At 29.5% G+C, this 230,686-nt stretch carries 192 protein-coding genes, 3 tRNA genes and 1 other RNA gene (2 of these 196 cut by a window edge); 117 read left to right on the forward strand and 79 right to left on the reverse strand.

From position 1 onward, the window contains the following. A protein-coding gene (locus tag H0I28_RS02535; protein WP_218760341.1) for a sodium:solute symporter crosses the window boundary here: on the reverse strand, positions 1–718 show its 5' portion. 713 nt of this gene lie to the left of the window's left edge; only the first 718 of its 1,431 coding nucleotides appear in the window; its start codon is at positions 716–718; its stop codon lies off the left edge, out of view. A 152-nt stretch (positions 719–870) separates the two neighbouring features. Here H0I28_RS02535 and recR point away from each other — a divergent pair, with 152 nt between their 5' ends. Further along, complete coding sequence (gene recR / locus H0I28_RS02540; protein ID WP_218733105.1) at positions 871–1,488, forward strand: recombination mediator RecR; 618 nt, start codon at positions 871–873, stop codon at positions 1,486–1,488. Between the two features lies 1 nt (position 1,489). On the opposite strand, the gene H0I28_RS02545 is transcribed toward recR, so the two are convergent. From H0I28_RS02545 to H0I28_RS02565, 5 genes are all read right to left on the reverse strand, one after another. Continuing rightward, positions 1,490–1,942, reverse strand: coding sequence for a hypothetical protein (locus H0I28_RS02545; protein ID WP_218733106.1), 453 nt, complete (start codon positions 1,940–1,942; stop codon positions 1,490–1,492). Positions 1,943–2,002: 60 nt separating this feature from the next. Continuing rightward, positions 2,003–2,590, reverse strand: coding sequence for a CopD family protein (locus H0I28_RS02550; RefSeq protein WP_218760342.1), 588 nt, complete (start codon positions 2,588–2,590; stop codon positions 2,003–2,005). 339 nt (positions 2,591–2,929) lie between these two features. Then, complete coding sequence (gene hemH / locus H0I28_RS02555) at positions 2,930–3,946, reverse strand: ferrochelatase (protein ID WP_218760343.1); 1,017 nt, start codon at positions 3,944–3,946, stop codon at positions 2,930–2,932. 112 nt (positions 3,947–4,058) lie between these two features. Further along, positions 4,059–4,574 carry a TrmH family RNA methyltransferase gene (locus tag H0I28_RS02560; RefSeq protein WP_218760344.1) on the reverse strand — a complete coding sequence of 172 codons (516 nt, stop codon included), beginning with the start codon at positions 4,572–4,574 and terminating at the stop codon, positions 4,059–4,061. A 48-nt stretch (positions 4,575–4,622) separates the two neighbouring features. After that, positions 4,623–5,507: an AraC family transcriptional regulator gene (locus H0I28_RS02565; RefSeq protein ID WP_218733110.1), complete on the reverse strand. Its 885-nt coding sequence runs from the start codon at positions 5,505–5,507 to the stop codon at positions 4,623–4,625. A gap of 204 nt (positions 5,508–5,711) precedes the next feature. Here H0I28_RS02565 and hemA point away from each other — a divergent pair, with 204 nt between their 5' ends. The 10 genes from hemA to H0I28_RS02615 all read left to right on the forward strand — a co-directional run bounded on the left by hemA (position 5,712) and on the right by H0I28_RS02615 (position 16,707). Next, the gene (gene hemA / locus H0I28_RS02570; RefSeq protein ID WP_218733111.1) at positions 5,712–6,947 is read left to right on the forward strand and encodes a glutamyl-tRNA reductase; all 1,236 of its coding nucleotides are present in this window, start codon (positions 5,712–5,714) and stop codon (positions 6,945–6,947) included. Between the two features lie 10 nt (positions 6,948–6,957). Beyond that, positions 6,958–8,550: a hydroxymethylbilane synthase gene (hemC, locus tag H0I28_RS02575; protein WP_218760345.1), complete on the forward strand. Its 1,593-nt coding sequence runs from the start codon at positions 6,958–6,960 to the stop codon at positions 8,548–8,550. A gap of 129 nt (positions 8,551–8,679) precedes the next feature. Beyond that, positions 8,680–9,645, forward strand: coding sequence for a porphobilinogen synthase (hemB, locus tag H0I28_RS02580; protein WP_218760346.1), 966 nt, complete (start codon positions 8,680–8,682; stop codon positions 9,643–9,645). Positions 9,646–9,734: 89 nt separating this feature from the next. Continuing rightward, positions 9,735–11,024 carry a glutamate-1-semialdehyde 2,1-aminomutase gene (hemL, locus tag H0I28_RS02585; RefSeq protein ID WP_218733114.1) on the forward strand — a complete coding sequence of 430 codons (1,290 nt, stop codon included), beginning with the start codon at positions 9,735–9,737 and terminating at the stop codon, positions 11,022–11,024. A gap of 137 nt (positions 11,025–11,161) precedes the next feature. After that, positions 11,162–12,190 (forward strand): uroporphyrinogen decarboxylase, encoded by a 1,029-nt coding sequence (hemE, locus tag H0I28_RS02590; RefSeq protein WP_218752704.1) that lies wholly within the window; start codon positions 11,162–11,164, stop codon positions 12,188–12,190. Positions 12,191–12,193: 3 nt separating this feature from the next. Next, on the forward strand, positions 12,194–12,538 hold the full coding sequence (locus H0I28_RS02595) for a 5-carboxymethyl-2-hydroxymuconate Delta-isomerase (RefSeq protein WP_218760347.1): 345 nt from the start codon (positions 12,194–12,196) through the stop codon (positions 12,536–12,538). 123 nt (positions 12,539–12,661) lie between these two features. After that, a complete protein-coding gene (locus tag H0I28_RS02600; RefSeq protein ID WP_218760348.1) occupies positions 12,662–13,408 on the forward strand; it encodes an EI24 domain-containing protein in 747 nt (248 codons plus the stop codon). 47 nt (positions 13,409–13,455) lie between these two features. Beyond that, positions 13,456–14,034, forward strand: a complete 579-nt coding sequence (locus H0I28_RS02605; RefSeq protein ID WP_218760349.1) for a hypothetical protein — start codon at positions 13,456–13,458, stop codon at positions 14,032–14,034. After that, positions 14,031–14,936, forward strand: a complete 906-nt coding sequence (gene hemF / locus H0I28_RS02610) for an oxygen-dependent coproporphyrinogen oxidase (RefSeq protein WP_218733119.1) — start codon at positions 14,031–14,033, stop codon at positions 14,934–14,936. Before H0I28_RS02605 ends, hemF begins: the two co-directional genes overlap by 4 nt. Positions 14,937–15,072: 136 nt before the next feature. Beyond that, positions 15,073–16,707: a tetratricopeptide repeat protein gene (locus H0I28_RS02615; protein ID WP_218733120.1), complete on the forward strand. Its 1,635-nt coding sequence runs from the start codon at positions 15,073–15,075 to the stop codon at positions 16,705–16,707. Between the two features lie 623 nt (positions 16,708–17,330). On the opposite strand, the gene H0I28_RS02620 is transcribed toward H0I28_RS02615, so the two are convergent. The 4 genes from H0I28_RS02620 to H0I28_RS02635 form a co-directional block, all read right to left on the reverse strand. Then, on the reverse strand, positions 17,331–19,967 hold the full coding sequence (locus tag H0I28_RS02620) for an AsmA-like C-terminal region-containing protein (RefSeq protein ID WP_218760350.1): 2,637 nt from the start codon (positions 19,965–19,967) through the stop codon (positions 17,331–17,333). 148 nt (positions 19,968–20,115) lie between these two features. Beyond that, positions 20,116–20,448 carry a CCC motif membrane protein gene (locus H0I28_RS02625; protein WP_218733122.1) on the reverse strand — a complete coding sequence of 111 codons (333 nt, stop codon included), beginning with the start codon at positions 20,446–20,448 and terminating at the stop codon, positions 20,116–20,118. Between the two features lie 9 nt (positions 20,449–20,457). Continuing rightward, positions 20,458–20,757 carry a DUF2752 domain-containing protein gene (locus H0I28_RS02630; protein WP_218760352.1) on the reverse strand — a complete coding sequence of 100 codons (300 nt, stop codon included), beginning with the start codon at positions 20,755–20,757 and terminating at the stop codon, positions 20,458–20,460. Between the two features lie 6 nt (positions 20,758–20,763). Further along, positions 20,764–21,087: a YbaB/EbfC family nucleoid-associated protein gene (locus tag H0I28_RS02635; RefSeq protein WP_218760354.1), complete on the reverse strand. Its 324-nt coding sequence runs from the start codon at positions 21,085–21,087 to the stop codon at positions 20,764–20,766. A 136-nt stretch (positions 21,088–21,223) separates the two neighbouring features. On the opposite strand from H0I28_RS02635, the gene H0I28_RS02640 reads away from it, so the two are divergent. The 3 genes from H0I28_RS02640 (at position 21,224) to H0I28_RS02650 (ending at position 25,822) form a co-directional block, all read left to right on the forward strand. Then, on the forward strand, positions 21,224–23,326 hold the full coding sequence (locus H0I28_RS02640) for a S9 family peptidase (RefSeq protein ID WP_254712871.1): 2,103 nt from the start codon (positions 21,224–21,226) through the stop codon (positions 23,324–23,326). A 168-nt stretch (positions 23,327–23,494) separates the two neighbouring features. Then, a complete protein-coding gene (locus H0I28_RS02645; protein ID WP_218752710.1) occupies positions 23,495–24,490 on the forward strand; it encodes a PLP-dependent cysteine synthase family protein in 996 nt (331 codons plus the stop codon). A gap of 84 nt (positions 24,491–24,574) precedes the next feature. Then, on the forward strand, positions 24,575–25,822 hold the full coding sequence (locus H0I28_RS02650) for an aminotransferase class I/II-fold pyridoxal phosphate-dependent enzyme (RefSeq protein ID WP_218733127.1): 1,248 nt from the start codon (positions 24,575–24,577) through the stop codon (positions 25,820–25,822). Between the two features lie 290 nt (positions 25,823–26,112). Here the strand turns inward: H0I28_RS02650 and H0I28_RS02655 are convergent, their stop codons facing one another. Together H0I28_RS02655 and H0I28_RS02660 are read right to left on the reverse strand one after the other, a co-directional pair. After that, positions 26,113–27,933 carry a DEAD/DEAH box helicase gene (locus H0I28_RS02655; protein ID WP_218752711.1) on the reverse strand — a complete coding sequence of 607 codons (1,821 nt, stop codon included), beginning with the start codon at positions 27,931–27,933 and terminating at the stop codon, positions 26,113–26,115. A gap of 135 nt (positions 27,934–28,068) precedes the next feature. Continuing rightward, complete coding sequence (locus H0I28_RS02660) at positions 28,069–29,457, reverse strand: hypothetical protein (RefSeq protein ID WP_218760357.1); 1,389 nt, start codon at positions 29,455–29,457, stop codon at positions 28,069–28,071. A 189-nt stretch (positions 29,458–29,646) separates the two neighbouring features. Here H0I28_RS02660 and H0I28_RS02665 point away from each other — a divergent pair, with 189 nt between their 5' ends. Next, positions 29,647–31,266: an ABC-F family ATP-binding cassette domain-containing protein gene (locus H0I28_RS02665; RefSeq protein ID WP_218760358.1), complete on the forward strand. Its 1,620-nt coding sequence runs from the start codon at positions 29,647–29,649 to the stop codon at positions 31,264–31,266. Positions 31,267–31,439: 173 nt separating this feature from the next. On the opposite strand, the gene H0I28_RS02670 is transcribed toward H0I28_RS02665, so the two are convergent. Further along, positions 31,440–32,381, reverse strand: a complete 942-nt coding sequence (locus H0I28_RS02670; protein WP_208888933.1) for a hydrogen peroxide-inducible genes activator — start codon at positions 32,379–32,381, stop codon at positions 31,440–31,442. 104 nt (positions 32,382–32,485) lie between these two features. Between H0I28_RS02670 and H0I28_RS02675 the strand changes: the two genes are divergently transcribed. Then, positions 32,486–32,959, forward strand: a complete 474-nt coding sequence (locus tag H0I28_RS02675; protein WP_218752713.1) for a Dps family protein — start codon at positions 32,486–32,488, stop codon at positions 32,957–32,959. Positions 32,960–33,083: 124 nt separating this feature from the next. On the opposite strand, the gene H0I28_RS17545 is transcribed toward H0I28_RS02675, so the two are convergent. The 3 genes from H0I28_RS17545 to H0I28_RS02690 all read right to left on the reverse strand — a co-directional run bounded on the left by H0I28_RS17545 (position 33,084) and on the right by H0I28_RS02690 (position 35,887). After that, positions 33,084–33,728, reverse strand: coding sequence for an acyloxyacyl hydrolase (locus tag H0I28_RS17545; RefSeq protein WP_254712824.1), 645 nt, complete (start codon positions 33,726–33,728; stop codon positions 33,084–33,086). A 33-nt stretch (positions 33,729–33,761) separates the two neighbouring features. Further along, positions 33,762–34,649 (reverse strand): 3-hydroxybutyryl-CoA dehydrogenase, encoded by an 888-nt coding sequence (locus H0I28_RS02685; RefSeq protein WP_218760359.1) that lies wholly within the window; start codon positions 34,647–34,649, stop codon positions 33,762–33,764. Between the two features lie 278 nt (positions 34,650–34,927). Then, a complete protein-coding gene (locus H0I28_RS02690; protein WP_218733133.1) occupies positions 34,928–35,887 on the reverse strand; it encodes a Gfo/Idh/MocA family protein in 960 nt (319 codons plus the stop codon). A 209-nt stretch (positions 35,888–36,096) separates the two neighbouring features. On the opposite strand from H0I28_RS02690, the gene H0I28_RS02695 reads away from it, so the two are divergent. Beyond that, the gene (locus H0I28_RS02695) at positions 36,097–36,738 is read left to right on the forward strand and encodes a protein-L-isoaspartate(D-aspartate) O-methyltransferase (protein WP_165730401.1); all 642 of its coding nucleotides are present in this window, start codon (positions 36,097–36,099) and stop codon (positions 36,736–36,738) included. Here the strand turns inward: H0I28_RS02695 and H0I28_RS02700 are convergent. From H0I28_RS02700 to H0I28_RS02715, 4 genes are all read right to left on the reverse strand, one after another. Next, positions 36,735–37,973 (reverse strand): ATP-binding cassette domain-containing protein, encoded by a 1,239-nt coding sequence (locus H0I28_RS02700; protein WP_218760360.1) that lies wholly within the window; start codon positions 37,971–37,973, stop codon positions 36,735–36,737. The genes H0I28_RS02695 and H0I28_RS02700 overlap by 4 nt on opposite strands. A gap of 42 nt (positions 37,974–38,015) precedes the next feature. Then, the gene (locus H0I28_RS02705; RefSeq protein ID WP_218733135.1) at positions 38,016–38,441 is read right to left on the reverse strand and encodes a DUF2147 domain-containing protein; all 426 of its coding nucleotides are present in this window, start codon (positions 38,439–38,441) and stop codon (positions 38,016–38,018) included. 92 nt (positions 38,442–38,533) lie between these two features. Then, a complete protein-coding gene (locus H0I28_RS02710) occupies positions 38,534–39,061 on the reverse strand; it encodes an HAD family hydrolase (protein WP_218760361.1) in 528 nt (175 codons plus the stop codon). Positions 39,062–39,122: 61 nt separating this feature from the next. Continuing rightward, positions 39,123–39,821, reverse strand: coding sequence for a Rossmann-like and DUF2520 domain-containing protein (locus H0I28_RS02715; RefSeq protein ID WP_218760362.1), 699 nt, complete (start codon positions 39,819–39,821; stop codon positions 39,123–39,125). 75 nt (positions 39,822–39,896) lie between these two features. Here H0I28_RS02715 and H0I28_RS02720 point away from each other — a divergent pair, with 75 nt between their 5' ends. Next, positions 39,897–41,054, forward strand: a complete 1,158-nt coding sequence (locus tag H0I28_RS02720; RefSeq protein WP_218760363.1) for a PLP-dependent aspartate aminotransferase family protein — start codon at positions 39,897–39,899, stop codon at positions 41,052–41,054. 36 nt (positions 41,055–41,090) lie between these two features. Here the strand turns inward: H0I28_RS02720 and pckA are convergent, their stop codons facing one another. Beyond that, positions 41,091–42,701, reverse strand: coding sequence for a phosphoenolpyruvate carboxykinase (ATP) (pckA, locus tag H0I28_RS02725; protein ID WP_218760364.1), 1,611 nt, complete (start codon positions 42,699–42,701; stop codon positions 41,091–41,093). A gap of 379 nt (positions 42,702–43,080) precedes the next feature. On the opposite strand from pckA, the gene bshB1 reads away from it, so the two are divergent. The 4 genes from bshB1 to H0I28_RS02745 all read left to right on the forward strand — a co-directional run bounded on the left by bshB1 (position 43,081) and on the right by H0I28_RS02745 (position 45,902). After that, a complete protein-coding gene (gene bshB1, locus H0I28_RS02730) occupies positions 43,081–43,797 on the forward strand; it encodes a bacillithiol biosynthesis deacetylase BshB1 (protein ID WP_218760365.1) in 717 nt (238 codons plus the stop codon). Between the two features lie 54 nt (positions 43,798–43,851). Next, positions 43,852–43,927 (forward strand) — tRNA-His (locus tag H0I28_RS02735). 369 nt (positions 43,928–44,296) lie between these two features. Further along, entirely contained in the window at positions 44,297–45,250 is a 954-nt protein-coding gene (locus H0I28_RS02740) for a transketolase family protein (RefSeq protein ID WP_068451827.1), read from the forward strand. A 49-nt stretch (positions 45,251–45,299) separates the two neighbouring features. Next, the gene (locus H0I28_RS02745; protein WP_218760367.1) at positions 45,300–45,902 is read left to right on the forward strand and encodes a porin family protein; all 603 of its coding nucleotides are present in this window, start codon (positions 45,300–45,302) and stop codon (positions 45,900–45,902) included. Between the two features lie 536 nt (positions 45,903–46,438). Here H0I28_RS02745 and H0I28_RS02750 read toward each other — a convergent pair. Further along, complete coding sequence (locus H0I28_RS02750) at positions 46,439–47,266, reverse strand: peptidylprolyl isomerase (protein WP_218752726.1); 828 nt, start codon at positions 47,264–47,266, stop codon at positions 46,439–46,441. Between the two features lie 80 nt (positions 47,267–47,346). On the opposite strand from H0I28_RS02750, the gene H0I28_RS02755 reads away from it, so the two are divergent. Together H0I28_RS02755 and H0I28_RS02760 are read left to right on the forward strand one after the other, a co-directional pair. Then, positions 47,347–47,727, forward strand: a complete 381-nt coding sequence (locus H0I28_RS02755) for an RNA-binding S4 domain-containing protein (protein ID WP_218733161.1) — start codon at positions 47,347–47,349, stop codon at positions 47,725–47,727. After that, entirely contained in the window at positions 47,724–48,227 is a 504-nt protein-coding gene (locus H0I28_RS02760) for a phosphoribosyltransferase domain-containing protein (RefSeq protein WP_218760369.1), read from the forward strand. Before H0I28_RS02755 ends, H0I28_RS02760 begins: the two co-directional genes overlap by 4 nt. Here the strand turns inward: H0I28_RS02760 and H0I28_RS02765 are convergent. Continuing rightward, positions 48,219–48,734, reverse strand: a complete 516-nt coding sequence (locus tag H0I28_RS02765; RefSeq protein ID WP_218760370.1) for a shikimate kinase — start codon at positions 48,732–48,734, stop codon at positions 48,219–48,221. The two genes, H0I28_RS02760 and H0I28_RS02765, sit on opposite strands and share 9 nt — an antisense overlap. A gap of 97 nt (positions 48,735–48,831) precedes the next feature. Here H0I28_RS02765 and H0I28_RS02770 point away from each other — a divergent pair. Continuing rightward, positions 48,832–48,904 (forward strand) — tRNA-Lys (locus H0I28_RS02770). Between the two features lie 48 nt (positions 48,905–48,952). Continuing rightward, a tRNA-Leu gene (locus H0I28_RS02775) sits at positions 48,953–49,036 on the forward strand. Positions 49,037–49,135: 99 nt separating this feature from the next. On the opposite strand, the gene H0I28_RS02780 is transcribed toward H0I28_RS02775, so the two are convergent. The 4 genes from H0I28_RS02780 to H0I28_RS02795 all read right to left on the reverse strand — a co-directional run bounded on the left by H0I28_RS02780 (position 49,136) and on the right by H0I28_RS02795 (position 53,936). After that, on the reverse strand, positions 49,136–49,900 hold the full coding sequence (locus H0I28_RS02780) for a LytTR family DNA-binding domain-containing protein (protein WP_254712825.1): 765 nt from the start codon (positions 49,898–49,900) through the stop codon (positions 49,136–49,138). Further along, entirely contained in the window at positions 49,887–50,732 is an 846-nt protein-coding gene (locus H0I28_RS02785; RefSeq protein ID WP_218760371.1) for a metallophosphoesterase, read from the reverse strand. Before H0I28_RS02785 ends, H0I28_RS02780 begins: the two co-directional genes overlap by 14 nt. Before the next feature lie 4 nt (positions 50,733–50,736). Next, entirely contained in the window at positions 50,737–52,758 is a 2,022-nt protein-coding gene (locus H0I28_RS02790) for a histidine kinase (protein WP_218760372.1), read from the reverse strand. An 83-nt stretch (positions 52,759–52,841) separates the two neighbouring features. After that, the gene (locus H0I28_RS02795; protein ID WP_218760373.1) at positions 52,842–53,936 is read right to left on the reverse strand and encodes a hypothetical protein; all 1,095 of its coding nucleotides are present in this window, start codon (positions 53,934–53,936) and stop codon (positions 52,842–52,844) included. Between the two features lie 184 nt (positions 53,937–54,120). On the opposite strand from H0I28_RS02795, the gene H0I28_RS02800 reads away from it, so the two are divergent. Further along, complete coding sequence (locus H0I28_RS02800) at positions 54,121–57,243, forward strand: S41 family peptidase (protein WP_218760374.1); 3,123 nt, start codon at positions 54,121–54,123, stop codon at positions 57,241–57,243. 82 nt (positions 57,244–57,325) lie between these two features. Here the strand turns inward: H0I28_RS02800 and H0I28_RS02805 are convergent, their stop codons facing one another. From H0I28_RS02805 to H0I28_RS02825, 5 genes are read right to left on the reverse strand one after another with little or no spacing between them, the layout of a single operon-like run. Continuing rightward, entirely contained in the window at positions 57,326–57,679 is a 354-nt protein-coding gene (locus tag H0I28_RS02805) for a DUF6686 family protein (protein ID WP_218760375.1), read from the reverse strand. Positions 57,680–57,690: 11 nt separating this feature from the next. After that, positions 57,691–59,883, reverse strand: coding sequence for a PepSY domain-containing protein (locus tag H0I28_RS02810; RefSeq protein ID WP_218760376.1), 2,193 nt, complete (start codon positions 59,881–59,883; stop codon positions 57,691–57,693). An 11-nt stretch (positions 59,884–59,894) separates the two neighbouring features. Then, positions 59,895–60,386: a DUF2271 domain-containing protein gene (locus tag H0I28_RS02815; protein WP_218760378.1), complete on the reverse strand. Its 492-nt coding sequence runs from the start codon at positions 60,384–60,386 to the stop codon at positions 59,895–59,897. Positions 60,387–60,395: 9 nt separating this feature from the next. Next, positions 60,396–61,904 carry an ankyrin repeat domain-containing protein gene (locus H0I28_RS02820; RefSeq protein WP_218760380.1) on the reverse strand — a complete coding sequence of 503 codons (1,509 nt, stop codon included), beginning with the start codon at positions 61,902–61,904 and terminating at the stop codon, positions 60,396–60,398. Between the two features lie 3 nt (positions 61,905–61,907). Continuing rightward, complete coding sequence (locus H0I28_RS02825) at positions 61,908–62,810, reverse strand: DUF6607 family protein (RefSeq protein ID WP_218752738.1); 903 nt, start codon at positions 62,808–62,810, stop codon at positions 61,908–61,910. A 96-nt stretch (positions 62,811–62,906) separates the two neighbouring features. Here H0I28_RS02825 and H0I28_RS02830 point away from each other — a divergent pair, with 96 nt between their 5' ends. Both H0I28_RS02830 and H0I28_RS02835 read left to right on the forward strand, forming a co-directional pair. Beyond that, a complete protein-coding gene (locus H0I28_RS02830; RefSeq protein WP_218760382.1) occupies positions 62,907–65,036 on the forward strand; it encodes a TonB-dependent siderophore receptor in 2,130 nt (709 codons plus the stop codon). Between the two features lie 28 nt (positions 65,037–65,064). Further along, positions 65,065–66,147, forward strand: a complete 1,083-nt coding sequence (locus H0I28_RS02835) for an HmuY family protein (protein WP_218760384.1) — start codon at positions 65,065–65,067, stop codon at positions 66,145–66,147. Positions 66,148–66,221: 74 nt separating this feature from the next. Here the strand turns inward: H0I28_RS02835 and H0I28_RS02840 are convergent, their stop codons facing one another. Next, on the reverse strand, positions 66,222–67,334 hold the full coding sequence (locus tag H0I28_RS02840; RefSeq protein WP_218760386.1) for an HTTM domain-containing protein: 1,113 nt from the start codon (positions 67,332–67,334) through the stop codon (positions 66,222–66,224). A gap of 412 nt (positions 67,335–67,746) precedes the next feature. Further along, entirely contained in the window at positions 67,747–70,539 is a 2,793-nt protein-coding gene (uvrA, locus tag H0I28_RS02845; protein WP_218760388.1) for an excinuclease ABC subunit UvrA, read from the reverse strand. A 216-nt stretch (positions 70,540–70,755) separates the two neighbouring features. Between uvrA and H0I28_RS02850 the strand changes: the two genes are divergently transcribed. Both H0I28_RS02850 and H0I28_RS02855 read left to right on the forward strand, forming a co-directional pair. After that, a complete protein-coding gene (locus H0I28_RS02850) occupies positions 70,756–71,343 on the forward strand; it encodes an RNA polymerase sigma factor (RefSeq protein WP_218733189.1) in 588 nt (195 codons plus the stop codon). A 304-nt stretch (positions 71,344–71,647) separates the two neighbouring features. Next, the gene (locus H0I28_RS02855; RefSeq protein ID WP_218752749.1) at positions 71,648–72,274 is read left to right on the forward strand and encodes an SDR family oxidoreductase; all 627 of its coding nucleotides are present in this window, start codon (positions 71,648–71,650) and stop codon (positions 72,272–72,274) included. Between the two features lie 32 nt (positions 72,275–72,306). Here H0I28_RS02855 and nth read toward each other — a convergent pair whose 3' ends face one another. Continuing rightward, positions 72,307–72,969, reverse strand: coding sequence for an endonuclease III (nth, locus tag H0I28_RS02860; RefSeq protein ID WP_208888968.1), 663 nt, complete (start codon positions 72,967–72,969; stop codon positions 72,307–72,309). Between the two features lie 252 nt (positions 72,970–73,221). Between nth and bcp the strand changes: the two genes are divergently transcribed. Further along, complete coding sequence (gene bcp, locus H0I28_RS02865; RefSeq protein WP_218733193.1) at positions 73,222–73,674, forward strand: thioredoxin-dependent thiol peroxidase; 453 nt, start codon at positions 73,222–73,224, stop codon at positions 73,672–73,674. Here bcp and H0I28_RS02870 read toward each other — a convergent pair. Together H0I28_RS02870 and H0I28_RS02875 are read right to left on the reverse strand one after the other, a co-directional pair. Then, entirely contained in the window at positions 73,671–74,297 is a 627-nt protein-coding gene (locus H0I28_RS02870) for a response regulator transcription factor (RefSeq protein WP_218752750.1), read from the reverse strand. The genes bcp and H0I28_RS02870 overlap by 4 nt on opposite strands. Then, a complete protein-coding gene (locus H0I28_RS02875) occupies positions 74,290–76,116 on the reverse strand; it encodes an ATP-binding protein (protein ID WP_218760390.1) in 1,827 nt (608 codons plus the stop codon). The genes H0I28_RS02870 and H0I28_RS02875 overlap by 8 nt, the downstream gene beginning before the upstream one ends. 81 nt (positions 76,117–76,197) lie before the next feature. On the opposite strand from H0I28_RS02875, the gene H0I28_RS02880 reads away from it, so the two are divergent. Together H0I28_RS02880 and H0I28_RS02885 are read left to right on the forward strand one after the other, a co-directional pair. Continuing rightward, entirely contained in the window at positions 76,198–76,596 is a 399-nt protein-coding gene (locus H0I28_RS02880; RefSeq protein ID WP_218760391.1) for a helix-turn-helix transcriptional regulator, read from the forward strand. Between the two features lie 111 nt (positions 76,597–76,707). Beyond that, positions 76,708–77,100: a hypothetical protein gene (locus H0I28_RS02885; protein ID WP_218760392.1), complete on the forward strand. Its 393-nt coding sequence runs from the start codon at positions 76,708–76,710 to the stop codon at positions 77,098–77,100. Between the two features lie 187 nt (positions 77,101–77,287). On the opposite strand, the gene H0I28_RS02890 is transcribed toward H0I28_RS02885, so the two are convergent. Genes H0I28_RS02890 through H0I28_RS02900 form a run of 3 tightly spaced genes read right to left on the reverse strand, consistent with a single transcriptional unit; the run spans position 77,288 to position 82,744 of the window. Continuing rightward, positions 77,288–78,532 (reverse strand): autotransporter outer membrane beta-barrel domain-containing protein, encoded by a 1,245-nt coding sequence (locus tag H0I28_RS02890; protein ID WP_218760393.1) that lies wholly within the window; start codon positions 78,530–78,532, stop codon positions 77,288–77,290. Between the two features lie 17 nt (positions 78,533–78,549). After that, positions 78,550–80,997, reverse strand: coding sequence for a TonB-dependent receptor (locus tag H0I28_RS02895; RefSeq protein WP_218760394.1), 2,448 nt, complete (start codon positions 80,995–80,997; stop codon positions 78,550–78,552). A 7-nt stretch (positions 80,998–81,004) separates the two neighbouring features. Further along, entirely contained in the window at positions 81,005–82,744 is a 1,740-nt protein-coding gene (locus H0I28_RS02900) for a M23 family metallopeptidase (protein WP_218760395.1), read from the reverse strand. Between the two features lie 112 nt (positions 82,745–82,856). Here H0I28_RS02900 and H0I28_RS02905 point away from each other — a divergent pair, with 112 nt between their 5' ends. The 8 genes from H0I28_RS02905 (at position 82,857) to H0I28_RS02940 (ending at position 93,136) form a co-directional block, all read left to right on the forward strand. Further along, a complete protein-coding gene (locus tag H0I28_RS02905; protein ID WP_208888974.1) occupies positions 82,857–83,147 on the forward strand; it encodes a hypothetical protein in 291 nt (96 codons plus the stop codon). 13 nt (positions 83,148–83,160) lie between these two features. Continuing rightward, complete coding sequence (locus tag H0I28_RS02910; RefSeq protein ID WP_068448476.1) at positions 83,161–83,451, forward strand: cell division protein ZapA; 291 nt, start codon at positions 83,161–83,163, stop codon at positions 83,449–83,451. A 56-nt stretch (positions 83,452–83,507) separates the two neighbouring features. Beyond that, positions 83,508–83,616: non-coding RNA, 6S RNA (gene ssrS / locus H0I28_RS02915), on the forward strand. 48 nt (positions 83,617–83,664) lie between these two features. Then, positions 83,665–85,233, forward strand: a complete 1,569-nt coding sequence (gene rny / locus H0I28_RS02920; protein ID WP_218733207.1) for a ribonuclease Y — start codon at positions 83,665–83,667, stop codon at positions 85,231–85,233. 498 nt (positions 85,234–85,731) lie between these two features. Next, positions 85,732–88,893 (forward strand): SusC/RagA family TonB-linked outer membrane protein, encoded by a 3,162-nt coding sequence (locus tag H0I28_RS02925; RefSeq protein WP_218760396.1) that lies wholly within the window; start codon positions 85,732–85,734, stop codon positions 88,891–88,893. A 5-nt stretch (positions 88,894–88,898) separates the two neighbouring features. Continuing rightward, the gene (locus H0I28_RS02930) at positions 88,899–90,377 is read left to right on the forward strand and encodes a SusD/RagB family nutrient-binding outer membrane lipoprotein (RefSeq protein ID WP_218760397.1); all 1,479 of its coding nucleotides are present in this window, start codon (positions 88,899–88,901) and stop codon (positions 90,375–90,377) included. A 63-nt stretch (positions 90,378–90,440) separates the two neighbouring features. Further along, a complete protein-coding gene (locus tag H0I28_RS02935; RefSeq protein WP_218760398.1) occupies positions 90,441–92,027 on the forward strand; it encodes a metallophosphoesterase family protein in 1,587 nt (528 codons plus the stop codon). Then, positions 92,027–93,136, forward strand: coding sequence for an alkaline phosphatase family protein (locus H0I28_RS02940; RefSeq protein ID WP_254712826.1), 1,110 nt, complete (start codon positions 92,027–92,029; stop codon positions 93,134–93,136). The genes H0I28_RS02935 and H0I28_RS02940 overlap by 1 nt, the downstream gene beginning before the upstream one ends. A gap of 136 nt (positions 93,137–93,272) precedes the next feature. Here the strand turns inward: H0I28_RS02940 and xerD are convergent, their stop codons facing one another. Beyond that, positions 93,273–94,169, reverse strand: a complete 897-nt coding sequence (gene xerD, locus H0I28_RS02945; protein ID WP_218760400.1) for a site-specific tyrosine recombinase XerD — start codon at positions 94,167–94,169, stop codon at positions 93,273–93,275. A gap of 224 nt (positions 94,170–94,393) precedes the next feature. Here xerD and H0I28_RS02950 point away from each other — a divergent pair, with 224 nt between their 5' ends. The 34 genes from H0I28_RS02950 (at position 94,394) to H0I28_RS03115 (ending at position 131,291) form a co-directional block, all read left to right on the forward strand. Further along, positions 94,394–94,897, forward strand: a complete 504-nt coding sequence (locus H0I28_RS02950) for a transporter (RefSeq protein WP_218760401.1) — start codon at positions 94,394–94,396, stop codon at positions 94,895–94,897. A gap of 78 nt (positions 94,898–94,975) precedes the next feature. Further along, positions 94,976–95,389: a type II 3-dehydroquinate dehydratase gene (gene aroQ / locus H0I28_RS02955; RefSeq protein WP_218760403.1), complete on the forward strand. Its 414-nt coding sequence runs from the start codon at positions 94,976–94,978 to the stop codon at positions 95,387–95,389. After that, positions 95,390–96,322, forward strand: coding sequence for a glycosyltransferase family 2 protein (locus H0I28_RS02960; RefSeq protein ID WP_218760404.1), 933 nt, complete (start codon positions 95,390–95,392; stop codon positions 96,320–96,322). Further along, the gene (locus tag H0I28_RS02965) at positions 96,319–96,990 is read left to right on the forward strand and encodes a GNAT family N-acetyltransferase (RefSeq protein ID WP_218760406.1); all 672 of its coding nucleotides are present in this window, start codon (positions 96,319–96,321) and stop codon (positions 96,988–96,990) included. The genes H0I28_RS02960 and H0I28_RS02965 overlap by 4 nt, the downstream gene beginning before the upstream one ends. After that, positions 96,981–98,084 (forward strand): dTDP-4-amino-4,6-dideoxygalactose transaminase, encoded by a 1,104-nt coding sequence (gene rffA / locus H0I28_RS02970; RefSeq protein WP_218760408.1) that lies wholly within the window; start codon positions 96,981–96,983, stop codon positions 98,082–98,084. Before H0I28_RS02965 ends, rffA begins: the two co-directional genes overlap by 10 nt. Beyond that, positions 98,077–99,375 carry a hypothetical protein gene (locus H0I28_RS02975; protein WP_218760409.1) on the forward strand — a complete coding sequence of 433 codons (1,299 nt, stop codon included), beginning with the start codon at positions 98,077–98,079 and terminating at the stop codon, positions 99,373–99,375. Before rffA ends, H0I28_RS02975 begins: the two co-directional genes overlap by 8 nt. Positions 99,376–99,709: 334 nt before the next feature. Beyond that, a complete protein-coding gene (locus tag H0I28_RS02980; protein ID WP_218733229.1) occupies positions 99,710–100,582 on the forward strand; it encodes an ABC transporter permease in 873 nt (290 codons plus the stop codon). A gap of 2 nt (positions 100,583–100,584) precedes the next feature. Continuing rightward, a complete protein-coding gene (locus H0I28_RS02985; RefSeq protein WP_218733231.1) occupies positions 100,585–101,856 on the forward strand; it encodes an ABC transporter ATP-binding protein in 1,272 nt (423 codons plus the stop codon). A 53-nt stretch (positions 101,857–101,909) separates the two neighbouring features. Then, positions 101,910–102,713 carry a glycosyltransferase gene (locus H0I28_RS02990; RefSeq protein ID WP_218760411.1) on the forward strand — a complete coding sequence of 268 codons (804 nt, stop codon included), beginning with the start codon at positions 101,910–101,912 and terminating at the stop codon, positions 102,711–102,713. Positions 102,714–102,816: 103 nt separating this feature from the next. Then, the gene (locus H0I28_RS02995; protein WP_218752772.1) at positions 102,817–103,707 is read left to right on the forward strand and encodes an alpha-1,2-fucosyltransferase; all 891 of its coding nucleotides are present in this window, start codon (positions 102,817–102,819) and stop codon (positions 103,705–103,707) included. 88 nt (positions 103,708–103,795) lie between these two features. Further along, positions 103,796–105,211 (forward strand): MBOAT family protein, encoded by a 1,416-nt coding sequence (locus H0I28_RS03000; RefSeq protein ID WP_218760412.1) that lies wholly within the window; start codon positions 103,796–103,798, stop codon positions 105,209–105,211. Positions 105,212–105,214: 3 nt separating this feature from the next. Further along, complete coding sequence (locus tag H0I28_RS03005; RefSeq protein WP_218760414.1) at positions 105,215–106,120, forward strand: hypothetical protein; 906 nt, start codon at positions 105,215–105,217, stop codon at positions 106,118–106,120. A 10-nt stretch (positions 106,121–106,130) separates the two neighbouring features. Beyond that, entirely contained in the window at positions 106,131–106,997 is an 867-nt protein-coding gene (locus H0I28_RS03010) for a UbiA prenyltransferase family protein (protein ID WP_218752775.1), read from the forward strand. A gap of 7 nt (positions 106,998–107,004) precedes the next feature. Next, positions 107,005–108,600, forward strand: a complete 1,596-nt coding sequence (locus H0I28_RS03015) for a glycosyltransferase family 39 protein (protein ID WP_218760416.1) — start codon at positions 107,005–107,007, stop codon at positions 108,598–108,600. 1 nt (position 108,601) lies between these two features. Further along, positions 108,602–109,198 (forward strand): HAD-IB family hydrolase, encoded by a 597-nt coding sequence (locus H0I28_RS03020; RefSeq protein ID WP_218760418.1) that lies wholly within the window; start codon positions 108,602–108,604, stop codon positions 109,196–109,198. A 5-nt stretch (positions 109,199–109,203) separates the two neighbouring features. Beyond that, positions 109,204–110,106, forward strand: a complete 903-nt coding sequence (locus H0I28_RS03025; protein WP_218752778.1) for a hypothetical protein — start codon at positions 109,204–109,206, stop codon at positions 110,104–110,106. After that, positions 110,103–111,251, forward strand: coding sequence for a glycosyltransferase (locus tag H0I28_RS03030; RefSeq protein WP_218760420.1), 1,149 nt, complete (start codon positions 110,103–110,105; stop codon positions 111,249–111,251). Before H0I28_RS03025 ends, H0I28_RS03030 begins: the two co-directional genes overlap by 4 nt. Before the next feature lie 9 nt (positions 111,252–111,260). After that, a complete protein-coding gene (locus H0I28_RS03035) occupies positions 111,261–112,454 on the forward strand; it encodes a glycosyltransferase (protein WP_218760421.1) in 1,194 nt (397 codons plus the stop codon). Continuing rightward, positions 112,454–113,461, forward strand: a complete 1,008-nt coding sequence (locus H0I28_RS03040; protein ID WP_218760423.1) for an N-acetylneuraminate synthase family protein — start codon at positions 112,454–112,456, stop codon at positions 113,459–113,461. Before H0I28_RS03035 ends, H0I28_RS03040 begins: the two co-directional genes overlap by 1 nt. A gap of 1 nt (position 113,462) precedes the next feature. After that, entirely contained in the window at positions 113,463–114,623 is a 1,161-nt protein-coding gene (gene neuC, locus H0I28_RS03045) for a UDP-N-acetylglucosamine 2-epimerase (protein ID WP_218752784.1), read from the forward strand. Continuing rightward, the gene (locus H0I28_RS03050) at positions 114,623–115,315 is read left to right on the forward strand and encodes an acylneuraminate cytidylyltransferase family protein (protein WP_218760424.1); all 693 of its coding nucleotides are present in this window, start codon (positions 114,623–114,625) and stop codon (positions 115,313–115,315) included. Before neuC ends, H0I28_RS03050 begins: the two co-directional genes overlap by 1 nt. Before the next feature lie 7 nt (positions 115,316–115,322). After that, positions 115,323–116,900, forward strand: a complete 1,578-nt coding sequence (locus H0I28_RS03055; RefSeq protein ID WP_218760425.1) for a hypothetical protein — start codon at positions 115,323–115,325, stop codon at positions 116,898–116,900. Beyond that, positions 116,890–118,242 (forward strand): glycosyltransferase, encoded by a 1,353-nt coding sequence (locus H0I28_RS03060; protein ID WP_218760426.1) that lies wholly within the window; start codon positions 116,890–116,892, stop codon positions 118,240–118,242. The genes H0I28_RS03055 and H0I28_RS03060 overlap by 11 nt, the downstream gene beginning before the upstream one ends. A gap of 3 nt (positions 118,243–118,245) precedes the next feature. After that, positions 118,246–119,385, forward strand: a complete 1,140-nt coding sequence (locus H0I28_RS03065; RefSeq protein WP_218760427.1) for a glycosyltransferase family 4 protein — start codon at positions 118,246–118,248, stop codon at positions 119,383–119,385. A 3-nt stretch (positions 119,386–119,388) separates the two neighbouring features. After that, the gene (locus H0I28_RS03070; protein ID WP_218752793.1) at positions 119,389–120,387 is read left to right on the forward strand and encodes a glycosyltransferase family 2 protein; all 999 of its coding nucleotides are present in this window, start codon (positions 119,389–119,391) and stop codon (positions 120,385–120,387) included. After that, positions 120,384–121,511, forward strand: coding sequence for a glycosyltransferase (locus tag H0I28_RS03075; protein WP_218760428.1), 1,128 nt, complete (start codon positions 120,384–120,386; stop codon positions 121,509–121,511). Before H0I28_RS03070 ends, H0I28_RS03075 begins: the two co-directional genes overlap by 4 nt. Continuing rightward, a complete protein-coding gene (locus H0I28_RS03080; protein WP_218760429.1) occupies positions 121,504–122,580 on the forward strand; it encodes a glycosyltransferase in 1,077 nt (358 codons plus the stop codon). The genes H0I28_RS03075 and H0I28_RS03080 overlap by 8 nt, the downstream gene beginning before the upstream one ends. A 1-nt stretch (position 122,581) precedes the next feature. Continuing rightward, on the forward strand, positions 122,582–123,925 hold the full coding sequence (locus H0I28_RS03085) for an O-antigen ligase family protein (RefSeq protein ID WP_218760430.1): 1,344 nt from the start codon (positions 122,582–122,584) through the stop codon (positions 123,923–123,925). Then, positions 123,915–124,928 (forward strand): glycosyltransferase family 4 protein, encoded by a 1,014-nt coding sequence (locus tag H0I28_RS03090; RefSeq protein ID WP_218752797.1) that lies wholly within the window; start codon positions 123,915–123,917, stop codon positions 124,926–124,928. Before H0I28_RS03085 ends, H0I28_RS03090 begins: the two co-directional genes overlap by 11 nt. Continuing rightward, positions 124,925–126,253, forward strand: coding sequence for a hypothetical protein (locus tag H0I28_RS03095; RefSeq protein WP_218733265.1), 1,329 nt, complete (start codon positions 124,925–124,927; stop codon positions 126,251–126,253). The genes H0I28_RS03090 and H0I28_RS03095 overlap by 4 nt, the downstream gene beginning before the upstream one ends. 31 nt (positions 126,254–126,284) lie before the next feature. Continuing rightward, complete coding sequence (locus H0I28_RS03100) at positions 126,285–127,466, forward strand: glycosyltransferase family 4 protein (protein ID WP_218760431.1); 1,182 nt, start codon at positions 126,285–126,287, stop codon at positions 127,464–127,466. A gap of 3 nt (positions 127,467–127,469) precedes the next feature. After that, complete coding sequence (locus H0I28_RS03105) at positions 127,470–128,894, forward strand: MBOAT family protein (RefSeq protein WP_218760432.1); 1,425 nt, start codon at positions 127,470–127,472, stop codon at positions 128,892–128,894. Positions 128,895–128,897: 3 nt separating this feature from the next. Next, a complete protein-coding gene (locus H0I28_RS03110; protein WP_218752800.1) occupies positions 128,898–129,803 on the forward strand; it encodes an SGNH/GDSL hydrolase family protein in 906 nt (301 codons plus the stop codon). A gap of 105 nt (positions 129,804–129,908) precedes the next feature. Next, on the forward strand, positions 129,909–131,291 hold the full coding sequence (locus H0I28_RS03115; RefSeq protein WP_218760433.1) for an exopolysaccharide biosynthesis polyprenyl glycosylphosphotransferase: 1,383 nt from the start codon (positions 129,909–129,911) through the stop codon (positions 131,289–131,291). Here H0I28_RS03115 and H0I28_RS03120 read toward each other — a convergent pair. The 3 genes from H0I28_RS03120 to H0I28_RS03130 form a co-directional block, all read right to left on the reverse strand. After that, complete coding sequence (locus H0I28_RS03120; RefSeq protein ID WP_218760435.1) at positions 131,278–132,453, reverse strand: DUF4105 domain-containing protein; 1,176 nt, start codon at positions 132,451–132,453, stop codon at positions 131,278–131,280. The genes H0I28_RS03115 and H0I28_RS03120 overlap by 14 nt on opposite strands. A 5-nt stretch (positions 132,454–132,458) precedes the next feature. Then, on the reverse strand, positions 132,459–133,529 hold the full coding sequence (locus H0I28_RS03125; protein WP_218760436.1) for a PorV/PorQ family protein: 1,071 nt from the start codon (positions 133,527–133,529) through the stop codon (positions 132,459–132,461). A 70-nt stretch (positions 133,530–133,599) separates the two neighbouring features. Next, positions 133,600–134,583 carry a YheT family hydrolase gene (locus H0I28_RS03130; protein WP_218760437.1) on the reverse strand — a complete coding sequence of 328 codons (984 nt, stop codon included), beginning with the start codon at positions 134,581–134,583 and terminating at the stop codon, positions 133,600–133,602. Between the two features lie 169 nt (positions 134,584–134,752). On the opposite strand from H0I28_RS03130, the gene H0I28_RS03135 reads away from it, so the two are divergent. After that, positions 134,753–135,496: a phosphatidylcholine/phosphatidylserine synthase gene (locus H0I28_RS03135; RefSeq protein ID WP_218760438.1), complete on the forward strand. Its 744-nt coding sequence runs from the start codon at positions 134,753–134,755 to the stop codon at positions 135,494–135,496. Next, entirely contained in the window at positions 135,468–136,700 is a 1,233-nt protein-coding gene (locus tag H0I28_RS03140) for an ATP-binding protein (RefSeq protein WP_218760439.1), read from the forward strand. The genes H0I28_RS03135 and H0I28_RS03140 overlap by 29 nt, the downstream gene beginning before the upstream one ends. On the opposite strand, the gene lptB is transcribed toward H0I28_RS03140, so the two are convergent. The 4 genes from lptB to H0I28_RS03160 form a co-directional block, all read right to left on the reverse strand. After that, positions 136,697–137,434, reverse strand: coding sequence for an LPS export ABC transporter ATP-binding protein (lptB, locus tag H0I28_RS03145; RefSeq protein ID WP_218733284.1), 738 nt, complete (start codon positions 137,432–137,434; stop codon positions 136,697–136,699). The genes H0I28_RS03140 and lptB overlap by 4 nt on opposite strands. A gap of 135 nt (positions 137,435–137,569) precedes the next feature. Beyond that, positions 137,570–137,914, reverse strand: coding sequence for a carboxymuconolactone decarboxylase family protein (locus H0I28_RS03150; protein ID WP_068448397.1), 345 nt, complete (start codon positions 137,912–137,914; stop codon positions 137,570–137,572). Further along, entirely contained in the window at positions 137,889–138,716 is an 828-nt protein-coding gene (gene tatC, locus H0I28_RS03155) for a twin-arginine translocase subunit TatC (protein ID WP_218760440.1), read from the reverse strand. The genes H0I28_RS03150 and tatC overlap by 26 nt, the downstream gene beginning before the upstream one ends. Then, entirely contained in the window at positions 138,716–139,684 is a 969-nt protein-coding gene (locus H0I28_RS03160) for an SIS domain-containing protein (RefSeq protein WP_218760441.1), read from the reverse strand. Before H0I28_RS03160 ends, tatC begins: the two co-directional genes overlap by 1 nt. A gap of 140 nt (positions 139,685–139,824) precedes the next feature. Between H0I28_RS03160 and H0I28_RS03165 the strand changes: the two genes are divergently transcribed. Beyond that, positions 139,825–142,008 (forward strand): ATP-dependent DNA helicase RecQ, encoded by a 2,184-nt coding sequence (locus H0I28_RS03165; protein WP_218760442.1) that lies wholly within the window; start codon positions 139,825–139,827, stop codon positions 142,006–142,008. 106 nt (positions 142,009–142,114) lie between these two features. On the opposite strand, the gene H0I28_RS03170 is transcribed toward H0I28_RS03165, so the two are convergent. Both H0I28_RS03170 and H0I28_RS03175 read right to left on the reverse strand, forming a co-directional pair. Then, on the reverse strand, positions 142,115–142,792 hold the full coding sequence (locus H0I28_RS03170) for a ZIP family metal transporter (protein WP_218733290.1): 678 nt from the start codon (positions 142,790–142,792) through the stop codon (positions 142,115–142,117). Continuing rightward, positions 142,789–143,514, reverse strand: a complete 726-nt coding sequence (locus H0I28_RS03175) for a class I SAM-dependent methyltransferase (protein WP_218733292.1) — start codon at positions 143,512–143,514, stop codon at positions 142,789–142,791. Before H0I28_RS03175 ends, H0I28_RS03170 begins: the two co-directional genes overlap by 4 nt. A gap of 180 nt (positions 143,515–143,694) precedes the next feature. Here H0I28_RS03175 and H0I28_RS03180 point away from each other — a divergent pair, with 180 nt between their 5' ends. After that, positions 143,695–144,891, forward strand: coding sequence for a class I SAM-dependent RNA methyltransferase (locus H0I28_RS03180; RefSeq protein WP_218733294.1), 1,197 nt, complete (start codon positions 143,695–143,697; stop codon positions 144,889–144,891). A gap of 334 nt (positions 144,892–145,225) precedes the next feature. Here the strand turns inward: H0I28_RS03180 and H0I28_RS03185 are convergent, their stop codons facing one another. The 4 genes from H0I28_RS03185 to H0I28_RS03200 form a co-directional block, all read right to left on the reverse strand. Continuing rightward, the gene (locus tag H0I28_RS03185; protein ID WP_157603543.1) at positions 145,226–145,582 is read right to left on the reverse strand and encodes a DUF6567 family protein; all 357 of its coding nucleotides are present in this window, start codon (positions 145,580–145,582) and stop codon (positions 145,226–145,228) included. A 590-nt stretch (positions 145,583–146,172) separates the two neighbouring features. Further along, the gene (locus H0I28_RS03190) at positions 146,173–146,679 is read right to left on the reverse strand and encodes a hypothetical protein (RefSeq protein ID WP_218760444.1); all 507 of its coding nucleotides are present in this window, start codon (positions 146,677–146,679) and stop codon (positions 146,173–146,175) included. A 185-nt stretch (positions 146,680–146,864) separates the two neighbouring features. Further along, on the reverse strand, positions 146,865–148,748 hold the full coding sequence (gene yidC, locus H0I28_RS03195) for a membrane protein insertase YidC (protein ID WP_218760445.1): 1,884 nt from the start codon (positions 148,746–148,748) through the stop codon (positions 146,865–146,867). Between the two features lie 212 nt (positions 148,749–148,960). Beyond that, on the reverse strand, positions 148,961–150,574 hold the full coding sequence (locus tag H0I28_RS03200; RefSeq protein WP_218733300.1) for a CTP synthase: 1,614 nt from the start codon (positions 150,572–150,574) through the stop codon (positions 148,961–148,963). Between the two features lie 224 nt (positions 150,575–150,798). Here H0I28_RS03200 and rpmH point away from each other — a divergent pair, with 224 nt between their 5' ends. After that, complete coding sequence (gene rpmH, locus H0I28_RS03205; protein ID WP_036820926.1) at positions 150,799–150,960, forward strand: 50S ribosomal protein L34; 162 nt, start codon at positions 150,799–150,801, stop codon at positions 150,958–150,960. A 107-nt stretch (positions 150,961–151,067) separates the two neighbouring features. After that, the gene (gene carB, locus H0I28_RS03210; RefSeq protein WP_218760447.1) at positions 151,068–153,923 is read left to right on the forward strand and encodes a carbamoyl-phosphate synthase large subunit; all 2,856 of its coding nucleotides are present in this window, start codon (positions 151,068–151,070) and stop codon (positions 153,921–153,923) included. 140 nt (positions 153,924–154,063) lie between these two features. On the opposite strand, the gene H0I28_RS03215 is transcribed toward carB, so the two are convergent. From H0I28_RS03215 to H0I28_RS03235, 5 genes are all read right to left on the reverse strand, one after another. After that, on the reverse strand, positions 154,064–154,594 hold the full coding sequence (locus tag H0I28_RS03215) for a flavodoxin (RefSeq protein WP_254712827.1): 531 nt from the start codon (positions 154,592–154,594) through the stop codon (positions 154,064–154,066). Then, positions 154,582–156,645, reverse strand: a complete 2,064-nt coding sequence (locus H0I28_RS03220) for a PepSY domain-containing protein (protein WP_218733304.1) — start codon at positions 156,643–156,645, stop codon at positions 154,582–154,584. The genes H0I28_RS03215 and H0I28_RS03220 overlap by 13 nt, the downstream gene beginning before the upstream one ends. Beyond that, entirely contained in the window at positions 156,645–156,947 is a 303-nt protein-coding gene (locus H0I28_RS03225) for a hypothetical protein (protein WP_218733305.1), read from the reverse strand. The genes H0I28_RS03220 and H0I28_RS03225 overlap by 1 nt, the downstream gene beginning before the upstream one ends. Positions 156,948–156,949: 2 nt before the next feature. Next, positions 156,950–157,279: a hypothetical protein gene (locus tag H0I28_RS03230; protein WP_218760449.1), complete on the reverse strand. Its 330-nt coding sequence runs from the start codon at positions 157,277–157,279 to the stop codon at positions 156,950–156,952. 72 nt (positions 157,280–157,351) lie between these two features. Next, positions 157,352–159,976: a TonB-dependent receptor gene (locus H0I28_RS03235; protein ID WP_218760451.1), complete on the reverse strand. Its 2,625-nt coding sequence runs from the start codon at positions 159,974–159,976 to the stop codon at positions 157,352–157,354. 587 nt (positions 159,977–160,563) lie between these two features. On the opposite strand from H0I28_RS03235, the gene H0I28_RS03240 reads away from it, so the two are divergent. The 11 genes from H0I28_RS03240 to H0I28_RS03290 all read left to right on the forward strand — a co-directional run bounded on the left by H0I28_RS03240 (position 160,564) and on the right by H0I28_RS03290 (position 172,562). Beyond that, positions 160,564–160,902 carry a hypothetical protein gene (locus H0I28_RS03240; protein WP_218733309.1) on the forward strand — a complete coding sequence of 113 codons (339 nt, stop codon included), beginning with the start codon at positions 160,564–160,566 and terminating at the stop codon, positions 160,900–160,902. A 7-nt stretch (positions 160,903–160,909) separates the two neighbouring features. Then, positions 160,910–161,596: a class I SAM-dependent methyltransferase gene (locus H0I28_RS03245; RefSeq protein WP_218760452.1), complete on the forward strand. Its 687-nt coding sequence runs from the start codon at positions 160,910–160,912 to the stop codon at positions 161,594–161,596. Positions 161,597–162,109: 513 nt separating this feature from the next. After that, positions 162,110–162,694, forward strand: coding sequence for a TetR/AcrR family transcriptional regulator (locus H0I28_RS03250; protein WP_218733313.1), 585 nt, complete (start codon positions 162,110–162,112; stop codon positions 162,692–162,694). Positions 162,695–162,721: 27 nt separating this feature from the next. Continuing rightward, positions 162,722–164,077, forward strand: a complete 1,356-nt coding sequence (locus H0I28_RS03255; RefSeq protein WP_218760454.1) for a TolC family protein — start codon at positions 162,722–162,724, stop codon at positions 164,075–164,077. A gap of 13 nt (positions 164,078–164,090) precedes the next feature. Next, complete coding sequence (locus H0I28_RS03260; protein WP_218733317.1) at positions 164,091–165,083, forward strand: HlyD family secretion protein; 993 nt, start codon at positions 164,091–164,093, stop codon at positions 165,081–165,083. A gap of 1 nt (position 165,084) precedes the next feature. Next, positions 165,085–166,254 carry an ABC transporter permease gene (locus tag H0I28_RS03265; protein WP_218760456.1) on the forward strand — a complete coding sequence of 390 codons (1,170 nt, stop codon included), beginning with the start codon at positions 165,085–165,087 and terminating at the stop codon, positions 166,252–166,254. 1 nt (position 166,255) lies between these two features. After that, positions 166,256–167,479 (forward strand): ABC transporter permease, encoded by a 1,224-nt coding sequence (locus H0I28_RS03270; RefSeq protein WP_218760457.1) that lies wholly within the window; start codon positions 166,256–166,258, stop codon positions 167,477–167,479. A gap of 267 nt (positions 167,480–167,746) precedes the next feature. Beyond that, positions 167,747–168,670: a DUF368 domain-containing protein gene (locus H0I28_RS03275; RefSeq protein WP_218760458.1), complete on the forward strand. Its 924-nt coding sequence runs from the start codon at positions 167,747–167,749 to the stop codon at positions 168,668–168,670. Next, the gene (locus tag H0I28_RS03280) at positions 168,671–169,678 is read left to right on the forward strand and encodes a DUF368 domain-containing protein (protein ID WP_218760459.1); all 1,008 of its coding nucleotides are present in this window, start codon (positions 168,671–168,673) and stop codon (positions 169,676–169,678) included. It abuts the gene before it with no gap. Further along, on the forward strand, positions 169,659–170,417 hold the full coding sequence (locus tag H0I28_RS03285) for a shikimate dehydrogenase (RefSeq protein ID WP_218760460.1): 759 nt from the start codon (positions 169,659–169,661) through the stop codon (positions 170,415–170,417). The genes H0I28_RS03280 and H0I28_RS03285 overlap by 20 nt, the downstream gene beginning before the upstream one ends. Before the next feature lie 255 nt (positions 170,418–170,672). After that, positions 170,673–172,562 (forward strand): DUF349 domain-containing protein, encoded by a 1,890-nt coding sequence (locus H0I28_RS03290; RefSeq protein ID WP_218733328.1) that lies wholly within the window; start codon positions 170,673–170,675, stop codon positions 172,560–172,562. A 537-nt stretch (positions 172,563–173,099) separates the two neighbouring features. Here the strand turns inward: H0I28_RS03290 and H0I28_RS03295 are convergent. Both H0I28_RS03295 and H0I28_RS03300 read right to left on the reverse strand, forming a co-directional pair. Then, positions 173,100–173,873: a zinc ribbon domain-containing protein gene (locus H0I28_RS03295; RefSeq protein ID WP_218733330.1), complete on the reverse strand. Its 774-nt coding sequence runs from the start codon at positions 173,871–173,873 to the stop codon at positions 173,100–173,102. A 2-nt stretch (positions 173,874–173,875) separates the two neighbouring features. Next, positions 173,876–174,970 (reverse strand): Nif3-like dinuclear metal center hexameric protein, encoded by a 1,095-nt coding sequence (locus H0I28_RS03300; protein ID WP_218760461.1) that lies wholly within the window; start codon positions 174,968–174,970, stop codon positions 173,876–173,878. A 440-nt stretch (positions 174,971–175,410) separates the two neighbouring features. On the opposite strand from H0I28_RS03300, the gene lpxK reads away from it, so the two are divergent. After that, a complete protein-coding gene (gene lpxK, locus H0I28_RS03305; protein WP_218760462.1) occupies positions 175,411–176,424 on the forward strand; it encodes a tetraacyldisaccharide 4'-kinase in 1,014 nt (337 codons plus the stop codon). Between the two features lie 299 nt (positions 176,425–176,723). On the opposite strand, the gene H0I28_RS03310 is transcribed toward lpxK, so the two are convergent. Then, positions 176,724–177,440, reverse strand: coding sequence for a YebC/PmpR family DNA-binding transcriptional regulator (locus H0I28_RS03310; RefSeq protein ID WP_218733335.1), 717 nt, complete (start codon positions 177,438–177,440; stop codon positions 176,724–176,726). Between the two features lie 164 nt (positions 177,441–177,604). Here H0I28_RS03310 and H0I28_RS03315 point away from each other — a divergent pair, with 164 nt between their 5' ends. Beyond that, positions 177,605–178,780 (forward strand): T9SS type A sorting domain-containing protein, encoded by a 1,176-nt coding sequence (locus H0I28_RS03315; protein ID WP_218760463.1) that lies wholly within the window; start codon positions 177,605–177,607, stop codon positions 178,778–178,780. Positions 178,781–178,858: 78 nt separating this feature from the next. Here the strand turns inward: H0I28_RS03315 and H0I28_RS03320 are convergent, their stop codons facing one another. From H0I28_RS03320 to H0I28_RS03350, 7 genes are all read right to left on the reverse strand, one after another. Beyond that, on the reverse strand, positions 178,859–180,043 hold the full coding sequence (locus H0I28_RS03320; protein ID WP_218733339.1) for an acetate/propionate family kinase: 1,185 nt from the start codon (positions 180,041–180,043) through the stop codon (positions 178,859–178,861). Position 180,044: 1 nt separating this feature from the next. Continuing rightward, entirely contained in the window at positions 180,045–182,138 is a 2,094-nt protein-coding gene (pta, locus tag H0I28_RS03325; protein WP_218760464.1) for a phosphate acetyltransferase, read from the reverse strand. Positions 182,139–182,272: 134 nt separating this feature from the next. Further along, positions 182,273–183,901, reverse strand: a complete 1,629-nt coding sequence (locus H0I28_RS03330) for an acyl-CoA carboxylase subunit beta (RefSeq protein WP_218760465.1) — start codon at positions 183,899–183,901, stop codon at positions 182,273–182,275. Positions 183,902–184,119: 218 nt separating this feature from the next. Continuing rightward, positions 184,120–188,667 carry a T9SS type B sorting domain-containing protein gene (locus H0I28_RS03335; protein ID WP_218760467.1) on the reverse strand — a complete coding sequence of 1,516 codons (4,548 nt, stop codon included), beginning with the start codon at positions 188,665–188,667 and terminating at the stop codon, positions 184,120–184,122. A 130-nt stretch (positions 188,668–188,797) separates the two neighbouring features. Continuing rightward, a complete protein-coding gene (locus H0I28_RS03340) occupies positions 188,798–189,643 on the reverse strand; it encodes an ABC transporter permease (RefSeq protein WP_218760469.1) in 846 nt (281 codons plus the stop codon). 22 nt (positions 189,644–189,665) lie between these two features. Continuing rightward, positions 189,666–190,565, reverse strand: coding sequence for an ABC transporter ATP-binding protein (locus H0I28_RS03345; RefSeq protein WP_218760470.1), 900 nt, complete (start codon positions 190,563–190,565; stop codon positions 189,666–189,668). A 182-nt stretch (positions 190,566–190,747) separates the two neighbouring features. Then, complete coding sequence (locus H0I28_RS03350) at positions 190,748–191,251, reverse strand: plasmid pRiA4b ORF-3 family protein (protein ID WP_218760472.1); 504 nt, start codon at positions 191,249–191,251, stop codon at positions 190,748–190,750. 71 nt (positions 191,252–191,322) lie between these two features. Between H0I28_RS03350 and H0I28_RS03355 the strand changes: the two genes are divergently transcribed. After that, positions 191,323–191,742 carry a PaaI family thioesterase gene (locus tag H0I28_RS03355; protein WP_218760474.1) on the forward strand — a complete coding sequence of 140 codons (420 nt, stop codon included), beginning with the start codon at positions 191,323–191,325 and terminating at the stop codon, positions 191,740–191,742. 10 nt (positions 191,743–191,752) lie between these two features. Then, complete coding sequence (locus tag H0I28_RS03360; RefSeq protein ID WP_254712828.1) at positions 191,753–192,802, forward strand: chorismate-binding protein; 1,050 nt, start codon at positions 191,753–191,755, stop codon at positions 192,800–192,802. 147 nt (positions 192,803–192,949) lie between these two features. On the opposite strand, the gene H0I28_RS03365 is transcribed toward H0I28_RS03360, so the two are convergent. Continuing rightward, entirely contained in the window at positions 192,950–193,327 is a 378-nt protein-coding gene (locus H0I28_RS03365) for a PUR family DNA/RNA-binding protein (RefSeq protein ID WP_218733355.1), read from the reverse strand. 81 nt (positions 193,328–193,408) lie between these two features. Then, positions 193,409–195,163, reverse strand: coding sequence for an ABC transporter ATP-binding protein (locus H0I28_RS03370; RefSeq protein WP_218760476.1), 1,755 nt, complete (start codon positions 195,161–195,163; stop codon positions 193,409–193,411). Between the two features lie 195 nt (positions 195,164–195,358). On the opposite strand from H0I28_RS03370, the gene nusB reads away from it, so the two are divergent. The 9 genes from nusB (at position 195,359) to H0I28_RS03415 (ending at position 202,348) form a co-directional block, all read left to right on the forward strand. Beyond that, a complete protein-coding gene (nusB, locus tag H0I28_RS03375) occupies positions 195,359–196,297 on the forward strand; it encodes a transcription antitermination factor NusB (protein WP_218733359.1) in 939 nt (312 codons plus the stop codon). Positions 196,298–196,348: 51 nt separating this feature from the next. After that, positions 196,349–196,813, forward strand: coding sequence for a DUF1573 domain-containing protein (locus tag H0I28_RS03380; protein ID WP_218733361.1), 465 nt, complete (start codon positions 196,349–196,351; stop codon positions 196,811–196,813). A 5-nt stretch (positions 196,814–196,818) separates the two neighbouring features. Continuing rightward, entirely contained in the window at positions 196,819–197,139 is a 321-nt protein-coding gene (yajC, locus tag H0I28_RS03385) for a preprotein translocase subunit YajC (RefSeq protein WP_165730628.1), read from the forward strand. Between the two features lie 165 nt (positions 197,140–197,304). Further along, the gene (locus H0I28_RS03390) at positions 197,305–198,183 is read left to right on the forward strand and encodes a CdaR family protein (RefSeq protein WP_254712829.1); all 879 of its coding nucleotides are present in this window, start codon (positions 197,305–197,307) and stop codon (positions 198,181–198,183) included. A 1-nt stretch (position 198,184) separates the two neighbouring features. Next, complete coding sequence (gene coaE, locus H0I28_RS03395) at positions 198,185–198,781, forward strand: dephospho-CoA kinase (protein ID WP_218760480.1); 597 nt, start codon at positions 198,185–198,187, stop codon at positions 198,779–198,781. Positions 198,782–198,884: 103 nt separating this feature from the next. Beyond that, complete coding sequence (locus H0I28_RS03400; protein ID WP_218733367.1) at positions 198,885–200,453, forward strand: sensor histidine kinase KdpD; 1,569 nt, start codon at positions 198,885–198,887, stop codon at positions 200,451–200,453. A 10-nt stretch (positions 200,454–200,463) separates the two neighbouring features. Continuing rightward, on the forward strand, positions 200,464–201,165 hold the full coding sequence (locus H0I28_RS03405) for a response regulator transcription factor (protein WP_165730636.1): 702 nt from the start codon (positions 200,464–200,466) through the stop codon (positions 201,163–201,165). A 74-nt stretch (positions 201,166–201,239) separates the two neighbouring features. Continuing rightward, a complete protein-coding gene (locus tag H0I28_RS03410) occupies positions 201,240–201,860 on the forward strand; it encodes an L-threonylcarbamoyladenylate synthase (protein ID WP_218733369.1) in 621 nt (206 codons plus the stop codon). Beyond that, positions 201,860–202,348 (forward strand): SRPBCC family protein, encoded by a 489-nt coding sequence (locus tag H0I28_RS03415; protein ID WP_218760482.1) that lies wholly within the window; start codon positions 201,860–201,862, stop codon positions 202,346–202,348. Before H0I28_RS03410 ends, H0I28_RS03415 begins: the two co-directional genes overlap by 1 nt. Here H0I28_RS03415 and H0I28_RS03420 read toward each other — a convergent pair. Together H0I28_RS03420 and H0I28_RS03425 are read right to left on the reverse strand one after the other, a co-directional pair. Continuing rightward, positions 202,340–203,338, reverse strand: a complete 999-nt coding sequence (locus H0I28_RS03420) for a glycosyltransferase family 2 protein (protein WP_218760484.1) — start codon at positions 203,336–203,338, stop codon at positions 202,340–202,342. The two genes, H0I28_RS03415 and H0I28_RS03420, sit on opposite strands and share 9 nt — an antisense overlap. A 151-nt stretch (positions 203,339–203,489) precedes the next feature. Beyond that, a complete protein-coding gene (locus H0I28_RS03425) occupies positions 203,490–203,933 on the reverse strand; it encodes a type I restriction enzyme HsdR N-terminal domain-containing protein (protein ID WP_218733373.1) in 444 nt (147 codons plus the stop codon). A 17-nt stretch (positions 203,934–203,950) separates the two neighbouring features. Here H0I28_RS03425 and holA point away from each other — a divergent pair, with 17 nt between their 5' ends. Continuing rightward, positions 203,951–204,952 carry a DNA polymerase III subunit delta gene (holA, locus tag H0I28_RS03430; protein WP_218760485.1) on the forward strand — a complete coding sequence of 334 codons (1,002 nt, stop codon included), beginning with the start codon at positions 203,951–203,953 and terminating at the stop codon, positions 204,950–204,952. 1 nt (position 204,953) lies between these two features. Beyond that, complete coding sequence (locus tag H0I28_RS03435; protein WP_218733377.1) at positions 204,954–205,406, forward strand: DUF1569 domain-containing protein; 453 nt, start codon at positions 204,954–204,956, stop codon at positions 205,404–205,406. A gap of 83 nt (positions 205,407–205,489) precedes the next feature. On the opposite strand, the gene H0I28_RS03440 is transcribed toward H0I28_RS03435, so the two are convergent. From H0I28_RS03440 to H0I28_RS03455, 4 genes are all read right to left on the reverse strand, one after another. After that, a complete protein-coding gene (locus H0I28_RS03440; protein ID WP_218760487.1) occupies positions 205,490–208,255 on the reverse strand; it encodes an alpha-amylase family glycosyl hydrolase in 2,766 nt (921 codons plus the stop codon). 67 nt (positions 208,256–208,322) lie between these two features. Beyond that, complete coding sequence (locus H0I28_RS03445; RefSeq protein WP_218760488.1) at positions 208,323–209,642, reverse strand: SusE domain-containing protein; 1,320 nt, start codon at positions 209,640–209,642, stop codon at positions 208,323–208,325. Positions 209,643–209,653: 11 nt separating this feature from the next. Beyond that, on the reverse strand, positions 209,654–211,228 hold the full coding sequence (locus H0I28_RS03450; protein ID WP_218760489.1) for a RagB/SusD family nutrient uptake outer membrane protein: 1,575 nt from the start codon (positions 211,226–211,228) through the stop codon (positions 209,654–209,656). 11 nt (positions 211,229–211,239) lie between these two features. Then, positions 211,240–214,152, reverse strand: a complete 2,913-nt coding sequence (locus H0I28_RS03455) for a SusC/RagA family TonB-linked outer membrane protein (protein WP_218760490.1) — start codon at positions 214,150–214,152, stop codon at positions 211,240–211,242. A 200-nt stretch (positions 214,153–214,352) separates the two neighbouring features. Here H0I28_RS03455 and H0I28_RS03460 point away from each other — a divergent pair, with 200 nt between their 5' ends. The 9 genes from H0I28_RS03460 (at position 214,353) to H0I28_RS03500 (ending at position 229,159) form a co-directional block, all read left to right on the forward strand. After that, positions 214,353–215,375, forward strand: coding sequence for a LacI family DNA-binding transcriptional regulator (locus H0I28_RS03460; protein WP_218733387.1), 1,023 nt, complete (start codon positions 214,353–214,355; stop codon positions 215,373–215,375). A 146-nt stretch (positions 215,376–215,521) separates the two neighbouring features. Next, positions 215,522–216,871: an MFS transporter gene (locus H0I28_RS03465; RefSeq protein WP_218760491.1), complete on the forward strand. Its 1,350-nt coding sequence runs from the start codon at positions 215,522–215,524 to the stop codon at positions 216,869–216,871. Between the two features lie 65 nt (positions 216,872–216,936). Further along, positions 216,937–217,590, forward strand: a complete 654-nt coding sequence (pgmB, locus tag H0I28_RS03470) for a beta-phosphoglucomutase (protein WP_218760492.1) — start codon at positions 216,937–216,939, stop codon at positions 217,588–217,590. A gap of 95 nt (positions 217,591–217,685) precedes the next feature. Next, a complete protein-coding gene (locus H0I28_RS03475) occupies positions 217,686–219,980 on the forward strand; it encodes a glycoside hydrolase family 65 protein (protein WP_218760493.1) in 2,295 nt (764 codons plus the stop codon). Between the two features lie 58 nt (positions 219,981–220,038). Next, positions 220,039–221,970 carry a glycoside hydrolase family 13 protein gene (locus H0I28_RS03480; RefSeq protein WP_218760494.1) on the forward strand — a complete coding sequence of 644 codons (1,932 nt, stop codon included), beginning with the start codon at positions 220,039–220,041 and terminating at the stop codon, positions 221,968–221,970. Positions 221,971–222,011: 41 nt separating this feature from the next. Continuing rightward, positions 222,012–224,432 carry a TIM-barrel domain-containing protein gene (locus H0I28_RS03485; protein WP_218760495.1) on the forward strand — a complete coding sequence of 807 codons (2,421 nt, stop codon included), beginning with the start codon at positions 222,012–222,014 and terminating at the stop codon, positions 224,430–224,432. A gap of 10 nt (positions 224,433–224,442) precedes the next feature. Then, positions 224,443–226,320: an alpha-amylase family glycosyl hydrolase gene (locus H0I28_RS03490; RefSeq protein WP_218760497.1), complete on the forward strand. Its 1,878-nt coding sequence runs from the start codon at positions 224,443–224,445 to the stop codon at positions 226,318–226,320. 56 nt (positions 226,321–226,376) lie between these two features. After that, positions 226,377–228,029, forward strand: coding sequence for an alpha-amylase family glycosyl hydrolase (locus H0I28_RS03495; protein WP_218760499.1), 1,653 nt, complete (start codon positions 226,377–226,379; stop codon positions 228,027–228,029). Between the two features lie 593 nt (positions 228,030–228,622). After that, positions 228,623–229,159, forward strand: coding sequence for a M48 family metallopeptidase (locus H0I28_RS03500; protein ID WP_218760501.1), 537 nt, complete (start codon positions 228,623–228,625; stop codon positions 229,157–229,159). Between the two features lie 35 nt (positions 229,160–229,194). On the opposite strand, the gene H0I28_RS03505 is transcribed toward H0I28_RS03500, so the two are convergent. Beyond that, on the reverse strand, positions 229,195–229,845 hold the full coding sequence (locus H0I28_RS03505) for a peptidoglycan-binding protein (RefSeq protein WP_218760503.1): 651 nt from the start codon (positions 229,843–229,845) through the stop codon (positions 229,195–229,197). 52 nt (positions 229,846–229,897) lie between these two features. Then, positions 229,898–230,686, reverse strand: the 3' portion of a protein-coding gene (locus tag H0I28_RS03510) for a LacI family DNA-binding transcriptional regulator (RefSeq protein WP_218761573.1). It continues 240 nt past the right edge of the window; 789 of the gene's 1,029 nt are visible here — the last part of the coding sequence; its start codon lies off the right edge, out of view — the gene reads right to left on this strand; it ends in the stop codon at positions 229,898–229,900.

A 230,686-nucleotide genomic window follows, 5' to 3' on the forward strand; every position in this document is an offset into this window, starting at 1 on the left:
CACCAGATAAAAATTGTTTCCAGAAATAATTTCCAGCCTTTATATCATCAAAAAAGAAGGTTTTAGACATTTTACTATCGGCAACATAGGTAAATAGATTGTCAATTTTCATTTCGTTTGAAATGGTGTAAATACAAACGCCTACTGCAATTAGCATAAATAAGGTTTGTAAAGTGTCCGTCCAAACAATGGTTTTGATACCTCCTTTAAAAGTATATAACCAAATTAAGAGAATTGTGATAGAAACGGTTACCCAAAACGGAACTCCGTAAGCGTCAAATAAAATTGCTTGTAACACATTTGCCACTAAAAAGAGTCTGAATGCAGCGCCAACTATTCTAGAAAGTAAAAAGAAACTAGCACCAGTTTTGTAAGAATAATTACCAAAACGATCTTGTAAATAGGTGTAAATAGACGTTAAATTTAGTTTGTAATACAACGGAAGTAATACCAAACCAATAATGGCATATCCAACAACATAACCCAAAACCATTTGAAAATAGCTCATAGAATCTGTTTCTACCCAACCAGGAACCGAAATAAAGGTAACTCCAGAAAGTGAAGCACCAATCATACCAAAGGCAACTAAATACCAAGGAGAAGAGTTGTCTGCTTTAAAAAAGGTTTTGTTGTCTGCAGATTTTCCGGTGAGGTAAGAAATACCGATTAATACGGTAAAATAAGCGACTATTAATAGTAGTATGTAAAGTGGTTGCATGTAGTAATTACGAATGTTGAATTATGATGCACAATATAGGATTTTTAGTGAATAGAGAATAGATATTAGGGGAAAGAAAATAGATAAGTATTTCAATTATAAAAGAATGTTTTTCTTGAATCTTTTCTTTTTATTGAGTTAAATTTGCAGTTATGGATTTTTCATCAAAACTTTTAGAAAACGCCGTAAATGAGGTGTCTCGTTTACCCGGAATTGGTAAGAGAACTGCATTGCGTTTGGTATTACATTTATTAAAACAACCTTCGGACAATACAAAGTTTCTATCGGAAGCTTTATTGCATTTAAGAAATGATGTAAAGAATTGTGAAAAGTGTCATAATATTTCTGATACAGCTTTGTGTGATATTTGCAATAATGTAAAAAGAAAGCCGGAGATTGTCTGTGTGGTGGAAGATATTAGAGATGTTATGGCGATAGAAAGTACGTCTCAATTTAATGGATTGTACCATGTTTTGGGAGGAAAGATTTCTCCGATTGAAGGAATTGGTCCTCAGAATTTAAAAATAGAAAGTTTAGTTAAAAAAGTAGAAAGCGGAGAGGTAAAAGAGTTGATTTTTGCTTTAAGTTCTACCATGGAGGGTGATACGACTAACTTTTATATTTTTAAACAAATAGAAAAATTTGAGATTACAACATCTACAATTGCACGAGGAATTTCTGTGGGTGATGAATTAGAATATGCAGATGAAGTTACTCTAGGTAGGTCTATTGTAAATAGAATTCCGTTTGAACAAAGTATAAGAGGGTAATTTAATCGATTCTGTAAAAAAATATTTGGTTAGGATTTTCCGTGTTAGGATTTTCAAAGTCAAAAATAATTTCGTGATGTTTTCCGTCAATAATTGGATTGAGACTAAAGTAGTTTTCAACATCAGAGTTGTCGTATTTAAAAGATCCCCAAATTTTATTATAACGGCTATGGGTTATTGTAAATTTACCGGTTAAGGTTTCTGAGTATACACAATTATTATTAGCATCTCTTTTGTATTTTCTATGAATAAAGCTGTCATCAGAATTAATGATTAAATCAATAGAGTCGTCAACAGAACTACCTGTACAATATGTTTGTATTGAAGGGGTAAATTGTCTAACTCTAAAATTACCGCTAAAATCACCCAATCCATAAAATTCTGGTTGGTCATCATTAGAAGTGCAAGAAAATAAGATGATAAGGATAGAGAATGCTAAAATTTTATTTTTCATATTTTTTAATCAAAGAGATCAATTTTTAAAATAGTTTATGTTGAAATGAGTTTTATTTACTTATTCTTTTTTATCATCACTTTCCAAAACTTCTCTCTCAGCTTTTTCCCAAGATCTTTTTTCTCTTATTTTTTTGTAGAGTCTAATCCCTAACATCAATATTACTCCAAAAAGGATAATACCTACAACGCCCCAAATCCAATTTATGGCAGATTTTAGTGTTACTAAAAAGACTACTGCAAATAAAATAATTGTTGGTGCTTCGTTTATAATTCTTAATTTGAATGCTGTGTATTTTATAACATCATTCTGTAGCTGTTTGTATATTTTATGACATAAGCCGTGATAAACATATAATGCTAAAACAAAAGTAAGTTTTATGTGCATCCAAGGCATTTCTAAATAAATAGGATTTTTATACAACATCCAGAAAGCAAAAAAACTTGCTAAAATAGCAGAAGGCCAGGTAATTATATACCACAATCTTTTGCTCATTAATTTGTATTGAGTTTGTAAAATTTCTTTAGCAGGTTCTGGTTTTTTTTCTGCTTCTACGTGATACATAAATAGACGAACAATGTAAAATAACCCTGCAAACCAAGTAACAACAAAAATAATGTGAAGTGCTTTTACGTATAGGAAATCCATAATCTTTTAATTTTTATTTATTCTTATCGATGTCATCTCGAAAGAAGTATTAAGAGGATCTAAAATTTATTTATCTTTAGATTTCTCAATCGATTAAGAAAGTTATTTTCGAAATGAAATATGAAAACTTAAATGTGCTTTATGTTTCACTATTTGTTTGCAAACAAGTTTAGCCCTGATTAACTCCACTTTAAAATTTTTATTGAGTCGTTGAATGCTTTGCATTTGAAATGGCATCCTTTTTTCTGTCAGTTTGAGTGAATTTGCTTTTTTGCAAATTTGTATCGAGAACAGAAGAAAAAAGATATAATGTAAAGCAGGAAATAGCTTCTTATAATTTTACTTGTTCTTCCAATCGTTAATCCATTTCACCATTACATCTACCCAATCGTCATTGTCATTCATACATGGTATGTGTTTGTAATCTGTACCACCAAACTTCATGAATTCGTCTTTACCTTCCATGGCAATTTCTTCTAAAGTTTCTAAACAATCTGCAACAAAAGCTGGTGTAACAACGGCTAATTTCTTTTTACCTTCGCCAGGAAATTTCTCAATTTCGAAATCGGTATAAGGTTTTAACCAAGGGTCTTTTAATAAGCGAGATTGAAAAGAATTGCTATATGTGCCTTCTTTTAAATTTAAGGTTTTCGCAATTTCTTTGGTTGTTTCAAAACATTGGTGTCTGTAACATGTGTGGTGTGCAACAGAGTTACGCTCGCAACAAGAACCATCTATTTTACAGTGGTTTTTGGTAACGTCTGATTTCATGATATGACGCTCTGGAATTCCATGGTAAGAAAATAAAATATGATCGTAATCAAACCCTTCTAAATGATTGGCAATGTTATTACTCATTGCTTTTATATAATCAGGCTCGTTATAAAAGGCAGGTAAAACGTCTAATTTTACTTGTGGGTATTTCTCAGCTAAAATTTCTTCAGCTTTTACAACAACCGTTTCGTAGGAAGACATTGCGTAATGAGGATATAATGGCGCTAAAAAGATTTCTGTAACCCCTTTATCAACCAATTCTTTAATCCCTTTTTCCATGGTCATAGAACCATAACGCATTGCCAAGGCAACTGGTAGGTCTACTTTTTTAATCACTTTATCTGTAAATCTTTGAGATATTACCACTAACGGAGAACCTTCTTTCCACCAGATTTTCTTATAAGCGGCACCTGCTTTTTTGGGTCTTGTTTGTAGTATAATTCCGTTAATTAGTAACCAACGTTTCCAATACGGAATGTCAATTACGCGTTCATCCATTAAAAATTCTCCTAAATAATTTTTAACGTCTTGTGTTTCTGTAGAGTCTGGTGATCCTAAATTGTTAAGTAATATTCCCTTCATTTAAAAAAGTTTCAAAGTTTTAAAATTTCAAGTTTTTAGATTGAAAAAATAGACTTTTGTTATTTTATTTTTTATTCTGAACTTGTTTCAGAATTTTATTTTTGCTTTTTGCTTACTGCTTACTGCTTACTGCCAACTGATTTGTAACTTCATATAATGTAATCGCTAAACTATGTATTACATTCATACTAGAGTTTCTACCGTACATTGGTATTGCAATTGTTTCGTCCAGTAAATTTATGTTTTCAATTCCATTTCTTTCGCTCCCCAAAAGTAATACGATTTTTTCATAATTTTTAAAATTAAAATCTTGAATATCGATACTTTTATCAGTAATTTCTATACCAATAATGGTGTTTCCTTCTTGCTTTAATTGCTGTATTAGCGCATCAAAATTGTTGTAAACGTCATGTTCAATTTGATTTACCGTATTTCTTGCCGTTTTTTTTACAATTCTATTTTCTGTAGAAGGTGAATTCTCGTGAAAATAAATTTTTTGCACTCCAAAACTTTCCGAAATTCTAAAACACATTCCTATGTTTTCAGGTGTTCTAATTGCATCACAAACAATTGTTATCGGAAATTGCTTTTGATTGTTTTCTATATCGTAATGTGTTAATTGTTCCAAATTAATTTTGTTTCAAAGTTTTTTAAAAAGATGTACTTTTATTTTTGCTTACTCTTTTAAGCTCATTACATACTTCTTAGGCGTTGTGCCAAATTTCTTTTTAAAGGCTGCTATAAAATGGCTAGAGGTACTATAACCAACTTTTACACCAACTTCATTTACATTAAATTGATTGCTCTCTAACAATTTCCTAGCGTATTCCATTTTATAATCAAACAGAAAACTATAAACAGTATCTCCGTAAATTTGTTTAAAACCTTCTTTTAATTTTTTTATGTTTAAACCAATTTCATTTGCTAGTTCTTGCAAACTTGGTGGTTCTGCCATTCTTGCAATAATAATTTCTTTGGCTTTTCTAATTTTTAAAACATTCTGTTCATCTACTAAAAACGGACAAAACTCGCCTTCTGGATTTTCTTCTTTCTGAAAATGGATGCTTAACAATTCGTATACTTTACCTCTAACATATAAATCTCTAATAGAGTTATTTGTTTTAGAATTGATAATTTGTTGTAAAATAATAGAAACAGTTGGTTTTATTTCTGTGTCATCGTAATATTTCTTGTTACTGTTTTCATTACTCAAAAAAGGAATGTAACCTGATTCTTTAGAAAATAAGGAGTGAAATTTTTCGATAGAAATTAACAATGAAACCAATGTTGTTTTTGGTTGAATCTCTAAATTGATGGGTAAAACTCCTTGCGGATTGTATAATAAAATTGCTCTATTGTCTAGAACATCAAAAGAGTAGGTGCCATTATTAAATAAAAATTTAGATTTCCCTCTTAAACAAAAGTGAATTTGTATAAAGGCATTATTTATTTTCCTTTCAAAGTTTTCTACTTCTTTACTTTCGTTCTGAAAATGAAGCACATAAAACCCTTTTTCTAAAGTAATTTCTTCAAATGTACTTTCTCCGACATTTTTGAACATATCTTATCTTTTTAGTTTCATTTTTTTTATTTAGAATCATTCTATATAAAAAGAAATAAAAACTCAATTACATAGCAAAAGTAATGCTTTTAGGGTGTTTTATGGATAAAAATTAATTAAAAAACATATAACGATATAAATAGTCCTTTAAGCGACATTTTTTTCTAATTGAAGTTTATACTTTTGTCCAACTTTTAGAATAATATGCAAGAGCACAGGCAAGAGCACTTTTATAATATTGGCGTTAGTTACAAAAAAGCGGATGCTAACACACGTGGAAAATTTTCTTTATCAAAAGAAAATCAAGTTTCGTTGTTAAAACTTTCAAAAGAGAGAGGGTATAAAGGGGTCTTTATTATCTCTACCTGCAACAGAACAGAAATAAGCGGTTTTGCAGAAAGACCATGTCAATTAATAGAATTGTTGTGTGAGTTTTCTGAAGGAACCATCCAGGAGTTCTCTAAAGTTTCTAATGTTTATAAAAACCAAGAAGCAATACATCAGTTATTTAGAATTGGTACCGGTTTAGAAAGTCAGATTTTAGGAGATTACGAAATTGTAGGACAATTAAGACAGTCTTATAAAGTAGCAAAATCTTTAAAAACGACCAATGCGTATTCAGAAAGGTTAATTAACTCTGTATTGCAAGCAAGTAAAAGAGTTAAAAATGAAACAAGGTTAAGCTCTGGAACAACATCTGTTTCTTATGCTGCTATTCAATATCTTATTAAACATTTACCAGATTATAATTCTAAAAATATTTTAGTTTTTGGTTTAGGTAAAATGGGGAAATACACTTGTAAAAACCTAGCAGAATACACGCAAAATAAATCTGTTTGTCTAATTAATAGAACGGAAGAGAAAACAACAGAATTTGTAAAAGAACATGCTACTATTAGAAAATCAGTAATAGAAAACTTATCTGATGAAATAGAAAAAGCAGATGTTTTAATTGTTTCTACAGGAGCAGATAAACCTACCATTACAAAAGAACTTATTGCTAAGAATAAAGATTTATTAATTTTAGATTTATCAATGCCAGAAAATGTGGCAAAAGATGTAACTGACTTTAATGGAGTTACTTTAGTAAATATAGATGAGCTTTCTAAAATTACTGATGAAACTCTAGCGGTTCGTCAACAAGAAGTACCGTATGCAGAAGCTATTATAGAGACTCACAAAGCAGAATTTAATGAATGGCTAAACCATAGAAGATTTACGCCTGCAATTGCAGCTTTAAAGAAATCATTAGAAAATATTACAAACGACGAAATTAATTTTCAGAAGAAAAAAATTGCTGGTTTTGATGAAAGTCAGGCAGAAATCTTAACTTCACGTTTTATACAGAAAATAACCACCCAATTTGTGAAACATTTAAAAGATGAAGAAACATCTGTTACACAAAGCCTACAAGTAATTAATAAGGTTTTTAAATCTTAACCACAATACCATGCAGAAAATAATAAAAATAGGAACTCGCGATAGCCAATTAGCGCTTTGGCAAGCTAATAAAGTGCGCAAAGAATTAAAGGAGTTGGGCTATGAGTCTGAGATAGTACCTATAAAATCTTTTGGAGATATTGTTTTAGATAAACCCTTATATGAATTAGGAATAACAGGTGTCTTTACTAAGAATTTAGATGTTGCTATGTTAAATGGCGATATTGATATTGCTGTACACTCTTTAAAAGATGTGCCTACTGTTTTACCTCAGGGTATTATACAAGCTGCTGTTTTAAAACGTGCAGATTATATAGATGTATTGGTTTTAAAAGATAACGAAGAGTTTTTTGGACAACCAGATGGTGTTATTGCAACGGGTAGTATCCGTAGAAAAGCAATGTGGTTAGATCGTTACCCAACTCATAAAGTAGAAGGAATACGTGGTAATGTAAACACACGTTTAGAAAAACTAGAAAATAATGAAACTTGGAACGGAGCAATATTTGCTGCTGCAGGTTTAGAAAGATTAGGCTTAAGAGATGCAGAAGCAATTCCGTTAACATGGATGGTTCCTGCACCAGCGCAAGGAGCAATTATGGTTGCTTGTTTAGAAAAAGATGATTTTGTAAGAGATGCTTGTGAGCAAATAAATCATTACGAAACAAAGGTTTGTGTTGGTATAGAAAGAGAATTTTTAAACCTTTTAGAAGGTGGTTGTACTGCACCAATTGGAGCTTTGGCTTATATTGATGCAAGAACCGAAGAAGTAGTTTTTAAAGGAGTTTTATTAAAAAAAGACGGTACTAAAAAAATTACAGTTACTAAAAATGCAAAAATGGGAAGCCATCGTTATTTGGCTAAAGATTGTGCAGATTATGTAATTAATAAAGGAGGAAAAGAGTTAATGGCAGAAGACGCAGAAGATGCTGTTGAAACATTACAAAATATATTTTCTACAAAGAAACTTTCTGAGCTTCAAAAAGAAATAGTATCTGAAACCATTGGCGTAAAAGATAGCGATTTTATTAAAATCCGTTTTAATCGAATTCCTGCTAAGGTGATGAAAAACGAAATAGAAAACGTTATTATCACAAGTCAGAATGGAGTAGAAGCACTTTTAAATTCTTTCACAAGAGAAGAAATGAATTTTAAGAACATTTACTGTGTAGGTAGAAGAACTAAAAAACTAATTGAAAACAGAATAGGTAAAGTTGCGCACGCTGCAAAAAATGCTAAGAAATTAGCGGAATATTTAGCAGAAGAATTAGACACTAAAAAAGTAACCTATTTTTGTAGTAATCTAAGGTTAGATGTTTTACCAACTTCTTTAAAAGCTGAAGGAATACAAGTAACGGAAGTAGAGGCTTACAAAACGATGTTAAGTTCAGAAAAAATTGATGATGAAGTTTCTGGAGTTTTGTTTTACAGTCCATCAGGAATTGAAAGTTATTTAGAAGAAAACAACCCAGATAGAGTTGCTTTTTGTATTGGAGAAACTACAGCGGTAGAAGCAAGAAAATATTTTGAAAAAGTAGAAGTAGCAAACATGCCAAGTGTAGACAGCCTTTTAGAATTGGTGAACTTGTATTATTCAAGATAGAGACGTATTTCCTATAAAGGATCTAATTTTACAGGTATTAAAAATAATAAAGAATGTCTCCTCGAGCGCAGTCGAGAGGTTTTTATAAATTAGGTCTCGACTGCGCTCGACCTGACATAAGTAAAAGTTATGTTTAGAACTCGTAGATTAAGAAAAACAGAAGGAATTAGAAGATTAGTTAGAGAAACTAAAGTATCTGTAGACGATTTTATTTATCCACTTTTTATTGAAGAAGGAGAAAATATAGAAACTGAAATTGTTTCTATGCCAGGGATCAAACGTTTTTCTTTAGATAGAATTTCTAAAGAATTAGATGAGGTGGTCGAATTAAATATTCCTGCCGTTTTATTATTCGGAATTCCATCAACAAAAGATGATGAAGGAACAGAAACTTGGAATGATAACGGAATTATGCAACAAGCAATTCGTTTTATCAAGAAAAACTACCCAAGTTTATATGTAATTACAGACGTTTGTTTTTGTGAATATACTTCTCACGGTCATTGCGGAATTATACACGACAATGATGTAGATAATGATGCTACGTTAGTAAATATTGCAAAACAAGTTATTTCGCATGCAAAAGCAGGTGTAGATATGGTTGCGCCATCGGGAATGATGGACGGAACGATTGATATGATTCGTCAGTCTTTAGACAATACAGGTTTTGTAGATTTACCAATTATGGCGTATGCTGTAAAATATTCATCCGCTTTTTACGGTCCTTTTAGAGATGCTGCAGATTCTGCTCCTACTTTTGGAGACCGAAGAACTTATCAAATGGATCCTGCAAATAGAGACGAAGGAATGCGAGAAGCAACTTTTGATGATCAAGAAGGTGCAGATGTTTTAATGGTAAAACCAGCATTGTCTTATTTAGATATTATTAGAGATTTAAAAAATAATTTCGATCGTCCGATTGCATGTTACAATGTAAGCGGAGAGTATGCAATGGTAAAAGCTGCTGCAGAAAAAGGTTGGATTGATGGCGAAAAAGTAATGATGGAAAGCTTACTGTCTATGAAGAGAGCAGGAGCAGATATTATTATTACGTATTTTGCAAAAGAAGCAGCTAAGGTATTGTTGAAGAAATAACGTCATTACGAGGAAGAATGACGAAGTAATCTCTTAAATTAATAAGTAGATTACTTCACTACGTTCGCAATGACAGAAAAACAAAAGAAATGAATTTCAAGAAATCAGAAAAATTATATAAAAAAGGATTAAAAAATCTGGTAGGAGCTGTAAACTCTCCTGTAAGAGCCTTTTCATCAGTTGGAGGAAATCCGTTGTTTATCAAAAAAGCAAAAGGGACTAAAATTACCGATGTAGATGGTAATAAATATATAGATTTAGTGCTTTCTTACGGACCAATGATTTTAGGTCATAGACATAAAAAAGTGCAAAAAGCTGTTGAAAAAGCATTACAAAAGGGATATTCTTTTGGTGCATCAACAGAAAATGAAATAAAATTAGCAAAAATTGTTTGCGACGCTTTCCCAGGAATGGACAAAGTTCGTTTTGTAAACTCTGGTACAGAAGCTGTTTTAAGCGGAATCCGTTTGGCAAGAGCATTTACCGGAAAAGATAAAATTATAAAATTTGCAGGTTGTTACCATGGGCATCAAGATGCATTATTAGTAGCGGCAGGTTCTGGTTTGGCAACATTAAGTTTACCCGGTTCTAAAGGTGTTCCTGAAGGAGCTGTAAAAAACACGTTAATTTCTAATTATAACGATTTAGATAGTGTAAAAAAACACTTTGAAAATGATGACAATATTGCAGGTGTAATTATAGAACCAATTGCTGGTAATATGGGGGTTGTAATTCCTGAAAATAATTTCTTAGTAGAATTAAAAGCGTATTTAGAAACAAAAGGAGCGTTATTAATTGTTGATGAAGTAATGACAGGTTTCCGTTCTAAATTTGGTGGAGCGCAAGAATTACTAGGTGTAGAAGCAGATATTACCTGTTTAGGTAAGGTTATTGGTGGAGGTTTCCCCGTTGGAGCTTACGGAGCAAGAGAAGAGATAATGCAAGAAGTTGCGCCTTTAGGCGGAATGTATCAAGCAGGAACGTTAAGTGGAAATCCAATTGCTATGGCAGGTGGAATTGCTACTTTAACGGAACTGAAAAAGCAAAATCCGTATAAAAAATTCGAGGAAACTGGTAGTATTTTAGAGGTGATTTTATTAGAAACTGCTAAGAAATACAATGTTGCTTTAACTGTAAATAGGTTTGGTTCTATGTTAAATCCTTTCTTTGTAAATAGTGAAGTTACTAATTTTGTAGAAGCACAATTGTCAGATACTAAAAAGTTTGCAGTGTTTTTCTGGGAAATGATTAGAAACGGAGTTTTCTTACCTCCAAGTCAGTTTGAAGCATGGTTTTTATCATCAGCATTATCAGATAAGGATATAAAGAAAATAGCAGAAGCGATTGATAAGGGAATGTTAGCTGTTTCAAAAATGTAAATATATAAATCGTCATTACGAGGAAGAATGACGAAGTAATCTCCGTATGAATTAGCAGATTGCTTCACTACGTTCGCAATGACGTTCAATAATCATAAATAGCTAATAGCCAAAAGCTAATAGCCAAAAGCTAAAAAATGATAAAAAACGATTTATTTTTAAGAGCCTTAAAAGGAGAAACTGTAGACCGTCCACCTGTTTGGATGATGCGTCAGGCAGGAAGATATTTACCTGAATTTCAAGAAATCAAAAAGAAATATGATTTTTTTACACGTTGTCAAACTCCTGAGTTAGCATCAGAAATTACAGTGCAACCAATTCGTAGATACGGAATGGATGCTGCAATTCTATTTTCAGACATTTTGGTAATTCCACAAGCAATGAATATTCATGTGGAAATGAAACCAAACTTCGGACCTTATTTACCGAATCCAATTCGTACTCAAAAAGATTTAGATTCAGTAATTGTTCCAGATATTCAAGATACTTTAGGTTATGTAATGGAGGCTATTAAAGCAACCAAAGAAAAACTGAATGATGAAGTACCATTAATCGGTTTTGCAGGTTCGCCATGGACGATTCTTTGTTATTGTGTACAAGGGCAAGGATCTAAAAACTTTGATAAAGCAAAAGAATTGTGTTTCACAAATCCTGTGGTAGCTCATTCTTTATTACAGAAAATTACAGATACAACCATTGCTTATTTAAAAGCAAAAGTAGCTGCAGGTGTAGATGCTGTTCAGGTTTTTGATTCTTGGGGAGGTATGTTATCTCCAGTAGATTATCAAGAATTTTCTTGGCAATATATGCAGCAAATTATCGATGCTTTAAAAGATGAAACTCCTGTTATTGCTTTTGGTAAAGGATGTTGGTTTGCTTTAGACGAAATGTCTAAATCTGGCGCTTCGGCTTTAGGTGTAGATTGGACTTGTTCTCCAAGAAATGCACGTTATTTATCTGGCGGAAAAATTACGCTACAAGGTAATTTCGATCCAACAAGATTGTTTTCTCCACCAGCGGTGATCAAAAAAATGGTACATCAAATGATTAATGAATTTGGTAAAGACAGATTAGTTGTAAACCTTGGGCATGGTATTTTACCAAACATTCCGTTAGAAAACGCAAAAGCATTTATCGATGCTGTAAAAGAATATAAAGCAGACTAAAAAATGCCACATTTTATTTTAGATTGTTCAGAAAACATTTTAGAATTACGAGAACCAAGAAAAGTATTAGAAGCCGTTTTTGAAACGGCTTTTTCTACGGGTTTATTTGATAGAGATGATATTAAAGTACGTTTAAATCCGTTTAAATATTCTTTAGTACAAAGTGAAGCAGCCGATTTTATTCATGTTTTTGGTAATATAATGGAAGGAAGAACTAGTGATCAAAAATCAGATCTTTCTTACGCAATTGTAGCTACCTTAACTACATTGTTTCCTAAAGTACCCGTTATTTCTATGAATATAAGAGACTTTGAAGCTAATACTTACTGTAATAAATCTATGATTTAGATACATAATATGGGCGTTACTTTATGCTGAAAAAAATCAGCATAAAGTCGCGCTTTCCATTATATCTTTTTGCAGAAAAAGCAAAAAGGATGCCATTTCAATCGCTAACGCAAACCAACGCTAATGATTAAAAATATACTTTCAGGCATAAGTGCCTACGCAGGTTCTTTTGGTTTAATATCTCAATTAAAACTATGGAAATATTTTATAATTCCAATAGTAATTAGTGTGGTAACGGCAACAATTATTGGTTTTACAGCGTACGGATTATCCGATAATATTGGTGCTTTTTTGGCTAAAATATGGATTTGGGACTGGGGAAAAGAAACATTTACAACCATTACATCTGTAATTGGAGGTCTCTTTGTATTAGTTATTGGTTTTCTATTATATAAACATATTGTATTGGCTTTATCAGCACCATGTATGAGTCCTGTATCAGAAAAGATAGAAATTCATATCAATGGAGATTTAAAACACAACCACAGAAAAACAAGCTTTCAAGAACAATTAATTAGAGGAATTAGAATTAGTTTAAGAAACATAGGTAAAGAGTTATTATTAACGATTCCGTTGTTATTATTAAGTTTTATTCCCATAATAGGATTTTTTTTTACCGCTTTATTATTTTTATTACAAGCTTATTATGTCGGTTTCGGAAATATGGATTATACCTTAGAAAGATATTTTAACTATAAAGATAGCATCAACTTTGTTGGAAAAAAGAGAGGTTTTGCTATTGGTAATGGAATTGTTTTTATGATGTGCATGCTAATTCCTGTAATAGGACTTATTATCGTTTTACCACTTTCTGTAACAGCTGCATCTGTAAAAACGGTTGCCTTATTAAATACTGAAAATAATAAGTGAATTTTTTAAAAAAATACGATAAACCTTTTGAGTATGCAGGCATAATAATGAAACTTATTATTGCTTATCAATTTTCTGTTATTTGGTTTCAACCAGAAGCTTCTGATGTTTCTAAAATATCTTCAATGGCTATTTTAATGGTTTTTGAGTTTATAATGGTACATTCAGGAGTATTTATGGCTGTTATGCCTAAAAGATTATCTTTGTTTCTGTTGGTGCCTTTTTATGGTTTATTTGCCTGGGGATTTTCGTCTGCAATGGAAGGCAATGATATATTAATTATATACTTATTAGTTGTATTAAATAGAATGCGCTTTGCCTTTTCAGAAGTCGATATTCAAATACGAAGTAGAGCGATACTGTTTTCTATCTCGGCAGCAATTTTATACTTAATACTTATCTTTATCACTCTTTTTTCAAATGGTGTTTTTGGAGAATTAGGACTAACACAAGAATTTTTAAATTCGTCGGGGTATTTTGAAACTTTAACAGCAAGTGGAGAGTTTATGGAGAGACCACATACGGCTATTAGCTTTGGTTTTTTTTATTATTGCTTTTTGGCTGTAGTAGAAACGCTATTGCTAACCACTAAAAAAATAAATATGACTAAAATTGCAATTAAATGAAAGATCAATTTTATAAATACATAGAAAACTTACAAGACACAATTACTTGTAAACTAGAAGAGGTAGACGGTGGTGCTAAATTTCAAGAAGACCTTTGGGAAAGAGAAGAAGGTGGAGGTGGAAGAACTCGTGTGATTGAAAATGGAAAAGTTTTTGAAAAAGGTGGTGTAAACATTTCTGCTGTTCATGGTGAATTACCAGAAGCATTAAGAAAACAATTTAAAGTAAAAGAAGGTAACTTTTTTGCTTGTGGATTGAGTCTCGTTTTACATCCAATAAGTCCTTTTGTGCCAACAGTGCATGCAAATTGGCGCTATTTTGAAATGTATGACGAAGCAGGAAATATCGTTACTCAATGGTTTGGTGGAGGACAAGATTTAACGCCCTATTATTTATTTGATGAAGATGCTACTCATTTTCATACAGTATGTAAATCCGCTTGCGACCAACATGATCCAGCATTTTATCCGAAGTTTAAAAAGGTATGTGATGAGTATTTCTGGAATGCTCACAGAAAAGAAGCAAGAGGAATTGGAGGTTTATTTTTCGATTATCAAAAGGAAACAGAGCAGTTTTCTATAGAAGACAGATTCAATTTTGTTACGGAAGTAGGGGACAGTTTTTTAGAAAGTTATGTGCCAATTGTAGAAAGGCGAAAAGAAATAGCATTTACAAAAGAACATAAAGATTGGCAAGAAGTAAGACGAGGACGTTATGTAGAATTCAATTTAGTGCATGATAGAGGTACTTTGTTCGGCTTAAAAACAAACGGTAGAATAGAAAGTATTCTAATGAGTTTACCGCCAATTGTACAATGGAAATACAATCATCAACCAGAAGAAAATTCTGAAGAAGAAAGGTTGATTAAGGTTTTAGAAAATCCTAAAGAATGGATTTCTTAAAAGATAAAAAAGGCTAAACGATTCGTTTTGCCTTTTTTTACATCGTTTTTTTTATTGATATTAATTTTAGTTGTATTTTGCTTTAACTTTTGTGATATCTACTGTTTTGTAAAAGTAAAAATAGACTGACAAAAAAATGTACTTCAAAATAATACTCCCTTTTTTATTTCTTTTTATTTTAAAAACCAACTCTCAGAATTTAGATTCTATTTTTATTTCAAAAAAAGAAATTGTAAAATCTATAAAAACAGACGAAAAAAAAGCACTGTTTTTATATGAATGTGGTGAATATTTTTATTCTAAAAATAGTAATAAAGCGGAATATTTTTATCGAGAAGCTTTGGCTTTAAATAAGGATAAGAATAATTTGATGGAAGGTAGAGCTTTATTTAAATTAGGATTTGTAGAGAAAAATGAAGGAAATTTAAGTACAAGTCTCAGGTATTTTAATAAAGCAAAAGATATCTTTAAAGATAATAATGATTTAGAACGTTTAGCCTCTGTTTATTTTGATATTGGATATGTATATCGATATAAAAATCAAATGGATAAAGAATTTGAATTCTACCAAAAAGGATTGAAATTAAGTGAAGGAGGAAGTGAAACATTAATAGGAAAAGGTTATCTACATTTAGGGAATTACTACACTAGATTAAAAAAATTAGATTCCTCAATTTATTTTTATAATAAAGCACTTTACCTTTTTAAAAAAATAAAGAAAGAAAATAGAGTTTATAATGTTTATAATAACATAGCGAATACGTATTATAAACAGGGAAGATATGCTGAAGTAATAAATATTAGAAGTTTAGTTTTAAAATATGCTAAAAAGGAAAATAAGAAACTACTTATAACTGTAAATTACCATAACATTGCTGCCGCATATAGTGAATTGAACGAATATGATAAAGCTGAAAAATATTTAGATTCTGCTATTGTGGTAGCCGAAGAAGAAAGTTTTAAACTACGGTTAGCAAAATCTTATAATTCAATTTCAAAGGTTAACTATTCATTGAAAAATTACAAATCTGCTTATCTATATCAACAGAAGTATAAAACTTATTCAGACTCTATTTTTAAATCTCAATTAACAAACACACTTGAAGAGACCGAGTTAGTAAATAAACACAAAGTGGAAACCAAAAATTTGCAAATATTAAATCAAGAAGAAGTTTTTGAGAAGAGGTTGTATTTAATTATAATTTTTGTTTTTTTATTATTGGGTATCCCTCTTGTTTTTTTATTTTATAGAAATTCAGTTAATAAAAATAAAATAATACAAGGAAATTTAGAAAAAGAAAAAATTAAAAAAGAGGTTTTACAGGAAAAGTTCAAAAGATCTGAATCAGATATAAGAAGTTTGGTTGCAGATAATTCTATGAGGTTAGAGTTTTTAAAACAACTTTTATTAAAACTTAAAAATCAAAGAGAATCGAGTGATTCAGTTGAAGTGAAAAATTATATTAAAGATTTATCTTTTAAAATTCAGCAACAAATTACAACAGATAGTAAATTAACTTTGGTTAAAAATAAGATTGATATTATTAATGATGGTTTTAATAATATGTTAGTTATCACTTATAAAGAGCTTACTAAAACAGAAAGAGAAGTATGTTCATTATTAAGGTTAAATTTATCGATTAAGGAAATAGCATCAATTAGAAATTCAAGTTCAGATGCAATAAAAGTTACACGCTACAGAATAAGAAAGAAAATGAATGTACCTAAAGGTGAAAAATTAGAGATGTTTATTCAAAAGTTAGAGGTGTAGTTTAATGCGTTCTATTTTAGTTGTTTATGTCTTAAGTGGTGTGTTTTTGTTACTTTTTGTTACGCTTTAAAAATACTTTGTTACTTTTTGTTACCTCTTTTTTAGTGTAAAATTTAGACTTATTATTTATATTTGATTACATAATAAGTGATTCCCCAAAATATTTAATTTTCCCCCAAAATATTTTATCACCATTTTAAACTTTTAAAGCAACTTAGAAATAAGTTGCTTTTTTATTTACAAAGCTTTACAAATATTTTTAATCACACAATAAGTTTAAATCGTAACATAATTTCTATTACTTACAGTTTTTAATCTTCTTTGCTTTTTACTAATTATTATATTTTTATAAATGATAAAAATATAAATTTTGCATCTCTTAAACGAAACGAACTCTTAGAGAATAAATCAACTCAATATCATTGTAAATAGCTTTTTTTTATATGGATACCATTGCCATGATTTCTATTTTTATTAAATAAGTTAATTAGTATGTTCTTTAGACTGTAACTCTGCAGTAAATAATAAAACCATACAAAAGGATATTTCAGTTTATTAAATAACGTGAAGTACCCTTTTGATATGGCTTATGAGAATCGTTGTATTAATTAGAAGAACCGATATTAATTTTTCTTTACAGTATCTTTCTTTTTATTTCCAAAAAGACCACCTAAAACATCTTTTACTTTATCGGTAACCTTATCTTTTGCCGTTTCTGTACTGGTAGAATCCTTTTTAGTGTCACCACCAATTAAATCTTTCAACTTATCTTTTCCTTGATTTATCAATTGATTTTTTTGTTTTTCAACTAAATCCTTTACCAAATTTGTTGTAGCCTCTTTAATATTAGAAGTAAATTTAGGGCTATTAAAACTACCCGTTAAGGTTCCGTTTACAGGAATACTTTTAATACTTGCAGCATCTTTAGCTGTTAGTTTAGCTATTATATTGGTTACATCTGTACCTAAATATTTTACAGGAACATCAAAAACTAAGTTATAATTCATAGATTGATCAAAACCATGTGTCCCTGAAATTATTAAGCCAATATCTTGATAGTTTAAAGGAATTGGTTTTACAGTAACTTTACCATCTTTAAAAGAAAATGCCCCAGTTGCTTCGTTTAAGTTTAGTTTATTTATGTCTAAAAAACTTACTTTTTCTGTTAATGTGGTTAACATTTTAGAATTACTAGCTTTTAGTTTAGTGTCTAACAACTGTCCTATTAAATTTCCAGTAATGGTTTTTAGATTAGGTGTCATATCTTTATTTAAATCACCAGAGACAGTAATAGTAGAATTCATTTTTCCTTCTATGGCTTTTGCTATTGGAGCAATAGATTTTAACATTTCTAAAGCACCAAAAGATTCTCCAATATTTAATTTAGATAGGTTTAAATCCATTTTAAATTTAGGTATAGTTCCTTGGGTAGAAACATTACCATCAAAACCAATATTACCACCAAAAATATCAGATTTTAAATCTTTTAAATCTACTGTTTCATCATGAATTATCAATTGTCCTGAAACATTGGTTAAGTTTATATTGTCATACATTACTTTTTTAGCATTTGCAGTTAGAGTTACGTCTAAAAAAGCAGGTATTTTTAAGGTTGAGCTTGCTGCTGTTTCTGTATTTGTTTTTTCTTCTGTTACAACAGGTGTACTTTCTGTAATAAAATCGCCAACTTTTAAATTGTTAGAATTTAAAACAAAGTTTCCTTTTAAAACTTCATCTTTAAAAATGAAACCGTAAAAATTATCTAAATTTCCATTGATAGCTAAATCAGAACTACCTGTTTTAGCTTTAAATTCGTTTAATTTAATGGTGTTTGTATTAAAAACGATAGATGTTTTATCAATATAAAAAGTATTAGCAACATCTTTACCATCATATTTAAAGTTGCTAAGTGTTAGGTTCCCAGAGTTTTTAATGTTCTGATAGGTTCCTTTTTCAACAGAATTCATATCAAAATTAGTAGAAATATTTGCATTTAAAAGACCTTCTAACTCTTGCTCTATAGGAGCAGGATATACTTTACCAATATTAGCTAAATTAATAGTTCCTTTTGCTGTTAAATTAATATACGGATTGGTGGTAATGTTTTTGAAATTTCCGTTTGCAGCAAAAGTGTCATCATCAATTTTAAAGTTGAATTGATCAATATTTACATATGTGTCTTTAACAAAACCTGTTTTGTTTACAATTTTAGTATCTATGTTTATGTTGGTTACAGATTTAGGTAAATCGGCATACTTAAACAAAGCATTTTTTGAAATAATTTCGATATTAAATGTAGGTATTGTTTTTTCGGACAACGTTCCTTTTACCACACCATTTACTTCAAAATTACCTTCCGTTTTAATAGATTCTAAATTACCTGCATATTGTTTAGGCAATAAAGCCAATGCATTTTTAAATGATGAGGTAGGGGTTTTAAAATTAAGGTCATATAATTGGTTTTCATCAACTAATTGAACAAAACCATCAAACTCTAAAGGCAATTGATTTATATAGCCTGTATTTTCTTTAAAGGTGTATTTGCTGTTTTTTAAATCGATACCAAGTACGGCATCCAAAGAAATTTTTACGTTACTTAAATAGTTTGTTTTGTCTAGGTCTAAAGATAAATAACCTGTTGTTTGGGTATCTAAGTTAAAAACATCTTCAGCAAAGTTTCCTTCACCAGAATGGTAAATACTATCTAAACTCATTTTGGTGTTGCTACCTCTGTCTATGTAATTAAAATTGATGTCTTCCAACTCATAGTCTTCGATGTTTAATGAAAAAGTACTTTCGCTACTTGTTGTTGGCGTTTCTTCGGGTGCTTTTGCGATATCAAAATTTCCATTTCCTTCTTTATCAAATATAATATTGACATCTCCTTCTTTGGTAGCAATACTTTTTATAGAAAGCGTTTCTTTAGAGTTTTTAAAAAGCTCTGTTAGTTTTAAAGATAAGCTTAATTCTTTTGTATTGAATAAAGTATCACCAACAAACGGTGCTTTATTAGCTACAACCACATCGTTTACCGTTAAACTAATTAATGGAAAGTGTTTAAGTAAACTAAGGTCTGCTTCTTTAAAAGTTACAGTAGCGTTTATATTGTTATTAATGGTATTGGTTACGATCACTACAATTTTATCTTTAAACAAAAAGGGAATTGAAATTACTGCTATTATCAATACAAGAGCAGTTATAGAACCCCATTTAAGAATTTTTGAGACTAAAGACTTTTTCTTCTTTTCGGTATTTGTCATTTTTTTAAGTTGATTAAATATCAACAGCAAAAATACAATTTAGACACTCTTTAATGTGTTTATATAACGTTAAATATAAATGAATTGAAAAAAAATACTGTAACTCTTGGTAAGAATTACAGTATTGGTAGTTTAGTATATATTGGTATTATTGCCCAAATATTTCATTTATTCTTTGTTCTAATAAGGCTGGGTCTTCTAAAGTTGCTAAACCTATTTGGTAAAAGAACCATACAATTACCAATAAAAAAATTGCGTTTAAGAGTATACCAATAATTCCTGTTATTTTCCCTGCAGTAGCGTTACCAACGCTATTGTAGTTTTCTGGGTTTAAATTGTATTCTTTTATAGCTTTGTTACCTAAAACTAAAGCGATAATACCTAAAGGCAGCCCTATAATTCCATAACAAATACAAGTTACTAAAGATAAAATACCAAGTACTAAAGAAGTGGTTGCATTGGGTAAATTTTGTTTTTCCATTAATTTTTTTTAAAGTGTAAATAAAGGTTTCATTTTAATGCAGTAACTAATTACGATAACTAGCACGTTTATCGTTGCAAATGATATAATTATTTTCTGCTTGTTCTTAAATCTCGATTTAAAGGTTATCAATATAAATAGAACAAATAATAGTAATGTGTAAATTGCAGGATACATTTTAAAAGCAGCTACAAAGTCTCCTTTTATAAGCAGCATAAATGCTCTTTGAATTCCGCAACCTGGACAATCTATCCCGAAAAGAGATTTATTTAAACAAGGCAGTAAATAATCATTTGTAATTAAAAACATATTTAATTATTTAAACATGTCCATTCCTGGTATGTTTGGCATTCCGCTTTTAGCGGCAACAGCCATTTCTGCATCATTAATTTTAGTTGCTTTTTCGATAGCTTTATTTAAAGCAAGAATTAAATAGTCTTCTAATTCTTCGGCATCTTCAAGTAAAGAATTATCTATAGAAATAGATTTAATTTCTCTGTTTGCTGTTAATGTTATTTTTAGTTTACCATCTGCGGCTACTTCATCTACTAAAACAGTGTTTAATCTTGTTTTTGTTTCTTCTACTTTTTGCTGAGCTTCTTTAAGCTTATTCATCATTCCTGATAAGTCTCCTAACATATTTTTTTATTAAAATTTAAGTTTGTTACAAATTTAGTATTTTTATAAGAATTTAAATCAACCAAAAATGAGAAAAATAGTTATTCCTTTCGTTGTATTAAGTCTTACATTTGCAACCGCTTGTAAAAATGAGACCATGAAAAGTACAGATGCAAAAACTCCAGTAGCAGAAAAACAGCCTACAAAGTTAGAAAAACACGGAGATGTTAGAATAGATAATTATTTTTGGATGCGTTTGTCTGATGAGCAAAAAAATGCCATAGATAAAGACACTCAAACTGAAAAAGTAGTAAATTATTTAGAAGAGGAAAACACCTATTATAATGAGGTAACTGCATATACAAAACCGTTTCAAGGAGAATTATTCGAAGAAATGAAAGGTAGAATAAAAGAAGACGATTCTTCTGTACCTTATAAAGACAACGGTTACTTTTATATTACGCGTTATGAAATAGGGAATCAATACCCAATATATAGCCGTAAAAAAGAAAATTTAGAGGCAGACGAAGAAGTTCTTTTTAATGTAAACGAAATGGCTAAAGATTTCGATTATTATCAATTAGGAGGTTTAAATATTTCTTCGGATAATAAATTAGCCGTTTTTGCAACAGATACTGTAAGTAGAAGACAGTATTTTTTAAGAATTAAAAACTTAGAAACGGGTGAAATTTATAAAGATATTATAGAAAACACAACAGGTGGATCTGTTTGGGCAAACGATAATAAAACTATTTTTTACACCAAAAAGAATCCAGAAACGTTAAGAAGTGAAAAGGTTTTTAGACATGTTTTAGGTACACCAACCTCTGAAGATGTAGAAGTTTTTCATGAAAACGACGATACATTTGGTACGTATGTAACCAAATCTAAATCTGATAAATACATTATTATTGGTTCTTACAATACAATCTCTACAGAAGCACAGTATTTAGATGCAGACAATCCAACAGGAGCATTTACAATGCTACAACCTAGAGAAAGAGATTTAGAATATAGTGTTGCGCATTTTGGAGATTATTTTTACTTGTTAACGAATAAAGATAATGCCATTAACTTTAAGTTGATGAAAACTCCAATTACAAATACTACAAAAGAGAATTGGGTAGATGTAATTCCGCATAGAGATGATACTTTATTAGAAGATTTTTCAATATTTAAAGACTATTTAGTTTTAGAAGAGCGTACTAATGGCTTAAATAAAATACGTATTAAGCGTTGGGATGAAACCAAGGATTACTACTTACCTTTTAATGAAGAAACCTATTCTGTGGGCGTGTATGCAAATCCAGATTTCGATACAGATGTTATTCGTTATTCATACAATTCTTTTACAACACCAAGTTCTGTGATTGATTTCAATATGAAGAATCAATCTAAAGAGGTTAAAAAGGAACAAGAAGTTTTAGGAGGTAAATTTAAGAAAGAAAATTACATAAGCAGACGTGTTTGGGTAAGTGCTAGAGATGGTAAAAAGGTAGCTATTTCTTTGGTTTATCATAAAGATACAGAGCTAAATAATAACACACCGGTATTGCAATATGCTTATGGTTCTTACGGATATACCATTCCAGATAGTTTTTCTACCACTCGTTTAAGTTTATTAGATAGAGGTTTTGTTTATGCGTTGGCACATATCCGAGGTAGCGAATATTTAGGAAGAGAATGGTATGAAGATGGTAAAATGTTGAATAAGAAAAATACCTTTAATGATTTTATCGATTGTTCTCAGTATTTAATTGATAACAACTACACATCACCAGAGCATTTATACGCTATGGGGGGGTCTGCAGGAGGTTTATTAATGGGAGCTATTGTAAATATGAATCCAGAACTGTATAACGGAATTATTGCTTCTGTACCTTTTGTAGATGTAATTTCTACGATGTTAGATGATAGTATTCCGCTTACAACGGGAGAATATGACGAATGGGGTAACCCAAATGACAAGGAGTATTACGATTATATAAAATCGTATTCACCTTATGACCAAGTAAAAGCAAAAGACTACCCGAATATTTTAGTTACTACAGGTTTTCATGATTCTCAAGTACAATATTGGGAGCCAGCAAAGTGGGTTGCAAAATTACGAGAGTTAAAAACAGACAACAATTTACTGTTATTAGAAACAAATATGGAAGCAGGACACGGAGGTGCTTCAGGGCGTTTTGATGCTTTAAAAGAAACTGCTAAAATGTATTCTTTCTTTTTAGCATTAGAGGGTAAATTAGATACCAAATAAATTAAGTATTAAAAACAGTTTCAGTATTTAAGGATTAACCGTACTTTTGCTGCAAGAATCAAAGATCAAATAAGTGTCATTGCGAGCGTAACGAAGCTATTTTTAGCAATAAAAGATAAATACGTAGCGCAAAATCGTAATGACATTTACTTTGAGAATAGTGAGAGAATGACGAGAAACAAAGGAATTACCAATTCAATATTAGATTTAGTAGGTGAAACCCCGCTAATTAAACTTCATAAGATTACAAAAAATCTACCTGGCGGCTATTACGCAAAGTTCGAAGCTTTTAATCCAGGTCATTCAGCAAAAGATAGAATTGCTTTACACATTGTACAAAACGCAGAGAAAAAAGGCATCCTTAAAAAGGGAGCTACCATTGTAGAAACTACTTCAGGTAATACTGGTTTTAGTTTGGCAATGATAAGTATTGTTAAAGGGTATAAATGTATATTAGCAGTAAGTGATAAATCTTCTAAAGATAAAATAGATTTACTAAAATCGATGGGAGCAGAGGTACATGTTTGTCCTGCAAATGTAGCACCAGAAGACCCAAGATCTTATTATGAAGTTGCCAAAGCAATACATAAACAAACAAAGAATTCAGTTTATATAAATCAATACTTTAATGAGCTAAATACAGAGGCACATTATAGAACAACTGGACCAGAAATTTGGGAACAAACGGGAGGTAAGATCACACATTTAGTGGTTGCAAGTGGTACAGGAGGTACTATATCTGGTTCTGGTAAATATTTAAAAGAACAAAATCCGAATATTAAAGTACTCGGAGTAGATGCAATAGGTTCTGTATTAAAGAAATATCATGAAACTAGAGAGCTAGATTTAAATGAAGTAAGTCCGTATAAGATTGAAGGATTGGGTAAAAACTTAATTCCTACGGCTACCGATTTTGATGTGATAGATATCTATGAAAAAGTATCGGATAAAGAAGCTGCTTTAGAGGCTAGAAACATTGTTCGAAAAGAAGGTATTTTTCCAGGATATACAAGTGGAGCTGTTATGCAAGCTACCAAACAATATGCTGCAAAAGATATGTTTAATGAAGATAGTTTTGTAGTGTTAATTTTTGCAGATCATGGATCTCGTTATATGAATAAAATTTATAGCGATGATTGGATGAAAGAAAATAAATTTTTGTAAAAAGAATAGAAACAAACGCAATTTGATTAACTGCAAAAAAAGCAGTTTCTTTGCGTTTCGAATAACAATAATAAAATAGAGCACATGGCGAAAGATTTATTTGAAAGAATAGAAGCAGATAAAGGTCCCTTAGGTAAATGGGCAAAACAAGCAGAAGGCTATTATGTTTTTCCAAAGTTAGAAGGACCAATCTCTAACAGGATGTCTTTTAATGGTAAGAAAGTTGTTACTTGGAGTATCAACGATTATTTAGGTTTGGCTAATCATCCTGAAGTTTTAAAGGTAGATGGTGCTGCAGCTGCAGAACATGGTATGGCTTACCCAATGGGTGCTAGAATGATGTCTGGACATACAGAATTTCATGAACAATTAGAAAAAGAATGTGCAGAATTTGTTGAAAAAGATGCTGCATATTTGGTAAACTTTGGATACCAAGGTATGGTGTCTGCTATTGATGCTTTAGTAACTAAAAACGATATTATTGTCTATGATATGGATACACATGCGTGTATTATAGATGGTGTTCGTTTGCATGCTGGTAAACGTTTTGTTTACAAGCACAACGACATGGAAAGTTTTGAGAAAAACATTAAGCGTGCTCAAAGAATGGCAGAGAAAACAGGCGGTGGAATCTTAGTGATTTCTGAAGGTGTTTTTGGAATGCGTGGAGAGCAAGGTCGTTTAAAAGAAATTGTTGCTTTTAAAAAAGAATATAATTTTAGACTTTTAGTAGATGATGCTCATGGTTTTGGTACCTTAGGTAAAGACGGTAAAGGAACAGGAGTAGAGCAAGGAGTACAAGATGAAATAGATGTATATTTTGCAACGTTTGCAAAGTCTATGGCAGGTATTGGAGCTTTCTTTGCAGGTAATAAAGAAGTAATACAGTATTTACAATACAATATGCGTTCTCAGATGTTTGCTAAATCATTGCCAATGGCAATGGTTAAAGGAGCATTAAAACGTTTAGATATGTTGCGTACAATGCCTGAGTTAAAAGAAACTTTGTGGAGAAACACAAATGCTTTACAATCTGGTTTGCGTGATGCTGGTTTCGATTTAGGAACTACACAAACATGTATTACACCAGTATTCTTAAAGGGAGATATACCAGAAGCAATGGCTATGGTAAATGATTTACGTGAAAACCACGGGATTTTCTGTTCTATTGTTGTATATCCTGTAATACCAAAAGGATTAATTATTTTAAGATTAATTCCAACTACAACACATACACAAGAAGATATAGACGAAACAATTACTGCATTTTCCGCAATTAGAGAATTGTTAGAAAACGGTACTTATAAAAAGATTGCAGCTTCTATGGTGTAATTTTTTATCTCTTTAGATATTATAAAAAACCGAGCTATATAGCTCGGTTTTTGTGTTTATAATTTTCACTTTTTAACTTCTATATTTCTTAAAGTTTAAATACACTTCAGAATTAAGGAATATGCCTTGTTGGTACATAAATAAAATGTTAAACTAATTAATTGAATTTAAGCGATCATTTAGAGAAGTATTTATGAATGAAGAGATTTTTAAATTATGTTTAATTTATAGGCATAAAAAAACCTCATCATTTTAAAATGATGAGGTTTGTATATATAGTTTAGTACTATTTAGCTTTCTCTACGTTTTCTTCCAAAACCGCCAGAAGATCTTCTCTCTCCAGAAGCACTACCTGAACTTCTGTTAGCTCTGTCTGGTCTATCAGAAGAACGTCTGTCAGATCTTCCTCTACTAGAAGAACCTTCAGAACCTCTACGTCTTCCAAAACCACCATCTTTTTTACCGAAAGGTTTTTTACCACCTCTTCGTCCACCACCAGAACGTTCTTTCTTAGTAATCTCTATGTTTACAGAGCGTCCGTCAAAATCTGGTTGATTGCTAGCAAAAGCTTCTAATGTTTGGTCTTCGAAATTTTTATCAAGTTCAAAGAAAGAGAAAGTATCTAAAATATCTATAGAACCAATTTCAATCTTATCTCCAATATTTTGGTCGTTAATTAAACCAATTAATTTACCTGGGTTTAAGTTGTCTTTTCTACCAATATTGATAAAGAAACGGGTCATGTTTTCATTCTCCATTCTAGCTCTAGAGTTGTCTCTAGAAGATAGATCGTTTAAATCTTTAGAGTTTTCATAATACTTTAACATGGTATTAAATTCTAAAGAAACAAATTTTTTGATTAACTCTTCTCTATCTAAAGATTCTAGTTTCTCATAAATATTTGGTAAAAACTCCTCCATTTCAGATTCGTTTACTTCCGTATTTTGAACCTTATCAATTAAATTCATTAATTGATTTTGAACAATTTCTTTTCCAGAAGGAACTTTACCTTCTAAGAATTTCTTCTTAATGATTCTTTCAATCTGGCGTAATTTCCCTTTTTCTTTACCGTTAACTAAAACAATAGAAATACCTTTGTTACCAGCTCTACCAGTTCTACCACTTCTGTGTGTGTAGTTTTCTATCTGGTCTGGTAATTTATGGTTTATTACGTGTGTCAATTCAGTAACATCCAATCCACGAGCAGCAACATCTGTAGCTACTAAAATCTGAATTGTTTTCTTACGGAATTTACCCATTACAGAATCTCTTTGTGCTTGAGATAAATCTCCGTGTAAAGCATCTGCACTATAACCGTCTTTTATTAAATTGTCTGCAACCTCTTGTGTTTCTCTACGAGTTCTACAAAAAATAATTGCATAAATATCAGGGTTTAAATCTGCTATTCTTTTTAATGCTGGGTAACGTGTTCTTTCTGTAACTCCATAAAACTCATGAGTTACATTATCTGAACCTGTATTTTTTTCACCAGAAGTAATTTCTACTGGTTTTGTCATATAGTTTTTTGCAATAGACTCTACCTCTCTAGGGAAAGTTGCAGAAAACAATAAGGTTTGTTTTGTTTCTGGAGTAGCTTCTAAGACTTTATCTAACTCGTCTTTAAAACCCATGTTTAACATTTCATCAGCTTCGTCTAAGACTAACCATTGAACGTTTCCTAATTTTAAAGCTCTTCTGTTAATTAAATCTACAGTTCTACCTGGAGTTCCAACTACTATTTGTGCACCTCTTTTTAAAGATCTAATTTGATCTTCCATACTAGAACCACCATATACGGTAGCTACTTTAACATCTGGTAAATACTTACAAAAGTCTTTAATATTATTACCAATCTGAACTGCAAGTTCTCTTGTTGGTGATAAAATAATTGCTTGTACGTTTTTACTGCTTGTATCTAAAAGCTCTAATATTGGCAAACTAAAAGCAGCAGTTTTACCTGTACCTGTTTGTGCAAATGCTTTTAAATCGTCTGTAGATGAAATAATTTGTGGAATTGCTTTTTCCTGAATTACGGTAGGTTTTTCGTAACCTAAATCCGTCAATGCTCTGTTAATCGGTTCTTTTAAACCTAATTCTAAAAATGTTGACATTACTGTGTTTTTTTGGATTCACAGAACGCCCACCTGCAAACCCGATTATAAATTCGACCTGATTATTAATGAGTTAGACTCAGAATAAAAATCGTGCAAATGTACAACTAATTTTTAGATTATCGAAATAAATTACTAATCTCTTAGTTTTTTTAAATCAGAATATAATTTTTTAGAAGAAATAGAAGCAAAACCATTTGTAATAATTCCTTCTTTATTAATGATAATAGATCTTGTCATTTTACTGGTTAAGAACTTATTGGCTTCACTTTCTTCTGTAATAAAAAATTGATTCTTTATATCTAATTGCTCAATTCGATCTTGTGTACTTCCGTCAATTTTTATTTGAATAAATTGTATATCCGGAAATTGTTTGCTTAAATAATTAATTCTAGAAGAGATATACATTGGTGTTGTATTCTCTGGATTCCAGAATAATAGAAACGTATTTTTGTTTTTTGTAATGTCTTTTATAGAATAAATGCCGTTCGTTAAATCTGTAATGGTAAAATCTACCAATTCTTGTCCTTTACGTAATTCTTCACTGTCTAATAGCAATAGTTTTACATGTTCTTTGTCTTTAGTATTTGTACTTAGTTTAAAATAAGTTTCAAAAGCTTCTTTATTTACATTGCAACTAGATTTTTTATAAAAATGACTAATAACTGTTTGTTTTAGAAAAGCATTCTTAGAAGCATCAGATGTAATATTCTTGTCTATTGTTTTTAATAAATCTACTGTAAAGTCAGAAGAATACTCATTAGTCATTGGTTTATGGCCTAAAGAATAGGTGCTGTTATATAAAAAATTTCTAACGTATTTAGAGTAAGGTTGATAGTACATTAAAGAATCATTATTTACACCTGCAGATGCTCTATGCTTGTAAAAAGACTTGTTCACTTTATGAAAGTCTTTTTTATGGTTATATCTTAGGTGAGCAATAGGATATCTTTCTATTCTAGAAAATATAGGGTAGGTAAGTGCCACATTTAAAACGCGTTTAAATCCTTTTGTTTCTCCTGGATGATTCTCGGCGTATTCTTTAAATGTTTTATCTTTTAACACGAGTAGAGAATCTGTCTTTTTAATAAAATTATCAGGCGTTAATTGATTTAATTTGTAAAACATTTTATTGTCTCTTTCTTCTTGTAAAAAGCAATCTATTAAAATATTATTTCTTTCTGCACCTTTACCAGCATAAACAATAGACTCATCAAAATCCCAGGTGTTTAAACGCAGCATTAAGCTATCTTGTTGTTCTAAGTAGATAAATTGGTTTTCATTACCATGTGCAAAATAGTACAAACCTTCATTGGCGTTTTCTAATTTCCCTAAAAACCTATTGTCTTTATTTAGGAACAAAGTATCGATTACTTTTTCCATAGAAAATAATACAACATATTTAGATTTTGGGTTTATAATCTTACCACCAAAATAAGTTGCTGTATTTTTAGAATTAGAAGTACAGCCTACAAAGGCGGTAATTGTAATTAATAAAATTATATGAAGTAGATTTTTAATCATTTACTCTAGGGATCTATTCTTTATAACAAAGTTAGGTATTCATCTAGGCTATTGTTGTTAATTCATTGTTAAAATAGTTCTTAAATTGGTCATAAAAACCAAATTATAATTTATTGAAAACCGTTTTAAATCAAGGGGTAAAAGATAAATCAAATTTGTACTTTTGCACAAAATTAAAAATAATAGAGTATGTTATCAGTTTCTAATTTATCTGTTCAATTCGGAAAACGAGTTTTGTTTGATGATGTTAATACTAAATTCCAAACAGGAAACTGTTATGGGATTATTGGTGCAAACGGAGCAGGAAAATCCACTTTCTTAAAAATTATTTCAGGTGTTCAAGAACCAACTTCTGGTCAAGTTCATTTAGAAAAAGGTAAAAGAATGTCTGTGCTAACGCAAGATCATTATGCCTTTGATGAATTCCCAGTTTTGGAGACAGTGGTAATGGGGAACAAAGAGCTGTTTAAAATTAAAAAGCAAATTGATGATTTGTATGCAGATTATACAGATGAAAATGCTGAGAAGATTGGTGAGCTTCAAATAATTTTTGAAGAGATGAATGGTTGGAATGCCGATTCTGATGCCGCAGCAATGTTATCTAATTTAGGTATTTCTGAAGATTTACATTATACATTAATGAAAGATTTAGATGGTAAACAAAAGGTACGTGTATTAATTGCACAAGCACTTTTTGGGAATCCAGATGTTTTAATAATGGATGAGCCTACCAATGATTTAGATTTTGAAACTATTGCTTGGTTAGAAAACTTTATTGCAAATTTTGACAACTGTGTAATTGTGGTTTCGCATGATAGACACTTTTTAGATGCAGTTTGTACGCATATTTCTGATATCGATTATAGTAAAATAAATAACTATTCTGGGAATTATACGTTTTGGTATGAGTCTAGCCAGTTAGCTACAAGACAAAGAGCACAACAAAATAAAAAGGCAGAAGAAAAGAAAAAGGAATTGGAAGAGTTTATCCGTCGTTTTTCTGCAAACATGGCAAAATCTAAGCAAGCAACTTCTCGTAAAAAAATGATCGAGAAATTAAATGTAGATGAAATTAAGCCTTCAAGTAGACGTTACCCTGCCATTATTTTTGATAGAGATAGAGAAGCTGGAGATCAGATTTTAAATGTAGAGGGTTTATCTAAAAACTTTGAAGGAGATAAATTATTTGATGATGTACATATCAACTTGAATAAAGGTGATAAAATTGCGGTAATTTCAAGAAACTCTAGAGCAGTAACAGCTTTTTATCAAATTATTACTGACAATGAAAAGGCAGATGCTGGTAAATTCGATTGGGGAGTTACAACAACACAGTCTTACTTACCGTTAGATAATTCTTCTTTTTTCCAAGATGGAGAGTTAAATTTGGTAGATTGGTTAAGACAATATGCACAAACAGAAGAAGAACGTGAAGAGGTTTTTTTAAGAGGTTTCTTAGGGAAAATGATTTTTTCAGGAGAAGAAGCTTTAAAGAAAAGTAATGTGCTTTCTGGAGGAGAAAAAGTACGTTGTATGCTTTCTAGAATGATGATGAAGAGAGGGAATGTATTAGTTTTAGATGAGCCAACAAATCACTTAGATTTAGAATCGATACAAGCTTTAAATAATTCATTGATCAATTTTAAAGGAACGATTTTGTTTACAACACATGATCATGAGTTTGCACAAACGGTTGCTAACAGAGTTATTGAATTAACGCCAAAAGGTGCAATTGATAGATATTCTACTTTCGATGATTATTTATCAGATCCAAAAATTAAAGAATTAAGAGATAAAATGTATTCTTAATTTCTAAGAGACACGAGTTTTAGAAGTATTCAATACTTTAATAAAAAAAGACCTCACAAATTTTTAAAATTTGTGAGGTCTTTTTTTATTATTTAGATTAAATTTTTTAAGAATATTGAATGCTATAAAAGAGTGTCTTTGATAACATAAATATCTGCGAAATTCGTGTCTTTTTATTTCTTCTGTAACGGACTAATAATCTTGACATCAGAAAAAGAAATTGCTCCTCTAACAACACCATCTATTGTTTTCTTTAGAGCTTCAATTAATTGCATTTTCAATTGAGATTTATGATAAATTAAACTCACTTCTCTCGCTGGAGGAGGTGTTGTAAATTCTCTTAAATGACTTTTATCTTCATCATTTAAGTCTAATGTGTGTAAGTAAGGTAATAAGGTCATTCCTAATCCTTCTTTAGATAGTTTAATTAAAGTGTCAAAACTTCCGCTTTCTAATTGAAATCCTTTTTTATTATCTACTTTTCGAGTGCTACATAAATTAATGATGCTGTCTTTAAAACAATGTCCATCTTCTAAAAGTAAAATATCTTCCATTTCTAACTCTTCTGCTGTGATGGTTTTATTTTTAGATAATCTATGGTTTTGTGGTATCAACCCAACAAAAGGCTCGTAATATAAAGGTCTTTCTTTTATAGCTTCGTTTTCTAGCGGAGTCGCAGCAAGACCTGCATCGATGTGTCCATCAGTTAATTTTCTTATAATTTCTTCCGTAGTTAATTCTTCAATAATCAACTTTACTTTCGGGTATTTTTTAGTGAAGTTTTGTAAAAACATTGGCAATAGTGTAGGCATAATTGTAGGGATAATTCCCAGTTTAAATTCGCCTCCTATATATCCTTTTTGTTGATGAACAATATCTAAAATTCTATTGCTTTCATCTACAATTACTTTTGCCTGTTCTACGATTTTTTTACCAACTTCTGTTAGCTCAATTGGTTTCTTAGATCGATTAAATATTTTAACACCTAATTCGTCCTCCAATTTTTGAATTTGCATACTCAGCGTTGGTTGTGTTACAAAGCTGTGCTCTGCAGCAACCGTAAAATTTTGGTATTCTGCAACAGACAAAACATATTTTAATTGGGTAATAGTCATTATGTATAAAATTTTTTGATAAAGATATTAAAACTATCAATTATAATGATGCATTATCTGGTTAAATTTCTCATAAATTTGATGTATCAAAAAAAAACAATATCATGAACAAGTCAATATTAGGATTAGATAAAAAAGAAACTGCAAATTTAGTAGGAGAATTAAACGGTTTATTAGCAAATTTTCAAATTTATTATCAGAATTTAAGAGGATTGCACTGGAACATAAAAGGTAAAAACTTCTTTGAATTACATGTGAAGTTCGAAGAGTTTTATACAGATTCTCAAGTAAAAATAGATGAGATTGCAGAACGTATTTTAACATTACAAGGCAAGCCATTACATACTTTTACAGATTATATAAACTTGGCAACAGTTCCTGTTGGAAAAAATATTTCTAATGATGTGGAAGGAGTAGAGTTGGTTGTAAACTCACTTTCAGAATTATTAAAAAACGAAAGAACGATACTAGAATCTTCAGATGAGGCAAATGACGAAGGAACAAACTCTATGATGAGTGATTTTATTGCAGAGCAAGAAAAAACTATCTGGATGTTAAATTCTTGGTTAGGTAAATAATTAATAAAAGAAAGAAACTTGTTGTGTAGAACTTGTTTCAGTATCTTATTACTACACTATTTAATTCCTATTAAAACTAATATAAATGTTAGTTCTAATAGGGATTTTATTCATAGGATAGTTTTTATTTTAGGAAATAAGAAACACCAACTTCAAAGCCTAAAAAAGTATATCCATTATTTGGAGATTGAAAATCAAGGTTAGAAATGTGTCCTATATTACTTCCAATATATAAAGCTGTTTTTTTAGTAGTTTTATAAGAGAACCCTAGAGAAGCATTTTCTAAAAAAGTAAAACCTTTTGCCAAACGCTCTGTTCTAGTGTCTATAGTTGCAACTCCTAAACCTGCTGTAAACTGAAAATCTAAGTTTTTAAGAAACTCTCTCTTTACTACAAACCCCAATTCAAAAGCATATAAGTGCATTGTTTTAGGTGTTGTAAATTCTATTATTTTATCCTCAAAATTTTCTTCTGAAGGTAGTACAAAATAGGAGTTTAATAATTGATGTTTTATAACCTGTATTTGCGGTTGAACAATCAACTCAAAATCAAAAGACCTCCATTTTCCTAAGTTGTAAAATGCTTGTAATTTTAAGGTGTTTGAGGTGTATTTATAATCTTCATCTTCAAATATAAAGTTTTTAGCATTTACTGTATTATATAAAGCCCCAACCTTTTTAATGTTTAGAATTCCTTTTTTATTTTCTTGTGCTTTTACAGTGTATATCAGTATAAAGAATAAGAAAAATAGATAGTGCTTTTTGTACATTTAATAGAAAATTTTTGCTCTATAAAATAGAGATTATGAAAACATTTTAGCAACTTTTTCTGCTTTCCTACTTTCTGAATAATCGTAAAAACCTTCTCCAGATTTTACACCTAATTTCCCTGCCATTACCATGTTTACTAATAAAGGACAAGGAGCGTATTTTGGATTTTTAAAACCATCGTATAAAACATTCATAATAGATAAACAAACATCTAAACCAATAAAATCTGCCAATTGCAAAGGTCCCATTGGGTGTGCCATACCAAGCTTCATTACGGTATCTATTTCTTCTACGCCAGCAACATTATTGTACAAAGTTTCAATAGATTCATTTATCATTGGCATTAAAATTCTGTTTGCCACAAAACCAGGGTAATCATTTACTTCCACCGGAATTTTACCAATCTTTTTAGAAAGTGCTACTATGGTTTCCATAACGGCATTAGAAGTGTTGTAACCTCTAATAATTTCCACCAATTTCATAATTGGCACCGGATTCATAAAATGCATTCCAATAACCTTATCAGCTCTGTTAGTTGCTGCTGCAATTTGGGTTATAGAAATAGAAGAAGTATTGGTTGCTAAAATGGTGTTTTCACCACAAAATTCATCTAATTCTTTAAAAATCTTCCCTTTTAAAACCGCGTTTTCAGTAGCAGCTTCCACGACTAAGTCTGCATTTTTAACGCCGTCTTTAATAGATATAAAAGTGCTAATATTTTTTAATGTCTGGGTTTTATCGTCTTCAGAAATTTTTTCTTTGGCCACCATTCTATCTAAATTCTTAGCAATGGTATTCATTCCTTTTTCTAAAGAAACTTCAGAAATGTCTATTAAACTTACTTTATAATTAAACTGTGCAAAGGTGTGAGCAATTCCATTTCCCATGGTTCCAGCTCCAATAATAGCTATGTTTTTCATGTATATTCTATTTTATTTGGGCGTTTTTACAGGCTTTCGCTACTCGCTTTTTTTGTACCTCAAAAGAGCTCAAACAAACCGCTCAATCCCTAACGCAATTACTTATAAACTCCATTATTTAGTCAAAAAACTATTCGCTTTTTAAAAGTAAATATCGGTTCCTTGTTATTTTTAAATCAATAATCTAGCCCCAAAATGAAGAGGTATGCTTGTGTAGCAAATCTTTTCATTTCAAGCCATACTTAGATAGGATAAAATAATAGATTATCGCTCTGAAATTAAAAACAATCAATAATCATTTGTGCAACTTTTAATGCTTCTGTTCCTTGTCTTAGACTTACTACAGGAGATGTGTTGCTTTTAATTGAACCAGCAAATGACTCTAATTCATCTAAAATTGCATTGTTGTTTTCTACTTCAGGATTCTCGAAATAAATTTGCTTCTTAACGCCTTCAGCATTTTGTAAAATCATTGCAAATTCATCTGGGTTTGCAGGAACATCTTTCATTCTAACAACTTCAGATTCCTTGCTTAAAAAGTTAACAGAAATATAGGCATCCTTTTGAAAAAAGCGAGATTTACGCATGTTTTTCATAGAAATTCTACTTGCAGTTAAATTAGCGACACAACCGTTTTCGAATTCAATTCTTGCATTTGCAATATCTGGAGTTTCAGAAATAACAGCTACCCCACTTGCGTGCACACTTTTAACGTGAGATTTTACAACAGAAAGAATAATATCAATATCATGAATCATTAAATCTAGCACTACAGGCACATCTGTACCTCTTGGGTTAAATTCTGCCAAACGATGACATTCAATAAACATTGGATTTTCAATTTGGTCTTTTACGGCTGTAAAGGCTGGGTTAAAACGTTCTACATGTCCAACTTGTCCTAAAACATGAAATTGACTTGCCAAGGTTTTTAAAGCTTCCGCTTCTAAAACAGTTTTAGTAATAGGTTTTTCAATAAAAATATGACGTCCTTTTTCAATAGCAGATTTAGCGCAATCAAAATGAGATAAAGTAGGTGTTACAATATCTACAACTTCAACAGCATCTATTAAGGCTTCTACAGAATCAAAAGCGGTGTAGCCAAATTCTTCTGCAACACTTGCTGCGTTTTCCTTAGAAGGGTCGAAAAAACCGACTAAGTTGTATTTGTCTGATTGTTGTAATAATCGTAAATGAATTTTTCCTAAGTGCCCAGCACCTAATACTCCTACTTTAAGCATATATTATATTTTTAGTCTTTTAGAGCAAAGTAAAATAACTCTTTTAATATCGTTGTTATTTTAGATTACTTGCTTTGTAGCAACGATGCTCATTATAAGGACGTTAGTTTAGTTTTACTGATTTAAAAATCAGCCAAAAACAAAGATACAATTTTATGCTTATGTATATGGATTAATTACTATTTTTAGACTCCAGAAATTTATAAAAATTGAAAGATACTTCTAAACACCAAGGCCTTAGAAACCAACTTGCTAAAGTACTAAACGCAAAAGGGATTATTGATAAAAATGTATTGAATGCAGTACGTAAAATTCCACGTCATCTATTTATTGATAGTAGTTTTGAGTCTCATGCCTATCAAGACAAAGCTTTTCCTATTGCAGCAGAGCAAACTATTTCTATGCCTTATACAGTGGCTTTTCAATCGCAAACATTGCAAGTAGAGCCTGGTGAAAAAGTGTTAGAAATTGGAACTGGTTCAGGGTATCAAACCGCTGTTTTATTAGAGTTAAAAGCAGAAGTGTATTCTATAGAAAGACAACGTGAGTTGTTTAAGAAAACGTCTCTGTTTTTACCGAAGTTAGGGTATAATCCAAAAAGATTTATTTTTGGAGATGGATATATTGGCTTAAAAGTAGAAGCACCATTCGATAAAATTATAGTGACTGCAGGTGCTCCTTTTGTGCCTAAGCCTTTATTGTCTCAATTAAAAGTAGGAGGTAGATTGTTAATTCCTGTTGGAGATCAAACACAAATAATGACTTTGTTTATTAGAAAATCTGCCACAGAATTCGAAAAACACGAATTAGGAGATTTTGCTTTTGTACCAATGTTAGAAGAGAAAAACTAACTATTTTCTTTTATTTTACCTGTGGATCCATTTTTACTAGGTGTTAACTCATAAATAAAATTAGGTTGTAGGTTTTCTACTTCTCTATGAGAAACAAAAAGTATGGTGGTGTCACTTTCTTTTACAATTTTATTAATCAAAGCAACCACAATAGCTGTTCCTTGATTATCAAGATTGATTAATGGTTCATCTAAAATTAATAATGGTGGATGTTTAATCATGGCTCTTGCTATTAAAACCAATCTTTGAGTTGTAGTAGTAAGATCCTGAAAAGAGGTGTTTCTTTTTCTTTTTAAATTTAATAGTTCAAGCCAATCATCAGCTATTTTAATTTGAAGTGTCGTAGGAGTTTGGTATAAGCCTACGCTGTCAAAAAAACCGGAAATCACCATTTGTGAAATGCTGATTCTTCTTTTGAATAATTCTAAAACTGCAGGACTAAAATAGCCTATTTTTTCTTTTATTTCCCAAACACTTTCACCAGATCCTTTTTTTTTGCCAAACAAATAGACTTCTTGTCTAAAAGCTTTTACATTATTTCCATAAATCATGGATAAAATGGTGGTTTTTCCAGAGCCATTAGGACCAATTAAATGCCAAAATTCATTTTTATTGATGGTCCAATTAATGTTTTTTAAAATAGATCTTTCATCATACTCTACATTTACATTTTGAAGCTTTATAAGCTCTTCTGGTATGTTTTTGTAGAACGTAATCGGTTTAGGAACTTCGCCCTTAAACTCGAAGTCAATTTCTTTAAAAGTATATTTTTCTATAGGAATATTCTCAATAATCTCATCATTTTTAATTTCTAAAACGTTTGTTATTATTGGTAAAATTTCTTCTTTTCGATTAAAAACCTGAATTAAAATAATTTCTGAAGATAACGCAATAAGGTCTTCTTTTAAATTAGAAACAGAGGCAATATCTAAACTTTCAAAAGGGCTGTCTAAAATTAGAAAGTCTGGTTTTTGTTGTAACAAATAGTTCAGTAAAGCCTTTTTTTGTTCACCACTAGACAAGGTTCTTATGCTTCTATTTTCTTTACTTGTTAAGGTTTGCTTGCTGTGTTTTGCTTCTTCGTCTATAAATTTATCTAAAATAGAATTTGAAAATAAAAGTCCTTTTTTGTTTTTTAAATTAGGGAAACTATGTATCCCTTTTAAAATGTTTTCTACTAAAGAACTTTTAGAAGAAAGACTTTTATTTTCAATTGTAAAATGGATGTTCTCCATGGTAATTTTATGAATTTTTGAAAAAAAACCTGAAATTATTAATTATATAGCTCTTTCCCAGTAAGTAGTTTTACCGAATAATGAAAGACCAATATATCCACGAACTTTCAATTTATTAGGTTTAACTAATTCAACATAACTTTTGTATACTTTACCGTTTCTTGGGTCTAAGATAGTACCTCCAGACCATTCGTTACCATCTTTTTCTAAACCAGATAAAATATTTAAGCCTAAAATAGGCTTGTCTTTATTTTCACCTTCACATAAACTACAAACAGCAGTCTTTCTGTCAGGGTTTTTTATATCTATTATTTTAGCGAAGGCTTTTCCGTTTTTTTCATAGATTTCTACAACAGAGTCAACTTTACCCGTTTCATCATTTTTAGAATTCCATTTTCCAAAAATGGTTTGTGAGCTCATAGAAAAAGAAATAATTAATAGTACGAATGTAAAAAGAGATTTTTTCATGTTTTTATTTTTTTTATAAAGACATCGATAAGCGAGGTCTAATTTATTTTAATGGTTTGTAAGTTATAGTTTTATATTAAACAAATATACATTTAGTCATATTTTGCACTAAAATTATTTTCCCATTTTCCTTGAACACGTAAAATCTGTTCAATAATGTCTCTTACACAGCCTTCTCCACCTTTTTTGTAAGAAATATATTTAGAAACGCCTTGTATTTCTGGAGCAGCATCATTTGGGCAACAAGGCATTCCTACCAATTTCATAACCGGGTAATCGGGAATGTCGTCTCCCATATACAATACATTTTCGGGTTTTAAATTGTATTTTTCTACCAATTCGTTGTATTGTTTAATTTTATCGTGAGCACCTAAATAAATGTCTTTGATTCCTAAATTCGCCAAACGAGTTCTAACTCCTTCGTTTTTTCCTCCAGAAATAATACAAACATTTAAGCCTTTATCTACTGCCGTTTTTAAAGCATAACCATCTTTAATATTCATGTGTCTTACTAATTCTCCATCAGGCATAATTGTAACCATACCGTTGGTAAGTACACCGTCTACATCAAAAATTAAAGTATTTATTTGTGGTAATAATTGTTTGTAGCTAATTTCCATATTTATATTTTATAAAACTTCTATACGTTTTTAGAAGTGACATTGTTTGTTGAAAATAAATTTAATCAACCGAATTCTGAATTGACCTCGTTAAAAGTCGATAGATTTCTTGTTGCTTTAGATTCAACAAATCTAAATGATTTTTTATTGTTTTTTTATCTTTTCTAACTGCAGGTCCTGTTTGTGCTTTTTTTGGTGATAAAGATTCTATTTTAGAAGCCGTTTCCTTAATTAAAGGAAGCAAAACTTCAAAAGGTACTTTATGCTCTGTACAAATATCATTCCCAATTTTATAAAGGTGATTGGTAAAGTTGTTTACAAAAACAGCGGCAACATGCAATGCTTTTCTTTGTTCAGAATCTACTTCATAAGTTTTTTCGCCTATAGATTTTGCAATTTTATCAAGTAATTGTTGGTCTTTTTTATTGGTGGCTTCTAAGCAAAAAGGAACGTTATTAAAATTGACTTCTTTTCCTTTAGAAAAAGTTTGTAGCATGTAAAAAACACCTTTGTTATTTTTATTTTTCAACTCGTCAATTGAGCATCCACCAGAGGTGTGTACTACAAGTCTGTTATTTATTTTTGATGAAACTTCTGCAATTGCATCGTCAGAAACGGCAATTATAGTAATATCTGCTTTCGGAATTTTTTCTAAATCTCTAGAGTTTATTTGTGTAACTGAAATAGTATCAGCTTTTAAAAAAGCAGTATATAAATGTGTGGCAACATTTCCTTTTCCTACGAGTAATACAGATATCATAAAACGAAGATATTGTTTTTTTTAGAGGATTACACAAGGAATTACTAAATTAGCAATCATAAAATAATGATAGAAATGAAAGAATCTAAGAAACTAGGAATAAATACTACTTGTGTACATGTTGGAGAGGTGAAAGACGAACAGTTTAAAGGAGCTGTTTCTCCTATTTATACTTCTACTTCTTATGCTTTTGATGGTGTAGATGTTAAACGTTATCCGCGTTATTTTAACACGCCAAATCAAGAAATGTTACATAAGAAAATTGCTGCCTTAGAAAAAACAGAGGATGCTTTAATTTTTGGTTCTGGAATGGCAGCTATTTCTGCAGCATTATTTGCTTTTTTACAAAAAGGAGATCATGTAGTTATACAGCAAGTAATTTATGGTGGAACTTATAATTTTATAGTTTCAGAATTTGATAAATTTGGAATTGAGTACTCATTTACAGAATCTGATAAAGTAGAAGATTTTAAATATTTGATAAAAGAAAACACAAAAGTCTTGTATATAGAAACGCCTTCTAATCCGTTATTAGGTATTACAGATATGAAAGCAATTGCTGCTTTGGCAAAAGAAAACGGTATTCTAACAATGATAGATAATACGTTTGCATCACCTATAAATCAAAATCCTATAGATTTCGGAATTGATATTATGTTGCATTCTGCTACTAAGTATATGGGAGGTCATTCTGATATTTCTGCAGGAGCCATTGCCGCAACTACAGAGCATATTGAAAGAATATGGAAAACGGCCATCAATTTTGGAGGAAATTTAAGTGATCAAACTGTTTGGTTGTTAGAAAGAAGTTTAAAAACACTGAATTTACGTGTAAAAGAACAGACTAAAAACGCCCAAAAAATGGCTGAGTTCTTAGAAAATAACACTGACATTGATAGGGTTTATTATCCCGGATTAAAAAGTCATCCGCAGTATGAATTGGCAAAGAAACAAATGAAAGGTTTTGGAGCAATGATGTCTTTTGAGTTATCTAAAGGAATTGATGCAATGAAATTTCAGAATCATTTACAATTGATAAAACCATCAATGAGTTTAGCAGGTTTAGAAAGTACCACAGTAAGTCCTGTACAAACAACACATGCTTTATTAAGTGAAGAAGAACGTTTAGAAAGAGGAATTAAAGATGGTTTAATTCGTTTTTCTGTAGGTATAGAAGAATCAGAAGATTTAATTGAAGATATTTTACAAGCAATAAAAAAAGCAAAGAGTTAAACTCTTTGCTTTTAATGTAAAAAGGAATAATAAATTCTACATGTGATCTAATTGGTGGTGTTCGTCAATTAATGGACCACCTTCAATAATGTGTTCTGATGCTTCATTTGCAAATTTCTCAAAGTTTAAGTGGAAGAAGTGTGCTAAGTGAATTGCTTTACTAATATATGCACTTTTGTTTATCCAAGTATTCATTGGGTTTAACATTTCAGTAGGTACGTTAGGGCAATATTTTGGCATAAATAATCCGAAAATTGGGTGTTGTTCAAATTCGATGTTATCTAAACTTCCGTTTAAAATTTCAGTAATCATTGCTCTTGTGTATTTTAATTTAATACGAGAACCAGTTCCGTAAGGACCTCCAGACCAACCTGTGTTAATTAACCAAACATTTACACCTGCTTCAGTCATTTTTTTACTTAGCATTTCTGCGTATTTTGTTGGGTGTAATGGCATAAAAGGCTCACCAAAACAAGCAGAGAAAGATGGTACTGGCTCTGTAATTCCTGCTTCTGTACCTGCAACTTTAGCAGTATATCCAGAGATAAAGTGGTATGCAGCTTGTCCAGGAGTTAATTTAGAAACTGGAGGCAATACACCAAAAGCATCTGCAGTTAAAAAGAAAATATTTTTAGGGTTACTTGCATAAGAAGGTTTTGCAATGTTATCTATGTGATAAATTGGGTAACTTACACGTGTGTTTTGTGTAATTGTGCTATCCATATAATCTACATCTCCATCTTTATTGAATACTACGTTTTCTAATAAAGCGCCTGGTTTAATTGCTCTAAAGATATCTGGTTCTTTTTCTTCTGATAAATCAATTACTTTAGCATAACATCCACCTTCAAAGTTAAAGATATTGTTTTCTGCTGTCCATCCATGCTCATCATCACCAATTAATTTTCTTTTTGGATCTGCAGATAAAGTTGTTTTTCCTGTTCCAGATAATCCGAAGAAAATTGCTGTATCTCCATCTTCACCAACATTTGCAGAACAGTGCATTGGTAATACATCTCTTTCTACTGGTAATACTAAGTTTAATGCAGAGAAAATACCTTTTTTAATTTCTCCTGTATAAGCAGAACCTCCAATTAAAGCAATTTTATCTGTAAAGTTAATGATAGAGAAGTTTCCTTGACGAATTCCGTACGCTTTTGGGTCATCACAAACATAACCTGGTGCACATAAAACTAACCATTCTTCATCAAAATTAGCTAACTCTTCTTCAGAAGGTCTTAAGAACATGTTAAATACAAATGAACTAGACCAAGGATATTCTGTTACTGTTCTAATATCTGTTTTGTAAGTTGGATCTGCACAAACATAACCATCTCTTACATATAATTCTCGGTTAGATAAGTAATCTACAACATTCGCTTTTAATTTATCGAAGTTTTCTTGAGAAACTGGTTTGTTGGTTTTTCCCCACCAAACTTTGTCTGCTGTATAGTCATCTTTTACAATAAATCTATCTTGAGGAGATCTACCAGTAAATTTACCTGTGTTAATAGCTAAAGTTCCATTTTTGGTTTCTTTACCCATTCCTTTTTCAATAGTAATTTTTTGAAGTTCAGCAGGAGATAAGTTCCATTTTACAGTTACGTTTTTTAATCCGTAGGTTTCCATGTTTCTGTTGGTTTCCATAATTTTATATTTATTAATTAATGTGTATTACAATTGCCAATTTGTTGGCTTTTATATTATTGTTTTTCTATACTGTAAAATTACTCACATTATAGAGGTTGTTTTATGACATATATCATACTGGCGCCGAACAGCAAATTTTTATGATAATCCTAACAAAAAGATGCCCACTTTATATAAAATTAAATACGAAAACGTAATAGAAATAATTTCTTATTACGTTTCTTTAAAAAATGATTATTTTTGATGATTCAATTTGTTGTTTTGTTGTAGATTAATTAATAAAACGATGAATTTGTTGTCTATTTTAAGACAACAGAATGTTTTTTATAGTAAAAACTGATAAAAAATTAATTTATATTAAATAAGTACATTATATATGAAATTAGATATTTTGGCTTTTGGGGCCCATCCAGATGATGTAGAATTGGGCTGTGGAGCTACTATTGCAAAAGAAATTTCTTTAGGAAAAAAAGTAGGAATTGTAGATCTTACAAGGGGTGAATTAGGTACTCGAGGTTCTGCAGATTTAAGGGATATTGAGGCTGCTAATTCAGCAAAGATTTTAGGGGTTTCTGTACGTGAAAATTTAAGGTTTTCTGATGGTTTTTTCACCAATGATAAAAAGCATCAATTAGCTATTATTAAAATGATACGAAAGTACCAACCAGAAATTGTTTTGTGTAATGCTGTTGATGATCGTCATATAGATCATGCAAAAGGAAGTAGTTTAGTTTCTGATGCATGCTTTTTAAGTGGTCTATTAAAAATTGAAACAGAAGTAGGAGGAGAGTTGCAAGAAAAATGGCGACCAAAATTAGTATATCATTATATACAATGGAAAAATATAACTCCAGACTTTGTAATTGACGTTACCGGGTTTATGGATATTAAAAAGAAATCTGTAATAGCCTACACTTCTCAGTTCTATGATCCAACAAGTAATGAGCCTGAAACACCTATTACAAGTAAGAATTTTACAGATAGTGTAGATTATAGAGCAAAAGATTTAGGAAGATTGATTGGAGTGGAATCTGCAGAAGGCTTTACTACAGAGCGTTATGTGGCTGTAGAAAATTTAAGTAAATTAATTTAATATTTTATTTTGTTGAATTAGAAAAAAGATATATATTTGCAGCCGCAATTATATGGTGGTTGTAGCTCAGTTGGTTAGAGTATCGGTTTGTGGTACCGAGTGTCGCGGGTTCGAGTCCCGTCTTCCACCCAGAAAAACAAAGCTTCTTAGAAATAAGAAGCTTTTTTTGTGCCCATAGTTTTTTTGAAATTAGTTTGGGACGATAAGTTTGTTTTGAGCTGAGTCGAAAGGAGTCCCGTCTTCCATCCCCAAAAAAAAATAAAGTTTTTTAGAAATAAGAGGTTTTTTTGTGTCCTTACTTTTTTCTGATGATGTTTTATAAAATGATGAACTGTTGGTTAGAAAAACCTAAAAACCAATTTAAAATACTTTTATCTATGCTTTTTATCAAGCTTGCTTGTAATATTTAGAAAAGTCTTTACCTATTATGTGTTTTCTCTTCTCTAAAGTAAAATAAAAGTTTATTTTTACGCAAATTTTACAACACAACAAATTTATAATGAAAAAATACACGTACACAGAAAAAAAAGACACTCGTTCAGGTTTTGGAGATGGTTTAACAGAATTAGGTAGAACAAACCCAAACGTAGTTGCCTTATGTGCAGATTTAATTGGTTCTTTAAAAATGGATCAATTTATTGAAGAAAACCCTGAGAGATTTTTCCAGATTGGTATTGCAGAAGCAAATATGATTAGTATTGCTGCAGGATTAACAATTGGAGGTAAAATTCCTTTTACAGGTACATTTGCTAACTTTTCTACAGGTAGAGTGTATGACCAAATTCGTCAATCTGTGGCGTATTCTGGTAAAAACGTAAAAATTTGTGCATCTCATGCAGGAGTTACTTTAGGAGAAGATGGCGCAACACACCAAATATTAGAAGATATTGGGTTGATGAAGATGTTACCAGGAATGACGGTTATTAATACGTGTGATTACAACCAAACAAAAGCAGCAACAATTGCAATTGCAGATTTTGATGGACCTGTATATTTACGTTTTGGTCGTCCGAAAGTACCAGTATTTATGCCAACAGATGAAAAATTTGAAATAGGTAAAGGAATACAATTAACAGAAGGAACAGATGTAACTATTGTTGCAACAGGACACTTAGTTTGGGAATCTTTACAAGCTGCCGAACAATTAGAAGCAGAAGGAATCTCTGTAGAGGTAATTAATATTCATACCATTAAACCTTTAGATGAAGATATTATCTTAAAGTCTGTTGCTAAAACTGGTTGTATTGTTACTGCAGAAGAGCATAATAAATTAGGTGGTTTAGGAGAAAGTGTTGCTAGAACTTTAGCTTTAAACACACCTACACCTCAAGAATTTGTTGCTACAGATGATACTTTTGGAGAATCTGGAACACCAGAACAATTAATGGCTAAATATGGTTTAGATGCTGCCGCAGTTGTAAAAGCTGTTAAAAAAGTAATTTCTAGAAAATAAAAGCGTTAGTATTTTAAAGATCTTTAATAGTAACTTAAAATAATAAATGATGAAGAAAGTAATTTTAATGTTTTGTTTGGCCGTTGGATTTACACAATTTTCAAATGCTCAGATAGATTTTGGTTTAAAAGCAGGTGTAAACTATAATAATGCGGGAGAAGACTCTTTTAAAGAATCCTCAGCAGATATTATAGATGGAGGAGCAGAAGCTAAGACTGGTTATCATGTAGGTTTGTGGTTTAGAGGAGATATTCCTGTTTTAGGTGGTTTATACTTAAGACCAGAAATTGTTTATACACAAGTTAAAACAGAATTTGAATTACTAAGTGATTCAGATGATTATTCATTTAAGAAATTAGATGTACCTGTTTTAGTAGGTAAAAAATTCTTAGGATTTGCAAATGTTTTTATTGGTCCTTCTTTTCAATACATTTTAGATGATGAAATTAGTTATAAAGAATTTACTTCTGATGAACTTGATAAATTCTCTGTAGGGCTTCAAATGGGAGTAGGAGTAGAATTTGGTAATATAGGTGTTGATGTACGTTGGGAAAGAGGTTTGACTAACAATGAGGCTAATTTTGTTACAGATAATTTTACCGTAGATAACAGAACAAATCAAATAATATTTGGACTTTCTTTAAAATTATAAGTACACAAATTATTTAATATTAAAAAAGCTCTTGAAATTTTCAAGAGCTTTTTTGTTTTCTGTTGTTTTCCAGTCTGAGTGTAATAGAACTGTAGAGGTTTATTTTTATTAGGTATTAGAAACCTCTTTCTATTATTTGTTCTACGATTCTATAAAGGGGATATTAGGTTACAAGTTGTGCATTTCTGTTTTATTGTGACTTTAGTAAAATCGGTTTGTGATGTTTTAAGCTAGATGTATCTAAAACTCCTTAAAATGGTTATGTTGATGAAAACTCTATTCATTTAAAAGCTGTAAATCTTTAGAGCTACTATCATTTTATCCTTCATAAGGTCTTTAAGATACGCTGTAATCAATTGATAAGATTATATATGAAGAAGTATATCAACCTCTTTTAATGTGCTTATTTAAGTTTTTTTATCAACTCTATTTCTTAAAGTTTCTAATATCGTTGTTTTGGTGAAAAGTGAAAAATTAGGACAAAAAAAAACTCTTGAGAAATCAAGAGTTTTTACAATATTTAAAATCTTATTTATTTAAACGTTAGGGTTTAAATAATCTGGTGTTGTAGGGAAATCTGTATCACTAAAATCATTTGTTAAGTCTCCATCACCATTATTATCTTCTTCACTTGAAGGTGTACCATCATTATCATGATCAGTATCTTTTACAAAATCAAGTAATTCAATATAAAATAGTAAGTTTTGGTCCACTAAACTACTCGAATAATTATTTGTGAATAATGATGTATAAGCCAGTCCAGAAGGAATAAATAAAATTCCTTTTCCTCCTTCTAAATAAGTTATTGGTCCATTAAAAGTATCTCCATTATCCTCTTTTTTTAAATATCCTCCTTTAAAATTTTCAAAACCAAAAGACCAACCTCTAACAGCTAATCTATCGTAGCTAAACCAATCTCCTACACCCTGAGAATTACTGTCAAACGTTGCACTTAACTCTGTAGAAGACGTAATAACTTGGCCTGAATATCTAGCGAAAATTGAATCTGATACTGAAGGGTATCCTTTATCAACAGAAGGATTGTCAGTGTTTGGATCGATAGGGTTTCCTTCTTTTATTTTATATACGTAAAGCGTATAATCAATATCATTTCTTTTAACCTCCATTTTAATAATATTATCATATAGTGGTGTTTTTCCAGAAACTAATGTTTTAACAGAATCTAAAGAAGCATCATAATAATAGTTCTTTAAAAACTTCACTATAGAATCATTATCAGACAAAGCAAGTTCCTCATGATCTATATCTAAAAAAGGATTGTCAATTCCATTACTATCATCTCCACAAGAATATATTACGACACTTAAAACAATAAATGCAAAAATACTTTTAATTTTATTCATTTAATCTATAATTTTTGAGCGTGCAATTTACCAATTTTATACCTTTGTAAAAAGACAAACGTTATATTTTAACTATTTATATGAGAATTGATAAATATTTGTGGTGTATTAGAATTTTTAAAACAAGAAGTTTAGCATCTACAGCATGTAAGAAAGGGCAAGTTAAGATAGATAATAAAAGCTTAAAGCCTTCTAAAGAAGTGTTTGGAGATGAATTGATTTTAGTAAGAAAAAATCAAATAAACTATCAAATAAAAGTTTTAGATTTACCGGAAAGTAGAGTTGGGGCTAAAATAGTAGATCTTTATAGAAAAGATGTAACGCCTAAAGAGGAGTTTGAGAAAACAGACCTCTTAAAATACGCTAAAGACTATTACAGAAAAAAGGGTACAGGTAGGCCAACTAAAAAAGACAGGCGAGATATAGACGATTATCAAGAAGATACAACAGAAGAAATATGACAACATCAGGTAGCATTATATTAAATCAATTGCAAATTTCTCAAAAAATAAGAAGGATTGCTTATCAGATCTATGAAACAAATAGTTCGGAGAAAGAAGTTATTCTTGCTGGTATTGTAGGTAATGGCTTTATTTTTGCTGAAAAATTAATGGAAGTTTTACAAGAAATATCACCTTTAAAAGTAACTCTTTGTAAAGTTAATATTGATAAAAAAAATCCTTTAAAACCTATTACCACTTCTCTAAATATTGAAGATTATAAAAATAAATCTTTGGTTTTAGTTGATGATGTTTTAAGCTCTGGAACTACGCTAATTTACGGAATTAAGCATTTTTTAGACGTTCCTTTAAAGAGATTTAAAACAGCTGTATTGGTAAATAGAAATCATAAAAAATATCCTGTTAAGGCAGATTTTAAAGGAATTTCTCTGTCTACTTCTATAAAAGAACATATACAAGTAGAATTTTCTGCAAATGAAGTAATTGCTTATTTAGCTTAATAAGCTTTCCAATTCTTCCGCAACTTGTGCTTTAGTTTTATTGTCTATTTTTACAATAGTCTTTGCTTGTTCATAAAAAGAGCGTCTTTCAAAAAGGTGTTTTGCTACAAACTCTGGAATTTGATTATCACCTAAAGAAGCTATTAATGGCCTTTTAGCTTTTTTTCTAATTAATCTTTCTATCATGGTTGCTGTGCTACCTTGTAAATAGATCGATTTTGCATCAGAATTATTAATTTCTTCCATATTATTTGCATAACAAGGCGTTCCTCCACCTAAAGCAAGGATAAAATCTTTGTCTTTTGCTAGAATTTCTTTTAAATATTTGTTTTCTATCAATCTAAAATAGACTTCTCCTTTGGTTTTAAATATTTCAGAAATAGACATTTTTTCTTTTTCAATAATGTAATCATCTAAGTCTAAAAAATTCATTGACAGCTTTTTAGAAAGTCGTTTACCAATACTAGATTTTCCTGAAGCCATATAACCTAAAAGTACTATTTTCATCTATTTGTGTTTTTATGCAAATATCTATAAAAAAAAATCAATTTAATGCTTATTATTCCAATGTTTGATAGTATATTTGCAACCGGTTTACAAAAAAGACCTGGTAGCTCAGTTGGTAGAGCATCTCCCTTTTAAGGAGAGGGTCCTGGGTTCGAGCCCCAGCCCGGTCACAAAGAAAATGTTAAGCAATATGCTTAACATTTTTGGTTTATACAAATGCGCACGTGGCGAAATTGGTAGACGCGCAGCCTTGAGGGGGCTGTGTTCGCAAGAACGTGGAAGTTCGAATCTTCTCGTGCGCACTTAAGTACTTCTTCCGTATTAGTTGTTTAATTTCTTTTATTTATCTTAAAGTTAACAGCTTTAACTGAAATAGTAATAAACAATCCTTATTCTCTCTTTTAGAAAGAATTTAGCACTTCCAATACTTCAGTTCGTTTTCTTACTGAAACGGGGATATTAGATCCATCACTAAGCATTAGATAACCACCATCAGATTTTATAAACTCTTTAATAAAGGTAGTATTTACTAAATGACTTTGGTGTACTCTTAAAAAACCGACTTCCTTTAACATATCTGCATAATATTTTAATGTTTTAGAAACGAGTATTTTTGAATTGTCTTTAAAATAAAAGGTAGTGTAATTGTTATCAGACTTACAACGGATTATATCTTCAATATTTACAACAATTATTTTTTCTGAAGTATGTAAAGATATTTTATTAGGCTTATTATTAGGGGCAGTTACCGCTTCTTGCAAAACATGTAGCTGTTCTTTATCTGGCTGAATTTGGCTTTGCGCTTTTTCTATTGAAACTGCCAAATCTTCATTGGAATAAGGTTTTAAAATATAATCGATTGCTGCAAACTTAAATGCTTTAATAGCAAAAGCATCACTTGCAGTAACAAAGATAATTTTCGATTTTAAATCAGGAAAAATTTCAAGAATATCAAAACCTGTTCCGTCTCCTAACATAATATCTAAAAACAAGATCTCTGGTTGTTGTTTGCGCAATAATTTTGCTGCTTCTACAACCGATTTTGCTTTTCCTATAATTTTAATCTCTGGATGATTGTTAGTAATATCAGTTGCTAACATTTCTAGTGCTACTGGCATATCATCTACTAAAATTGCAGTTAGTTCTTTCATGTTATATTTCTTCATCTAATTCAAAAATGGTTATTTCGGGTCTTACATTTAATCTTACTTGGTATAAATTACCTAGTGCTCTATTTATGTATAATGTTCTACCATCATACAAATCAAACTCGCCAGAAGAATACCTTTTGTTTTCTACAGGAAGAATAGGTGGGGGTAAAAATGGAGGTTTTACTTGTCCGCCATGTGTGTGTCCAGATAAAATCCACCCTTTGTAATTGTTCCAAATATTTAAATCACAAACATCTGGGTTGTGGCATAAAACAAGGTTTGCTTTTTCTGCATCATATTTGGTCATAATTTTTGTTGGGTTAAAATTAGAACCCCAATAATCATCAATACCTAATATATTTAAACCACTAAAACTTACTTGTTCATTTCTTAGAATTGTAATGTTTTTTTTATCTAAAATATTAGAAATCTTATCAGCAACATCTTGTTCTAGCCAATCTATACCATAATCATGATTGCCTAAAACACCTGCAGTTCCTAATTTTCCGTTTACGGCATATTTAAACACTTCTTCTAATTGATCAAACTGTTCTGGTGTTTCATAAGAAACAAAATCTCCTGTATAAACAACAAAATCGGGGTTATAAAGGCGTGCTTTTTTAAACGAATCTATAATATAGTTGTAATCAAATTTATTACCAACATGAACATCACTAATTTGCATTAATGTTTTTCCTATTAAGTTTTTTGGTAAATTTTTAATGGGCATTTTTACGTGTACAAATTCCAACCAAAAAGGTTCTATTTGCCAAGAATAAAGTCCACTTAAAATACTTGCTCCAACTCCTGTAAGTAAAGTGTTTTTTATAAATTTTCTTCTTTCCATTTTTTTAATAATCTGTTTTTAGTGGAATCTTAAACCCAACTTTGGTTCCTTTTACTTCTTTTTTGTCTTTTATTTCTTCAATAGAAAATGAGTTGTATTTCGATAAATGCTGAATTCGTTCTTTAGTAACTTCTAAAGCGACAGATTGATGATTCGATTTTACTTTTTCTTTTTTAGACTGATGAAAACCAATCCCGTTATCTTCTATTGTAAAATGTAAGAATCTATTTCTAATTTCAAAAAGAAGTTTAATTTTTGCATCGATTTTATTAGGCTGAAAAGCGTGTTTAATACAATTCTCTACAAAAGGTTGTAATAGCATTGGCGGAATTAAAATTTCTTCTGAATCGATGTTATTTAAAGAGGTTTCAATAACGTACTCAAAAGACATTGAATTCATTTTTTGCTCTAAATCTAAATAGTTTTTTAGGGTATTTATTTCTTCTTGTAAGCTAATTTCTTCTAATCTTGAGTTGTTTAAAACACTTCTTAAAAGTACAGAAAATTGTGAAATGGTCTTATTTAATTCTTTAGAGTTCCCAGAATTGCCAAGTGCTTTTATTCCGTTTAAAACATTAAAAATAAAATGCGGATTCATTTGCAACTGCAATGCTTTTTGTTCTAAAGTAAGTAAATGATTTTCTACTTTTAAAGTATCAATCTTTTGCTGATTTTTTTTATTCAACTTTCTTATATGCAGCTCAACAAAAAGCGCTAAAAGTAGACATAAAATTGCGCCACATAATATTATAAACCATGCTTTTTGATAAATTGGAGTGTCAATAAAAAATGAAAAAGATACTTTTTTACTAAGTAAACTACCTTTTTTAGACTGAACAGTAAATTGATAATTCCCTGACTTTAAATTAGCAAAATCAACCTTATTTTGAGGACTCCAAGGTGTAAAATCATCCTTTAATTGATAACGGTATTCGATATTTTTAGGATTCTTTAAATCGATTGTTTTAAAAGAAAAGGAAATATTGTTTTCATTTGGTTTTAAGGCAAGTTTGGTTGCGTTTAAGGAATCTATAAATTTATAATTAACTGCTATATTTTCAATGAACACTTTAGGTGTAACCGTTTCTGTAGCGGTATTATATCTATATAAACCTTTATTTAAACTACCAATCCAAATTGAGTTTTGCTTGTCTTTAAAAATAGTGTTTATTTGGCTAGAAATAAATGTATTGTATTTGTTTATTTTCCTTTTAAAAATATAGGTGTTGGCATCTAAAATATCTAATCCATTTTTTTTAGAAGCCACCCAAATTTCATCTTTTATTCTTTTTATGGAAGAAATGTCTTCTATTGTTAAGATATTTTTTAAAACAGTATGATCATCAATAATTTTTAATCCCTTAGTATCTGTTACAGCAATTAATTGATTATCATTTATTAAAAAGGAAGTGGTATTCTCTTCTATAAGTTTATCCATTTTTAAAGGTTTGTATAGTTTATCTATACTCCATAAGCCTTTTGTAGAAGCTATGTAAATAATGTTTTTAAAAGAAATGATATCATGAATTATAGAAAAATCTATTTGGTTTTGTATTTCTATAGGCTGTATTGCGTCTTTTTTTAGTTCGCAAACACCTTGTACAGTGGCTAAAATAATTTTATTGTTAATAGATTTTATTTTTAGAATTTCTTTGCTTTCAAAAAAGTTAGATTTATGATGCTGTAATACGAGAAGTCCATTTTTTAAACCGATATAAATTTTATTCTTTTCAATAAAAATACAATTTACATTTTCTTGTTTGTAGTTGGTGAAATTTACACCGTCAAATTTAGAGTAACCATTATCTGTTGCTAGCCATAAATAGCCTATTTCGTCTTGCTGAATATCATTTATAGTAGTAGATGGTAATCCATCAGAAATAGAGAAATTTTGTAGCTGAAGGTTTTGTGAATGCGTTTGGTTTATCAGAATGAAAAAAAGTAAAAACAATAAATTCAGTCGGTTCTTAGGTATACCCTTTATAGAATGACTTAATGAATATAAAATTTCAAAAAATATTATCATAATTACAAACTTACTAATTAAAACGCCATTACCTCATTTTTAGTTTTGTGTAATGGCGTCTAATCTACAATTTCTATTTCAATTTACTTTATAGCATACAAACGCTTGTTATTGGTGTCTGGCTCTATGTGTTTTAAATCTCCATACGGTTTAATTAAGGGTTTTAATACCACCAAACCCGTTGTTCTACCTCTAATAATTAAGGTGCTGTTTTTACTATTCCATGTCCATCTGTATTTATCTAACGGAATGTTATAGTTATTAATTTCTACCATTAATTCTTCGTTTTGCTCAATCCAATCGATCATCTCTTTTTCTGAAGTAAATATTGGCATTTCGTTGTCTGTATGGTGGTAACCAAATTCCCATTTAATTGGTATAGAGAACTGAGTGGTATACGCATCACCAACATATCTTTCTTCTTCATTATTTAAAGCATCATACCAGTTAATGTCTTTTTCTTCTGGATATTTATTCGCAATTTCTTTAGATAAATCTATTTTTCCAGGAGAATGAGCTGTAGGATAAAATACGTAATAAGGTTGTGCTAAATAATGATTAGAAAATTTACCACTAAAAATAGTGTAATAAGGAGATGCAATAACTTTTGGCAATGTTGGAGCCGATAAAGCGTCTTTTAGCGTTTTTAATAATGCTGTGTTTTCAACCAATCCAGAAGCATGAAAAACTATTTTTGTATCTTTATTAACTACATTTTTTAGCGTTGGTAAAGTACCTTGAGTTATCGTTTTTCTTAAAGTTTCTGCGGTAATTTTATCACCTTTAACAATAGTTTCTAAATTCATGCCTTTATACGGGTTGCTGTTATTTACAATATGAACATCTCCGTAAGGATTTTCGTTAGCATTTTTATTTAGCCAAACAATTATTTCTTCTAGAGAATATTGTCCGTCTATTATTTTGATGTTTTTCTCTTCAAAATAAGCTCTAGCGTTGGTGTAATAGGTTTCATTTCCGACGTCAAAACCTGTAATAAAAACAATGGGTTCTCTAGAAGTAATTTTTATAGTAGTTTCATTTTTAATAGGAGCAACATTTTCTGCAAGAACTATTGCTTTATCTTTTTTTATTATCTTTTTATTATCACAACTAATAAACGGGCTGCTTAATAAGATTATACCTGCTGCAAATACTGATTTTTTTAATATAGTTTTCATAATTTCTACGTTTTTAAGTGTTAATACACTGTAAAAGTAGAGGAGAAGTTGAGGTTGATTTTACCAATTTTAGAATCCGTTGCTTATGAATTAGAATTCGTTTTAAAAAAAACTTTAACTTTTTGATATTTTACTGTAGAAAAATTATTGATTACTTTTAAAAACTTAACCAAATTAATTAGTAATGAAGTTTTTTTTTAAAATTAGTATTTTTTTATTTTCGATTTCTCTCTTTTCTCAAAAAGAGAATGTTTATTTTACTTTAAAACCAACATTAACACCTAATGGAGATGTTGTTGTTTTTAGTTATCAAGATGATTTATGGAGAGTTAACTCTGATGGAGGAACTGCTTTTAGATTAACTGCAATGGATGGAACTGAGACAGATCCTTCTGTTTCTCCTGATGGAAATTGGTTGGCTTTTTCTAGTAATCAGTATGGTAATTATGATGTGTATTTAATGCCTTTAAACGGAGGTGAAATAAAACAACTTACTTTTCATGAAAGTGATGATAGAGTTGCTTCTTGGAATTGGGATAGTAAAACAATTAATTTTGCTTCTAATAGATATAATAGAACAACAAACTATACTATTTCTACTAAAGGAGAAACAGCAAAAAGAACCTTTAATCATTATTTTAATACCATTCATAATGTTGTTCAGCATCCTAAAACTAAAGACATTTACTTTAATGAATCTTGGGAAAGCTCAAGTTATGCAAATAGAAAAAGATATAAAGGAGACTATAACCCAGATATTAAATCGTACAACACAGCTACTAAAAAGTATACAAAGCACACTTCTTATAAAGGAAAAGATTTTGGAGCAACTATAGATTCTAAAGGAAATATTTACTTTAAATCTGATGAATATAATGGAGAATATAATTTATATACTTTAAATAATGGTGTTAAAAAACAGCTCACTGAGTTTGATACTTCTATTATGTGGCCAAAAGTGAGTGCTAATGGAGAAAAAATAGTGTTTAGAAAAGATTATCAGTTGTATATCTATGATGTAGCCTCAAAAAAATCGAATAGATTAAATATAAATATCAACAATAATATAACTGTTAATAAAAATCAATCATACAATATAAAAGGTAAAATCACTTATTTTGATGTTTCTCCTGATGGAAAAAAGATGGCATTTGTATCTAGAGGGAAATTATTTATTTCTGATATTGAAGGGAAGTTTGTTAAAGAAATACCTACAAGTAAAACAGAAGCAGTTGAAGAAGTAAAATGGTTAAAAAATAACACATCACTTTTATATTCTAGATCTTATAACGGTTATTATAATTGGTTTACGGTTGATGTTAATAATTTAACTGATACAAAACAAATTACAAAAAACAGTAAGAATAATAGGTTTATTACTTTTAATAAAGAAATGTCTAAAGGTGTTTATTTAAGAGGTAGAAACGAAATTTATACGATAGACTTAAAGAGTTTTAAAAGTAGTTTAGTTGTACAAGATGAACTTTGGGGATTCTATAACTCTAAACCATATTTTTCACCCGATGGTAAATACATCGTTTATAATGCTTACAAAGATTTTGAAGCAGAAATTTTAGTATATAATTTAGAGACTAAAAAGAAAATAAACCTAACCAATACAAAGGTTTCAGAATCTGGACCAGTTTGGTCTAATGATGGAAAATTTATTTATTTTTCATCAGAAAGAACGGCTCCTAATTTTCCTAGTGGAGGAAATGGTGAGTCTAAAATATACCAAATGGCTTTAGATAAATATGAAAAACCTTTTAAAATGGAAAAGGCAAATGAATTATTTTCTAAAAAAGATACAGCAAATAAAAAAGAAAATAAAACAGCTGTTAATGTTCAAATAAACCAAAAAGGTTTAATGACAAGACTTACTAGAATCAGTCCAAGATTTGGTAATCAAAAAAATATTACAATTATAAATGAAGGACAAAAGACGCATGTGTTATATGTATCTAATCATGATAAAGGTGAAAATAAGTTATGGAAAACAACAATAGAACCATTTGAAGCGAATAAAACAGTTAAAATTGATGATAAAAGAGTTTTTAATTATCAACAAATAACGATAAAAAAGAAACATTATATACTTGTAAATGGATCAATTCAAACTTTAAATTTAAGTTCTAATAAATTAAAAGCAATTTCGATTGATTTTAAATTTAATAAAACTTTATCTAATGAATTTGAACAAATGTATTTTGAAGCTTGGGCAGGAATGGAAGAGAATTTTTATGATGAAAATTTTCACGGACAAAACTGGCAAAAATTAAGAGATAGTTATAAAAAGTATTTACCTTTTATTACAAAAAGGTCAGACTTACGTTTAATTTTTAATGATATGTTAGGAGAATTAAATACATCTCATTTTGGATTTAATTCTAAAGGTTCTGAAGAGAAAACATATTACGGTACCAAAACTTCATCTACAGGAATTATTTTTAATAATGAGAATCCCTATAAAGTAGAAAGTATTGTTTTAAATAGTCCAACAGATATTGAAAGTAAAGATATCAGAAAAAATGATGTTTTAATTTCTGTAAATAATGTAAAAATTGATAAGAATAAAAATAGAGAATCCTATTTTATAAATCCTGATTTTAAAGAAGAAATTAAACTGACTTTCTCTAGAGGAAAAAAAGTGTTTACCGTTTTTGTACATGCTACAACTTATGGGCAAATTAAAAATTTAATGTACGATGATTGGCAAAATGAAAATCAGAAATATGTAGATCAAAAATCTAATAATAATATTGCTTATGTACACATGAAAAATATGAGTGGTGGTGAGTTAACTAAGTTTTATGAAGATTTAATGAGTGATGAAGCTTATAAAAAAGGTTTAATTTTAGATTTAAGATATAATACAGGAGGAAATGTACACGATGCTGTTCTTAACTTTTTACAACAAAAACAATATTTAAGTTGGAAATATAGAGAAGGAAAACTAGCAAGTCAATCTAACTTTAATTATGGCAATAAGCCAATTGTATTATTAATAAACGAACAATCTCTTTCTGATGCAGAAATGACAGCAGCAGGTTTTAAAGAACTAGGTTTAGGTACAATTATAGGTACAGAAACTTATAGATGGATTATTTTTACAACTAGTAAATCTTTAGTAGATGGTTCTAGTTATAGATTACCATCTTGGGGATGTTATACTTTAGATGGTAAAGATTTAGAGCTAAATGGAGTTTCGCCAGATATTTATGTAGGTAAAAGTTTTACTGATAGATTAGAAAATAAAACACCACAATTAGATAGAGCTATTGATGTTATTTTAAAAGAAATTAAGTAGCTTTCTTTAGTTGTTAAATATCAAAAAATATATAATTTTTAATAAAAAACTCAAGATTAAATTCAATCTTGAGTTTTTTTTATTAATTTAAAATTAAAGAATAATCTATGTCTGCCGTAGATATCATTTTGTTTTTATTACCAGAGTAAATCCCTAATAGTATTTTAAGTTCTTCAATTTCATAAGTATCAAAAACCAACACTAAATTCTGATGAAAAGTAGGTACAGGTATTTTTCTTTTTTGTGTTGTGTTTGCGCTATAGTCTAACCAATAATTAACATCTATTTCTGCAACATATTCTCTAAACTTATTCAGTTGTTCTTTATCAAATTGAAAAAAGATATTATTAAAAACAAGATTGTAGTTATTACAATCTTTACAAATTGATATTTCTCCGTTTTTAACGCTAGCTATTATTTTAGATTTTTGACACATTGTTTTAATTTTTAGTAACAGTCAGTTTTTATTTGATTGTTTTCTTCAAATTTATGTAATGAAGATTGTAAGTGTTTTTTAGTTATTTCTTCTAATGCTTTTGTGACTCCTTTTTCCATGTATATAGACCCGCAAATCATAATTAAACCTCCATTATGTATGGTATTCGCAATTAGTGTTCCGTGATTTATTAATAAATCTTGAACATATATTTTCTCTTTTTCTTCTTGAGAATATGCAGCGTGGAACGAGTTGAGCGTATTATTTTCTATGGCTGTCTGTATATTGTTTTTGTAAATTTTAAAAGACTCTTTTGTTCTTCCTCCCCAAAATAAATGCGTTTTTGTATTTGATTTTTTTCTATTAATCATTCCTAAAAAAGGTGCAATTCCGGTTCCGTTGGCAATTAAAATAACTTCTTTTGTTTTTTTCGGAAGATGAAATGCTACATTTTTTTGAATATTTGCTACCATTTTATCGGCTTTACATAAACTATTAAAATAAGTAGAGCAAAGTCCGAATTCGTGTTTCTTAATACTTAACAGAATAGTATTATCTATTTTGGCAATAGAATACAAACGACTTCTTGTTTCATTTTTTGGAGTAATAAAAAGTAAATCTCCAGATTCGAAAGTTGTTTTTTTATTCGGCTTTAATTGAATTAAAAAAGTATCATCAGTATTAATAGGTGTTTTATTTATTACCGTAAATTCTTGTTCTTTTTTGTTTGTTGTTAAAAGACTTTCTGTGGTTACTATAAGTGTTGTTTTATAGAAAGCATTCCATTCTTGTAACCATTGGTTAAAATCAGAAAAAGATTGGTTATTGATCTTAAAAACAGGTAAAATAGGAGTGAATTTGTCTTGCATTTGTAAATGAGCATGTACCAAAATAGCAAACTTACAATACTGTGTATACTCTTTAGAACCAAAACCGACTACAGAGAAATTTAAAAGATTGTTTTGCGACGTGTTTTCAATTTTAGAAATAAATTTCTTCGCATTTATAGGGGCTTCTCCTTCACCATAAGTTGCTGTAAATATGATAATATTTGTTGCTTTTTTATAGCTTGTATATTGGTTTAATTCTGATAAAAACACCGTTTTTCCAGAAGCGATTAAAGCCTTGTAAAAAGCAGTTGCAAAATTAAAGGTGCTTCCAGTTTCAGAACCAACTAGAATTATGTATTCGGTTTCATCTTTAGTAAATTTATTTTTAACCAAGCTAGTTTTCTTCCTTCTTTTTAAAGTCATGGCAAAGCCAGAAAAAATAAAGAATAAAATAGCAAAACAAGCTAATAATAAAACAATAGACCATAAGATAGAGCCTTTTCCGGTATGAAGTAATAAGCTATAATAAGAACCAAAAGTAACGAATGGTTGTTTTTTTAGGCTAATAACTTGTCCCGTAATTTGATGTACAGCAACTTCTTTATCAGTAAGTTTTACATAGTAATAATCTTCTTCATCTGTAGAAAATGGGAATTCTATACTTTTTACTTCATCTAATTTTGTAGACTCAAAAAAATCAATAATAGCATTGTTTTGTAGTGTCTTATTTTGTGTAATTTCTACATGTTTACTATTGTCTTTTGGTAATACAGAAAAACGGTCTAAAGATAGATATACACCTGTTAATGTAATTACTATAATAGGTACTAGCGTATATCGACCAATAATAATATGGTAATATTGATTAAAATCTTCTTTAATTATTTTAGAGAAGAATTTAGAAATACCACCTTGTCTTTTTGCAATTAATACAATTCCGGTAACAGAAATTAGCAGCAGTAAAAAAGATACAAATCCAATAATAAACCTACCCGTAGATTTTAAAAATAACGAACGATGTAGGTTTGTTGCAAATTCATAAATTGGTTTTTTCTCTATGATATCTCCAATCTTTTCTCCTGTTTTTGGGTTGATGTAAAAAGTAGCGCTTTTACCATTTGTTAAAACAACATTTGCAGCTACAAAACCATTTTCATCAACTTCTATGGTGATTACTTCATCATATTTTTGATGCAATACAACAATTGTTTCTTGAATAGAAACTGTATTAATATCTACAACATCATAAGGAGAAAGTTTATCAGAAATTGGTTCGAAAGCCAATATAATTCCGGTTACAGAAGCGATAATAATAAATAAAGCAGAAGATATAGCCAGAGTTAAGTGGCTATATCTCCAAATGGAAATCGTCATTATAAAATTTTTTATTGTGGCATGATTCTTATATAACGAATAAATCCTTTTCCTTCAACTTTAGATTTAACGTTTTCTGATGTTAATTCAAACTCTACATCATCTTTGTAATATGCTTGGTTTTCAACAGAAGTTTCAAAGCGGATTTTATACCCAGCATCAATTTTACTGTCATCAATTTTTATAACACTAATAGCACGTTCTCCTCCACTAATTGTTGCTCCTGTAATAGCATCAATATCGCTACGCTTTGTCCCTTGAAACTTCCACCATTCTTCTAGGTTAGAGTACCATTCATCATCGTCTCCTAACACATTTAGGGTTTCTTCATATTCTCCATCAGAATTTATTAGAGAAATTACAATATAAGCTCCTTCTCCGGTGTAATTAGTTAACTGAATCATACATTTGTATGAACTTGTTTCGCTACTTTTAAAACTGAACAATGCAAATGCGATTGCAATTATAATAGGTGTTATTTTAAATATATTTTTAGTTTTCATTCTTAAGTTTTATTTTAAAAATTTAATATCAGTATTTTTTAATAACTCATTTTCCAAAGCTAAATCATAAGTAGATTCTTCAAATTCGTTTTTTATATTTTTATCTGCACCAATACTTAATAAATAATTGATAATTTTAGTGTCTTTAGATTTCATAGCTGCTAAGTGCAGTGCCGTATAACCTTCGTTATTTTTTGCGTTTACATCAATACCATAAGAATTTACTTCTTTTAATAATTTGATATTTTTATGGTCTAAAGCAAAGTGAAATAATGTATTGTTACCACCCTGAATTTGGTTTAATTTTAATCCGTTTTTAACAAGTAGGTTCTTTTTTGTCGCAAAATTATCATTTCTTCTTTCGTTGTAACTATTAAGCAAATAGTACGCTAAAGTATTTCCGTCTTTGTCAGTTACATTTATGTTCGCTTTTTGGTTAATTAGATAAGCCACAACATCACTAGAGTTTCTTTCTACAGCTACTGAAAGAGCAGAGTTTCCTTGCTTGTTTGTGTGATTAATATCCTTTGTTTTTTCAGTTAAAAAAGTAACAATCTCCAAAGAATTTCTACCAGTTGCGTTTAATAAAGGTGTGTTTCCTTCTTTATCAGCATGATTGATATCAACATTTTTACTTAAAAAATAATTAAAAGTAGCAATGTCTTTATTACCAGAAGCTAAAAAATGAAATGCATTTTGTCCGTCTTTATTCGTAACATTTGCGTCAAGACCTAAGCTATTTAAGTATTTAAAAAATGCTAAAGAATTGTAACCGCCACGGCCACCTCTTGTTGCTAATAAAAGTGCATTTTCACCATTTTTATTTAAGTTTTTGTATGGTAAACCTTTCTTTATTAATAAGTTTAGCATTTCTTTATTTCCTTTTTTAGCAGCATAATTAAATGCACCGTTTCCATCATTATCAGTGCTGTTTAAAGCCAATCCTTTTGATGTAAAATAGTCTAATAAATCTAAGTTATTTAATGAAGGAAGTAATAAAAGTAAAGCGTTTGCACCGTGACCGTTGGTGTCGGTTGCAATGTCTAATCCATTTTCAATAAATAAATCATAGATTTTGGTATTGGTATTTCCTGCATTTGCAGCAAACGTTAATGGAGAAGATTGATGAGAATCTTTTAAACTTAAATCCGCTCCGTTTTTAATTAAGTAAGCAGTAAGTTCTAAATTATCTGCATAGGCAGCCCAAAAAACATATGTTCGCTTATCGTGTGTAATTTTGTTAACATCATTCCCTTCTTTAGAAAGTAAATATTTAATGGATGCATTTGGTGCTTTTTGCAAAATAGCATATACCACACCATCAAAACCACCTTTATTGGCTTCACTTGGGTTGTTGCCTTGTGCTATTTTCTGATCAATAATCTCGATGCTTGGGTTTGTATCCCAAAAATCTCTATCTAAAAATATATTTGATGATTGCTGTTGTTTTCTTTGTGCTACAACTACTGTGCTTATAAATAATATAGCAACAAGTGCTATTAGTTTAGTTCTTTTCATTTTTTATTTTTTTACAAATGATTCTATTATGGTATTAATTTCTTTTTCTTTTGTTGTTTCATCAGAAAATAAATGTTTGTAAAGTTCTTTAAACTCAACTTTAGTTTCTAAAGATAAATTGGTGTTTCTACCATAAACTTCGTTCCATTTATTTCTAACTAACTGCCATTTGTTATTGTTTGCTTTCCACCAGTCAGAAGCCGCTTTACATTTGCTATCATCAACTTTTACGTACGTATTGTATCCTTTTTCTTTAGCTAAAACAACATCTTCTTTTCCTGCTTCACGGATAATTTTACTGTTATCTTGGTCATGAAGCCAACCGTAGCTTGTAATTTCATGTCTGTTTCCTCTTAAAGTGATGTTATAATCGCTTCTTTTGGTGTATTCTCTTCTTGGTAAAGGAGCGGTAGTTTCGTTTTCCCAATAGCTTTTTCCGTCTACATGAACCCAAGTTCCAGAACCTTCGTAACGCGGACTGTCATCTACTTGATATACTTTTTGTGTCCATTGTTTTTTTACGTCGCTTTTACTTTTTTGCTCAAAAGTCCAGTTATTATCACCATTATACATGTAGAAATCGTTGTTTTCATACAACCAATCTTGTCGCCAGTGTTTAATAATCATTGGGTCTTTTGGGTTACCAACTTGTAATAAATGTTGAATTGATATTTTGTTATTACTATCTTCTACCAAACCAGCCCATTCTAAACCTTTATCTACTTTAGTTTTAGAAGGTTTGTAAGTGGAGTCTTTACTATAATTAAAAGTTTCAGCAAAATTGAAGGTTACTTCAAAACAACCACACATTTCTTTTATCGCATTTTGATCTTTCTTTTTCTTGCTTTGTGCATTTACAGAAATGGAAAGGAAAAGTAGTAGTGTACTCAATAATAGTTTATTCATTTTTTAAAATTTTTGGTTATAAATATTTTTACAAAAATATACAATTTATTTAGACTGATTAAAAATAAGGTATATATTTGTCGAAAATTATTAAGAATGTTTCTAAATAAAGAAATTACAGTTGTATTACTAATGTTTTCTATTGCTACTTTTAGTCAAGAAGTAAAAAAGGATTCAACAGAAATAACTGTTTTAGATGAAGTTGTGGTTACTGGGCAGTACAATCCTCAATCTGTAAAAAAATCGGTACATAATGTTACTGTTATAAAAAGAGCACAAATAGAAAGTCAGGCAGCCAATAATTTAGCCGATTTATTAAACTTTAATTTAAACTTAACAATTGTACCTAGTTCTCAAACAGGTAAGTCTACGATTTCTTTCTTCGGATTAGATGCTCAATATTTTAATATTTTGGTTGATAATATTCCTTTAGTAAGTGATAATGGACTTGGAAATAACATCGATTTAACTCAAGTAAATTTAGATGATATAGAGCGAATAGAAATAGTAGAAGGTGCAATGGGCGTAGAGTATGGCGCAAATGCGGTATCTGGAGTGATCAATATTATTACTAAAAAATCGATAAAAAATAAGTGGAATATTAATGCTTCTTTACAAGAAGAAACGGTAAGTGATGAATATGCTTGGTTTGATGAAGGAAGGCATATACAAGCATTTAATATATCTAATAATATAGATAAGAATTGGTTTGCTAGAGTTGGTGTAAACCGCAATCAGTTTGCAGGATTTTTTAATGATAGACAAGGAAAAAACTATTATCAAAATGATGGTTTAAGAGGATATGATTGGTTACCAAAAGAACAATTTAATTCAACTGCTTTTGTACAATATCAAAAAGAAAATTTTAAGCTGTTTTACAAATTTGAATACTTTAATGAGTTAATAAATTATTATGATGAAGCGGTTAGAGCAAATATAGATACACAGGCGCAAACGAGTAATCCGTCTGCAACGGATAGAATTTTTAGAACGCATCGGTTTGTAAACAACTTAAATCTTGTAGGGAGTTTAAACACAGGCGCTAATTACAATGTTTCACTTTCTTACCAGCAACAAAAACGTTATTTAAACGAGTTTAACTACTACATTTTAAGTAGAGAAAAAAGTAATGAAACGGATGATGTATATCAATCTAGTAAAGTTTTCTTTTCTAAAGGAAGTATTAACAACCTTGTTAAGAGTGATTTATTTAATTTTCAATTAGGATACGAAACAAGGTTTATCAATGGTTTTGATACACAAGCTTCTGGCGATGTTACACAACAAGATAAGACGCAATCTCAGAGTAATTATGCTTTTTATGGTTCTGCCGAATTTAAGTTTTCTGATGCATTTTTAGTAAGACCCGGAATCCGATATGAATATAATTCTTTATTTAAGTCTAAAGTATTAGCATCTATTAGTGCTCGTTATTTAATGAATAATGGTTTTGAGTTGCGTGGTAACATTGGTACATCTTACAGAACGCCAAATTTTGAAGAGTTGTACTATTACTTTGTAGATTCTAACCATGATGTTCGAGGAAATGAAAACCTAAATCCAGAAAATGGCTTTTCGGCGTTTATCAACCTAAAAAAACACAGTTACTTTAATGAGTTGTCTTTATTAAATACTTTAAAAGTTAGTTATTTAGATGTTGCCGATAAAATAGATTTGGCTATTGTAAATCCTACTCCTTTACAATATCAATACATTAATATTGATGCTTATAAATTATGGGGAATCTCTTCTGAAAATAGTATTAAAAAAGAGAATTGGACTTTTAATTTAGGTGCTACTTTACAAGGTATTTCTAGAATTGCTACCAATGAAATACATGCCGAAAACGACTTTTTATATTCTTTTCAATTAAATACAAGTGCCAATTATAACATCAAAAAATGGAAAACGGCATTTACTGTATTATTTAAACACAATGGTAATCAGCAAAATTATATTTCATCGGGTGTAGATGATAACGGTAATGCTGTATTTTCTAAATCTTCTACCAGCGCTTATAATTGGGTAGATGCTTCTATAAAAAAATCATTCTTTAATGATAAAATTCAAGCCACTTTAGGCGGTAGAAACTTATTTGATGTTACTAACGTAAATGTTAGTAATGCAAGCACAGACGGAGTAGCACATGCTTCTAACAACAATTCTTTGTTATTGGGCTACGGACGTTCTTATTACTTAAAACTATTATATAACCTTAATTTTTAAACACTAATAATTACCAAACATTAAAATCATGACAAACAAATTTTTAACTTTTATTTTATGTGCAGCTGTATTTTCTTTTACAAGTTGTGACTCTGAAGATGCACCAATAGCACCAATAGTTGTAGTTATAGACGGAGCAGCTATTTCACCAGAAGTTGGTGGACCAAATGAACCACATCAAGTATATGTAGACTTAAGTACAAATACAACTACTGTTGTAAAAAGAGATTCTTGGGATTTAGGTTTCTATTCAGGATCAGAATTTAGAGTTAGCTTAAATGGATCAATTTCTATGGCAACCGCTGAACTATCTACAACAAATATTGATGCTGTTAAATCTTCCGATCAAGAAGTAATCGATTTACAACCATTGGTAAGAACAAATACGTATACAGATGAAAGTGTTCCTTTTGTTGATGCTCCAAATGGAGATATTCTTGAAACTGCGATTTCTGAAATTTCTGATACGGATTCTGAGAACAAAGTATATTTAGTAAATCTTGGGTATGAAGTAGATACAACTTCACCTGCAACAGGTAGCTATTCGGCAAATGGAGAAGCTAGAGGTTGGAAAAAAATTAGAATCTTGAAAGATGCTAACAATTATATCTTACAGTATGCTGATTTAGATGCTACTACACACAAAGAAATTACTATCTCTAAAAAAGAAGCATATCATTTTACTTTTTTTAGTTTTAATACTGAAAATGAAGTTAGTGTAGAACCTTTAAAAAACGAATGGGATTTAAATTTTACAATTTTCACAAACTTAATCCCTACTGCAGGACCTTATGTATATCCAGATTATGTAACAAATAATATAAAATCAGATGCCAAAGTTTATATGCTAGATACAGAAGAAGATGGGTTTACTTATGATGATTTTTCTATTACCGATGTAGACGCTACAAAATTTACTACAGACCAAAGAAGTATTGGTAGTAGTTGGAGAAATGGGGGAGGACCTAGTAGTTTACCTTCATTGAAAGAGAACGTCTTTTATGTAATAACTGATACTGATGGTAATTTATATAAATTAAAATTTTTAGCATTAACTAATGAAGCAGGTGAGCGTGGATATCCTGAATTTGTATATAGTTTATTACAATAAAATAGTCCCTCAGCAATCTTTAGATTGTTATTTTAGTTGGAAAGGCCGTTTAAACGAAAGTTTAAATGGCTTTTTTATTTCTTAATTACTTGGTTGTAATTTACCAATTCTGTTAAACCTTCTTTATCTGGTTCTTCGGCAAAAGAACGCAGATAAGTATCTAAATATTCGATGGCCCTATCTTCTGGATAAAACAAAACTTTGTTTTGGTCGGTAGACCATTCTATAACGTTTATATACGTTTTACCTTCAAAAGTTCTATAGAAACTTTGTGCATTTTCTGGCAGTTTTTCTTGCAATTCTTCATCTAGATAAATAATGTAATATTTTAAATCTGCTGTAAAAAAATGAAATGATAATAGATTGTCATAAAAACCAGTTAGGTTGTTTGCTAACGGCAGCATAATCGTAAAAACCAAAATGGCCAATTTTTGCGTATTGAAAAATTGTATAAAAAACTCAAAGGCGTTCGATGTTTTTAACGTCCAGAATAGAATTACCACACTTACCATGTTCTGAATATTCCAAGGCACCACATTGTAACCATATCCTAAATAAAAGAGTAAAACGGTAATTGTACCGTGCATTAAAAGAATAAACACGACTCCAAATTTTCTTGTTTTATTAAAGAGCAATAAAATGCCCATTAAAGCTTCTAACCAAGGCACAGCATACGTAAAAGCAACTAAAAACCATTGAGGTAAAAAACTAAAATGTTTATTGATAGCACCCAACCATTGTATGTAAAAAGCTTCATTTAATTTCTGAATTCCGCTCCAGAAATAGGTAGCAAAAAAGATCAAAATGATGGCATATAATATTTTTCTTGGATTTGCTTTTCTGTTGAAAATTTCAATCGCAAAAATGGTTAAAAAACTCTGATAAAAGTAGGGTTGTAGTCGGTTTTGATCTACGAGCGCTAAAAAGAGATATAAACCAAGAATAGTCCAACCTTGCCATCTTTTATTCAGAAAAATGTAGACAATTTGTATCGCAAAAAAGAATCCGGCTAAAATATAATCGAACGGATATGTTGGTATCGGTAACCAATCGAATAACGGGATTATGGGGAAGTTTTTTGTGGTGACCCATAATTTTGGAGCGTACACCATCATTATTAAAACAGCAAGAATAGCAAGGATTCTTACCCAGTTTATTTTCTGTTTGTCTGTTAGATTTGTGATCATCTTAATTATTTATTGAACCAGACCTCTCAGGTTTTAAAAAAACTGTGAGTTCTTTATAATCTATTTATTTTATTTTATTTTATTTTTTATAAAGCTTGTCATTTCTAAATAAGTTTTGAACCTTTCGACTCCGCTCAAGATAAACTAATTAGAAATCTCATCATTATAACTCCATTTTTTTTAGATTACTCTTTATTTTCTACTCGGAATGATAAATAAACGCTCCTTTTCACCTTGTTAGCAAACAAGTCTAGCCCTGATTGAAATGACATCCTTTTTATAGCCTTTATTAATAGGTGTCTTTGCGAGGAACGAAGCAATCTCCTCAATTAAGGGATTGCTACAGTTTACAAAAAAGTAAACTTCGCAATGACGGCTATAAAAAGATATAGTGTAAAGCAGGAAATAGCTTCTAATAAACTAGTTTCTCCGCCAAATATTTAGCTGTATAAGACTCCTTATTTTTAGCTAATTTTTCTGGAGTTCCTTCAAAAATAAGGTTTCCACCATTTTTACCTCCTTCTAAACCTAAATCAATTATATAATCTGCACATTTAATCAATTCGATATTATGTTCTATGACGATTATGGAATTCCCTTTTTCGATTAAGGCATTAAACGACTCCAATAACTTTTTAATATCATGAAAATGTAAACCTGTTGTAGGTTCATCAAAAATGAATAATGCTTTGTCTTTGGTGTTTCCTTTAACTAAAAACGACGCTAATTTTATACGTTGCGCTTCTCCACCAGAAAGAGTAGAAGAAGACTGCCCTAATTGTACATAACCTAAACCTACATCTTGCAACGGTTTTAATTTACTCGCTATTTTAGGAACTAAATTTTCCGAGAAAAAAGCAACAGCATCATCTATGGTTAAGTTTAAAATATCGTCAATCGATTTTCCATCGAACTTTACTTCTAAAACCTCTTTTTTAAAGCGTTTTCCGTTACAAACATCGCATTCTAAATGCACATCTGCCATAAATTGCATTTCGATAGTAACTTCTCCTTCACCTTTACAAACCTCGCAACGACCGCCTTCTACATTAAAAGAGAAGTGTTTTGGTTTGTAGTTTCTAATACCCGATAATTTCTGATTTGCAAATAGTGAACGAATGTCATCATAAGCCTTTATATATGTTACCGGATTAGAACGAGAAGAACGTCCAATAGGATTCTGATCGATAAATTCTACATGTTTTAGAGTGTCAAAGTCTCCTTTTATTTCTGTATGCTGACCGATTTTTTCTCCATGACCAATCAGTTTTTTTTGCATGGTTGGATACAAAATATTTTTAACCAACGTACTTTTTCCGGAACCAGAAACGCCTGTAATTACCGATAAACAGTTTAATGGAAATGTAACATCTACATTTTTTAAATTGTTTTCTCTAGCTCCAATAATTTGTATTTTATTTCTAGAAGTTCTACGTTTTGTAGGAACTTCAATTTTTAATTCTTCGTTTAGATATTTAGCGGTTAAAGATTCTGATTTTAAGATTTCGTCAAAATTTCCTTCGGCAACTACATGTCCGCCATAAGTACCTGCTTCCGGACCGATATCTATAATATAATCGGCTTCTCTCATAATATCTTCGTCGTGTTCTACCACAACAACGGTATTTCCTAAATCTCGTAAATCTTTTAAAACACCAATCAATCTTTCGGTGTCTTTTGGATGTAAACCAATACTTGGTTCGTCTAAAATATACATAGAACCAACCAAAGAACTCCCTAATGAAGTAGCTAAATTGATACGCTGACTTTCACCTCCAGAAAGTGTATTAGAGGTTCTGTTAATGGTTAAATAAGACAAGCCCACATCGGTTAAAAATAACAAACGATTGTTAATTTCCGTTAACAAACGTTCTCCTATTTTTTCTTCGTATTTGTCTAGTTTGATGTTCTTAAAAAAGACTGCCAATTCATCTAAAGGAAGTGTTACTAGATCGGATATTGTCTTTTCATTTATTTTGACAAAATTAGTTTCATGCCTTAAACGTTTTCCGTTACACGATGTACATTTTGTTTTTCCGCGGTAGCGAGAAAGCATGACTCTATTCTGAATTTTATAACTCTTTTCTTCTAAAACGGTAAAGAAATGATGAATTCCGTTGAATGATTTATTTCCGTTCCAAACCAATTCTTTTTGTTCTTCTGTAAGCTGAAACCAAGGTTTGTGAATAGGAATATCAAATTGATAGGCAACATCTATTAAATCTTCTTTATAATGTATATAAGAAGGTGTTTTAAATGGAAAAATACAATCTTCCATAATTGATAAACCAGTATTTGGGATGACCAAATCTTCATCAATACCAATTACATTTCCATAGCCCTCACAAGTTGGGCAAGCACCATAGGGATTGTTAAAACTAAATAAATGCGTGTTAGGTTCTAAGAAAGACATGCCGTCTAAATCGAACTTATTACTAAATTCAGCGACTTTATTATCGGCTAAATTTTCTATAAAACAAATACCTTTTCCTTCAAAAAAAGCAGTCTGAATTGAATCTGCTAATCGGTTGTAAAAATCTTCATCGTCTTTTGTTACAATTCTATCTACTACTAAATATAAAGGTTCGTTCTTAAAATCCGCTTGCGGAAAACCTGCAATTCGGTAAACTTTATCACTCCATTTTAAACGTGCGTAGCCTTGTTGTTCTAAAACTTGTAAAACCGTTTTTAAATCTCGGTTTTCATCAATTGTAATAGGTGCTAATAATAACAGTTTTGTTTTATCATCAAACTCTTTTACAAAATTAACAACATCAGAAACAGTGTCTTTTTTAACTTCTTTACCAGAAATAGGAGAGAAGGTTCTACCAATTCTGGCATATAATAATTTTATATAATCGTAAATTTCTGTTGAAGTCCCCACAGTAGAACGCGGATTTGTAGAATTTACTTTTTGCTCAATAGCAATTGCAGGTGCAATACCTTTTATATAATCTACTTTTGGTTTGTGTAATTTTCCTAAAAACTGACGCGCATAAGAAGATAAACTCTCTACATAACGTCTTTGACCTTCTGCATATAGCGTATCAAAAGCTAAAGAAGATTTTCCAGAACCAGAAAGACCTGTAATTACCACCAATTTATTTCTTGGTATAACTACATCTATATTCTTTAGGTTGTGGAGTCTAGCTCCTTTAATAATAATACTTTCTTTCGGATTTACTTTAGAAATGTCAGTCTTCATTCATGAAAAATATAAGCTATAAAAATACCGTTTTTTTAAACCATTTTGAAAGAAATGTGAATGAATTTTGTTAAAATATTTGTCGATTTAAAAAATAATATTGATATTTGGCTTTCATAAGCACCACTAAATTAGACGCATATACATAAAAAACTACTTTTAAATTATTAATTTAATAATAAAAAAAGAAGAGCAACTTGTTCTTCAATAGTAGTTATGACGCAGAAAAACTCAAATACAGATAGTACTTTAGTAAGCGATTACATTAAAGGTAATGAAGCTGCTTTAGCAGTTTTAATAAAAAGACATCAGCAAAGATTGTTTAGCTTTATATATAGTAAAGTACACGATAGAGATATTACAGAAGACATTTTTCAAGACACGTTTATAAAAGTTATTAGAACTTTAAAAAAAGGAAACTATAACGAAGAGGGTAAGTTTTTACCTTGGGTTATGAGAATTGCTCATAATTTGGTGATAGATCATTTTAGAAAAACCAATAGAATGCCTTCCTTTAAGAATACAAATGAGTTTGATATCTTTTCTGTTTTAGGTGATGGAAACCTAAATGCTGAAAAACAAATTATAAAAGATCAGATTCATACGGATGTTAGAGAACTTATAAATGAATTGCCAGAAGAGCAAAAAGAGGTTTTGGTAATGCGTATGTATAAAGATATGAGTTTTAAAGAAATTAGCGAAAATACAGGTGTTAGTATCAATACTGCATTGGGTAGAATGCGTTATGCACTTATAAATATGCGTAAGTTAATAGAGAAACATAAAATTATTTTAGTAGATTAACAATAAATGAAAAAAGTTGTCGTTAGTAGTTTATAACCAATTTATTAAACAAACTATATGATGCAACTTTACTCAAAAAAGCCTTCTGATTTACAGATGCAACCCAAACAAGAAACAGTTCAATTTTTGATTAATTTTTCCAAATCGCTAACTTTTGTAAAAACGAAATCAAAAGACTTCATTGAATTGAATTTGAATTAAGAGAGGAAAAAGCTTCAACTAACGTTGGGGCTTTTTTTTGTATGCATCTTTTTTTATGTTATATGAGTTAATATAGTCTTTGACTTTTACGGAACTTGCAGTCATGGAAAATATATTAGTAGCAGGTGCCAATGGTACCACAGGAAAAAAAATAGTAAACTTATTACAAAAATCACAATATTTTAATCCAATTGCTATGGTTCGTAAAGAGAGTCAGAAAAAGCAATTTGAAGATGAAAATGTAACCACTGTTTTAGCAGATTTAGAAAAGGACGTTTCATTTACAACAGAAAATATTGATAAAATTATTTTCGCTGCCGGTTCTGGTGGCAAAAAAGTAGTAGCAGTAGATCAAGAAGGTGCTAAAAAATTAATAGACGCTGGTAAGCATACAAAAGTTAGAAAGTTTGTAATGTTAAGTTCTATGGGGGCAGATAATCCAGAAAGTTCAGACAAACTTAAAGATTATTTAAAGGCAAAACAAAATGCAGATGTTTATTTAAGAGAAAGTAAATTACCTTATTCTATTGTGAGACCTGGAGCATTAAATAATGAAAAAGGGAAAGGTAAAATAGAGTTGAGTAGTAAATTAAACAAACATGGAGAAATTAGTAGAGATGATGTTGCACAAACTTTAGTACATGCTTTATATGACACTGCAGCTCTTAATAATACTTTTGAAATAATAGCAGGAGAAACGTTAATAGGTGAAGCAATACCTAGTTCATAAAACTTCTTTTTAGTATAAATAATACACCTTAATTAAGGTGTATTATTTTTTTTATGATATTCGTCTAAAACAGATTTTCTACCAACTGTACTTGTAATAATATCTTTATCTAAATCCCAACCACGAGCAGGAGAATATTCTCTTCCGTACCAAATGATTTGTAAATGTAAATCGTTCCAAATTTCTTTTGGAAACAATCGTTTTGCATCCTTTTCTGTTTGTGCAACACTTTTACCGTTGCTTAAGTTCCAGCGATACATTAATCTTAAGATATGAGTATCAACCGGAAAAGCAGGTATACCAAAAGCTTGACTCAATACAACTCCAGCCGTTTTATGACCAACCGCAGGTAATTCTTCTAAACCTTCGAAAGTTTGCGGAACTTCTCCATCATATTTTTCAATTAAAATTTTAGACAATCCGTAAATTCCTTTGCTTTTCATTGGTGATAAACCACAAGGACGAATAATTTCCTTAATTTCTTCTACGGTCATTTTTACCATATCAAAAGGATTATCCGCTTTAGCGAACAATAAAGGTGTTATTTTATTTACTCTAACATCTGTGCATTGCGCAGACAATAAAACAGCAATTAATAACGTATAAGGATCTTTATGGTCTAAAGGAACTGGTATTTCAGGATATTTTTCTTGAAGTGTGTCAATTACAAATTGTACTTTTTCTTTTTTTGTCATTATTTGAAGTTACAAAATTTACAAGTCTGCAAGTTACAAAGTTCTAGTTGAAACCTTATTTGTTTTTATGAATTAACTTTTAGATTGAAAAAAATACACTTCGACAAGCTCAGTGTGATATTAGAAACTTTAATTGATTTATGGATGATTAAAATGGCACTTTAAAAACATATTCACTATTTATTAAGCTACCTACTTTAGACTTCAAGAATACTTTGTTACTTTGTATCTTTGTAATTAAAAATAAAAAAAATGACATCACTAAAAATAGGAGATAACGCTCCGCAGTTTGAAGCAAAAGACAACGCAGGAAATATCATTAAACTTTCTGACTATACAGGTAAAAAATTAGTTTTATTCTTTTACCCAAAAGCAAGCACTCCAGGTTGTACTAACGAAGCTTGTGATTTACGCGACAACTATCAATCTTTTTTAGCAAAAGGATATGATGTTTTAGGAGTAAGTGCAGATTCTGAAAAAAGACAACAAAATTTTATCAATAAAAATGAATTGCCTTTTCCGCTTTTAGCAGATGAAGACAAAGCTGTAATTGAAGCTTTTAATGTTTGGGGACCAAAGAAGTTTATGGGGAAAGAATATGATGGAATTCACAGAACTACTTTTGTAATTGATGAAAAAGGAGTGATTGAAGATATTATCTTAAAAGTAAAAACAAAGGCACATGCTGCTCAGATTTTAGATTAAGCAATGATTAACGATTTCTGAATTCCGAATTTTATGAGTTCAGGAGTACTTTTTGTATTCGTAATTTCAAATAGCTCTCTTTTATGAGATTTTAAAGAACTTTCTGTAATATGTAATATTGCAGAAAGTTCTTTTTCATTTTTATCAGAATGCACAAATAATGCCTGTAATATTTCTAACTTTCGTTTTGTAAACGTGTAATTATCAATATTTATTTTTGAGGAGGTTTTACCTTTTTTTATAGATTGATGAACGAAACAATTTAGAATTACCTTTTTAAAATTTTGTAAGTCTTCATCTTTTCCTACAAAAACATCTACCCCTTTATTTATTGCTTTTTCTTTGATGAAATTATTATTCATGGTAGTTAATGCAATGATTTTAAAATGATTATTTCCTTTTTTTATTTCATCAATAAAATCTAAAGAACATGTTCCATTAAAATTTACATCTAAGATTAAAACATCTAAGTTTTGATAATTTGTAAATGCAATTAGTTCTTTTAGTGTGATAAAAGTATTGGTCACATTTAATTCCGAATGAACATTTAAGCTGTCTTTTAAAGCATCACAAAAAAAACGATTATCGTCTGCAATAACTATTCTTATTGGGGTTTTAGTCATTTGTAATGGGGATATTGATTTCGAAATTAGAACCTTTTTTATTGGTGTTTATTTGTAAAGTTCCGTTAATTTGTTTTACTCTGTTTTTTACACTTTCTAAACCCAAACCTTTCTTGGTTATTATTTTTTCATCAAAACCAATTCCATTATCATTTACTTTTAGTGTAACTAGTTGGTTTTTATGTTGGTTTAGCGTTATTTTAATTTCTGAAGCTTTAGAGTATTTTATAGCATTTGTAGTAAGCTCAGAGATTATTCGATATAAGTGTACACATTTATCTTGCGATAATTCGATGTTTTTAAGGTTGAAATTATAACTGATTTTGTGTTTTGTTAAATGGTCTATTTTAGTACAGAATTCTATTAAACTATCAATAAAATTATCTGCATTTACTTTTGGTGCGTATAAGCTGTTTAATAAATATCTATAATCTTTATAAAAAGCATCTAAAATTTCTTCTACTTTTTCTGGTGTTTTTTCATCTTTCTGTAATAAACGTAGTTTTAAAGCTTCTAAATATCCTCCAAAAGTATCATGAACATTATTTACTAAGTTGTTTCTTTCTGTGTGTTGAAAGGCTAATGTTTTATTTTGAAAATTATATTTTAATTCATTACTCACTTTTTTGAGTTTAAAATATTTAAATTGAGTTTCTATGACCGAACCAAAAATAAATCGAGTAAATAGTAATATTTCTATAACCAACGTGATATAATAAATTGTAGATCCGCTAAACTTTATATACAAACTATTGTGGACACTTGGGTTTATAATTTGACCACTTATTATTGCTAAAATTGGCAGTATAAAAGCGATAACTAAATAAATTGGTAGTTGTTTTGTAATGGTTAAATAGAGGTGATTTAGTACCCAAATAAAAGCAATTACTTTTAAGATTGTCCAAACATAGAGGTATAAAACAATTAATCCGCCAAATAAAAATTTATAGATATAGAATAGTAAAAGTGTTAAGGCAATGTAGGCTCCTATCTTAAAAAGTAGTTTAGGAATTACTTGAGATTTATTTAATTTATAAAACTTCAGATAAAAAAAACCAATACAAGCTACTCCTATTGTTTGGCTAATACTTCTAATATTGTTGATAGCAAACTCACTTCCTGACCAGAAATATTGTACTCCAATTCCTTTACCTGCTAGAAATTCTATTAAAACAGTAAAAATATATAATGGATAAAATAAAACAGTGTACTCTTTTTTTAAAATGGCAAAAAAGACCAGTATAAATGCCATCGAAATTAGAAACGCGATAAACATTCCGAAATAAAAATATTCTGTTTCTACACGCTTTAAAAATTGATTTTCTGTTTCTAAAAAGAAAGACATTCTTGTTCTAGTATCCTTATTTTTAACCTCCAGAAAAACATCGGTTTTTATATTATTATCTACTGGTATTTTCCAAACAGGGTATCTATAAAAAATATTTTTATGCGGAAATTCTTTGTTATTAGAGACTTTGTAAAGTGTGTCGATTTGATTTCCCTTTTTTAAATAAATTTTTCCATAAGGCAAATATGGGTTTGCAATTGTAAAGTACTTGTATGCTGTTTTTGTTGAAGTTGCGGGTAATAATGAAAAGTGATTCCACAAAGTATTTCCTCCTAAATGTTTATAAATTTTAGGATGCTCTTCCTTTTCAAAATTACCTAATTCATAGTTTTTTATAATTTCTGTAATGGAAACAGCATCTTTAGAAGGTTGTTTAAAAAAGGATATTGAATGATATATTGAAGAAGATTCCTCTTGTGAAAAAGAATTTAAAGTGAGCAATAGTAGGAGGAAGATTAGTTTTATTTTCACAAATAGAATTTAAATACCCTACTAAAGTATGGTTTTTTTTTATGACTTCCTCTTAATTTTGTAGATGAAAAAGAAAAAAATATGGAAGTTAAAAAATTATATGATTATAATGAATTAAAAATTATTGGTAATAAATATCAAATTAAAGATAAAGAAATACCAATAAACCTTATAGAAGATTTTCTTAGTTTTTATAATTTAAATTTACACGATTTGTCTACACTTAGTAAGTTTTCTGAAAATTTACAAGAAGAAAAGCGTTTTAAAAAATTGAATAAATCTAAATTTAATTCATTAACAAACAAAGAACTTCAAATTTTTAAATTGGTTGTTCAAGGAAATACAACAAATAAAATTTCAACACAGCTTTTTATAGAGCCTACTACAGTTAGTACGCATAGAAAAAGTATAAAACAAAAATTAGAGTTAGAATCAATATTTGATTTGTATAAATACGCAAATGCATTTAATATTTTTTGATAAGATATAAAAAGGAGAAGTAAAATTGTTTGAATGAAAAAAGTGGGCAAATTAAAACGTGTTCACTTTTTATATTAAAAAAGAGTGTAGTAATTATTAAATTTAAATAAAATGAAAAGAGTAACAATATTATTTATAGTTAGCTTAATGTTTATAACTCAAAACATCAATTCACAGGCAATTACAAACGTAAAAACCCTGTTAGAAGAAAATGAATATGGTAATGCTAGATTAATAATAACACCAAATACTTATGATATGGCAGCAAAAAAGCCTACCAAAACCTCTGGTGTTTATGGGCTTTTAGTTTGTTATAGGTATAAAGGCGTTCAAAAAGCGTTACATCAAGATTTAACTTACGATTTTGCCAAAAAAGGTAAAAAGGAGTTGTTTTTAGGTATGTCTGCAAAGAAATCTAACATTTCTATTGGTCAGGTTTTATTTTATAGAAGAGATTTAGTAAATCCTAAGAATTTTCCTAAAAAATCTGATTGTTTTAAATAGTAGTCTAAAACCAAAACTTCATTCCAACTTTTGTAATTGATGAAAATGGTGTTGTAGAAGATGTTATTGCTAAAGTAAAATAAAAGCACACGCTGCTCAGATATTAGAGTAAAAGTGTTGCAAATATTAAAAACAAAAACGAGTTGATGTACATCAACTCGTTTTTGTTTTTTAAGATATCTAAGTTTTAAAATAATGTGTAACCAAAAATAACAGAAACTATGTTGTTTTTGAAACCAACTGTATCATTGTCGTAGTTTAAACTTTTTTGATTCTCGTATCTTAGTTCAATAGTATATTTGTTTTTTAAGCTATATCCCATTCCTACAGAAGAAAAACCATTTGTTTTATGATCTCTTGTTGCAGTATTTCTAGTTTCATCAGCTATTATATAGCTTATTGTTGTTTTTCCAGTAGTAAATATTGAATATGAAGCATTGATAAAAAGTTTAGAATCTGAGTTTAAAAACATGTAATGTCTTATTCCTAAAGGGATGTCTAATTTGTTGTATTCTGTTTTTAAAGTATAAAAAGGTGTAGGTTGGTCAAAAAAAGGCTTACTACGTTTTGTGTATTTGTCTAAATTAAAAGTAGTATAATTAGGTTCTATAAATATAGCCCATTTGTTTTTATTGAAATTTAAATTGAATTCGGCTTCTAGTCCTATTTTTAGACCCAACCCTTGTGAATCATCCTCATTATTAAAGCTTGTTTGCGTATACGTTTTATTAGTTGTAGAGGCGTAAGATGCTCCTGCTTTAAGGTTTAAGCTAATTATTTTTTCATCTTTTTTAGAAACTATTTCTGTGAATTTTGGGTTTACGCATTTGTTATAGCTTGCAAAGTAATTGGTTAGTTCTTTTGTTTTGTAATCTAGTCGTTGAATTTCTTTATTAGATATGGTTTCACATTTTACATCTTTAGATAGTTGTTGATGAAATCTATTATTTTTTTTAATTGTAGATCTGTTAATGTAATACCTTTTATAAATTAATTGTTTAGGTGTATTGTTGTTACTAGTATAGAAGAATTTATAAATACTGTTTTTTTCGTATGAATATAAGTTAGCACTTCCGGAAATTAATAATTTTAAGAATAATGTTTCTTTAACAAATAAAGGATTTCTATTTTGAGTTAAATCAGCAGTTGTATTATCTCTAGATTTTTCTATGTTTACTGTATATCTTTCGAATTTCGAAAAATTATGAATACCAAATTCTTTAACATCTTTAATTGTTATTATTTTTTCATCAGAATTTTCTAGTAATTTGTATTTAAAAGAAGTAGGGTTATTAAGCCAGTCTAGATTTTTTATAAGGCATTCAACTTTTTCATCATTATTGTTGATAAAATAGCCTTTTTCGAAAGTAATTTGACTATAAAAATTAAGGCAAAATAAAAGTGTTATTAGTAAAGGTAATTTTTTTGTCATATTTGTTATTATAATTATTAAAATTTCATGCCAACTTTAAAGTTTAAAACTCTTCCTGTCATATAATTTGGGATTCCGAATTGTGTTTTAGAATATACATCCCTTACCCAAGTATTGGTAATTGAGTTTTGAATATCAAACATATTAAAAAGCTCTAAACCTGCTGATAATTCTTTAAATTTAGACATCCAACCTGTTGTGTATTGTTTATTTGCATCCACAAAAATATAAGAAACTCCTAAATCTGCACGTTTATAATCTCTTAAACGGCTTTGATAATCATACACATTTGCATAAGATGGAGAACCACCAGGAACACCTGTGTTGTAGACCAAGTTTAAATAGGCTTTTAAGTTTGGTAAATTAGGAACATAATCTTGAAAAAGAATTCCGAATTTAATGCGTTGGTCAGAAGGTCTAGCAATATAACCTTGGTTGTCTATGTTTTCTTCTGTTTTTAGATACCCTAAACTTACCCAGCTTTCGCTACCTGGAACAAACTCGCCATTTAAACGAACATCCAAACCGGTTGCATACGCTTTTGTAACATTGTCTGCTCTATAACGAATTCTAACATTGTCTATAGAATAAGCGTTTACATCAGATAAGTCTTTGTAATACATTTCTGTAGTTAGTTTAAATGGTCTGTCCCACATATCAAAACTATAATCCATTCCTGTAACTAAGTGAATCGATTTTTGAGCTTTTACATCTACATTAATATCACCATTAAAATCTCTTAATTCTCTATATGAAGGCGGTTGAGAATACCATCCACCAGAAATTCGAAACAGCATATCTTTGTCCCAATTTGGTTTGATAGCAAATTGACCTCTAGGACTAATAATTGTCTGGTTTTTAGATTCGATATCGTTTCCTGTAACTGACCAACTTTGAGCTCTAAGTCCTAAATTATAAAAAACTTCATGTTCATTCCAAAATGAACGTTGATTAAATTGTACAAAGGCAGAAACTCTATTAATGGCAACGTTATTATCTTTTCTGATGTTTTGATAAGGAGTGATTTCACCTTCAAAAGCTTCATAAGGTTGATTGTTAGAGGTATGGTTTGGAGGTCTTATAGAAAAGCCTAAAGAATCAATCATTTCCCATTCTCTAATACGATCTCTAATGTCTTCTTTTTGATATTTTGCTCCAAAACTCCATTGTATATCATCTTTCTTGATAGTTCCTTTTATTTGAATATTGGTAATTACTGCATCTAAATCGTTACGAGCATGGTTTAATTGTGAGCCAATTCCTTGAGAGAAATCTACTTCTCCAAAATTGTCTGAACCTATATTAGCGTCAACTTCACCTAAATTGTAGGCTGCAGCAATATCAAAATGCTCTTCTTCTTGTGTGTTGTATCTAGACGCTGTAGTTGTTAATGTAAAGTTGTCATTCACTTTATAATCCGCAGAAAAAGCACCAAACATCGTTAAATATTTATCTTGCTCTTGCCCTGAATAAAAAACGATTAATTCTAAAGGGGCTGCAACCGTACCAAAACGTGTTCTTCTAGAAATTGGTTGATAATTATAATCGTTCAAAGAAAAATTTCCTAGAAAATTTAAAGTAAATTTTTCTGAAAACTCATAAGATAAATAGGTTTGTACGTCTGTAAATTGTGGTCTAAAATTAGTTTCAATTTGTTTACTATTTACAAATAAGCTATTGTCTCTATATCTAACACCTGTAATTGTACTTAGTTTTTTATTTAGAAAATTACCTTCAAAAGTAACGCTTGCACCTAGTAAACTTGCATCTATTGTCGTAGCCGTTTCTGTAGGTTTCTTGTAGGCAATATCTAAAACAGAAGATAATTTATCTCCATATTTTGCTTGAAATCCACCAGCAGAAAAATTAATATTCTGCACCATATTAGAGTTGATAAAACTTAAGCCTTCTTGCTGACCAGATCTAATTAAAAAAGGTCTGTAAATTTCAATTCCGTTTACATATACCAAGTTTTCATCAAAATTACCACCTCTTACATTGTATTGTGTGCTTAATTCGTTGTTATTGCTAACACCGGGTAAAGTCATTAATACGTTTTCTACACCCGCATTGGGTCCAATTACATTTTTAACAACAGCAACATCAATCTTCTTTATACCTTGGGCATTTCTTACATTGTCTTTAATTATAATTTCTTTTAATTCTTCTGTTTTTGAAGAAAGAACAACAGAGTAACGGACACCGTTTCTGCTGTTTCCAATATATTTTTTAGTAAAAGTTCTATAGGATAAATGGCTAAAAACTAAGGTGATTTCTTCTTTAAAAGGAATTCGAATAGAGTAGTTTCCATTTTTATCTGTGGTAGTACCAACGTTGTTATACTTTATAGAAACTTGTTCAATAGGTTGTTTGTTTTTATCATTAACAGTTCCTTTAAGGATTGTTGTTTTTTGAGCAAAAGCAAAAACAGGGAGAAAGTATAAAAAGAGTAAGATTTTTTTCACGTAGGTTTTAGTTTACTTGTTTTTTAAAGAACGTTGTAGAAAGTGTATTCGTATTCCCAACATTGTCTGAGACTACAATTTTAAAGATATGTTTGCTACCAACCAATTTTTTATCACTAAAGTTATAGGTTAATATTCTTTTTTTATGATTGTATTCCATTAAAATCCATTCTCCATCTAAAGTAGCTCTATAGTTTTTAATTCCAGAACCAATATCAGAAATCTTTACTTTAATAGTTTCTCTTTTAGAAATCCAATCGTTATTTTTAAAATACAAGACGCTAGCTTTAGGCTTATGAGTATCTGAAACTAAAGCATATTTACCCAACGTTTTTGTAGTTGTATAAAACGTACTGTCCTTTTTTCGAGTGCTTAGGTAATATGGATATTTCGAGTTTTCTACATTCGCTATATAAAGTTGTTTTTTTTCGGCTTCAGAATATTTAGAAACATTAAAAGTTAATGTAAAACTTTTATCTAACGGAATATTAGGAGTATGAATTTTAGCAACGCCTTTATCAACCTTAAAATCTAAATATACATCTTCATAAAAAGTATTCTTAGGAAAAGCAACTGTAACATTTTCTTCTTTAAACTTTTGAAAGTTTTTAGAAACTATTTTATAGGCAGTGGTGTCTTTTGGTTGTGTAAAAAGGGTGTTGTTTTTTACACCAGTAATGGGGATTTTTAAGGTACTTGTGTTTCCTTTATAGTCTTTTGCAATAATTTCTATATTGTAATTCAATCCATTTTCAATATTTAATATGCCATTATCTATTAATCCCTTATATGTAGATAGTTTATTGGCTTTTTCTTTATAGGTTTTCTGATATTTTTTCTTATATTTTTTATAGTGCGGATAATCTATATGTAAGTTGATGAATTTACTTTCTGCAAAAGAAAATGTTTCTACATCATGATGATAAAAACGTTTTCCATTAACAAGCATTTCTAAACTAAATATTCCATTTTTATTGTATGCTTTGTCTAATTGGTCAAAAACATTTACACTAAAACCAATATGTCCAGAAGCAGCAATTTTACCCACTTTATATTTTCCTTTTTCTATACTCTTTAGAGATATAACCGTACTTCTATTTTTATTGTTAATTCTAGCATTCTGGTCTAATGGATACACTTTTAATGCTAAAAAAGTAGGTGGATTTGTATCAATAGGTTTCAACCCAAAAAACAAAGGATTAATGATGTGTTCTGTACTTGTATCTCTTATTTCGAAGTGTAAATGAGGTCCACCAGAACTACCAGTATCGCCAGAAAAAGCAATGATTTCTCCTTTTTTTATAGGAAATTGATCTGGTTTTAAAAATAAATTACCGGTTTCATAATTTTCCTTTTTGTATTGTATCGCTTTTACATACTCTTGTATTTTATCAGCATATTTACTGATGTGGGCATACACGGTTGTAAATCCGTTTGGATGCGTAATATAAATCGCTTTTCCAAAACCATATTGAGCAACTTTTATTCTAGAAATATAACCTTCTGCAGCTGCATATATTTTTAAGCCTTCTCTTCCTTGGGTTTTTATATCTACTCCAGAATGAAAGTGATTACTTCTTAATTCGCCAAAAGTACCTGATAAAATAGTAGGGATGCCTAAGGGATTTCTAAAATAGTCTTTTGGGTATTTTTCTTGTGAAAAACTAAAAAAAGCAGATAAGAATGTGAATAACAATAAGGTTTGTCTCAAAATGAAAATGTTTTCTGCAAAAATAGGGAAAATCATTTTTTGGTTAAAGAGTTAATCTTTAGTTTTTTAATAAAATAAGCAACAAAATGTTGTAAAGTTTAAAACAGAATGTTAACTTTGTAGTTATAGTTTTATTCTTAATATATAGATGGGTAATACAATTGAGGCAATTCATTTACTGGAAGATAAGTTAGAAAGCTTATTGTCAAATTATGAATTTTTGAAGAATGAAAATGAAATTCTGCTTCAGAATACAAGTAAATTACAACATCAATTAAAAGAAAGAGAGCAATTATTAGCAGCGCAGAAAAAAGAGTATGAATTGCTTAAGGTTGCCAAAACTATAGACGGCAGTGGTACAAATACAAGAGATACAAAACTCAAAATAAATACTTTAATTCGAGAAATCGACAAGTGTATCATACAGTTACACAAATAAAGTTCATTAAATTGTGGGAAAACTTAAAATTAATATTGTTATAGCAGGTAGAACTTACCCTTTAAGTGTGAACAACACTAAAGAGGAAGAAGGCATGAGAAAAGCCGCAACTGCTATTAATAAATTAATTTCTATGTATGAAGAAAATTACGCAGTAAGCGATAAACAAGATGTTTTAGCTATGTGTGCGTTACAGTTTGCATCAAAAGCAGAAATAACTTCATTAGAAAAGGATTCTACAGATAGAGAAGTAGTAGATAAAATAAAAGAGTTGACTAATTTGGTTGATTCTCATTTAAAATAAGTTCTTTAAAATATACATTAACAACACACTGCCTACGTTAGTACATTGTTTATTAAACTCAACACGATTCAATTATGAAGGATGAGTCTTAACTACTATAGCAAGCCATCTAGAATGGATCCTTGAACAGTTAGTTAGTCCTATAAGTAACCATATTTGGAGTTTAAAAAACCTCACTAATGTAGGCTTTTTTTTATATATTAAATTTAAATTATGGATGGAATGATACTTCCCATTATTGTGGGAGTTTTGATAGGAATTGCAGGTGGATTTTTGATCGCTAAAGCGATGGAAAAAGCAAAAGGAAAAAAAATACTTAGTGGCACTAGAAAAGAGGCCGCAACAATTTTAAAAGAAGCTAAGATAGATGCCGATTCTGTAAAAAAAGAAAAGATATTACAGGCAAAGGAAAAATTTATTGAATTAAAGGCTGAGCATGAAAAAGTAATTCTTACTAGAGAGAAAAAGATTTCTGATGTAGAGAAACGTATTAGAGATAGAGAGTCTCAAGTTGCCTCTGAAGTAGATAAAAATAAAAGGTTAAATAAATCTTTAGAACACAAAGAAGGAGAGTTTAATAAAAAATTAGACTTTTTAGAAAATAAAGAATCAGAATTAGAAAAAATGCACAAGCGTCATGTAGACATGCTAGAGCAAATTTCTGGTTTATCGGCAGAAGAAGCCAAAAAAGAATTGATTACTTCTTTAAAAGACGAAGCAAAAACAGAGGCAATGGCTTTTGTACAAACTTCTATTGAAGAAGCGAAGTTAACAGCAGAACAAGAAGCTAGAAAAGTAGTTTTAGGAACCATACAAAGAGTAGGTGTAGAGCAAGCAGTAGAAAACTGTGTGTCTGTATTTAACTTAGAGTCAGACGATGTTAAAGGTAGAATTATTGGTAGAGAAGGACGTAACATTAGAGCTTTAGAAGCAGCAACTGGTGTAGAAATCATCGTAGATGATACTCCGGAAGCAATTATCCTTTCTTGTTTTGACCCTGTTCGTAGAGAGATTGCAAGATTGTCTATGCATAAGTTAGTAACCGATGGTAGAATTCACCCAGCAAGAATTGAAGAGGTTGTTAAAAAGACAGAGAATCAAATTACCCAAGAAATTATTGAAGTTGGTAAAAGAACTGTAATAGAGTTAGGTATCCACGGATTGCATCCAGAATTGATAAAAACGGTGGGTAGAATGAAATATCGTTCTTCTTATGGTCAGAATTTATTACAGCACTCGCGTGAAGTAGCAAATCTTTGTGGTATTATGGCTTCGGAAATGGGCTTAAATGCAAAAGTAGCAAAACGTGCTGGTTTATTACACGATATTGGTAAAGTGCCAGATACAGAAAGCGAACTTCCACACGCATTGTTAGGTATGGAATGGGCTGAGAAATATGGTGAAAAACCGGATGTTTGTAATGCAATTGGAGCGCACCACGATGAAATTGAAATGAAAACTTTAATAGCACCAATTGTACAAGTTTGTGATGCTATTTCAGGAGCAAGACCAGGAGCAAGACGTCAGGTTTTAGATTCTTACATTCAACGTTTAAAAGATTTAGAAAATATTGCATTTGGTTTTCCAGGTGTTCAAAAAGCGTATGCTATTCAGGCAGGACGTGAATTACGTGTAATGGTAGAGAGTGGTAAGGTAAATGATACTAAAGCTGCTGAGTTATCTTTTAGTATTTCTCAGAAAATACAAAACGATATGACATATCCAGGTCAAGTAAAAGTAACTGTTATTAGAGAAACAAGAGCGGTTAATGTGGCGAAGTAGATAAAGCCCATTCTTATCCTTCCCAAAGAAGATACATTTTTGTGTTATCAAGATATTCTTATAAATCCCTATCATGTTTATGGTAGGGATTTATGCTTATATACATTTCTTAATATTTGTGTTTCTAGTCCTTTACCTTCTTTGTTGTAACATTAGCGAAGCTTTTTTATAGAGTAAATATTTGTAGTATTTACTAAGATAAAACCCACTGAAAATAAGTAAATATTTTCTTAAACTAGGATTTTAAATGCCTTATAAGAAAGGTGTTGGAGAACCCGATAAATTAAAAATTAATTAGCCTTTAGTGTATTCTTAAGGTTTTTTTATCTCCATGTTTCTTAAATTAATGTTAATATAAAATCAGAAAACCATCTCTAGGTAACAAAATGGTAAGCTAATTAGTGATTTTACTTGCAGTATGCTAACGTTCATTTTAGGTTGATTTAACTTAATATTTTTTGCTTTGTAGTTCAATAACAAAACTAAACTAACTACAAAATGAAACACAAAATTTTAAGTAAATTTTTAATTTTAATGTCACTTTTTCTTGGGACTGCAGCTTTTTCTCAGCAAGTCTTAACAGGGAAAATAATAGATGAAACAGGCGCTTTGTTACCAGAAGCAAGTGTTCATATAGTTAAAGATAATAAATGGACTACATCTGATTTTGATGGAAATTTTAAAATAGAATTTACAGATCAAAACAGTATTTTAAGAGTAGAATTTCTTGGGTATCAAAGTCAAGATATTGTTATTGGAAATAGAAAAAATATTACCATTACAATGTTACCAGAGGTTAATGCTTTAAGTGAGGTAATTGTTACGGCTTTAGGTATTAAAAGAGAACAAAAGAAAGTTGGTTATGCTACTCAAAGAGTAGATGCTTCTATTATTAAAGAAGTTGTTGCGCCAAATGCTGCAGGTTTAATTACTGGTAAAGTTGCTGGTTTAACAGTTAGTAATCCAACAGGTTTATTTCAGGCACCTTCTTTTACATTAAGAGGGAAATCTCCATTAATTGTGGTGGATGGGATTCCTGTTAGCACAGATTTTTATGACATTTCTCCAGACGATATTGTAGATATTACGGTACTAAAAGGAACTTCTGCATCTGCTTTATACGGCTATAGAGGAGGAAATGGTGCGATACAAATTACAACATCTAAAGGTCAAAAATCAGACGGATTAGAAATAACAGTTTCTCATAATACCATGGTGAGTGCTGGTTTTACTGTTTTTCCGGAAACACAAACAGAATATGGAAATGGTTCTAACGGTCAATATGAGTTTTGGGACGGACAGGATGGTGGTATTTCTGATGGAGATATGATTTGGGGACCAAAATTTGAGCCTGGAGTAAAAATAGCACAATGGAATAGTCCTATTAAAGACAATATTTCTGGTGATGTTACTCCTTGGTGGGGAGATGTAAGTGGAACAAAATATGATGATAAGTCTCGTTATTCTAGAGTGCCAATTGATTGGGAATATCATAATAATTTAAAAGACTTTTTAAGGACAGGAGTTATCAATACGACTTCTTTTTCTGTAGCAAATTCCTCTAAAAATGGGTCTTATAGATTATCTGGTAACTACAAATCGCATACCGGTAGAGTGCCAAATACCGATTTAAAAACAGGAGGATTAACTTTTAATTCAACAACAAAGTTATCAGATAAATTAACCTTAGATAGTAAATTGGCGTATAACAAAGTTTTCTCTCCTAATTATCCAAGACATGGTTACGGACCAAAAAATCACATGTACACTATCTTAATTTGGATGGGAGATGATGTAAATGGTCAAGAATTAAATGAACACAGATACATTCCAGGTCAAGAAGGATATAGACAAGCAAACTTTAATTACGCTTGGTATAATAACGTGTATTTTGCTGCTAATGAATTAAATCAGCGATACGACTCTAATGTTTTAAACGGACAATTAAAATTAAATTATCAAATTTCAGACGATTTTAGTATTCAGGCAATGGGTTCTGCAGTTATGAAAGACCGTTTTGAAAACAGAGAAAGTCCGAAATCTTATTTAAACTATGGTGACCCTAGAGATGGAGATTACAAAACTTGGAATACCAATTCTGTGGATGTAGATTATAATGTATTAGCTACCTATAATAAAGAAATTACAGATAAATTTTCTTTAAGTCTAAATGCAGGAGCTTCATCAGAATATCATAAATACCAACAAGAATATAATGCTACAGATGGTATTATTGTACCAGAATTATATAGTTTAAATAATACAAAAGGAAACGTTATAGCAAGTACAGATTTTTCTGAAAGGTCTGTAAACAGTTTATATGGAATGTTAGAATTAGATTTTGATAACAAGTTATTTTTAACATTTACAGGTAGAACGGATAAGCACTCTACATTACCAACAGATAATAATTCTTTATTTTATCCTTCTGTTTCTTTAAGTACTATTGTTTCAGAATGGATTGAATTACCAGAATCTATCAACTATTTAAAAGCTTTTGGTTCTTGGGCGCAAGTAAAAAGATCTTTAAGTGCATATCAAATAAACTCTTATTATGACAACGCGGGTACTTTTGATGGAAGTCCAGAGTTGTCGTATTCAGGGAGTTTGGTAAATCCTGATATAGAAGGATCTTTAACAACCAATGTAGAATTAGGTTTAAGTGCAGGTTTTTTAAATAATAGAATAGGGTTAGATTTTGCGTATTATAATGCAATTGACGAAAATTCAATTATTGATTTACCAATTTCTTTAGGATCTGGTTTTTCATCAAGAAAAGAAAATGCACACCAATTTACAACCAATGGTTTTGAAGTTTCTGTAAGAGCAACTCCAATTAAAAATACAGGTTTTAGATGGGATGTTTTAGCAAACTGGTCTAAAAAGGTACAGCGTTTAACAAGGTTAGATGAAGGAGCAGAACAATACAATAGCTTACGTTTAAATGATAGAACTGATGCATATTATGCAACCGTTTGGGAAAAATCTGCAGAAGGAGAATTAATTTTAGATTCTAATACAGGGATGCCAACTAAAAATCCATATGAACAAAATATAGGAAATAAAAACCCTGACTTTAGATTTGGTTTAGAAAACACTTTTAAATACAAAGGCTTTTCATTAAAGGTTGGTGTTGATGGTGTTTGGGGAGGTTTAATGAGATCTTTAACTGTAGAAAAAATGTGGTGGGGTGGTAAACATCCAAACTCTACAGAATATAGAGATGCAGAATATGCAAACGGAATTGGAACAGTATATGTACCAAATGGTGTAAATGTAACTGGTGGTTCTGTGCAAAGAGATTTAAACGGAAATGTAACATCAGATACAAGAACGTATGCAACACATACTTCTCCAGTAAGCTGGCAATCTTGGTCTCAAAACTATCCTTATAGAGCGCAAGTTACAGAAGAAGAAAGCGAAACTTTTGCCAATGTATTCGACAGATCTTACCTTAAACTAAGAACCGTTGCTTTAAGTTACGATTTAACAAATGTGTTAAAAGTAAAAGGAATTAAACAAATTAATGCAAGTATAAACGGTTACAACTTATTCATCTTAAAAAAGGCAGATATCATTGATCCAGATTACGGAAATGATGATAATTTACAAGATCCTTCTACAAGATATTTAGGTTTAGGTTTAACTTTTAAATTTTAATAAAAATGAAAAATTTTAAGATAATATTATTTTTAATGATGACTATTGTAGTCTCTTCTTGTGAAGATTTAGACATCAATGACAATCCAAATAAAGTAAGTGTAACACATCCAGATTTATTACTAACTAACATTGTAACATCTGCTTTTCAGGTAAAAGGAACAGGGGCAATGTATGCTTCAAGAATGATTGTACAAACGGATGGCGAGAGTACTTCGCAATTTTATAAATGGGATAGAGCTGGTTTTGATGCATACAATAGCTTAAGACAAGTAAGTAAAATGATGGAAGAAGCAGATAGAATTGATGATGATTCTTACAAAGGAATTGGATATTTTTTTAGAGCCTATTATTTTTATGATTTAGCCTTAACTTTTGGTGATGTTCCTTATGCAGACGCTTTAAAAGGAGAAACGGAAGATTTATATCAACCAAAATACAGTACACAAGAAGAGGTTTTTACAGGGGTTTTAGGTGAGTTAGAAATGGCAAACACTTTGTTAGATGGAACAAGTATTATTACTGGAGATCCTATTTTTAATGGAGATGTTAGCAAATGGAAAAAGTTAGTAAACTCTTTTCGTTTAAAAGTTTTGTTGACACTTTCTAAAAAGGAAGGAAGTTCTTCTTTAAATATTAAAAATGAATTTGCCTCTATTTACAACTCAGAATCTATAATAGCAACTCCAGAAGAAAGTGCACGTTTAGAATTTGTAGATGTGGTAGATTCTAGATATACAGAATTCAATTCTAGTGGGTATGGTTCTGGTTTATACATGGCATCTACTTTTATAGATATGTTGGTAGAAAGAGATGATAAACGATTATTTGCTATTGCAGGTCAGACTAAAAATGCAAAAGAAGCAGGTTTGTCTATAGATGATTTTACTGCGTACGCAGGAGGAAATCCTATTGCGGCTTATAATGATGTGAATTTAGTGGCAGCAGCCGGAGATATATCTAAAGTAAATGATAGGTATACAGCAGACCCAACAACAGAGGCACATAATCTTTTAAGTTTTTCAGAGGTTCAATTTATTTTGGCAGAAGCAGCAGTAAAAGGATGGATTTCTTCAACAAGTGCTCAAATTTATTATGAAAACGGAATTAAAGCAAATTTCGAATTCTATAATACGTATGCAAAAGGTTATGAAGCGTATTATACGCAAGCTGAAGCTGTAAATTATATTGCAGGAACAAAAGTGAACTTTTTAAATGCAACTACAGACGAAGAAAAATTAGAATTAATTCTTACTCAAAAATATTTGACTTCTTTTTTACAAGGTGGATGGAACATGTATTTTGATCATTTAAGAACAGGTTATCCAGAATTTCCATATTTAGGTTCAGATACACCTCCAACAAGATGGATTTATCCTTTAGATGAATACAATAACAATGCTACCAATGTTACGGAAGCTATTGATAGACAATTTGGAGGTTCTAATGATGGAATTAGAGAATTGACTTGGTGGTTAAAGTAAAAGAAAAACAAACTAAATAAGGTTGTAATTTTAATTATGGCCTTATTTTTAATTTAAATAAAAATGAAAAAAAAGATATTCATTACATTTTCTATACTGTTTTGTGCTCCGTTTTTGTGGGCGCAAAAAATAGAGATAAAACCTTATTTACAAGATGCAGAACCTACTTCTATTAAAATTATGTGGCAAACTGATTTTGGAGAAGAATCTATTGTTTATTGGGGAACAAAAAAGAATAAGTTAAAAAATAAAGTTTCAGGAACTTCTTTTGATATTAATTTTACAGATAAAAGAGTGCATGAAGTTGCAATAACAGACTTAACAAGGTTTACAACCTATTTTTATAAAGTACAAACAGGTAAAGCTGTTTCTGAAGTGTATCAATTTAAAACACCTCCTTTTGCAGGCAGTTCTAAAAAGATAAACTTAGTCGCTATGAGTGATATGCAAAATGATTGGCAGCATCCAACAAAATTTCAAGAAATTGTAGAAGAAGGTGTTTTACCTTATTTTAAGGAAAATTTCGACGGAGATATTTCAGACAATCTAGCAATGGTGGTAATTCCAGGAGATTTGGTAGTTACTGGCAGTACTTTTAATCAATGGGAAGAACATTTTTTTAAACAATCAGAAAAATTATTTTCTCAAGTGCCTATGTATCCAGTTCCTGGGAATCATGAACGGAATTCAGATTATTTCTTTAAGTATTTTAGCCTTCCTAAAAACGGAAGTCCAGAATATGCAGAACATTGGTGGTTTAAAGATTATGCTAATACCCGAATTATTGGTTTAGACTCTAATGATGGTTATCGAAATATAAAGCAACAATTAGCTTGGTTAAAAGAGCTTTTGACTAAAACAGCCCAAAATGATTCTATAGATTTTGTTTTTGCACAATTACATCATCCACATAAATCTGAGCTATGGATTCCTGGTGAAGAAGATTTCTCAGGAAAAGTTGTTAAATTATTAGAAGATTTTACCAAAGAATCTAATAAACCAAGTTTGCACTTTTTCGGACACACACATGGCTATTCTAGAGGACAATCTAAAGAGCACAAACATCTTTGGGTAAATGTTGCTTCCGCCGGAGGCGCAATTGATAATTGGGGCGAATTTGAAGGTAGAGATTATGACGAATTTACAGTAACACAAGACGAATATGGTTTTGTTTTAGCAACCATAGATCCAGATAAAGAGAACCCTTCTTTTACCTTAAAAAGAATAAGTAGAGGTAATAATATTGAATTTAGAAATAACGAATTAAGAGATAGTATTACGGTTTTTAAAAAAACGATTCAGCCAAAAACACCTGTTTTAGTTAGTTTTAGCAAAGAAGAACAACCTATTTATAAAGTAGTTTTAAAAGCAAATTCTTTTACAAGTGATAAAAAAGATACTTTTCATGCAGGAGCAAATTGGCAAGTATCTACCACAGCAGATTTTGCAAAACCAACTTATGATTCATGGAAACAACATGAAAATTGGTATTACAGAGAAAACCGACAAAAGAATGATGATTTAACGGATGAGGTTTTAGACAGAAAACTACAAAATGATACTACCTATTATGTCCGTGTACGTTACAGAGATCAATTTTTAAATTGGAGTAATTGGTCTGCGATAAAAACATTTAAAACAATTAAATAATGAAAATATTAAAATTATTAAGTGTCTTTTTTTTGTTGATGTTAGCTGCGTGTTCTTCAGAAAAAAAGAATGAAATAACCTTTGTAGAAGACGACTCTAATAAGGTTTTTGTAATTACTTTAGATGGTTTGCGTTGGCAAGAATTGTTTGCTGGTGCTGATTCTTTATTGGTAGGAAATAAAGAATATGTTGGGAATCCCGAAAGTTTGAAAAAAGAATTTTGGAGGGAATCTGCAATCAAAAGAAGAGAAGTGTTGCTTCCTTTTATTTGGGGGGAAGTTGCTAAAACAGGGCAAATTCACGGAAACCGTTGGGAAGGAAGTAAAATGAATTTAACCAACGGAATGCATTTTTCGTATCCGGGTTATAATGAGATTTTAACAGGAAAGGCAGATGATGTAAGAATTAATAGCAACAATAAAATTCAGAATCCGAATACTACGTTTTTAGAAATAGCAGAAAAATCGGAAGCCTATAAAGGTAAGGTTGTTGCTTTAGGAAGTTGGGATGTTTTTCCGTCGATTATCAATGAAGAAAGAAGCGGTTTATATGTAAATGCAGGTTTTAGAGAAGCAAAAGGTACTGATTTGTCAGATAAAGAAGTTTTCTTAAATGAATTACAAGCAGAAACTCCGAGTCCTTGGGGAGGTGTTCGTTTAGATGTTTTTACACATCATTATGCTTTAGAAACAATCAAGAAAAAACATCCGAAGTTGGTGTTTATTTCTTACGGAGAAACCGATGATTTTGCACATGACGGAGAATATGATGCGTATTTAAAATCGGCACAAAGAACAGATGCATTCCTTAAAAAACTTTGGGACTTTACAGTACAAGATCCTTTTTATAAAGGAAAAACGACTTTTATAATTACGACAGATCATGGTAGAGGTACAGAACCTTTAGAAACCTGGAAACATCATGGAGACTCCATAAAAGATACAGACCAAGTTTGGGTAATTGCTTTTGGAAATAAAATTGAAGCAAAAGGAGAAATTGTATCGGAAGAACAATTGTATACAAATCAAGTAGCTGCTTCTGTAGGAAAGCTTTTAGATTTAGAAGTAACAACAGATTCAATTGGGAAACCTTTTTCTTTTATAAAGTAAGAAGTTGTTTTTAACAAGTTAAAAAGGCTGTCTTTAAATTGTTTTTTTGTCAACCTGAATTTATTTTAGGTTCTTAGAACTAGATGCTGAAACAAGTTCAGTATGACAAGATTTAAACTTTTTTAGACAGTTTTTTTTATTTTCTAGGATGATAGGTTTCTACCACTTCTTTTAAATAACTTTTATCTAAATGCACATACACTTCGGTTGTGGTAATACTTTCATGACCTAACATTTGTTGAATAGCTCTTAAGTCTGCTCCGTTTTTTAACAAATGTGTAGCAAAAGAATGACGCAACGTATGCGGACTAATTTTCTTTTTTAAATCAATTTCCAGAGATAGATTTTTAAGAATGATAAAAATCATTTGTCTGGTTAACCCTTTGCCGCGTCTGTTTAAGAAAACCGTGTCTTCAAAACCTTTTTGCGGTGTGATATGAGTTCTAATGTCTTTTATATAAGACGAAATATATTTTTGAGCAGCATAATGAATCGGTACAAAACGCTGTTTATTTCCTTTACCGATCACTCTTACAAAACCTTCTTCAAAAAATAAATCAGAAATTTGTAGTGTAATAAGTTCACTCACACGCAAACCGCAACTGTACAAAGTTTCTAAAATAGTTCTGTTTCTTTCGCCTTGCGGATGACTTAAATCGATAGCAGAAATAAGTGCATTTATTTCATCTTCGGACAAGGTATCTGGTAATTTTCTTCCAATTTTTGGAGCTTCAATTAAATCTGTCGGATTGGTTTCTCTATAATCTTCAAAAATTAAATAATCAAAAAAACTACGCAAACCAGAAATAATACGAGCTTGACTTCTAGGATTCACTTTTTTAGCAACTTCATAAATAAATTGCTGAATGGACTCTTCGTCAATAGTAATAGGAGTGTGGTTGATTTCATTTTCTTCTAAAAACAACATCAGTTTTTCTAAATCTCTCGTGTAGCTATCAATTGTGTTTTTAGAAAGCCCTCTTTCTATCTTTAAAAAGAGTTGAAAATCTCTAATTGCGTTTTGCCATTTCATGGGATAAAGATATTAAAAGTTAGCAGAAAAGATAGCTAAAGAATTTTACTAGGGTTTCTTATAAAATTATTTTTAAAAGAAACCTTACTAATACAACTAGTTGAGTAGTTCTTTTTATGCTAAAAATTTACTCAATTTCATTTGAGTCAACTTTTAAATCTTTTCCGTTCAAGTAAAAAGCAGTACTGATTTACTTTTGTAGAGAACTTAAAAATTTAAAAATTATGAAGAAATTATTGATAGTTGCTTTTGTAACAATAATGGGTGTAGGTGCTGCAAATGCACAAGAAGGTATTTTAAATGGAGGGCTAAATGTAGGAGTGCCTACAGGTGATGCCAATGACTTTTATGGTTTAACTTTAGGAGCAGAGTTAAATTATATGTATCCTGTTGCAGATGGTTTTACTTTAGGTCCATCGATACAATATTCTCACTTTTTTGGTAAAGATGTTGAGGTGTTAGGAGGGAGTTCTATTGAGGTTTCAGACGCTTCTTTTTTACCAATATCTGGTGCTGCAAGATTTAATGTTTCAGAAAAATTTGTAGTTGGAGCAAACCTTGGTTATGCAATAGGTTTAAGTGAAGATTTAGATGGTGGTTTTTATTATAGACCCGTAGTTGGTTATAAAATTAATGATACCACACAATTGAATGTCTCTTATTCTGGAATTTCAAATGATGGTTTAGAAATGAATAATGTTAGTTTGGGCGTAATGTTCGGAATCTAAAATAGAAATATTGATTATATTTACAAACGGAAGCTGAAAAGCTTCCGTTTTTTTGTTGAAAAAATGTATTTTTGATTTATGAAGCTACTTATACTAAACGGACCTAATTTAAACTTATTAGGAAAAAGAGAACCAGAAATTTATGGTTCAGAAACTTTTGAAGATTATTTTAGAACACTTCAATTAAAGTTTAATGATGTAGAGTTGTCTTATTTTCAGTCGAATAGTGAAGGTGCTATCATCGATAAATTACACGAAGTTGGTTTTTCATATGATGGTGTTGTTATGAATGCAGGTGCATATACGCATACATCTGTTGCTATTGCAGATGCAATTAGTGGTATTACAACTTCAGTTGTAGAAGTGCATATTTCTAATGTACACAATAGAGAAGCTTTTAGACATAAATCTTATTTATCTCCGGTTTGTAAAGGAGTTATTTTAGGTTTTGGTCTAAAGAGTTATGAGTTGGGAATTGAGAGTTTTTTGTAGGTGGAAAAAGAAAAAGAAATATCGGTTGTAATTCCTTTGTACAGATGTGCAAACACTATAGAAGAGCTATGCATAAGATTAATAAAAGTTTTTTCAAAATTAAATATTTCTTATGAAATTATTTTAATAAATGATGGAAGTCCAGAAAATGATTGGGAAGTAGCTTTAAAATTATCCGAAGGAAATAATAATATAAAATCTATCAATTTAAGTAGAAATTTTGGTCAACACCCAGCAATCTTTTGTGGATTGGAATTTTCAAGAGGAGATTGGGTTGTGGTTATGGACGGAGATTTACAAGATGTACCAGAGGAAATTGAAAAATTATATAACAAAGCATTAAAAGGGTTTCCAATTGTTTTAGGAGCGAGAGAAGAAAGGAAAGATACGTTTACAAAGAAGTTAGGTTCGTTAATATTTTACAAAATTTTAAACTTTTTTACAGGATCTAATTTATCACATCAAGTAGGTAATTTTGGGGTGTATCATAAAGATGTTATTCTTTCTGTATTATCATTAGGAGATGCCATAAAGTTTTTGCCAACTATGATTAATTGGGTAGGTTATGATAAAGTAGTTGTACCTGTAAAACATGCTAAAAGGTTGGAGGGGAGTTCTAGTTATAGTTTTGGTAAATTATTAAGTTTGGCGTTTGATAATATTGTATCTTTTTCTAATAAGCCTTTAAAGATTTTTGTAAAGTTTGGGTTTTTGCTTGTATTTATTTCTGTATTAATGATTGTATACAACTTATATTTAAGTTTATCTAATCATATTGTTGTTAAAGGATATTCAACTATTATTATTTCAATATGGTTTTTATCGGGTTGTTTAATTTCTATTATGGGGGTTATCGGCGTGTATTTAGGTAAAGTATTTGACAAAGTAAAGGCAAGACCCTCTTATATTGTATATCAAAAAAAGAATATATGATAGTAGAATATTTAGAATGGGATTCGATTTTTTTTGGAATTGATGTTTATAGAAGTAAATGTAAAAGTGCTGTAAAAGCTAACGAAATACAACTTAATAAAGGATTAACTTATTTGTTTTGTGAAGAAGCGGTAACGTTATTAGAGAAGTCTTTATTTGATGTTAAAGTTACTTTTACTAAAATACTGACTCAGAGAAAAACAGAAATAGATCCTAAAATAATTTCTTATCCTTTAGGTAATAAGGTTTCTAAAGAATTACTTTATTTAACTTATCAAAGTGGTCAGTATTCTAGATTTAAAATAGACCCTAAAATACCTAATGATAAATTTTTAGAATTTTATAAATTATGGATTTTAAACTCTGTAAATAGAAGTTTTAGTGATGAGGTATTTACCTATAAAATTGACGGAATTGATGTTGGCATGGTTACCTTAAAAAAAGATAAAAAAGTCTGTAAAATTGGTTTGTTAGCTGTTGATAAAGATCAAAGAGGTGCTAAAATTGGTAGTAAGTTAATGTTGGCTGTAGAAAAGTGGGCATTAGACAATGGGTGCAGTGAAATCTCAGTTGAAACTCAAGAAAGTAATAAAATTGCTGTAACATTTTATAAGAAAATACAGTATAATATTGTACAAAAAGAATATATATATCATCTATGGGAGTAAATACTGTAACACCATTTAACAAACCTTATTTAACGGGTAATGAAACAAAATATATAGAACAAGCTGTTGCTTCTGGGAAAATTTCTGGTAATGGGGTTTTTACACAAAAATGCCAACACTTTTTTGAAGAAAGATATGGTATTCAAAAAGCATTATTAACTACTTCTTGTACAGATGCTTTGGAGATGTGTGCTATTCTTTTAAATATAAAAGAAGGAGATGAGGTTATTATGCCTTCTTATACATTTGTATCTACAGCAAACGCTTTTGTGTTAAGAGGCGCTAAAATTGTGTTTGCAGATTCCAGAGAAGATCAACCTAATATTGATGAAAATAAGCTAGAAGACTTAATTACATCAAAAACAAAAGCAATTGTTGTAGTACATTATGCAGGTGTAGCTTGCGAAATGGATACAGTTATGGCATTGGCTAAAAAATATGGAATTTATGTGGTTGAAGATGCCGCCCAAGCGATAGAATCTTTTTACAAAGGAAAAGCATTAGGAAGTATTGGTCATTTGTCGGCATTTTCTTTTCACGAAACAAAAAATGTAATTAGTGGAGAAGGTGGTTTGTTGGGTATTAATGATGAACAATTTATAGAAAGAGCAGAAATTATCTGGGAAAAAGGAACCAATCGTTCCGCTTTTTTTAGAGGAGAAATAGATAAATATGGTTGGGTAGATGTAGGGTCTTCTTTTTTACCTTCAGAAATTATTGCAGCATTCTTATGGGCTCAATTAGAAAATTTAGAAGATATTCAGCAAAGAAGAAAAGAAATTTGGAATACATATTATAAGTTTTTTAAAGAAGAGGAAAAGGTGTCATTACCAATGGTGCCCAATTATGCAACAAATAATGCACACATGTTTTATGTGCTTTTAGCATCTTTGAAAAAGAGAAATGAGTTTATTTCTGGGTATAAAGAAAGAGCAGTAAATCCTGTTTTTCATTATGTAAGCTTGCACTCTAGTCCGTATTTTAAAGATAAGCATGATGGCAGAGAATTACCTAATTGCGATAGATATGCAGATACTTTGGTAAGAATGCCTTTGTTTTATGAGTTGGAACAATCTTGTGTTATTTATGAATAAGAAAAATATTTTAAATTTATTTGTAGGTTTTAGTATTCTAACCACTAGTGTTTATGCAGCTATAAGATTGTTGTCAATATTTATTCAGACAGGACTTATAAGAGATGAAGTTTTTTTTATTAAAGGATTTGATGTTTTTATAGATTCTGGGTTTTCAGAGGCAAATGTTTTAGGAAATTCAACTTTCTTTAATTGTATTTCCTTTTTATTTTATCAAGTAGGTATAGAAAGGGTAATGGCAATGAGAATGACTAGCTTGTTTTTTGGTCTGGCTAGTATTTTATTACTTTGGTTGTTTGTTAAAAGAAATTATAGTTATTTACCCAAACTCTATAGAAGATCCATTATAATTACTTCTGTTAATGCCATGGTATTATTATCTTTTATATTTAAAGGCATTAACGATAGCGTATTAACTTTTTTTACGTTATTATTTTTTATAATTTTTTTCCACATAAAAAAAAATAGAGAAAGTAAAAGTCTTTATATTTATTTGGGGCTTATTCTCGCGTTAATGTTGTCAACAAGAATGATGAGTGTTTTAATCTTTCCAACATTTTTTCTTATTTTAGGTGTCTATTTTTATAAAGAAAAAATAAATTATAAACTCATTATTCATAAAAGCACATTCATAGTAGTTAGTTTTATAATTGGTTTATTGTTATTAAATTACCCCTCTATAAAAGAAAAAGGGAAACTTTCTTTTATGGAAAAAAAGATAGAATATAAAAATGTTTCTTGGCCTCAAGTACAATACTTAACAGCAATTTGGTTAGAGGAAGGTAAATTAAAATATGGTAAACATTGTAAACCAGAAGATGTTGTTGCTTATATTGATGAAAATGGGAGTAATTCATTACCTAATTCAGTTTTTGAAACAATAACATTTAATATTCCTAGAAGTATAAAAACATCAACTAGAGAAGCTGTTTATTTGATAAAACCTTATACAAGAATACTTGGACTCGTTTTTGTTTTTGGTTTATTTTTCTTTTTTAAAGGTGTTTTTAAAAAAGAGATTACTTTTAAAAAAATTATTAATAATGAAATAGCTGCTTTTTTTATAAATTACAACATAATTATTGTTTTAATTATTTGTTCTTATGTAGAACCTAGATGGTTTTTACCTGTAATTGTATTAATACCAATTTTGTTTTTTTCTTATTTTTATAAGTATGTAAAAAGTAAAAACAAAAATAAGCTTGAATTTTTATTTTTTGTAGCACATTTTTTGTTATTGGGATTGATGAATATGAAGTTTATAATTAATAATTATAAATATCTTATATAATTTAGAATTGACATTTTTTTTAAAAATAAGTAAAGAGTTTAAAACTACTTTTAATATTTGTTTTAATGGATTCAATAAGAATAACACTGCTTTTTGATTACTAATATAAATTTACGTTTAATAGTTTTATGTTATATACTGTTTATAATATAGTTGCTTTGGTGTTAGTTTTGCTAGTTTTATTCCCCATTAATATTTATAAAATTCTATAAGTTATTTTTTTATGATTTGATAAGGTTCTTTTTTTTTAATGCATAAAAAGATATAATTATGGTTGATGTTAAGTGTTAAAATCATTAAATAAATTATATTTGTTTTTTAGAAAATTTAATAAATGGAGAAAGAAAAGTGGCTTTTTGAAATAACGCCAAAAACAAGTCTTTTAGACTTAAACTTAAAAGAAGTTTGGCAATATAGAGATTTGTTAATGCTTTTTGTAAAACGAGATGTTGTTACATTATATAAGCAAACAATTTTAGGTCCTTTATGGTATTTAATACAACCTTTATTTACTTCTATTATATTTACATTAGTTTTTAATAATATAGCAGGAATTTCAACAGGTTCAGTTCCTCCTTTTTTATTCAATTTAGCTGGTATTACTATTTGGAACTATTTTAAAGAATGTTTAATAGCAACATCAGATACTTTTAAAAAGAATGAAGCAATTTTTGGAAAAGTGTATTTTCCTAGAGTAATAATGCCTATGTCTATAGTTGTTTCTAACTTATTGAAATTTGGGATTCAAATATTTATTTTTATATGTTTTTATATTTACTATTATTTTAATGGCTTTCAGGTTTTACCTAATGCATACATTTTATTTTTCCCTTTATTAATCATTGCAATGGGGATGATGGGCTTGGGATTAGGAATGATAATTAGTTCTATGGTTACCAAATATAGAGATTTAACTTTTTTAGTTTCTTTTGGTGTTCAATTATTAATGTATATATCTGCGGTAATGTATCCTTTAGATTTAATGAGAGAAAAATTAATTAATACTGAAGAAGGAACAGATTATTCTTGGATTGTAGATTTTAATCCGATTGCTCACTTAATAGAGTTTGGTCGATTTATACTTTTAAATGATGGTAATTACTCTACTTTCGGAATTATTTATACATCTATATTTACCATTATAGTTTTCTTTTTAGGATTATTAATTTTTAATAAAACTGAAAAAACGTTTATAGATACAATTTAGATATGGAAAAAGAAGTAATCTTAAAGGTAGAAAATTTATCTAAGCAATATCGTTTAGGAACAGTTGGTACAGGTACAATTAGTCATGATTTTAATCGATTTTTAGCAAAAATAAGAGGAAAAGAAGACCCATATTTAAAAGTAGGAGAATCTAATAATAGGGCTACAAAAGGTGAATCTGAATATGTTTGGGCTTTAAAAGATATTAATTTTGAAGTTAAAAAAGGAGAAGTTCTAGGTATTATTGGTAAAAACGGTGCAGGGAAATCTACTCTTTTAAAGATTTTATCAAAAGTAACGGGCCCAACTACAGGTTCTATCAAATCTAAAGGAAGAATTGCTTCTTTATTAGAAGTTGGTACCGGTTTTCATCCAGAAATGACAGGGAGAGAAAATGTTTTTTTAAATGGTGCAATCTTAGGGATGACTAAAAAAGAAATCTCTGAAAAATTAGATGAAATTGTAGAGTTTTCTGGTTGTGAACGTTATATAGATACACCTGTAAAACGTTATTCTAGCGGAATGAAGGTTCGTTTGGCTTTTGCTGTAGCAGCTCATTTAGAACCAGATATTTTAATTGTAGATGAGGTTTTGGCTGTTGGAGATGCTGAGTTTCAAAAGAAAGCCATTGGTAAGATGCAAGATATTTCTAATAGTGATGGAAGAACAGTATTGTTTGTTAGTCATGATTTAGTTGCAATAAAAAGCCTTTGTTTTAGAGGTGTTTTATTAGAAGATGGTAAGGTTTCTTGTATAGGTGAAATAGAAGAAGTCCTCAACCAATATGAAAGTTTAAATTTGAAAAAAGTATTAAAAAATGATACCGCTTTTTTTGATTTTAAAAAACAATTTGGAATACAATCTATAAAAACCTTTAGCAATAATAAACAAACAAGAATTATAAAAGCTGGTTCTGAATTTAAAATAGAATTTACTTATAATGTAAAAGAAGATTATTTTGCTCCAGAATTAGGTATAGGAATTTGTAATAACAAGAGAGAGTCTATTATGAGGTTTAATAATCTACATGTAGGTTTTCCTCTTAAAATAACTAAAGGAACTAATATTGTAAATTTAATTATATCTAACTTTCCAATTTACAGAGAGGGGGAATATTACATAACAATTTACTTTGGAAGTTTATCTAATTTTGAAGCACTGGAAGATGCATTTTCTATAAAAGTTAAAGAAGATAATGTGTTTAATTCAAGTAGAATCTTGGAAAATAAACATAATTTAATTATCCATAAAGCAATAAGTTATTCACAACCTTAAAAAGTAAAACTCTAATTTAGTGCTATGTTTAATTATAGATTTAAATTTAATTAATGATTCCAAAAATAATACATTATTGTTGGTTTGGCGGAGCACCAAAACCAGATTTGGTAAAAGACTGTATTTCTTCTTGGAAAAAGTATTTACCAGATTACCAGTTTATGGAATGGAATGAAAAAAACACTAAATTTGAACATCGCTTTGTTAAAAATGCTTATAAATTAAAAAAATGGGCATTTGTTTCTGATTATGTTAGGTTACAAAAAACATATGAATATGGAGGTATTTATTTAGATACAGATGTGTTGGTCGTAAAAAACTTTGATGAACTTTTAAAAAATAAAATGTTTGTTGGAATTGAAGATAAATTAACTATTAATGCAGCTATTTTTGGAGCAACTAAAAACCATCTATTTATTTCTAAAATTTTAGAAAAGTATAGTAATTTAAAAATTGGAGGATTTGTGAACTTATTTTCCATTGCCATTCCTAAAATAATCACTGAGACGTTTAAAAAAACATATAATTATAATGATCTTTTTTTATCTAAAATAGAAAAAGAAGATATTATCGTTTATCCTACCGATTATTTCTATCCATTACCGTCCAATAAGTCTTCAGAAAAAAATAATTATAAAAATTATTTAACGGCAAATAGTTATGCCGTGCATCTTTGGGATGCATCATGGGTAGATTTTAATGAGTTTGAATATATTAGGGCAAGAAAGTATAATAAAGGTTTTGTTGAGTTAGTGAAAAATGTAAATCACGAACAAAAAATAAATTATAAATATTTAAGAAAGATATTATCAGCTATAAAGGAATCCATTTTAAAACCTAAAAGCTTAAACTGTTAAATGATTTTAAGGATAATAATAAAGAGAGAATTGAGGAACATTCAGGAAAGAGTTTTAAAAAAAAAACTCTCTAAATTTAAAATAAATAATTTATAAAATAAATATGAAGCTTGTAAATGTTGCTGGTGGTTTAGGTAATCAAATGTTTGATTATGCTCTTTGTCTGGCTTTTAGAAAACAAGGCAATAAAACTTTTGTATTTGTATCAGAGGATTATAATTCACATTCTTACGGTCATCAGGGATATGAATTGGAGAAGTTGTTTTCTATAAATAAATCTGAACATAAATCGTATGGGTATAAATGGTATATACAATTATTAATAAAAGTCTTAAAGAAATTTTCATCAAGACGTAGACTTAAAATATACAAAATACTTCAATTAGAAGTTATTACAGAACCTAAAAGTTTTTGTTTTTATAAAAAAGTATTTAATCAAAATAAATCATTAAATCAATTATATTTAGGTACATGGCAGAGTGAGAAATATTTCCTAAATGCAAAAAAAGAAGTTAGAGACTGCTTTAAGTTTAATAAAAACTTATTGTCTAAAGATACAAAATTACTTGCTATAGAAATGCAAGAGTGTAATAGTGTCTTTGTCCATATTAGAAGAGGGGATTATCTAAGCGAAAAATACGTTACAGCGTTAGGTAATATTTGTAATTTGAGTTATTATGAGAAATCTATACAATATTTATCGAAGAGTATTAACAATCCAAGGTTTTATTTTTTTTCAGATGATCAAGAATGGGTTAAAGAAAACTTAAATATTGAATCAGCTACTTACGTTCAGTTTAACTATGGAGATAATTCGTGGCAAGATATGTATTTAATGACTCAAGCTAAACACGGTATTATAGCTAATAGTACTTTTAGTTGGTGGGGAGCTTGGTTGATAGAAAATTCAAAAAAAATTATAATAGGACCAAAAAAATGGTGTAATGGTTCAGAGGATGATGATATAATTCCAAATGAATGGATTAAAATGTAATTTTTTTTGAACTAACAACTTTATTCAGCGTGCATATTTAAAAAATAATTATTTCTAAATTTTTAATAAACTTTACCAAGCTTAATTTATGCTTTTTAACTCCATCGAATTTTTAATCTTTTTGATTATTGTTTTTGTTTTGTATTGGTTTGTTTTTAAAAAAACGAAGCAACAAAATATCTTAATCTTATTAGCCAGTTATATTTTTTACGGTTGGTGGGATTGGCGATTTTTGTCCTTAATCTTTTTAAGTACTCTTGTCGATTTTTCGATAGGTAAATACTTAGAAATTACTGATGAAAAAAGAAAAAGAAAATGGGCATTAGGATTAAGTCTCTTTTTTAATTTAGGTATGTTAGGTTTCTTTAAATACTACAATTTTTTTATAGAAAACTTTGTTATTGGGTTTCAACAGTTAGGTATTCAAATGAATGTTTCTAGCTTACAGATTATTTTACCAGTTGGGATATCTTTTTATACATTTCAAACATTAAGTTATACGATAGATGTATATCAAAAAAAGTTAACGCCATCAAATAACTTTGTTTCTTTTGCTAGCTTTGTTTCTTTTTTTCCTCAATTAGTTGCAGGCCCAATTGAAAGAGCAACTAATTTACTACCTCAATTTCATAAAGAAAGAAAGTTTGATTATAATTATGCCGTTTCAGGTATGAAGTTAATTTTATGGGGGTTGGTTAAAAAAGTGGCTATTGCTGATAATTGTGCTGTTTATGTAAATCAGATTTTTGATAATTATCAAGAACAATCTGGACTAACATTAATTATTGGAGCAGTATTTTTTGCCTTTCAAATTTATGGGGATTTTAGTGGGTATTCAGATATAGCTATTGGTACAGCTAGATTATTTGGGTTCGATTTAATGCGGAATTTTAAATATCCATATTTTTCTAGAGATATTGCCGAGTTTTGGCGTAATTGGCATATTTCTTTAACCACTTGGTTTAGAGATTATGTGTATATTCCTTTAGGAGGTTCTAAAGGTTCTAAAACATTTCAGTTAAGAAACGTTTTTATAATCTTTTTGGTTAGTGGTTTTTGGCATGGTGCTAATTGGACATTTATTGCTTGGGGTGCTTTAAACGCCTTGTTGTTTGTTCCGTTGTTGTTAACCAATAGAAATAGAAAAAATATTGATGTCAATCATAAAAACACTTCCATAAAAGACATTTTAAGCATTATAGCAACCTTTTCAGTTACTTGTTTAGCATGGGTGTTTTTTAGAGCAGAAACAATAACAGAAGCGATACAGTATATTGGTAGCATATTTGATATTTCTAATTTTTTACCGTCAGTTATTCGTCAAAAAAGAATGTTTCCGGTATTGTTTATCTTTATTTTAATTGAATGGCTTTCTAGAAGAGATGAAATTGTAGTTGTTTTTAAAAACAAGTTTAGGTATGTGTTTTATATCTTGTTTATTTTTATGATTTTGTATTACTCATCAGATTCAAATAAAACTTCTTTTATTTATTTTCAATTTTAATATATGAGAAATTTTTTATTGAAATTAATAGCACTTTTATTGTTTTTAGGAATTATTTTTATAATTCTAGAATATCTTGTTTTTCAAAAAAATAGTAATCCATTTTCTTATAAATACAATTTATTTCAAGAAGAAAATGTTGAAGTTGTTGTTGCCGGAAATTCACATTTATTATTTGGTGTTAAAGCAGATAGTCTTTCTTTTAAGACCATCAATATAGCTAATAAAGGAAGGGAACTAGAAACTGATGTGGATATTTTGATGAAATATTTAGATCATATTGAATCATTAAAAGCTGTTATTATTCCGGTATCTTTTTATTCATTATTCACAGAGTTAAATAATTTCTCTAAGGATCATATTAAACAGAAAAGGTTGTATTACAGATTTTATAAATTAGAAAACTATAATCAAGGAATTTATAAAAATAGTTTATTGATAAACGAACCTTATAAAGAATTAATTGATAACAGTTTCTTAAACCCATTTACTAAAAAAAGCTACTTTTCTAAATTAGGTTGGAGAGCAAATAATGTGAGCTTTGAGGCTGACTCTCAGATAAAAAGCAAAATTAATAATTTAGAGCAATCAATTCATCATAAAAAAGTGATTTCTAAAAATATAAATCGTTTACAAGACTTAATTGATTTTTGTTCAGATAAAGAAATTCAATTATTTGTTGTATTACCTCCTTATTCCGAGTATTTTTACTCACTTACAAAAAGCAAGTATACAGGTATAATAAAAGGGATTTTAAAAGATAATTTTAAAGATTTAACTATTATAGAGTCAAATATGTTTATGTCAACAGACTTAGATTTTTATGAGAATTCAGATCATTTAAATGCTAAGGGAGCTACATTGTATACTAAGAAAATAGATAGTATTTTGAGAAAAAACATAAAATAAATTATTTTCAATGATAAAAGATTATGTAGTTTTAATGAGACCCAAGCATTGGATAAAAAATGTTTTGATATTTTTTCCAGCTTTTTTTTCAGGAAAAGTTCAAAGTTTAGAAAATATTTATATTTTAATATTTTTGTTTTTTTATTTTTCCTTAGCGGCAAGTGTTGTATATATCATTAATGATTTAAAAGATAAAGAAAGTGATCAATTACATCCAGAAAAAAAAGAAAGACCCTTGGCCAGTGGAGCTGTTTCTATAAAAGGCGCTTTTTTATTATTAGTTTTACTTTTAATGCTGTTAATTACGGGTTCTTTTTACTTAAAACCAATTACTGTTTTTGTTACCAGTTTATATTTAATTCTAAATTTGATGTATTCATTACATTTAAAAACAATTGCTGTTTTAGAATTATTTATTGTTGCTTTAGGGTTTGTAATACGTGTTATAGTAGGAGCAGAAGAAATAGATGTTATTCCTTCTAAGTGGATTGTGAGCCTCATTTTTTTCGGAGCACTATATATTATATTATCTAAACGAAGAGGTGAGATTTTAAATACTAAAGCTATAAAAACTAGAAAAGTTTTAAAGGAATATTCAGAAGAATATTTAACTTTTTCAATGGTTGTTATTTTGGCAGTCACCATTGTTTGTTATATGATGTATACCATCGATGTTTCGGTTGTTCAAAGGTTTTCTAATGAGCATCTATATATAACAACCATATTTGTAGCTTTAGGTATGTTAAGACATTTACAACAAACTTTAATTAAAAATAATACAGAATCACCTGTTAAATTCCTTTTTGAAGATAAATTTATTTTTATAATTATACTATGTTGGTTAACTACTTATTATTTTTTAATATATAAAATTTAATTTTAAAATGAAATCTAAATTTAAGACCTCATTATTAATAGAACGAAGTACAAGATTAAATTTTATTTTTATAAGTGGTGTTTTTACTATTTTAGGATTGTTTTTTATTTTTGGAGGGAAAGCTACAAATAATGTTTTTTATATTATTGCAATCTTTAGTTTAATAATTTCTAATTTTATTTTACAGATAAAAAAGGATTTTTTGATAATCAATGCAATAAATATAGTTTTTATATTATTTACAGTTTTTATTTCTTATCAATATATCGATCTTACTTTTGATGGACAAGCTTATCATCAAGAAATAATGATACAAATTTCTAATGGATGGAATCCAGTTTATGAATCGATTAAGATGTCAAACTCTCAGAGTTTATGGGTTAATCATTACCCTAGATCGTATGAGGTATTAGCTTCTTTTTTTTATAATATTACAAATTCTATTACTACAGCAAAATCAGTTAATATTCTTTTTTGTATACTTTCATTTTTTTATTCCTTTTTGTTTTTTAAAGAAAAATATAAAAAGAAAAAAGCTTTTATTATTGCTTTTATTATAGCTTGTAACCCAGTTGTATTAATTCAACTAACTACAAATTTAAATGATGGTTTTTTATATGCTACAACAATTATTTCTTTTTTTACTTACGTTTTAAGTAAAAAAAGAAAAACCTATTTAATAGATTTTTTATTAAGTTTAGTTTTATTAATAAATGTCAAATTTACAGGACTTATATTTGGAGTAGTACTTTGTTTATTGTTTTTATTACAGTTAATCTTTTTTGAAAAAGAAAATAAAATAATAATTTTAAAAAAGTTATTATTCTTAAGTTTATTAATAAGTCCTTTTTTGCTAACTCCTTATGGTAAGAACTTTATAGAAAAAGGACATTTTTTTTATCCTTTAATGGGAAAAGAAAAAGTAGATATAGCAACTTATTATATTCCAGATGTTTTAAAAGAAAAAAATAGATTTAACAAGTTAATTTATACAAATTTTGTTTCAATAGGAAATAGAAGTGATTCTCAACTAAAAATACCTTTTTCATTTACTTTTAATGAGTTACAAAAAATGAGAAATGGAGGGCCAAGACTTGGTAGTTTTGGTGTTTGGTGGGGAGGAATCTTAATTAGCTCTGTTTTGTATTATTTATTAGGAATTTTAAGAGTAAGAAAGCAATTTCAATTTTCTGAGTATGAATTTTTAATAGCTGTTATTTTTGGTTTAATGCTTCTAAATCAAGCGGGTTGGTGGCTTCGTTATACACCTTATTTTTGGCTAGTTCCATTGTTTTTATTTCTTTCTATCGATAGATATAAAAAGCAGACAAAAGGATTAGGTTTGTTATTTGTTTTGGTAGCAATTAATGCTTGTTTAACACTCGTAGTTTCTTTAGGCTTACGTTATAAAGATTCTATCACACTAAAGCATAAATTAATGGAATTATCTACATCAGGAAAAGAATATAAAGTTGATTTTGGGGCATACTTAGGCAATAAAGTTTTGTTTAATGAGTATAATATTATTTTTGAAGTAGTAGATGTTAAAACTCTAAAAAATCCAGAAAAATTTAATAATGAATTATGGATTGAAAAAAAATAAAATGAGAAGAACACTTTATCTATTCGATTTTGACGGCACAATAACGACTAAAGATTCTTTTGTTCATTTTGTGAAAAACAGTTTCTCTAATAAGGATATATTTTTGAAGTTATTTAGAAATTTTTTTAAAATATTTTTTTTGAGTTTAACTTGTAAAAAAAAATCTGAAGTGAAAGAGCTTTTGCTTTCAATTTTTTTAAAAAATAAAACTAAAGAAGAAATTGAAAAGATAGGAGTAGAATATTCAAGAAAAAATTTAGATAGTATAATTAGACCGAATTTTTTAGAATTTTTAAGTACTATTAATAAGGGTAAAAGTGATATTTTTATAGTGTCAGCTTCCCTAGATGTATGGTTGTCAGATTTTTCGAATCGTATGGGGTTTAATCTTTTGTGTACACAACTTGAGTATGAAAACAATGTGTTTACTGGTTTTTTTAAAGGGGAAAATTGTAAAGGTATTGAGAAGGTAAATCGTATAAGTAAAGTTGTTACTTTAACAAATTACGATGAAGTTTTTTCTTTTGGAGATAGTAAAGGAGATAAGGAAATGTTTGAATTATCTACTAAATACTATTACAAGCCTTTTAGAAAATAATTTTTATGAAAAAATTTATAATAAAAATGTCATCTTTAATAATAATATTATTATTAATATTTATTGTTTTTGAATATTTTATTTTTCCAATGAACAATAATCAGATGACAATAAAATATAAATTATTAAATAATATAGAAGATGTAGAAGTGATTATTTTAGGGAATTCACACACTTTTTTTGGAATTAACCCAGATGAATCTTCTTTTAAAATGATTAATATAGCAAATAAAGGAAGAAAGATAGAGACTGATTACTATCTTTTAAAAGAGAATTTAAGTAAGTTACAAAATGTTAAATACGTAATTATACCTATTTCTCATTACACATTGCTATCCGGAAGTCTGTCTTCTCAAGAAAAGAGATTATACTATAGATATTTTAATTTGAAAAAATATAATCAAAATTTTTATGATAATTTATTGTTATTAAATAATCCTTTTAAAGAATTGGTAGACAATTTGTTCTTAGGGTCTAAGAAAAATAATAATCTTTCTATTTCTAAAAAGGGGTGGAGGGCAAATAAAAATAGTTATAACAATAATCTAGTTGAGACTAAAGAGAGAATAAAAGCGATGGAAGGTAGATATTTAGATAGTGTTAATCATATTGATTTTAATTTATCATTTGTAAAAAAAATAGACGAATTAACTAAAGACCATAATTTTAAAGTGATTTTTGTAGTTCCTCCTTACCACCCAGATTATTATAAGTTTTCAAATACAAGTTACCATAAGTTTATTGAAAAAAAGGTTGATTCAATTATTAAATATAATAGCTATATTTTAAAGGCAAAAAAAATTAATATAAAACAAAATAAATATTTTGAAAATTCAGATCATTTAAACGTAAAAGGAGCAAAGTTATTTACCAAAAAATTAGATAGTATTTTAAAACTTAGTTTATGAAAATCCTTTTCGTTTGTCTTCAATATATCCATGCAGCTAGGTGGATAAATCAATTAAAAGATACAGAACATGAAATTTATGTTTTCGATTGCTTAGATAGACCTATTCATAAAGATTTATTGTGGACGAATAATATTACGGGATGGAGTAAAAGAAAAGTACCTTATTTAAAAGGTGAGTATTTTCTTGAAAAAAAAATGCCAAGTGTTTTTTATAAAATAGAACCGTATTTAAAAGTAACAGCTTCAGAAAAACTAGAGACATTGATAAAAGAACTCAAACCAGATTTGGTACATTCTTTAGAGATGCAATCGCAAACATATCCTTTGTTAAAAGTTAGAAAAAAAATCCATTTTAATTGGGCTTATTTTTCTTGGGGAAGCGATTTGTATTTATATCAAAATGAAAAAAAACATCAACAAAAGATAAAGCAAGTTCTTTTTAATTTAAATTATTTGTTTGTTGATAATCATAGAGATATTGATATCGCTAAAAAGTTAGGTTTTGTAAATGAAGTTGCAGGTGTTTTTCCTGGAGGAGGAGGTTATCAATTAGAAAAAATAAAAGAAAGTATTACTCAAATAAAAAAAGAAAATTCAATTATAATTAAAGGATATCATCATTGGGCAGGTAGAGCTTTAGTGGTTTTAAAAGCATTAGATTTTATAAAGAAAGATTTAGTAAATTATAAGATTTTAGTATATTCTGCTCATGATAATGTTCTCGATAAGATTACAGAAATGAACAGTAACGGATGGAATATAGAATATATTAGTCGGAAAAAAGAAGTGAGTCAGGCTGAATTATTAACGTTATTTGCAAAAGCTAAAATAGCAATTGGAAATAATATTTCAGACGGCATACCAAACACACTTTTAGAAGCTATTATTTTAGGTGCTTTTCCAATACAATCTAATCCTGGAGGTGTTTCTGAAGATTATATAAAAGATGGTGAAAATGGATTTTTAATTCAAAACCCAGAAGATGCTATTGAAATTTCTAAGTTAATTTCTAAGGTATTAAATAATGAAAAATTATTAGATAGTGCATTTTTACTGAATCAAGAAATTGCGAAGAAATTAGAGTATAATGTAATCAGAAAAAAGGTTTTAGATGTCTATTCTAAAATTGAAAATAAATTTTAACAGTATAACATGAGCTTAAAAACAGTTTTATTTGTTGTAAATAATAGTAAAATAGATTTAAATTCTAGTGGTGGTGCTTCTGTATACTATAGTCATGTAGATTTATTACATGCTTTAGGTTATAAAATTATATTACTTGCAACCCAATGGAATGATGTAAGTATTTTTAATGATGACGATTATAATGATGTTAGAGATAAAATAGATACAATTGTATCTTACTCTGTTGTAAAAAAGAAACCAAATAAAGGATTAAAACGATTAGGAGAAGCTTTTTTTAATCCTACAAAATTCGAGTATTACTTTATAAATAATGAAAATAAATTTTTTTTTGAGGACATTATCTTAAAACATAATATAGATTTTATTTGGGCAGAATGGAGATGGAATGCAATTATGATTGCTGCTTTTAATTTAAAAACTCCAAGTATTTACAGTCATCATGATTGGGAATATAAATTAGCAAAATTAAGAAGTCCTAATCAGAATTTAAATAAACGTTTTCATACGTATCAAAAAAAACGTGTTGAAATCAACTTAATTAAAAGTGTATCTGGTGTAGTTTCTGGTTCTTATACAGAAACAAATGAAGTTTTAGAACATCAAAAAAATGCACTTTATTTACCAACAACTTATATAAATATAGAATCAGATATAAAACCAAGTAAATTTCCTAGAATAGTACATTTAGGAGGTATGGGAACAACAGCAAACAGAATCGGTTTAGAAAGGTTTATTACTGTTTGTTGGAGTCTTATAAAGGCAGAAATCCCTAATGTAGAATTGGTGGTTGTTGGAAAATTAAAAGGAGCTTCTAAAAATCTATTGGAAATTATTCATTCAGACAGTCAGATTATTTCATTAGGTTTTGTTAAAGAATTAGATGCTGTTTTATTACCTAGAGATTTTCATATTATTCCGTGGGAATTTAATACAGGAACAAGAACAAGAGTTCCTGTAGTTTTTAACTACAAGCAGGTTTTAGTTTCAACAAAAGCAGCAGTAGAATGTTACCCAGAAGTTACAGTAGAAAATACTGTTTTATGTGATGATTTAATTGATATGAGTACAAAGATTGTTGCCTTATATAAAAGTAGTGATAAGGGTAGTGAAATAGCTATTGAAGGTAAAAAGTTATTTAAAAATCACTTTACAGCACTATCACAAAAAGAAAATTTAAAAACGTTTTTAGACAAACTATAATGAAAGAGACATTTATAATTGCAGAAATTGCACAAGCACATGATGGAAGTTTAGGTTTAGCGCATTCTTATATAGATGCTGTAGCTAAAACAGGTTGTAATGCTATAAAATTTCAGACCCATATTGCAGAAGCAGAAAGTAGTTTAGAAGAGCCTTTTCGTGTAAATTTTTCTTTTGAAGATAAAACGCGTTATGATTATTGGAAAAGAATGGAATTTACTTTAGAACAGTGGAAAGAAATAAAAGCCCATTGTGATAAAGTTAGTTTAGAATTTATCAGTTCTCCGTTTAGTAATACTGCGGTAGATTTGTTAGAAGAAGTGGGCGTAAAGCGTTATAAGATAGGTTCTGGAGAGGTTAATAACTTTGTTTTATTAGAGAAAATTATTCAGACAGGTAAGCCTATCATAATTTCTTCTGGAATGAGTTCTTTTGAAGAGTTAGACAAAACCGTTACATTCTTAAAAAATAGAAATGCTAATTATTCTATTTTACAATGTACAACTGCTTACCCAACAAAACCATCGCAATTTGGTTTTAATGTACTTAAAGAATTAAAAGAAAGATACAATGTTGTTGTTGGTTTTTCTGATCATTCCTCTTCAATTGAAGCAAGTATTGCAGCGGTTGCTTTAGGTGCAGATATTTTAGAATTTCATGTTGTTTTTAATAATGAAATGTTTGGGCCAGATGCCAAAGCTTCTTTAAACTTTAAGGAAACTAAAAAGTTAGTAAAAGCAGTAAGAAATATCAAAAAGGCTTTAAATAATCCTATCGATAAAAACGATAATTCTAATTTTAAAGAATTAAAACAGATTTTCGAAAAATCTTTGGCAATTAATAAAGATTTAACTGAAGGACACGTTATAAAATTTTCAGATCTTGAAGCAAAAAAACCAAAGGGATTTGGTATTTTAGCCAGCGATTATCAACGTATAATTGGTAAAGAGTTAAACAAAGATCTAAATAAATGGGACTTTTTAACTTTTAACGATTTAAAAGAATAATATGTTAAAGAGAAAAATTTGTGTTGTTGTAACTGCAAGACCATCTTACAGTAGAATTAAAACAGCACTTACAGCTATAAAAAATCATCCTAAATTAGAATTACAATTAGTTATTGCAGGTTCTGCTTTGTTAGGTAGATATGGTAATGCCGTAGATTTTATTGAAAAAGATGGTTTTCATATTGATGAAAAAGTGTTTATGGTTTTAGAGGGAGAAAACCCTACGGCCATGGCTAAAACTACTGGTTTAGGTGTTATGGAATTGGCAACGGTTTTCTATAATTTAAAACCAGATGCTGTAATTACTATTGCAGATCGGTTTGAAACGATTGCAACTTCTATTGCGGCTGCTTATCAAAATATACCTTTAGTACACATACAAGGAGGAGAGGTAACAGGTAATATCGATGAAAAAGTGAGACATGCAAATACCAAGTTAGCAGATATTCATTTGGTAGCATCAGAAGATGCAAAAAAGCGTGTCATAAAGTTAGGCGAAAGTCCAGATTATGTAATAAATACCGGTTGTCCATCTATAGATTTAGCAAAAGAAATTAAAGAAAAACCTTTATTAGATTTTAATCCAATAGAGAAATACGGAGGAGTAGGTACTTCTTTAGAATGGAAAGAAAAAGGATATATTGTTGTAATGCAACATCCGGTTACAACGGAATATAAGGCAGCAAAATCTGATGTTTTAAAAACATTACATGCCGTTGCAGAATTAGATATTCCTACTTTTTGGTTTTGGCCAAATGTAGATGCTGGTTCAGACGGAACATCAAGCGGAATTAGACAATTTAGAGAAATAAATAAACCTCAAAACATTCATTTCTTTAAAAACATGGAACCTCATGATTTTTTAAGATTGTTAGTAAATTCTAAATGTTTAATAGGGAATTCTAGTGTTGGTATTAGAGAATGTTCTTATTTAGGAGTTCCTGTTGTTAACTTAGGAAGTCGTCAAAATAGAAGAGAAAGAGGAGATAATGTATTGGATGTTGCTTATGAAAAAGACACTATAAAAGACGCTATATTAGTCCAAATTAATAATAAAAATATTACTTCTTCGGCAATTTATGGCGATGGTAATTCAGGAGAAAAAATAGCAGACGTTTTAGCTGAGATCCCTTTATTATTTCATAAAACAATTACGTATTAATGAGAATTCTTGGTTTAATACCTGCAAGAGGCGGATCTAAAGGAGTTCCTGGTAAAAATATAAAATTACTAGGAAAAAAAACTTTACTGCAATATACATCAGAAATCGCTTTGGCTTCTAAATATTTATCTAAAGTAGTTTTAAGTTCTGATGATGATGCTATTATAGCTATTGCAAAAGAATTAGGTGTTGAAGTACCTTTTAAAAGACCCTCAAACTTAGCTGAAGATGCATCACCTACTTTACCAGTAATAAAGCATGCACTGCAGTTTTATAAAGATAAAGGAGAACATTTTGATGCTGTATGTTTATTACAAGTAACAAGCCCTTTTAGAACATTAGAGTTCTTAGATGAAGCGATTAACAAATTTGTAAAAAAAGGAACAGATTCATTAGTATCAGTGCAAGAAGTACCACATGAATACAACCCTCATTGGACATTTAAAATGAATGATGAAGGGAATTTAAAAATTACTACAGGAGAAAAAAACATTATTTCTAGAAGACAAGAATTACCAATAACATATCATAGAGATGGAAGTGTTTATTTAACAAAAACGAACGTTATTGAAGAGCATAATTCTTTATTCGGCGATAGTATGGCTTTTATGGTTACTCCTAAAGAAGATTATGTAAATATAGATACTTTAAAAGATTGGGAAAAAGCAGAAAGTATATTAAAAAATAAATAGTTAAAGTATGAATGTAGTCATAAAAAAAGCAATTAATACGCATGTAACTATTTCTAAAAATAAGTTTAAATACACCTTTTTTAAACCCAAAAAAGATTTAAAAGGGAGTAAGCATTTAAGTTGTAAAACAGGTGGTTTTGTTTTTTTATTAATTTCTTCGGATAATAAAAAAAAGCAATTTAAAAAGTTTATTTCAAATGTTATTTCTAGTAAAGGAAAAGTATTAAAATCGAATCTTTCAAATTTAGATGGAATTTTTCAGGTTTTTGTACATGACAAAAAAAACAAGAAGACCGAAGTGTTTTCTGATGCTTTAGGTATTGGTGCTTTTTACTATTTAAAAAAGGATACTTCTTTTGTTTTTTTTGAAAATTTTTATAAGATAGAAAAACTAGAACAAGAGTTAACGATAGCTCCTTTAGGTTTGTTTTCTCAACTTACTTTTGGCTATAGAGTAAACCCTTTTCCAGAATTATATAAAGAATTAAAAAAAGTAAAAGCAGCTATTAAATATACTATAAAAGGTAATGAAATAGTTGAGGATAAATTTACTTTTTTAGAAAGTAAACCTAACTTAAATAAAGCAATTAAAGCTTTTGCAAAAGAGTCTAATAAATTTAAAAACGTTACTGTTGGTATAACAGCAGGTAGAGATTGTTTAACAATTTTAAGTACTTTAAAAGATAAAAATAATATAGAGCTTTGTAATTTTGGAAGTAAAGATGCTGCAGATGTGAAGCAAGGAAAAATTATAAGTAAAAAACTAAATCTTCCATTTAAAAATTTTGATAATGTAAGTGAAGTTAATTTTTTAAATTTTGCGAATAGCATCTCAAATATTTCGGGAGGTTTATCTACTTTATCATATGTAGATATGGTTAGTTTTGCATCTAACATTCCAGATAACAGCAATTACCTTATGGGAGAAGCTGGTGCTTGTGTACGTCTTTTGTTAGATCATAACTTATCTAATAAAGAACAGTTTGATGAATATTTAACTCCAGATATTTTTGTAAACAAAGTTATAAATGATAAGCACAAAAAGTTGTTTTCTACACAAAGAAGCGAGCTTTTAGGTTTATTAGAAGATACGTATTGTAAGGATGAAAATAGTGCTATTTCTATTAACTTTTACAGGCAAGCAAGAATGCCTGGTAATTTTGGAAATAGACATAAAATACTTAATGTTTATGCAGATAAAACATCACCTTTTTTGGCTTATAACTTTATGAAGCATAGTTATGGTTTAGAGAAAAGTAATTTTATAGATGATAATTTACATCATCAAATAATTTTGAAGTCTAACAATTCCTTAGAAAAATATTTTAAATCTCCATTAGAAAAAACAGATATTACTGTACAAGATTGGAATCATAGATTTACAACCTATATTGGAGCTATTTATATTAAAATCATTGAAGAAAACTTTGATGTTTTAAATGAATTCTTAGACAAAGAAGCTACTATAGAATTGTGTAAAGAACAGGTTAAAAACCCAGGAAGGGGAATTTATTTTTTACATAGATTAATCTCTCTATTATTATTTTTAAGCAATTTTAAAAATAAAGCGAGCAATGTCAATTAAAAAGAAAAAAGTAGTAATTGTTTTTGTAAATAAGTCTAATTATGAGAATTATGAAAACTCTGGCGTTTTAAAATCCTTACATGACAAATATGATTTAAAGATTTGGTATGATGGAGAAACTCGTTTTCCTTCAATTCAATTACCTTCTTTAGATTTTAATGGTAAAATTGAATATTTAAAGTATTTAAAAGAAAAAGCGAGTTTAAAGTATTTCGATAAAACGAAGAAACAACGTACACATACTTATTATAGGCGATTTAAAAGAGTACAAGGTTTTAAAAATATATTAAAATTTAAAAGCATTCTTTTATTTTCTAATTTTTTTAAATCAGATAAAGGAATTTCATTTTTAGAAAATAAACTGAATAGTTATGTGGAAAAAACACGTTTTTTTAAAGAAGCTACTAAAATTTTAAAAGAAGAAAATCCAGATATTTTATTAATAACGCATCAATCTACGAGCATAACTTTAGGTATTTCATTAGCAGCAAACAAGATAGAATTACCAGTATTAAGTTCTATTCATTCTTGGGATAATATTGTTAAAGGTAACAAACTAGTAAATGCAGATTATTATGCAGTTTGGAGTGATTACATGAAAAATGAATTGTTAGATTATTATCCTAATGTAAAAGTAGATACTATTTTTACAACTGGTACACCTCAATTTCATGATTATAATTCTAATCAGAAGTTAATACACAAAGAAGATTTTTTCAATGAATTTAAAATTCCAAAAGCTAAATTTTATATTTGTTTTTCGGCAAATTTTAAAGCTATTGGGCAAGATGAACCTCAATATTTAGAAGATTTAATTGAAGAAGTAAAAAAATACAATTCTATAAATGAAGAGAATATTCATATAATATTTAGACCTCACCCAACTGAAGGTTCTAATCGATTTGATGCTTTATTAAAAGAAAAGCCTAAAGATGTTACTAGAGTGATACATCAAAAAGAGTCTAAATTTAATGCTTCTCAAGTTTTATTTTCTACATTATATTATACAGATGCTATGGTTAATGTTGGCTCTACCATGGGGTTAGATGCAACTTTATTAGGTAAACTTGCTTTTTATTTAGATTATACGGTTAAAAATAGTTCTCCTTTATTTTCTATTGATGAAATTTATAAATTGGTTCATTTTAAAAGTTTAAAAGAATATAATAACGCAATTTATCATCTTAAAAGTAAGAATGACTTTACGGAAATTTTTAAAAGAATATCCGCAGAAAATAAAACAGCAATCGTAAAACAACAAAAATGGGCAGAAACTATTGTGAAGCATCCAATAGAAGGTTTTGCTACTAATTATATGAATGTATTAAATGAAATAATTTAAAATATGCATATTGCTTTTATTACTCCAGAATACCCACACCCCAACTTTAAAGGAAGTATTGGCGGAATTGGGACGTTTACAAAAAACTTAGCAGATGAATTGGTTAAAAAAGGAGAAAGAGTCACCGTTTTTGTTCATAGCCAAAATAAAGCTGAGGTTTATAACGAAAATGGAATTGAAATTCATTTTGTTATTAAAAAAAGGGTAAAAGGAATTACTTGGTATACAAATAGAAGGGTTTTTAATAAGTATGTAAATAAAATTATTTTAAAAAATAAGATAGAGGTAATTGAAGCTCCCGAATGGACAGGTTTTACTGCGTTTATGAATTTTAAGTGCCCATTGCTAATACGTTTGCATGGATCAGATACTTATTTTTGTGATTTAGAAAATAGACCTGTTAAAAAGAAGAATAAATTTTTTGAAAAATCAGCATTAAATGGAGCTGATAGAATTATTGGGGTCAGTGATTTTGTCGGTTTAAAAACAAAAGAATTGTTTGGTGTTAAGAAAGAAATAGATACAATTTACAATGCTATTTCTTCTTATGGGTTTAATCCCAATCATCAACAGATAAAAGCAAAGTCACTCTTGTATTTTGGTACTCTTATTCGTAAAAAAGGAGTGTTAGAAATAGCCAAAATGCTTAATGAATTAGTAGATGTAGATGATGAAGTTACTATTGTTTTGTTAGGGAAAGATAATAAAGATATATTTACAGGAACTTCTACTTTAGGTATGATAGAAGATGTTCTTTCAGAAAAAGCAAAACAAAAAGTAAGCTATGTAGAAGCTGTTCCTTATAACCAAGTAATAAATTATATACAACAAGCAGAAGTGGTTTTGTTACCTAGTTTTGCAGAGGCTTTTCCTATGACTTGGTTAGAAGCCATGTCTATGGAAAAAAAGCTAATAACCTCTAATATAGGTTGGGCTAAAGAATTAATGATTGATGGAGTTACTGGTTTTATGATTGATCCTACAAATACAGAAGATTTTAAAAATAAGACTTTAACTTTACTAAATAATCCGGAAGAAGCGGATAAAATGGCTAGAAATGCTAGACAAAGAATTGTAGATGTATTTGATATGAATAAGATAATAATAGAGAATATTAAACTGTATAATCATATTAAACTTTAATAAATGAAATTTAGTTTAATTATTTGCACCTACATGCGTCCAGAAGCAATTATAAAGTTGCTAAAATCTGTAGAAAAACAAGAATTGTATCCTAATGAGATTTTAATTATTGATGGTTCTACAGATGATAAAACAACCATTGTTTTAAAGGAAAATAAGTTTAAAAACCTTAACTATTTTAAAGTTGATGATGCAAATAGGGGATTAACAAAACAACGTAATTTTGGTATTGATAGAGTATCAGAAAATATAGAAGTTGTTTGTTTTTTAGATGATGATATTATTTTAGAAGAACCGTATTTTAAAAATTTAATGGATACATATAAAGTATATCCAGCAGCTGGTGGAGTTGGAGGTTATATTTTAAATGAAGTTAAATGGAGGGGTTTAAACAAAGGTGATAAGCCAAGTTTTAAAGAGTATGAAATTGATGGTTATGTTAGAAATTTAGGAAGTAGAAATGTTTTACGAAAACGATTAGGATTATTATCTGATAAAGCACCTTGTTTAATGCCAGAATTTTCAAACGGATTTTCTGTAGGAAGTTTACCTCCAAACAATAAAATCTATAATGCAGAATATTTTATGGGAGGCGTTTCTTCCTTTAAAAAGGAAGTGGTAGATACCATAAAATTCTCAGAATATTTTCAAGGCTATGGTTTGTATGAAGATTTAGAATATTGTTTAAGGGTTTCTAAAACCTATAATTTATATGTAAATACATCAGCTACTTTGCATCATTATCATGAAGACGGAGGAAGGCCCAATAAGTATTCTTACGGAAAAATGGTAATTAGAAATGGGTGGTATGTTTGGCGAACAAAATTTCCTAAGCCATCTTTAAAAGCAAGATTAAAATGGAATGCTACTGTATTGCTATTAATGACAATTCGTTTTTCTAATTGCTTAAAAGGAAATAAGAAAAAAGAAGCATTTACAGAAGCTTTGGGTAGAAAAATGGGGTGGATTAGTTTAATTTTTAACAAACCATTAAAAGTATGAAGTTTGCGATTATAACACATACTTTACATAAAAGGAAGAATGAAAAACTCTTTGCTTACGAACCTTATGTTCGTGAAATGAATCTTTGGCTAGAAAATGTTTCTGAAACTAGAATAGTAGCCCCTATATCCGAAGAAAAAATGAAGGCTATTGAAGTAGCTTATAATGGAAGTAATATTCATTTAAAGGAAATTCCTAGTTTTAATGTATTGTCTTTAAAAACGAAATTAGTTTCTATATTTAAAATTCCGTTCATTTTAATTCAAATTATAAAGGCTTGTTTTTGGGCAAATCATATTCATTTACGTTGCCCAGGTAATGTAGGTTTATTAGGTTGTATTGTGCAAATTTTATTCCCTTCTAAACCCAAAACTGTAAAATATGCAGGTAACTGGGATCCTAACAGTAAGCAACCAATAAGTTATCGAATTCAAAAATGGATAATTTCAAATACTTTTTTAACTAAAAATTGTAAAGTTTTAGTGTATGGAGAATGGGAGAATCAATCAAAGAATATTGTTCCATTTTTTACAGCATCTTATGTGAATGATGAAATTATAGATATTCCTAAAAAAGATTTTTCTTCTAAAATTAATTTTATCTTTGTTGGTGCTTTTACAGAGGGAAAACAACCGTTGTTAAGCGTTAAAGTTATAGAAAAACTTTTAGCAAAGAATATAAAAGCTCAGTTAGATATGTATGGTCATGGGGTAGAGTTTCTAAAAGTTCAAGAATATGTTGAACAAAATGATCTCGAAGACAATATTATTTTACATGGCAATCAATCTAAAGAAGTCGTTAAAAAAGGGTTTCAAAAAGCTCATTTTTTAATTTTCATTTCTAAATCTGAAGGTTGGCCAAAAGTAGTTGCAGAAGCCATGTTTTGGAGCTGCTTACCTATTTCATCTAAAGTTTCTTGTATTGAGAGTATGTTAGGTTCTGGAACTAGAGGAGCCATAGTAGAAAGTAATGTAAAAGAAAATGAAACTGTGACTGTTATTGAAAATTATATCAAAAATAAAGATGGCTATAAAAAACAAGTTCTAGAAGCTAAAAATTGGTCGCAACAATATACTATGGAAAGGTTTTCATCAGAAATAAAAAAAATACTTTTAAATGCATAAAATAGGAGTTATACAGCTTATAGATTCCTTAGATGCAGGTGGAGCAGAAGTGTTAGCTGTTAATATTGCAAACGCTCTTGGAGATGAAGGTGTAAATTCACATTTATGTACAACAAGAAAAGAAGGAGTTTTAAAAAATAATTTAAAAGAAAATATAGGTTTTTTATTTTTAGAAAGAAAAAAAAGTATCGATTTTTCTGCAATTATTAGATTTAAGAAGTATTTAAAGAAAAATAATATTGGTATTATTCATGCTCATACTACATCTTGTTTTTTTGCCTTTTGTGTAAAGATTATCTATCCTAAAGTAAAAATAATTTGGCATAACCACACCGGTAATTATGTGAATTTAAAAGGATTTAAATTTTTTATAATTAAGTTTATGAGTCTTTTTTTTGACGGAATTATTAACGTTAATGAAGAACTTAATATTTGGGCAAAAAACGAACTAAAACATAAAAAATCAATAAAATTAGATAATTTTCCTCAATTTATAAATAAAAATAAAACAACACAGTTACTTGGGAAAGAAAATAAAAGAATTGTAATTTTGGCTTCTTTGAGAGAAGTTAAAGATCATCTAAACCTTTTAGAATCATTTAATAAAATACATAGTAAATACACCGACTGGACCATACATATTATAGGTAAGGATTTTAATGACAATTATTCAAAAAAAATAAAACAATTTATTTTAGAAAAAAGTTTAGAGAATTCTGTTTTTTTATATGGTTTGTGTTTAGATATAGAAAACATACTTAACCAAGCTACAATTGGGGCTTTGTCCTCTAAGTCAGAAGGTTTACCAGTTTCTTTATTAGAATATGGATTGGCGAAACTACCTGTAGTGGTAACTAATGTAGGCGAATGTAATAAGGTGATAGAAAACGGAAAATCTGGTATCGTTGTAGACAAAGAAAATAGTTTAGAATTGGCAGAAGCCTTAGAAGAATATATTCTTTCAGGAGATAAAAGAAATATTTATGGAGAATTACATCATAAAAATGTGCAAATAAAATACTCACAAAAACATTTTATTACACAATTAATAAAAATATACACTTTATAATTTGATTCAATATATATTAAATAATAAATTAAAACTTATAGCTATTCATATTCTTATAGGGTATTTAGGTACATTTCCTTTATTCCCGAAAATTTATGGATTGGTATGTCTTATTATTCCTTTAATAGTTATTTTTAGTTCGAATAATAGAAATGAAGAAGCTTTTTTATTTGCTTCTTATATGGCAGGAGGAGAAATCTTTTTAAGAATGATTAAAGGGCTTTTTCTTTATGAAACAGGTAAATACGGAGTAATGCTGTTTTTAGTATTGGGAATCTTTTTAGGACCTTTTAAACAAAGGTTTTCTGTCCATTATCTTTTTTATATTTTACTTTTATTATTGGGTATTGTTTTTACACAAGTACCAGAAGGAGAGTCTTTACGAACAAATATTGTGTTTAATTTAAGTGGTCCTATTGTATTAGGTGTCTGTGCTTTATATTTCTATTATAGACCTATAAGTAAACAACAATTACTAGATGCTTTGTTTTTTATGTTACTGCCTTTGTTTTCGATGATTACTTTTATGTATTTTAGAACTCCAGATTTAAAAGAAATTCTTTTTGGAGGGGCTGCGTTAGCTGAAACCTCAGGGGGATTTGGTCCTAATCAAGTTGCTACAGCTGTTGGACTTGGTATACTTATTATAGCTATTTTTTTACTATTGAAAGAGAAGCTAACAGGGTATATTTATTTAGATTCTTTTTTTTTAATTTACTTTATATACAGAGGTTTATTAACTTTTTCTAGAGGTGGACTTTTTACGGCAGCTATAGCTTTAATTTTGTTTGCGTTTTTTTTTATTTTATATAAAAAAATGAGTGTGCAGGTAGTGTTTAAATATGCGTTAATTCTTGGATTCTTTCTTGTCGCTATTTGGGTTTATACCTCTAATATAACTGGTGGAATGTTAGATAATAGATTTACAGGTAAAAATGCAGCTGGAATACAAAAAAAAGATATTACTACTGGTAGAATAGATATATTAGCTTATCAGTTTATAAATTTCTTTGAGAATCCTTTGGGTATTGGTGTAGGAAATGGTAAGTATGAAAGAATGAAATCTCATGAAAGACTTACGGCAGCCTCTCATAATGAGGTGGGGAGGTTAGTGGAAGAACATGGTCTAATTGGGTTTATTTTGTTACTATTATTATTAATTGTACCACTCATTAACTTTTTTAAAGCAAATAACTTTCAAAAAGCATTTATAATAGCATTTTATATAATGTGGTTTTTAACGATTAACCATTCGGCAATGAGAGTTGCTTTACCTGGTTTTATATATGCTTTAAGTTTGATAAGAATTACAGACATTGAAAATGATTTGATAGATGATAAATAAAAGAATTTTATATATAGGCAATAATCTTTCTAAGAAATCGAAATACAAAACTTCAATAGCGATACTTTCTGAGTTATTAGAAAAAGAACATTTTCAATTAACAGTAGTCTCTAATAAGACTAATAAATTAATTAGATTATTAGATATGATCTATAAGACTATACTGTTAAGAAATAAGGTGGATTTTGTTTTGATCGATACATTTAGTACGCTAAATTTTTATTATGCTTATATCATCTCATTAATATGTAAACTATTTTCTTTAAAATACATTCCTATTTTAAGAGGAGGAGATTTACCTAAAAGACTTATCAAAAATCCAGTATTATCAAAAACTATTTTTAAAAATGCTTATAAAAATGTAGCGCCTTCTAATTATTTAAAAGTTGCATTTAAAAAAGAGAACTTTAAAACAGAATTTATTCCTAATACAATTCCTTTAGAAGACTATAAATACTTAGAAAGAACAAACATTCAGCCTAAATTATTATGGGTAAGATCTTTTAAACATTTATACAACCCAACCTTAGCGATTAAAATACTTTTAGAATTAAAAAAGAAATACCCTGATGCAGTTCTGTGTATGGTTGGTCCATTTTTAGATGATTCATATCAAGAAACTGTAAACTTAGTTCAAAAATATAATTTAGAGGACTCTGTTGAGTTTACAGGCGTTTTAACAAAAGAAGATTGGCATAAAAAAGCTACAGAATATGATGTCTTTATAAATACTACTAATTTTGATAATACTCCGATAAGTGTGATTGAAGCAATGGCGTTAGGTTTAACTATTGTGAGTACCAATGTAGGAGGAATGCCGTATTTAATAGAAAATAAGGTAGATGGTTTACTGGTTGATAAAGAGAATGTTGATGCAATGACAAATGCTATTATTGATGTTATTGAAGGTAAATACCTAACATTATCCAAAAAGGCTAGAGAAAAAGCAGAAACATTCGATTGGGATATTATAAAGTATAAATGGTTTAAAATTTTAAAATGATTTATAATAAATTAATTGAAAATCTATTTTTACCTCTAGGAGATTTTATGAATAAATCTTCATATTTAAAGCAATTAAAATATTGGAGAAAGGTAGACGGTTTATCTGAAATTGAATTAGAAAATCTTCAAAAAAAGAATCTAAAAAATATTTTAGAACATACGGTAAATACAGTTTCTAAATACAATTCCATTCAATTAAAAGGGAAAGATCCTTATCGCTGGTTAGAAGGTTTTCCTATTTTGACAAAGGATGATATTAGAGGTAATTCAGATAGCTTACTTTCTAATAAAGTAAATAAAGCTAATTTAATATCTTACTCGAGTAGTGGTTCTTCAGGTATTCAAAGCACTGTTTTTATGGATAAAAAAGAGCAGTCAATTATTAGAGCTATTTTATCTCATTGGTGGGAGTGGAGTGGTTATAAAGTAGGAGATTCTATTGTACAAACGGGGATGTCTCCCAATAGAGGTTTTTTAAAATCTATAAAAGATAGTTTGTTTAAAACAAAGTATATAACCGCTTTTTCATTAACCGAAAAACAGTTAGAAACCCTTTTTAAAGAGTTGAATAATACTAATAATTATTACTTAGCAGGTTACGCATCTTCTTTGAATATTATTGCTGAATATGCTTTAGAACACAATTACAATATACATTTTAAGGCAGCCATTAGTTTTGGAGATAAAATGTTTAATCACTATAAAAAAAATGTAGAAAAAGCTTTTACAACTAAAGTTTATGATACTTATGGCTGTAATGAAGGCTTTTTAATTGCGAGTCAAAAAGATTTGGAATATAAGTATATTATGTCTCCACATGTATATTTAGAAATTTTAGATGATGATAATAATCCTTTACCAGATGGAGAGTTAGGACATGTAGTTGTTACAAGATTAGATGGTTTTTCGATGCCACTAATACGATATAAAATTGGAGATTTAGCGATTAAATTACCTAAAGAAAAATACCCCGAAAATCGAGCTTTTAATTATCCTCTATTAGAAAAAATTATTGGTAGAGATACTGATATTGTACTTTTGTCTGAGAATAAAAAACTGACCGTACATTCCTTTACTGGTATTTTTGAGTATGTTCTTGAAATAAAACAATTTAAAGTAATTCAAGAACAACTAGGTGAAATAACTATTGAATATATTAAAGATAAGGGCTTTAATAAAGATGTTTTAGTAAGTGTAACAAAGGAGTTGCAAAAGTATATTTTAGATGAAGAGTTTAAAATACGTTATAAAGAAGTAACCTATATAGCTGCTTCAAAATCTGGAAAACCACAAATAGTTGAATCAAAGCTTTTAAAAAAATAAAAATTCATTTACAAAATACCTATTTATAACTGTGAGTAAAAATATTGTCATTATTTCTAATTATTATCCTCCAGAAATGGGGGCAGCTGCCAATCGAATTAAAAATTTAGCAGAAGGCTTAAAAAGTAAAGGGAATAAGGTTACTGTTATGTGCCCATTGCCTAATTACCCGAAAGGTAAAATTTTTGAAAAATATAGCGGAAAGTTTTTTGTAGAAGAAATAGTAGAAGAGATTATTGTAAAAAGATATTGGATATTTCCTTCTAAATCAAAAAAAGCAATTGTACGCTTATTTAGTATGTTATCATTTGCTTGGTCTTTTTGGTTTTCCATTTTTAGTTTAGTAAGAAAAAAACCAGATGTTTTTATTATTCAGTCTCCACCATTATTAGTTGCGCTATCTGGCTTACTATTGAGTAAGGTTTTAGGATGTAAAAATATTTTAAATGTTTCTGATATTTGGCCTTTGTCGGCTTTAGAGTTAGAGGTGATTAAAAAAGGGAGCTTTTATAGCTTTTTAGAAAAAATTGAAAAAATAAATTATAAATTAGCTGATAAGATTATAGGACAATCCGAAGAAATATTAACGCATATAAAGGGAGTTGTTGATACAGATTTTTTAATTTATAGAAATGTACCTAATTACAGAAAGTATTCGGTTAAGGAAAAAAGCAAGGGCAATTTAAAAATTGTCTATGCAGGCTTATTAGGTTATGCACAAGGTATTTTAAATATTTGTAATGAAATAAATTTTAAAGAAATTGGTGTAGAATTACATATTTATGGTGCAGGAATGGAAGAAAATGAAATTAAGCAGTTTTCAGAAAAATCTGATAACAATATTTTTTTTCATGGAGTAAAATCGGCCAAAGAAATTAAAGATGAAATAAGAAAATTCGATATTGGTTTTGTTCCTTTAAAAAATAAAATTTATGGAGCTCTGCCTTCTAAAATATTTGAATTAATGCAATTAGGTATTCCTATTTTATATGTAGGTTCTGGTGAAGCAGAAGAGATTATTGCTTCTAAAAAATCTGGCTTATTTTCTGAGCCCAACGATCTTAAAAGCTTATGTAAAAACATTTCTATTTTTAAACAAATGGATAATAGTGATTATATTATGTGTTCTAAAAATAACATTAATGCTCACGTAAATGAATTTAACTTAGAGTTACAAATGGAGAAACTTCAACATTTTATAAACTTAAATTAAAAAATGCTTTTTAACTCTATAGATTTTGCTGTTTTTTTTCCAATAGTTTTTATTCTTTATTGGTTTGTTTTTTCAAAAACAAATACACGACAGAATTGGGTTGTTTTAATTGCTAGTTATGTCTTTTATGGTTTTTGGGATTGGCGTTTTCTTATTTTAATACTATTTAGTTCTATCATAGATTTTTTTATTGGAAAAAAACTAGGAAAAGTAGAAGACTCGTCTAAACGAAAAATATTTTTAACAATAAGTATTGTTGTTAATTTAGGTTTACTTGGTTTTTTTAAATACTATAATTTCTTTTTAGAGAGTTTTACATCAGCATTTACCTTTTTTGGGAGTTCTATTTCAGCCGAAAGACTTACAATTATTTTACCTGTTGGTATCAGTTTTTATACATTTCAAACCTTAAGTTATTCAATAGACATTTATAGACAGAAACTAGAACCAACCAATAATTTTTTAGCTTTTTTATCATTTGTAAGTTTTTTTCCGCAATTAGTTGCGGGCCCCATAGAAAGGGCTTCAAATTTATTACCACAATTTTATAAGAAAAGAACATTTTCTTATGAAAAAGCAGTTTCTGGTGTACAACTAATTGTTTGGGGATTTTTCAAGAAAATAGTAATTGCAGATAATGCATCCATTATTGTAAATGGTATTTTTAACAACTATGAAAATCAATCTTTTGAATCTCTTTTAATAGGAGCTTTTCTTTTTTCATTTCAAATTTATGGAGATTTTTCTGGTTATTCAGATATTGCAATTGGTACAGCTAGACTTTTTAATTTTGATTTAATGACCAATTTTAAGTTTCCTTATTTATCAAAAAATATTGGGGAATTCTGGAAACGTTGGCATATTTCTCTTTCTACTTGGTTTAGAGATTATTTATATATTCCACTAGGAGGAAGTAAAGGAACTTTACTTAAGTCTATAAGAAATGTTGGCATTGTATTTATAGTTAGTGGGTTTTGGCATGGTGCTAATTGGACCTTTATTTTCTGGGGATTTATACATGCAGTTTTGTATATTCCTCTTTTTATAGCATTAAAAAAAAAAAAAATAGACGTAAAGAAAACGAATATCAATTTAAATATTTTAAAAATTGCAGTTACTTTTATTTTGGTGATGTTTTCATGGATTGTATTTAGGTCTCTTTCTATTACTGATGCTTTTAATTATATTTCAAGAATTCTAAGTTTAACTAACGGAGGAAGTTTTTATGCTTCTACAAGTAAGTATTTAATTATTACAGGTATTACGTTTTGTAGCATTGTTTTTTTAATAGCAACAGAGCTTTATAACGATAAAAAAGGAAGAGTTGAAACGTATTTTAATTCTTATTTTTTAATTTTCTTATGTTTATTTATTGCTTTCTTGGGAGCGATAAAAAATCATGCAGATTTTATCTATTTTCAATTTTAAAAGATGAAAAAATTTATAAAAAAAATAATTTACTTTTCGGCTTTAACTTTAATTATAGGTAATATTATTGCTTTTGGTACTAATTATTTTTTAAGAAAATCTACTTTTTATAAAAGTTCTTTTTTAGTAAACGGATTTAATCCCGATAAAAAATTAGATTATTTTGTAGTAGGTTCAAGTAGAGGTTTAACGACTCTTAATAGCGGTTTAATTGATGAAAAATTAGGCGTAAAAGGTGTTAACTTATCTATGGATGATACCGATTTAAAGACTCAATTTTTAATGATTCAACATTTTTTTAGATCTAATTTTAAAGCAGATTATTTGGTTTTAGTTTTAGATGCCAATCATTTTACAAAAACGTCTTTAGAATTAGGTAATAATGACTATCGATTTGCACCGTTTGTAAATAGAGATTATGTGAGAAATCATTTTAAAAAATATGAAAACAGTGCTTTAAACATATTAACTAATTCTAATTTTAATCCTTTTTTTGCTTATTCATATTATAATTTAGAATTATTATTACCTGCAACGTTGAGTGCAATAAAACCTAAGTTTAGAAATAAATTTGATGAGTTTGGTAACTATTCATACCCATCTTCTAGTCATAAAGAGGTTAACCTTAATTCTGAAATTAAAGAAATAAATACAGAAATTACCAATCCAATAATTAAAGAGGTTCAAAATTATTTGATTGAAAATAATTGCGAATTAATAATTTATATCGCTCCTTATCAGCAAGAAAAGTTTACTTTTAATAATAAATTAGAATATACTATTATAAACCATTCATCAGTTTTAGAAGATAAAAATGAATTATTTTATGATGGAATACATGTAAATACTAAAGGAAGAAAACAGAGTACATTATTTTTTATAAATAATTTTAAAATGTTAATCAATTAATATTTTTTTATAAATTTACCAACTCCCAAAAAGTATTTTAGTAATCTTTTTTCAATCTCATTTATGTAATTGAATAAATTAAAACAGGTTAAAAAACAGCATCATTTGGCAACAAAAATATCCTACTTTAATGTATCCGAAAGAAAACTTTTTTTAAGAATAATAGATGTTATTATTCTTATTTCTAGTTTGTACCTAGCTTCATTATTTATCAATTTTACCTACATAAAATTTAATAGCAATGCCATTTTTAATTGGTTATTATTATTAATTTTTTATTTTTCAATTTTTGGTCAAATTTTTCAACTGTATGGTTTAAACGTCTCTAATAATAGGTATTTAACCGTTAGAGCGGCTGTTCTTACGGTTTTTGCAACTACCATTTTTTATATTTTTACTCCTTATTATTCGCCAGAATTACCTCCTAATAGATTACAAATAGGCTATTTCTTTTTGCTTTCTTTTATTCCAATTTTACTTTGGCGTTTTATATATATATCATTAATATTTTCTCCAAAATATTTTAAATCTATCGTTTTCGTTGGTAATTCAGAAAGAATTAAAAAATTATTGACTCAAGTATATAATGATTCTTATCATGATGTTTCTGCTTATTTATCTGATCAAGAAATTAAAGGAATTAATGGTTTTATAGATATTTCTAAAACTACAATATCTTCAATTTTGGCAGACAATTTTATTACTGAAGTAGTTGTATCTAAAAGAGATCTTTCTGACGAAGTAGTGAATCGTCTAAACAAAGAACTTATTTTGTTATTTGAGAAAGGCGTAAATATTGTGAGTTATGAAACTTTTTATGAAGATGTAAATGTTAGAATTCCTAGAGAATATTTAGACCATAATTTTTATAGGCACATCAATTTTAGTAAGAATAATTCTAATAATTTTTATCTTTTTGGTTTAAGAATTATAGATATATTACTTTCATTAATTGGAGCTATAGGTTTTTTATGTGTTATTCCATTAATTTTTGTTGGTAACATTATCGCAAACAGAGGTCCTTTGTTTTACACTCAATTAAGAGTTGGGAAGAATGGTAAACCTTTTAGAATTTTTAAGCTGAGGTCTATGGTTAGAGATGCTGAAAAAGGAGGAGCAGTTTGGGCTAAAAAAAATGATATTAGAATTACTGCTTTTGGAAAGTTTTTAAGACGTACTAGACTAGATGAAATGCCTCAGTTTTTTAATATTATAAAAGGAGATATGAGTTTAATTGGTCCTAGACCAGAAAGACCAGAGTTTGTAAAAGATTTAGAAGATAAGATACCATTTTATGCAATTAGGCACGTTGTTAGACCTGGGTTAACGGGGTGGGCTCAAGTGAATTACCCGTATGCAAATACTGTAGAAGAGCAAGAAACTAAATTACGTTACGACTTGTATTATATTAAAGAACGTAGTACTTTTTTAGATTTCAAAATTTTTATAAAGACATTTACTACGGTCTTATATTTTAAAGGTCAATAATTTTTTTTGATAAATAGTAATACCTTATTGCAAGGAACACTAATAAAGGGATTATAACTACAGGGAACACCTGAATTTCTACGATCCACAAAATAGGAACTATAACTAGAAATAATAGTAATAATTGCATGTATTTTTTCAACCATCTTGGTTGATGTGTTTTTAACAATAGAAAAGCAACCACTACATTAGGAGCAAATGCCCATAATAAGTTAAAGTTATTTGGTGCTGTGGAGTGTGTAGAGAAAAACCAAAGAAAAAATAATGCACAACCTATAAGACCTGTAACAAAGAATAAGGTAAAATCTAAAGACTTCGTTCTTTTATTATTTTTAAAGTCTTTATATGTAATGTAAATACCTAATAAGGCTAAAACGCTAAAGATTAAAAAAGGATTAAAAATAGATGTCTTAGCTTTTTTTTCTTTAAAGTTTAGAAGTACTATTTCTTTCTTTATCAATTTTTGTGGTTGATTTTTAATATAAACGGTAGCACTTTTAAAAGAACTATAGACATAGTCTGGTAAGTACATATATTGCTCAAAAGTAGCTTGTTCATCTAGTTTTGTACCGGCTATTAGATTTAAGCCAAAAGTACCCCAAGATTTCCAAGGAATTTCATTGTTTGTTAATTGTCTAAATGTGATGTTTTTTTCTAGGTTGTTGTAGTCAAAGACAACTTTATCTCCTAAAATAGTTTTAGTAATATCTCTTAATTTGGTAGCGCAATTATCAAAATAAGGATCATATTGATAGTTGCTGTTTTCTGGCAAAGCATTGTTTTCTAGAAATTTAAAATAGCGTTGCTTTTCTTGCGTTGTTAAATTTAAAACTTGCTCTTTTAACCAACGTTTGTCTCTTCTGTAACTTGCTATAAAGTATTTAAAATCATAACGAGCTAAGCTATAAATCATATTTCCTTTTGCAAAATTTGTATAAAAGTTAGGCTGATTAAAATCAAACATTCCGTAATTGTAAATTAAATCTAATTTTAAAACGGGATCTTTAATTCTAATGGCAGAATGTCCAAAAGCTTCATATAATTCTTCTCCTGGTCCTGCAGTAACAATACTTACTTCTGCATACTCCGAAAGTTGTAGTTGTGCTTTTAAGGGTGAAAATATGGAAAGTAAAAATAGTAAGAGAAAGTACTTTTTGTTCATAAAAACTAAGGTCTAAAAAAACTATAATCTATAGTGATTGAAAAAATATTTGAATACAATGCATTACCAACACTACCAATGTTTGTTAAAGCATAATCTATTTTTATGCCATTGTATTTAAAGCCAACACCAAAATTGGGTTGCATAGAAAGTGATTTTGAATTGTCGAATTCTGTTATGTATTGAAAATTACCAACACCAGCTCTTAAGAAAACTAATTCATCATAATCTAACTGAAAACCCATTGCTGGATCTATACTTACTACATCAGAAGAAAATATATCATTGGTTTTGGTAAAACGCATATTTGCATTTGCTTCCGAAAGTAGATTAAACATACGGCCTATCCTCCAACTTTTAGCCACTCCTAATTGTAATTTAGGTTTGGTAATTTCTGTTGTTTCTGGTAAATCTTGATTTTCTCCAGGAATGGCGTCTTTAATCTTGTTAAATTCATCTTCATTAATTGCCCAACTATTAAAAGTAGTGGTAATATCTCTTGCCATCAATCCAAATTTCCAAGAATTTCGTTCAAACTGAATTCCTGCATCAAAGCCAAATCCGTAAGAAGAAGCAAAATCACCAATAATTCTTCTAACAATTTTAGCATTTACACCAAATTTAACATCCTTAAAAATTAAATTTCTAGCATACGCAAAGTTAAAAGCATAATCTACGGAAGAAAATAGTTGAATTCTGTTATAATCGATGTTTCCATCACTATCAATTAACTCTGTGGTATTTAAAATATCATCTACCCCAAAACGAATTATAGAAATTCCAACGGCACTTTCTTTGTCTATTGGCATTGCAAAACTAGCGTGATTATAATTTGCAATTCCGGCAAAGTAAGAAGCATGCATTAATGATCCTTGATAGTCTTCTATACCTACTAATCCCGCAGGATTCCAATAGATAGAGTTTACATCATTGGTTGTAGCAACAACACTTTTACTCATTCCTAAGCCTGCCGCATCAACTCCTATTGTTAAAAATTCATTAGAGTAACTTCTAAATGCTTGTGCAGATAAAAGGAGCGGACTAAGTAGTATAAAAAATAATATTTTTTGTTTCAAAGAGTGAAAATTATCAGTAACAAATATCTAAAAACATACTAAAATAACAGTAGTTTTTTAAAGATATTGTTTACAATAGATTAATCTGGATATTTTGTTTGATAAATCTTTCAATTCTAAGTTCTAGCCAGTTGTTTTTAGCGTTGTAAAAAGAAGAAATAAAGCCACAATGACCGCCATAATTTGTAGTTTCAAAAAAGAAATTTTTAGAATTATTAGCTTCCTCAAAAGGAAAGCATTTATCAGATAAAAAAGTATCATCTTTAGAGTTGATGAGTAAAGTTGGTATTTTTATTTTTGATAAATACGGTTTGGCACTCGCTTTTTCCCAGTAATCTTCTGGACTTTTAAAACCAAAAATAGGCACAGTATATAGGTTTTCTAAATGTTTAAATCGGGTAGCCTTTGCCAATTGATCTTTATCTACATGAAATTCAGGAAATTTTGCTGCTTTTTCTAAAATTTTAATTTTCATGCTTTTCAAAAACCGCTCTAAATACAATTTGTTCTTTAATTTTTCTAATTCATATTCTCCAGAAGCAATATCAATAGGAACAGAAACAGCAATTCCTCCTTTTATTTTAGAAGATATATTTTCAGATTGTTCACCTATATATTTTAAGGTTAAATTACCGCCTAAACTAAAACCAATTAGTACAATATTCTCATAGTCATAATGGGCTAAAAGGTGTTTTACAACAAAATCTACATCTTCTGTTTTACCACTATGATACGTTCCTAAAAGTAAATTATCTTCACCAGAACAACCTCTTAAATTAAAACAAACAGTATCTAATCCTTTTGTATTTAAATGTTTTGTGGTAGATATGATGTATTTAGAATTAGAACTTCCTTCTAAACCGTGAATTAATAAAGCCAAGGTTTTAGAGCCCACTAAAGAAAAGTCTAAATCAATAAAATCTTTATCCCAAGTAGTAATTCTTTTTCGTTGATAATTACAATGTTCTTTGGTAAAAACAGATCTGTAAATAGTATTAAAATGACCACTTTTAAAGAGAAAAGTAGGAGTGAAGTCTGATGTAAATACAGGCATATATTGAAATTAAACTATTTTAAAAATTGAAATTAAAAGTTTTACTCGTTGTATAGTATGAATTGTGATTTTTTCTAAAAAAATACTTACAAATATCATAAAAAAATAAAGAATAATTTAAACCACGCAAATTTGATTTCTTATTTTAGCTTTTCAATTAAACTAAAAAATGAATTTAAAGAAACACATTCCTAATTTAATAACGCTAGGTAATCTTTTTTGTGGAACAGTAGCTACTATTTTTGCGGTTGAAGGTAATTTTATATATGCAGGTTTATTTGTTGTTTTAGGAATTTTATTTGATTTTTTTGATGGCTTTGCAGCGCGTTTACTAAATGTTTCTGGAGAGTTAGGTAAACAATTAGATTCTTTGGCGGATATGGTTACAAGTGGAGTTGTACCGGGAATTATCGTTTATAAATTATTGATAGAGAATGCTGCAGGGATACAAGATTTTAATGAGCAAAGTTATTTGCCTTTTTTAGGTTTACTATTAACTTTAGGAGCTTGTTATAGATTGGCCAAATTTAATATTGATACAAGACAATCAGATTCTTTTATAGGGTTACCAACACCTGCAATGAGTTTATTTATCATTTCTTTACCTCTAATTCAAGAATACTCAACGGTAGCATTTGCTCAGGAGTTAATAGCAAGTAATTCCTTTTTAATTGCTGTTACTTTGATTTTAACCTATTTAATGAATGCAGAATTACCTTTATTTTCTTTAAAATTTAAAGATTATTCATTTAAAAAGAACATAATTGTATATTCTTTTCTTTTTGCATCTTTAATTTTAATTTACACTTTACATTTCCTTTCTATTCCATTTATTATTATATTGTACATTATAATATCACTTATTAACAAAATAATTGTATTTAATGGAAATAGCCAGAATCCCCCAAAATGAACAAGAAAGGTTAGACGTTTTAAAAAGTTATAATATTTTAGACTCTTTACCGGAAGATGAATATGATGCAATTACAAAAATAGCATCAAGTATATGTAATACTTCAATTGCCCTAGTTTCTATTATTGATAAAAATAGACAATGGTTTAAATCTACACACGGTATAGAAGGCGTAACAGAAACACCAAGAGATGTCGCTTTTTGTTCACATGCAATTTTAGATCCCAATGAGTTATTTATAATAAATGATGCATCAAAAGATAAACGTTTTTTTGATAATCCTTTAACGATTAATGAACCGAATGTAATTTTTTACGCAGGCGCTCCATTAAATAGTTCAGAAGGGGTTCCTTTAGGTACTTTGTGTGTTATTGATAACAAACCAAAGATTCTAACAGATAATCAAAAAGATTCTTTAAAATTATTATCAAAACAAGTAGTTGTACTTTTAGAACTTCGAAAAAAAAACAAAGAATTATCTAATTCTAATAGCGAGGTAAAAAAGTTAAACGACCAACTAAATAGTTTTGCTTATCGATTAACACACGATTTAAAATCGCCAATAAATGGTGTTAGTTTTTTGTTAGATGTTTTAAAAGAAGATCATATTGCTCTTTTTAAAAATACTGGAGCAGAAGAGTACATTGGTTTAATTTCAGATAGAGTTGTATATATAAATACTTTGATAAACGAAATTTTAAATTATTCTAAAGTAACCAGTGAAAATATTGTTTTTGAACATTTTAATTTAAAATTATTTTTAGATAGTATTATAACCAATATAGATTTTGAAAATAAGATATTCTTAGACACTTCTCATTTAAATCTAAATGTTTTTTCTTCTAAAATTGGGCTTCTACAAGTTTTTCAGAATTTAATATCTAATTCAAGGAAATTTTTTGACGAAGAAAAATCTATTATTACTGTTAGTTTTAAAGAGGATGTAGAAAGCTATTATTTCATTTATGAAGACAATGGTCCTGGTATTGAAGAAAAATACTTTAAAAAAGTCTTTGAAATGTTTGAAACTTTAGGAAGTACAAATGATAATAATACCGGTATTGGTTTATCAACAGTACAATCTATAGTAAAAAGACTTGGAGGTAATGTTGGTTTAAAGAAAAGAGAAAATAATAAAAAAGGAGTTTGTTTCTATTTTAATATTTCTAAAAAAGAAGATAAATTATCAATCTGTAAAGATTAAAAAACTCTCTTCTTTTTCAATTCGAAGTCTTTACCTAAATATACTTTTCTAACCATTTCATCTGCTGCCAACTCTTCTGGAGTCCCGCTTTTTAGGATACTTCCTTGGTACATTAAATAGGTTTTATCTGTAATCGCTAAAGTTGCTTGTACATCATGATCTGTAATTAAAATACCAATATTTCTGTCTTTTAAATGAGCCACAATGCTTTGTATATCTTCTACAGCAATAGGGTCTACACCAGCAAAAGGTTCATCTAATAAAATAAATTTTGGATCGGAAGCTAAGCAACGTGCAATTTCTGTTCTACGTCTTTCTCCTCCAGATAATAAGTCTCCTCTGTTTTTACGAACATGGCCAATATTAAACTCTTCAATTAAAGACTCTAATTTTTCTTTTTGTTCTTTTTTAGATAAATCTGTAAATTGTAAAACAGACATAATATTTTCTTCAACAGATAATTTTCTAAAAATAGAAGCTTCTTGTGCTAGATAACCAATACCTTTCTGAGCACGCTTATACATGGCATCTTCGGTAATTTCTTCATCATTTAAGAAAATTTTACCAGAATTTGGTTTTATCATCCCAACAATCATATAGAAAGAAGTTGTTTTTCCGGCACCATTAGGACCTAAAAGTCCGATGATTTCACCTTGTTTTACCTCTAAAGAAATCCCGGTAACAACTTTTCTACTTCCGTAGATTTTTTCTATGTTCTCTGCTCTTAAAATCATATTTTATAAATATGTAATTGTTTAATTGTTGAAACGTGTAATGTTAGTTTGTGTAAAAGTAATAAATTATGTTTTTTTTAATCTTAATAGATTCACAACATTCATTTTTTACTGATTACTGCAACTCAAAAGAGCTTACTTATTTTCTAGCATTTCCCAATACTCAACAGCTCTTCTTAAATGCGGAATTACAATAGTACCACCAACCAAGGTAGCAATAGACATTGTTTCCATCATTTCTTCTTTAGTAACTCCATTTTTCATAGCAGCTTCCAAATGATATTGTACACAATCATCACAACGTAAAACAGCAGAAGCAACTAAACCTAAAAGTTCTTTTGTTTTAACAGGTAAATGACCTTCTTTAAAGGTATTTGTGTCTAAATTGAATATTCTTTTTATTACTTTATTATCAGAATCTAAAATTTTATCGTTCATTTTCTGACGATAGTCATTAAACTCCTGTACTTTTTCGTGCATTTTTATTTTGTTTTTTTATTACTATTTTAGAAACTCTAATACTTACCTCATATAAAATAAGAATAGGAATGGCCACAATTACTTGACTAGCAACATCTGGTGGCGTAATAATAGCTGCTAAAATTAATACAACTACTAAAGCATGTTTTCTATATTTTTTTAAAAACTCTGGTGTTACCAAACCAATTTTAGTTAAAAAGTAAACTAAAACGGGTAGTTCAAATAAAATTGAAACACCTAATAACATATTGGTGACTAGCCCTATATGAGAGTCCATTGTAAAGTTATTCTGAATTAAATCTGTAATTTGATAATTATACAAAAAGTGTATAGAAATAGGTGCAATTACATAAAAGCTAAATGCGATACCACAGAAAAATAAAAAAGAAGCTATAAAAATAAATCCTCTAGACTTATTTACTTCTTTTTTTGTTAATCCAGGTGCCACAAAACGCCAAATTTCCCATAATAGATAAGGGAAAGCCAAAATAATACCCAATATAAATGAAGACCAAATAGAATTCATTAATTGTTGGGTGGGCTTTAAACTTATTAAGTTGTCTTTAAAAACAACATTACAAAAGCTACTATCCAACTTAAAAAAAGTGAAAAAATCACAAAATAGTTGATAGGTTATAAAATCGGATTTTCTGTGTGCTAATAAGAAGTTTTCATACACTTCTTTTTGAAACACAAATAATACAATTGCTATGATAAATATTGCGGCAGCACTTCTTACCAAGTGCCATCTTAATTCTTCTAAATGACCTAAAAAGGACATTTCTTTTTGTTGCTCTGCCATTAAAAAATACCTTCTTTAATTAAATCATGTAAATGTACAACACCAACATATTTGTTTTTATGGTCTACAACTAACATTTGTGTAATGCTATTTTTTTCCATTAGAGTTAATGCATCTACCGCCATTGCATCTTCTAAAATAGTTTTTGGGTTTTTACCCATTATATCTTTTGCTGTAATTTGAGAAATTTGTGTAGATTTAGAAAGCATTCTTCTAATATCTCCATCGGTAATAATACCCGTTAATTTTTCTTTATTTAAAACAGCAGTAACCCCTAATCTTTTTTCAGAAATCTCTACAATAACTTTTGCGATACTATCTGTTTCGTTAACAGCAGGAACTTGGTTTTTTTCTACCAAATCAGCTACTCTTAAATACAAACGCTTACCTAAAGCGCCTCCAGGATGGTATTTTGCAAAATCTTTACTTGTAAAACCGCGTAAATCTAGTAAACAAACAGCCAGTGCATCACCCAAAACTAATTGTGCAGTGGTACTTGTTGTTGGTGCTAAATTATTTGGGCACGCTTCTTTTTCTACATAAGCATTTAATGTAAAGTCTGCATGTTCGCCTAAATAGGAGTCTACATTTCCTGTAATTGCTACTATTTTATTCCCATAATTTTTTATCAATGGAACTAAAACTTTAATTTCTGGAGTATTACCACTTTTAGAGAGACAAATAACAACATCGTCTTGTTGTACATTTCCTAAATCTCCATGAATAGCGTCTGCAGCATGCATAAAAATAGCAGGTGTTCCTGTAGAATTAAATGTAGCAACTATTTTAGCAGCAATGTTTGCGCTTTTACCAATTCCGGTTACAATAACCCTTCCATTAGAATTTAAAATAAAATTAACGGCCTCTTCAAAGTCCGCATCAATTAATTTTGCTAAATTAGCAATAGCATTACTTTCTGTTAAAATAGTTTCTTTGGCAGTATTTATAATTGTGTTTGTCTTTTTCAAATGTTTGGTGTTTTATCAGAATAAAAAAAAGTTATATCTTTAGATTAAGAAACAAGCAAATTTACTATAAATAATAATTAGAGCAAATATAATAGTATGTTTGTGAGTTGATTTTAAAGTTAAAATAATATTTAATAAAAATGGATTTATATACCCCTCTAAAAAAGTTCTTTGGATTTAATAAATTTAAAGGTTTACAAGAGCAAGTAATTAAAAGTATTGTTGAGAATAACAACACTTTTGTAATAATGCCAACAGGTGGAGGAAAGTCTCTTTGTTATCAGTTACCTGCATTAATGACAGAAGGAACTGCTATCGTAGTTTCTCCATTAATTGCTTTAATGAAAAATCAAGTAGATGCAATTAGAGGTATTTCTGAACACAATGGTGTGGCACATGTTTTAAATTCATCTTTAAATAAGACTGAAATCGCTCAAGTTAAAGAAGATATTGCTAACGGAATTACAAAACTTTTGTATGTAGCGCCAGAATCTTTAATAAAAGAAGAGTATGTTGCTTTTTTAAGAACTCAAAAGATTTCTTTTGTAGCGATTGATGAAGCACATTGTATTTCTGAATGGGGTCATGATTTTAGACCTGAATATAGAAATCTAAAACATATCATTAAGGCAATAGATAATGTACCTGTTATTTGTTTAACGGCAACTGCAACAGAAAAAGTACAAGAAGATATTTTAAAAACTTTAGGAATTCCGGAAGCGAATAGATTTAAAGCGTCATTTAATAGACCTAATTTATTTTATGAAGTAAGACCAAAAACAAAGGAAGTAGAAAAAGATATTATTCGCTTTGTGAAACAAAGAATGGGTAAATCTGGAATTATCTACTGCTTAAGCAGGAAAAAAGTTGAAGAAGTTGCTCAGATTTTACAGGTAAACGGAATTAAAGCTGTTCCGTATCATGCAGGTTTAGATGCTAAAACAAGAGTAAAGCATCAAGACATGTTTTTAATGGAAGATTGTGATGTGGTTGTTGCAACGATTGCATTTGGTATGGGAATTGACAAGCCAGATGTTCGTTTTGTAATTCATCATGATATTCCTAAAAGTTTAGAAAGTTATTATCAAGAAACTGGTAGAGCGGGGCGTGATGACGGAGAAGGGTATTGTTTAGCGTTCTATGCTTATAAAGATATAGAGAAGTTAGAGAAATTTATGGCTAGCAAGCCTGTTGCAGAGCAAGAAATTGGGCATGCATTATTGCAAGAAGTGGTTGGTTATGCAGAAACCTCTATGAACAGACGTAAATATTTGTTGCATTATTTTGGCGAAGAATTTGACGTTGAAAATGGTGAGGGAGCAGATATGGATGACAATTCTAGAAATCCGAAGAAAAAACACGAAGCAAAAGAAGACGTTAAACTCTTATTAAATGTTGTTAAAAAGACCTTACAAAAATATAAATCTAAAGAGATTGTAAATACAATTGTAGGAAAAGAAAACGCTTTATTAACGTCTCATAAAACACATCTACAATCCTTTTTTGGAAGTGGTAAAGATAAATCTGCACTTTATTGGATGGCACTTATCAGACAGATTTTGGTGGTTAATTTAATAAAGAAAGAAATAGAACAATATGGTGTTGTTAAATTAACTGAAAAAGGAGATGCCTTTATAAAGAATCCTACTTCATTTATGATGACAGAAGACCATTCTTATAGTGAAGAAGATGATAACTCTATTATTACAAATGCAAAATCTTCAGGTGGTGTTGCTGATGATAAGTTAGTAAAACTATTAAAAGACTTACGTAAAAGTGTAGCAACAAAACAAGGAGTGCCTCCATTTGCTGTTTTTCAAGACCCTTCATTAGATGATATGGCTTTAAAATACCCAATTAACTTAGCGGAACTTTCTACAGTTCATGGAGTAGGAGAAGGTAAAGCAAGAAAATTTGGAAAGGATTTTGTGAAATTAATTGCTTCTTATGTAGAAGAGAATGAAATTCTAAGACCAGATGATTTAATAGTAAAAAGTACGGGGACAAACTCTGGCTTAAAGCTTTTTATTATTCAGAATACGGATAAAAAATTGCCTTTGGAAGATATTGCAAAGTCTAAAGGACTTGAAATGGGAGAATTAATTAAGGCTATGGAAGGAATTATTTTTTCTGGAACGAAGCTGAATATTGATTATGCTTTAGATGATTTGCTAGACGAAGATCAACAAGAAGAAATTCATGATTATTTTATGGAAGCAGATTCTGATAATATTCAAGAGTCTTTAGATGAGTTTGATGGTGATTATGATGAAGAGGAATTAAGGTTAATGAGAATTAAATTTATAAACGAAGTCGCTAATTAATACAGGTTCTTATAGAGAATAAAAAAAATATTAGTAGAATATTTATTACAATACAAAAAAGCACCTAGAAATAGGTGCTTTTTTGTATTGTAAAAGAAGTAAAATTCTATAAAGTAAAAATAGTAAGTAATACCCCTAAAATAATGGCAATAAATTTTTTTAAATTAAATTTATGATTTTCAGAGCCTTCAAAAAGAATAATGGTAGAAATATGAAGAAAGACACCAATAATTATAGCTGTTATTTCTTTTGCATAGGTTGTAAAAAATGGAATTTTATCTCCTAATAATAATCCAAGAGGACTCATCAATGCAAAAACAATCAAGAAAATAAAAGTTATTTTTTTAGAATATTTCGTCTGAATTAAAAAGGTTGTTAAAACAAATGCAATTGGTATTTTATGCACTATAATTGCCCATAATAAATTATCTCCTGCATGATGAATAGGTAAACCTTCGGAAAATGCGTGTAAAGACAAACTTATAAATAACAAGGTTGGAAACTCTTTACCATCAGAATGAATATGAATATGTCCGTGTTCTGCTCCTTTAGAAAAAGATTCTAATATAGACTGAATAATAATTCCGATTAATATAAAAATTCCTATTTTTTTATATTCTGTAGTTTCAGCATATACTCCTGGTAGTAAATGCAGAATAGTAACAGATAATAAATAAGCGCCACTAAAAGCTAATAATAGACGAACAGCTTTTTTACTTGGTTTTATTATATAGACCAGTAAAGAACCAATAAAAACTGCTGTTAATAATAAGACATAACTCATTTTGCAATAATAATTAATCGATCAGAATTTTTTGATTCAAAGGTATCTAAGTTGTAATTTCCAAAAACGCTTGTAATTGTAAATCCTACTTTTTCTAAAAATGTGGTCATTTTAATAAGGTCTAAGTCTTTAACTTGTTCTGTATAAGAGTGGTTTTTTCCATCAGCAAAAAAAGAAATATGCTTTAAGATAAAACCATCTTTAATTTCTCTTTCTATATGAAAGGTGATATTATCTACAGTTTTTGTTTCTTTCTTAACTAAATTCAGCTTTACTTTTTCGGCATTTAAAAAGTCAAATACAAAAACTCCGTCTTTATTCAAGCCGTTTTTAATATTCTCTAGAATTAAAATATCCTCTTTATCGTCTTTAAAATAACCGAAACTTGTAAATAAGTTAAAAATAGCATCATAAGTATGATGAAAAGGTTTGCGCATGTCATGCACATTAAATTTTAACGTATCATTTTCAAATTCTTTTGCAGCACTAATACTGTTTTCTGCCAAATCACCACCCGTAACAGTATAGCCTAAAGAGTTTAAAAAGACAGAATGACGCCCTTTACCACATGGTAAATCTAAAATATGCGTTGTTTTTGGCAAGTTTAAAAAAGAAGTAATATTCTTCATAAACAATTGCGCTTCATTGTCATTTCGTTCCTTATAAAGTGTGTGATAGTAAGGGGTGTTAAACCAATCTGTAAACCAATCTTTTGTTTTCATTTTTATAAAATTTGCAATAACCAGCGAATTACTTTCATTGCTATTGGCCATTCTTAGCCTTGTGCCATTATAGACATTTCAGTCTGTAAAAGTAACCAAATCTTACGTTCTGTAAAATGAATTTCTTAATTAGTATAAAAGCTATTTATAAATAGTATTTTTGCAGTCAATTTTATGAGCATGAACAAAGATTTTAAAATGACAGCAACAACACTTTTCGGTTTAGAAGGTGTTTTGGCAAAAGAGTTAAGAGACCTAGGAGCACAAGATGTTAATGAGGGAGTTAGAATGGTTTCTTTTAGAGGAGATACAGGTTTTATGTACAAAGCAAATATTGCTTTAAGAACCGCTGTAAGAATTTTAAAACCGATTAAAGTTTGTAAAATCTACGATGAAGAAGATTTATATGAAGCAATTCAGAAAATTAAATGGGAAAACTATTTAGAAACTGAAGGTACTTTTGCAATAGGAGCAGTAGTAAATTCTAAGAACTTTACGTCTAACTCACATTATATCTCTTTAAAATCTAAAGATGCAATTGCAGATTATTTTAGACATAAATATAGTAAAAGACCTAATGTAGATTTAGATTATCCAGATTTAAAAATTCACATTCACATTCAAAAAGACTGGTTAACCGTTTCTTTAGACTCATCTGGAGATTCTTTACATAAAAGAGGGTATAGAACAGCGACTAATATTGCGCCAATAAACGAAGTTTTGGCTGCAGGTATGGTATTATTATCTGGTTATACGGGTGAGGAAAACTTTATTGATCCAATGTGTGGTTCTGGTACTATTTTAATTGAAGCTGCTATGATTGCCAATAATATTCCGGCAAACATCAACAGAAAATTATTCGCTTTTGAGAATTGGAAAGATTACGATGAGGATTTATATTTTACAATTCAAGAATCCTTATTAAAGAAAATACGTTCTTCTCATTTTAAAATAATGGGGTTTGATAAAGCGCCTTCTGCGGTACAAAAAGCACAAGACAATGTTGCAAATGCCAATTTAGATGATTTTATTGGTGTGCACCATGTAAACTTTTTTAACTCAACAAAAGAAGTTTTTGGAAACACTACAATTTTGTTTAACCCACCTTATGGCGAGCGTTTAAACATTGATACAGAAGAGTTCTATAAAAAAATAGGAGATACACTTAAAAATAATTATCCTGGTTCTACGGCTTGGTTAATTACATCGGATACAGATGCTTTAAAATGTGTGGGCCTAAGAACCTCTAAAAGAATTGCTCTTAAAAACGGAGATTTAAACTGTAAGTTTGTAAAGTATGATTTGTACGAAGGAACGCGTAAGTTTAAAGAACGTAAAGAAGACGATACGGATACAGAGGAAGATACAAATGATTAAGTCATTGCGAGGAACGAAGCAATCTGTTAATTATTAAGAAATAAGTTCTTTTAACGATTGGGGAATCTTTATTAGAAGCCATTTCCTGCTTTCCGTTATATCTTTTTGTAAAAAAAAAAGGATGTCACTTCAATCAGGGCTAGACTTGTTTGTAAAAGTTAGGAAACCTATATAAGAAAAGCTAAATATTAAAAAATGTCTTAAATAAATTGAATGATTTCGATTTATTTAAGACATTTTTAGTTTTCTAATCTAATTTGTATAAAGTTGTTTTCTGCTTTTGTTGAGATTTATTTAAAATTAGATTGTTTAAAGAAAACCTGAATTTAGTGTTTTATTTAAACTCTATTATTTCTGCAGTCATAGTTGCTGAAATTCTTTTTTTTGTTTCAATTAAATCAACAGATACATTAACAAGAGCTCTACTACCTATTAATTCTACACCTGCAGCTTTTGCATCTTCTAACATTTTTGCTTTAGCTCTAGCGATAATTCCTACTTTATTTGTGATGTTTCCTGTCAATATTTTTTCTGTAACAGTACCAGTAAAACTACCTAATACGTTAAAATTAGAACTTGATAAGATTGTTTGAGTTTGATTTTGTTGTTGATAACCACCACTATAAAGGCTAGATGTTTTGCAAGAGGTTAGTGCTGCAGCAATAACCATAATAAAAAAAGTTTTTTTCATTTAAGAAATGTTATATAATTATGCCTACTTCTTTTTTAAGTCTTTTTTCAGCTTGTTCAGACATAATTTAAATATGATTGATTCACTATTTTAATTTTCTAAAATTACTTTAATTCTTTAAATTGAGACTACGGTTTTCCGTAATTTTATTTAACATTTTGTGAAATATTAGACCTATCTGCATAGTTAATTTTTAGCTTTAAGTAGTGATAGTATAAGTACACATAATTATTAAACGGAATTAGTTTTTGGGGAGCTATTTGCTAATTTCCGTTATATCTTTTTGTGAAAAACAAAAAGTATGTCACTTCAATTAGGGCTTCACGAGTTTGTTAGGTTTAGGGAGTATTGAGTTTTGTTTTACTGATATGTGAAAACACCTTAATAAAAACTTAATAATACTCAGTTTTTTTAAGGTGTTTCTTTGATTTAGCTAACGTTGTTGTGTTATGGAAAGTTACGTTTAAAGTGAACAGCTATTTTCCGCAGGAAAATAGGAGTTTACAGAAATGAAACTAATTTTGGTTAAGCTAAAAATAAGCGATTTTTTATACACAGTGTTGGACAATGTTTTTTTTTTTTTTCAATTATTATTTGTTTAACCATTGTATCCACAATAGAACTGTTCCCAAATTTCCTAATATAATTCCGATTATAAAATAGAGATATTTATATTTTAAATCAGAGGTTTGTAGTTCAATAAACTTTTTTTGAGCTTTACTTTCATCAATTTGAGCTTGAGTCAATTCAACTTGTAACTGACTTAACTCGATTATTTCAGTATTGGCTTTTGTATTGGTTTCTGAATTTTCAATAATTTCAGATTCCAGATTTGTTTTACTAAATTCATTATTCCCATTTTCAAAACGTTTCCACTTATTTTTTGAACCTAAACCTAATATTCTTTGCCAATGTTCTAATTCAAATTCACGTTTTTGTGATTCGATAATATTTCCATTATTATCAATTGGTGTTGCCCAAACAGTATTTCTTTCAATTATTTCATATTCTGAAGATTGTCCATTTTTTTCAACTCCAGACCATTCACTTGGTGAAATATCTTTTATTTGATCTGTTCCTTTTATTTTTATTTTCATAGTGATTGGTAATATTGCCCAACGTTAACACTGATATGACATCGTTTTAATGAATTACATCAGTAGATAGCTAAGTTAGCTTTTTTGTGACAAAAGTAAAGAGTAATACTACCTGTTTTTCAACCAAAAAAAATCCAAAACAATTAAGTTTTGGATTTTTAAAAATGATGGAAAAGGATTGCCTTTTATTTTTTGCCTTTCTTTTGCTGCGCTTGTTGTTCTTGCGCTTGTTTCATAGCATCGTCTATTTTTTGACGGAATTTACTCTTCTTCTTTTCCGGCTTCTTTTTGTTTTCTTCTATTTGAGCGTGTATCTTATCTTCATCAATTACGTAGTTTTTAATTACTAACATAATTGCAATAGTTAACAAGTTAGAAATAAAGTAATACAAACTTAAAGAACTTGCATAGTTGTTAAAGAAAAACAACATCATAATAGGAGAGAAGTAAATCATGTACTTCATCATTTTCCCCATATCTGGCATTCCTTCTTGCGTAGGTGGTTGCATATTTGCTTGCTGACTTTGGTTCATTTTCATGTAAAAGAAAATTGCTACAGAAGCTAATATTGGAAACAAACTTACGTGATCTCCATAAAATGGTATCTTAATAGGTAATTGATAAATCATATCGTAAGAAGATAAATCATTTGCCCATAAAAAGTTTTCTTGTCTTAATGCTAAGTTTGTAGGAAAAAACTTAAATAAAGCAAAGAATACTGGCATTTGCAATATGGCAGGTATACAACCAGACAACATACTAACTCCAGCTTTACGCTGAATAGCCATGGTTTCTTGCTGACGTTTCATTGCATTTTCTTTCCCTGGATATTTATCATTTAAAGCTGTTAACTCAGGTCTTATTACCTTCATTTTAGCACTCGATAAATAAGATTTATATACTAATGGGGACATGATGATTCTAACAACAATTGTCATTAAAATAATAATTAATCCGTAATTAGATAAAAATCCTTTTAAGAAATTAAATACAGGGTAAAATACAGTTCTGTTTAAGAAACCAAAAATTCCCCAACCTAAATCTGCTGTATGATCTAAATCTGTACCTTCAAAAGTTTTTAATAAGTTATAATCACTTGGTCCGTAAAACCATTTCATGTTATAATTTAACTCACCACTAGCTAATTCTAACGGAGTTTTTAACTCATATCGTTTTGTGAATACTGTATCTAATTCTTCATTTTTAATAAGATCTGTAGAAGTTACAGTACTATTATTAAAAGGAGTATCAGTTAATAAAATAGAGGTAAAGAAGTGTTGTTTATAAGAAATCCAATCTACATCATTTAAAATTTCTGTTTTACCAGCATTCAAATAATCTACATCATCTTCTGTTTTATAGTACAGATGAGAATACATGGTGTTTTCTGTTTTTACACTTTTTTCATGCGCATAACCATCTAAAGACCAATCTAAATTAATTAGGTTAGAAGAGTTAATTACAGTACTTAAACCTTGAGAACGAACAGCAAAATTAACCATGTAATTTTTTGGTTTCATCTCATATCTATATTCTAGAAATTGAGTGTCTGAAACTTTTAATTTCATAGAAAGAACAGTCGTTTCTCCATTTTTAGAAACTGTAGGTTCAAAGAATAAGTCTTTAGTGTTTAAAATTCTATTGTCTGTAGTACCAAAATTGATGTTAAAAGACGCGTTTTTGTCTTTTATCATATATAAAGGTAAAGAATCATGAGTTTTATAATTCTTAATTTCAGCCTCTATGATTTGTCCACCTTTATTACTAACGGTTAATTTAACCAAGTCGTTTTCTAAAACAGAAGTACCGTTAGTACCTTTTATTGCACTTTGTGCAAAAGCACCAAGTTTAGTTGTGTAAGCAATTTGTTTTAAAGAATCGTTTTCAAAAACAGGTGTGTTTTCAGTAAAAGTATTCGATGTGTTGTTTGTAGAGTCTACAATTTGTTCTGTATTCGTAGAAGGATCCGTAGTTTCATCTGGTTTGGTAGAGTTAATCCAGTATAATAAAATACCTCCTAATAATAACATTCCTATAAAAGAATTGATATCGAATTTTTTTTGTTCCATGTGTTATTTTAAAATGTCAATTTGTCATTAAACCAAAAATGTCTTTTGATTAAAAAGCGACAAATGTAGTTAAAAAGCAGCTTTATATAATTTTTGCTACTTTATTTTTGATACTAACTATGTAGTTCAAATAGTATTCCTAATTTTTATAATGTCACTTTAAGAGCAGTCGAAATATTAAAGTTTCGACTGCTATTAATTAAATTCTTTTTTTATTTTTGAGACTGTTTTAAGGCAGCTTTAATAAAATCTACAAATAAAGGATGTGGTTTTAAAACGGTACTTTTATATTCTGGATGGTATTGTACACCAACAAACCAAGGGTGTGTAGGTACTTCTACAACTTCTACCAATCCTGTTTTTGGGTTGAATCCTGTTGCTTTCATTCCTGCAGCTTCAATTTGTTCTAAATATGCGTTGTTAAACTCAAAACGGTGTCTGTGACGTTCACTAATCAATTCAGATTTATAAGCTTTGTATATTTTAGAATCTTTTTTCAGTTCACAATCCCAAGCACCTAAACGCATGGTTCCACCTTTTTCGGTAACATCTTTCTGACTTTCCATTAAATTAATAACAGGGTCTTTAGTGCTTTTGTTCATTTCTGTAGAACTTGCGTTCTCTAAACCTAAAACGTTTCTAGCAAACTCTATTACTGCCATTTGCATTCCTAAACAAATTCCGAAGAAAGGAATATTGTTTTCTCTTGCATATCTTACAGCTCTAATTTTACCTTCAATACCTCTATCACCAAAACCAGGAGCTACTAAAATACCATTAACACCTGCTAATTTTTTCTCTGCATTTTTAGGTGTTAAACTTTCTGAATGTACCCAACGTACTTTCACTTTAGTTTCATGAGTAGAACCTGCATGAATAAAAGCTTCTGTAATAGATTTATAAGAATCTTGCAACTCAATATATTTACCAATTAAGGCAATTTCTACTTCATGCTTTGGGTTTTTGTGTTTCTCTAAAAAGTTGTTCCAAACTTTTAATTCTGGTTCTCCTTTAGAAGAAAGCTTTAATTTATTTAAAACAACAGTATCTAAACCTTGTGCTAACATTAAATTAGGAACATCATATATAGTCTCTGCATCTATAGACTGTATTACGTCTTCTTGCTTAACATTACAAAATAAAGCTAGTTTACGTTTAATGTCGTCAGAAATTTCATGTTCTGTTCTACACACTAAAATATCTGGGCTTACACCACTTTGCATTAACATTTTTACAGAGTGTTGCGTAGGTTTTGTCTTTAATTCACCTGCTGCAGCTAAAAAAGGAATTAATGTTAAATGAATAACAATGGCATTATCTTCTCCTTTTTCCCAAAGCATTTGTCTTACAGACTCTACATAAGGTAAAGATTCAATATCACCAACAGTTCCACCAATTTCTGTAATTACAATATCATAATCACCGGTTTCTCCTAAAATCTGGATTCTACGTTTAATTTCGTCTGTAATATGAGGAATAACTTGTACCGTTTTTCCTAGAAACTCTCCTTTACGCTCTTTATTAATTACAGATTGATAAATTTTACCTGTAGTTACGTTATTAGATTGACTTGTAGGAATGTTTAAAAAACGCTCATAATGACCTAGATCTAAATCTGTTTCTGCTCCATCATCTGTAACATAACATTCTCCATGCTCGTACGGATTTAAAGTTCCTGGGTCTATATTAATATAAGGGTCTAATTTTTGGATAGTTACAGAAAATCCTCTTTGCTGTAATAATTTTGCTAATGATGCAGCAATAATTCCTTTTCCAAGGGATGATGTTACGCCTCCTGTTACAAAAACATATTTAGTATTACTCATGGTATTCTTAGGTTTGCGCAAAAGTACTAACTCTAAAAATTCTGTCAAATAAAAAAGGTGAAAAGATTTACAAAACTTGTACTTTTGTCTCGTTAAAAAATATTTCATTTTTTTTTAAAATAGTGTTTGTCATAAATAAAAACAGTTGTATATTTGCCAACGCTTTAAAAGAGTAGAATTTAAAGCAATAACATAATAATAGAAGACATTTAAAAATACAGATAATGCCAAAAAGAACTTACCAACCGTCAAAGAGAAAGAGAAGAAATAAACATGGTTTCATGGAAAGAATGGCTTCTGCTAATGGTAGAAAGGTGTTAGCTCGTAGAAGAGCTAAAGGAAGAAAGAAAATTTCTGTTTCTACTGAAACTAGACATAAAAAATAAATGATTAACATTTGTTAATATATAAGGTGTTACTTTTTTAAGTAATGCCTTTTTTTATACCCAAGCACTAACTATTTTTGTAAAACAACATAACACAACAACTTACAATGCCAAAAAGAAAAGACCTCAAATCAGTTTTAATTATTGGATCTGGACCAATTGTTATTGGACAAGCTTGTGAATTTGATTATTCTGGTTCACAATCTTTACGTTCTTTAAGAGAAGATGGAATAGAAACAGTTCTAATCAACTCAAACCCTGCAACAATTATGACAGACCCTTCTATGGCTGATCATATTTACTTGTTGCCTTTAACAACTAAATCTATCATTCAAATTTTAAAAGAGCATCCACAAATTGATGCTGTTTTACCAACAATGGGTGGGCAAACTGCATTAAACCTTTGTATTGAAGCAGATGATAAAGGAATTTGGGAAGACTTTAATGTAAAATTAATTGGTGTAGATATCGATGCTATTAATATTACAGAAGATAGAGAGCAATTTAGAGAGCTAATGTTAAAGATTGATGTGCCAATGGCGCCTCAAGCAACAGCTACTTCATTTTTAAAAGGAAAAGAAATTGCACAAGAATTTGGTTTTCCTTTAGTTATTCGTTCTTCTTATACCTTGGGTGGGGCAGGAGCTTCTATTGTTTATAAAGCAGAAGATTTTGACCAACTATTAAGTTTCGGTTTAGAAGCATCTCCTATACATGAGGTGATGATTGACAAAGCGATGATGGGATGGAAAGAATACGAATTAGAATTATTACGTGATAAGAACGATAATGTTGTCATTATATGTTCTATCGAAAATATGGATCCTATGGGAATTCATACTGGAGATTCTATTACAGTAGCACCTGCTATGACACTTTCTGATAAAACGTTTCAGAAAATGCGTGACATGTCTATAAAAATGATGCGTTCTATTGGAGATTTTGAAGGTGGTTGTAACGTACAGTTTGCAGTTTCGCCAGACGAAAAAGAAGATATTATTGCTATCGAGATTAATCCTCGTGTTTCTCGTTCATCCGCTTTAGCGTCTAAAGCAACAGGGTATCCTATTGCAAAAGTAGCTACAAAATTAGCGATTGGGTATACATTAGATGAGTTAGAAAACGGAATTACAAAATCTACATCGGCTTTATTTGAGCCAACTTTAGATTATGTAATTGTAAAAATACCTCGTTGGAATTTTGATAAATTCGAAGGTTCAGACAGAACTTTAGGTTTACAAATGAAATCTGTTGGAGAGGTAATGGGAATTGGACGTTCGTTCCAAGAAGCATTGCACAAAGCAACACAGTCTTTAGAGATTAAAAGAAATGGTTTAGGTGCAGACGGAAAAGGGTATACAGACTATAATCAAATTATAGAAAAATTAACCAATGCAAGTTGGGACCGTGTTTTTGCAATTTATGATGCAATTGCAATGGGAATTCCATTAACTCAGATTTACGATATCACAAAAATAGACATGTGGTATTTAAAACAATATGAAGAGTTATTTCAACTTCAAAAAGAAATTTCTACCTACAAAATTGGTACTTTAGGAAGAGATTTATTATTAGAAGCAAAACAAAAAGGATACGGAGATAGACAAATAGCACACATGTTGGGCTGTTTAGAAAGTGAAGTATATACAAAAAGAGAAGAATTAAAAGTACAACGTGTTTTTAAATTAGTTGATACTTGTGCTGCAGAGTTTAAAGCAAAGACTCCTTACTACTATTCAACTTTTGAAAATGAAATTGAAACAGCAGACGGAGAAATTATCATTGCAAACGAAAGTATTGTAACTGATAAAAAGAAAATCATCGTTTTAGGATCTGGACCAAATAGAATTGGACAAGGAATTGAGTTTGATTATTGTTGTGTGCATGGTGTTTTAGCAGCTGCAGAATGTGGTTACGAAACCATTATGATCAACTGTAATCCAGAAACGGTTTCTACAGATTTTGATACTGCTGATAAATTATATTTCGAACCTGTTTTTTGGGAACATATTTATGACATTATTCGTCATGAAAAACCAGAAGGGGTTATTGTACAATTAGGAGGACAAACCGCTTTAAAATTAGCTGAAAAGTTAACGAAATACGGAATTAAAATTATTGGTACTTCTTTTGAAGCATTAGATTTAGCTGAAGATAGAGGGCTTTTTTCTGAATTGTTAAAAAAGAATAGCATTCCTTACCCTGAGTTTGGTATCGCAGAAACTGCGGATGAAGCTTTGGCTTTAGCAGATGAATTAGATTTCCCTATTTTAGTAAGACCTTCTTATGTATTAGGAGGACAAGGGATGAAAATTGTGATCAATAAAGAAGAATTGGTAAAACATGTAGTTGATTTATTAGGAAGAATGCCTGGTAATAAATTACTGTTAGATCATTATTTAGATGGAGCGATAGAAGCAGAAGCAGATGCAATTTGTGATGCTGATGGTAATGTGTATATTATAGGAATAATGGAACATATAGAGCCTTGTGGAATTCATTCTGGAGATTCTAATGCTACTTTACCTGTATTTAATTTAGGAGATTTAGTTTTACAACAAATTAAAGATCATACACGTACTATTGCAACAGAATTAAAAACGGTAGGATTGATTAATGTTCAGTTTGCTGTTAAAAATGATATTGTTTATATAATTGAAGCAAACCCAAGAGCATCTAGAACAGTACCTTTTATTGCAAAAGCATACAAAGAACCGTATGTAAACTATGCAACTAAAGTAATGTTAGGTCATAATAAAGTAACTGATTTTAATTTTAACCCTCAATTAGAAGGGTATGCAATTAAGCAACCTGTATTTTCTTTTAACAAGTTCCCGAACGTTGATAAGAAACTAGGACCAGAAATGAAGTCAACTGGTGAGAGTATTTTATTTATTGATAGTTTAAGAGACGATCAGTTTTATGATTTGTACGCAAGACGTAAAATGTATTTGAATAAGTAATTAGAAATTATTAGAACATAAAAAAGCATCCAAATTTTGGATGCTTTTTGTTTTTATAATAAACCACTTATTTTAATAGCAATATAAAAGATTAGTTCTAAAAGTTAAGAGAATTATCTATTAGTTTAAGGTTATCTCTTCTAATTTAAAAGAATAGAAAATTCATCTTTTAAAACAGAAAGCCAATCGCTTAACCTTTCTTCGGTTAATTCCGATTGATTGTCTTCATCAATAGCTAATCCATAAAAGAAATCATCATTGTATAATGCTTTAGATTGTTCAAAATCATAGCCATTAGTGGACCAATAACCTGTTATTTTTCCATTATTCTCTAAAATAACTTTTGCTAACATTCCAACGCCATCAATAAAATATTCTCCATAACCATATTGGTCTCCCAAACCATAAAGAGCAACTGTTTTACCTGTAAAATCTATTGTTTTAAATTCATCATAATAAGACTCCCAATCGCTTTGTAAGTCTCCGTCATACCAAGTTGAAAGGCCAAGAATTAGGATGTCGAATTTATTAAAATCTTCTTTTTTTACTTGAGAAACTTCTATAACGTCTATGTTGCATAAATTCCAATTATCTATAATAGAACTTGTAATTTCTTCGGTCATTCCAGTGTTTGAACCGTAAATTAAGCCAATGTCTTTTATTTTTTCCATAGATACAAGTTTCTTACAAGGAAAATACTAGCTAGAGAAACTAGCGCAAGCATAAAAATTTCAGAAATATTATCACTTTCAAAAATTAGTGCTTCAATAAAATGATAAATATTATATATTCCAGCAATAATAGCCCAAATAAAAGAAGTCCATTTAAACCATTTTTTTGAAACCTCTATGGTTAATAAACCAAAAAGTAGACAAAGACCTTCGAATAAAATTCTGTAAATATGATGATTAAAAGGAGTTTCTCCTGTTGCACCTTCAATAATTAAAGTTTCGTTATAATAGATATTAAAAAGACCATAAATGTGATGAACAATCCAACCGATTGCTAAAAATATCCAAAGGATTATAATTTTTGTTCTCATAGGAATCTCGTTTTTATTTAGTAAATCTTTATCTGTAATTTCTGTTTTGTTAGTATTGGATAGTTTATTCTTTTCTTCTGATAATAATTTTTTTCGATTCTTATAGTCAATAGGATGTTTTGTAAATGCACTTTGTTCTTTCACTTTAGGTTTTATTTTTAAGTAAAACAGTAATGAAATTGAAGCAATAATAATCCAAAGCACATCAATTGTTAAAATATCAAATTGGTTTTTTGCAAAGGTTTTCCATAACCAATTCTCAGAGATAATTCCGTTTGTAATTGGTACTAAAAATCCGAATATAGCACCTAAAAGAAGGCTTACTTTATTGGTGTAATAATTATCTCTTTTAAATCTAAAAAATAGAATAAATAAAAGCCATGTAATAAAGTAAAACCAATAAATAGCAGCTTGATTATCGTTAAAGTAACCTATACATGTTTTAACAAACAAAAAAGATAAGGCTGTAACCGGCAACATAGATAAGCATATTGCTAAATAAATATGACCAACTTTAGCTGTATATAATCGTTGTTTTAAAGTGATGCTTTTTTTGTTTCTGGCCTCTACGTAAATTAAAACTCCAGTAATTATTACAAAACAAGTAATTAAAGAAAGTAGAAAATAGATGATTTTAATGGGGGTTCCGCCAAAATCAGCAAAATGTAAACGTCCTAAAACCCTCTGAAAATCTTCTATGTAATTAATTTTATTAGGATTTTTTATAGATTCAACAACACCTGTATATGGATTGTAAATAATTCGTCCAATACCTATAAAACGTTCGCTATCTTTTAGGTCTCCAATAAGAATATACTTCATATTAGTACCTCCATAGTTTCTTACAAAACCTCTGGTTAAATGAAAATGATCCCATTCTTTTACTGCTTTTTCTGCAAATTGGTTAAAACTAGGAATGTTTTTATCTGATTTAGCAACCCATTCGTAAATTTTTCGATCAGGTCTTACATCTTCCATTAATTTAGCTTGATCTCCATTATATAAAAAGTTAGCAGGTATTAAGACCAATAAACTTAAGCAAAAGTAAGCTCCAGTTACGGCAAACATAAATTGAAAAGGTAAGCCAATTACACCTAATGCTGTGTGAGCATCTGTCCAAACTCGTTTTAATGCAGCTTTAGGATTAAAAGAATAGAAGTTTGATATTATTTTTTTCCAATGAACAATAACTCCCGTTACAATAGCAAACAAGAAAAATAGAGAAACAAAACCAGCTAAGTAAATACCTATATATGGAAATTGAGCAAGAAAATGTAATCGATATAAAAATTCTCCTAAGCTATAATGTTCTTCATAATTTTTTGCCTCACTTGTATTGATGTTAACAGAAAAGTAATTTGTTTTTTTTGTTTCTTCCGTGGCTAAAGAGTCTCTATTTTTGCCTAGAGAAACATAAATATGGTCGTCTTTTTCTCCGAAATTTAATTGCAAATCTCTTCCTGTTAATTGATGATCTTCATCTAAAGATTTAAAAATTTTATCGAAATCAATATCTTGTCTTTCTGTATGAGTTATTGAGTTTCCATTTTCCCAAATAGCAATTTCTTCTTTAAATAGAGAAAAAGCACCTGCAAAAAAAATAACAAATAAGGCAAAACTAATAACAATACCACTTACAGTATGTGTATTAAAAAAAACGTTGTAATTTTTATTACTCATTATATAAAAGGATTGTTTTTAGATGCTAAATAATAAACACTAAAAAGAATTAGAATTGTTAAAAGGTAAAGTAACCATGCTTTCCATCCGTTTTTAAATAAAAAAGGGACAATTAAAAGTATGCACCAAACAATAAATATGGTTATGGTAGATGTTATTAAAACTTCTTTTGGATTTGGAAGTAATAATGACAAACACATATGAAAAAGTGCGGCAATTAAATAGCCTCCTATAATACCAGCAGAAATTTTTGCAAATTGTTGCCAAGGAGATTTGTTTAAGTATTTAGTATTTGCAGGCATATTTATGTTATTAATTCTAAAACGAGTAGTATTAAAAATAAAATGATTAAATGTTTATAGTTGACGATCTTTAAAGGATAAATAATAACGATAGTACTTAAAAAAGAGATGAATGAGATTAACCAAAAAATAATTCCAGAGGTAAAACCAAAGATTAAAATTATAGATAGTAAACTAACTATTAAAAACAGTAAGGCTATAGCTTTTGAATAATTTTTATTTACTTGAATCCAGATTTCTATTGCTGAATTATATAGCAATAGTGCTTTTTTAGAAGTGTTATAAAAAACTAAACTTGCTAATAAAATTAATAATAAACTAATTGTAATCATTTTAATCATTTAAAAATAAACAACTCTAAACCATTAGATTTAGAGCTGTTTAAAAATCAACTCAAATAAATATTAAAACTTGTATTGTATCGTTCCTAAAAATGCTCTAGGTGCTTGTGCGTTAACAGTGCTCCAACCTTTATAATAGGTTTCATCTGTAATGTTATTTACTTTTAATCCGATTCTAATTTTATATGTATTATAGTATATTGTTGAATTGAATACTGTATAACTTGGTAATGTAAAGGTACCTGTCACTGCATTATTTGCTGTTATGTGTTCTGAAGTACCATTAAAACCTGCTCCAAAACCTAAATTCTGTAAAAATTTATTATCAGAATTTACTAATCTATAGTCTGCCCAAAAGTTATAAGTAGCATCCGGTCCGGCAGATTCTGGTCTTCTGTCTTGTAATTCATCGTATTGTAATCCGGTTGTTTCGCTATACGCATCCGTTATTTTACTGTCGTTATAAGAATATGAAGCGCGTAAATTTAAACCAGCTAAAGGATTTGTGTTCACTTCTAACTCAATACCTTCACTTTGTGATTCATTAAGAATTAAACTTTCTGGAAATAAAACTGAATTAGGATCTGATCCTACAAAATCTTCTACTGTAATATTGTAATAACTTGCGCCAACATTTAACTTTCCTTTAAAAAAGTTTGTTTTAATACCACCTTCAAACTGAATGGCTTTTGTTGGTTTAAAAGTGTCTACAGTTCCATCAGAATTTACAGAAGGATCGTTATTTACAAAGCCTGTTTGGTAATTGGTAAATAAAGTCAATTTATTAGGGATTGCTTGGTATAGAATCCCTGCATTTGGAGAAAACGTTGTTTTAGTATAATCATCTAAAAGATCATCATCATTACCATCTTGGTCAAAATGATCTAAACGAAGTCCTAGATTAACCGTTAAGTTATCAGTAATATTAACTACATTAGAGGCATATAAAGCAAAAGTTTGAGAACTTGTACTAATGTGGTTTGCTGTTAGTGGATCAAAAATTGCATCTAAATCAGATTTAGTAGTCTTATAAGTTGCATTTGGGGTAAAGGAAGTTGCTACTACTTCTCCGTTTGAAGAAAAGAAACCATCAAAATAAGGAAAACTAGCTAATTGAGCAGCAAAAGCATCACCAGCTCCTGGAATTGCATAGTTAAAAGTATTCACTATGTTTGGGAATTGTGAGTTTTGGGCTAATGTAGGATTTCCATTTTTATTTCTTGAATTTGCATTTCTGTAAACATAATCTAAGCCTAAAATTAATCGATTACGAACCTCTCCAATTTTAAAATCACCTATAAAATTTTGTTGAATATTTGTTTTTACTGCATCCGCATCTCTTTTGTCATACAAACGAGCAAATACATCATCTTGTAATAGAATGGCAGATTCTCCAAGAATTAAATCTAAATCATTTTGTACATAAGCAGCAGCATCCCCTAATAAATTAGGAATAGTAAAAAAAGCAGCACTTGCGCCGTCAATTAAATATTGATAGTATCCTTTAGCTTCAGAGTAAGTTGATGCAAATACGGTTTGAGAAGTCCAATTATCTGAAATTTTGTAATCAGCAATAGCACGTGTGTTAAAAATCTGGCTAGTTAAAGTGATGTCATTAGAAGTAAAAGATTTATTTGGATCTATGCCTAATTGTTCAATATTATTAGAAACCAAAGGCAACCCTCTTCTTAAAAATAACATAGAAGGATTCGTTTGTTCTGTATTAGAATATTCGATACCTACAGATATGTTTAAACGATTATTTACAGTGTAAGATAGAGAAGGAGCAACAAAAAATGTGTTTCTAAACCCTGCATCCTGAAAACTATCTTGTGTTAAGTAAGAGGTATTAATTCTAAAAAATAAATCGTCATTGTTGCCTAAAGGAGTATTTACATCCGCAGATACACGATTCATTCCAAAAGATCCTCCTGTATAAGAAACGCTTCCTCCAAAACCTTTATAAGGTTTTTTTGTTACCACATTTATTAAACCTCCAAAAGAAGAAACTGTGCTACCAAACAATGTTGCAGATGGTCCTTTTATAACTTCGATCCTTTCTATATATGATGGATCTACAGCACTAAATGTAAAGCCTGGCATACCATCAACTAATGAAGGTTGTACAGAAAACCCTCTGGTAGAAAAATAAGCAGTACCTTCTCCTGGAGCACGTCCTGTAGATTCCCAAAGTTTTGTAATACCGGTAGCATTTGTCATTGCATCATCAAAATTGGTTACAATTTGAGATTCTAATAACTCGTTTGTAATTGTACTGTATACTATAGGGTTTTCTAAATCTTTTAAAGGTAATTTAGAAACATAAGCGGTTTTTTTACGAGAAAATTTATTATTTCTACTTTTTAATACAATCTCACTTAAAAGCTCATTACCTTCAAACAGTACAATTTCTCCTAAGTTTGTTTTATCGTTGATTACAATTACTTTCGTTTTAAAACCAAGGTATGAAAGCACTAAGGTTTGATTTTTTTGAGTATTTTTAATTTCAAAATTACCTTTAAAATCGGTTTCAGAACCTTTTTTTGTACCTTTAATAGTTACACTTACTCCTGCAAGAGGTGTTTTTTTATTGTCTAAAACTGTACCTTTTATAGTATTCTGTTGCGCTACAGCTGCGGTTAATGTTAGTACTAATATAAAAAAAGTTACTATTTTTTTTATTACCATTTTTAAATAAAAATTAAATTATAAATTATTTCACAAATGTATTTTAACTAAATTTAACATCAAAATTTATTTAGATTAAATTTAAATAAGGTTAATTTTGTTTTTAAATTATATTTATGTTTCTGTATTTTAGTACTTTATTTGTGTGTGTTTATCTGAATTGTATTTGAGTTTTAAAATTAACTGTTTTTTAAAACGATTTCAAGTGGAAATCGTAACACATGTTTTCTGTGTTTATATAGAAATACAAGTGTTGACTTAAAGTTTTACTTAAATTATATTCTAATCAAAAAAAATAATATTGTATAAATACACAATGGTTTATTTTATTAGTTCCTAAATATATTTATCATAATGCTTGATAATCGTTACTCATAAATTATATGTCGTTCTAACTCTTAATTTTTTTGCTTTCTTCATCTTTAGTATGCGTATTAACATGTATTTACAATTAGATTTCTTCAATATTTATTAATTGATGTTTTATTTTATTTAGAATTGTTCTAAATAAAATAAAAAACTATATTTGCTAAATATTATTTAGAGTTGTTCTAAATAGAGCTAGGCAAAAACCTTTAAAATTAAATATGGAATTAATTTATAAAAATAAATATGGAGCAAGTTATAAAGTAAATAAATACCCAAACCAAAATTATGAAATGCAAATAGTTATTGGCTCTGTAGGAGTTTTTATGGCAGAAAATGAACTAGATAATTTATTAGATGTTGTTCGAGGATCTCATGTTCCTTGTAATTGTGACAGCTGCAAAGGAGAACGATGTAATAAAATTTGGACTACAAGTGAATTAGTTGATACTTGTATTAAAGTGGATGACACAATTTTAGGGCTTTTAGAGGATTTAATTTTAGGTACTCAATTTATTTTAAATATAGACGATATTTTAGATGAGTATAGAATTAAATAGAGTATTTATGAAAGAAGAATTAATAGAATCGGTTGATAAAGAAGAATTAAATCAATTGGCACAGCAACTTTGTTGTCCAAAGGGAGAAAAGGGTATTTCTATAGGTGAGTTATTAAGCGACACTAATAAAGGTATGGTTTTAGAAAGTGTGAAATTACTTGATGTACAAGATAAAGATAGGGTATTAGAATTGGGGCATGGAAATGCTTCTCATTTACCCGATGTACTAAAACAGGCTAGTGAATTGAAATATTTTGGAATGGAGATATCTGAAATTATGCAACAACAAGCAGTAAAAATAAATGCAAAATACATTAAGAAAAGGGTTGCATTATTTTTATTATACAATGGACTAAACATTCCATATGTTGTTAATTTTTTTCATAAAATTATTACTGTAAATACTATATATTTTTGGACAAATCCCATAGATTTTTTAACAGAAATACACAGAGTACTTAAATCTAATGGTGTTTTTGTAGTGTCTTTTGCCAATAGTAGTTTTATGAAACAACTTCCTTTTGTTGCTAATACAAACGTTTTTAGTCTTTATGATCATGAAACGTTTATAAACCTAATAGCTGAGACTGATTTTAAGTTAGTAAAGATTAAAAATAAAACAGAAACAGTAAAAAGTAAAACGGGAGAGTGGGTCAGTAGAGAGTATTCTATTGCAGTATTACGAAAAAATTAAATCTCTTTATTTTCAATCAAAAAATGTCTAAGAATCTTTATTTATACAAACAATAAAAATAACTAACAGAACAGATCTGATTACAGCTTCATCCGTTAGGAATTAAAGCTTATTTTAATATGTTTTATAATCTTCTCCTTAAAGTTTTGTATTCAATGTGTTTATTAGCACTACTGTTTTTCTCTTCCATATAAATTTCTTATTTATCAATAAAAGATGAAATATTTAAACTTCATATTTTCTGCATTCAAAGCTTACTATTTTATATAACAGTAAGCTTTGAATAGAGATTATTTTTTATTTAGTTGGAACATATTTTTTTCATAAATCTATGTTTTTATATCTAAAAAAGAAGCGGTTTTATATCTTTTATTGACAATAATGTTTTAAATTTTATGATTATATATTTATAGTAAAATATTTAAGTTAATTACAATTTATAAAAAATTATTCACTTTTAATAAATGAATGAACATTTATTCATAACTTTGTGTTAGGAAAATAATTCTAAGTATGGCGCGTAAAATTGATGAAGATAAAATAGCAAGAATTAAAGATGCGATTATGCATACCATTGTAGAACATGGTATTGAAGCAACTACAATTGCTATGATTGCTAAAAAAGCAAACGTAAGTGGTGGGTATTTGTATAGAACTTATACGGGTAAACAAGATTTAATAAATGAACTCTATCGTGATAAGGTAAACTCTTTATATAAAGAGCTAGAATATTTATTAACCATAAACACAGATACTATTAAACCACTTATAGAAGAGTTTATTAGAAATAGAGTTACTTACTTTTTAGAAGAGCCAAATGCTTCAAAATTTTTTTATCAATTGTTACATAATGAAAACTTTTTTGCATCAGAAATCATTAAAGAAAAAAGTGCTGAGTTAATGAATAGCATCAAAATAATTGGAGTGAAATCTGGTGAGATTTCGAAAGAAACAACGGTGTATCAATTGCATTATCACATTTTGGTCTATGCCGTGGATTATATCAATTTTACAAGAAAAAATATTTTTGGAGAACAAGAAGTTACTATAGATGATGTAGATAAACTAACTGATAATATTTTAAATATTTTAAAATAAGTGAATATCAATTTAAAAAATAAATCAATGAAATTGAATAGAATAGGAGTATTTTTCTCTTTTGTATTAGGTTTTATAACAACATTTACAAACGCCCAAGATATTACCTTAAGGCAAGCGTATGACTTAATGTTGTCTAAAAACGGAGATGCAAAAGCCTCTAGCTTTGAAGTAAAAGCGATGGAAGAAGAGCATAAAGCTACAAAAGGATTGCGTTTACCAACGGTAGGTGTTTCTGGTACTTATATGCATTTAGATAAAGATATTTCGGCTGATTTAAATGAGCAAAGAAATATGGTAGGTGGCTTATTAGGGATTACAGATCCTGCAGCCGTTTTAGGTAGTTGGGATTTTACTCTGCAAGAAAAAAATATGGGGTTTGCCACTGCAGATATATCGATGCCAATTTATGCAGGAGGAAAGATTAATGCCGCTAACAAAGCTTCAGAAATAAAATTAGCATTGTCAGAAACCAAGCATAAAATTAAAGAAGATGCATTGACGATTCAGTTAATCAATTACTTTTTTAAGTTAAAATTAGCCGAAGAAGCAGTTCAGTTAAGACAAGAAGTATATGATGTTATTTTATTACATAACAACCAAGCAACTAAGTTTTTCGAAAATGGTATTATTCCAGAAGTAGAAACTTTAAACGCTAAAGTAGCTTTGTCTAATGCAAATAGAGAGTTGTTAGGGGCTAAAAAAGATGTCGATTTGGCTACTACGGCTGTTCAGAACTTAATAGGAGTAAATTCCATTTCTGGTTTCAGTAGTGAATTTAAGGAACCCACCATAGTAAAACCTTTGCAAGATTTTACCAATGATATGTTGACAGACAATGAACAGTTAAAAATCATTGAAAAAAATCATGAGTTAGCAAAAGTAGGTGTACAAGTAGAAAAGAGCGATTATTTTCCGAAAGTAGGAGTTTCTGGAAAATATATCCTTTGGAAAGATAATTTACCATTGGTAGATACAAAATGGTTTGTTGGTGTTGGTGTAGAATGGGAATTGTTTAATGGTTTTCAAAGAGAACATAAAATAAAAGCATCAAAATATAAAATTTCTCAAGTAAAAGAAATTGATAGACAAGCTCGATTAAATTTAACGACGTATACAGAAAAACTGTACAATACCATGCAAAAAGAACTGGAGCAATACGAAAGTTTACATACAGATGAAGCATTGGCAAATAGACTAAAATTTATGAGAACACGTGCCTTTGAAGAAGGAACTGGAACTTCACTAGAAGTGATGGACGCAACTCTAAAGTTATCAGAAATTAAATTACATAAAATAAAAGCCTTATATGAGTACAATGTAGCTTACGGAGAGTTAATGGTACTTACAGGAAAAACAGCTTCTTTCTTAAATCAAAATTAATAATAAAATTAAAATGAGAAATTCAAAATTTATAAAATCATTAATAGGTGTTGTAATTATTTCAATTATAGTTCTTACAGGTGTGTGGTTTTTAACGAAACCTAAATCTGTTGTTTTACAAGGTAGAATTGAAGCAAAAGAAATTTATTTGTCTTCTAAAATACCTACACGTATCAATTCTTTTGAAGTGAAAGAAGGAGCAAGTGTAAAAAAAGGACAATTGATAGCAACGCTTTTAAGTCCAGAAATTATGGCAAAAGAGCAACAAGCGTTAGCTTTAAGAGATGCTGCAAATGCTCAAAAGAATAAAGCACAAAATGGAGCAAGGTCAGAAGAAATTAGAGCAGCAAAAAGTGTCTATGAAAAAGCAACAGCAGCAGCCAATGTAATGAATAAGACATACACTCGTATGGCAAACTTATTTAAGGATGGCGTAATTTCTGAACAAAAAAGAGATGAAATATTTGCAAAAAAAGAAGTTGCGTTAAAAGACCAAGAAGCGGCGTTAAGCATGTATCAAATGGCAAAAAAAGGTGCTAGAAATGAAGACATAGATGCTGCAACAGCAATGGTAAAACAGGCAGATGGCGCTTTAATTGAGTTAGAAGGTTATAAAAATGAGCGTAATATTATTGCACCTATAGATGCAGAAGTTCTTGATTTTTTACCAGAAGAAGGAGAATTAATAGGGGCAGGTTACCCAGTTGTTCATTTGGTTGATTTAACAAATAGTTACGCTATCTTAAATATCAAAGAAACGAGTCTTTTCAATTTTAAAAAAGAAAGTGTTTTTGAAGCAACGATTCCTGCTTTAAACAATAAAAAAGTACAATTTAAAATTTATTATGTTGCTGCTTTAGGAGATTATGCTACTTGGAGTGCAACAAAAGCTACTGGAGATTTTGATATTAGAACTTTTGAAATTAAGGCGATGCCTGTTGAAAAAGAGGTAGAGTTAAGACCTGGAATGAGTATTTTAATTGATTATTCTCAATTTAATGAGTAAAATGAAACCCTCTTTACGGATTGCAAAAAGAGAGATCGCACTGTTATTTAACAGTAAGTCGACTTTTGTTCTTGCAGTGATATTGCCTTTTGTGTCCATTTTGTTTTTCAATACGCTTTTAAGTGAAGGTGTTGCTAGAGATTTACCAGTAGCTGTGGTAGATTTAGATCATACTGCAACCTCAAGAAATGTTATTGCTCAGTTAGATGCTGCACCGGATATTAAAATTGGTTTTTTTCCTATAAATCAGCAAAAAGGAGAAGAATTAATTAGCTTGGGAAAAGCGTATGGTGTCGTTACAATTCCTCAAAACTTTGAAGCAGATTTAAAAAGTGGAAAACAAGTAAACATCATCAACCAGTACAATAGTAATTTTTTATTGGCTGGTGGATTAGAGTATAAAGCATTTCGGAAAGTTATTGGCACAATTTCGGCAGGTGTAAATATAGAAAAGCAACGTAAAAAAGGAGTTTCAAAGCAACAAGCATTGGTGAATTATCAACCTATAAAAGCAAATAATCATATATTGTCTAATCCGTATACAAATTACTCCTATTACTTAAATACCGGGTTTTTAACGATGTTTTTTCAATTATTTGTCATGCTAACCACTATTTATTGTTTTGGGGCAGATCTAAAGTATAGCAAAGGAAATAAGTTATTGAGCATTACAAATGGAAGCTTATCTGCTATTATTTTAGGAAAAGTTTTACCCTATACGATTTGGTTTTTATTTGTAGGTATTGTTACATTATTAAGTATGTACGTATGGCAAGATTTTCCTTTTTTTGGAAGTAAAACAACCGTTTTAGCAGGTTTACTTTTATTGATTTTAGCAAATCAGTCATTTGCATTATTCTTTATTGCTATTAGTGGTAGTTTTAGAGAAGCCTTAACAATTGGATCTGGTTTTGGAGCTGTAAGTCTTTCTTTTTCAGGAATTACATTTCCAATTTTTGGAATGCCAGAAATATTGCAATGGTTGAGTCAGGTTTTTCCGTTTACCCATTTCTTTGAATTATTACTAGATCAATCGCAACGAGGGTTTCCTGCATTTTACTCTTTAAAGGCAATCATTATTTTAGTTGTTCTGTGTATTGTGCCAATTTCAATAAGTTGGTTTAAGTTAAAAAGATTGTTTTTAAAAGGGAAGTTTAATCACAGTATTTAAAATGAAGAATTTATATAAATTATTTTACAAAGGCATCATTTCATTTAAGAATACATTCCGTACCGAATGGAATTCAATTAAATCGGATAAAGCGGTGGCAAGTACTTTTTTATCTGTAACCCTTATTATTTTGGTGGTGTATACTTATATATATTCAAATCAAATAATTAAAGAAGTTCCGGTTGCAATTGTAAATCAAGATGGTACCAGAATGAGTAGAGATTATATTGCTATGTTAGCGGCTACAGAAGGTACAAAAACAATAACATCATTTGCAGATTTAGAAGCAGCTAAAGTAGCTTACTATTCTAGAGAAGTGCAAGGAATTGTTATAATTCCAAAGAATTTTGAAAAGAATATTAGAAGTGGCAGACAAACAACCATTACTACTTTTTCTGACGCTGCAAATATGTTGTTTTACAAACGTGTTTTAGGAGATGTGACTGCGGTTAACGGATATTTTAGTGCAGGAATTGCAGTAAAAAAAGAAATGGCAAAAGGAGTTTCTTTTGATGAAGCTCAGAAAAATTATACGCCAATAAAAGCAATATCCACCAGTTTGTTTAACACAAATTCTGGGTATGCAACTTATTTAATTCCGATGTTAACTGCTTTAATTATTCAATTAGTTTTATTGATGGGAATTGGTCTTTTAAGTGGATCTCGACGAGAATCAAAATCTACACATAAAGAATTTCCAAGAATATTACATAAAGGAGGCGTGCTATCTGTTTTATTAGCGAAAGCGTGTTTATATACTTTAATTTATATCGTTATTATTCCTATTCAAGTTGGCGTTGTGTACACGTTGTTTGGAATTCCGGTGCGTTCTTCATTATTATCAATTTACGTATTTATAATTCCCTATATATTTTCTGTGGTGTTTCTAGGAATATCCATCAGTTCCTTTTTTAAAAGAAGGGAAGATTCTATTGTTTTTTTAGTCTTGCTTTCTATTCCGTCATTAATGTTAAGCGGGTTGTCTTTTCCTGTTGAAGGGTTTTCTAAGTTTTATAAATTTATTTCAGACATCATTCCATCAACACCAGGTATGAATGGCTTTGTTAAATTAACACAAATGGAAGCTTCATTTTTAGATGTAATAAAAGAATGGAATCACTTATGGTTGTTAACGGTAATTTATTTTGTCATTGCTGCCATCTCTTTAAAATTAAGAGCAAAAAAGGAAGTAATGTTAAAAAAAGGATTAGAGGTAAATAGTTAATTATATAGATTATAAGAGTCGAAAACTATATTAGTAATCGAATTAGTTCTCAACTGCGATCTAACTGACAAAAATAAATTAAGTAGCTACTATAAAACAAGAAGTTAAGGTAAATAAAAAGCAGGTTTTTATTTACTGATATATAAAAGTGATTATAAAATCTATACATCGCTTTTTTTTGATTTGAAGACCTTGAAATTACTAAGCTTTTCATAATCTTTCTCAAATTTCTATTATCTTCGTTTTTCTAAAAAAAAGAGACAGAAAATGAGTAGAAATATAAAGGACTATTTAGTTATTGGTTTAAAAGGAATGGGAATGGGTGCAGCAGATGTAGTGCCTGGAGTTTCTGGTGGTACAATTGCCTTTATTTCTGGTATTTATGAAGAATTATTAGGATCTATTAGCAATGTAAATCTAGACTTATTTAAGACATTAAAAAAAGACGGATTAAAAGCAGCTTGGACACAATTAAACGGTAATTTTTTAGCTTCATTATTTATAGGGATTTTTATAAGTATAATTTCATTAGCAAAAGTCATTAAATATTTATTAGAAAATGAGCCTATTTTATTATGGTCGTTCTTTTTTGGTTTGGTATTGGCTAGTATAATTTACATCGCTAAGCAAATTACAAAATGGAATGTTATTTCTGTAGTAGTCTTGGTTTTAGGAGCCTTTTTAGCGTATTATATTACGACTCTAAATCCTTTAGTTTCAGAAAATTCTTCTCCGTTATTTATATTCCTTGCAGGAGCAATTGCTATTTGTGCAATGATTTTACCTGGAATTTCAGGTTCTTTTATTTTAGTGTTATTAGGTGCATATAAACCTGTTTTAGATGCTTTAAATAATAGAGATTTTAAAACTATTTTAGTTTTTATGGCTGGTGCAATTATTGGTCTATTAACATTTTCTAGAGTTTTAAAATGGTTGTTTAAACATTATAAAAACATAACGTTAGCTGCTTTAACAGGTTTTATAATTGGATCTTTAAATAAAATTTGGCCTTGGAAACAAACCTTAACATGGCGTATAAATTCTCATGGAGTAGAAGTGCCATTTAATCAACAAAGTGTAAGTCCTTTTTCTTTTAATGGAGATGCAGAGTTAACCATGGCAATTGTATTGGCAGTTGTTGGTTTTGTAATTATTCTAGGAATGGAAAAATTAGCAGTAGCGAAAAAATAAATGTTAGTAGAAAGAACTTTTTTACAGAAATTAATCCTTTTTTTTAAAGGGTTGGCAATGGGGGCTGCAAATAAGGTTCCTGGTGTTTCTGGCGGAACAGTTTCTTTCGTTTTTGGCTTTTATGAAGAATTAATTTACTCATTTAGAAAGGTAAACTTAAAAGCATTTAGGTTGCTGCTAAATGGTCGATTTAAAAGTTTTTATAGCTACATTAATGGCTCTTTTCTGCTTTTAGTTATGGGCGGAAGTGTCTTTAGTTATTTTAGTATTTCTTTAATACTAGATTATTTTTTAGACAACTTTGAGTTGTATGTTTGGAGTTGGTTTTTTGGAATGATTATAGGATCTATCTATTATATTGGAAAAGATTTTGGAGATTGGAATTTTAAAAACATACTATCTTTAGTTATTGGAGCGTCTATAGGAATTGGAATTAGTTTTTTAACGCCAGCAACAGAAAACGACAATCTTTGGTTTGTTTTTGTATGCGGAATTATTGGTGTTTCTGGGATGACGCTTCCAGGACTTTCTGGGTCTTTTATCTTAATCCTTTTAGGGAATTATGTATTACTATTAGTAGATTCTGTAAACGTATTATTTAATGTAGTTACCAATGTTTTATCTGGAGATTTTACGGTTTTGTCTGATCCGATAAAAGTACGTTATTTAAAAATAATTAGTGTTTTTACTGCAGGTTCTGCTTTTGGTTTGGTTTCTATTAGTCATGTTTTAGGCTATGTTTTAAAACGGTGGAATCAAATTGTAAATGCAGTTATTATAGGTTTTATTACGGGATCATTAGGGATTGTTTGGCCTTGGAAAAAGGCTGTGTATTTACAAGAAGAAGGAAGTTTTTTAATAGATAAAAAAGGAAATAAAATCGTGGAAAATTATGAACGATTTGTTCCTGATTTTTCAAATTTAGAAACCTGGACAGCTGTGTTTTATATTGTGTTAGGTATTTTGTTAATTTTAGGAATAGATTTTTATGGGAGAAAGAAAAAATAAAGTTTTTGGATTATTAGGAAAAGATATTGAGTATTCTTTTTCTCGTGGGTATTTTACAGAAAAGTTTGAAAAATTAGATTTACAAAAATGTAAGTACGTTAATTTTGATATTCAAAAAATAGAAGATTTTACTGCTGTAATAAAAGAAGGAGGAGATAGTTTAGGCGGAATAAATGTTACCATTCCTTATAAGGAAGAAGTAATGAAATACTTAGATAAATTAGATGAAACAGCAAAAGCAATTGGTGCTGTAAATACTATTAAATTTACTAAAAGAGGAAATTTAAAAGGATATAATTCTGATGTTGTAGGTTTTGAAAAATCAATATTTCCATTGATAAAAAAACACCATAAAAGAGCTTTAATTTTAGGTACAGGAGGTGCTTCTAAAGCAATTGCATATGCCTTAAAAAAGAATGATATTAAGTTTAAATTTGTTTCTAGAAACCCAGAAGGTAAAAAAGAAATTTCTTATCAAGATTTAACGGAAGAAATCATGGAGAAATATCAAATTATTATCAATTCTTCTCCAGTTGGTACATCTCCCAATACAGATAGGTGTCCGGATATTCCGTATCAGTTTATTACAGAAAAACATTTGTTGTACGATTTAATTTACAATCCAGAAGTGACAACTTTTTTAGCAAAAGGAAAAGCACAAGGAGCTACAATTAAAAACGGATATGAAATGTTGCAATTACAAGCAGAAGAATCTTGGAGAATTTGGAATAAAGCATAATTAGAATGATATTATTTATTTAATATTAAAAGAATAGTTGGCAATTAGCGCAGCGCGTTAGGGGGTGCATTGGAAATCCTTTTTATGAAGAATGAATAAAAAGATTGTAAAGGAAAGCCCGACCTGCAAGGGAACGCCCAAAAGTAAATTATCTATATTATTTTATAGTTAGATAGTTTGTAGATTTAGTAAGTTGTCAGTATCTTTATAAGATATATAATAGTAGTATTATAGTAGACCTTAAACATTGTAGATATGTTAGAAAAAAATGAAGTAAACGTTGATAAGACGGAAAAGAAAGTAGAAGAAGTTTTAAATGAAACTAAAAAAGTTGAAGTTGTAGAAAATCTTGAAAAAACAGATGATACTGTTGATGCAGTTGATGAAATAGAGAAATCTATTGCTAAGGATGCTGAAAAAGATACTGATAAAGATGCAGAATCTGATGTTGTAGATTATTCAAAATTATCTTTAGAAGATTTAGTTTTAGAACTTAAAAAAACACTTTCTGATAATCCTGTTCAAAAAATAAAAACTCAAGTTGAAGGTATTAAAAGTGCTTTTAATCAGAAATTTGGAGCTCTTTTAGCAGAAAAGAAAGCAGCTTTTTTAGAAGAAGGAGGTAATTCTATCGATTTTCAATTTTCTAGCCCTATAAAAACGGATTATAATACGCTGTTGTCTGATTATAAAAAACAACGTGATGCACATTATAATGATTTAGACAAGCAACTTTCTTCTAATTTAGAAAAAAGACTTTCTGTTATTGAGCAATTAAAAGATTTAATTGAAAATGCAGATACAGCAACAATGTATAAAAGTTTTAGAGAATTACAAGATTCTTGGAAAACTATTGGACCTGTTTCTAAGAACCATTATAATGATACTTGGAAAACATACCATCATCATGTAGAGCGTTTTTATGATTTATTACATTTAAGCAATGATTTTAGAGATTTAGACTTTAAACATAATTTAGAAGAAAAATTAAAAATTATAGAAAAAGCAAATGCATTGGCAGAAGTAGCTGATATTAATGTTGCTTTTAAAGAGTTACAAGATTTACATAAAATTTGGAAAGAGGATATTGGACCTGTTTCTCAAGAAATGAGGGAAGATGTATGGGGTAAATTTAGTGAAGCAACTAAAAAAATTCACGATAGAAGACATGATCACTTTAGAGAAATGCGTTCTAAGCATCAAGAAATTATAGAGAAGAAATTATTGGTGGTAGAAAAATTAAATGCTTTTGATACTTCTAATAATAAAACGCATAACGATTGGCAAAAAAGTATTAAAGATATAGAAGAATTAAGACAAGAATATTTTAATGCAGGCAAACTTCCGTATTCTAAAAGTGAAGAAGTTTGGCAAAAATTTAAAGCGGCTACAAAGAAATTTAACAGCGCTAAAAATGTTTTTTATAAGCATGAAAAAAACGATCAGCAAGAGAATTTAAAGAAGAAAATGGCGTTAATTGAGCTTGCAGAATCTTTAAAAGAAAGTGAAGATTGGGAGTCTTCGACGAATACTTTAAAGAAAATACAAGCAGATTGGAAAAAAATAGGGCATGTACCTCGTAAATTTTCTGATGATATTTGGAAGCGTTTTAAAGCAGCTTGTAACCATTATTTTGATAGATACCACGAACAGAAAAACTCTTTAAATAAAGAGCAACAAGAGGTTGTAGATGCTAAAAAAGAATTCTTGGAAACGGTTAAAGAATTAAAAGATCCTACTAAAGAAGGTATTTTCGAAATTATAAATAACTGGAGAAATTTAGGTGCATTGCCAAGAAATGCAAGACACATTGATGGTAAATTTAATAAGTTAATCGATAGAGCTTTAAGTGGTTTAGATCTAGACAAGAATGAAGTTGCTATGTTAAAATTTACACATGTTGTAGATAGCCTTGCAGCAGATAACGATGTTAGAAAGTTAGATTCTGAGCAAATGTTTGTTAGAAAGAAGATTGATGAGGTTGTTAAAGAAATTCAACAATTAGAGAATAATTTAGGTTTCTTTTCTAACGCAACAGATGATAATCCTTTAGTATTGAATGTAAAAAATAGAGTAAATGAGTTTAAAGCAGATTTGACTATTTGGAAAGAAAAGTTAAGTTATATTAAGAACTTAGATTACTAATTTACTTATAAAGTATATGAAGTTTAAAACTCGAAGCAATTTGCTTCGAGTTTTTTTGTTTATATACGGTGCCCAAAAATTGTATAAGTATAACTATTTATTTCGTGTGCTTACTTTTAATTTACTATTTCCAAAATGCCGGAGTGACATGTTTTGAAGTTTGGGAGGTTTTTATATTTTTAAATAATTTTTCTCAAAGTTTGACCTTTCGAGGTAGAGAGTAATCACACAAAGTTGCTCAACGCTGTGTTCTCTTCTTTATGTGACTTTTCATTCCATTAAAAGTGATAAGTTGGAGTTTTGTTCTTTTTTCTACTTGGTTAGTATCTCTGAATAGTTTCTCTCTCCAAAAGGGTAAACATAGGGTAAAATATTCTTTTATGAATGACAATCTATGTGTGAAAAAAGAATAAGAAAAGTTAACTTAGTCTTGATTTTTGTATTTTTTAGCGAAGCAGTTTTGAAACATTTTCTATATAAAACAAAAAACTCGAAGCCTAAAAGCTTCGAGTTTTTTATAATTTATGAGTAGAAAGATTAAGAAAAGAATTTCTCCATTTTTAATTTTTCTTCTTCAGCCAAAGCAGCATCTACTAAAATACGACCACTATGCTCATCGATAGTAATTTTCTTTCTATTTGCTATTTCTAATTGCACCTGAGGTGGAATTGTAAAATAAGAACCTCCAGAAGCACCACGCTCAATAGCAACTACTGCTAAACCGTTTTTTACTTTAGTTCTAATTCTTGTATAAGCAGCAAATAAATGTGCATCTAAAGTTTGAGAAAACTCTTCAGATTTCTGAGCTAATAACTCTTCTTCTTTTTCAGTTTCTTTTAAGATAGCATCTAATTCAGCTTTTTTATGGCTTAAATGTTTTTCTTGTTTTGCTAACTTTTCGTTAGTAGCATCAATTACCTCTTTTTTCTGAGCTATTTTTGCTTTGTATTCAATAATTCTTTTTTCAGCTAATTGAATTTCTAAATCTTGATATTCAATTTCTTTCGATAAAGAGTCAAATTCTCTGTTATTTCTAACTTTCTTTTGCTGCTCATCATACTTTTTCATTAACCCATTAGACTCATCAATAGCTAATTTTTTGTTGTTAATGTCAGTTTCTAAGTTTGCTGCGTCTTGGTTTAAGTTCGCAATTCGCGTGTTTAATCCGGCAACTTCATCTTCTAAATCTTCAACTTCTAAAGGTAGTTCACCTCTAACGTTTCTAATTTCGTCAATTCTAGAGTCGATTAATTGTAAATCGTATAAAGCTCTTAACTTTTCTTCAACCGAAATTTCTTTCTTCTTTGCCATGTTTATATATAATATATAGGATTTGTACTTTCTTCTGATAAAATGACTGCAAAATTACTAAATTTTTTCGTAAGATAGTCTACCAAAAGGTTTTTTGTAAACTGTTCACTCTCATAATGTCCAATATCTGCCAAAAGGATACTGTTTTCAGCTTTAAAAAACTCATGATATTTAAAATCTGCACTCACATATGCATCTGCACCTGCTTTTATTGCATTAGAAATGGCAAAACTACCAGATCCACCTAAAACAGCTACTTTTTTTATTTTTTTATTGATTAAATTAGAATGGCGCACACAATCTGTTTTCATTGTTGCTTTTAAATATAAAAGAAAGTCGGTTTCATCCATCTCTGATGGAAGTTCAGCAATCATTCCCATTCCAATATTTTGGTGTATATTTTCTGTGGTTATAATTTCATATGCTATTTCTTCGTAAGGATGATTTGCTTTTAAAGTTTTTAAAATAGCAGCTTCATTCTTACTTTCGAAAGTGATAGAAATTAAAGTTTCTTTTTCAGTTGTATTTTTTCCTTTTATACCAATAACCGGATTAGAATTTTCATTACCTCTAAAAGTTCCTTCACCTAAAATATTAAAAGAACAATTATCATAATTCCCAATATTTCCTGGGCCTGCTGCAAATAGAGAATTTCTTACTGCTTCTGAATCTTTAGTAGGAACATAAGTGGTTAGTTTTTTAATAATTCCCTTCTTAGGAATTAAAACTTTAGGATTTTCTAAACCTAAAACTTCGCACATTTTAGCAGAAACACCATTATTAGAATTATCCAAGGCAGTATGCGTTGCATAAATGGCAATGTCATTTTTTATGGCCTTTAAAACTACACGTTCTACATACGAATTTCCGTTTAGTTTTTTTAAACCTCCAAAAATAATAGGATGAAAACTAACAATTAAATTACAGTTCTTAGCAATTGCTTCATCTACCGTTTTTTCTAAGGTATCAAGAGTTACTAGTACACCAGAAACGGTAGTATTATAATTCCCCACTAATAAACCAACATTGTCAAAGTCTTCAGCATAATTTAAAGGCGCTAATTCTTCTAAGTAGTTGGTGATGTCTTTTATGATCATAAATAAATATTGTGTCAAAAATCAAAGTTAACATTTCTGTTTATAAATTCATAAAAATGACTTACTTTTTGGATGTGAATTTCTTCAATTTGTTAAAATAATTGCGTTATAGCCTATGGAAACTCTTTAAAGTAGGTTTTAAAAGAAAGTTGCGTAGACAAATTTATCCTTTTCTTTGATTAAACTTATTTGTTTTAAAACAATTGCAGGTTTTTGTAGTGTCTGTTTGAGCGCTGTCGAGAATTATTAGGTTTCTAAAATAAGTTTCGATTAACATTAACTATACATTTAGATTGACACTAATAATTTATATAACGAACTAATTTCCGCTTTAAAGAATACAGCAATCAAAATAATCGATAAACTTTACAAAAGAAATTTACGTGAAATTCGTGTTTTTTTTCTTTTTTAATGTGTGTAACCTGCTTATTTTTGAATCAATGAAATTTCTAAGATTTTTACTTTTTCCGTTTGCCATTATTTATGATGTGGTCACTAGCATACGAAACTTTTTTTTTGAAGTAGGTTTTTTTAAACAGACTTCTTTTAAGATTCCGATAATTGTGGTTGGCAATTTAAGTGTGGGAGGAACTGGGAAAACTCCGCAAATAGAATATTTAATCCGTTTATTAAAAGATGGTTTTAAGACAGCTGTTTTAAGTAGAGGATACAAACGTAAAACAGAAGGTTTTGTATTGCTTAATAGTACGCATTCTGCGGAAGATGTTGGAGATGAACCTTTACAATACTATAAAAAGTTTAATACCATTGATGTTGCTGTTGATGCAAATAGAGTAGCAGGAATTACTAAGTTGATTACAGACAATGCTCCTGAAGTTATTTTATTAGATGATGCTTATCAACATAGAAAAGTAAAAGGTAGTTTTTACATTTTATTGACAAAGTATGATGATTTATTTACAGATGATTTTTTATTGCCAACAGGAAATTTAAGAGAAAGTAGGAGTGGAGCAAAGCGAGCGGATGTTATTTTGGTTACCAAATGCCCAGTAAATTTAACGGAGTCTTCCAAAAACAGTATTAAAGAAAAGTTAAAGAAGTTCCATAAAAAGGTGTTTTTTACAACGATTTCTTATGATGATCAAACGGCTGGATCTGATTCTATTTTTGTGAATGATTTAAAAGATTACGATGTTTTATTAATAACAGGAATTGCAAATCCAACACCACTTTTATCTTTTTTAACGGAGAAAAACGTGAATTTTAAACATTTAAAATTCCCAGATCATCATCATTTTACAGATAATGAAATAGAAATAATTAAGAAGGAATACACAAATTTAAAGTCTTCTAAAAAGCTTATTTTAACAACAGAAAAAGATTACGTGCGTTTAGAAAATAGGGTGGAAGCTCTTTCATTTTTAGGAATACAAACTTCTTTTTTAGAAGAACAAGAAGTGTTTAACTCAATACTTAAAAACCATATACAATAAAACCAGCGTTGTTAGGACGCTGGTTTCTTTTTTTGATTTTTGTTAGAAGTATCTTTTTAAGAACACCTCATTTATAGGACACCATTTTTTTTAATAAGTCACATGGTGTTTTTTTTACCCTGAATTTATAAAATATAAAGACCTCAGATGGTTTTAATATCTAAGGTCTTTGTATTTATTATACTATTTTAAAAACTAAAATGTCTTGCGTTAGGTATAGAAGTAGAAAGCCCACAGCCCAGAAAGGGCGAGGACTTGTAACGAATAGCCCGACCCTTGTGGTAACGCCCAAATACTTTTTACATTTCCATAGAGTGAAAGACGTTTTGCACGTCATCATCTTCTTCTAGTTTCTCCAACAATTTTTCTACATCTGCTTGTTGCTCTTCGTTTAATTTTGTGGTTGTAGTAGGGATTCTTTCAAATCCTGAAGATAAAATTTCTGTACTATTTTCTTCAAAGTAAGTTTGGATAGCTCCAAATTGCTCAAAAGGAGCATAAATGATAATTCCTTCTTCATCATCAAAAACTTCTTCAACTTCAAAATCGATTAATTCTAACTCTAACTCTTCTAAGTCGATTGTAATATCTTCTTTTTTGATTGTAAAAGTACATACATGATCGAACATAAAAACGACAGAACCAGAAGTACCTAAATTACCATCACACTTATTAAAAGCAGACCTTACATTGGCTACAGTTCTATTATTATTATCTGTTGCAGTCTCTAAAAGAACCGCTATTCCGTGAGGTGCGTACCCTTCAAACAAAACTTCTTTATAGTCTGCAGTATCTTTATCGGTAGCTTTTTTAATTGCACGTTCTACATTATCTTTAGGCATGTTTGCAGCTTTTGCATTCTGCATAACTGCCCTTAATCTAGAGTTAGAATCGGGATTTGGACCACCTTCTTTAATAGCCATTACAATATCTTTACCAATTCTAGTAAAGGTTTTTGCCATTGCTGACCAACGTTTCATTTTTCGTCCTTTTCTAAGCTCGAATGCTCTTCCCATTTCTAATGATGTTTTTATAAAAATTATAAATACAAATGTAAAAATTAGCAAGTTGATTCACAATTTTTTAAACAAGGATTTTTTAGAAATATACCTATTTGTAGGTATTGTTCTGAGTAACTATTTTTTATAGTTTTAAGGTGAACCTTTTAAATATATAAATTATGAAAAAAATTACTTTATTACTTTTACTTCTTTGTTCAATTACTGCTTTTTCGCAAGTAAAACTAACCTCTGCTACAGAAGAATATTACAATGGTACAAGTTGGGAGAATAATTATAAAAGAACGTTTACTTATGATGCAAACAATAACCTAGTCTCAGAAAAATCTTATTATAGGGATAGTAGTACTACTAGTTGGGAATTTAGTAGTAGTGAAACCTATGTGTATAATGCTGCCAATAGGGTTGTTAGTAGTACTTATGAAAGTTTTGATGGTTCAGGAAATATTTCTTATGGTTATAAATCAAACTATACGTATAATGGTAATAATCAAGTTACGGAATCAATTGATTTAGAATTTACTAATGGAGTTTGGGTAAACCAATATAAAAGTACTTATGCATATACTAATGGAAAAATTACTAGTGTCGTAGGTCAAGATTGGAATGGTTCCTCTTGGGTTTATGTTACTGATGGGGATCAGCAAGACGCTTCTTCTAAAATTACCATAAGTTATGGTGCAAATGATTTGGTTTCAGAATTTATTTATGCTGATTGGGACGGTAGTTCTTGGAGTTTAGTTGATAAAGAGTTGTATACATATAATACAAATAATAAAATTGCCCGTATTATGTCTTATGATTGGAATGGGGCTGCCTATGAAACCTACTTTAAGGAAGAGTACACTTATGATGCAAATGGTAATTTAATCTTAGAAAAAAGTTTTGATTATAGTAATGGTTCTTATGAACTTTCTTATGAAACAAGTTATACGTTTGATTCAACTCAAATGATGAGTAGTTTTACGCATCCATTTAAAGATCAATTTGGTTTTGATGCGTTAACAGGGCAAGAGAATTTTTATGTAAATAAAATACTAGGGTATGAGGAAGAAGATTATAGAACGACTTACAATTATGGAGGAGCTACAGCAAGTGTAAAAGATTTTAGTTCTATTGATTTTGCAGTGTTTCCAAACCCAACTTCTTCAATTTTAAAGATTGATGATACTAGTTTTACTTTAAAAAATATAGAATTATTTAACGTTTTAGGAAAAAAAGTATTTGTATCAACTAAAAATGAAATAAATATAGCACATTTAGTGAATGGCGTTTATCTATTGAAAATAGAATCAGAAAAAGGTAATGTGGTTACAAAAAGAATAATAAAAAATTAAAAGTAAAATTATTTTATGTACCAAAAAGAGCCTTCAAGTAGTGTTACTAGAAGGCTCTTTTAATACATATGCGTATGGTTATTTTAAAAGATCGTACGTTTCTTTTGCAATTTCTAGTTCTTCGTTGGTAGGAATTACTAAAATCTTCACTTTGCCTGTATCTTTCTGAATTTCTCTAATTTCTTTAGAACGAATGTCGTTTTTTTGTTCATCTAATTCAATACCAAAAAACTCTAAATTTTCGCAAGACATTTGTCTCATTAAAATTGAGTTTTCTCCAATACCGGCTGTAAATATAATAGCATCTAATCCATTTAAAGCAGCAGTATAAGCACCTATAAATTTCCTAATTCTATAACCTGCTAAATTTAAAGCGATTTGGCACTCTTCATTACCATTACCTGCTTTTTCTTCAATTTCTCTTAAATCAGAATAACCAGTTAAACCTTTCATTCCAGATTCTTTTTGTAAAATATCATTTACTTCATCTGCAGATTTACTAAATTTCTTCATTAAAAAGAAAATAACAGATTGATCGATATCTCCAGCACGAGTTCCCATAACTAAACCGTTGGTTGGTGAAAATCCCATAGTGGTATCAATACATTTTCCGTCTTTAATTGCAGACATACTACAACCATTACCTAAGTGAATCGTAATTATTTTTGATGATTTTTCACCTAAATGTTCTATTGCTTTTTCGGAAACATATTTATGACTAGAACCATGAAAACCATAAGCTCTTACTTTATTTTCTTTTAAATAAATAGTAGGAATTGCATATTGGTACGCTTCCTTTGGCATTGTTTGATGAAAAGCAGTGTCAAAAACAGCTGTTTGCTTTGCAGAGGTAAAAATGGTTTCAGCAACTTCTATACCAGTTAAATGTGCAGGATTGTGTAAAGGAGCTAAATCAAATAAATCTTTAATATTAAATTTTACTTTTTCAGTAATAAGAACAGTACCGCTATATCTGCTTCCTCCATGCACAACTCTATGTCCAATTGCTTTTATTTCATCAACCGAATTTATAACACCTAATTCTGGATCTAATAAAGCTTTTGCTATTTTTTTTAAACCAACTTCATGATTTAATATTGGTGCGACTTCAGAGTGTTCTTTATCTTCTTTTTTGTGTGTGAAAATGGCATCTTCCATACCAATTCTTTCTACCAAACCAACGCATTTTACAGCTTGAGAAGGCATTTCTATTAATTGGTATTTTAAAGATGAAGAGCCTGCATTTATAACTAAAATATTCATATTATCCTTGGTGTGCTTGTATTGCTGTTAATAAAACGGTGTTAAAGATATCTTCTACTGTACAACCTCTACTTAAATCGTTTACTGGCTTGTTTAAACCTTGTAACATTGGGCCAATTGCTAAAGCTCCTGTTTCTCTTTGTATAGCTTTGTAGGTATTGTTTCCTGTATTTAAATCTGGGAAAATTAATACAGAGGCTTGTCCAGCAACTTCAGAATCTGGCATTTTTGTTTTTGCCACAGACATATCTACGGCTGCGTCATATTGTATAGGTCCTTCAATTTTTAACTCTGGATGTAAGCGTCTCACTATTTCTGTAGCTTTTCTTACTTTTTCTACCTCTTCACCTTTTCCTGAGCTTCCAGAAGAATATGATAACATTGCTATTTTTGCATCTATACCAAAAGCTTCTGCAGATTGCGCTGAAGAAATTGCTATTTCTGCTAATTGTTCTGCATTAGGGTTTGGGTTTACAGCACAATCTCCCATTACAGAAACTCGGTCTGATAAACACATAAAAAATACAGAAGAAACTACAGATACACCTGGTTTTGTTTTAATTAACTGTAAAGATGGTTTTATAGTATGCATAGTTGTGTGCACTGCTCCAGACACCATACCGTCTGCTAGACCATTCATAATCATTAAAGTTCCGAAATAAGAAACATCGTTTACTAAGTCTTCGGCAATGGTTTCTGTCATGCCTTTATGTTTACGTGCTTCATATAATGTTTTTACAAAAGCATCATTATGTATAGAGTCTTCCGGATTTAGAATGTTTATTTTATCTAAATCTATTTGTAATCCAATTTGATCACATTTAAGTTGAATTGTACTTCTATCTCCTAATAAGGTTAAGTCTACAATATCTAATAATTGTAAACGCGCTGCTGCAGTAATAATTCTTTCATCATCACCCTCTGGTAAAACAATATGTTTTTTATAAGCTCTTGCTTTTTGTAGCAAGTTGTATTGAAACATACTTGGTGTTAATTTTACGGAATTGTATGAAGTAAGTGTGTTTGTTAAACCTTCTGCATTTACATACGTATCAAAAGTATCTAGAGATAGTAATATTTTTTTGTTGTGGCTTGCGTAAATTTTAGATTTTACTGCGCCAATCTTATTGGTAATACCAAAAGTACCTCCCTTAACGGAAATAATAGGCACGGTAGATTGTACCCCTTCAATTAGTTTGGTAATGGATTCTTCTGGTAGTAAAGAACCTGTTAAAACAATTCCTGCAATTTTTGGATAGTTGGTAGAAGCATTAGCTTGTAAAGCACCCAAAATAATATCTGCTCTGTCCCCAGGAGTAACTACTAAAGCATTTTCTCTAATTCTTGTTAAATAGTTGCGCAGTTGCATAGCTCCAGTACTATAACTTCCTATGGCATTGTCTAGAAATTGTTCTCCAAATAATACTTTACCTTCTAAAGCTTGTAAAACTTCTCTAACGGTTGGATATGCTAAAAAGTCAATTTTAGGAATTACGTTTATTTGTAAGTTTTCTGGAAAACTTTTTTCTAATTCTTGTTGAATGTAGTTTACCTCATCAACTTCAATTTTATTAGCAATAATACCAATTACATCTACTTCTTTTTTGATAAAAGACTTATAAGTAAGTTGCATGGTGTTTACAAAATCTTTCTTTTTCTTGCCATTTCCAGAACCCACTATTAAAGCAGGAATACCTAGGTTTTTGGCAATCATTAAATTTACATCTAGCTCTGTAAAACCACCTTCACCAGAAAAGTCTGTACCTTCTACTAAAACATAATCATATTTAGCTTCAAGCTTTTTATATTTTTTAATTACTTTATGAATAACGTCATCTGTTTTTCCTTCACTTAAAAGTTCTACAACCTCGTTGTGCTTATATGCATAACAGTCATCATAATCAATATCTAAATTAAAAAAGTTAATAGCAGTATTGGTATGATCATCAAATTTACTGTCTTTAACTTCGTTGATAATAGGCCTAAAATATCCTACTTTAGATGATTTGGTTAACATCATTCTTAAAAGACCTAATGACACCAAAGATTTACCACTGTCGGATTCAATTGCGGCAATATATATAGCTTTACTCATTTTTTTTTGTTAATTGTATTTGCAAAAATATGTTTTAAAGGAACTATTAAGTATGATAATAGTCATTTTTGGAAGTTGATTTTATAGAAAAAAAATACCTGTTTAGATATTATTTACAAAATGTAGGCAGAAATTTAAACCTGTAAAATACCCATATTAAATTGTTTTGTAATAGGAGCGTGGTTTGCTGCTTCAATTCCCATGGAAATCCAATCTCTAGTTCTTAACGGATTAATTACAGCGTCTGTCCAGATTCTGGCAGCGGCATAATAAGGTGAAATTTGCTTGTCATAACGCGATTTTATTTTGTCAAATAATTCAGCTTCTTTTTCTGGAGTTATTTCTTCGCCACGTTTTTTTAGTGATGCCGTTTCTATTTGTAGTAATACTTTTGCAGCAGAATTTCCGCTCATTACTGCTAATTCAGCACTCGGCCACGCAACAATTAATCTAGGATCGTATGCTTTACCACACATTGCGTAATTACCTGCTCCGTATGAGTTTCCTATAACAATTGTAAATTTTGGTACTACAGAATTACTTACTGCATTTACCATTTTTGCACCATCTTTTATAATTCCGCCATGTTCAGATTTAGAACCGACCATAAAACCGGTAACATCTTGTAAGAAAACCAACGGTATTTTTTTCTGATTACAATTGGCAATAAAACGGGTAGCTTTATCTGCGGAATCGTTATAGATAACTCCTCCAAATTGCATTTCTCCTTTTTGTGTTTTTACTAATTTACGTTGATTGGCAACTATACCAACTGCCCAACCATCAATACGAGCATAACCAGTTAAAATGGTTTTTCCGTAACCTTCTTTGTATTGTTCAAATTCAGAATTATCTACCAAACGCTTTATAATTTCTAACATATCATATTGTGCGTTTCTTTCCTTAGGAAGGATTCCGAAAATATCATCTTCATTTTCTTTTGGCGGAAAAGCTTCAGTTTTACTAAAACCAGCTTTGTCATAATCACCAATTTTATCAATAATGAATTTTATTTTATCAAGCGCATCTTTATCGTCTTTTGCCTTGTAATCTGTAACTCCAGAAATTTCGCAATGTGTAGTTGCGCCACCTAAAGTTTCATTGTCTATAGATTCGCCAATTGCGGCTTTTACTAGATAACTTCCAGCAAGAAAAATACTTGCAGTTTTATCTACTATTAAAGCTTCATCACTCATAATTGGTAAGTAAGCACCACCTGCAACACAACTTCCCATAACGGCAGAAATTTGAGTAATTCCCATACTGCTCATAATGGCGTTATTTCTGAAAATACGTCCAAAATGTTCTTTGTCTGGAAAAATTTCATCCTGCAAAGGCAGATAAACACCCGCAGAATCTACTAAGTAAATAATTGGTAATCTATTTTCTATGGATATTTCTTGAGCACGTAAATTCTTTTTTCCTGTAATAGGAAACCAAGCACCTGCTTTTACAGTAGCATCGTTTGCTACAACAATACATTGTTTTCCTTTTACGTATCCCATTTTTACAACTACACCACCAGAAGGGCAACCGCCATGTTCTGCATACATATCTTCACCAGCAAAAGCACCAATTTCTATAGATTTAGAATTGCTATCCAAAAGATAATCGACTCTTTCTCTTGCGGTCATTTTACCTTTTTCATGCAGTTTGTCAATTCTTTTTTGACCACCACCTAGTTTTACTTTGGCAAATCTTCTTTTTAGATCTGATGCTAACAATTTATTGTAATCTTCGTTTTTATTGAAGTTGATATCCATCGAAATTTATTTCTTAATTTATGCTAATTTAAGAAATATTCTTTTGATTAAAATGATAAAAAAAAGAGGTTGTCTAAAAAGGAGTTTTTTTGTCAATCTGAATTTATTTCAGAATCTTAGAATTACCTAAATTTAGTAAGTTTAGATGCTGAAACAAGTTCAGTATGACAAGGTTTAAAACTTTTTAGAAGACCTCTTTTATTTTTTTAAAGACGCTTTTATTTTCTTAATAAAGAAAAATGGCCTTTTTTAAGAATTGGATTTTTTTCAGTATCAATAGGTATTAGTTGTACAGAAAACCAATAGTCATTAGAAGCGAGGAGTTTACCATTGTAGGTACCATCCCAACCGTCACTATTTATGGTTGTTTGTGCTATTAACTTGCCATATCTGTTAAAGATGTTAATAGTACTGTTTGACTGATATAAGCTGGTATTAATTCCTTTTACTGCCCAAGTATCATTTTTTCTATCGCCATTTGGCGTAAAGAATTTAGGGAATTGAATAACCGAAACTATTAGTTCTGAAGAACCACAACCATTTTTATTTTCAACAATTATTTTATAAATTCCACCTTCTATATCTTCAAAAACATTACTGTCTTGATAAGATCGAATTGTCATTCCGTTTTCATCTTCTAGCGCATATAGAAATTCTTCGTTAATTAGTGGATTTCTAGGAATGTCTATTCGGATATTTAAATTAGAATTTATAATAGAAAGATCATCTGTAATGGTAACAAAACTTTCTTCTAAATTCTCGAAATCTGATTTATAAACGGTGATGGTTCTAGAACGAGAACAACTGTTTGTTGATGCTGTAACTGTATATTCGCCAGCATTACTAATATCTAAGTTTTTGCTATTTCCTAAAACATCTCCATTTTTGTTTGTCCATTGGTAATTGTATGTGTCAGCAGGGTTTAATAGATATAATGTGTAAGGAATATTTTCTGTACATATAATTATTGGTTCACCAGGTGATTCCCCTTCAACAGTAAATTCTGGAATCTTATTTACCTCTAAATAAAACTCACCAATTCCTTGACAATTGTTATTTGTTATACTGATTAATTTGTAAAAAATAGTGACTGGAACACCTATATACGGATTGTTTTTATTTCTGTAATTTGCTAAGTTTTGTGTTTCTGTAATTTCATTTAAAGACCTTGTTCTATCATCATCAGACTCATAAAATTCAATTTTTATATCAGAATCTGTAGAGATTTTATTAGGTATACTGCTTAAGTCAAAAAAAGTAATTCCGTCTTTATCGTCGTTGTTAATGGTGTTATTTCCTTCCGTATCTAAAAAATCGTCACATTGATAAATGGTGTCATTAAAATTTTTATTAGGAGCATAACTAACTGTTAAATTAATTTTAGAAATACTGTAACATCCTGTTGTATTAGAAATGGTTTTTACCCAAGCTTCTCCTGTATTGTCTACAAAATAACTTGTTTTATCTGCAACTTCTGGTGAGTTATTTTTGGCGTCTAATTCAGTAGCGTAGTATTTAAAAGTTACATCAGTTTCATTTGTAATGCTAATTTGTGCTTCTGATAGATTAAATGTTGTTTGCAGGTCTGCATCATTATCACATTGGTATAATTCTGCAGAATTATTTTCAATAACAGGTTTTGGGTTTACTATTAAAGTAATTGTATTAGAGATTAGACCACAAGTATTACCTTGTTTGTTCAGTTGTACTCTAAATTGATAATTGTTTATTTCTTTAGAAGCTGCTGTAATTTTTAATTTTGAGGTATCTACATTATTAAATTCAGTATCATTAATAATTGAATTCTCGATAATATTTACGAAGCTAATTCCATCATCAACAGATATTTGCCATTGAAAAGTTGAGGCATTTGTTTCAATTTCTATTTCGTTTACATCTCCTTCACAAAAAATAACATCTTCAAATGTTGTTATAATAATAGGTGCTGAGATTGTGTAATTGGTATTAATAGGATTTATATAACCGTCAGAGTTTATTACTTTTCCGTTGTTATCAACATCTAAATAATTTGGAGATAACCTACCAGAAGCATCTCCCGTAAATCCAGCTTCAATAACATCAAAACAATCATCACCATCAGAATCTAAATCAACAAAATCAAAGAAGGAGTCTTGGTTAGTAACGATTAATGTAGTGCTATCAGAATTTTTGAGAGGAGTCTTTAATACTCCTGAATCTGGTGAAGTTTCTAAGTCATCTAACAAACCATTTGTACCAACTGTTCCATTAATTTTTCCATCATTATCGGTATCAAAAACTCCATTTCTAGATTCAATAACATCATAAATACCATCGTTATCAGCATCGTAATCTAAATAGTTTTTAACACCATCTGCATCTGCATCTAAATTTGTTGTAATGGTACCAAAAACATCATCTAAACCATCAAGATCAGCATCTTTTTTTGTTAACGAAATATCTTGACCATAAGCATCATACAAGTCAGGAATTCCATCATTATCAGCATCTAAATCGAACATGTTCTCTATACCATCTCCATCAGAATCTAACGTAAAACACGTTAAACGGATAGTTCCGTTAAAAGTAGAAATATCACGACTAATATTGTTATAATGCTCAAAAGAAATGTTTGTAATTTGATTAGCAACAAATTGAAATGTACTTGTACCAGCTACAAGATTTTCTTTAAATTTAAACTTAATTACTGAAGCAGAAAATTGCGTAAAATCATCTTCAAATTCATCATCAAAATTAGAGTCTATTAAAATTTGATTATCTGGATCTATTAAAGTGATGTTTTTCTCCGTTTGTGATAGCTTTATAATAAAATACTCGTTATTAGAAATGGTATGATTTGTAGTACTGTTTTGGGTTAGTTTAAAGTTGATGTTGTCGTCAAAATCTAATGTGTATTTAGAGTTTGATGTTCCACTTGCATTAGCCGTAGAAATAAAATCACCAGTTGAGTTTCCTGTAAAAGTTGTGTTTTCTGTAGTTAAACTAGCAGAAACTGCTGTTAAATTATTTTCTACAGTTGGATTGTTTATATCAGATAAATCAATGGTTTTATTCCCCAAAGATTCATCACAATTTAAAATTCCGTCGTTATCAATGTCAGCATCTACGTTGTCTATAATACCATCATTATCATAATCATCCGGACAAATACTAACAGGGATTTCTGAAGATTCAAAAGTTGTATTTGTACAATCTATTTTACCAATTAGTTGATAGCTTCCTGGTGCAGTTGGTATTAGAGTAGCAGAAGTTTCATTTGTATCAATATAACCGCTTCCATCATTAAAGTACCATTTAAAAGAGTCGAACAATTCTGTGTTTGCAGCTTGTAATTTTAAATCATTCCCAAGACAGTTACCTAATGTAGATATAGCTACGTTAAATTTTATTTCTGGGTTAGAAGGAAAACCAGAAAAGAAACTACCAGAAGATGCAGAACCATTTTGATTGAAATAAGCACAATATAATTCATCAGTGCTATCAATAGAAATGCTACCTGTTAAATTAGTTACTTTATAAGTTACGTAATTAGAATTTCCATCAACATTAAATGGGCCAGAAGTAGAGTAGTTAGCAATTGGTTGAGAGTTTATATTTACAGTTGCACCAATGTTGGTTACAATAGTTATTCCACCTGTAAAAGTTGTGTTACCAATATCTTCAATATTTGGAATGTTATCTACTTTTCCTCTATTTTCACAACTTAAAGGAGGTACAAAAAATAAACCTTGATTTGCTTCGTTGTTATTTGCTCCAATTCCTTGGTAAGCAAAAACTTGATAAGAAGTTTTTACATACATATTTCCATTTGAACTGTATTTATTACCTTCTATTAAATAATATTCTCCAGCATTTATAGTTTTTTCAGAAGTAGTGTTTCCATTAATAAACACTTCAGTATGATCTTCGTGAGCAACAATTAATACGTTTTCCCAATCATTAGAACCATTTCCTTTTACAAAAATATATTCCGAACCAACCTTATCGATACCAACGATTTGATCTATTCCGTAATCTCTCCCGTTGCCATTATGAAAACTTCCGTTAGCAGAACCTGTATTTACAACAATAGGTTTGTCTGAAGTAATTAAAGTACCAATTAAACCATCTCTATTTATCGTGTTATCAAAAGAATTTGTAGCAACAACATAGCTTTCTCCTTCATTTAAAAGAATATTAGAAATTGGTAAAGAACCAGAATAATTTTTTATCAAAATTCCCGCAGGTAAATCATCAAAATCTACAATAGTATTATCTTCTGTAGCCATTACAGAGATAAAATTTAAGTAGTTGTCTTGTGGATTTTCATTTGTAAACATTCCTGCTCTAAAAGAGGTTCCTAAAGCAGATGAACCTTTACTTACTAGAGCTCCAGCTTGCGCTCCTCCACCAGCTAAAACACGTATAGAAACATATATAACATCACTAGCTTCTATTATATACCCCTTATTAGAATGCACCACACTTGTTTGTCCCGAATCTATAAAAAGCTGAGTATCTCCGGTTCCTATCGATATTTCTTGAGGAGAGGTGTTGGTGACAGTACCTGTAATATCATCATTAGAACCAATTTGGGTAATTGTATAACTTACATTTTGGTTGCTTGGAGTTGAAATATAAAAATATTGATTTTCTGGATTTGCATTTCCGTTTTCCGCATACGTTAATGGCGGAATAAAATGCTTTCTACTTAATTGTGCATTTATATTTTGAAAAGTAATAAAACAGATAAAAAATAGTAATACGTGGGGGAAACTTTTGCGCATTGTAACATTAAATTAAGTATTCTTATTATTAGTGGTTAAACAATTTTAACAACACAATAATTTAATGCCAAATTACAAAAGTTTATTGATTTTTTTTTATTTAATTATAGTATTAATATATTTAATATGCTTATAAATCTCTCTTTTGTAGTAATCTGTAAGATAGGTAAACAAATATAAATGACCAGAAGCAAACAATTAGAATAGAAGAAAAATGTACATCGTAACTTTTTGTAAAGTTTTCACCTATTTGGCTAGCAACAGATTTTACAGCACCTAATCTAGAAAAAGGTTCTTTTATTAAGTTTGATATAGCTTCTAGAGGTAAAAATTGCATAATGGAATCTACAGATTCAGTTGTTTTGTCTGCGTCTCTAAAAGTCCAAAATAAATACCCTTTAAACATACTTTCTACAATAAGCCAAACTACCATTGCTCCAACAGCAAAAGCAGAACGTTTTACTAAAATTCCAAAAAATAAACCCATAGAAAAGAAACCAACTAGCTTTATAAAAAAAGCTAATAAGTAAACTAAATCTGTTGTAATTATTGAAAGTTCATTGTAATCTGAATACACTAAGCCCAAAATTAAAGAAACTACAAATACAAAAATGGTTGAAATTAAAGCAAATACAACTACTGTATAAAATTTTGAGAGTATAAATTCTTTTTTACTTAAACCATCAATTAAATTTTGCTTTAACGTTTTATAGCTATATTCATTTGCCATCATAGAAACAATAACCAAGAGCAAGAAAAACTTTAAAATTGAAGCCATGTAAGTATTAAAATGCCAGATGTAAGGAAAATTAAAAATGCCCATATCTGCTAAATGGAATTTTATTGGACCAATATCAAATTTTATCACTGCAATTAATGCAATAGAGGTAAGTAGACCAAAGTAAATAAGAGATAATACTTTACTGGCGCTGTTGTGTTTTAATTTATGAAATTCTATAGTAAGTAGTCTTAACATGACTTTGTAGTTTAAAAGATGATTAATTATTATTGGTTAGATCTAAGAATTGTTGCTCTAAACTAGGTTTGCGTTTTACCAAGTGAGATAGAATAATTCCATTTTTAAATAGAAATTCATTTATTTCTGTTGATGAAATTTCGCTGTTTAAAGTAGCAATTATGGTTTCGTGATCTTTACTAATTTTACCAATTGCAGGATGTTCTTCTAAAATAGTCATTAATTTATCTTCGTTCGTTTCTACTTTTAATTCGAATAAACCATTAGAAGCTGTCATTTCATCTACACGACCTGCATATAATTTTACACCTTTTCTTATAACCACTACGTGAGAACATACTTTTTCTACTTCGTCTAATAGGTGAGAAGCTAATAAAATAGTCGTTCCGTTTGCTGCAATATTTTGTATAATCTGACGAATTTCGTGAATTCCTTGTGGATCTAAACCGTTAGTGGGTTCGTCTAAAATTAAAATTTCAGGATCATTTAATAGGGCAGAAGCAATAGCTAAACGCTGCTTCATACCTAAAGAAAACGTACTAAACTTACTGTCCTTTCTGTCAAAAAGATTTACAGTTGCAAGTTTCTCGTTTATTTTTTCTGTTGATATTTCTTTTATCTTACAAATTAGAGCTAAGTTCTGAGTAGCTGTCATGTAAGGGTAAAAGTTAGGGCGCTCTATAATTGCACCTACTTTTTTTAAGGCTTGATGTGTAGTTAGTTTTCCGTCAAACCAAGAAAACTCTCCAGAAGTTCTGTTTACAACGTTTAAAATAATACCTAAAGTGGTAGATTTTCCACTTCCGTTAGGTCCTAAAATTCCGTAAACATTCCCTCTTTCTATATCAAAAGAAAGATTGTTTACTGCGTGAACTTTTCCGTATTTTTTATCGAGATTTTTGAGTGATAAGATAGTTTCCAAAGAAATTGATTTAGTCGATTATGTTTGTAAGACGACTAATTTACAATTTTGTTACGGGAAATTTAGGTAAATGTTAAACTGTACAAAGTTGTAATTGTCAAAATTAGAGCCTCAATAATTATTGTAAGTGTAATTTTAAACACAGTTACACTAAAAAACGCTTAAACAATTACACGTATTTCCTAATATTCAGTAAAATCGTAATCATCATCAAAATGACCAAACTCATCATCGATGTCTTCTTCATCACCAAAACCATCGTCTAATTTTTCTGCAATAAATTCTTTTTCTGGTGCTTCACTAGGTATTTCTCCTACAGTTAAAATAATTTGTGGTAAATCACCTTTTTTATCAGCCGAAACCTCAATAACTTCAACGTAGAAAGTCCACATTTTTAAGAAATCGTAAACATAAATTAGTTTATCACCTTCTTGGGGTAACGTCTCATTTAAAATACAAGTCTGCATTGAAATACCTTCGCCAATCTCTTCCATATTAAACAACGGAATTTCTTCGCCTTGGTTCCATTCATCATCAGTTTTATAAAAAGAAGCCATTTCTTGACCTCCAAAACCAAAAGATTTTGCAATGGTTGCATGTAAAACTTCTAAGTTTAAGCTGTCATCAACTAAAATAGTTCTGATTACATCTTCTTTTGTGTCTAAAATTATGCGTATTTTGTACATGAAATGGTTTCGTTTTTCTGCTGCAAAAATACAAAATTTTATATGTACTTTTACCATATAAAACGAATGATATGGATACAGTTGCTATTTTAAAAGCATTTAACGAGAGTTCTAAAAACACATTAATGGAAACTCTTGATATTGAATATGTTGCTCTTGGAGATGATTTTTTAACTGCAAAAATGCCTGTAAAATCTAAGGTTCATCAACCTTACGGACAATTACATGGAGGCGCAACGGCGGCTTTGGCGGAAAGTGTAGGGAGTGCTGCATCTAATTTTTTTATAGATAGTAAAACGCAGTTTGTAAACGGAATTCAGTTGTCTATAAATCATATAAAAAGCAAAAGAGGAGGTATGGTTTTTGCTACTGCAAAGAATATTCATAAAGGTAAAACAACGCATTTATGGGAAGTTAGAATTGTTGATGAAAATGACGATTTAATTTCCGTAGCAAAAATGACAAATATTGTTTTAACAAAGAGATCATAAATACAATACATTGAATATTATTTTTAATAAAATTGAAGAAAATTACAAAAGAAACATCCCTTTTGTAGTTTATAGAAAACCGAATACAGAATCCGTTAATGGGTTTTTTATGAAGGATGATGCATTGAATTTTACAACACAATTTAAAGAAACTGGATTTGTTTTTGCGCCTTTTAATTCCGATGAAAAAGCTGTTTTATTTCCTTTAGAAAAATCAGAATTTATTCATGAAAATATTTTAATTGAAGAAAATTTATCTCTTAATGATACTATTTCAAGTGAGGTGAATTCTGATAAAGAAAAACATCTTCATTTGGTAGAAAAAGCGCTAGATGATATAAATAATAACGAACTTATTAAAGTAGTTGTTTCTAGAAAAGAAGAAATTCAGTTAGATGAATTTGATGTACTTCTTACTTTTAAAAAATTACTAAATACCTATGCAAATGCATTTGTATATGTTTGGTTTCATCCAAAAGTAGGTTTGTGGTTTGGTGCCACTCCTGAAACCCTTTTAAATATTAAAGGAACCCGTTTTAAAACGATGTCTTTAGCAGGTACACAAGTTTATGTGGATTCTGAAGATGTTGTTTGGAAAAACAAAGAATTAGAAGAGCAACAATTGGTTACCGATTTTATTGAAAGTCAATTAAAACCAGTTTCTACCAATCTTAAAATTGACAAGATAGAAACGGTAAGAGCTGGGAGTTTGTTGCATTTAAGAAGTAGTGTAGAAGGTGAGTTGAGGTTTACGTCCAATTTAAAAACATTAATTAGAAGTTTGCATCCAACACCTGCTGTTTGTGGTCTTCCAAGAGTTAAAGCTGAAGAGTTTATCTCTAAATATGAAAACTATAAAAGAACATTTTACAGCGGTTTTTTAGGAGAACTAAATATTGAAAATAATAGTTCTTCTCTTTTTGTAAACTTAAGATGCATGAGTGTAGCAGATAAAATAGCTTCTATATATGTTGGTGGTGGAATTACAAAAGATAGTTCAGCAAAAAAAGAGTGGGAGGAAACCATTGTTAAAACAAAGACAATAAAGAAAGTGCTTTAACTTATAAAAATAAAAATCAAAAAACCGCAAATAGTAAATTTGCGGTTTTTCTTTTTGTGTAAAACTTGAAATAAAATATTTTTAACGTATTTATTTGTTCCTATTTGATATTCTCAATTAAGCAAATACAAAAATAGTCTAGGACTATTATATATCGTCAAAAGAAACATTTGTAAAACTCTCTGTAGATTTTATTTCTTCAGTTGTTTCAGTTCCTTCTTCCTTTTTAAAATCTTTTTGGTGGCGCTCACTAATTACTTCGCTCCCTTTTTCATTTAAAATATAGTCGGTTGCTTTACCTAGCATTTCTTGAAAATCTGTAAAATCTTCTTTATATAAGTAAATTTTGTGTTTTTGGTAATGGAAAGACCCATCATCATGTGTAAATTTTTTGCTCTCCGTAACAGTTAAGTAGTAATCATCTGCTTTTGTTGCTCTTACATCAAAAAAGTAAGTTCTTCTTCCTGCTCTTAATACTTGTGAAAAAATTTCTTCCTGTTCAACTCTCTCTGCTCTCTCTGCCATAATTATTGTAAAATAGTAATTATAATATTTTTTTTATACTTAACAAATCTAACAAAATATTTTATGTAGCAAGGTTAAAGATTAAATTTCTTTTTCTAAAAGTTGTTGGTCATACAAATCTTTATAGTAACCGTCTATGGTTATTAGTTGATTATGAGTTCCTTGTTGTATGATTTCTCCTTGGTCTAAAACAATAATTTTATCGGCATTTTTGGCCGAAGAGATTCTGTGACTAATTATAAAAGTGGTAATATTTTTTGATATTCTCTCTAAATTCGAAAGGATTTTTTCTTCAGTTTCTGTGTCTACAGCAGACAAGCAATCATCAAAAATTAAAATTTTAGGTTTCTTTATTATTGCTCTTGCAATAGAAACACGCTGTTTCTGTCCGCCAGAAAGGGTTACACCACGTTCTCCTAATACGGTTTTGTATCCGTTAGGGAAATCGATAATATTTTTATGTACATCCGCATTTTTTGCTGCAGCAATAATCTCTTCTTGTGTAGCGTCTTCTTTACCAAATTTAATATTGTCTTCTATACTTTCAGAAAATAAAAATGGATCTTGTGGTACAAAACCAATCTGACTTCTAACGGCATCTAAATTTGCTTCTTTAATAGGGATGTCGTCTAGTAAGATTGTTCCTGTTTTTGTATCGTACAACCTAGAAATTAATTCTATAATAGTAGATTTCCCCGAACCTGTTTTACCTAAAATAGCAATGGTTTCGCCAGATTTAACAGAGATGTTGATGTTTTTTAGAGCAGTTATATTAGTATCATCATATGTAAAAGTAACATCTTTAAAAGTAACATTTCCTTTTAACTCTATTGGTAAATTGCTGCTATTTTGTATTTCTGGTACATGCTGTAAAAATTCATTAATTCTAGCTTGTGAAGCTTCTGCTTGCTGCACCATAGAGGTAACCCAACCTACAACAGCTACGGGCCAAGTTAAGATATTTACATAAAGCATAAACTCTATAATGGTACCTATTTGTATTTCATTTTCTATATATAATTGACCTCCAACATATAAAACTAATAAGTTACTAATACCAATTAAAAAGACCATCAACGGAAAAAATAATGCATTTGCTTTTTGAAGATGGATGTTTTTTTCCTTGCTTTCATCTGCAATTTTATCGAAGTCTTTTATAATTGAAGCTTCAATTCCGTAAGATTTAACCACATTAATTCCTGAGAAAAACTCTTGATTAAAAGTGGTTAATTTTGATAAATATTGCTGAACAATAGTACTTCTTTTATGTATTACTTTACTTAAAACGAATATTGAAATCGATAATAAAGGAAAAGGAATTAAAGTGTACGTGGTTAGTTTCACATCAATACTCATCATTTGAGTAAAACCAACAACTAACAAAACAATCATGTTAATGGTATACATCACTGCAGGTCCTACATACATTCTTACTTTAGAAACATCTTCAGAAATACGATTCATTAAATCTCCTGTTCTGTTTTTTTTGTAGAAATTGAGTGATAACCTCTGGTATTGTTGATAAATTTCGTTTTTTAAATCAAATTCTATCAACCTAGAAGTAACAATAATAGTTTGCCTCATTAAAAAAGTAAAAAAACCAGATAATATGGCAACTCCTATAATAAGAAGCACATTTATTAATAATTGGTGCTGTACTTCTTCTAGATTAGTAACAGTACCGTCTTGGTAATCTTCTACAATGTTTAAAGAATCTCCTACTATTTGAGGGATTTTTAAAGCTAAAAATTTGGCTAAAATGGTTATTGATAACCCTATTAATAATCGCCATTTATATTTAGAAAAGTATTTGTTTACGTGTCTTAGTTCCTTCAATGAATATTGAATTTTTAAAAAATAAAATTACAATAATTATAATATCTATAAATTATTTTTTTGTTAAATAAGTAAAAATGCAAAGATACAAGATTCAGGATAGAATTAATTCTTAAAAAAGAATAAAAAGGTAGTCGAATAAAAGTAAAATAACACTATTTTTGCACCCAAATTTATATATAAGTTCTTTAGAAAATGATTAACAGGAGACATATTCGAGTTAAAGTAATGCAATCTGTGTACGCTATGTTACATTCTTATAATGATGATATCATTAAAGAGGAAAAATTTTTAAAACATAGTATATTAAAAATGTACGATTTGTACGTTTTAAACCTACAGTTATTGGTAGAAGTACAAAAATTAGCAGCTAAAAAAATAGCACTTTCTAAAAAGAAAATTCTTGCTACCAAAGAAGATTTAAACCCAAACAACAAGTTTTTAAACAATAGACTTATAAATACCATCGCAGAAAGCGTAAGTATAGAAGGTTATGTTGAGTTAAATGATGTAAACAACTGGGAAGAAAATGATGAGTATGTAAAAATTATTTTTGACAAATTGCAAAATAGCGATTTGTATAAAAAATATTTAGCTACTGAAGAAGATTCTTATAAAGTAGATAAAGCTTTTGTAATTGATTTCTTTAAAGAAATTATTGCACCAAATGAAAAATTAGGCGAATATTTTGAAGACACTATGATTTCTTGGTCAGATGATATTCCTTTTGTAAATACTTGGGTTGTAAAAACGTTAAGTAAGCAAAAAGATAATACTATTTTTGTTTTAGGTAAATTATATAAAGATAAGGATGATGAAGATTTTGTATCTAAAATGTTTAAGAAAACAGTTTTAAATAATACAGAGTACGAGTCTATTATTGAAGAAAAAACACCAAACTGGGAAACAGATAGAATTGCCGATATAGATATGATTCTAATAAAAATGGCAATTGCAGAGTTTTTTAATTTCCATTCTATACCAACCAGAGTTACTATTAATGAATATATAGAAATATCTAAAGATTATTCTACAGAAAAGAGTAGCTACTTTATCAATGGAGTTTTAGATAAAATTTCTAAAGAATTTATAGAAAGTAAAAGAATTGTTAAAATAGGTAGAGGATTGCTTTAAACTATTGTTTTAGGTAATTAATTTATTATTTTTACGCAAAATTAAATCATAATGAAGAAAATAACAATCTTATTAGCATTTGTAATTACAGCATCTTTCTTTACAGCTTGTAAAGACGGAGGAAGTGCCGTTAAAAAAGTAAATCAAGAAAATTTAGATAACGCTGCATCTAGAGATAATGAAATTAAAAAAGGAACAGCTTTAATTTCATTAGATAAAACAATCTATGATTTTGGTACTGTAAATGAAGGAGATTTGGTAGAAACTAGTTTTGTGGTTACCAATTCTGGAAAAACAGACTTAGTAATAACAAACGCACAAGGATCTTGTGGTTGTACAGTTCCTACTTGGCCAAAAGCACCAATTAAACCAGGTGAAACAGGTATTGTTGATGTGAAGTTTAATACAAACGGTAGACCAAATAGACAACAGAAAACAGTAACCTTAACAACAAACACAGAAGCTGGTAGACAGGTTTTAACAATTAAAGGTTCTGTAACACCAAAAGCAAAATAAAAAATATGTATACTGTAATATTTTTACAAGAAGGAATGAGTGGTAGTTTAATGAGCATGTTGCCTTTTTTAGCAATTATTGTTGTGTTTTATTTTTTTATGATAAGACCACAAATGAATCGTCAGAAAAAAGAAAAAGCTTTTCAATCTGAAATTAAAAAAGGAGCAAAAGTGGTTACTTCTAGTGGTATTCATGGTAAAATAGCTGAAATTAATGAAGCGGAAGGTACCGTAACTATAGAAACTGGAGCAGGGAAAATTAAGTTTGAACGTTCTGCTGTTTCTATGGAATTAACAAACAAAAAATTAGCACCAGCTAAAAAATAAATAGTTAGTTAATTAAAATATTAAGTGAGCTATGTCTTTTTAGATACAGCTCACTTTTTTGTTAACAAGCTTTTGTGTAGATTGCATTAAAATTGATTTATTACCTTGATAAAGAATAGAAAAATAACGAAAAGTTTTATTAGTTTTTTAATAGCCTCTATTTTAATGTGGTTTTTAATTACGCTTTCTAAAGAATATACCACTAGTCTCACTTTTTCTGTAAACTATAAAAATATTCCTCAAGATAAATTATTACAGAATAATCCTAAAAAAGAAATAGATATTATTGTAAAATCTACTGGGTTTAATATTATAAGATCTGGTTTTGGTGATAAAACAATTACCCTAAACGCTAATAGTTTACGTAAAAAATCTTCTGGGAGCTATTATTTTTTAACAAGAAACCAAGTTAGCACAATTCAAAAACAATTGCATTCTGGCATTGAATTACAACAAATTGTGTTGGATACTATTTATTTAGATATTGGTACTTTAACTTCTAAAAAAGTCGCCTTAAAACCAAATTTAGATATTAAATATCAAATTGGTTATGATATTTTAGAGCCAGTAAGTGTGGAACCAGATAGTATCTTTATTTCTGGTCCAGAAGCACAAGTAAAGAACATAACTTCCATCGATTTAAAAGTAATAAAACTAGAGAATGTTAGAGAAGATTTTTCTAAGGATGTTGAAATTGTATTGCCTAAAAACTCCGGTAACATTAAGTTTAATTCTAAATTTACAACTATTAGTGGTAAAGTAGAGAAGTTTACAGAGGGTACTTTAGAGGTTCCGTTTACAATTAAAAATCTTCCAAGAGGAGTCGATTTAACGATACTTAATAAAACTGTAGAAATAGTTTATGTAGTAGGTCTTTCTAACTTTAATAAAATTGATAAAAACTTTTTTGAGGTAGTTTGTGATTATAATCTTTCTAAAGATAATAACCTTGGGTATTTATTACCTAAAGTTATAGGAAAACCAGATTATGTTAAAAGTTTTAAAGTGATACCTAATAAAATAGATTTTTTAATTCAGAAATAAAATGGTTGTAGGTTTAACAGGTGGTATAGGAAGCGGAAAAACTACAGTAGCTAATATTTTTGCCAATTTTAATACGATTGCTATTTACAATGCAGATTTAGAAGCTAAAAAGTTAATGAATACCTCTCCACTAATAAAGTCTAAAATTATTGAAGAGTTTGGAGATGAATCTTACCTAGATAATCAATTAAATCGACCTTTTATAGCGAACCTTGTTTTTAAGGATAAAAACAAATTAGCAGCCTTAAATGCAATTGTGCATCCTGAAGTAAAAAATCACTTTAATGAATTTGTAAAACTACATACAGATAAAGAGTATATTTTATATGAAAATGCGATTCTTTTTGAAAGTAAGAGTAATCTTAAATGCGATATTATTATATCTGTTTATGCACCTCTTAATGTTAGAATAGAAAGGACAATGCTAAGAGATAACAGTTCTAAAATAGCGGTAGAAAACAGAATAAAAAACCAATGGTTAGAAGATAAAAAGTTACTACAATCTAATTATGTTATTACCAATTTAAGCAAAGAAAATACTCATTTTCAGGTCCTTAAAATCCATAATATTTTAACAAAAAAAGAGGTCTCAATTTAATTTTATTCAATAGGATTGTTAAAATAGTCTTAAATTTAAAGTAAAGTTGTTAATTTAGGTTAAAAACAATAAAATCAACTTTTGAAAGCCGTAACTTTGATGTATGGGTAAGAAAATGTTTGTTCTTATTGTGGTTTTAATGAGCATTTCCTTGATAGGAATTATTGCTGTACAATTGTTTTGGATAAACAATGCGGTTGAAAGCAGAAATGAGCAATTTAAGAATGATATTCAAAAATCTTTGGGGAATGTAACCCAGAGAATAAATGATAAAGAGGAAGCTTTTTTTGATAAAAAAATGGAAGATTTCTTTGATAACGTTGGTTTGGCTAACGATGCTCAAATAAGAAATTATTTATTTCAAGAAATAGATACTATTACGAAAGAGCGTTTTTCTATAGGAACTACTTATTTAGAAGAAAATTTTAAATTACCAACAGAGTTTTTAGACAATGATTCTATCATAGTAAAAAGAGTTACTGGCAAACAAGATTTTTTTCATTCAAGATTAATTAAAGGAGTAGACAATGCTTTTTCTTCAACAGATGAAAATAGATACTCTTTTACTAAAAGATTTAAGAAAATTGAAAATGCTTATAATTCTGCATATTTTGAAGACTATAAGAAAATTACTCCTCTTCATCAAAGAATAAGTAATAACGATTTAAATAATACGATTAAGGAAGAGTTAGAAAAACGAAATGTATATTTAGATTTTAAATATGGTGTTTATAGTAAAGATGGTTTAGCTACAAAACTAAAATCTGGATATTATACTATAAATAAAAAAGAAAGCTATCCGTATCCTCTTTTTTTTAATGAAAATGGAGATGTTGAGTATGAGTTATATGTAACTTTTCCGTCTAAAGATAAACACATACTTTCTGGTCTCTCGGGAATTCTAATACTTTCATTGTCATTTATTTTTATCATTATTATCGCTTTTTCTAGTTCTTTATATCAATTAATTAGACAGAAAAAAATATCAGAAATAAAAACTGATTTTATAAATAATATGACGCATGAGTTTAAGACACCAATTGCTACCATTAACCTTGCTTTAGACTCTATCAAGAATCCAAAGATTATTAATGATAACGAAAAAGTGTTGCGTTATGTAAAAATGATTAGAGACGAAAATAAAAGAATGCACTCTCAAGTAGAAAATGTCTTAAGAATATCTAGGTTAGAAAAAAATCAGCTAGATATTAGTAAGGAAACTATTGATATGCACGACACAATAGAAGATGCAATAACACATGTAAGTTTATTAATTGCAGATAGAAAAGGGACGATAAATACACATTTTGAGGCAATTATAACAGAAATTCCTGGTAACGAATTTCATTTAACAAATATAATTGTTAATATATTAGAAAATGGTTTAAAATATTCTGAAGGTGCACCAAAAATTAATGTGTACACAGAAAGTACTAATAAATTCTTTATCTTTAAAATAAAAGATGAAGGAATAGGAATGAGTAAAGCGGTTCAAAAACAAGTTTTTGATAAGTTTTATAGAGAACAAAAAGGAAACATACATGATGTAAAAGGCCATGGACTTGGTTTAGCATATGTAAAAGAGATTGTAGAAAAACATCATGGTACTGTTTTTGTAGAAAGTGAAAAAGGAAAAGGAAGTACGTTTACAGTAAAATTACCTTTAATTTAAAAACATAACAATGGGAAGTAAAAAAATTTTATTAGTTGAAGATGATCCAAATTTTGGAACAGTCTTAAAAGATTATTTAGCATTAAATGATTATAATGTAACACACGCTAAAGATGGTATAGAAGGTTTAATCATGTTTAAAAACAGCGATTATGACTTATGTATATTAGATGTTATGATGCCGCGTAAAGATGGTTTTTCTTTAGCACAAGATATTAGAACGACTAATAAAGAAGTGCCAATTATTTTCTTAACGGCAAAAACCTTAAAAGAAGATGTATTAAAAGGGTATGCAGTTGGTGCAGATGATTATTTAAATAAACCATTTGATTCTGAAGTCTTATTACATAAAATTAAGGCAATTTTACAACGTAAAGACACAGATAAAACTGCAGAATCAGAACAATTCGAATTTGTTATTGGAGGCTTTTTCTTCAATTCTAAATTAAGACATTTATCTATTGGTGAAAATGGAGAACCTATAAAATTATCTCCAAAAGAAAGTAAATTGTTACGTATGTTGGCAATTCATAAAAATGATTTAATGCCAAGAGAATTAGCATTGACAAAAATATGGAGAGATGACAATTATTTTACATCTAGAAGTATGGATGTTTATATTGCAAAACTTCGTAAATACCTAAAACCAGATGAACATGTAGAAATTTTAAATATACATGGTGAAGGATTTAGAATGGTAGATAAATCTTAAATAAAAATAAGTTTCCCAGAAATAAAAAACTCAACATGATTGGTTATCAGGTTGAGTTTTTGTATATTTAATATATGGCAGAATTTATCAAAATATATAATGAGAATCCAAACCAAAAAGAAATAGACAAAGTTGTTGCTGTTTTAAAACGTGGCGGTTTGGTTATTTACCCAACCGATACTGTTTATGGTTTAGGTTGTGATATTACTAATAATAAAGCTTTAGAAAAGGTAGCTAAGATAAAAGGTGTAAAATTAGAAAAAGCAAATTTTTCTTTTATTTGCAACAATTTAAGTCATTTATCAGATTATGTAAAGCAAATAGATAGTGCTACCTTTAAAGTTCTTAAGAGAGCATTGCCAGGTCCTTATACATTTATTTTACCAGGAAGTAACAACTTACCAAAAGTCTTTAAAAAGAAAAAAACGGTAGGTATTCGTATTCCAGATAATAATATTATTAGAACTTTAGTAGAAACGTTGGGTAACCCAATAGTATCTACTTCTATTAGAGATGAAGATGAAATCTTAGAATATACTACAGACCCAGAATTAATCTTTGAAAAATGGTCTAAACGTGTCGATATTGTGATTGATGGTGGCTACGGAGACAATCAAGGATCTACAATTATAGATTTTACAGATGGATATCCGGAAGTAATAAGAGAAGGTAAAGGAAGTTTAGATATCTTGTAATGCCAAAAATTCACTTAGAAACCATTATTAATATAACTGATATTGATATTGTTTTCAATTTAATTAGAAGTATAGATTTACACAAAATTTCTACAAAAAACTCTAAAGAAGAAGCAATTGCTGGTAAAACTTCTGGATTAATATCACTTAATGAAACAGTAACTTGGAGAGCAAAGCATTTAGGCATTACCCAAGAATTAACTTCTATTATAACAGATTTTGAAGCATCAACTTTTTTTGCTGATGAAATGGTTCATGGTGCTTTTAAAAGTTTTAGACATGAACATTTTCTTGAGCAGAAAGGTGATAAAGTAATTGTGAAAGATATTTTTGACTATGTTTCTCCTTTTGGTGTTCTTGGAAAACTTGCTGATTTTATTTTTCTAAAAAAATATATGCAGTGTTTTTTAATTGAAAGGAATAAGGTGATAAAAGACTATGCAGAGTCTGGGAAATGGAGAGAAGTTTTAGAAAAGGAATTACTTTAGTTCGTCAAACTTTTTTCTACCCAATGCAAAATATTGCCAAACAATACTCGTGTGTAAATTGTAGTCTTGTTTTTTTTGTAAAACTCTACGTTTTTTCAAAAATTTAAAGAAGTTTTTATAAAGGCTCAAATGAGCTTTTACAATTGCTAAGGTATGAACTGGTTTTAATTCTAATAAAAATTTTAACCCCGCGACTCCGTCTAAAATTAAACGAGAAAAAAGAACGAATAGATACCATTTTTTTGGAACGTTTTTTATAATATTTAATAAGCTATTTCTAAAGTTTAAATATGTTTTCTGTGGATTTGTTTCCTGTAAAGTAGCTCCACCAACATGGTATACTGTAGAAGTGCCCACATATTTTATTTTAAAACCTCTATTTTGTGCTCGCCAGCATAAATCTATTTCTTCTTGATGTGCAAAATAATCTTCATCTAAACCACCTAGTTGATGAAATACTTTAGAACGAATAAATAAACATGCTCCTGAAGCCCAAAAAATAGTAGCCTCATCATTAAATTGCCCGTTGTCTTTTTCTAATTGATCAAATACACGTCCTCTACAATAAGGATACCCGTATAAATCTACAAAACCTCCTGCAGCGCCAGCGTATTCAAATTTTGTTTTGTCTTTAAAATCTAATAATTTAGGTTGAATAATAGCAGTGTTTTCTTCATTTTTAAAGACAGTTTTAATTGGTTGTAACCAATTTTCTGTAACCTCAACATCAGAATTTAAAAGACAGTAAATATCTGCATCTATAGATTGCAAAGCATCATTATATCCTTTTGCATATCCACCATTTATAGTATTTTCTATTACTTTAACGGTTGAGAATTTTTCTTTTACATAGGTAACAGAAGAATCTGTAGAGGCATTGTCTGCTATATAAATATTAGCTTCTTTAGAACTAAAATCTATAACCGATGGTAAGAACTGTTCTAACAGTTTTTGACCATTCCAATTTAATATGACGATTGCTATTTTCAAGAATGCGAATTTACTATTTATAAGTTATTTTTTTTATATAATTTGTCTTAATAAAAGTATAAATAAATTGAACTTACACATAAATTTAAGCAAAAGAGAAGTATACTTTTCTATTCTTTATTCTGTTTTACTTTTAGAATAATGACAATTGTTATTTATAATCAGGAATATTCTTTAAAAAAATATAAGTTTCCTTTTCAAAATCCATTTTACAATAAAAATGCTCTAAACCGTTGGTAACGATTAAGTAATTGGCTTTTAACTTTAAATTATATCGTGCAATTTGATCAAAAGTATCTTGTGTGATTTTAATAGAAGGTGCTTTGCATTCAACAATAATTTCATGATTTCCTTCTTTATTAAAAACTAAAATATCTGTTCTTTTTTTGCGATTATTAATGGTTAACTGTTTTTCTAAGGCAATTAAAGTAGTAGGATATTTTTTTTCTTCAATTAAAAAAGAAACATAATGTTGACGTACCCATTCTTCTGGAGTTAAAACCATATATTTTTTTCTCAATTTATCAAAAATAAGCGTCTTATTTTCGCTACTTTTGAGTTTGAAATTATAAGAAGGTAGGTTAAGTTTTTGCATCAGTCAAAAGTAAGTAAATGAACGAAATAAAAGACATTGTTTCAGATATAAAGAAAGGAATTATAAAGCCAATTTATTTTTTAATGGGTGATGAGCCTTATTATATTGATAAAATTTCTGACTATATAGAAGAACATATTTTAGAGGAAGCCGAAAAAGGGTTTAATCAGCAAGTAATGTATGGTAGAGATGCAAGCATAGAAGATATTGTTTCTGCTGCAAAACGTTACCCAATGATGGCGGAAAGACAGGTGATAATTGTTAAAGAAGCACAAGATTTAAGTAGAAATATAGAAAAGTTAGTTGCTTATGCAGAGACGCCACAACCAACCACTGTTTTAGTTTTTAACTATAAATATAAAAAACTTGATAAACGTAAAAAGCTACACAAAGCAATTGCAAAAACAGGTTTAATTTATGAAAGTAAAAAACTGTATGAGAATCAGGTTTCAGATTGGATTCGTAGAGTTTTAAGTGGTAAAAAATATAAAATAGAACCCAAAGCATCTCAGATGTTAGTAGAGTTTTTAGGTACAGATTTAAGTAAAATTTCTAACGAGTTAGATAAATTAATGCTAATTCTACCTAAAGAATCTATTATTAGTGATAAGCATATAGAAGACAATATTGGTATTTCTAAAGATTTTAATAATTTTGAATTGCGAAAAGCAGTAGGAGAGAAGGATATTGTAAAAGCGAATAGAATTATAAATTACTTTGCAGAAAACCCAAAGAATAATCCTTTGGTGATGACTATTTCTTTATTGAATGGATATTTTACACAACTCCTTTCTTTTCATGGTTTAAAAGACAAGTCTAAAAGTTCTGTAGCAAAAACATTAGGTGTTAATCCTTATTTTGTTGATGAATATTTTTTAGCCGCTAGAAATTACCCAATGCGTAAAGTGGCACAAATAATTGCTTTTTTAAGAGATGCAGATGTAAAAAGTAAAGGTGTGGGAGCAAGCCAATCTCAAAAAGATATATTAAAAGAATTATTGTTTAAAATATTACATTAAAATGAAAAATATTTTCGAAAAAGAAATTACAAACGACGTAATTAAAAGAATCAATAATTTATCTGCTACATCAAAACCAACTTGGGGGAAAATGTCTGTGTCTCAAATGTTAGCGCACTGTGCTGTTACTTATGAGATGGTTTTTACAGAAAAGTATCCAAAACCAAATGCTTTTACCAGATGGATTTTAAAAATGATTGTCAAAAAGATTGTGGTGTCGGAAAAGCCGTATGCTAAAAATGGAAGAACAGCAGCTCAATTCATTATTGCTGATGACAAGGAATTTGAAACTGAAAAGAAAACTTTAGTAGATTATATTATTAAAACCCAAGAATTAGGAGAAACTTATTTTGAGGGTAAAGAATCTAATTCTTTTGGTAAACTAACTGCTGTAGAATGGAATAATTCATTTTACAAGCATTTAGATCATCACTTAACTCAATTTGGAGTTTAGGTTTGCATATTTTTTATAAATAAAGAAAGCGAGTAATATTTATATATTGCTCGCTTTCTTTGTTTAAATTAATAATTATTGAGTTAGTTTAAAATCAATTTTTTAGTAAGAATTTGATTCTTTGCATCCTTAATTCTAATAAAATAAACACCTTTTTTAAATGCTGATATTTCAAAGTAATTGCTGTCTATTACTTCTTTAGAAAATGATTTTACTTGTTTTCCGGTAATATCAAAAATGGTAACTTCATTTGTTTTATCAGAAAGAACAAAGTGTGTTTTAGCCGGATTTGGATACAGCTTCATAGAACTTTTATCGTCTATCGTAAAATCATCCGAAGAAAGAGAAGCCGGATTATTTGCATACACTTTAAATTCACCTGGAGCTAACGATATACTAGCAGTTGTATTTGTAACTGTTATTGTAGTGTTGTCTTCTAATAAATTATACCAAGTACCTGTTTGTTGAAAAGCAGGAGAAATATTCTGCGTGGTTACTCCAAAATTACCGATAATAGTAATGTTTTGTATATCTGTAGCAGATGTATTTGTTAAATGAATTTTATTTAAGCCATTAGCATTGCCAACATCTAGAGTGAAATCTGAAGTTTCAAAAATATCATACTTCAGTTTTAATTGAATTAATTTAGACCAAGTTTCTTTTAAACTTTCTCTATTAACATTGTCTAAGTAGTTCCATAAAATTGGTTTATTACCTGTTCTACCATTTTCTTCTATAGAAATATCATACCCTAATTCTCCAAATTGCCATATCATTTTTGGACCTGGAACTGTAAAATAAAAAGCACCCGCTAATGCTTCTCTAGCTAATGCTGTATTTAAGTCTTTAACATTATAGCTTCCGTTTGCGTTACCAAATTGTATGTTTTTATACATTAAACGTTCTTCGTCATGGCTTTCCATATAGCTTACATTTGCTGGCACAGACCAACCTCTATTTTTGTAAGAAATCCAAGAAAAATCGGCTTCAGTTCCATAACCCATTGTAGCTTGGTTGTATTGATGGTTGTGGTTACCCCAAACCATAATTCCTTTTCCTTCATTTAATTTATAATTCACCCATTCAGTTTCCTCTTCATTGGTGCCTAAATGTTCGAAAATAATATAAAAATTAGGGTCTATTTCCCATTGATTATCAGCATATTCTTTTAAAACATCTACTCGGTCTTGCTGGTATGCATTTGTACAAGCATCACCAGAAGCACAGTTTTGAGTAAACCCTTTTGTTAAATCCCATCTAAAACCGTCAATTTTGTATTCGTCAATCCAATATTGAGAAACTCTTTTTACATAATCTTTTACAGTTTGTTTAGAGTGATTAAAATCGTTAAAAACACTGTAAGAATGTGTTGCTGTTGGATTGAAAAAAGGGCTATCTGAATTTGCTTGTCCGCCATAACCACCATTGTCTGTATTGTACATTCTATAATACGGATTTTGACCTGAAGCATGATTAAAAGCAACATCTATAATTACCGCAATTCCTCTTTTATGACATTCATCTATAAATTGTTTAAAAGAAGTAGTATTTCCATAATATTTGTCTAAAGCCATGTGAAAGGAAGGATTGTAACCCCAAGACTCGTTACCGTCAAACTCCATAACTGGTAAAAATTCGATAGCATTGATACCTAATCCTTCTAAATAATCTAATCTTGCTTTTATTGCATCATAAGAATGCAATGCATCAAAATCTCTTATTAAAAGCTCATAAATAACCAAGTCTGTTTTTTCTGGCTTCGTAAAGTTGGTAGTTTTCCAAACATAATCTGAATCTCCAGTTCTTAATAAAGTAACTGCGTGGTTGGTTTCTCCGGTAGGGTAACTTGGTAAATCAGGATAAGTTGTTGCATTTATATATTGATCATTATATTCATCTAAAATTACAGTAGAGTAAGGGTCTGCAACTCTTAAATCTGCATTAATAATATATTGATATGTATAATCTGTTTGCGGAGTTAAATTTGTAAGTTCTATCCAAAAACGATCTGTAGCACTGTCTTTTTTTAATAAATAAGTATTGTTGATTTGCCAGTTGTTAAAACTACCAATTAGGTGAACAAACTCTTTATTGGGTGCATAAAACACCAAAGTAGCTTTTGTATTGTCTGATGCGTTTAAATTAATTCCATCTTTCATTCCTGCAGGAACAGCTGCTTCTGAAACGGTTGGTTTTACAATTACTTTAAATGTTGTGCTTTTAGTTTCAGCGTTATTTGTAGCTTCTAAAATGAAAGAAGTACTTTCTGTAACAGTAGGACTGTAGTTGTATGTTGATGTATTATTTTGTTGATTAATAACAACTCCATTTGCTTTTAATACAAAGTTTGCAGATAATGAAGTAGTTGCTTCTATTGCTAAACTTTCTCCTGAATTTAGTATTGTTGTAGTAGTTGTAGGAGCATTTAAAGTTAGTTGATAAGCGCCAACTTCAAAATATTGGTCTTGCGTTTTTTTATCTCCAGAACCATCCTTAGCTTTAACTAACATACCAATACGTCCTAAACCAGTTCTGTTATAAAAAGTTGAGGGTTTAAGAGTTATTGAATACGTACCATTGCTATTATTTGTTAGTTTTTGAGTTTCGTTAGAGTTTGTCCAACTTCCATTTGTTGGAGAATCCATAGAGTTGCTGTCATCAATGTCATAAGACCAAGACCATAAATAGATATCTGAAACTCCCCAAGAAGCAGTTGTAATGCCTGAGACTGTAATTGTTATGTTATCACTCTCGTTAAAAGTAGTAGGGGAAACAGAAAAAATAGCATTTTGTACCTGACTGTAGCTTAAAGTAGTTATTAATAATAAAAGTAGTGTAATTTTTTTCATAAGTAATAGTGTTAAAAAACAAAGACTACCGCTTTTAGGGGTAGTCTTTGTAAAGTTTAAAAAAAAATTAATTTATTGTATACGTTGGATTTTCTGGATCTGTAAAGTTTAATACAAAAGAATAAGTTCCAGCAGTCGCTACTAAATTAGCTCCTCCATTATCTAAAAGTCCATCTGCATTGTCATCTCCATAATTTAATGCCCATGCTCCATTAGATCTAAATTTATATTCACCAGCTTTAAGAGCAACATTATTTAATATCCAAATATCATCATTAGGTTGAGACCAATCTCTTGTAAATAATACGTCTGGACCATCCCATCCATTAGGAGTTGCTTCTCCTACAAGTCCCCAAATATCTTCTATTGGTTCTAAAGAATAAGATAGATCGTTTAAGTTTACAGTAACAATATATCTACCAGCTGTAGTAGCAATATTAGGTCCAGATGCATCTAAGAATCCTGCAGCACCTGCTCCGTAACCTGCAGCCCAATCATTATTCATTCTAAATTTCATTTCACCATCTAATAATTTTACAATTCCTCTAAATTGATCTGAATAAGAATCGTAAGTAAGAGCAAAATCTGGAGTTTCTCCCCAATTATTATATGAAGAACCAACAATACCTAATGAGAAATCTTCTATTTTATAGGTGTTGCTATTTAAGTTCATGGTAATTTTATAAGCACCAGCCTCAACAACTATGTTACTTCCACCAGTATCTAAAGTTCCGTCTGCACCGTTATCTCCAAAATCATTGGTCCATTCATTGTTTTCCCTAAATTTAATTTCTCCATCAATTAAAGTAACATATGCAACTAAAACACCAGCTGTACTTGTTGTAAAGAATGGTAAATCAGGAGTTGCACCCCAGTCATTAGCTGCAGAACCTATAATTCCCCATGTAGTAGATAAATCTAAAATACTTGAGTATGGAGTTATATTAATTGTTTGTAAATTAGTATCAATTAACAATTGATTGCCAATAAAACCTTGTAATTTTATAGATAAATCTGAAGCAACATCTGCTTCTGCACCTAAAGCCAATGCAATAGAATTTAACTCTAAAGTTGTAAATGATTTCTCTAATTTGTCACCAATTTCTATGGTTTCTGCACTACTAAAATCTCCTGTGGCTAAATCTATTAAAATTTTATACGTTGGCACTGCATCAAAACCAAAATCTGGTGCTGTCCAATTTGTATTTAAAGCAATTTCATCTTGATTTTCCTCTAAAAGTACAATAGGTGTAGTTTCTTGAATAATCAACTCTGTTGTAGCTGCTACATCTGGGTTTATGATTACTCTGTCATTAATATCTTCACAACTGGTAAAACCAATTGATACAATAATAAGAGCGAATAATGAATTTATTATTTTTTTCATGTCTTTAGTTATTAGTATCCTGGATTTTGTGTTAAATTAGGATTCGTTGTTATAATATTGTTAGGTAAAGGAAAAAGATTTCTATAATCTTGAACTCCAGATCCGTTTTTAGAATTACCTTTAAAAGGCCATAAATAAGTATCAGAAGTAAAGTAGTTGTATCTTATTAAATCTGTTCTTCTTTGTCCTTCCCAATACAGCTCACGAGATCTTTCATCTAAAACAAATTCTAAAGTTAAGTCTGTTGTACTGATGTTTCCACTGGTATTTCCGAAAGCTCTTTCTCTTAATTCGTTAATTTTAGTTACAGCCAATCCTAAATCTCCGCCTCCGCCTCTAAGAGATGCTTCTGCGTAGTTTAAATAGATTTCTGCTAATCTTATTAACGGTAAATCTGTATCTACAAAATCTCCTGCAGCATCAGATCCTTGGTTTCCATTAGAATCGATGTTTTTAAATTTAGTAACAGCATATCCATTTTCAAAAGTAGGAATCTCTTCGATTTCTAAAGTTTGTCCATCTGAATGGAACATCCCTCTTTTATCGTTTGCATCAAATTTATTAACCAAGTTTTTGGTAGTTCTTAAGCCTCCCCAACCACCGTTTACACCAAACTCTGTAGCATTCATGTTGCCACCAATTGCAGCATGTACTAAAAATGTAGTACCTCCATAAGTTTGAGATCTAAGACCATCAAAATTTAATGCGAAAATAAATTCATTTTGTGCTCCGTTTGTATTGTTGTCTGCTAAGAAAAGTTCGTCATAAGCACTTCCGTTTCCATTAGCATCTGTAGTGTTAATAGAGTAACTAGAAGACATAACGTTGTTTGAAAAAGTTACTGCTTCTGCATATTTTGCTGTTCCAGTAAAAATTTCTGCATTTAAATATAATTTAGATAATAATGCCCAAGCTGCAACTTGATCTACTCTACCATACTCGCTAGATCCACTTACTTTTAATTCATCTTGAATTTCTAATAATTCAGTTTCAATAAAATTGAATATTTCTGTTCTTGATGCTTGCGTTGGCAACTCAGTAGAAACAGAAGTTACTAAAGGTACATTACCGTATATATCCATTAAGTTATAGTAAGCAAATGCTCTTAAAAAACGAGCTTCGGCAATATAACTTGCAACCTCCGTATCTGTTAAAACAGCTGCATTATTTATAAATGAGTTACAAAAAGATACTTCTTGTGCTAATCTATAGTACAATGCTTCAGAAAAATCATTACTACCAGACCAATACATTCCATGTAAATCTGGTAAACCTGCATCTCCCCAACCAACTACAGCGTGGTCTGTTGTTAATTCATTTAAGTTGAACAACATTCTAGAATATTGAGAAAAACCTTCATCGATATCTTGTATGTCTGCTTCTCCTGAAGGTCCTTTTTGGCCTGTTAAAGCTAAACTTGCATATAATTTAGCAAGTGCTCCTTGTGCTTCTGTAGCATTAGAAAACACATCTTGTTCTGTAAAACTATCTGGATCAATAGGTAATTGATTCAAATCTTCGTGACATGATATAACTCCTAAAGAGAATAACATGATTACAATTAAATATTTAAATTTTTGTTTCATTTTTCTTTTTATTAAAAGTTAACGTTTACGCCTAATACAAAAGATCTAGGTCTTGGGTAAAAATCATTATCGATTCCTAAGTTAATTTCTGGATCTAAACCATCATAATCGGTTATTGTTAAAACATTTTGTAATGATCCATAAAAACGAAACGTTGTGTTTTCTATCTTGTCTAAAGTATAACCAAGTGATATATTATCAATTTTAAAGAAAGAAGCGTCTTGTACAAAATGATCACTTAAAGCCGTTCTATCATTAATAACTGTAAAACCACTATTGTAGTAATCTGCATGTAAATTAGATAAGATGCTGTTGTTTGTAGCGTTTTTTTCAACACCTTTATTTGCAGCAACATCATTGTACATATAGTTACCAAAACTTGCTCTAGTTTGTATAGATACATCCCAGTTTTTGTAACTAGCACCTGTGTTAAAGCCCATTAAAACATCTCCAAAAGGGTCTTCATTAATGTATTTATCATCATCATTAATCATATTGTCGTTATTTCTATCAACAAATACGCCTTCTAAAGGTTTTCCATTGGCACCGTATACTTGTTGAAAAACTAAGAAACTATTTGCAGTTTCACCTTCTCTATGTACTTGTACATTATTACCAACACCTGTAGAGATTCCTCCTTGTGGTTGGTCTGCAGATAATTTGGTAATTTTATTATCATTTAATGAAATGTTGTAATCTACAGTCCATTCAAAATTATCTGTTCTAATAGGGGTTGTGTTTAAGTTAAACTCTAAACCTCTATTTTCCATATTACCAATGTTGGCGTTAATTCTGTTTCCAAAATTTGTAAAAGGATCTACAATAGAACTAGCAATAAGATCGTTTGTTTCTTTTAAATAAGCATTTACAGAACCTGTAATTCTTCTATCAAGAAAAGCAAAGTCTACACCAAGATTTAAAGTTCTTCCAACTTCCCAACGTAAATCTGTATTAATTGGTTCTGGTCTAAATGTTTGGTAAAAAGAGTTTCCGAATTGATAGTTAGCAGTATCTGTACTACCTTGATACCTAGTTAAAAACTGATAATCACCTAAACCATTAATATTACCTATTTCACCATAACCAACACGTAATTTTAATTCATTAAAGAAAGAATCTTCCATAAAATCTTCTTTATGAATGCTCCAAGCTGCAGCAAATGATGGGAAGAATCCCCAACGATCATCAGGGTTTAATTTAGATGAAGCATCCGCTCTTACTGTTGCTGTTAAATAGTATTTACCTTTATAATCGTAATTAGCACGACTAAAATATGATAATAACACATTTTTAGATTTATCTACAAATTCATAGGTATTACCATCTTCTTCTGCTTCACTATCATAACTATAGTTATCATATTCAAAAGACTGATATGCATAACCAGCAACTGCTGTGAAGTTATGCTTTTCATTAAAAGTTTTTGCGTACGTTAAGTAAGCGTCTAAAACTTTGTTGTCTGAATTTTGAGTAAATCTTGATAAAGAACCATTAAAAGTTGCATCTGAAGTTGGAATAAATTCTGAAGTAACTTTTCTACCATGACTGTTAGAAGTATCATACCCTAAGTTAACTGTTGCAGTTATATCTTCTAAACCATGAATTTTATAATCAAACTTTACATTACCTACAAAACGTCTAATTTCTGCAGAATCATCTATTAAGTCTAATAAAGCTAAAGGGTTTGTTGGTGCTAAGTTGTTTTGGTTTCCGGTACCGGCGTCTAACCATGCAAAGTAACCACCGTATTGAGAATTTGAATCATAAGGAGATTGTGTAGGATCAAAAGATACAGCTCCACCAATTGCACCTCTATCTGCAAATTCATTTTCTGTGTACATTCCTTTTACATTAAAATCTATCTTTAAATGTTCATCAAATAGAGTAGGAGATAAGTTCATAGAAGCAGTAGTACGTTGTAAGTTATCTCCTTTTAAGATTCCTTCATGTTCAGAATATCCTAAAGAAGCTCTCATTGGTATTCCATAAACTTTACCTAATGCACTAAAGTTATGATCTTGTCCTATAGCAGTTGTATAGATTTCTTCTTGCCAATCTGTTTCAGCAGTACCTAATAAAGCAACTTGATTAGGTGTACCAATATCATTTATTAAGCTTCTAAATTGATTTGCAGATAAAACATCTACTTTATCTCTTAATGTATAAACAGTTGTTTGAGAGCTTGCGTTAAACTTAAACTCACTGTCTTTCCCTTTTTTAGTAGTAATTAAAATTACCCCGTTTGCAGCTCTAGAACCATAAATAGCAGTAGAAGACGCATCTTTTAAAACTACAAATGTTTCAATATCATTAGGATTTATAAAGTTTAATGGATTTCTAGATCCATCAACACCACCATTGTCTAATGGGATACCATCTATAACATATAATGGTTGACTCTTTAAAGATAAAGAACCCGTACCACGAATGTTAATGGTTTGTCCATCTCCTGGGGCACCAGAACCTCCAATTACATTTACACCTGCAACTTTACCGCTAATAAGTGATTGTGCAGATACAATAGGTCCTTTGTTAAAATCTTTACTTGTTAGTAAATCTGTTGTACCTGTTAAATCTTCTTTTCTTACCGAACCATAACCAACTACAACTATTTCATCTAGAGATTCTAAAGATTCTTCTAAAACTACAGAAAGATTAAAATCTGTACCAATGGTAACCTCTTTGTCAGCAAAACCTAAATATCTAAAGACAAGTACGTTTCCTGTTTGTACCTTATCTAGAGTGAAGACTCCGTCAAAATCGGTTTGCATACCTCTAATAGTTCCTTTAATAACTACACTAACACCAGGCAAAGGATCGCCAGATGTTTTATCTTTTACAACTCCCTTAACAGTTTGTTGTGCAAACATGCTAAATGATGATGTTAAAAGAATTCCAATTAACAATAATTTAAATTTTTCCATGTATAATTTGTTAAATAATAACTTTAAATTTGACTTTTTTGATTACAATAAACTTACATTCCACATTGTAAATATATAGATTAGTAACATGTTTACAATATGATAAAAATCACGAAAACGTTTTCGTGTTAACAACTTTTTTTGAATTATTATTGCTAGATTAATAGAATTTAATTCTAATATTTTATTTTTGATAAATAATGAAGCAAAAAATTACCATAAAAACAATTGCTAAGGAATTAGGAGTCTCTACGTCTACCGTTTCAAAAGCTTTAAAAGACAGTCACGAAATAAGTAAAGAGACTAAAGAAAAAATTCAAGCTTATGCAGATTACTATAATTACAAACCTAATAGTTTAGCACTGCAACTTCGCAATCAAAAAACAAAAGTAATTGGTGTTATTTTACCTAAAATAGTACATCATTTTTTCTCTACCGTTATTATGGGGATAGAAGAAGGTGCTATTGAAAAAGGGTATCATATTATGGTTTGTTTCTCTAATGAATCTTATAAAAAAGAGGTAGAAACCTTAAAAGTGTTATCAAACGGAAGTGTAGATGGTTTAATTGTTTCGATTGCAAGTGGAACATTAGAAAATAAAGACTTTAAACATTTTGGAGATCTTGTTGCAGAAGAAATTCCGTTGGTCTTAATAGATAGAGTCGTAGATGAAATTTTGTGTGATAAAGTAGTGGTAGATGATGTTGGTGCTGGTTATAAAGCAACGAAGCATTTGTTAGAAAATGGTAGAAAAAAAATTGCGCTAATAACAACACCAAAGCACGTTAATGTTGGAGCTTTAAGAAGGCAAGGTTATGAGAAAGCATTGATAGAAGCCTATATTAAAACAGATTCTAATTTAATCCTTGAAATTGATGAGGAAGCTGATATCTCTGATCAAATAGAAAAAGTATTTGAACAAGATATTGATGCAGTGTTTGCTGTAAATGAAATTTATGCAGCTAAGGCAATGAGAGCAGCAAAACAAAAAGGACATAAAATACCAGAAGATTTTTCTGTAATAGGTTTTACAGATGGTTTAATCTCTAGATATTCTTCACCTTCTATTACAACAATAGCACAACATGGTTTTGTAATGGGGAAACAAGCAGTTGAACTTTTAATAGAACGAATAGAAAAAGAATCTGAAGTATTTAAACCTAAAAAAATCGTAATTTCTAGCGATTTAAAACTACGAGAATCTACGAAACCGTCGTCGTAGATTTTTACTTTCCTTTTCTTCACATATATAAAAAACACATATCTTTGTTAGATATTTACGATTTATCAATAAATTACATTCCACAAAATTTATGAATTGATAAGTCTAAACGCTTATCGTTATATTCACTTAATAGCATACGATAAATGGAAAAGCGTAAATTAAGTTTTTGGCAAATCTGGAACATGAGTTTTGGGTTTCTAGGAATACAAATGGGGTTTGCTCTACAAAATGCAAACGCAAGTAGAATTTTACAGATTTTTGGAGCTGATGTTCATGAACTTTCATGGTTTTGGATTATTGCACCATTAATGGGATTAATTGTTCAACCAATTATTGGGCATTATAGCGATAAAACTTGGGGGAAATTCGGTAGAAGAAAACCTTATTTTTTAGTAGGCGCTATTTTAGCTTCTATAGGTTTAGTTTTAATGCCACAAGCCGATATCTTTTTAGCCTTTTTACCAGCACTTTGGGTAGGAGCAGGTTTTTTAATGATTATGGATGCTTCTTTTAATATTGCCATGGAGCCTTTTAGGGCGTTAGTTGGTGATAATTTAAGAACAGACCAAAGAACGCAAGGTTTTAGTGTACAAACAGCTTTAATAGGTTTTGGAGCAGTAGTTGGTTCTTGGTTACCGTATGCATTACACCATTGGTTTGGTGTTTCTAATAGAACATCTTTAGGCGTTGTACCAGATAATTTAATTTGGTCATTTGTTATTGGTGCTGCAATTTTAATAATTTCTATTTTAGTTACAATAACCACTACAAAAGAATACTCACCAGAAGAATTAGCAAGTTTTGATGTGGATTCTGAAGAAGATATAGAAGAAGAAAGTTCTAGTTTGATGGATATTTTTGAAGATTTCAAAAAAATGCCAACAACAATGCGTCAATTAAGTTGGGTGCAGTTCTTTTCTTGGTTTGGTCTTTTTGGAATGTGGGTTTTTGCAACCCCTGCAATTGCACAACACATCTATGGTTTACCTTATACAGACAGTAGCAGTGCTACGTATCAAAATGCAGGAGATTGGGTAGGAATTCTTTTTGGAATTTACAATTTAGTATCAGCATTTTATGCATTTGCATTGCCTTACATCGCAAAGAAAATTGGAAGAAAAAGAACACACTCTATATCATTAATTATTGGTGGTTTAGGATTATTGTCAATTTATATAATGCCTAATGAAAACTGGTTAATAGTTTCTATGATTGGAATTGGAGTAGCTTGGGCAAGTATTTTAGCGATGCCTTATGCAATTTTAGCAGGTTCTATTTCTGCTAAAAAAATGGGTGTTTATATGGGAATTTTTAACTTCTTTATTGTTGTTCCTCAGATAATAAATGCTTTAATTGGTGGGCCATTAGTAAAGTATGCTTATAATAATGAAGCAATATTTGCTCTAATGATAAGTGGCGTTAGTTTTTTAATTGCTGCAGCATTGGTCTATAAAGTAAAAGATGTAGATGATGTTGTACAAGCAAAATTATAAGAACATAAATAAAATTAATTAGTTGTAAAACTAATATTATATCAAAATTAAAATATTAAAAGTAGATGAAAAAAGGATTTATATTCGATTTGGATGGGGTTATCGTAGAGACTGCGAAATATCATTATTTAGCGTGGAAAAAATTAGCAAACGAATTAGGTTTCGAATTTACCAAAGAACAAAACGAATTATTTAAAGGCGTAAGTAGAAAACGTTGTTTAGAGATTTTGTTAAAAATTGGAAAAAGAGAAGCAACTCAAAAAGAGTTTGATACTTGGATGGTCGAAAAAAACGTAGATTATTTAAAGTATATCGAAAACATGGATGCTTCAGAAATTTTACCTGATGTGCCTAAAGTATTGGCTTTTTTAAAAGAACAAAATATACCAATAGCCTTAGGTTCTGCAAGTAAAAATGCGCAACCTATTTTAGAAAAAGTTGGTTTACTGCACTATTTTGATGCTATTGTAGACGGAAACAATGTTACAAAAGCAAAACCAGATCCAGAAGTATTTCTTTTGGCAGCAAAACAATTAGGTGTAAATTCAGCTGATTGTGTAGTTTTTGAAGATGCAGTTGCAGGTGTAGAAGCGGCAAATGCAGCAAAAATGATCAGCATTGGTATTGGAGATAAAAAGATACTTTCTGAAGCAGTGCATAATTTTAATGACTTTACTGAAATCAGCACAGATTTTATACAGCAGTTGATTGATAAATAAGTCAACAGAAACAATAGAATAGAAAAAAATAAATTATAGAGCAAGAATCAGTCTAACTATATAGCTTCTATGTTCTAATATATTAAAAACACACAATGAATCAAGATTACATCATACCAAACGAATGGTCTATTATAGAAGAAGGCTTTAATTCAGACAAAGTAAAATCATCAGAAAGCTTGTTCAGTATTGGTAATGGCGCCATGGGACAAAGAGCTAATTTTGAAGAAAATTATTCAGGAGAAACTTTTCAAGGAAGTTATATTGGTGGTGTTTATTACCCAGATAAAACTAGAGTTGGGTGGTGGAAAAATGGATATCCAGAATATTTTGCAAAAGTATTAAATGCACCAAATTGGATTGGTATTAACGTATTGATCAACGATGAGAAATTAGATTTAAACACTTGTAAAGAGGTTTCTAAATTTAAAAGAGAACTCAACATGCAAGAAGGTTGGTTGTCTAGAAGTTTTGAAGCTGTTTTGCAAAACGGAATCAAGATTAAAGTAGCTACAAAGCGTTTTTTAAGTTTAGAGTTAGATGAAATTGGAGCCATTAGGTATAATATAACTCCATTAAAATCAGGTGCTAAAATAACGTATACTCCTTATATCGATGCAGGAATTACCAATGAAGATACTAATTGGGATGATCAGTTCTGGGATGTCTTAAAAGTATCTCAAAATAAGCAACAAGCTTACATTGAGGCAAGAACCATGAAAACACATTTTTATACATGTACTTTTATGGAGTCTCGTTTGTTTGTAGACAATAAAGAAGTAGAGTTACCTTGTAAAAGCGAGCAAACTTCAAATTTAATTTCTTGCACATATCAACAAGAAATTAAAGAAAATGAAACATTTACCATCCATAAATTTGGTGGTTATGTGGTTGATAGAGATTATGATAAAGACGCATTAGTTGCTGCTGCAAAAGTAGCTTTAGACAAAGCTGTAAGTTTTGGTTTTGATGTTTTATTAGAGAAACAAAAGGAATCTTGGGCACAAATATGGAGTATGAGTGACATTACCATAGAAGGTGATGTAAAAGCACAACAAGGAATCCGTTTTAATATTTTTCAATTAAACCAAACGTATTTAGGTACAGATGCTAGTTTAAATATAGGACCAAAAGGTTTTACAGGAGAAAAATATGGAGGAAGTACTTATTGGGATACCGAAGCATATTGTATTCCTTTTTACATGGCAACCAAAGACCAAGCTGTAGCAAGAACGTTGTTAGAATACAGATACAATCATTTAGACAAAGCTATTGAAAATGCAGAGAAGTTAGGTTTTACAAACGGAGCAGCATTGTACCCAATGGTTACCATGAATGGTGAGGAATGCCATAACGAGTGGGAAATTACTTTTGAAGAAATTCATAGAAATGGTGCCATCGCTTTTGCCATTTATAACTATCACCGTTTTACCGACGATTATTCTTACATTCCAGAAAAAGGATTGGAAGTTCTAATTGCCATTGCACGTTTTTGGCAACAAAGAGCTACTTTTTCTTCAGATAAAAACAAGTTTATGATTTTGGGTGTTACAGGTCCAAATGAATATGAGAATAACATCAATAATAACTTTTACACTAACTACATTGCAAAATGGTGTATTAATTATGCGTTAGAAAATATTGAAATTGTAAAAACAGATCATATTTCAGATTACATCAGAATTAAAGAAAAGGTAAATTTCTCTGATGAAGAATTGGCAAAATGGAAAAGTGTTGCAGATGGTATGTATTTTCCATATTCAGAAAAACACAATGTGTACTTACAACAAGATGGTTTCTTAGATAAAGAATTAATAACGGTTGCCGATTTAGATAAAAGTCAGAGACCGATTAACCAAAAATGGAGTTGGGACAGAATTTTACGTTCGCCGTACATAAAACAAGCAGATACTTTACAAGGTTTTTATATGTTCGAAGATGATTTTTCTACAGAAGAATTAGAGCGTCATTTCGATTTTTATGAGCCATATACAGTACACGAAAGTTCATTATCTCCTTGTGTGCATAGTATTCAGGCTGCAAAGTTAGATAGAATGGATCAGGCATATACGTTCTATTTACGTACTTCTCGTTTAGATTTAGACGATTATAATCACGAAGTAGAAGAAGGGTTACATATTACTTCTATGGCAGGAACTTGGATGAGTATTGTAGAAGGTTTTGGAGGAATGAGAGTGCAAAATAACACCCTTTCTTTTTCGCCAAAGATTCCTAAAGGATGGAAAGCGTATTCATTTAAAGTGAATTTTAGACATCAAGTTATTACAGTAAATGTTTCTCAAACAGGAACAGAATTTACATTGGAAGGAAAAGAAGCAATTGATATTTTAGTTGATGGAAAACAAGTAATTGTATCACCAAGTAAATAAATATAAATAGATACCTCAAAGGTTTTAGCTCCTTTGAGGTATTATATCATTAATAAAAATGAAAAACTTATTCTTAATTTTTGTTATTGTATTTTTGTTTTCATGCCAAAAAAGAGAACAAAATAAAATGGAGGTTACTAAGGAAATTACAGCAGTAATAAACGAAATTGAAAGAGTAGAACCACCAAATTGGTTTGTAGGTTTTAAGGATACTTCGTTGCAATTATTAGTAAAAGAAGAAAATATTGGTGATGCAATACCTTCTATTTCTTATGAAGGAGTTACTCTCGAAAAAGTGAACAAAGCTAGAAGTAATAATTATCTATTTATTGATTTAAAAATTGATGCGTCTACAAAAGCAGGGAAATTTAATATCGATTTTACTTTTACGGATGGCACAAAAAAAACACATACTTACGAGTTAAAATTAAGAGATAAAAAGTCGGACGATTTTATAGGTTTTAACAGTTCTGATGCTATTTATTTAATTACTCCAGATCGCTTTGCAAACGGAGATGATTCTAATAATATCAATACAGCATTAAAAGAAACAGATATAGACCGTTCTGATAATTACAAGCGTCATGGAGGCGATATACAAGGAATTATAAATCACATAGATTATATTTCAGAGCTTGGTTTTACAACTGTTTGGCCAACGCCTGTACTTTTAAATGATATGGCAGAAAGTTCGTATCATGGCTATGCAATTACAGATTATTATAAAGTAGATTCTCGTTTTGGAAATTTATCAGAATATAAAGAGTTAGCTGATAAATTAAGAAAAAAAGACATGAAATTAATCATGGACCAAGTTGCCAATCATTGTGGTATTGGACATTGGTGGATGGAAGACTTACCTTTTGGTGATTGGTTAAACAATCAAAAAAATTATGAAGAGAATATTGATAATTGGAACAATGAAACCAATATTGGGTCTAACCATAGAAGAACTACAAATCAAGATATATACGTATCAAAAGCAGATTTAAAAGGAAATAATGAAGGATGGTTTACACCTGCAATGCCAGACTTAAATCAGCGAAATCCGTTTCTAGCAAAATACATTATTCAAAATAGTATTTGGTGGATAGAAACCTTGGGTTTAGGAGGTATTCGACAAGATACATATCCATACCCAGATAAAAACTTTATGAGTGATTGGGCAGGAGCTATTATGCATGAATATCCTAATTTTTCTATTGTTGGGGAAGAGTGGAGTTACAATCCGTTAATTGTTGGTTATTGGCAAAAAGGGGCTAATAATAGAGATGGTTATGAATCTAACTTAAAATCTCCCATGGATTTCCCTATGCAAAAATTTATTGTAGAAGGCATCAATGAAGAAGAGTCTTGGGACAAAGGTTTGATAAAACTATATGAAGGTTTAGCCAATGACTTTCATTATGCATCGCCAAAAGATGTGTTTATCTTTTTAGATAATCATGATAAAACAAGGGTTTTTACAGAGCTTTGGGAAGATACTTCAAAAGTAAAAATGGGGTTGAGTTATATATTAACTTTACCTAGAATTCCTCAAATTTATTACGGTACAGAAATTTTAATGAATGATTCTGCAAACCCTGGAGATCATGGTTTAATACGAAGTGACTTTCCAGGAGGTTTTAAGGATGATGCTGTAAATGCTTTTACGGGTGAAGGATTAAATGAATATCAAAAAGACATGCAATCTTTTGTAACAAAGGTTTTGAATTATCGAAAAGAGAGTAAAGCAATTCATGATGGTAAAACCATTCATTTTGCTCCTTTTATGGGAACTTATTTCTTGTTTAGAACAAAGGATGATGAAACGGTTGTAAATATTATCAATAAAAATGACCAACCAATTACAATAGATTTAAAGCGATTTGAAGAGGTTGGATTAGAGGGGAAAACCTTAAAAAACATTATTACGGGCGATACTTTTATTTGGGGAAATGAAATTCATTTATCTGAAAAAGGTAGTGTTCTTTTAACAACAAAAATATAGGTAGTACGGTCTAAACCTTTTGAGGTTTTTAAACATAAAATATGAAGAATTATAAAATATTTTTTTTATTACTTTTTATAACAACTTTTTCGTTTTCACAGAATACAGACAGAGTCTTTAAAAGCATAAAACAAACAGTTAATGGTTTTAATATTAATGTGAATGATGGTTTGTACATTGTTACATTTTTAAACTCAAAAATTATAGAAACTAGCTTTATTCCTGCTGGTGAGCAGCAAATTAAAGAATCTCATGCGGTAGTTCTAAAACCATCAGAAGTAGATATTACCCCTGTAATTAGTGCAAATGAAAGTAATTTCTTTTCAGAAGGAATTACTGTACTTGTAAAACATAAACCTTTTCAAATTATTTATAAGTATAATGATGAGGTTGTTATCTCAGAAAAGGCAGGTTATTTTAAGTCGGAACACCAACCAATGGATTTGGTTAGAGGCAATATTGTTGCCGATAAAACGGATAAAATTGAATTCAATTTAACTTCAGATGAGGTCTTATATGGTGCAGGATCAAGAGCTTTGGGCATGAATAGAAGAGGCAATAGATTGCCGCTTTATAACAGAGCTCAGTATGGTTATGAAACACATGCGGAGTTAATGAATTTTACGATTCCTTTGGTCATTTCTTCAAAAAAATACATGCTTCATTTTGACAATGCCCCTATTGGTTATTTAGATTTAGACAGTAAAAAAGACAACACATTAACGTACGAAACTATTTCAGGAAGAAAAACGTACCAAGTTATTGTTGGTGATTCTTGGCTAGAATTGGTTGACAATTATACAGATTTAACAGGAAAACAGCCTTTACCAGCTCGTTGGACTTTAGGAAATTTTTCGAGTAGATTTGGTTATCATTCTCAAGAAGAAACAGAAGTAACAATTGCAAAATTTAAAGAAGAAAAAATACCTGTAGATGCAGTGATTTTAGACTTGTATTGGTTTGGAAAAGAGTTGCAAGGAACCATGGGGAATTTGGAAGTTTACAAAGATTCTTTCCCAGATATGAAAGGAATGATTTCTGGACTTAAAGACAAAGGTGTGAAAACGGTTTTAATTACAGAACCTTTTATTTTATCTACTTCTAAAAAATGGGATGAAGCTGTAGCCAAAAAAGTTTTAGCAACAGATTCAATCGGAAATCCTGCAAAATATGATTTCTATTTTGGAAATACAGGTATAGTAGATATTTATAAAAAAGAAGGGAAAGAATGGTTCTGGAGCATATATAAAGAACTTATAAATATAGGAGCAAAAGGACTTTGGGGAGATTTAGGAGAGCCAGAGGTTTTGCCTTCTTGGGTCAATTTTCAAGATAAAAAAGCAGACGAAATTCATAATATTTACGGGCATGATTGGGCACGTTTAATTTTTGAAGGATATCAAAAAGATTTTTCGAATGAAAGACCTTTTATTTTAATGCGAGCAGGTTATTCTGGGTCGCAACGTTTTGGGATGATTCCTTGGTCTGGAGATGTTAACAGAACTTGGGGAGGATTACAATCTCAACCAGAAATTTCCTTACAAATGGGAATGCAAGGTTTGGGATACATGCATTCTGATTTAGGCGGTTTTGCTGGCGCAAATTTAAATGATAATTTATATATCCGTTGGTTACAATATGGTGTTTTTCAACCGATATTTAGACCTCATGCTCAAGAAGATGTTGCAAGTGAACCTGTTTTTAGAAGTGATAGAGCTAAGAAATTGACAAAAAAAGCAATTGAATTACGCTATAAATTATTGCCATATAATTACAATGTAGCGTTTGAGAACAATCAAAAAGGAACGCCTTTGATGCGACCTATCTTTTTTGAAGAAGACAATGAAAGATTGATGACTAATTCATCAACCTATTTATGGGGAAAAGATTTTTTAATCACACCAATTTTAAAAGATTCGGTAGCAAGCAAAGAAATTTATTTTCCAAATACAGCCAATTGGTTTAATTTTTATACAGATGAAAAAGTTATTGGTGGACAAACAAAATCCGTTGAATTAGATGAAGCAACAATTCCTACTTATGTTAGAGGAGGTGCTTTTATACCGATGGCAAAATTAGTACAGACTACAGGTGCTTATAAAGGTGATGTTTTAGAAGTTCATTATTATTTAGATACTTCTGTTAAAGAAAGTAAAAGAACATTTTATAATGATAATGGTTTGCTTTCTAAAGCATTTGAAAAAGGAGCTTATGAAATTCTAGAATTTAAGTCTAAATTAACCAAACGTTGCTTAGAATTTGAAATGAAAGCAGCATTTGGTGAAAATTGGAATCCAGAGCAAAAAGAAATTACGTTGGTATTGCATAATATCAATTGGAATCCTAAAAAGATAAAAGTTGATGGAAAAAGAAGACGAATTTTATCAGAAAAAAACACTCTTACAATTCCATTAAATTGGAATTCTAAGAAAGAATTAAAAGTAAAAATTTTATTAAAATAAGAAATCAATTATGAAAAAAATATACAGCGTTATATCTGTTTCAGTGTTAGCAATAATAATTGGTTGTTCAACAGAAAAAACACCAAAAATTAAGAAGATGAATTCAAATCAAGAGAAAAAAACAGTGGTTTATCAGGTATTTACACGATTATTCGGTAATACAAATACCACTAATAAACCTTGGGGAACTATTGAAGAAAATGGTGTTGGTAAATTCAATGATTTTACTGATAAAGCCTTGTCTGAAATTAAAGATTTAGGAGTTACACATATTTGGTACACAGGTGTTCCGCACCATGATGTAATTAGAGATTATACCGCGTTTGGCATTTCAAATGACGATCCAGATATTGTAAAAGGTAGAGCAGGATCTCCATATGCAGTAAAAGATTATTACAATGTTAATCCAGATTTAGCAGTAAATGTAGAAAACAGATTAGAAGAATTTGAGGCTTTAATAGCGCGTTCTCATAAAAACGGATTAAAAGTAATTATAGATATTGTACCAAATCACGTTGCTAGAAATTATCAAAGCTTATCTAACCCAGAAGGGACTAAAGATTTTGGAGCAGATGATGATAAAAAAGTGGAGTATAATGTAGATAATAACTTTTATTATGTGCCTAATGAAGCTTTCCTAGTACCAGACTTTTTAAATGGATATGCGCCTTTAGGCGGAGAAAAAAATCCGTTATCAGATAATAAATTTGATGAAAACCCAGCAAAATGGACAGGTAATGGTTCACGAGCTGCAAAACCTCATTTTAATGATTGGTATGAAACTGTAAAAGTAAATTATGGGATTTCTCCTGATGGGAAAAAAGATTTTGAAGAATTACCAGAAGGTTTTGATAATGAAGATTACAAAAAACACTTTGAGTTTTGGCAAGATAAAAAAGTGCCTAGTTCTTGGATTAAATTTAGAGATATTGCATTGTATTGGACCGCAAAAGGTGTAGACGGATTTAGATACGATATGGCAGAAATGGTGCCTGTAGAGTTTTGGAGTTTTATGAATTCTGCCATTAAAATGAAGAATGAAGATGCTTTTCTATTGGCAGAAGTGTACAACCCAAATGAATATAGAAATTATATTAGAAAAGGAAAAATGGATTATTTGTATGACAAAGTGCAGTTGTATGATACCATAAAAAATATTATGCAAGGTCATGGATTAACAGATCATATTGCGCCAATTCAAGAAGATCTAAAAGATATTGAACACAATATGTTACATTTCTTAGAAAACCATGATGAACAAAGAATTGCAAGTCCAGAATTTGCGGGAGATGCTTTAAAAGGAAAACCAGCAATGGTGGTTTCTGCAACAATTTCTACGGCACCAACAATGGTGTATTTCGGGCAAGAATTTGGAGAACCAGGTGCAGAAAATGCGGGGTTTGGAACTCCATCTAGAACTTCAATTTTCGATTATATTGGTGTGCCTACATTACAACGTTGGGTAAATGATAAAGAGTATGATGGAGGCCAATCTACAGATCAAGAAAAATCATTAAGAGATTTTTACAAACGTTTGCTAAACTTTACCATTAAAAGTGATGCTTTAATGGGCGAGTATCAAGATATTCATCATTTTAATCGTGAAAATACAGAATGGTATAATGAAAGAGTTGCTTCTTATGTAAGATGGAATGATGATGAAAAATTAATTATAGTTTCTAATTTTAATGCTCATGATACTTATGGTTTCGAGTTAGGTTTACCACAAGATATTATTGCAAAATGGAACTTAAAAGAGGGGGAATATCAAGTAGAAGATCAATTGTATAAAGAGTATTCATCAACTTTAAAAGTAAAAAACGGAGAAGCTAGAGTTAGAGTAGATCTAAAACCATTAGAATCATTTATCCTTAAAGTTAAGTATTAATAACATAAAACTCAAAGGTTTTAAAACTTTTGAGGTTTAAAACATAAAATATAATTATGAAGAACCTTGTTTTTTTCATCTTCTTAGCATCTATTTTTAGTTGTAAAGAAAATTCATCAAAAGAAAAAGTAGCAACACAAACTGCTCAAAAAGAGTTTGTTTGGAAAGGCGCAAATATTTATTTTTTATTGACAGACCGCTTTAATAACGGAGATACCTCCAATGATATTAATTTTGAAAGGACTAAAGAAACAGGGAAGTTACGTGGTTTTAAAGGTGGAGATATTAAAGGAATTACTCAAAAAATAAAAGAAGGTTATTTTACCAAGTTAGGAATTAATGCTATTTGGATGACGCCAATTGTAGAGCAAATTCATGGTGGAACCGATGAAGGAACTGGAGTATCTTATGGTTTTCATGGCTATTGGACAATAGATTGGACAAGTATAGATCCAAATTTTGGGACTAAGGAAGACTTGAAAGAATTGGTGGCTATTGCGCATAAAAACGGAATTCGTATTTTATTAGATGCCGTTATCAATCACACAGGGCCTGTTACAGAAAAAGATCCTGTATGGCCTTCAGATTGGGTAAGAACAGAGCCTACGTGTACGTATGATTCATATGAGCATACGGTTTCTTGTACGTTGGTAGAGAATTTACCAGACATTAAAACAGAAAGTAATAATGCTGTAGAATTGCCAATTCAGTTGGTAGAAAAGTGGAAAGCAGAAGGACGTTACGAGCTAGAAGTAAAAGAATTAGAGGAGTTTTTTACAAGAACTGGTCACCCAAGAGCACCTCGCTTTTACATTATGAAATGGCTAACGGATTATATTACTGAATTTGGAATTGATGGTTACAGGGTAGACACCGTAAAACATACAGAAGAATTTGTATGGCAAGAATTTAAGCAAGAGTGTGATGCCGCTTTTGCTATTTATAAAAAAAATAATCCTGAGAAAGTTTTAGATGAAAATAATTTTTATTTAGTAGGCGAGGTGTATAATTACACGATATCAGATGGAAAAGAATTTGATTTAGGTGGAGAAAAAATTAATTATTATGACAATGCTTTTCAAAGTTTAATCAATTTTGAATTGAAATGGAATGTGAAACAAATGGCAGAAACAGCTGTTTTTCAAAAATACGATTCACTTTTAAATACAGATTTTAAGGGATACGGAATTTTGAATTATCTAACCTCTCATGATGATGGTCAGCCTTTTGATAAAGAAAGAGAGCAGCCTTATAAAACAGCCACTATGTTGCTATTAACTCCGGGGACTTCACAAGTATATTATGGAGATGAATCGGCAAGAAATTTAATAATAGAAGACGCTGTTGGCGATGCAACCTTGCGTTCTTTTATGAATTGGGAAGACATTCAATCGAAAGAAGAAACTCAGAAAATTTTAGAGCATTGGCAAAAATTAGGTCAGTTTAGAGCCAATCATCCAGCGGTAGGTGCAGGGAAACACTCCCTTATTTCAAAAGAAAATGGAGTTGTTTTTTCGAGAGTTAGAAAAGAAGATAAAATTATTGTGGGTATCAATTTACAGAAAGGAAATAAAGAAATTGAGGTTTTATCATTATTTAAAAATGGAGAGAAATTGAATGATTTTTATTCTAACCAAACTGTAGAAGTGAAAGACGGAAAAGTCGTTGTAAACTCAGAATTTGATCTTGTTTTGTTAGAAAAACAGTAAATTTTAATTATTAAACTAGTAATACAAACGTTCAAAATTTATTTTTGGACGTTTTTATGTATACTAATTTATTTTCAGGGCGTTACCTAAAGGTCGGGCTTTACACTATATCTTTTTGAGAAAAACAAAAAGGATGCCGTTTCAATCCCTAACGCAAGGACGTTTGCTAACAAAAGAGTAAAATAAAAGAATGAATAGAATTTTAAAAATTATATAAAGAAGTCTGTTTTTAGATTGTATTTTATTTTCATTTTTCTGTTTTAAAAAAAAAGAAAAGTCTATAAAAAAAATAATAAAAAATCCGCAAAAATAGCACAAACAGAGCGTACTTTTGTACTTGCTAAAAAACAATGTATTTAAAAGCAATTTAACTAGCAATTATTCATAAAGTAAGTGCCTACTACAAATTGGCATAATTAATGAATAGATAAACAAAGTAAGTGTGTTATTTAGATATTACAAAAAAAAGTTGTAAATTATAATATCAAGTGCACAAAAAGAAGTATCATTTAAGTTGGTTGCTGTCAGCTTAAATCGATATTTTTTTGAGAAAATAAAGAGTCATTTTGTAAAATGACAAATAAAGAAATAATATGGGGACATTAGTAAATAATTATATTTTTAAAGCATTAGAGAGCTACCCTTTCGATTTGGAGGAGGTAATGGAGGCTTTAAATTTTGCATTATCTTATGATGATAAAAATACAATGGCATTAACTTTAATGGGTAGGGTTTATGCGGAAAAGTTGTATAAATATGAAGAAGCAATTGTGTATTTTAAACAAGCTTTGGCAGAAAATATTCATGCTTTTGAGGTATATACACCTTATATTAATACACTTCTATGGAATGAAGATTATAAAGAAGTAGAAGATTTTATAGATTTTGCTTTAACTGTAAAAGGATCTGATAAAGCACTTTTATATCTAAAGAAAGCAATTTTGCATGAGCAATTAAAAGACTATAAAACAGCGCTTACTTTTATAAAGTTAGCAAAAGAGCATACTTTTAATTCAGAATTTATGGCAGATATTGTTATCGAAAAAGAGAGAATAAAAGGAAAAATGCCTAAGAAAAAGAAAGCAAAAGCAACAAAGAAATCAGGTAAGACTTCTAAAAACAAGAAATAAGTAAAAGGTGTTAGCAGAAAAAGCTAACATCTTTTTTATTCAAATAGAGCGTCTAGAGTTAAAACGTCTAAAACACCATCTACAAAAAGGTTGTTTTTTTCTTCAAAATCTTTAATCGAATTTAAAGTTTCAAGCTTATAAACCCCATCTAATTTTATATTGAATCCCTTTTGATTTAATTGCTTTTGAATTTCAAATATCAAAGCACTTTTATACCCATAAAGCATTGTTTTATCAGGATTAAACATACTTTTAATTTTATTGATTGCAATTGATTTTTGGTGAGATTTTAAGTCGGTTCCGGTATTTTCTAAAAACTGAATTTCTTCATTAGACAAACCTCTCGTTTTTAATACAGCAGATTTTTCTAATTTACTTTCATAAAATTTAATAGTTGCAACTTTATCTGCATATTTTTTAACGGCTAATTTGGTTTCTTCTGTATCCTCTTCAGGAGTTCTAACATCAATATTATTAGCTGTCCACTGCAGTTTTACAAAACTATTTAAATCTTCAATAGCTTTATAATAATTGATAACCGTTTCCTGGTTGTAATAAGCGTTATCTATTTCTTTTGTCGTTTTATAATCAACATTAGGAGAATTGAATCTTTTATATTGAGAATATTGTCCGTAACCAATAAAAAAGGCAATAATCAATAAAAGTAAAATAATTAATTGTTTCATAAGGTTTGATTATTGTCTATTAGGTATTAACAAAAATAAGCAAAAGAAAAGGTTAGGAGTGTTTTCTATTAGAAGAATCTCTAATAAGTAATTCTACATCTAAAATCTTTTTGGTAAGTGTTTGTTTTACAACATCATTTTTAACATGTTCTAAAAAAGAAAGTGCAGCTAGTTTACCAATTTCCTCACTATGTTGCTCTATACTTGTAATAGAAGGAGTAACCATAGAACTAAAAGGTTCATTACCAAAACCAACCAAAGCTATTTCATCCGGAATACTAATTTTTTCTTCATTTAACACTTGTAAAGCACCAAGAGCGGCATAATCTCCAGCTACATAAACAGCATCTGGTCTATGATCTAATGCTAGTAATTGATGCATTTTTTCTCTACCATCTTCAGTTGTTAAGTTACTTTCTATCAATAACTCATCTATGAGCGGTAAGTTGTGTTTATTTAAAGCATCTATATATCCTTTAATTCTGTTGTTAAAAATTCGGGTACGTTTAAAACCACCAATATGTGCAATTCTTTTACATCCTTGTTCTGCAAGATGTGCTACTATTAAATGACTGCTATTGTAATCATCTATACCAATATAATCTACATTTAAATCATTTTCTCCACGATCAAATGTGATCAAAGGAATTCCTGCTTTTTTAACTTTTTCAAAATAACTTAAGTCCACAGTTTCATTTGCCATGGAAGCAATAATACCATCTACTTGAGTAAATAATAAAGTATCTATACTAGCACATTCTTTTTTAAAAGATTCGTTAGATTGGGTGATAATAATGTTATAGCCTTCTTTATTTAGTACTTCTTCTATATTTTGTATTAC

The organism is Polaribacter sp. AHE13PA, assembly GCF_019278505.1.
Classification (GTDB): domain Bacteria; phylum Bacteroidota; class Bacteroidia; order Flavobacteriales; family Flavobacteriaceae; genus Polaribacter.

Bases quoted from the DNA above. Each gene is read 5' to 3' on its own strand.
- recR (WP_218733105.1), top strand. From the start codon at position 871: ATGGATTTTTCATCAAAACTTTTAGAAAACGCCGTAAATGAGGTGTCT.
- H0I28_RS02545 (WP_218733106.1), bottom strand. From the start codon at position 1,942: ATGAAAAATAAAATTTTAGCATTCTCTATCCTTATCATCTTATTTTCT.
- H0I28_RS02550 (WP_218760342.1), bottom strand. From the start codon at position 2,590: ATGGATTTCCTATACGTAAAAGCACTTCACATTATTTTTGTTGTTACT.
- hemH (WP_218760343.1), bottom strand. From the start codon at position 3,946: ATGAAGGGAATATTACTTAACAATTTAGGATCACCAGACTCTACAGAA.
- H0I28_RS02565 (WP_218733110.1), bottom strand. From the start codon at position 5,507: ATGTTCAAAAATGTCGGAGAAAGTACATTTGAAGAAATTACTTTAGAA.
- hemA (WP_218733111.1), top strand. From the start codon at position 5,712: ATGCAAGAGCACAGGCAAGAGCACTTTTATAATATTGGCGTTAGTTAC.
- hemC (WP_218760345.1), top strand. From the start codon at position 6,958: ATGCAGAAAATAATAAAAATAGGAACTCGCGATAGCCAATTAGCGCTT.
- hemB (WP_218760346.1), top strand. From the start codon at position 8,680: ATGTTTAGAACTCGTAGATTAAGAAAAACAGAAGGAATTAGAAGATTA.
- hemL (WP_218733114.1), top strand. From the start codon at position 9,735: ATGAATTTCAAGAAATCAGAAAAATTATATAAAAAAGGATTAAAAAAT.
- hemE (WP_218752704.1), top strand. From the start codon at position 11,162: ATGATAAAAAACGATTTATTTTTAAGAGCCTTAAAAGGAGAAACTGTA.
- H0I28_RS02595 (WP_218760347.1), top strand. From the start codon at position 12,194: ATGCCACATTTTATTTTAGATTGTTCAGAAAACATTTTAGAATTACGA.
- H0I28_RS02600 (WP_218760348.1), top strand. From the start codon at position 12,662: ATGATTAAAAATATACTTTCAGGCATAAGTGCCTACGCAGGTTCTTTT.
- H0I28_RS02605 (WP_218760349.1), top strand. From the start codon at position 13,456: ATGAAACTTATTATTGCTTATCAATTTTCTGTTATTTGGTTTCAACCA.
- hemF (WP_218733119.1), top strand. From the start codon at position 14,031: ATGAAAGATCAATTTTATAAATACATAGAAAACTTACAAGACACAATT.
- H0I28_RS02615 (WP_218733120.1), top strand. From the start codon at position 15,073: ATGTACTTCAAAATAATACTCCCTTTTTTATTTCTTTTTATTTTAAAA.
- H0I28_RS02620 (WP_218760350.1), bottom strand. From the start codon at position 19,967: ATGACAAATACCGAAAAGAAGAAAAAGTCTTTAGTCTCAAAAATTCTT.
- H0I28_RS02625 (WP_218733122.1), bottom strand. From the start codon at position 20,448: ATGGAAAAACAAAATTTACCCAATGCAACCACTTCTTTAGTACTTGGT.
- H0I28_RS02630 (WP_218760352.1), bottom strand. From the start codon at position 20,757: ATGTTTTTAATTACAAATGATTATTTACTGCCTTGTTTAAATAAATCT.
- H0I28_RS02635 (WP_218760354.1), bottom strand. From the start codon at position 21,087: ATGTTAGGAGACTTATCAGGAATGATGAATAAGCTTAAAGAAGCTCAG.
- H0I28_RS02640 (WP_254712871.1), top strand. From the start codon at position 21,224: ATGAAAAGTACAGATGCAAAAACTCCAGTAGCAGAAAAACAGCCTACA.
- H0I28_RS02645 (WP_218752710.1), top strand. From the start codon at position 23,495: ATGACGAGAAACAAAGGAATTACCAATTCAATATTAGATTTAGTAGGT.
- H0I28_RS02650 (WP_218733127.1), top strand. From the start codon at position 24,575: ATGGCGAAAGATTTATTTGAAAGAATAGAAGCAGATAAAGGTCCCTTA.
- H0I28_RS02655 (WP_218752711.1), bottom strand. From the start codon at position 27,933: ATGTCAACATTTTTAGAATTAGGTTTAAAAGAACCGATTAACAGAGCA.
- H0I28_RS02660 (WP_218760357.1), bottom strand. From the start codon at position 29,457: ATGATTAAAAATCTACTTCATATAATTTTATTAATTACAATTACCGCC.
- H0I28_RS02665 (WP_218760358.1), top strand. From the start codon at position 29,647: ATGTTATCAGTTTCTAATTTATCTGTTCAATTCGGAAAACGAGTTTTG.
- H0I28_RS02670 (WP_208888933.1), bottom strand. From the start codon at position 32,381: ATGACTATTACCCAATTAAAATATGTTTTGTCTGTTGCAGAATACCAA.
- H0I28_RS02675 (WP_218752713.1), top strand. From the start codon at position 32,486: ATGAACAAGTCAATATTAGGATTAGATAAAAAAGAAACTGCAAATTTA.
- H0I28_RS17545 (WP_254712824.1), bottom strand. From the start codon at position 33,728: ATGTACAAAAAGCACTATCTATTTTTCTTATTCTTTATACTGATATAC.
- H0I28_RS02685 (WP_218760359.1), bottom strand. From the start codon at position 34,649: ATGAAAAACATAGCTATTATTGGAGCTGGAACCATGGGAAATGGAATT.
- H0I28_RS02690 (WP_218733133.1), bottom strand. From the start codon at position 35,887: ATGCTTAAAGTAGGAGTATTAGGTGCTGGGCACTTAGGAAAAATTCAT.
- H0I28_RS02700 (WP_218760360.1), bottom strand. From the start codon at position 37,973: ATGGAGAACATCCATTTTACAATTGAAAATAAAAGTCTTTCTTCTAAA.
- H0I28_RS02705 (WP_218733135.1), bottom strand. From the start codon at position 38,441: ATGAAAAAATCTCTTTTTACATTCGTACTATTAATTATTTCTTTTTCT.
- H0I28_RS02710 (WP_218760361.1), bottom strand. From the start codon at position 39,061: ATGGAAATTAGCTACAAACAATTATTACCACAAATAAATACTTTAATT.
- H0I28_RS02715 (WP_218760362.1), bottom strand. From the start codon at position 39,821: ATGATATCTGTATTACTCGTAGGAAAAGGAAATGTTGCCACACATTTA.
- H0I28_RS02720 (WP_218760363.1), top strand. From the start codon at position 39,897: ATGAAAGAATCTAAGAAACTAGGAATAAATACTACTTGTGTACATGTT.
- pckA (WP_218760364.1), bottom strand. From the start codon at position 42,701: ATGGAAACCAACAGAAACATGGAAACCTACGGATTAAAAAACGTAACT.
- bshB1 (WP_218760365.1), top strand. From the start codon at position 43,081: ATGAAATTAGATATTTTGGCTTTTGGGGCCCATCCAGATGATGTAGAA.
- H0I28_RS02740 (WP_068451827.1), top strand. From the start codon at position 44,297: ATGAAAAAATACACGTACACAGAAAAAAAAGACACTCGTTCAGGTTTT.
- H0I28_RS02745 (WP_218760367.1), top strand. From the start codon at position 45,300: ATGAAGAAAGTAATTTTAATGTTTTGTTTGGCCGTTGGATTTACACAA.
- H0I28_RS02750 (WP_218752726.1), bottom strand. From the start codon at position 47,266: ATGAATAAAATTAAAAGTATTTTTGCATTTATTGTTTTAAGTGTCGTA.
- H0I28_RS02755 (WP_218733161.1), top strand. From the start codon at position 47,347: ATGAGAATTGATAAATATTTGTGGTGTATTAGAATTTTTAAAACAAGA.
- H0I28_RS02760 (WP_218760369.1), top strand. From the start codon at position 47,724: ATGACAACATCAGGTAGCATTATATTAAATCAATTGCAAATTTCTCAA.
- H0I28_RS02765 (WP_218760370.1), bottom strand. From the start codon at position 48,734: ATGAAAATAGTACTTTTAGGTTATATGGCTTCAGGAAAATCTAGTATT.
- H0I28_RS02780 (WP_254712825.1), bottom strand. From the start codon at position 49,900: ATGAAGAAATATAACATGAAAGAACTAACTGCAATTTTAGTAGATGAT.
- H0I28_RS02785 (WP_218760371.1), bottom strand. From the start codon at position 50,732: ATGGAAAGAAGAAAATTTATAAAAAACACTTTACTTACAGGAGTTGGA.
- H0I28_RS02790 (WP_218760372.1), bottom strand. From the start codon at position 52,758: ATGATAATATTTTTTGAAATTTTATATTCATTAAGTCATTCTATAAAG.
- H0I28_RS02795 (WP_218760373.1), bottom strand. From the start codon at position 53,936: ATGAAAACTATATTAAAAAAATCAGTATTTGCAGCAGGTATAATCTTA.
- H0I28_RS02800 (WP_218760374.1), top strand. From the start codon at position 54,121: ATGAAGTTTTTTTTTAAAATTAGTATTTTTTTATTTTCGATTTCTCTC.
- H0I28_RS02805 (WP_218760375.1), bottom strand. From the start codon at position 57,679: ATGTGTCAAAAATCTAAAATAATAGCTAGCGTTAAAAACGGAGAAATA.
- H0I28_RS02810 (WP_218760376.1), bottom strand. From the start codon at position 59,883: ATGACGATTTCCATTTGGAGATATAGCCACTTAACTCTGGCTATATCT.
- H0I28_RS02815 (WP_218760378.1), bottom strand. From the start codon at position 60,386: ATGAAAACTAAAAATATATTTAAAATAACACCTATTATAATTGCAATC.
- H0I28_RS02820 (WP_218760380.1), bottom strand. From the start codon at position 61,904: ATGAAAAGAACTAAACTAATAGCACTTGTTGCTATATTATTTATAAGC.
- H0I28_RS02825 (WP_218752738.1), bottom strand. From the start codon at position 62,810: ATGAATAAACTATTATTGAGTACACTACTACTTTTCCTTTCCATTTCT.
- H0I28_RS02830 (WP_218760382.1), top strand. From the start codon at position 62,907: ATGTTTCTAAATAAAGAAATTACAGTTGTATTACTAATGTTTTCTATT.
- H0I28_RS02835 (WP_218760384.1), top strand. From the start codon at position 65,065: ATGACAAACAAATTTTTAACTTTTATTTTATGTGCAGCTGTATTTTCT.
- H0I28_RS02840 (WP_218760386.1), bottom strand. From the start codon at position 67,334: ATGATCACAAATCTAACAGACAAACAGAAAATAAACTGGGTAAGAATC.
- uvrA (WP_218760388.1), bottom strand. From the start codon at position 70,539: ATGAAGACTGACATTTCTAAAGTAAATCCGAAAGAAAGTATTATTATT.
- H0I28_RS02850 (WP_218733189.1), top strand. From the start codon at position 70,756: ATGACGCAGAAAAACTCAAATACAGATAGTACTTTAGTAAGCGATTAC.
- H0I28_RS02855 (WP_218752749.1), top strand. From the start codon at position 71,648: ATGGAAAATATATTAGTAGCAGGTGCCAATGGTACCACAGGAAAAAAA.
- nth (WP_208888968.1), bottom strand. From the start codon at position 72,969: ATGACAAAAAAAGAAAAAGTACAATTTGTAATTGACACACTTCAAGAA.
- bcp (WP_218733193.1), top strand. From the start codon at position 73,222: ATGACATCACTAAAAATAGGAGATAACGCTCCGCAGTTTGAAGCAAAA.
- H0I28_RS02870 (WP_218752750.1), bottom strand. From the start codon at position 74,297: ATGACTAAAACCCCAATAAGAATAGTTATTGCAGACGATAATCGTTTT.
- H0I28_RS02880 (WP_218760391.1), top strand. From the start codon at position 76,198: ATGGAAGTTAAAAAATTATATGATTATAATGAATTAAAAATTATTGGT.
- H0I28_RS02885 (WP_218760392.1), top strand. From the start codon at position 76,708: ATGAAAAGAGTAACAATATTATTTATAGTTAGCTTAATGTTTATAACT.
- H0I28_RS02890 (WP_218760393.1), bottom strand. From the start codon at position 78,532: ATGACAAAAAAATTACCTTTACTAATAACACTTTTATTTTGCCTTAAT.
- H0I28_RS02900 (WP_218760395.1), bottom strand. From the start codon at position 82,744: ATGATTTTCCCTATTTTTGCAGAAAACATTTTCATTTTGAGACAAACC.
- H0I28_RS02905 (WP_208888974.1), top strand. From the start codon at position 82,857: ATGGGTAATACAATTGAGGCAATTCATTTACTGGAAGATAAGTTAGAA.
- rny (WP_218733207.1), top strand. From the start codon at position 83,665: ATGGATGGAATGATACTTCCCATTATTGTGGGAGTTTTGATAGGAATT.
- H0I28_RS02925 (WP_218760396.1), top strand. From the start codon at position 85,732: ATGAAACACAAAATTTTAAGTAAATTTTTAATTTTAATGTCACTTTTT.
- H0I28_RS02930 (WP_218760397.1), top strand. From the start codon at position 88,899: ATGAAAAATTTTAAGATAATATTATTTTTAATGATGACTATTGTAGTC.
- H0I28_RS02935 (WP_218760398.1), top strand. From the start codon at position 90,441: ATGAAAAAAAAGATATTCATTACATTTTCTATACTGTTTTGTGCTCCG.
- H0I28_RS02940 (WP_254712826.1), top strand. From the start codon at position 92,027: ATGAAAATATTAAAATTATTAAGTGTCTTTTTTTTGTTGATGTTAGCT.
- xerD (WP_218760400.1), bottom strand. From the start codon at position 94,169: ATGAAATGGCAAAACGCAATTAGAGATTTTCAACTCTTTTTAAAGATA.
- H0I28_RS02950 (WP_218760401.1), top strand. From the start codon at position 94,394: ATGAAGAAATTATTGATAGTTGCTTTTGTAACAATAATGGGTGTAGGT.
- aroQ (WP_218760403.1), top strand. From the start codon at position 94,976: ATGAAGCTACTTATACTAAACGGACCTAATTTAAACTTATTAGGAAAA.
- H0I28_RS02965 (WP_218760406.1), top strand. From the start codon at position 96,319: ATGATAGTAGAATATTTAGAATGGGATTCGATTTTTTTTGGAATTGAT.
- rffA (WP_218760408.1), top strand. From the start codon at position 96,981: ATGGGAGTAAATACTGTAACACCATTTAACAAACCTTATTTAACGGGT.
- H0I28_RS02975 (WP_218760409.1), top strand. From the start codon at position 98,077: ATGAATAAGAAAAATATTTTAAATTTATTTGTAGGTTTTAGTATTCTA.
- H0I28_RS02980 (WP_218733229.1), top strand. From the start codon at position 99,710: ATGGAGAAAGAAAAGTGGCTTTTTGAAATAACGCCAAAAACAAGTCTT.
- H0I28_RS02985 (WP_218733231.1), top strand. From the start codon at position 100,585: ATGGAAAAAGAAGTAATCTTAAAGGTAGAAAATTTATCTAAGCAATAT.
- H0I28_RS02990 (WP_218760411.1), top strand. From the start codon at position 101,910: ATGATTCCAAAAATAATACATTATTGTTGGTTTGGCGGAGCACCAAAA.
- H0I28_RS02995 (WP_218752772.1), top strand. From the start codon at position 102,817: ATGAAGCTTGTAAATGTTGCTGGTGGTTTAGGTAATCAAATGTTTGAT.
- H0I28_RS03000 (WP_218760412.1), top strand. From the start codon at position 103,796: ATGCTTTTTAACTCCATCGAATTTTTAATCTTTTTGATTATTGTTTTT.
- H0I28_RS03005 (WP_218760414.1), top strand. From the start codon at position 105,215: ATGAGAAATTTTTTATTGAAATTAATAGCACTTTTATTGTTTTTAGGA.
- H0I28_RS03010 (WP_218752775.1), top strand. From the start codon at position 106,131: ATGATAAAAGATTATGTAGTTTTAATGAGACCCAAGCATTGGATAAAA.
- H0I28_RS03015 (WP_218760416.1), top strand. From the start codon at position 107,005: ATGAAATCTAAATTTAAGACCTCATTATTAATAGAACGAAGTACAAGA.
- H0I28_RS03020 (WP_218760418.1), top strand. From the start codon at position 108,602: ATGAGAAGAACACTTTATCTATTCGATTTTGACGGCACAATAACGACT.
- H0I28_RS03025 (WP_218752778.1), top strand. From the start codon at position 109,204: ATGAAAAAATTTATAATAAAAATGTCATCTTTAATAATAATATTATTA.
- H0I28_RS03030 (WP_218760420.1), top strand. From the start codon at position 110,103: ATGAAAATCCTTTTCGTTTGTCTTCAATATATCCATGCAGCTAGGTGG.
- H0I28_RS03035 (WP_218760421.1), top strand. From the start codon at position 111,261: ATGAGCTTAAAAACAGTTTTATTTGTTGTAAATAATAGTAAAATAGAT.
- H0I28_RS03040 (WP_218760423.1), top strand. From the start codon at position 112,454: ATGAAAGAGACATTTATAATTGCAGAAATTGCACAAGCACATGATGGA.
- neuC (WP_218752784.1), top strand. From the start codon at position 113,463: ATGTTAAAGAGAAAAATTTGTGTTGTTGTAACTGCAAGACCATCTTAC.
- H0I28_RS03050 (WP_218760424.1), top strand. From the start codon at position 114,623: ATGAGAATTCTTGGTTTAATACCTGCAAGAGGCGGATCTAAAGGAGTT.
- H0I28_RS03055 (WP_218760425.1), top strand. From the start codon at position 115,323: ATGAATGTAGTCATAAAAAAAGCAATTAATACGCATGTAACTATTTCT.
- H0I28_RS03060 (WP_218760426.1), top strand. From the start codon at position 116,890: ATGTCAATTAAAAAGAAAAAAGTAGTAATTGTTTTTGTAAATAAGTCT.
- H0I28_RS03065 (WP_218760427.1), top strand. From the start codon at position 118,246: ATGCATATTGCTTTTATTACTCCAGAATACCCACACCCCAACTTTAAA.
- H0I28_RS03070 (WP_218752793.1), top strand. From the start codon at position 119,389: ATGAAATTTAGTTTAATTATTTGCACCTACATGCGTCCAGAAGCAATT.
- H0I28_RS03075 (WP_218760428.1), top strand. From the start codon at position 120,384: ATGAAGTTTGCGATTATAACACATACTTTACATAAAAGGAAGAATGAA.
- H0I28_RS03080 (WP_218760429.1), top strand. From the start codon at position 121,504: ATGCATAAAATAGGAGTTATACAGCTTATAGATTCCTTAGATGCAGGT.
- H0I28_RS03090 (WP_218752797.1), top strand. From the start codon at position 123,915: ATGATAAATAAAAGAATTTTATATATAGGCAATAATCTTTCTAAGAAA.
- H0I28_RS03095 (WP_218733265.1), top strand. From the start codon at position 124,925: ATGATTTATAATAAATTAATTGAAAATCTATTTTTACCTCTAGGAGAT.
- H0I28_RS03105 (WP_218760432.1), top strand. From the start codon at position 127,470: ATGCTTTTTAACTCTATAGATTTTGCTGTTTTTTTTCCAATAGTTTTT.
- H0I28_RS03110 (WP_218752800.1), top strand. From the start codon at position 128,898: ATGAAAAAATTTATAAAAAAAATAATTTACTTTTCGGCTTTAACTTTA.
- H0I28_RS03120 (WP_218760435.1), bottom strand. From the start codon at position 132,453: ATGAACAAAAAGTACTTTCTCTTACTATTTTTACTTTCCATATTTTCA.
- H0I28_RS03130 (WP_218760437.1), bottom strand. From the start codon at position 134,583: ATGCCTGTATTTACATCAGACTTCACTCCTACTTTTCTCTTTAAAAGT.
- H0I28_RS03135 (WP_218760438.1), top strand. From the start codon at position 134,753: ATGAATTTAAAGAAACACATTCCTAATTTAATAACGCTAGGTAATCTT.
- H0I28_RS03140 (WP_218760439.1), top strand. From the start codon at position 135,468: ATGGAAATAGCCAGAATCCCCCAAAATGAACAAGAAAGGTTAGACGTT.
- lptB (WP_218733284.1), bottom strand. From the start codon at position 137,434: ATGATTTTAAGAGCAGAGAACATAGAAAAAATCTACGGAAGTAGAAAA.
- H0I28_RS03150 (WP_068448397.1), bottom strand. From the start codon at position 137,914: ATGCACGAAAAAGTACAGGAGTTTAATGACTATCGTCAGAAAATGAAC.
- tatC (WP_218760440.1), bottom strand. From the start codon at position 138,716: ATGGCAGAGCAACAAAAAGAAATGTCCTTTTTAGGTCATTTAGAAGAA.
- H0I28_RS03165 (WP_218760442.1), top strand. From the start codon at position 139,825: ATGGATTTATATACCCCTCTAAAAAAGTTCTTTGGATTTAATAAATTT.
- H0I28_RS03170 (WP_218733290.1), bottom strand. From the start codon at position 142,792: ATGAGTTATGTCTTATTATTAACAGCAGTTTTTATTGGTTCTTTACTG.
- H0I28_RS03175 (WP_218733292.1), bottom strand. From the start codon at position 143,514: ATGAAAACAAAAGATTGGTTTACAGATTGGTTTAACACCCCTTACTAT.
- H0I28_RS03180 (WP_218733294.1), top strand. From the start codon at position 143,695: ATGAACAAAGATTTTAAAATGACAGCAACAACACTTTTCGGTTTAGAA.
- H0I28_RS03185 (WP_157603543.1), bottom strand. From the start codon at position 145,582: ATGAAAAAAACTTTTTTTATTATGGTTATTGCTGCAGCACTAACCTCT.
- H0I28_RS03190 (WP_218760444.1), bottom strand. From the start codon at position 146,679: ATGAAAATAAAAATAAAAGGAACAGATCAAATAAAAGATATTTCACCA.
- yidC (WP_218760445.1), bottom strand. From the start codon at position 148,748: ATGGAACAAAAAAAATTCGATATCAATTCTTTTATAGGAATGTTATTA.
- H0I28_RS03200 (WP_218733300.1), bottom strand. From the start codon at position 150,574: ATGAGTAATACTAAATATGTTTTTGTAACAGGAGGCGTAACATCATCC.
- rpmH (WP_036820926.1), top strand. From the start codon at position 150,799: ATGCCAAAAAGAACTTACCAACCGTCAAAGAGAAAGAGAAGAAATAAA.
- carB (WP_218760447.1), top strand. From the start codon at position 151,068: ATGCCAAAAAGAAAAGACCTCAAATCAGTTTTAATTATTGGATCTGGA.
- H0I28_RS03215 (WP_254712827.1), bottom strand. From the start codon at position 154,594: ATGGAAAAAATAAAAGACATTGGCTTAATTTACGGTTCAAACACTGGA.
- H0I28_RS03220 (WP_218733304.1), bottom strand. From the start codon at position 156,645: ATGAGTAATAAAAATTACAACGTTTTTTTTAATACACATACTGTAAGT.
- H0I28_RS03225 (WP_218733305.1), bottom strand. From the start codon at position 156,947: ATGCCTGCAAATACTAAATACTTAAACAAATCTCCTTGGCAACAATTT.
- H0I28_RS03230 (WP_218760449.1), bottom strand. From the start codon at position 157,279: ATGATTACAATTAGTTTATTATTAATTTTATTAGCAAGTTTAGTTTTT.
- H0I28_RS03235 (WP_218760451.1), bottom strand. From the start codon at position 159,976: ATGGTAATAAAAAAAATAGTAACTTTTTTTATATTAGTACTAACATTA.
- H0I28_RS03240 (WP_218733309.1), top strand. From the start codon at position 160,564: ATGGAATTAATTTATAAAAATAAATATGGAGCAAGTTATAAAGTAAAT.
- H0I28_RS03245 (WP_218760452.1), top strand. From the start codon at position 160,910: ATGAAAGAAGAATTAATAGAATCGGTTGATAAAGAAGAATTAAATCAA.
- H0I28_RS03250 (WP_218733313.1), top strand. From the start codon at position 162,110: ATGGCGCGTAAAATTGATGAAGATAAAATAGCAAGAATTAAAGATGCG.
- H0I28_RS03255 (WP_218760454.1), top strand. From the start codon at position 162,722: ATGAAATTGAATAGAATAGGAGTATTTTTCTCTTTTGTATTAGGTTTT.
- H0I28_RS03260 (WP_218733317.1), top strand. From the start codon at position 164,091: ATGAGAAATTCAAAATTTATAAAATCATTAATAGGTGTTGTAATTATT.
- H0I28_RS03265 (WP_218760456.1), top strand. From the start codon at position 165,085: ATGAAACCCTCTTTACGGATTGCAAAAAGAGAGATCGCACTGTTATTT.
- H0I28_RS03270 (WP_218760457.1), top strand. From the start codon at position 166,256: ATGAAGAATTTATATAAATTATTTTACAAAGGCATCATTTCATTTAAG.
- H0I28_RS03275 (WP_218760458.1), top strand. From the start codon at position 167,747: ATGAGTAGAAATATAAAGGACTATTTAGTTATTGGTTTAAAAGGAATG.
- H0I28_RS03280 (WP_218760459.1), top strand. From the start codon at position 168,671: ATGTTAGTAGAAAGAACTTTTTTACAGAAATTAATCCTTTTTTTTAAA.
- H0I28_RS03285 (WP_218760460.1), top strand. From the start codon at position 169,659: ATGGGAGAAAGAAAAAATAAAGTTTTTGGATTATTAGGAAAAGATATT.
- H0I28_RS03290 (WP_218733328.1), top strand. From the start codon at position 170,673: ATGTTAGAAAAAAATGAAGTAAACGTTGATAAGACGGAAAAGAAAGTA.
- H0I28_RS03295 (WP_218733330.1), bottom strand. From the start codon at position 173,873: ATGGCAAAGAAGAAAGAAATTTCGGTTGAAGAAAAGTTAAGAGCTTTA.
- H0I28_RS03300 (WP_218760461.1), bottom strand. From the start codon at position 174,970: ATGATCATAAAAGACATCACCAACTACTTAGAAGAATTAGCGCCTTTA.
- lpxK (WP_218760462.1), top strand. From the start codon at position 175,411: ATGAAATTTCTAAGATTTTTACTTTTTCCGTTTGCCATTATTTATGAT.
- H0I28_RS03310 (WP_218733335.1), bottom strand. From the start codon at position 177,440: ATGGGAAGAGCATTCGAGCTTAGAAAAGGACGAAAAATGAAACGTTGG.
- H0I28_RS03315 (WP_218760463.1), top strand. From the start codon at position 177,605: ATGAAAAAAATTACTTTATTACTTTTACTTCTTTGTTCAATTACTGCT.
- H0I28_RS03320 (WP_218733339.1), bottom strand. From the start codon at position 180,043: ATGAATATTTTAGTTATAAATGCAGGCTCTTCATCTTTAAAATACCAA.
- pta (WP_218760464.1), bottom strand. From the start codon at position 182,138: ATGAGTAAAGCTATATATATTGCCGCAATTGAATCCGACAGTGGTAAA.
- H0I28_RS03330 (WP_218760465.1), bottom strand. From the start codon at position 183,901: ATGGATATCAACTTCAATAAAAACGAAGATTACAATAAATTGTTAGCA.
- H0I28_RS03335 (WP_218760467.1), bottom strand. From the start codon at position 188,667: ATGCGCAAAAGTTTCCCCCACGTATTACTATTTTTTATCTGTTTTATT.
- H0I28_RS03340 (WP_218760469.1), bottom strand. From the start codon at position 189,643: ATGTTAAGACTACTTACTATAGAATTTCATAAATTAAAACACAACAGC.
- H0I28_RS03350 (WP_218760472.1), bottom strand. From the start codon at position 191,251: ATGTACAAAATACGCATAATTTTAGACACAAAAGAAGATGTAATCAGA.
- H0I28_RS03355 (WP_218760474.1), top strand. From the start codon at position 191,323: ATGGATACAGTTGCTATTTTAAAAGCATTTAACGAGAGTTCTAAAAAC.
- H0I28_RS03365 (WP_218733355.1), bottom strand. From the start codon at position 193,327: ATGGCAGAGAGAGCAGAGAGAGTTGAACAGGAAGAAATTTTTTCACAA.
- nusB (WP_218733359.1), top strand. From the start codon at position 195,359: ATGATTAACAGGAGACATATTCGAGTTAAAGTAATGCAATCTGTGTAC.
- H0I28_RS03380 (WP_218733361.1), top strand. From the start codon at position 196,349: ATGAAGAAAATAACAATCTTATTAGCATTTGTAATTACAGCATCTTTC.
- yajC (WP_165730628.1), top strand. From the start codon at position 196,819: ATGTATACTGTAATATTTTTACAAGAAGGAATGAGTGGTAGTTTAATG.
- H0I28_RS03390 (WP_254712829.1), top strand. From the start codon at position 197,305: ATGTGGTTTTTAATTACGCTTTCTAAAGAATATACCACTAGTCTCACT.
- coaE (WP_218760480.1), top strand. From the start codon at position 198,185: ATGGTTGTAGGTTTAACAGGTGGTATAGGAAGCGGAAAAACTACAGTA.
- H0I28_RS03400 (WP_218733367.1), top strand. From the start codon at position 198,885: ATGGGTAAGAAAATGTTTGTTCTTATTGTGGTTTTAATGAGCATTTCC.
- H0I28_RS03405 (WP_165730636.1), top strand. From the start codon at position 200,464: ATGGGAAGTAAAAAAATTTTATTAGTTGAAGATGATCCAAATTTTGGA.
- H0I28_RS03410 (WP_218733369.1), top strand. From the start codon at position 201,240: ATGGCAGAATTTATCAAAATATATAATGAGAATCCAAACCAAAAAGAA.
- H0I28_RS03415 (WP_218760482.1), top strand. From the start codon at position 201,860: ATGCCAAAAATTCACTTAGAAACCATTATTAATATAACTGATATTGAT.
- H0I28_RS03425 (WP_218733373.1), bottom strand. From the start codon at position 203,933: ATGCAAAAACTTAACCTACCTTCTTATAATTTCAAACTCAAAAGTAGC.
- holA (WP_218760485.1), top strand. From the start codon at position 203,951: ATGAACGAAATAAAAGACATTGTTTCAGATATAAAGAAAGGAATTATA.
- H0I28_RS03435 (WP_218733377.1), top strand. From the start codon at position 204,954: ATGAAAAATATTTTCGAAAAAGAAATTACAAACGACGTAATTAAAAGA.
- H0I28_RS03440 (WP_218760487.1), bottom strand. From the start codon at position 208,255: ATGAAAAAAATTACACTACTTTTATTATTAATAACTACTTTAAGCTAC.
- H0I28_RS03445 (WP_218760488.1), bottom strand. From the start codon at position 209,642: ATGAAAAAAATAATAAATTCATTATTCGCTCTTATTATTGTATCAATT.
- H0I28_RS03450 (WP_218760489.1), bottom strand. From the start codon at position 211,228: ATGAAACAAAAATTTAAATATTTAATTGTAATCATGTTATTCTCTTTA.
- H0I28_RS03455 (WP_218760490.1), bottom strand. From the start codon at position 214,152: ATGGAAAAATTTAAATTATTGTTAATTGGAATTCTTTTAACATCATCA.
- H0I28_RS03460 (WP_218733387.1), top strand. From the start codon at position 214,353: ATGAAGCAAAAAATTACCATAAAAACAATTGCTAAGGAATTAGGAGTC.
- H0I28_RS03465 (WP_218760491.1), top strand. From the start codon at position 215,522: ATGGAAAAGCGTAAATTAAGTTTTTGGCAAATCTGGAACATGAGTTTT.
- pgmB (WP_218760492.1), top strand. From the start codon at position 216,937: ATGAAAAAAGGATTTATATTCGATTTGGATGGGGTTATCGTAGAGACT.
- H0I28_RS03475 (WP_218760493.1), top strand. From the start codon at position 217,686: ATGAATCAAGATTACATCATACCAAACGAATGGTCTATTATAGAAGAA.
- H0I28_RS03480 (WP_218760494.1), top strand. From the start codon at position 220,039: ATGAAAAACTTATTCTTAATTTTTGTTATTGTATTTTTGTTTTCATGC.
- H0I28_RS03485 (WP_218760495.1), top strand. From the start codon at position 222,012: ATGAAGAATTATAAAATATTTTTTTTATTACTTTTTATAACAACTTTT.
- H0I28_RS03490 (WP_218760497.1), top strand. From the start codon at position 224,443: ATGAAAAAAATATACAGCGTTATATCTGTTTCAGTGTTAGCAATAATA.
- H0I28_RS03495 (WP_218760499.1), top strand. From the start codon at position 226,377: ATGAAGAACCTTGTTTTTTTCATCTTCTTAGCATCTATTTTTAGTTGT.
- H0I28_RS03500 (WP_218760501.1), top strand. From the start codon at position 228,623: ATGGGGACATTAGTAAATAATTATATTTTTAAAGCATTAGAGAGCTAC.
- H0I28_RS03505 (WP_218760503.1), bottom strand. From the start codon at position 229,845: ATGAAACAATTAATTATTTTACTTTTATTGATTATTGCCTTTTTTATT.